General features: G+C 67.9%; 209 protein-coding genes, 1 tRNA gene and 1 riboswitch (1 of these 211 running past the window's edge). Of the genes, 119 read left to right on the top strand and 91 right to left on the bottom strand.

Translation table 11 applies throughout. The features are described from left to right. The 4 genes from QZ814_RS06135 to QZ814_RS06120 all read left to right on the top strand — a co-directional run. On the top strand, positions 1 to 427 hold the end of the coding sequence (locus QZ814_RS06135) for a flagellar basal body P-ring protein FlgI (RefSeq protein WP_294330240.1). It extends 680 nt beyond the left edge of the window; 427 of the gene's 1,107 nt are visible here — the last part of the coding sequence; the start codon falls outside the window, past its left edge; it ends in the stop codon at positions 425 to 427. Continuing rightward, positions 427 to 732, top strand: a complete 306-nt coding sequence (locus QZ814_RS06130) for a rod-binding protein (RefSeq protein ID WP_294330239.1) — start codon at positions 427 to 429, stop codon at positions 730 to 732. Before QZ814_RS06135 ends, QZ814_RS06130 begins: the two co-directional genes overlap by 1 nt. Continuing rightward, positions 729 to 1,154, top strand: a complete 426-nt coding sequence (locus QZ814_RS06125) for a flagellar protein FlgN (protein ID WP_294330238.1) — start codon at positions 729 to 731, stop codon at positions 1,152 to 1,154. Before QZ814_RS06130 ends, QZ814_RS06125 begins: the two co-directional genes overlap by 4 nt. Before the next feature lie 280 nt (positions 1,155 to 1,434). After that, on the top strand, positions 1,435 to 1,941 hold the full coding sequence (locus QZ814_RS06120) for a PEPxxWA-CTERM sorting domain-containing protein (RefSeq protein WP_294330237.1): 507 nt from the start codon (positions 1,435 to 1,437) through the stop codon (positions 1,939 to 1,941). A 324-nt stretch (positions 1,942 to 2,265) separates the two neighbouring features. On the opposite strand, the gene QZ814_RS06115 is transcribed toward QZ814_RS06120, so the two are convergent. Together QZ814_RS06115 and QZ814_RS06110 are read right to left on the bottom strand one after the other, a co-directional pair. After that, positions 2,266 to 2,685, bottom strand: a complete 420-nt coding sequence (locus QZ814_RS06115) for a flagellar basal body protein (protein ID WP_294330236.1) — start codon at positions 2,683 to 2,685, stop codon at positions 2,266 to 2,268. 3 nt (positions 2,686 to 2,688) lie between these two features. After that, on the bottom strand, positions 2,689 to 5,433 hold the full coding sequence (locus QZ814_RS06110) for a hypothetical protein (RefSeq protein WP_365898208.1): 2,745 nt from the start codon (positions 5,431 to 5,433) through the stop codon (positions 2,689 to 2,691). A gap of 129 nt (positions 5,434 to 5,562) precedes the next feature. Here QZ814_RS06110 and QZ814_RS06105 point away from each other — a divergent pair, with 129 nt between their 5' ends. From QZ814_RS06105 to QZ814_RS06095, 3 genes are all read left to right on the top strand, one after another. Beyond that, complete coding sequence (locus QZ814_RS06105; RefSeq protein WP_294330234.1) at positions 5,563 to 6,597, top strand: flagellar motor switch protein FliG; 1,035 nt, start codon at positions 5,563 to 5,565, stop codon at positions 6,595 to 6,597. 13 nt (positions 6,598 to 6,610) lie between these two features. Beyond that, positions 6,611 to 7,258 carry a FliH/SctL family protein gene (locus tag QZ814_RS06100; protein ID WP_294330233.1) on the top strand — a complete coding sequence of 216 codons (648 nt, stop codon included), beginning with the start codon at positions 6,611 to 6,613 and terminating at the stop codon, positions 7,256 to 7,258. Between the two features lie 69 nt (positions 7,259 to 7,327). Next, a complete protein-coding gene (locus QZ814_RS06095; RefSeq protein ID WP_294330232.1) occupies positions 7,328 to 8,422 on the top strand; it encodes a catalase family protein in 1,095 nt (364 codons plus the stop codon). A gap of 49 nt (positions 8,423 to 8,471) precedes the next feature. On the opposite strand, the gene QZ814_RS06090 is transcribed toward QZ814_RS06095, so the two are convergent. Both QZ814_RS06090 and QZ814_RS06085 read right to left on the bottom strand, forming a co-directional pair. After that, a complete protein-coding gene (locus QZ814_RS06090) occupies positions 8,472 to 10,151 on the bottom strand; it encodes a hypothetical protein (protein WP_294330231.1) in 1,680 nt (559 codons plus the stop codon). A 121-nt stretch (positions 10,152 to 10,272) separates the two neighbouring features. Further along, a complete protein-coding gene (locus QZ814_RS06085) occupies positions 10,273 to 11,040 on the bottom strand; it encodes a polysaccharide deacetylase family protein (protein ID WP_294330230.1) in 768 nt (255 codons plus the stop codon). Positions 11,041 to 11,235: 195 nt separating this feature from the next. On the opposite strand from QZ814_RS06085, the gene fliF reads away from it, so the two are divergent. The 6 genes from fliF (at position 11,236) to QZ814_RS06055 (ending at position 18,965) form a co-directional block, all read left to right on the top strand. After that, positions 11,236 to 12,849: a flagellar basal-body MS-ring/collar protein FliF gene (gene fliF, locus QZ814_RS06080; protein ID WP_294330226.1), complete on the top strand. Its 1,614-nt coding sequence runs from the start codon at positions 11,236 to 11,238 to the stop codon at positions 12,847 to 12,849. Positions 12,850 to 12,860: 11 nt separating this feature from the next. Further along, the gene (gene fliN, locus QZ814_RS06075; RefSeq protein ID WP_294330224.1) at positions 12,861 to 13,220 is read left to right on the top strand and encodes a flagellar motor switch protein FliN; all 360 of its coding nucleotides are present in this window, start codon (positions 12,861 to 12,863) and stop codon (positions 13,218 to 13,220) included. After that, positions 13,220 to 14,551, top strand: a complete 1,332-nt coding sequence (locus QZ814_RS06070; RefSeq protein WP_294330222.1) for a sigma-54 dependent transcriptional regulator — start codon at positions 13,220 to 13,222, stop codon at positions 14,549 to 14,551. The genes fliN and QZ814_RS06070 overlap by 1 nt, the downstream gene beginning before the upstream one ends. 26 nt (positions 14,552 to 14,577) lie before the next feature. Beyond that, a complete protein-coding gene (flhA, locus tag QZ814_RS06065) occupies positions 14,578 to 16,659 on the top strand; it encodes a flagellar biosynthesis protein FlhA (protein WP_294330220.1) in 2,082 nt (693 codons plus the stop codon). A gap of 77 nt (positions 16,660 to 16,736) precedes the next feature. Beyond that, entirely contained in the window at positions 16,737 to 18,290 is a 1,554-nt protein-coding gene (locus QZ814_RS06060) for a flagellar hook-length control protein FliK (protein ID WP_294330219.1), read from the top strand. A gap of 9 nt (positions 18,291 to 18,299) precedes the next feature. Beyond that, positions 18,300 to 18,965, top strand: a complete 666-nt coding sequence (locus QZ814_RS06055; protein WP_294330218.1) for a flagellar hook capping FlgD N-terminal domain-containing protein — start codon at positions 18,300 to 18,302, stop codon at positions 18,963 to 18,965. A gap of 430 nt (positions 18,966 to 19,395) precedes the next feature. Here the strand turns inward: QZ814_RS06055 and QZ814_RS06050 are convergent, their stop codons facing one another. From QZ814_RS06050 to QZ814_RS06025, 6 genes are all read right to left on the bottom strand, one after another. Continuing rightward, the gene (locus QZ814_RS06050) at positions 19,396 to 19,797 is read right to left on the bottom strand and encodes a hypothetical protein (protein ID WP_294330216.1); all 402 of its coding nucleotides are present in this window, start codon (positions 19,795 to 19,797) and stop codon (positions 19,396 to 19,398) included. A 140-nt stretch (positions 19,798 to 19,937) separates the two neighbouring features. Continuing rightward, positions 19,938 to 20,792, bottom strand: a complete 855-nt coding sequence (locus tag QZ814_RS06045; protein WP_294330214.1) for a flagellin — start codon at positions 20,790 to 20,792, stop codon at positions 19,938 to 19,940. Between the two features lie 238 nt (positions 20,793 to 21,030). Next, positions 21,031 to 21,780, bottom strand: coding sequence for a flagellar basal body L-ring protein FlgH (flgH, locus tag QZ814_RS06040; protein ID WP_294330212.1), 750 nt, complete (start codon positions 21,778 to 21,780; stop codon positions 21,031 to 21,033). Positions 21,781 to 21,791: 11 nt separating this feature from the next. Continuing rightward, positions 21,792 to 22,220: a flagellar basal body P-ring formation chaperone FlgA gene (gene flgA, locus QZ814_RS06035; RefSeq protein WP_294330211.1), complete on the bottom strand. Its 429-nt coding sequence runs from the start codon at positions 22,218 to 22,220 to the stop codon at positions 21,792 to 21,794. Continuing rightward, positions 22,220 to 23,002, bottom strand: coding sequence for a flagellar basal-body rod protein FlgG (flgG, locus tag QZ814_RS06030; protein WP_294330209.1), 783 nt, complete (start codon positions 23,000 to 23,002; stop codon positions 22,220 to 22,222). The genes flgA and flgG overlap by 1 nt, the downstream gene beginning before the upstream one ends. A 22-nt stretch (positions 23,003 to 23,024) precedes the next feature. Continuing rightward, on the bottom strand, positions 23,025 to 23,765 hold the full coding sequence (locus QZ814_RS06025; protein ID WP_294330208.1) for a flagellar hook-basal body complex protein: 741 nt from the start codon (positions 23,763 to 23,765) through the stop codon (positions 23,025 to 23,027). A 117-nt stretch (positions 23,766 to 23,882) separates the two neighbouring features. On the opposite strand from QZ814_RS06025, the gene QZ814_RS06020 reads away from it, so the two are divergent. Genes QZ814_RS06020 through QZ814_RS06005 form a run of 4 tightly spaced genes read left to right on the top strand, consistent with a single transcriptional unit; the run spans position 23,883 to position 26,414 of the window. Next, on the top strand, positions 23,883 to 24,437 hold the full coding sequence (locus tag QZ814_RS06020) for a flagellar basal body-associated FliL family protein (protein ID WP_294330207.1): 555 nt from the start codon (positions 23,883 to 23,885) through the stop codon (positions 24,435 to 24,437). Then, positions 24,434 to 25,453: a flagellar motor switch protein FliM gene (fliM, locus tag QZ814_RS06015; protein WP_294330205.1), complete on the top strand. Its 1,020-nt coding sequence runs from the start codon at positions 24,434 to 24,436 to the stop codon at positions 25,451 to 25,453. Before QZ814_RS06020 ends, fliM begins: the two co-directional genes overlap by 4 nt. After that, a complete protein-coding gene (locus tag QZ814_RS06010) occupies positions 25,450 to 25,854 on the top strand; it encodes a DUF6468 domain-containing protein (RefSeq protein WP_294330204.1) in 405 nt (134 codons plus the stop codon). The genes fliM and QZ814_RS06010 overlap by 4 nt, the downstream gene beginning before the upstream one ends. Continuing rightward, positions 25,854 to 26,414, top strand: a complete 561-nt coding sequence (locus QZ814_RS06005; RefSeq protein WP_294330202.1) for a hypothetical protein — start codon at positions 25,854 to 25,856, stop codon at positions 26,412 to 26,414. The genes QZ814_RS06010 and QZ814_RS06005 overlap by 1 nt, the downstream gene beginning before the upstream one ends. A 133-nt stretch (positions 26,415 to 26,547) precedes the next feature. Here QZ814_RS06005 and QZ814_RS06000 read toward each other — a convergent pair whose 3' ends face one another. Beyond that, positions 26,548 to 26,961 carry a hypothetical protein gene (locus tag QZ814_RS06000; RefSeq protein WP_294330200.1) on the bottom strand — a complete coding sequence of 138 codons (414 nt, stop codon included), beginning with the start codon at positions 26,959 to 26,961 and terminating at the stop codon, positions 26,548 to 26,550. A gap of 89 nt (positions 26,962 to 27,050) precedes the next feature. Here QZ814_RS06000 and QZ814_RS05995 point away from each other — a divergent pair, with 89 nt between their 5' ends. Together QZ814_RS05995 and QZ814_RS05990 are read left to right on the top strand one after the other, a co-directional pair. Further along, the gene (locus tag QZ814_RS05995) at positions 27,051 to 27,269 is read left to right on the top strand and encodes a hypothetical protein (RefSeq protein WP_294330198.1); all 219 of its coding nucleotides are present in this window, start codon (positions 27,051 to 27,053) and stop codon (positions 27,267 to 27,269) included. Further along, entirely contained in the window at positions 27,269 to 29,089 is a 1,821-nt protein-coding gene (locus QZ814_RS05990; protein ID WP_294330197.1) for a hypothetical protein, read from the top strand. The genes QZ814_RS05995 and QZ814_RS05990 overlap by 1 nt, the downstream gene beginning before the upstream one ends. Here QZ814_RS05990 and QZ814_RS05985 read toward each other — a convergent pair whose 3' ends face one another. The 4 genes from QZ814_RS05985 to folK form a co-directional block, all read right to left on the bottom strand. Next, on the bottom strand, positions 29,090 to 30,205 hold the full coding sequence (locus tag QZ814_RS05985; protein WP_294330195.1) for a GGDEF domain-containing protein: 1,116 nt from the start codon (positions 30,203 to 30,205) through the stop codon (positions 29,090 to 29,092). Between the two features lie 129 nt (positions 30,206 to 30,334). Next, positions 30,335 to 32,503 (bottom strand): TonB-dependent receptor, encoded by a 2,169-nt coding sequence (locus tag QZ814_RS05980; RefSeq protein WP_294330193.1) that lies wholly within the window; start codon positions 32,501 to 32,503, stop codon positions 30,335 to 30,337. A gap of 217 nt (positions 32,504 to 32,720) precedes the next feature. Next, positions 32,721 to 32,796 (bottom strand) — tRNA-Lys (locus tag QZ814_RS05975). 13 nt (positions 32,797 to 32,809) lie between these two features. Further along, a complete protein-coding gene (gene folK / locus QZ814_RS05970) occupies positions 32,810 to 33,286 on the bottom strand; it encodes a 2-amino-4-hydroxy-6-hydroxymethyldihydropteridine diphosphokinase (protein WP_294330191.1) in 477 nt (158 codons plus the stop codon). 23 nt (positions 33,287 to 33,309) lie between these two features. Here folK and QZ814_RS05965 point away from each other — a divergent pair, with 23 nt between their 5' ends. Then, a complete protein-coding gene (locus QZ814_RS05965) occupies positions 33,310 to 33,921 on the top strand; it encodes a uracil-DNA glycosylase (protein WP_294330189.1) in 612 nt (203 codons plus the stop codon). On the opposite strand, the gene QZ814_RS05960 is transcribed toward QZ814_RS05965, so the two are convergent. The 4 genes from QZ814_RS05960 to flgE all read right to left on the bottom strand — a co-directional run bounded on the left by QZ814_RS05960 (position 33,914) and on the right by flgE (position 40,153). Then, complete coding sequence (locus QZ814_RS05960; RefSeq protein ID WP_294330187.1) at positions 33,914 to 35,653, bottom strand: tetratricopeptide repeat protein; 1,740 nt, start codon at positions 35,651 to 35,653, stop codon at positions 33,914 to 33,916. The genes QZ814_RS05965 and QZ814_RS05960 overlap by 8 nt on opposite strands. Positions 35,654 to 35,789: 136 nt before the next feature. Next, complete coding sequence (locus QZ814_RS05955) at positions 35,790 to 36,698, bottom strand: flagellin (protein WP_294330185.1); 909 nt, start codon at positions 36,696 to 36,698, stop codon at positions 35,790 to 35,792. Between the two features lie 13 nt (positions 36,699 to 36,711). Next, the gene (locus QZ814_RS05950) at positions 36,712 to 38,817 is read right to left on the bottom strand and encodes a flagellar basal body rod C-terminal domain-containing protein (protein WP_294330183.1); all 2,106 of its coding nucleotides are present in this window, start codon (positions 38,815 to 38,817) and stop codon (positions 36,712 to 36,714) included. A 28-nt stretch (positions 38,818 to 38,845) separates the two neighbouring features. Beyond that, positions 38,846 to 40,153, bottom strand: coding sequence for a flagellar hook protein FlgE (gene flgE, locus QZ814_RS05945; RefSeq protein ID WP_294330181.1), 1,308 nt, complete (start codon positions 40,151 to 40,153; stop codon positions 38,846 to 38,848). 197 nt (positions 40,154 to 40,350) lie between these two features. On the opposite strand from flgE, the gene QZ814_RS05940 reads away from it, so the two are divergent. The 11 genes from QZ814_RS05940 to QZ814_RS05890 all read left to right on the top strand — a co-directional run bounded on the left by QZ814_RS05940 (position 40,351) and on the right by QZ814_RS05890 (position 50,614). Next, complete coding sequence (locus tag QZ814_RS05940; protein WP_294330179.1) at positions 40,351 to 40,755, top strand: flagellar biosynthesis repressor FlbT; 405 nt, start codon at positions 40,351 to 40,353, stop codon at positions 40,753 to 40,755. Positions 40,756 to 40,769: 14 nt separating this feature from the next. Next, positions 40,770 to 42,131 (top strand): flagellar protein export ATPase FliI, encoded by a 1,362-nt coding sequence (gene fliI, locus QZ814_RS05935; protein ID WP_294330177.1) that lies wholly within the window; start codon positions 40,770 to 40,772, stop codon positions 42,129 to 42,131. After that, positions 42,128 to 42,559 (top strand): hypothetical protein, encoded by a 432-nt coding sequence (locus QZ814_RS05930; RefSeq protein WP_294330175.1) that lies wholly within the window; start codon positions 42,128 to 42,130, stop codon positions 42,557 to 42,559. Before fliI ends, QZ814_RS05930 begins: the two co-directional genes overlap by 4 nt. Beyond that, the gene (locus tag QZ814_RS05925; RefSeq protein WP_294330174.1) at positions 42,556 to 43,590 is read left to right on the top strand and encodes a peptidoglycan-binding protein; all 1,035 of its coding nucleotides are present in this window, start codon (positions 42,556 to 42,558) and stop codon (positions 43,588 to 43,590) included. The genes QZ814_RS05930 and QZ814_RS05925 overlap by 4 nt, the downstream gene beginning before the upstream one ends. Positions 43,591 to 43,826: 236 nt before the next feature. Beyond that, a complete protein-coding gene (locus tag QZ814_RS05920) occupies positions 43,827 to 44,879 on the top strand; it encodes a sigma factor-like helix-turn-helix DNA-binding protein (RefSeq protein ID WP_294330173.1) in 1,053 nt (350 codons plus the stop codon). A gap of 60 nt (positions 44,880 to 44,939) precedes the next feature. Next, the gene (locus QZ814_RS05915; protein WP_294330171.1) at positions 44,940 to 45,452 is read left to right on the top strand and encodes a hypothetical protein; all 513 of its coding nucleotides are present in this window, start codon (positions 44,940 to 44,942) and stop codon (positions 45,450 to 45,452) included. 440 nt (positions 45,453 to 45,892) lie between these two features. Beyond that, positions 45,893 to 46,825 carry an alpha/beta hydrolase-fold protein gene (locus QZ814_RS05910; protein ID WP_294330169.1) on the top strand — a complete coding sequence of 311 codons (933 nt, stop codon included), beginning with the start codon at positions 45,893 to 45,895 and terminating at the stop codon, positions 46,823 to 46,825. A 200-nt stretch (positions 46,826 to 47,025) separates the two neighbouring features. Then, positions 47,026 to 47,682, top strand: a complete 657-nt coding sequence (locus QZ814_RS05905; RefSeq protein ID WP_294330167.1) for a dTMP kinase — start codon at positions 47,026 to 47,028, stop codon at positions 47,680 to 47,682. A gap of 119 nt (positions 47,683 to 47,801) precedes the next feature. Then, positions 47,802 to 48,914 carry a fumarylacetoacetate hydrolase family protein gene (locus tag QZ814_RS05900; protein ID WP_294330488.1) on the top strand — a complete coding sequence of 371 codons (1,113 nt, stop codon included), beginning with the start codon at positions 47,802 to 47,804 and terminating at the stop codon, positions 48,912 to 48,914. Between the two features lie 7 nt (positions 48,915 to 48,921). Beyond that, positions 48,922 to 49,719, top strand: coding sequence for an SDR family oxidoreductase (locus tag QZ814_RS05895; RefSeq protein WP_294330165.1), 798 nt, complete (start codon positions 48,922 to 48,924; stop codon positions 49,717 to 49,719). Between the two features lies 1 nt (position 49,720). Beyond that, positions 49,721 to 50,614: an SMP-30/gluconolactonase/LRE family protein gene (locus QZ814_RS05890; RefSeq protein WP_294330162.1), complete on the top strand. Its 894-nt coding sequence runs from the start codon at positions 49,721 to 49,723 to the stop codon at positions 50,612 to 50,614. A gap of 44 nt (positions 50,615 to 50,658) precedes the next feature. Here the strand turns inward: QZ814_RS05890 and QZ814_RS05885 are convergent, their stop codons facing one another. From QZ814_RS05885 to QZ814_RS05870, 4 genes are all read right to left on the bottom strand, one after another. Further along, positions 50,659 to 51,282: a TetR/AcrR family transcriptional regulator gene (locus QZ814_RS05885; RefSeq protein WP_294330160.1), complete on the bottom strand. Its 624-nt coding sequence runs from the start codon at positions 51,280 to 51,282 to the stop codon at positions 50,659 to 50,661. Positions 51,283 to 51,544: 262 nt separating this feature from the next. Beyond that, a complete protein-coding gene (locus tag QZ814_RS05880) occupies positions 51,545 to 53,320 on the bottom strand; it encodes an IlvD/Edd family dehydratase (protein ID WP_294330158.1) in 1,776 nt (591 codons plus the stop codon). A gap of 151 nt (positions 53,321 to 53,471) precedes the next feature. Beyond that, entirely contained in the window at positions 53,472 to 54,878 is a 1,407-nt protein-coding gene (locus QZ814_RS05875) for a sugar porter family MFS transporter (protein ID WP_294330156.1), read from the bottom strand. A 130-nt stretch (positions 54,879 to 55,008) separates the two neighbouring features. After that, positions 55,009 to 56,055 (bottom strand): LacI family DNA-binding transcriptional regulator, encoded by a 1,047-nt coding sequence (locus tag QZ814_RS05870; protein ID WP_294330154.1) that lies wholly within the window; start codon positions 56,053 to 56,055, stop codon positions 55,009 to 55,011. Between the two features lie 165 nt (positions 56,056 to 56,220). On the opposite strand from QZ814_RS05870, the gene QZ814_RS05865 reads away from it, so the two are divergent. After that, positions 56,221 to 58,620 (top strand): glycoside hydrolase family 3 N-terminal domain-containing protein, encoded by a 2,400-nt coding sequence (locus QZ814_RS05865; protein ID WP_294330152.1) that lies wholly within the window; start codon positions 56,221 to 56,223, stop codon positions 58,618 to 58,620. A 134-nt stretch (positions 58,621 to 58,754) separates the two neighbouring features. On the opposite strand, the gene QZ814_RS05860 is transcribed toward QZ814_RS05865, so the two are convergent. The 3 genes from QZ814_RS05860 to QZ814_RS05850 form a co-directional block, all read right to left on the bottom strand. Then, positions 58,755 to 59,819 (bottom strand): sensor histidine kinase, encoded by a 1,065-nt coding sequence (locus QZ814_RS05860; protein ID WP_294330150.1) that lies wholly within the window; start codon positions 59,817 to 59,819, stop codon positions 58,755 to 58,757. 204 nt (positions 59,820 to 60,023) lie between these two features. After that, positions 60,024 to 61,847 carry a glycoside hydrolase family 9 protein gene (locus QZ814_RS05855; RefSeq protein ID WP_294330149.1) on the bottom strand — a complete coding sequence of 608 codons (1,824 nt, stop codon included), beginning with the start codon at positions 61,845 to 61,847 and terminating at the stop codon, positions 60,024 to 60,026. Positions 61,848 to 61,858: 11 nt separating this feature from the next. Beyond that, positions 61,859 to 64,015, bottom strand: a complete 2,157-nt coding sequence (locus QZ814_RS05850; RefSeq protein WP_294330147.1) for an alpha-glucuronidase family glycosyl hydrolase — start codon at positions 64,013 to 64,015, stop codon at positions 61,859 to 61,861. Positions 64,016 to 64,131: 116 nt separating this feature from the next. Between QZ814_RS05850 and QZ814_RS05845 the strand changes: the two genes are divergently transcribed. Next, positions 64,132 to 65,289, top strand: coding sequence for an endo-1,4-beta-xylanase (locus QZ814_RS05845; protein ID WP_294330145.1), 1,158 nt, complete (start codon positions 64,132 to 64,134; stop codon positions 65,287 to 65,289). 85 nt (positions 65,290 to 65,374) lie between these two features. Further along, complete coding sequence (locus tag QZ814_RS05840; RefSeq protein WP_294330143.1) at positions 65,375 to 66,382, top strand: AAA family ATPase; 1,008 nt, start codon at positions 65,375 to 65,377, stop codon at positions 66,380 to 66,382. Positions 66,383 to 66,400: 18 nt separating this feature from the next. Here QZ814_RS05840 and QZ814_RS05835 read toward each other — a convergent pair whose 3' ends face one another. The 4 genes from QZ814_RS05835 to hemN form a co-directional block, all read right to left on the bottom strand. Further along, positions 66,401 to 66,748: a helix-turn-helix domain-containing protein gene (locus QZ814_RS05835; protein ID WP_294330141.1), complete on the bottom strand. Its 348-nt coding sequence runs from the start codon at positions 66,746 to 66,748 to the stop codon at positions 66,401 to 66,403. Between the two features lie 424 nt (positions 66,749 to 67,172). Then, positions 67,173 to 69,785 carry a TonB-dependent receptor gene (locus QZ814_RS05830; RefSeq protein WP_294330140.1) on the bottom strand — a complete coding sequence of 871 codons (2,613 nt, stop codon included), beginning with the start codon at positions 69,783 to 69,785 and terminating at the stop codon, positions 67,173 to 67,175. A gap of 364 nt (positions 69,786 to 70,149) precedes the next feature. Continuing rightward, a complete protein-coding gene (locus QZ814_RS05825; protein ID WP_294330139.1) occupies positions 70,150 to 73,464 on the bottom strand; it encodes a glycosyltransferase in 3,315 nt (1,104 codons plus the stop codon). A gap of 122 nt (positions 73,465 to 73,586) precedes the next feature. After that, positions 73,587 to 74,909 (bottom strand): oxygen-independent coproporphyrinogen III oxidase, encoded by a 1,323-nt coding sequence (hemN, locus tag QZ814_RS05820; protein WP_294330138.1) that lies wholly within the window; start codon positions 74,907 to 74,909, stop codon positions 73,587 to 73,589. A gap of 92 nt (positions 74,910 to 75,001) precedes the next feature. Between hemN and QZ814_RS05815 the strand changes: the two genes are divergently transcribed. Further along, positions 75,002 to 75,256 carry a hypothetical protein gene (locus QZ814_RS05815; protein ID WP_294330137.1) on the top strand — a complete coding sequence of 85 codons (255 nt, stop codon included), beginning with the start codon at positions 75,002 to 75,004 and terminating at the stop codon, positions 75,254 to 75,256. Between the two features lie 65 nt (positions 75,257 to 75,321). On the opposite strand, the gene QZ814_RS05810 is transcribed toward QZ814_RS05815, so the two are convergent. Further along, positions 75,322 to 78,255 (bottom strand): TonB-dependent receptor, encoded by a 2,934-nt coding sequence (locus tag QZ814_RS05810; RefSeq protein WP_294330136.1) that lies wholly within the window; start codon positions 78,253 to 78,255, stop codon positions 75,322 to 75,324. A 289-nt stretch (positions 78,256 to 78,544) separates the two neighbouring features. Between QZ814_RS05810 and paoA the strand changes: the two genes are divergently transcribed. The 7 genes from paoA (at position 78,545) to QZ814_RS05775 (ending at position 87,961) form a co-directional block, all read left to right on the top strand. After that, a complete protein-coding gene (gene paoA / locus QZ814_RS05805) occupies positions 78,545 to 79,189 on the top strand; it encodes an aldehyde dehydrogenase iron-sulfur subunit PaoA (RefSeq protein WP_294330135.1) in 645 nt (214 codons plus the stop codon). Continuing rightward, on the top strand, positions 79,186 to 80,136 hold the full coding sequence (locus QZ814_RS05800; RefSeq protein WP_294330134.1) for a xanthine dehydrogenase family protein subunit M: 951 nt from the start codon (positions 79,186 to 79,188) through the stop codon (positions 80,134 to 80,136). Before paoA ends, QZ814_RS05800 begins: the two co-directional genes overlap by 4 nt. Positions 80,137 to 80,139: 3 nt before the next feature. Beyond that, a complete protein-coding gene (gene paoC, locus QZ814_RS05795; protein ID WP_294330133.1) occupies positions 80,140 to 82,347 on the top strand; it encodes an aldehyde oxidoreductase molybdenum-binding subunit PaoC in 2,208 nt (735 codons plus the stop codon). Between the two features lie 272 nt (positions 82,348 to 82,619). After that, positions 82,620 to 83,960 (top strand): chloride channel protein, encoded by a 1,341-nt coding sequence (locus tag QZ814_RS05790; RefSeq protein WP_294330132.1) that lies wholly within the window; start codon positions 82,620 to 82,622, stop codon positions 83,958 to 83,960. 46 nt (positions 83,961 to 84,006) lie between these two features. Beyond that, positions 84,007 to 84,765: a trehalose-phosphatase gene (otsB, locus tag QZ814_RS05785; RefSeq protein WP_294330131.1), complete on the top strand. Its 759-nt coding sequence runs from the start codon at positions 84,007 to 84,009 to the stop codon at positions 84,763 to 84,765. Continuing rightward, the gene (locus QZ814_RS05780) at positions 84,762 to 86,555 is read left to right on the top strand and encodes a glycoside hydrolase family 15 protein (protein ID WP_294330130.1); all 1,794 of its coding nucleotides are present in this window, start codon (positions 84,762 to 84,764) and stop codon (positions 86,553 to 86,555) included. The genes otsB and QZ814_RS05780 overlap by 4 nt, the downstream gene beginning before the upstream one ends. Next, entirely contained in the window at positions 86,552 to 87,961 is a 1,410-nt protein-coding gene (locus tag QZ814_RS05775; RefSeq protein WP_294330129.1) for a trehalose-6-phosphate synthase, read from the top strand. The genes QZ814_RS05780 and QZ814_RS05775 overlap by 4 nt, the downstream gene beginning before the upstream one ends. Positions 87,962 to 88,075: 114 nt before the next feature. On the opposite strand, the gene QZ814_RS05770 is transcribed toward QZ814_RS05775, so the two are convergent. Continuing rightward, positions 88,076 to 89,158, bottom strand: a complete 1,083-nt coding sequence (locus QZ814_RS05770) for a mechanosensitive ion channel domain-containing protein (protein WP_294330128.1) — start codon at positions 89,156 to 89,158, stop codon at positions 88,076 to 88,078. Positions 89,159 to 89,471: 313 nt separating this feature from the next. Here QZ814_RS05770 and QZ814_RS05765 point away from each other — a divergent pair, with 313 nt between their 5' ends. Continuing rightward, entirely contained in the window at positions 89,472 to 89,630 is a 159-nt protein-coding gene (locus QZ814_RS05765; protein WP_294330127.1) for a hypothetical protein, read from the top strand. 101 nt (positions 89,631 to 89,731) lie between these two features. Here QZ814_RS05765 and cydX read toward each other — a convergent pair whose 3' ends face one another. From cydX to QZ814_RS05750, 3 genes are read right to left on the bottom strand one after another with little or no spacing between them, the layout of a single operon-like run. Further along, on the bottom strand, positions 89,732 to 89,848 hold the full coding sequence (gene cydX / locus QZ814_RS05760) for a cytochrome bd-I oxidase subunit CydX (protein WP_264607953.1): 117 nt from the start codon (positions 89,846 to 89,848) through the stop codon (positions 89,732 to 89,734). A gap of 11 nt (positions 89,849 to 89,859) precedes the next feature. After that, complete coding sequence (gene cydB, locus QZ814_RS05755) at positions 89,860 to 91,005, bottom strand: cytochrome d ubiquinol oxidase subunit II (RefSeq protein WP_294330126.1); 1,146 nt, start codon at positions 91,003 to 91,005, stop codon at positions 89,860 to 89,862. Positions 91,006 to 91,026: 21 nt separating this feature from the next. Then, complete coding sequence (locus QZ814_RS05750; protein ID WP_294330125.1) at positions 91,027 to 92,616, bottom strand: cytochrome ubiquinol oxidase subunit I; 1,590 nt, start codon at positions 92,614 to 92,616, stop codon at positions 91,027 to 91,029. A gap of 118 nt (positions 92,617 to 92,734) precedes the next feature. Here QZ814_RS05750 and QZ814_RS05745 point away from each other — a divergent pair, with 118 nt between their 5' ends. From QZ814_RS05745 to QZ814_RS05730, 4 genes are all read left to right on the top strand, one after another. After that, positions 92,735 to 94,264, top strand: coding sequence for an ATP-binding cassette domain-containing protein (locus tag QZ814_RS05745; protein WP_294330124.1), 1,530 nt, complete (start codon positions 92,735 to 92,737; stop codon positions 94,262 to 94,264). Continuing rightward, positions 94,261 to 95,832 (top strand): ATP-binding cassette domain-containing protein, encoded by a 1,572-nt coding sequence (locus tag QZ814_RS05740; protein WP_294330123.1) that lies wholly within the window; start codon positions 94,261 to 94,263, stop codon positions 95,830 to 95,832. Before QZ814_RS05745 ends, QZ814_RS05740 begins: the two co-directional genes overlap by 4 nt. A 49-nt stretch (positions 95,833 to 95,881) precedes the next feature. After that, positions 95,882 to 96,235: a hypothetical protein gene (locus QZ814_RS05735; RefSeq protein ID WP_294330122.1), complete on the top strand. Its 354-nt coding sequence runs from the start codon at positions 95,882 to 95,884 to the stop codon at positions 96,233 to 96,235. Between the two features lie 62 nt (positions 96,236 to 96,297). Next, a complete protein-coding gene (locus tag QZ814_RS05730; protein WP_294330121.1) occupies positions 96,298 to 98,292 on the top strand; it encodes a TonB-dependent receptor in 1,995 nt (664 codons plus the stop codon). Between the two features lie 168 nt (positions 98,293 to 98,460). On the opposite strand, the gene QZ814_RS05725 is transcribed toward QZ814_RS05730, so the two are convergent. The 4 genes from QZ814_RS05725 to QZ814_RS05710 are packed head-to-tail and all read right to left on the bottom strand — an operon-like array spanning position 98,461 to position 100,980. Then, on the bottom strand, positions 98,461 to 99,468 hold the full coding sequence (locus QZ814_RS05725; RefSeq protein WP_294330120.1) for a nucleotidyltransferase family protein: 1,008 nt from the start codon (positions 99,466 to 99,468) through the stop codon (positions 98,461 to 98,463). Continuing rightward, the gene (locus QZ814_RS05720) at positions 99,465 to 100,316 is read right to left on the bottom strand and encodes an HprK-related kinase A (protein WP_294330119.1); all 852 of its coding nucleotides are present in this window, start codon (positions 100,314 to 100,316) and stop codon (positions 99,465 to 99,467) included. Before QZ814_RS05720 ends, QZ814_RS05725 begins: the two co-directional genes overlap by 4 nt. Beyond that, a complete protein-coding gene (locus QZ814_RS05715) occupies positions 100,304 to 100,579 on the bottom strand; it encodes an HPr-rel-A system PqqD family peptide chaperone (protein WP_294330118.1) in 276 nt (91 codons plus the stop codon). Before QZ814_RS05715 ends, QZ814_RS05720 begins: the two co-directional genes overlap by 13 nt. A gap of 11 nt (positions 100,580 to 100,590) precedes the next feature. Next, positions 100,591 to 100,980: a hypothetical protein gene (locus tag QZ814_RS05710; RefSeq protein ID WP_294330117.1), complete on the bottom strand. Its 390-nt coding sequence runs from the start codon at positions 100,978 to 100,980 to the stop codon at positions 100,591 to 100,593. A gap of 82 nt (positions 100,981 to 101,062) precedes the next feature. Here QZ814_RS05710 and QZ814_RS05705 point away from each other — a divergent pair, with 82 nt between their 5' ends. From QZ814_RS05705 to QZ814_RS05655, 11 genes are all read left to right on the top strand, one after another. Next, on the top strand, positions 101,063 to 102,271 hold the full coding sequence (locus QZ814_RS05705) for an ATP-binding protein (RefSeq protein WP_294330116.1): 1,209 nt from the start codon (positions 101,063 to 101,065) through the stop codon (positions 102,269 to 102,271). 86 nt (positions 102,272 to 102,357) lie between these two features. Further along, positions 102,358 to 103,389 carry a substrate-binding domain-containing protein gene (locus QZ814_RS05700; protein ID WP_294330487.1) on the top strand — a complete coding sequence of 344 codons (1,032 nt, stop codon included), beginning with the start codon at positions 102,358 to 102,360 and terminating at the stop codon, positions 103,387 to 103,389. A 40-nt stretch (positions 103,390 to 103,429) separates the two neighbouring features. Further along, complete coding sequence (gene pstC / locus QZ814_RS05695) at positions 103,430 to 104,806, top strand: phosphate ABC transporter permease subunit PstC (protein ID WP_294330115.1); 1,377 nt, start codon at positions 103,430 to 103,432, stop codon at positions 104,804 to 104,806. After that, a complete protein-coding gene (gene pstA, locus QZ814_RS05690) occupies positions 104,799 to 106,100 on the top strand; it encodes a phosphate ABC transporter permease PstA (protein WP_294330114.1) in 1,302 nt (433 codons plus the stop codon). The genes pstC and pstA overlap by 8 nt, the downstream gene beginning before the upstream one ends. Then, positions 106,100 to 106,876, top strand: coding sequence for a phosphate ABC transporter ATP-binding protein PstB (gene pstB, locus QZ814_RS05685; protein WP_294330113.1), 777 nt, complete (start codon positions 106,100 to 106,102; stop codon positions 106,874 to 106,876). The genes pstA and pstB overlap by 1 nt, the downstream gene beginning before the upstream one ends. After that, complete coding sequence (phoU, locus tag QZ814_RS05680; RefSeq protein WP_294330112.1) at positions 106,876 to 107,577, top strand: phosphate signaling complex protein PhoU; 702 nt, start codon at positions 106,876 to 106,878, stop codon at positions 107,575 to 107,577. Before pstB ends, phoU begins: the two co-directional genes overlap by 1 nt. 9 nt (positions 107,578 to 107,586) lie before the next feature. Beyond that, positions 107,587 to 108,279, top strand: a complete 693-nt coding sequence (gene phoB / locus QZ814_RS05675) for a phosphate regulon transcriptional regulator PhoB (protein WP_064314091.1) — start codon at positions 107,587 to 107,589, stop codon at positions 108,277 to 108,279. Positions 108,280 to 108,407: 128 nt separating this feature from the next. Then, the gene (locus QZ814_RS05670) at positions 108,408 to 108,680 is read left to right on the top strand and encodes a hypothetical protein (RefSeq protein ID WP_294330111.1); all 273 of its coding nucleotides are present in this window, start codon (positions 108,408 to 108,410) and stop codon (positions 108,678 to 108,680) included. A gap of 156 nt (positions 108,681 to 108,836) precedes the next feature. Continuing rightward, positions 108,837 to 109,256, top strand: coding sequence for a Fe-S oxidoreductase (locus QZ814_RS05665; RefSeq protein ID WP_294330110.1), 420 nt, complete (start codon positions 108,837 to 108,839; stop codon positions 109,254 to 109,256). Between the two features lie 108 nt (positions 109,257 to 109,364). Next, positions 109,365 to 110,261, top strand: coding sequence for an SDR family NAD(P)-dependent oxidoreductase (locus QZ814_RS05660; protein WP_294330109.1), 897 nt, complete (start codon positions 109,365 to 109,367; stop codon positions 110,259 to 110,261). Positions 110,262 to 110,328: 67 nt separating this feature from the next. Continuing rightward, positions 110,329 to 111,441, top strand: coding sequence for a hypothetical protein (locus QZ814_RS05655; RefSeq protein WP_294330108.1), 1,113 nt, complete (start codon positions 110,329 to 110,331; stop codon positions 111,439 to 111,441). A 137-nt stretch (positions 111,442 to 111,578) separates the two neighbouring features. On the opposite strand, the gene QZ814_RS05650 is transcribed toward QZ814_RS05655, so the two are convergent. Both QZ814_RS05650 and epsC read right to left on the bottom strand, forming a co-directional pair. Next, a complete protein-coding gene (locus QZ814_RS05650; protein WP_294330107.1) occupies positions 111,579 to 111,917 on the bottom strand; it encodes a DUF2794 domain-containing protein in 339 nt (112 codons plus the stop codon). Further along, complete coding sequence (gene epsC, locus QZ814_RS05645; protein WP_294330106.1) at positions 111,917 to 112,606, bottom strand: serine O-acetyltransferase EpsC; 690 nt, start codon at positions 112,604 to 112,606, stop codon at positions 111,917 to 111,919. Before epsC ends, QZ814_RS05650 begins: the two co-directional genes overlap by 1 nt. Positions 112,607 to 112,763: 157 nt before the next feature. On the opposite strand from epsC, the gene QZ814_RS05640 reads away from it, so the two are divergent. Together QZ814_RS05640 and QZ814_RS05635 are read left to right on the top strand one after the other, a co-directional pair. After that, entirely contained in the window at positions 112,764 to 113,537 is a 774-nt protein-coding gene (locus QZ814_RS05640; RefSeq protein ID WP_294330105.1) for a sulfite exporter TauE/SafE family protein, read from the top strand. Positions 113,538 to 113,769: 232 nt separating this feature from the next. Continuing rightward, positions 113,770 to 115,017 carry an acyltransferase gene (locus QZ814_RS05635; protein ID WP_294330104.1) on the top strand — a complete coding sequence of 416 codons (1,248 nt, stop codon included), beginning with the start codon at positions 113,770 to 113,772 and terminating at the stop codon, positions 115,015 to 115,017. Positions 115,018 to 115,021: 4 nt separating this feature from the next. Here QZ814_RS05635 and QZ814_RS05630 read toward each other — a convergent pair whose 3' ends face one another. After that, positions 115,022 to 115,387 (bottom strand): hypothetical protein, encoded by a 366-nt coding sequence (locus QZ814_RS05630; protein WP_294330103.1) that lies wholly within the window; start codon positions 115,385 to 115,387, stop codon positions 115,022 to 115,024. 196 nt (positions 115,388 to 115,583) lie between these two features. Here QZ814_RS05630 and ahpC point away from each other — a divergent pair, with 196 nt between their 5' ends. From ahpC to QZ814_RS05615, 3 genes are all read left to right on the top strand, one after another. Continuing rightward, positions 115,584 to 116,147 carry an alkyl hydroperoxide reductase subunit C gene (ahpC, locus tag QZ814_RS05625; protein ID WP_093298686.1) on the top strand — a complete coding sequence of 188 codons (564 nt, stop codon included), beginning with the start codon at positions 115,584 to 115,586 and terminating at the stop codon, positions 116,145 to 116,147. A 136-nt stretch (positions 116,148 to 116,283) separates the two neighbouring features. After that, on the top strand, positions 116,284 to 117,864 hold the full coding sequence (gene ahpF, locus QZ814_RS05620) for an alkyl hydroperoxide reductase subunit F (RefSeq protein WP_294330102.1): 1,581 nt from the start codon (positions 116,284 to 116,286) through the stop codon (positions 117,862 to 117,864). 107 nt (positions 117,865 to 117,971) lie between these two features. After that, positions 117,972 to 118,874, top strand: coding sequence for a hydrogen peroxide-inducible genes activator (locus QZ814_RS05615; protein ID WP_294330101.1), 903 nt, complete (start codon positions 117,972 to 117,974; stop codon positions 118,872 to 118,874). Here QZ814_RS05615 and QZ814_RS05610 read toward each other — a convergent pair. The 6 genes from QZ814_RS05610 to QZ814_RS05585 are packed head-to-tail and all read right to left on the bottom strand — an operon-like array spanning position 118,871 to position 121,586. Then, positions 118,871 to 119,185 (bottom strand): type II toxin-antitoxin system RelE/ParE family toxin, encoded by a 315-nt coding sequence (locus QZ814_RS05610; protein WP_294330100.1) that lies wholly within the window; start codon positions 119,183 to 119,185, stop codon positions 118,871 to 118,873. The two genes, QZ814_RS05615 and QZ814_RS05610, sit on opposite strands and share 4 nt — an antisense overlap. Then, positions 119,182 to 119,451 (bottom strand): addiction module antitoxin, encoded by a 270-nt coding sequence (locus QZ814_RS05605; RefSeq protein ID WP_294330099.1) that lies wholly within the window; start codon positions 119,449 to 119,451, stop codon positions 119,182 to 119,184. Before QZ814_RS05605 ends, QZ814_RS05610 begins: the two co-directional genes overlap by 4 nt. A gap of 33 nt (positions 119,452 to 119,484) precedes the next feature. Next, complete coding sequence (locus QZ814_RS05600; protein WP_294330098.1) at positions 119,485 to 119,922, bottom strand: molybdenum cofactor biosynthesis protein MoaE; 438 nt, start codon at positions 119,920 to 119,922, stop codon at positions 119,485 to 119,487. Next, positions 119,919 to 120,176 (bottom strand): molybdopterin converting factor subunit 1, encoded by a 258-nt coding sequence (gene moaD / locus QZ814_RS05595; protein WP_294330097.1) that lies wholly within the window; start codon positions 120,174 to 120,176, stop codon positions 119,919 to 119,921. The genes QZ814_RS05600 and moaD overlap by 4 nt, the downstream gene beginning before the upstream one ends. Continuing rightward, positions 120,176 to 120,730: a CDP-diacylglycerol--glycerol-3-phosphate 3-phosphatidyltransferase gene (pgsA, locus tag QZ814_RS05590; RefSeq protein ID WP_294330096.1), complete on the bottom strand. Its 555-nt coding sequence runs from the start codon at positions 120,728 to 120,730 to the stop codon at positions 120,176 to 120,178. Before pgsA ends, moaD begins: the two co-directional genes overlap by 1 nt. Before the next feature lie 55 nt (positions 120,731 to 120,785). Next, a complete protein-coding gene (locus QZ814_RS05585; RefSeq protein ID WP_294330095.1) occupies positions 120,786 to 121,586 on the bottom strand; it encodes an APH(3') family aminoglycoside O-phosphotransferase in 801 nt (266 codons plus the stop codon). 112 nt (positions 121,587 to 121,698) lie between these two features. On the opposite strand from QZ814_RS05585, the gene QZ814_RS05580 reads away from it, so the two are divergent. Continuing rightward, positions 121,699 to 122,994, top strand: a complete 1,296-nt coding sequence (locus QZ814_RS05580; protein WP_294330094.1) for an MFS transporter — start codon at positions 121,699 to 121,701, stop codon at positions 122,992 to 122,994. 7 nt (positions 122,995 to 123,001) lie between these two features. Here QZ814_RS05580 and QZ814_RS05575 read toward each other — a convergent pair whose 3' ends face one another. The 6 genes from QZ814_RS05575 to QZ814_RS05550 all read right to left on the bottom strand — a co-directional run bounded on the left by QZ814_RS05575 (position 123,002) and on the right by QZ814_RS05550 (position 129,770). After that, on the bottom strand, positions 123,002 to 123,166 hold the full coding sequence (locus QZ814_RS05575) for a hypothetical protein (protein WP_294330093.1): 165 nt from the start codon (positions 123,164 to 123,166) through the stop codon (positions 123,002 to 123,004). A gap of 303 nt (positions 123,167 to 123,469) precedes the next feature. Further along, positions 123,470 to 124,480: a LacI family DNA-binding transcriptional regulator gene (locus tag QZ814_RS05570; RefSeq protein ID WP_294330092.1), complete on the bottom strand. Its 1,011-nt coding sequence runs from the start codon at positions 124,478 to 124,480 to the stop codon at positions 123,470 to 123,472. A gap of 120 nt (positions 124,481 to 124,600) precedes the next feature. Further along, positions 124,601 to 126,844: a ribonuclease R gene (gene rnr, locus QZ814_RS05565; RefSeq protein WP_294330091.1), complete on the bottom strand. Its 2,244-nt coding sequence runs from the start codon at positions 126,842 to 126,844 to the stop codon at positions 124,601 to 124,603. Positions 126,845 to 126,893: 49 nt separating this feature from the next. Then, positions 126,894 to 127,493 carry a TIGR02466 family protein gene (locus QZ814_RS05560; protein ID WP_294330090.1) on the bottom strand — a complete coding sequence of 200 codons (600 nt, stop codon included), beginning with the start codon at positions 127,491 to 127,493 and terminating at the stop codon, positions 126,894 to 126,896. 124 nt (positions 127,494 to 127,617) lie between these two features. Then, positions 127,618 to 128,208 (bottom strand): PEPxxWA-CTERM sorting domain-containing protein, encoded by a 591-nt coding sequence (locus QZ814_RS05555; RefSeq protein ID WP_294330089.1) that lies wholly within the window; start codon positions 128,206 to 128,208, stop codon positions 127,618 to 127,620. 317 nt (positions 128,209 to 128,525) lie between these two features. Further along, entirely contained in the window at positions 128,526 to 129,770 is a 1,245-nt protein-coding gene (locus QZ814_RS05550) for a threonine ammonia-lyase (protein WP_294330088.1), read from the bottom strand. A gap of 56 nt (positions 129,771 to 129,826) precedes the next feature. On the opposite strand from QZ814_RS05550, the gene QZ814_RS05545 reads away from it, so the two are divergent. The 3 genes from QZ814_RS05545 to QZ814_RS05535 all read left to right on the top strand — a co-directional run bounded on the left by QZ814_RS05545 (position 129,827) and on the right by QZ814_RS05535 (position 133,539). Then, a complete protein-coding gene (locus QZ814_RS05545; RefSeq protein ID WP_294330087.1) occupies positions 129,827 to 131,482 on the top strand; it encodes an amidohydrolase in 1,656 nt (551 codons plus the stop codon). Positions 131,483 to 131,489: 7 nt separating this feature from the next. After that, positions 131,490 to 132,167: an HPP family protein gene (locus QZ814_RS05540; RefSeq protein WP_294330086.1), complete on the top strand. Its 678-nt coding sequence runs from the start codon at positions 131,490 to 131,492 to the stop codon at positions 132,165 to 132,167. A gap of 241 nt (positions 132,168 to 132,408) precedes the next feature. Next, positions 132,409 to 133,539, top strand: a complete 1,131-nt coding sequence (locus tag QZ814_RS05535) for a GNAT family N-acetyltransferase (RefSeq protein ID WP_294330085.1) — start codon at positions 132,409 to 132,411, stop codon at positions 133,537 to 133,539. A gap of 89 nt (positions 133,540 to 133,628) precedes the next feature. Here the strand turns inward: QZ814_RS05535 and ctrA are convergent, their stop codons facing one another. From ctrA to QZ814_RS05520, 3 genes are all read right to left on the bottom strand, one after another. Beyond that, positions 133,629 to 134,336 carry a response regulator transcription factor CtrA gene (gene ctrA, locus QZ814_RS05530; RefSeq protein ID WP_294330084.1) on the bottom strand — a complete coding sequence of 236 codons (708 nt, stop codon included), beginning with the start codon at positions 134,334 to 134,336 and terminating at the stop codon, positions 133,629 to 133,631. Between the two features lie 134 nt (positions 134,337 to 134,470). Then, on the bottom strand, positions 134,471 to 135,541 hold the full coding sequence (locus tag QZ814_RS05525; protein WP_294330083.1) for an AI-2E family transporter: 1,071 nt from the start codon (positions 135,539 to 135,541) through the stop codon (positions 134,471 to 134,473). Next, positions 135,538 to 136,449, bottom strand: coding sequence for a LysR family transcriptional regulator (locus QZ814_RS05520; protein WP_294330082.1), 912 nt, complete (start codon positions 136,447 to 136,449; stop codon positions 135,538 to 135,540). Before QZ814_RS05520 ends, QZ814_RS05525 begins: the two co-directional genes overlap by 4 nt. A gap of 113 nt (positions 136,450 to 136,562) precedes the next feature. On the opposite strand from QZ814_RS05520, the gene QZ814_RS05515 reads away from it, so the two are divergent. From QZ814_RS05515 to galA, 12 genes are all read left to right on the top strand, one after another. Beyond that, complete coding sequence (locus QZ814_RS05515; protein WP_294330081.1) at positions 136,563 to 137,261, top strand: pirin family protein; 699 nt, start codon at positions 136,563 to 136,565, stop codon at positions 137,259 to 137,261. A gap of 48 nt (positions 137,262 to 137,309) precedes the next feature. Next, positions 137,310 to 137,912, top strand: a complete 603-nt coding sequence (wrbA, locus tag QZ814_RS05510) for an NAD(P)H:quinone oxidoreductase (protein WP_294330080.1) — start codon at positions 137,310 to 137,312, stop codon at positions 137,910 to 137,912. 120 nt (positions 137,913 to 138,032) lie between these two features. Continuing rightward, complete coding sequence (locus QZ814_RS05505; RefSeq protein ID WP_294330486.1) at positions 138,033 to 138,692, top strand: RNA pseudouridine synthase; 660 nt, start codon at positions 138,033 to 138,035, stop codon at positions 138,690 to 138,692. Further along, a complete protein-coding gene (arfB, locus tag QZ814_RS05500) occupies positions 138,685 to 139,086 on the top strand; it encodes an alternative ribosome rescue aminoacyl-tRNA hydrolase ArfB (protein WP_294330079.1) in 402 nt (133 codons plus the stop codon). Before QZ814_RS05505 ends, arfB begins: the two co-directional genes overlap by 8 nt. Positions 139,087 to 139,308: 222 nt before the next feature. Then, entirely contained in the window at positions 139,309 to 139,794 is a 486-nt protein-coding gene (locus QZ814_RS05495) for a GAF domain-containing protein (RefSeq protein ID WP_294330078.1), read from the top strand. Between the two features lie 290 nt (positions 139,795 to 140,084). After that, complete coding sequence (locus QZ814_RS05490; protein ID WP_294330077.1) at positions 140,085 to 142,796, top strand: TonB-dependent receptor; 2,712 nt, start codon at positions 140,085 to 140,087, stop codon at positions 142,794 to 142,796. Positions 142,797 to 142,860: 64 nt separating this feature from the next. Further along, a complete protein-coding gene (locus QZ814_RS05485) occupies positions 142,861 to 145,194 on the top strand; it encodes an alpha-N-acetylglucosaminidase (protein ID WP_294330076.1) in 2,334 nt (777 codons plus the stop codon). Then, positions 145,191 to 146,339: a heparan-alpha-glucosaminide N-acetyltransferase domain-containing protein gene (locus QZ814_RS05480; protein WP_294330075.1), complete on the top strand. Its 1,149-nt coding sequence runs from the start codon at positions 145,191 to 145,193 to the stop codon at positions 146,337 to 146,339. Before QZ814_RS05485 ends, QZ814_RS05480 begins: the two co-directional genes overlap by 4 nt. 178 nt (positions 146,340 to 146,517) lie before the next feature. Next, a complete protein-coding gene (cphA, locus tag QZ814_RS05475) occupies positions 146,518 to 149,232 on the top strand; it encodes a cyanophycin synthetase (RefSeq protein ID WP_294330485.1) in 2,715 nt (904 codons plus the stop codon). Beyond that, complete coding sequence (locus QZ814_RS05470) at positions 149,225 to 150,121, top strand: isoaspartyl peptidase/L-asparaginase family protein (RefSeq protein WP_294330074.1); 897 nt, start codon at positions 149,225 to 149,227, stop codon at positions 150,119 to 150,121. Before cphA ends, QZ814_RS05470 begins: the two co-directional genes overlap by 8 nt. Next, complete coding sequence (locus QZ814_RS05465) at positions 150,114 to 150,914, top strand: cyanophycinase (RefSeq protein ID WP_294330073.1); 801 nt, start codon at positions 150,114 to 150,116, stop codon at positions 150,912 to 150,914. Before QZ814_RS05470 ends, QZ814_RS05465 begins: the two co-directional genes overlap by 8 nt. A gap of 75 nt (positions 150,915 to 150,989) precedes the next feature. Continuing rightward, positions 150,990 to 153,446: a beta-galactosidase GalA gene (gene galA / locus QZ814_RS05460; RefSeq protein ID WP_294330072.1), complete on the top strand. Its 2,457-nt coding sequence runs from the start codon at positions 150,990 to 150,992 to the stop codon at positions 153,444 to 153,446. 76 nt (positions 153,447 to 153,522) lie between these two features. Here the strand turns inward: galA and QZ814_RS05455 are convergent, their stop codons facing one another. Then, positions 153,523 to 154,122, bottom strand: coding sequence for an alpha/beta hydrolase (locus QZ814_RS05455; RefSeq protein ID WP_294330071.1), 600 nt, complete (start codon positions 154,120 to 154,122; stop codon positions 153,523 to 153,525). Between the two features lie 164 nt (positions 154,123 to 154,286). Between QZ814_RS05455 and QZ814_RS05450 the strand changes: the two genes are divergently transcribed. The 7 genes from QZ814_RS05450 to bfr all read left to right on the top strand — a co-directional run bounded on the left by QZ814_RS05450 (position 154,287) and on the right by bfr (position 161,551). Beyond that, the gene (locus QZ814_RS05450; protein ID WP_294330070.1) at positions 154,287 to 157,181 is read left to right on the top strand and encodes a sensor histidine kinase; all 2,895 of its coding nucleotides are present in this window, start codon (positions 154,287 to 154,289) and stop codon (positions 157,179 to 157,181) included. 108 nt (positions 157,182 to 157,289) lie between these two features. After that, entirely contained in the window at positions 157,290 to 158,312 is a 1,023-nt protein-coding gene (locus QZ814_RS05445) for a DUF4118 domain-containing protein (protein ID WP_294330069.1), read from the top strand. A 67-nt stretch (positions 158,313 to 158,379) separates the two neighbouring features. Further along, positions 158,380 to 158,793 carry a hypothetical protein gene (locus QZ814_RS05440; RefSeq protein ID WP_294330068.1) on the top strand — a complete coding sequence of 138 codons (414 nt, stop codon included), beginning with the start codon at positions 158,380 to 158,382 and terminating at the stop codon, positions 158,791 to 158,793. A gap of 69 nt (positions 158,794 to 158,862) precedes the next feature. Further along, on the top strand, positions 158,863 to 159,528 hold the full coding sequence (locus QZ814_RS05435) for a nitroreductase family protein (protein ID WP_294330067.1): 666 nt from the start codon (positions 158,863 to 158,865) through the stop codon (positions 159,526 to 159,528). A 9-nt stretch (positions 159,529 to 159,537) separates the two neighbouring features. Continuing rightward, entirely contained in the window at positions 159,538 to 160,794 is a 1,257-nt protein-coding gene (locus tag QZ814_RS05430; RefSeq protein ID WP_294330066.1) for a DUF418 domain-containing protein, read from the top strand. A 33-nt stretch (positions 160,795 to 160,827) separates the two neighbouring features. Then, positions 160,828 to 160,998 (top strand): (2Fe-2S)-binding protein, encoded by a 171-nt coding sequence (locus QZ814_RS05425; RefSeq protein WP_294330065.1) that lies wholly within the window; start codon positions 160,828 to 160,830, stop codon positions 160,996 to 160,998. Between the two features lie 70 nt (positions 160,999 to 161,068). Continuing rightward, positions 161,069 to 161,551, top strand: coding sequence for a bacterioferritin (bfr, locus tag QZ814_RS05420; RefSeq protein ID WP_294330064.1), 483 nt, complete (start codon positions 161,069 to 161,071; stop codon positions 161,549 to 161,551). 241 nt (positions 161,552 to 161,792) lie between these two features. Here the strand turns inward: bfr and QZ814_RS05415 are convergent, their stop codons facing one another. The 4 genes from QZ814_RS05415 to QZ814_RS05400 form a co-directional block, all read right to left on the bottom strand. Then, entirely contained in the window at positions 161,793 to 162,575 is a 783-nt protein-coding gene (locus tag QZ814_RS05415; RefSeq protein ID WP_294330063.1) for an arginyltransferase, read from the bottom strand. Between the two features lie 254 nt (positions 162,576 to 162,829). Then, complete coding sequence (locus QZ814_RS05410; protein WP_294330062.1) at positions 162,830 to 164,113, bottom strand: glycosyltransferase; 1,284 nt, start codon at positions 164,111 to 164,113, stop codon at positions 162,830 to 162,832. Positions 164,114 to 164,316: 203 nt separating this feature from the next. Beyond that, the gene (locus tag QZ814_RS05405) at positions 164,317 to 165,849 is read right to left on the bottom strand and encodes an aminoacyl--tRNA ligase-related protein (RefSeq protein WP_294330061.1); all 1,533 of its coding nucleotides are present in this window, start codon (positions 165,847 to 165,849) and stop codon (positions 164,317 to 164,319) included. A 61-nt stretch (positions 165,850 to 165,910) separates the two neighbouring features. Beyond that, the gene (locus QZ814_RS05400; RefSeq protein WP_294330060.1) at positions 165,911 to 166,888 is read right to left on the bottom strand and encodes a right-handed parallel beta-helix repeat-containing protein; all 978 of its coding nucleotides are present in this window, start codon (positions 166,886 to 166,888) and stop codon (positions 165,911 to 165,913) included. Positions 166,889 to 167,210: 322 nt separating this feature from the next. Between QZ814_RS05400 and QZ814_RS05395 the strand changes: the two genes are divergently transcribed. Both QZ814_RS05395 and QZ814_RS05390 read left to right on the top strand, forming a co-directional pair. Next, positions 167,211 to 168,677: an oligosaccharide flippase family protein gene (locus QZ814_RS05395; protein ID WP_294330059.1), complete on the top strand. Its 1,467-nt coding sequence runs from the start codon at positions 167,211 to 167,213 to the stop codon at positions 168,675 to 168,677. Between the two features lie 54 nt (positions 168,678 to 168,731). Then, the gene (locus QZ814_RS05390; RefSeq protein WP_294330058.1) at positions 168,732 to 169,781 is read left to right on the top strand and encodes a glycosyltransferase family A protein; all 1,050 of its coding nucleotides are present in this window, start codon (positions 168,732 to 168,734) and stop codon (positions 169,779 to 169,781) included. Between the two features lie 60 nt (positions 169,782 to 169,841). On the opposite strand, the gene QZ814_RS05385 is transcribed toward QZ814_RS05390, so the two are convergent. Continuing rightward, positions 169,842 to 171,329, bottom strand: a complete 1,488-nt coding sequence (locus QZ814_RS05385; protein WP_294330057.1) for an O-antigen ligase family protein — start codon at positions 171,327 to 171,329, stop codon at positions 169,842 to 169,844. 353 nt (positions 171,330 to 171,682) lie between these two features. Further along, positions 171,683 to 173,680 carry a right-handed parallel beta-helix repeat-containing protein gene (locus QZ814_RS05380; RefSeq protein ID WP_294330056.1) on the bottom strand — a complete coding sequence of 666 codons (1,998 nt, stop codon included), beginning with the start codon at positions 173,678 to 173,680 and terminating at the stop codon, positions 171,683 to 171,685. A 191-nt stretch (positions 173,681 to 173,871) separates the two neighbouring features. Here QZ814_RS05380 and QZ814_RS05375 point away from each other — a divergent pair, with 191 nt between their 5' ends. Next, a complete protein-coding gene (locus tag QZ814_RS05375) occupies positions 173,872 to 174,822 on the top strand; it encodes a glycosyltransferase family 2 protein (RefSeq protein WP_294330055.1) in 951 nt (316 codons plus the stop codon). A gap of 34 nt (positions 174,823 to 174,856) precedes the next feature. On the opposite strand, the gene QZ814_RS05370 is transcribed toward QZ814_RS05375, so the two are convergent. Then, positions 174,857 to 175,762, bottom strand: coding sequence for an EpsD family peptidyl-prolyl cis-trans isomerase (locus tag QZ814_RS05370; RefSeq protein ID WP_294330054.1), 906 nt, complete (start codon positions 175,760 to 175,762; stop codon positions 174,857 to 174,859). 137 nt (positions 175,763 to 175,899) lie between these two features. Here QZ814_RS05370 and welK point away from each other — a divergent pair, with 137 nt between their 5' ends. After that, positions 175,900 to 176,946, top strand: a complete 1,047-nt coding sequence (gene welK, locus QZ814_RS05365) for a beta-1,4-glucuronosyltransferase WelK (protein WP_294330053.1) — start codon at positions 175,900 to 175,902, stop codon at positions 176,944 to 176,946. Continuing rightward, positions 176,943 to 177,809, top strand: coding sequence for a glycosyltransferase (locus QZ814_RS05360; RefSeq protein WP_294330052.1), 867 nt, complete (start codon positions 176,943 to 176,945; stop codon positions 177,807 to 177,809). The genes welK and QZ814_RS05360 overlap by 4 nt, the downstream gene beginning before the upstream one ends. Before the next feature lie 61 nt (positions 177,810 to 177,870). Here QZ814_RS05360 and QZ814_RS05355 read toward each other — a convergent pair whose 3' ends face one another. Both QZ814_RS05355 and QZ814_RS19185 read right to left on the bottom strand, forming a co-directional pair. Next, entirely contained in the window at positions 177,871 to 179,259 is a 1,389-nt protein-coding gene (locus QZ814_RS05355; RefSeq protein WP_294330051.1) for an ATP-binding protein, read from the bottom strand. A gap of 92 nt (positions 179,260 to 179,351) precedes the next feature. Further along, positions 179,352 to 179,867: an XrtV sorting system accessory protein gene (locus tag QZ814_RS19185; RefSeq protein WP_365898164.1), complete on the bottom strand. Its 516-nt coding sequence runs from the start codon at positions 179,865 to 179,867 to the stop codon at positions 179,352 to 179,354. 101 nt (positions 179,868 to 179,968) lie between these two features. Here QZ814_RS19185 and QZ814_RS05345 point away from each other — a divergent pair, with 101 nt between their 5' ends. The 6 genes from QZ814_RS05345 to epsI are packed head-to-tail and all read left to right on the top strand — an operon-like array spanning position 179,969 to position 185,776. Then, positions 179,969 to 181,174, top strand: coding sequence for a gellan polysaccharide biosynthesis protein GelF (locus QZ814_RS05345; RefSeq protein ID WP_294330050.1), 1,206 nt, complete (start codon positions 179,969 to 179,971; stop codon positions 181,172 to 181,174). Positions 181,175 to 181,187: 13 nt separating this feature from the next. Beyond that, positions 181,188 to 182,111, top strand: coding sequence for an SLBB domain-containing protein (locus tag QZ814_RS05340; RefSeq protein WP_294330049.1), 924 nt, complete (start codon positions 181,188 to 181,190; stop codon positions 182,109 to 182,111). Positions 182,112 to 182,145: 34 nt separating this feature from the next. Further along, positions 182,146 to 183,495 carry a Wzz/FepE/Etk N-terminal domain-containing protein gene (locus tag QZ814_RS05335; RefSeq protein WP_294330048.1) on the top strand — a complete coding sequence of 450 codons (1,350 nt, stop codon included), beginning with the start codon at positions 182,146 to 182,148 and terminating at the stop codon, positions 183,493 to 183,495. After that, a complete protein-coding gene (locus QZ814_RS05330; RefSeq protein ID WP_294330047.1) occupies positions 183,495 to 184,202 on the top strand; it encodes a CpsD/CapB family tyrosine-protein kinase in 708 nt (235 codons plus the stop codon). Before QZ814_RS05335 ends, QZ814_RS05330 begins: the two co-directional genes overlap by 1 nt. A 10-nt stretch (positions 184,203 to 184,212) precedes the next feature. After that, positions 184,213 to 185,094 (top strand): exosortase V, encoded by an 882-nt coding sequence (gene xrtV / locus QZ814_RS05325; protein ID WP_294330046.1) that lies wholly within the window; start codon positions 184,213 to 184,215, stop codon positions 185,092 to 185,094. Beyond that, positions 185,078 to 185,776, top strand: coding sequence for an exosortase-associated protein EpsI, V-type (epsI, locus tag QZ814_RS05320; protein ID WP_294330045.1), 699 nt, complete (start codon positions 185,078 to 185,080; stop codon positions 185,774 to 185,776). Before xrtV ends, epsI begins: the two co-directional genes overlap by 17 nt. A gap of 133 nt (positions 185,777 to 185,909) precedes the next feature. Here the strand turns inward: epsI and QZ814_RS05315 are convergent, their stop codons facing one another. The 3 genes from QZ814_RS05315 to QZ814_RS05305 are packed head-to-tail and all read right to left on the bottom strand — an operon-like array spanning position 185,910 to position 189,735. Next, positions 185,910 to 187,304 carry an HlyD family type I secretion periplasmic adaptor subunit gene (locus QZ814_RS05315; protein ID WP_294330044.1) on the bottom strand — a complete coding sequence of 465 codons (1,395 nt, stop codon included), beginning with the start codon at positions 187,302 to 187,304 and terminating at the stop codon, positions 185,910 to 185,912. Then, the gene (locus QZ814_RS05310; RefSeq protein WP_294330043.1) at positions 187,301 to 189,487 is read right to left on the bottom strand and encodes a type I secretion system permease/ATPase; all 2,187 of its coding nucleotides are present in this window, start codon (positions 189,485 to 189,487) and stop codon (positions 187,301 to 187,303) included. Before QZ814_RS05310 ends, QZ814_RS05315 begins: the two co-directional genes overlap by 4 nt. Positions 189,488 to 189,510: 23 nt before the next feature. After that, entirely contained in the window at positions 189,511 to 189,735 is a 225-nt protein-coding gene (locus QZ814_RS05305; protein WP_294330042.1) for a hypothetical protein, read from the bottom strand. Between the two features lie 374 nt (positions 189,736 to 190,109). Here QZ814_RS05305 and QZ814_RS05300 point away from each other — a divergent pair, with 374 nt between their 5' ends. The 5 genes from QZ814_RS05300 (at position 190,110) to rfbD (ending at position 195,014) form a co-directional block, all read left to right on the top strand. After that, entirely contained in the window at positions 190,110 to 191,522 is a 1,413-nt protein-coding gene (locus QZ814_RS05300; RefSeq protein ID WP_294330041.1) for an exopolysaccharide biosynthesis polyprenyl glycosylphosphotransferase, read from the top strand. 116 nt (positions 191,523 to 191,638) lie between these two features. Next, positions 191,639 to 192,517 (top strand): glucose-1-phosphate thymidylyltransferase RfbA, encoded by an 879-nt coding sequence (gene rfbA, locus QZ814_RS05295; protein ID WP_294330040.1) that lies wholly within the window; start codon positions 191,639 to 191,641, stop codon positions 192,515 to 192,517. Then, the gene (rfbC, locus tag QZ814_RS05290) at positions 192,514 to 193,080 is read left to right on the top strand and encodes a dTDP-4-dehydrorhamnose 3,5-epimerase (protein WP_294330039.1); all 567 of its coding nucleotides are present in this window, start codon (positions 192,514 to 192,516) and stop codon (positions 193,078 to 193,080) included. The genes rfbA and rfbC overlap by 4 nt, the downstream gene beginning before the upstream one ends. A gap of 3 nt (positions 193,081 to 193,083) precedes the next feature. Continuing rightward, on the top strand, positions 193,084 to 194,148 hold the full coding sequence (gene rfbB, locus QZ814_RS05285; RefSeq protein WP_294330038.1) for a dTDP-glucose 4,6-dehydratase: 1,065 nt from the start codon (positions 193,084 to 193,086) through the stop codon (positions 194,146 to 194,148). Then, positions 194,148 to 195,014 (top strand): dTDP-4-dehydrorhamnose reductase, encoded by an 867-nt coding sequence (gene rfbD, locus QZ814_RS05280; RefSeq protein ID WP_294330037.1) that lies wholly within the window; start codon positions 194,148 to 194,150, stop codon positions 195,012 to 195,014. The genes rfbB and rfbD overlap by 1 nt, the downstream gene beginning before the upstream one ends. Before the next feature lie 16 nt (positions 195,015 to 195,030). Here the strand turns inward: rfbD and QZ814_RS05275 are convergent, their stop codons facing one another. From QZ814_RS05275 to QZ814_RS05265, 3 genes are all read right to left on the bottom strand, one after another. After that, positions 195,031 to 195,237 (bottom strand): DUF1289 domain-containing protein, encoded by a 207-nt coding sequence (locus QZ814_RS05275; RefSeq protein ID WP_294330036.1) that lies wholly within the window; start codon positions 195,235 to 195,237, stop codon positions 195,031 to 195,033. After that, positions 195,237 to 196,112: a 2OG-Fe(II) oxygenase gene (locus tag QZ814_RS05270; RefSeq protein WP_294330035.1), complete on the bottom strand. Its 876-nt coding sequence runs from the start codon at positions 196,110 to 196,112 to the stop codon at positions 195,237 to 195,239. Before QZ814_RS05270 ends, QZ814_RS05275 begins: the two co-directional genes overlap by 1 nt. Before the next feature lie 83 nt (positions 196,113 to 196,195). Further along, a complete protein-coding gene (locus QZ814_RS05265) occupies positions 196,196 to 197,002 on the bottom strand; it encodes a glycosyltransferase (RefSeq protein WP_294330034.1) in 807 nt (268 codons plus the stop codon). Positions 197,003 to 197,270: 268 nt separating this feature from the next. Between QZ814_RS05265 and QZ814_RS05260 the strand changes: the two genes are divergently transcribed. Next, complete coding sequence (locus QZ814_RS05260; RefSeq protein ID WP_294330033.1) at positions 197,271 to 198,179, top strand: DMT family transporter; 909 nt, start codon at positions 197,271 to 197,273, stop codon at positions 198,177 to 198,179. Here the strand turns inward: QZ814_RS05260 and QZ814_RS05255 are convergent. The 8 genes from QZ814_RS05255 to QZ814_RS05220 all read right to left on the bottom strand — a co-directional run bounded on the left by QZ814_RS05255 (position 198,154) and on the right by QZ814_RS05220 (position 207,996). After that, on the bottom strand, positions 198,154 to 198,789 hold the full coding sequence (locus QZ814_RS05255) for a DUF938 domain-containing protein (protein ID WP_294330032.1): 636 nt from the start codon (positions 198,787 to 198,789) through the stop codon (positions 198,154 to 198,156). The genes QZ814_RS05260 and QZ814_RS05255 overlap by 26 nt on opposite strands. Beyond that, positions 198,786 to 199,289, bottom strand: a complete 504-nt coding sequence (locus QZ814_RS05250) for a CcdC protein domain-containing protein (protein WP_294330031.1) — start codon at positions 199,287 to 199,289, stop codon at positions 198,786 to 198,788. Before QZ814_RS05250 ends, QZ814_RS05255 begins: the two co-directional genes overlap by 4 nt. Positions 199,290 to 199,428: 139 nt before the next feature. Further along, complete coding sequence (locus tag QZ814_RS05245; protein ID WP_294330030.1) at positions 199,429 to 201,696, bottom strand: DPP IV N-terminal domain-containing protein; 2,268 nt, start codon at positions 201,694 to 201,696, stop codon at positions 199,429 to 199,431. A gap of 323 nt (positions 201,697 to 202,019) precedes the next feature. Then, positions 202,020 to 203,594, bottom strand: coding sequence for an aminomethyl-transferring glycine dehydrogenase subunit GcvPB (gene gcvPB / locus QZ814_RS05240; RefSeq protein WP_294330029.1), 1,575 nt, complete (start codon positions 203,592 to 203,594; stop codon positions 202,020 to 202,022). Beyond that, positions 203,591 to 204,949 carry an aminomethyl-transferring glycine dehydrogenase subunit GcvPA gene (gene gcvPA / locus QZ814_RS05235; protein WP_294330028.1) on the bottom strand — a complete coding sequence of 453 codons (1,359 nt, stop codon included), beginning with the start codon at positions 204,947 to 204,949 and terminating at the stop codon, positions 203,591 to 203,593. Before gcvPA ends, gcvPB begins: the two co-directional genes overlap by 4 nt. 391 nt (positions 204,950 to 205,340) lie before the next feature. Then, positions 205,341 to 205,712 carry a glycine cleavage system protein GcvH gene (gene gcvH, locus QZ814_RS05230; protein ID WP_294258568.1) on the bottom strand — a complete coding sequence of 124 codons (372 nt, stop codon included), beginning with the start codon at positions 205,710 to 205,712 and terminating at the stop codon, positions 205,341 to 205,343. A 1-nt stretch (position 205,713) separates the two neighbouring features. Continuing rightward, the gene (gene gcvT / locus QZ814_RS05225; RefSeq protein ID WP_294330027.1) at positions 205,714 to 206,874 is read right to left on the bottom strand and encodes a glycine cleavage system aminomethyltransferase GcvT; all 1,161 of its coding nucleotides are present in this window, start codon (positions 206,872 to 206,874) and stop codon (positions 205,714 to 205,716) included. 167 nt (positions 206,875 to 207,041) lie between these two features. Next, a riboswitch (glycine riboswitch) is annotated at positions 207,042 to 207,132 on the bottom strand. 225 nt (positions 207,133 to 207,357) lie between these two features. Next, a complete protein-coding gene (locus QZ814_RS05220) occupies positions 207,358 to 207,996 on the bottom strand; it encodes a hypothetical protein (RefSeq protein WP_294330026.1) in 639 nt (212 codons plus the stop codon). Positions 207,997 to 208,117: 121 nt separating this feature from the next. Between QZ814_RS05220 and ispH the strand changes: the two genes are divergently transcribed. The 3 genes from ispH to rnhA are packed head-to-tail and all read left to right on the top strand — an operon-like array spanning position 208,118 to position 210,470. Next, a complete protein-coding gene (ispH, locus tag QZ814_RS05215) occupies positions 208,118 to 209,071 on the top strand; it encodes a 4-hydroxy-3-methylbut-2-enyl diphosphate reductase (protein ID WP_294330025.1) in 954 nt (317 codons plus the stop codon). After that, on the top strand, positions 209,071 to 210,027 hold the full coding sequence (thrB, locus tag QZ814_RS05210) for a homoserine kinase (protein ID WP_294330024.1): 957 nt from the start codon (positions 209,071 to 209,073) through the stop codon (positions 210,025 to 210,027). The genes ispH and thrB overlap by 1 nt, the downstream gene beginning before the upstream one ends. Beyond that, positions 210,024 to 210,470: a ribonuclease HI gene (gene rnhA / locus QZ814_RS05205; protein ID WP_294330023.1), complete on the top strand. Its 447-nt coding sequence runs from the start codon at positions 210,024 to 210,026 to the stop codon at positions 210,468 to 210,470. The genes thrB and rnhA overlap by 4 nt, the downstream gene beginning before the upstream one ends. 49 nt (positions 210,471 to 210,519) lie before the next feature. On the opposite strand, the gene QZ814_RS05200 is transcribed toward rnhA, so the two are convergent. After that, complete coding sequence (locus QZ814_RS05200; RefSeq protein ID WP_294330022.1) at positions 210,520 to 210,732, bottom strand: hypothetical protein; 213 nt, start codon at positions 210,730 to 210,732, stop codon at positions 210,520 to 210,522. 136 nt (positions 210,733 to 210,868) lie between these two features. On the opposite strand from QZ814_RS05200, the gene QZ814_RS05195 reads away from it, so the two are divergent. Then, a complete protein-coding gene (locus tag QZ814_RS05195; RefSeq protein WP_294330021.1) occupies positions 210,869 to 211,237 on the top strand; it encodes a hypothetical protein in 369 nt (122 codons plus the stop codon). 29 nt (positions 211,238 to 211,266) lie between these two features. Here the strand turns inward: QZ814_RS05195 and QZ814_RS05190 are convergent, their stop codons facing one another. The 4 genes from QZ814_RS05190 to QZ814_RS05175 form a co-directional block, all read right to left on the bottom strand. Then, positions 211,267 to 211,569: a hypothetical protein gene (locus QZ814_RS05190; protein WP_294330020.1), complete on the bottom strand. Its 303-nt coding sequence runs from the start codon at positions 211,567 to 211,569 to the stop codon at positions 211,267 to 211,269. Positions 211,570 to 211,842: 273 nt separating this feature from the next. Next, on the bottom strand, positions 211,843 to 212,493 hold the full coding sequence (locus tag QZ814_RS05185; protein WP_294330019.1) for a CoA transferase subunit B: 651 nt from the start codon (positions 212,491 to 212,493) through the stop codon (positions 211,843 to 211,845). Further along, complete coding sequence (locus QZ814_RS05180) at positions 212,493 to 213,389, bottom strand: HAD family acid phosphatase (protein WP_294330018.1); 897 nt, start codon at positions 213,387 to 213,389, stop codon at positions 212,493 to 212,495. Before QZ814_RS05180 ends, QZ814_RS05185 begins: the two co-directional genes overlap by 1 nt. Then, the gene (locus QZ814_RS05175; RefSeq protein ID WP_294330017.1) at positions 213,386 to 214,093 is read right to left on the bottom strand and encodes a CoA transferase subunit A; all 708 of its coding nucleotides are present in this window, start codon (positions 214,091 to 214,093) and stop codon (positions 213,386 to 213,388) included. Before QZ814_RS05175 ends, QZ814_RS05180 begins: the two co-directional genes overlap by 4 nt. Positions 214,094 to 214,333: 240 nt before the next feature. Here QZ814_RS05175 and QZ814_RS05170 point away from each other — a divergent pair, with 240 nt between their 5' ends. From QZ814_RS05170 to QZ814_RS05155, 4 genes are all read left to right on the top strand, one after another. Continuing rightward, positions 214,334 to 214,864 (top strand): porin family protein, encoded by a 531-nt coding sequence (locus QZ814_RS05170; RefSeq protein WP_294330016.1) that lies wholly within the window; start codon positions 214,334 to 214,336, stop codon positions 214,862 to 214,864. Positions 214,865 to 215,152: 288 nt separating this feature from the next. Continuing rightward, entirely contained in the window at positions 215,153 to 215,683 is a 531-nt protein-coding gene (locus tag QZ814_RS05165) for a porin family protein (protein WP_294330015.1), read from the top strand. 173 nt (positions 215,684 to 215,856) lie between these two features. Then, positions 215,857 to 217,512: a thiamine pyrophosphate-binding protein gene (locus QZ814_RS05160; RefSeq protein WP_294330014.1), complete on the top strand. Its 1,656-nt coding sequence runs from the start codon at positions 215,857 to 215,859 to the stop codon at positions 217,510 to 217,512. A gap of 43 nt (positions 217,513 to 217,555) precedes the next feature. Further along, complete coding sequence (locus tag QZ814_RS05155) at positions 217,556 to 217,813, top strand: hypothetical protein (protein WP_294330013.1); 258 nt, start codon at positions 217,556 to 217,558, stop codon at positions 217,811 to 217,813. A gap of 367 nt (positions 217,814 to 218,180) precedes the next feature. Here QZ814_RS05155 and QZ814_RS05150 read toward each other — a convergent pair whose 3' ends face one another. The 3 genes from QZ814_RS05150 to thiS all read right to left on the bottom strand — a co-directional run bounded on the left by QZ814_RS05150 (position 218,181) and on the right by thiS (position 220,217). Beyond that, complete coding sequence (locus QZ814_RS05150; protein WP_294330012.1) at positions 218,181 to 218,351, bottom strand: CsbD family protein; 171 nt, start codon at positions 218,349 to 218,351, stop codon at positions 218,181 to 218,183. 91 nt (positions 218,352 to 218,442) lie between these two features. Beyond that, positions 218,443 to 219,213 carry an alpha/beta hydrolase gene (locus QZ814_RS05145; protein ID WP_294330011.1) on the bottom strand — a complete coding sequence of 257 codons (771 nt, stop codon included), beginning with the start codon at positions 219,211 to 219,213 and terminating at the stop codon, positions 218,443 to 218,445. After that, positions 219,213 to 220,217, bottom strand: a complete 1,005-nt coding sequence (gene thiS, locus QZ814_RS05140; RefSeq protein ID WP_294330010.1) for a sulfur carrier protein ThiS — start codon at positions 220,215 to 220,217, stop codon at positions 219,213 to 219,215. Before thiS ends, QZ814_RS05145 begins: the two co-directional genes overlap by 1 nt. 80 nt (positions 220,218 to 220,297) lie before the next feature. On the opposite strand from thiS, the gene aroQ reads away from it, so the two are divergent. From aroQ to arsC, 4 genes are read left to right on the top strand one after another with little or no spacing between them, the layout of a single operon-like run. Continuing rightward, positions 220,298 to 220,732 carry a type II 3-dehydroquinate dehydratase gene (aroQ, locus tag QZ814_RS05135; RefSeq protein ID WP_294330009.1) on the top strand — a complete coding sequence of 145 codons (435 nt, stop codon included), beginning with the start codon at positions 220,298 to 220,300 and terminating at the stop codon, positions 220,730 to 220,732. Between the two features lie 43 nt (positions 220,733 to 220,775). Continuing rightward, entirely contained in the window at positions 220,776 to 221,258 is a 483-nt protein-coding gene (gene accB / locus QZ814_RS05130) for an acetyl-CoA carboxylase biotin carboxyl carrier protein (protein ID WP_294330008.1), read from the top strand. A gap of 10 nt (positions 221,259 to 221,268) precedes the next feature. Then, complete coding sequence (gene accC, locus QZ814_RS05125) at positions 221,269 to 222,633, top strand: acetyl-CoA carboxylase biotin carboxylase subunit (RefSeq protein WP_294330007.1); 1,365 nt, start codon at positions 221,269 to 221,271, stop codon at positions 222,631 to 222,633. After that, positions 222,630 to 222,965 carry an arsenate reductase (glutaredoxin) gene (gene arsC / locus QZ814_RS05120; protein ID WP_294330006.1) on the top strand — a complete coding sequence of 112 codons (336 nt, stop codon included), beginning with the start codon at positions 222,630 to 222,632 and terminating at the stop codon, positions 222,963 to 222,965. The genes accC and arsC overlap by 4 nt, the downstream gene beginning before the upstream one ends. Before the next feature lie 137 nt (positions 222,966 to 223,102). Here arsC and QZ814_RS05115 read toward each other — a convergent pair whose 3' ends face one another. Beyond that, positions 223,103 to 223,951: an SDR family oxidoreductase gene (locus QZ814_RS05115; RefSeq protein ID WP_294330005.1), complete on the bottom strand. Its 849-nt coding sequence runs from the start codon at positions 223,949 to 223,951 to the stop codon at positions 223,103 to 223,105. An 89-nt stretch (positions 223,952 to 224,040) separates the two neighbouring features. On the opposite strand from QZ814_RS05115, the gene QZ814_RS05110 reads away from it, so the two are divergent. The 3 genes from QZ814_RS05110 (at position 224,041) to QZ814_RS05100 (ending at position 225,726) form a co-directional block, all read left to right on the top strand. After that, complete coding sequence (locus tag QZ814_RS05110) at positions 224,041 to 224,436, top strand: helix-turn-helix domain-containing protein (protein ID WP_294330004.1); 396 nt, start codon at positions 224,041 to 224,043, stop codon at positions 224,434 to 224,436. A gap of 241 nt (positions 224,437 to 224,677) precedes the next feature. Then, the gene (locus tag QZ814_RS05105) at positions 224,678 to 225,028 is read left to right on the top strand and encodes a CidA/LrgA family protein (protein ID WP_294330003.1); all 351 of its coding nucleotides are present in this window, start codon (positions 224,678 to 224,680) and stop codon (positions 225,026 to 225,028) included. Next, positions 225,025 to 225,726, top strand: coding sequence for an LrgB family protein (locus QZ814_RS05100; RefSeq protein WP_294330002.1), 702 nt, complete (start codon positions 225,025 to 225,027; stop codon positions 225,724 to 225,726). Before QZ814_RS05105 ends, QZ814_RS05100 begins: the two co-directional genes overlap by 4 nt. Before the next feature lie 2 nt (positions 225,727 to 225,728). Here QZ814_RS05100 and QZ814_RS05095 read toward each other — a convergent pair whose 3' ends face one another. Continuing rightward, a complete protein-coding gene (locus QZ814_RS05095; protein WP_294330001.1) occupies positions 225,729 to 226,103 on the bottom strand; it encodes a PAS domain-containing protein in 375 nt (124 codons plus the stop codon). Between the two features lie 98 nt (positions 226,104 to 226,201). On the opposite strand from QZ814_RS05095, the gene QZ814_RS05090 reads away from it, so the two are divergent. Next, positions 226,202 to 226,817, top strand: a 616-nt coding sequence (locus QZ814_RS05090) for an AIR synthase related protein (protein ID WP_294330000.1), incomplete at its 3' end; no start/stop codon positions are given.

Below are 226,817 nucleotides of genomic sequence, written 5' to 3'. Positions count from 1 at the left end.
CCCGTCCAACCAGTTCGCCGGATCGGTGATCGATCTGGTTACCCAGGTCGGCGACCTCGAGGTGAAGGTGGACCAGCCGGCCAAGGTCGTCATCAACGAGGCCTCGGGCACGGTGGTGATGAACAGCGACGTGCGGATCACCCCGGTCGCGATCGCGCAGGGCGGGCTCACCATCTCGGTGACCGAAGCGCCGCAGGTGTCGCAGCCCCAGCCCTTCTCGCAGGGCGGACAGACCACGGTGGTCCCGCGGACCCAGGTGCAGGTGAACGATGGCAACGGCGCCAGCCTGGCGGTGATCAACGGCCCGTCGCTCAAGGCGCTGGTAAGCGGGCTCAACACCCTGGGCGTCTCGCCGCGCGACCTGATCACCATCCTACAGGCGATCAAGACCGCCGGTGCGCTCCAGGCCGAAATCGAGGTGCAGTGATGACCGACATCTCCCCCCTCCCCGCCGCTGCATCGGCGACCACGCCGGCCAAGCCGTTGCCCAAGGTCGATCCGAAGAACGCCAAGACCGCGCAGGAATTCGAAAGCGTCTTTCTCGGCCAGATGACCCAGCTGATGCTGCAGAGCGTCCAGCAGGACGAGCAGTTCAGCGGCGGCAATGGGGAAGAGATCTTCCGCGGCGTTCTCGCCGAAAAGCTTGGTGCCGAAATGGCGCGCCGCGGCGGCATCGGACTTGCACCACACGTACTCGACCAGATCCTCAAGCTTCAGCAAGGACAGCAATGATCACCCAGCTCGTTGACGCGATGGTATCCCTCACCGCTCTGATGGAGGAGGAAAGCGAACGCCTGTCGCGCTCGCCCTACATCCCCGAACTGGGCGAGATTGCCAACGCCAAGCTCCGCCTCGCCGGCCGGATCGAAGCGGAAATCGCGCGGTTGAAGCGCGAAAATCCGGACGACTGGCTGGACACGCTGGAACCCGAAGCGCGCGAGACGCTGTCCGACGCCAGCCGTGCGCTGCGGGACGCGTCGCTCGTCAACTCGCGCATCCTGTCACGCCAGATCGAGCTGTCGGCGGAGATGATGGCCGCAATTGCTGCGGAAGCACAACGGCTGACCGGCAGCCGCAGCACCACCTATAGCGCGTGCGGCGGCCTGGGCGGCATCGACGCCCCAGCGCCGATCTCTGTAAATGCAAGATTATGAAGACTTTAGCGACTCGCCATTAACCAGCTTTGACGCTGCAGTGCGACAAAGTCTGTGTCATTTCAGGGCATCAAATCCCCTCGGATTCGCCAGAGGGCGATCCCAACCTGCTGAATTTGCATGATTATTGTCAGCATGACCTGAATCTGACTAAAATCTAGTAAAACAAGCGAGTTAGGCTATACACAAGATGACAGCTCGAATGGGAATGATGGTGTGTTAGCCCGCTTATACCGGGTGACCCCGTAGGGCTGGATGTGGCTTGAGGGAGGTGTGTATCATGAAGCGTTTTAAGACTTTGCTGGCTGGTGCGGCGATCATCGCTGGCGCGCAGTTCGTTGCCGGTGCGGCCAATGCCGCGACGGTCCTGTGCCCGACGATGGCGTCGTGCACGTTCGAGGATAACTCGGGCAGCGCCGCTGCCTTCGTCGGCGGCGGCAAGACCGCGACGTCGTCGTTCTCGATCCTGCTGCCGAAGGCTGGCGGTTTCGAGATCAGCCTGACCGCCGGCAAGAAGGGCATCACCTTCAGCAACCTGGTGTTCAACGGCGTGACGATCGCGTCGCCGGTCGCTGGTACGCTGTATGACTTCTTCGTCACCAAGTCCGGTTGGTACGACGTGTCGTTCACCGCGTCGAACAGCAACATCGCGCCGGTGTCGAACTCGGCGAGCTACAGCTTCGCCGCCGTGCCGGAACCGGCCGCGTGGGGCCTGATGATCGCTGGCTTCGGCATGGCCGGTGCGTCGATCCGTCGCCGCCGCAACGTGCGCGTCGCGGTCGCCTGATCGATCGACAGTCGAAAGACGAAGGGGTCGCGAGTTCGCTCGCGGCCCCTTTTTCTTTGTTTGCGCACCACTCCTCCGGTGCTTTCCGCCGCTCCGCTGAGACGGAACATGCCGGAATCGCAAGGATGCGGCACAGAAAATATACCGTCGCGCCCGGGTTCGACGGGAAGCCGAGTTTCGCCGGCGTCGCGGAAGCGGCGGCCTGGGGCACTGCGCCGCTGCTGCGCGATCCGCATCGTCACCGCCTGACCCTCGGACGCTCGACGAAAAAAGGGCCGCACCATCGGTTGCGGCCCTCAGTCATCGCTCAAAAAGTGAATCGGCTTAGCCGCCGCCGCCCTTGCCCACCGCGGTTTTCAGCAGCAGCATCTGCTTGCGGTAGATATTGGTCATCGCGCTGAAATCGGCCTGGACCTTGCCCATCTTGAGCAGCTGGTCTTCGAGCGTGACGTTGTTGCCGTCCGGCTTGGTCTCGGTCACGTCCTTGTCGAACGTGAGGCCGCTGCCCACCGGCTGAGTCGCGCCGAGATTCTTCATCGCGCCGGTGAGTTCGATCTGCGGACGAGCAATGCTCATGCCCCCTGCCCCCTGCAGCAGGTCACCGAAATTCGGTTCGGAGACGTCGCGGGACTTGTAGCCCGGCGTTTCGCTGTTTGCGAGGTTCTGCGCGATCACCTGCTGGCGCTGCGACAGGTTCTGCATGCGCAGCTGGATGGCGGAGAAAATCGTGGGCATATCGGACATGGATCAGAACCCCGTGCCGGCGGGGATGCCGCCCGAAAGCCGGGACAGCGCCGCCTGGTAATTTTTCAGCTGCGCCTGCTCGACCGCGGTCGAGGAGGTGCCGGTCTTGGTATTGGTCTTGGTACCGTCGACCAGCGTCGCCTTGTTGTCATCCCAATATAGAGAGCGATAGGCGGTCTGGGTCATCGAGATGGCATCTTTGATCTTGCCCAGCGCGACCTTGGCACTGTCCAGCGAGGTCAGGCTCAGCGCGTCGGAGAGATCCATGCCATAATTGCCGCCCGGCCGAACCTTCGGAGCCGAAGCAGACACGGTCGCCGCCGCGGAAATGCGCTGCGGCTCGATGCCGAGCTTGGACAGCGCATCGCTGCCATCCTGGCCGGAAAGCAGTTCGAGTTCGTGGCCCGCCTTCATCGTGATCCGCAGCGACTGGACGCCATTCACGGACGTGGCCGTCACGGTGCCCTTGGAGGCGCCGATCATGCCCTGGATTCGGTCGGCGATCGTCTTGAGTGTATCGCCCTTCTCGATCGTCACCTTGCGGACGGCATAGTCGTCGGCCTTGATCGAGAAATAGTCGCCGGGACGCAGCGTGGTCTGCGTCGTCACCTTGTCCGACACGGTAGGGTTGATCGTGCCGCGACCGAAGCCGAGTGCCGAGATTGCGGTATCGCCACCGCTGTCCGCCGCCACCCGCACCGGCTCGGTCCGCAGCAGTGCCTGGCCAAACTGATTGGTGCTCTCGATCGTGCCGGTCGCGGCGTCGAGCCGGCTGACAAAGCCGTCCACCGCGCCGCGCTTGGTCGCGCCCAGATCACCGGTGGTACGGCCACCGACATAGAGCTTGCCGTTCATGAAGGCGAGGCTGTCGACCTGGTCGTCCGCGCTGGTGCCGATATAGGTGGTGCTGGCGGAGGTGAAGCCGGCATCGATCCGGGTGACGAAGCCGTCGCGGCCGCCGCTCGTCCCGTTTACCTGGGCGCCGGGGATGGAACTGTCCGTGGCGCCGCCGATCGCGATGCTGCCATCGCTGGCCACCGCGATTGCGCGCGCATCGGCACTGCCCAGGCTGATGCTGCCGAGATCGGTCGACAGCGAGTCCGCCTGCATCTTCATTACGCTGGACGCCCCGTTCTGCGAGACGAGGGCAAGCAGGTTGCCGTCCTTGTCGACCGCGAGGCCGCTGATCGTATCGCTGCCGCCGCTGTCGATCCTGCGACGCTCGGCAAACTTGCCGTTCGGGTCGATGCGCGCGACCATCGCGTCGCCGCCATCCTTGTTGGCGGCTCGACCGGCAACGAACACGGATCCGTCGGCGCCGATCGTCATCGCCTGCGCCTTGTCGGTGCCGATCGAGCTGACCACGGTCGAATATTGCTCGTCGCCATTTGCCGCATATTTCGCGACGACCATGTCGCCATCGGCGGTGATGCCGTTGAAATTGCCGGACACCGTCCCGGCCACGACGATCCCGCCATCGGGTGCGATCGACACCGCCGCCCCGGTCGCGGCACCGGCGGCGCCAAGGTTGCGCTGCCACACCACCTTCCCGGTGCTGTCCATCTTGGTGAGGAACAGATTGTTGTCGCCGTCGGAGAGGTTGGCGCCCAGGTCGCCCTTGGTGGTGCCGACGACATAGCTGAAGCCCTGCCCGTCCGTCGTCACCGCGGCGGCATCGGTGCTGGCATAGACGTTGCTGGTCGTCGTCTTGTTCGTCTTGACCTTGCCGTCCATGTCGACGGTCGTGGTGGTGACGGTGGTGGTCTTGTTGGCGGCGACATTCTGTGCGGTCGCCTGGCGGTCCAGCGCCTGGATCGTGCCCATCGACACGCTGCTGCTGGTGCCGTCGGGATCGTTGAGGCGGAACACCTGCGTCGCGGTCGGCGCATCAAGCGCGGTCTGACCGGTGGTGACGACCAGCGAATCCTTCGCGCCAACCTGATTGAGACTCACCTGTTCAAGTCCGTCCGGCGTACTGAGCTTCAGGCCCCATTTGCCGTTGACATATTCCGGCTGGAACCGCGCCGACCAGCGCGAGACCGGATCGCCCTTGGCGTCCGTGCGCACCGTCCCGTCATCGTTGTAGATGAGCTGCGACTTGATCTGCGCGTTCAATGCGTCGGAAACGGACGCCAGCGTGGGCGGCTGCGGCCCTTGCGACAGATCGACGGTGAAGTTCTGCGTGAGACCGGGCCGGGTGAGCGTGATCTGGAACTGCTCGTTGCCGGTAAGCCCCGGCAGCGGATCGTCCCCCTTGGCGACGAGCGGCGCGCCATGGGTTTCATACTGGCTTGCCGACTGGAGCTGGCTTGTCGTCGCGGTCGTGCTCGGCTTGCCGAACGCCAGGTCCACCTGGTTCGACGGCGCCGTCGCCAGATACTTCTGCAGATCGGCAAGCCCCTTCGAAAAGGCCTTCTGATACTGCGCCCGCTGCGCATCGGAGGTCGTGGTGTTGGTCGCTGCCTCGGCCAGCACACGCAGCTGATCGAGCGCCTTGTACGACGTGAACGTGGTCTTCACGTCGTCCGGCAGCAGATTGCCGGCACTGTCCGTGGTCGGCTGGTTGACGACGGTGCGTGCGGCGAGGATCGAAATCAGCTGCGACGACGCGGAAGTCGTGGTCGCCGGGTCCTTCCAGGGCGGGGTGGTCGGATCGAGCGTGAACTGCGCCTTCGCGGTGCGCACCGCTTTGCTCTCGAACGTGACGGGGGTGGTGTTCGCGGACGTGAACGCATTCTGTCCGGTCAACAAACTCAGTCCGATTAGGTTTGAAGAATAATTAACCATGATCCGATCCGTCCCTTCCCCTAACAATCCTATAATAGAGGAGAGCGCGGCCTTGCGGGTGCGCGCGGACCATTTTCTGCAGGGATGAGCATGGCTTCTGTCGCCACGGTGGGTGAACCGCCCGAACTGAAGAAATTCTCCGGACCGCAGCGCGCGGCCGCGCTGATGCTTGCGCTCGGCAAGGAGCATGGCGCCCCGATCTGGGACCAGCTCTCCACCGACGAGATCAAGGAGCTGTCTTCGGTGATCGCAGGGCTGGGCAGGATCCCCAGCACGGTCGTGGAATTCCTGCTCGTCCAGTTCACCGGCGAAGTGGCCAGCATGGCCTCGCTCCATGGCAGCTACGAGACGACCGAGCGTCTGCTCGCCGGCATCCTGCCGAACGACAAGGTGAAGGAGATCATGGAGGATATCCGTGGTCCCTCCGGCCGGACGATGTGGGACAAGCTGTCCAACGTCTCCGAGACGGTGCTGGCTGGCGCGCTCAAGCAGGAATATCCGCAGACCGTCGCCGTCATCCTGTCGAAGCTGCGCCCCGACCATGCCGCCCGCGTGCTTGCAGAGCTGCCGCGCGAGTTCGCCGTGGACGTGATCATGCGCATGCTGCGGATGGACACGGTGCAGAAGGAAGTGATCAACCAAGTCGAGCAGTCGCTCAAGACCGAGTTCATGACCAACCTCTCCCGCTCGCAGAAGCGCGATCCGCACGAGAGCATGGCCGAGCTGTTCAACTCGCTCGACCGCTCGACCGAGGAGGCGATGCTCACCGCGCTCGACGCCAAGGCGCCGGAGAGCGCCGAGCGGATCCGCGCGCTGATGTTCACCTTCGAGGATCTCGCCAACCTGCTGCCGCCGGCGATCGCGTCGATCGTCCGCAATGCCGACAAGCGCGAGATGGCGCTGGCGCTGAAGGGCGCCCCGGATCAGCTGAAGCAGATGTTCTTCAACGCGATGACCGAGCGCGCCGCCAAGCTGATGCGCGAGGACATGGCCGGCATGGGGCCGGTGCGCGCGCGGGATTGCGAAGAGGCGCAGTCGAGCCTCGTCCGCCTGGCCAAGGACCTTGCCGATCGCGGCGAGATCCTGCTGGTCGATCCCAAGTCCGACGACGCGATGATTATCTGAGGAGCATGGCAGCATGAGCATCCATGTCGAGCGGTTCGCCTTCGACCGCGTGTTTTCCGCCCCCGTGTCCGACAAGAAGCTGGTCGACGAGGATGCCCTGATCGAACTCGCCGCGCTGCGCGCGGAAGTTGCGTTGCTCAAGGCGGACCAGCAGGCGGTGATTGATCGCGCGCGCGCCGAGGGCTTCGAGGCCGGGCTCGCCCAGGCGCGGGCCGAACGCGAAGTGGCGCTGCTGAGCGCGGTCGACGCGCTGCACGCCGGCATCGAGGTGATCGACGCCCAGTTCAGCGAGGTTGCCGAGCGCGTGACCAGCGAGGCGACCGAAGTGGCACTTGCCGCGGCCGACCACATCGCCGCACGGGCGATCCAGCGGGCACCGGGCGACGCGATCGACGCCGCGATCGGCCGGGTGCTGGGCCAGGTGGCACGCGGCACCGAACTGCAGGTGCGCGTCCACCCCGATCTGGTCGACGACATCGAGGCCAAGATTGCCGACCGCCAGTCCCGGGATCGCCGCAGGCTGAGCCTCACCGTCGCTCCGGATTCGACGCTGGCGCTCGGCGACGCGCTGATCAACTGGGACGAAGGCGGGCTGGCGCTGAACGCGCAACAGCGCCGCGACGCAGTTGCGGCGGAGTTGGAAAGCCTGTTGCTCCACTAAGATACCGGCGACGGAACGGCGCACGGCACGGACGGTTCATTCCCTTCGCAACCTCGAAGGGAAGTCACCATGCCGCAGCCCGTCCGTTTCGCGCCGTCCGTCGAACAGCCCCAGCCCGACGAGGCGGAGACGATCGCGGGGCTGAAGGAACAGTTCGAGAAGATCCTCGACACCACGTCGCGGGATTACCAGCATGCCGTGCGCTCGGTACATGCCAAGGGCCATGGCCTGGCGCGAGGCACGTTCACGGTGGCCGAGGGACTCCCGCCTGAACTGGCGCAAGGCCTGTTCGCCACCCCCGGCCCGCACGAAGCGATCCTGCGCTTCTCCACCAACGCGGGCGACATTCTCGACGACTCGATCCGCCTGCCCCGCGGCGCCGCGCTGAAGGTGCTCGGCGTCGAGGGCGACCGCCTCCCGGGCAGCGAGGGGGACACGACGCAGGACTTCGTGATGGTCAATGCGCCCGCCTTCGCCGCCCCCGATGCGAAGAAGTTCCTCGGCAACCTCAAGCTGCTCGCCGGCACGACCGACAAGGCGGAGGGCGCGAAGAAACTGCTCTCCGCGGTACTGCGCAGCTTCGAGGCGGCGCTGGAGGCGGTTGGCGGCAAGTCCGCCCTGCTCAGCTCGCTGGGCGGCGCCAAGCCGGTGCACCCGCTGGGCGCCACCTATTTCAGCCAGACACCCTATCGCTATGGCGAGTATATCGCCAAGTTCCAGCTCGCGCCGGTCTCCGCGATCAAGGACTTCGCCGAGGAGACGATCAACGCCACCGGTCGCCCCGACGCGATCCGGGAGGAGGTGAACGAACTGCTCGCCGAGCAAGGCGGTATATGGGAGTTCCGCGTGCAGCTTTGCACCGATCTCGAGACCATGCCGGTCGAGGACGCCTCGATCGTCTGGGACGAGACGGCGAGCCCCTATCGCACCGTTGCCACTTTGGAAGTTGCGCCGCAGCGCGGCTGGGTGCCGGGGGAAAGCGACCGGATCGAAGACCGGCTGTCCTTCGCGCCCTGGCATGGGCTGGCGGCCCACCAGCCGCTGGGCGGGGTCAATCGGGCGCGCAAGGAACCATATAGATTCTCGGCAGACTATCGCGGGCGGTTCAATGGCTGCCCGATGCACGAGCCACATGCCCTGGACGAGCTCACCGCCAAGGCCTGAATGGCAAAGGGCCGCTCCCCTCCGGAGCTGCCCTTTGCCGTTCGTGCAATCAGCCCTCGTGCGGAGTGCGAGGACGCGGCGCCTCGTGCTGCGGCGCCGGCTGGGGATGCGGGCGCGCCTGCTCTGCTGCGCGCGCGGCTGCCTGGGCACGCTGTTGCTGCGCGACCTGCACCCGCGCCTGGGCCTCACGCAGCTGCGCGGCGGCACGGGCCTCTGCCTGCTGGCGCGCCTGGGCCTGTTCCGCCTGGTGCTGCTGGGCCTGCTGGCGCTGGGCCTGCTGGCGCTCCATCTGCTGCGCCCGCGCGCGTTGCTGAACCTGAGCCTGGGCCTGCACGGCCTGCTGCTGCTGGCGAGCCCGCTGCGCTGCCTGGGCCTGTAGCTGCTGGCGTGCACGCACCTGCGCTTGCGCCTGTTGCTGGGCGGCCTGCTGACGGAGCCGTTGCTGCTCGACGGCCTGCTGTCGCGCGCGCTGCTGCACCTGTTGCTGGGCCTGTTGTTGGACCACCCGCTGCTGGGCCTGTTGCTGCGCGACTTGCTGTTGCTGCTGGGCCGCGCGCTGCCGCGCCTGCTGCTCGGCCAACTGACGCTGCGCCTGCTGGAGCGCCACGCGCTGCTGCGCCTGCTGCTGGGCGAAGCGTTGCTGTTGCTGTTGCTGCTGGGCCGCCTGCTGTTGCTGCTGGCGCTGCGTCGCCTGAATGCGGGCCTGCATCTGGGCCTGACGCTGCGCTGCCTGCTGCTGCGCGATCTGCTGCTGGCGGAACTGCTGCTGGCGCTGCTGGTCCTGCGCCTGGCGCGCGGCATCTCCGCCGAACCAGTTGGGCAACCATCCGCGGCGCGGCTGCGGCGGAGGCGCCGGCGGCAGATAGGCGACGGGCTGCGGCGGCGGGCTCCGGAAGCCCTGTTGCTGCCACGCGGCAAAGCGCTGGGCGACGAGCGCCCGCCGTTCGCGCTCCTGCTCCCAGGCGGCCTGCTCCTGCGCGGCATGGGCCTGGCGATAGGCCTGCCATTCGGCCTGCCGCGCCTGTGCCTCCGCCCATTGCGCATTGGCGGCCGCGATCTCGGCGCGGCGCGCCGCCCAGTTGGCGGCGACGACGCCGCGATGCTCGCGCTGGCGCGACAGCTCGTAGAGATATTCCGCTCGGTCATAATAGCGCGAAGCAATATCGGCACGCCCGATATAGTCGTTCGGCGGCAGCAGATCGCCGCCGGCGTCATAGACCGCGACCAAGTCGTCGCCCGAATAGGCATAGCTGTAGCGCGGGTCTCGGACGAGATAGGGCGTGTCGGCACCCGGCTGGTAATAATAATAGCGATAGCCGCCATCGACCGGTTCGGCATAGCGGCTGTCGCCCAGGCTGGTCTGCCACACCCAGGGCGAGACCCGGCCATCGTCATAGGCATAGTCCGGCGGTGCGTCGCCGATCGCATGGGCGACGCCCTGCGCACGATCGAGATAGGCATAGGCATCGCTGCGGCGCGCGACCTGCGCCACGCGCACCCGACGGGTGGCCGGCAGCGCGTCCGCGGGTGGCGCAGCGGCGAGCGCCGTCGGCGCACCCGGTTGCAGCGGCACGGCCGCGGGCAAGGCGGGCAGGCCCGCGCTCATGTTCGCCATGGCTGCGTTGCTCGCCGCCTGATCCGCCGTCGTCCCCGAGGGGGAGCAACCGGCCAGGGCCAATGCGATCACGCTGGCCGTGACCATGGCGGGGCGTTTCCAGAGATCCGACATGACAGCTCCTACTTCCCGCCCCCTTGCCCGCCGTTCTGCCCTTGCGAGGCTGAACCGGGGCTGGAGCGGCCGTTCATCGGCGGTCAAACGCCCATCGACCGGTTCGGATGCGCGTGCGCCGTCAGGCGATGTGCTGAAGCTGCTCGCCCACCGTCCGCACTGCCAGCCCGCTTCCCAACACCATGTCGAGCAGCGCGTCGTGCTGGACGGCGGTGACGGCGCCGTCGCTCTCGGGCCCGTCGCCGACCTGGTGGAACACCAGGATCGCCCAGCGCCCCTCGTTGCGGGCGCGCTGGAGATAGTTGAACACGTCGAGCGCCTGCGCATCATATCCCACGGCGAGCGCCTGGAGGCGGAACGGATGGCGCCGTACCCATCCCGCCGGATTGGGCGGACCTTCACTGTTGCGGGCACTCTGTAGCCCCAGCCGGTGCAGCATCGCCTCGAAACGCGCGCGCTGCACATTGGCGATGCCAGGACCAAGATTGGTGACATCGCACGGATAGGCGAAGTCGTGCGGCCGGGCCTTGCCCGCCACCTGATCGAGCCATGCTTCGACCGGCAGCATCTCGCGATCGGCGTACTGCCGGGCGCTGAGCGGCCCCAGGTTGCAGGGATGGTGCACCGTATGCGCGCCGAGTTCGTGGCCGCGCGCGGGCAGCTTGGCCCAGTCGGCGACGCGATCGACGATATTGTCCCAGGTCACATAGAAGGTGCCGTGCAAGCCTCGGCGTTCCAGCGCGGGCACCGCCACGTCGAGTTGCGAGGACAGGCCGTCGTCATAGGTCAGGCTTACCGCGCCGGCGTGCGTCTGGATCGCCGCCGCCGCTTTCGGCACCAGCAACAGCGATGCCAGTCCGGCGGTAAAGCCCCGCCTGTTCGTTTCCATTCCGTCCCCCTTGGCCTTGGCGCTGGCGCGCAAACGACTTTCTCTGGGATTGGTTCAGATGGCTACCACCTGAACAAGGCCGCGCAGCCGCTAGGCAAAAAATTCCCACCCGGCAGAAACTGCCGCTCCGCCCCCTTTCTATAAAGCTAACAACCAGGGGCATTCCGCGCCCCGTAGCTAGTGCATGGGGCGGCTTTGGAAGCGATCAAGAATCTGGTGACGCAACTCGGCACCAAGCGGCTCGCGATGATGGGCGGTGTGGCGTTCGCGCTGCTCGCGGCACTCACCGTGGTGGCAATGAGCAGCTCCAAGTCGAACATGGGCTATCTCTACACCGATCTCGATCCCGCCGCGGCGTCGACGATCACCGAGAAGCTGAAGGCCCAGAACGTCCCCTACACCCTTTCCGCCGACGGCACCGCGATCATGGCGCCGGAGGACAAGCTCGCCCAGCTGCGGATGAGCATGGCCGGCGAGAAGCTGGGCGGCAAGATCGGCTATGAGGTACTCGACTCCGAACAGCCCTTCGGCGTGTCCGCAAGCCGCGCCAAGATGAACGAGACGCGCGCGATCGAAGGCGAGCTCGCCAAGTCGATCCAGACCATCCAGACCGTCACCGCGGCCCGCGTCCACATCGTCATGCCCGAGCGCGCGATGTTCGCGAGCGAAAGCCGCAAGGCGACGGCTGCCGTCACGGTGAAGACCAAGGGGCATATGGGATCGGAGCAGATCGCCTCGATCCGCTATCTCGTTTCCTCCTCGGTGCCCGAGCTTTCGCCGGACGCGGTCTCGGTCGTCGACCAGACCGGCGCGCTGCTCGCCCGCGCGGGCGATCCCGATACCGCCGGCGCCGCCGATGCCGACGAGCGCCAGCAGGCGGTGGAAGCCAAGCTGCGCGACGAGATCGAGGCACTGCTCCAGCCGATCGTCGGCGAGGGCAAGGTCCGCGCCGAAGTCTCGGCCCAGATCGACCGCGACCAGACCCGTGAGGAATCGAACGTGTTCGATCCCGACAAGCAGGTCGTCGCCCGCAAGGTGAGCGTCGAGACCGGCGACCAGAACAAGGAAAACGAGGCCGGCCCGCAGACCACCTCGGTCTCCAACCAGCTGCCCGATGCCAAGGCCAATCCGGCCGCGCCCGGCACCTCGCGCCAGTCGGCCAGCAACCAGACTTCGGAAGACACCACCTTCTCGAACAGCTCGACCAAGACGGTCACGCTGCGCGCGCCGGGCAAGGTCACCCGCCTCACCATCGCGGTGATGGTCGATGGCGGCCCCAAGGGCCTGCCGACCGACCAGATCCAGCGCCTCCAGCGCCTGGTGGAGAATGCCACCGGCATCGACACCCAGCGCGGCGACAGCGTGGTGGTGGAGAGCATGCCCTTCTCGGCGGTGCCCGTCGAGGACGCCAAGGAGAGCCTCTTCTCCAAGCTGCCGATGGACAAGATCTGGACCTTCCTCCAGCTCGCCCTGATCGCCGGCGTCGGCCTGCTCGCGCTGCGCATGCTCAAGCCCAAGCCGGAGCCGCTGGCGATCGAGCCCGAGATGATGGCGCTCGAGGCCCAGCAGCAACAGCAGCACAATGAAGAGATGCGCCTGCTCACGGCCCGCGCCGCCGACGGTGATCCGGAAGCGCTCCAGCAGCTCGAGCAGATGACGGCGAGCGACGCCCCGCTGCTCGATCAGGAAATCGCCCTCGCCCAGGTGGATGGGCGGATCAAGCTCTCCGCGCTGAAGCGGATCGGCTCGGCCATCGCCGCGAGCCCGCCTGAGGCGGCCTCGGTGATCCGCCAGTGGATGAACGCATAGGATTTTTGCAGATGAACATCGATCCCCACGACATCATCCCGTCGGACGGCCCCGAGCCCCAGCCGGCCCCCGCCCCCGATTTCGAGGATTTCGAGCTGCCGGGCAGCACGCCCGAAGCGCAGAACAGCAGCGCCGGCCTGGAGGCCGTGCATGACGTGCCGGTCAAGGTACAGGCCGTGCTCGGCCGCGCGCGGATGCCGATCGGCGACCTGCTGGCGCTCAGTTCGGGGACCGTGCTCGAACTGGACCGCCGGGTCGGCGAACCGGTCGACATCTTCGTCAACGACCGGCTGATCGCCCGCGGCGAAGTCGTGCTGATCGACAACGCGCTGGGCGTCACGCTCACCGAAATCGTGCGGCCCGACCGTTGATGGCCAGCTCCATACGCATGCTCCTGATCGGTGCGCCGGGCAGCGAGTTCCGCCTCGCCGCCGAGCTGGCGCGCAGCGCCGGCGCCGAAGTGGCGATGGCCGACACGCCGGCCGACGGCCTGATCCAGCTGCGCCAGGGCGGCGCAGATCTGGTGATGATCGACGTCGAGGCGGACATCGCCGGCTTCATGGCGAGCATCCGCAGCGAACGCTTCACCATCGCGGTGCTGGCCTGCGGCATCGATGCCCCGGCCGAGCGCGCGGTTGCGGCGATCCGCGCCGGCGCCCGCGATTACGTACCGCTTCCGCCGCAACGCGAACTGATCGCGGCGGCCATTGCCTCGGTCGTCGAGCGCAAGGCCCCGGCCTGGATCGGCGTTCACCCCGCCCTCGCCCGCGCGCTCTCGCTTGCCGCGGGCGTCGCCCCCAGCAGCGCGCCGGTGCTGATCACCGGCGAGAAGGGCAGCGGCAAGGAAATGATGGCGCGTGCCGTGCACGATGCCTCGGGCCGTCCGCAGCCGATGCTGGTCGCCGAATGCGCCGGGGTTGCCCCCGACGTGCTCGAATCCGAGCTGTTCGGCCATGAGGCCGGCGCCTTTCCGGGCGCGGTCGCCCGCCGCATCGGTCGGCTCGAAAAGGCCGGCCATGGCACCGTGCTGATCCGCGAAGTGGGCATGCTGTCGCCCGCGCTCCAGGCCAAACTGCACGACGTGCTCCAGAAGCAGCAGTTCCGCCGCCTGGCGGGCAACGAGCTGATCCCGTTCCATGCGCGGCTGATCGCGACATCGAGCCTGAACCTCGACGCGCTGGTCGACAGCGGTTCGTTCCGCGCCGATCTGCTGGTCCGGCTGGGGCTGGTCCGCGTCGAGGTGCCGCCGCTCCGCGCCCGCGGCGAGGACATCCTCGCCCTCGCCCGCTATTTCGCCAAGCGCCATGCCGAAGTCGACGGCGTGCCCGAGCGCGCCTTCACCGACGAGGCACTGGCGCTGCTCCAGCGCTACAGCTGGCCGGGCAACATCCGCGAACTGGACGAGACGGTGCATCGCGCCATCCTGCTCGGCCGCGGCGCCGCGATCACGCCGGGCGACCTGGTGCGTGCCGACGGCACCCCGCTTGCCGACCTCAATGCCGATGCGAACGCGCTCGACATCAACAGCCTGGTCGGCCGCACGGTGGAAGAGGTGGAGCGCGAGCTGATCCTCCAGACGCTCGAGCGCTGCCACGGCAACCGCACCTCGGCATCGAACATCCTCGGCATCTCGGTGCGCACGATGCGCAACAAGCTGCGCACCTTCATCGAGGCGGGCATCGCCGTCTCGCCCGCCCCTTGATCCTTCCAGGGAACCGGTAACCGCTTATGCCCCCCGCCGTCCTGAACCTGTTCCAACGCATCGGCGCCAACCGCGACATGGCGCTGGCCGGTGGCGTGATCGCGATCATCGCGATGCTGATCCTGCCGATGCCGGGCTGGCTGCTCGACATGGGGCTGGCCTTGTCCATCACCCTCTCGGTGATGATCCTGATGACGGCGCTGTTCATCGAGAAGCCGCTGGAACTCAGCGCCTTCCCGACGATCCTGCTGATCGCGACGATGTTGCGGCTGGGCCTCAACCTCGCCTCGACGCGCCTGATCCTCGGCCACGGCCATGAGGGGCATGACGCGGCCGGCGGCGTGATCGGGGCCTTTGGCGAGTTCCTGATGGGCGGCGAGACCGTGATCGGCCTCACCATCTTCATCATCCTGGTGGTCATCAACTTCGTCGTCATCACCAAGGGTGCGGGCCGCATCGCCGAAGTCGCCGCGCGCTTCAGCCTGGACTCGATGCCCGGCAAGCAGATGGCGATCGACGCCGATCTCTCCGCCGGCATGATCAACGAGGAACAGGCCAAGGCCCGCCGCGCCGAAGTGGAGGCCGAGAGCGGCTTCTACGGCGCGATGGACGGTGCCTCGAAATTCGTGAAGGGCGACGCGATCGCCGGCCTGCTGATCACCGCGATCAACATCGTCGTCGGCCTCGCCATGGGCGTGATCGTCCACGGCGTGCCGGTGGGCGAGGCGTTCCGCACCTATACCGTGCTCACCGCCGGCGACGGTCTGGTCAGCCAGATCCCAGCGCTGATCGTCTCGACCGCCGCCGGCCTGCTCGTCTCCAAGGGCGGCGTGGCGGGCAAGACCGGCGCCGCGCTCGGCGACCAGCTCGGCCGCTATCCCAAGGCCTTCGGGATGGTCTCGTTCCTGATGGGCGCGCTGGCGCTGATGCCGGGCCTGCCCTTCATCCCGTTTGCCGCCTTCTCGGCGCTGTCGGGTTGGGCCGCTTGGGACATGTCGAGGCGCGCGCGCGCCAAGGAAGCCAAGGCCCGCCTCGCCGCCGCGCAGGAAGTCGCCCAGGCCCAGGCCGTCGAGCAGCCGATCTCGCAGACGCTGGCGATCGACGCGGTGCGCGTCGAGATCGGCTACGCGCTGCTGCCGATGATCAACGACGATACCCGCGAACCGCGGCTCGACGACCAGGTGCGCGCGCTGCGCCGCCAGATGGCGACCGAGTTCGGCTTCGTCCTGCCCTCGGTCCGCATCATCGACAATATGGGCCTGAAACCCAACGAATATGTCATCTCGATCAAGGAGACCGAGGCGGCGCGCGGCGACATCCGGCTGGAGAAGCTGCTGCTGATCAACCCGGGCGGCGGCCCGGTCGGCCTGCCGGGCGAGCTGACCAAGGAGCCGGTGTTCGGCCTGCCCGCCTTGTGGATCGATCGCGAGCTGCGCGACGAAGCCGGCTTCCGCGGCCTCACCGTGGTCGACTGCGGCACGATCATCGCCACGCACCTCACCGAGCTGGTGAAGGACAATATCTCCGATCTGCTTTCCTATACCGAGACACAGAAGCTGCTGACCGAAGTCCACAAGGAATCGGAAAAGCTGGTGGCGGACATCATCCCGTCGAAGGTCTCGATCTCGGGCGTGCAGCGGATCCTGCAGAACCTGCTCGCCGAAGGCATCTCGATCCGCGACGTGCCGACGATCCTCGAAGGCATCGCGGAGTCGGCGCCGCACAGCAACAACCTCACCTACATCACCGAGCATGTCCGCAGCCGCCTGGCCCGTCAGATCAGCGCCTCGCAGGCGCGCGGCGATGCGATCCCGGTAGTGACGCTCTCGGCCGACTGGGACCAGGCGTTCGCGGACAGCATCCTCGGCACCGGCGACGATCGCCAGCTGGCGATGGCGCCCTCGGCGCTCCAGCAGTTCATCGGCGCGGTGCGCGAGACCTATGACCGACTGGCGCAGGACGGCGAGATCCCCTGCCTGCTCACCAGCCCGTCGATCCGTCCGTTCGTCCGCTCGATCATCGAACGTGTGCGCCCTGCGACGGTGGTCCTGTCGCAGAACGAAATCCACGCGCGCGCGCGCATCCGCGCGCTCGGCGTAATTGGCTGATCGGGCCCGCGGGTGGAACGATCCCTCTATAATGGTCTGGAAGGGCTGCACTTCCGCCCTGCGCATGAGGCGACTGCATGAACGTCACGAACATCGGCTCTCCCCTTGCAACCTCCGCCACACCAGCGGCTGGTGCCGATGCCGCGACGGGCACAGGATTTGCAGGGCTGCTCGGCACCGGCACGGCCAATGCCGCACAAGCCGGCCTGGTGTTCGGCACGCCCGTCTTCGGATCCTTCGCGACGACGCAGCCCGCGACGATCCCAGCACAGACCGGCGCCGCGCTGCTGCCCGGCAGCGCGGACGCCGAGACGCTGCCGGTCTCGAGTGATCGTCCCCAGGTGCCGATGACGCAGCTGCTCGCTACCGCCGCCCCGATAGCCGCGGCCCCCACGGTGGTGGCAGGTGGCAACCCGCTGGCCGATGCCATTGCCAAGGCCCTTGCGAAACCTGTCGCCCCAGCCACCGGCGAGCTGAAACCGAGCGATGTCGCCGCCGCGACGCCAAACCCAGTCGAGGCGGCGCCCAAGACGCCGACCGCCGCGCAACCCGCCAACGTCGCGAAGACGGCCGTGACGCGCGTCCTGGCCAAAATCACCCCGCCGGCAGATGCGACCGCTGGGCAGCCGCAGGCGGGGGACGGTGTCGCCCTCGACGCCCCGGCCAAGCCCGACGCGGACGGACTGGCGCTTCCGGAAGCCACGCTCCCGGCGAAGACCAGCGGCAAGCCGCTCCGCACGAAACCGTCCGACGACCTGCCCGCCGCGCCCGACGTGGCGGTGGCGGGCGCCCGAGCGCAACCCCAGCCTGTCGCGGTGCCCCAGGCTACCGCCGTACAGGCCGCCCCGACGGTGCCGGCAGCGCCTCGCACGACCGCTACGGCGAAGAACGAAGGCACGATCGCGGTCCGCACGAGCAAAGTGGAGACGGCAATCGCCGGCGATACCACGCCCACCCCGGCTGCTGCGGACAAGACGACCGAGCTCGCCCGCGCCGTGGCCGGCCAAGCGGGCAGCGGGGCCGCCGATAGCGGTGCCAAGGGCGAAGGCAACCCGCAGCCTTTTGCGCAGCAACTCGCCGCGGTCGATACCCGGCACGTGGCCGTTCAGCCGCTGCCTACCGCCACGCCGACCCAGGCTGCAGCCCCGGCGGCCGCCGCCCACACCGCAGCGCCCGCGTCCGGCGAGCCCGTGATCAACGGCCGCGTCGGCGAACTCGGCCGCAGCCTCGGCGTCGAGATCGCGCGCAAGGTGGATGCCGGCGAGGATACGCTGCGGGTTCGCCTCAACCCCGCCGAGCTCGGCCGCGTCGAAGTGACGCTGGCGTTCGACGACAATGGCCGCGTCCAGGCGACGATGCGGGCGGACAGCCAGCACACGCTCGACCTGCTGCGCCAGGACGCCCCCGACCTCGGCCGCGCGCTCGATCAGGCGGGCATCCGCAGCGACGCCGGCAGCTTCCGCTTCGAGAGCCGCGACGGCGGTACCGGCAGCAATGCGAACGGCCAGTCGGCCTCGCAGCAGCAGGGGCAGTCGCGCGGCAGCAACCAGCAGTTTCAGGACGAACCCGACATCCAGACCGCAGCCTATCGCCCGGTCCGGAGCGACGGCCAGGTCGACCTCATCGCCTAGGAGTAGCGCATGACCCTCGTTTCTTCCGCCACCAGCTCGACCAGCGCCGCGCAGAGCTCGACCAGCGCTGCGACCGCATCGCTCACCGGCGACTACAACATGTTCCTGAAACTGCTCACCACGCAGCTGCAGAACCAGGATCCCACCAATCCCATGGACAGCAGCCAGTACACGCAGCAGCTGGTCCAGTATTCGCAGGTAGAACAGTCGATCAAGCAGAACACGACGCTGAATTCGATCCTGTCGAACCTCAACATGACCTCGCTCACCACCACCTCGGCGGTGATCGGTCAGCCGGTGCGGCTCGATTCCGACAAGGCGGCGCTCAGCGCATCGGCACCGGCGCAATGGGACTGGAGCGCGACCAACGCGGTCTCCGGCCTCACCGCCACCATTCTCGACGACAAGGGCAGCAAGGTCGACAGCTTCGATCTGAAGGTGAGCGGCACGTCGGGCAACTTCAGCTGGGACGGCACCACCAGCACCGGCAAGAAGGTGGACAGCGGTCTTTACCAGCTGCAGCTGACGGGGACGACGGACGCGGGCGCAAAGATCACCACCACTGCCAATGCAGTCGGCAAGGTTGACGACGTCCAGATGATCAATGGATCCCCGGTGATTTCGGTGAACGGAGCACAGTACCCCACGAGCATGATCCTACGCATCACCAAGTAAGTTACTTCTACCGTAACGATACGTAAGGGGATCTGCCTAGGTACAAATCCTGTAGCCCGATAGAACCAGTTTCGTTTCTCTTCGTGCGGGATTTCCGATATAACAATAGCAGGAGCAGCGAGGACGTTCCGATCCCCTCACGATCTTCGCTCTCCCCTAATTGCCGGGCCCCCCCCGCCTGGCACAGCGGCAGGCCAGTTCCCCCCAACTGGCCTGCCGCTCGCATTTCGGGGAACGGCCGAGCCGGCCTGCCGCGCCGCGGCCTTGCATCCCTGCCCGCCCTGCCTCCCGATGCGGAGCGGACGCCATGTCGGGTTGCTGCTACGCCAGCCGGCGGCGCCGCCTCCCCCCTTCCTTCTGCGTCCCGGGTTCCAGAGATGGAGCCCCGCACGACACGCCGGGCACGAGGAAACCGTGCTGCGCGCCGGGGTCAGTGAACGCGCGCTTCGGCCCGCCGGGTGAGTTCGCGGGCATGGGCGGCAACGATGGAAAGCTCGGCGTAGAGCCGGTCCCAGAAGGGCGCCGCGATCTCCAGGGCCTCCAGGCCTCCCTGGCGCAGCACGAGGCATGCCGACGGATCGAGATCGAGACTGAGGCGCGTGGAGAAGGTGCCGTCGACATGCTCTTCCGGCAGCCCCTGCGGCACCGAAAGCCGCGCCGACATGATGTAGCCGGCCAGCACGTCGACGCCATATCCATCGAGCAGGACGCGCGGACGGCCGTTCAGATCGGGTCGTTCCAGCACCACCAGCGCACCCGCGGGATGCTCCTCGACGCTCACGCGCAGGCGCCCGCCAAAGGCATCGGTAATTTCACGAATGCGCGGAAACAATGCCGGCTCTCCCCTTCTCGATCCCTGTAGAAACGCCGCGTATAGCTTGCACCCTCACGGCAAACAAAAAAAGAGGGTCGGGATGGCGAACCATCCCGACCCCCTCAAGCCTTTGGCCCCCAGGGTTGGGCCTTGGGCTCTTAGCGGAACAGCGACGTGATGGTCTGCGGCGCCTGGTTGGCGATCGACAGAGCCTGCACACCGAGCTGCTGCTTGACCTGCAGCGCCTGCAGCTTCGCCGATTCCTTCGCCAGATCGGCGTCGACGAGGTTGCCGATGCCGCTGTCGATCACGTCCGAGAGCTTGCTGGTAAACGCCTGCTGGGCGTCGATCTTGCGCGAAGCCGCGCCGAGCTTGCCCAGAACCGCCGTCAGGTTGCTCTGCGTGGTGGTGATCGTGTCGATCATCGCCTGGGCCGAAGCCTGGGTGCTGATCGTCGCGGTCGAGGCGATCGTGATGTTCGAGCCGCCGAGGTCCAGCGCCTGGTTGGCAACCGAGAGCGAGTCCGGGTTCCAGGCCGTGGTCGCGGTGTTCGAGTCCTGCAGCGACTGCAGGGCCGTCACGGTGCCGCCGCCGCTCTTCAGCAGGTTGGTGCCGTTGAAGTTGGCCGAGTTCACGATCGTGGTGATCTGGTCACGCAGCGCGGTGAAGTCGTTGTTCAGCTGGGTACGGCTGTCCGTGGTCTGGCCGGCGTCAGCAGCCTGATAGGCCTTCGCCTTCATCTGGTTGACGATGTCGGAGATCTGCTCGGCACCGGCAACCGCGACGTCGGTCACGCTCTTGGCGCGGCTGAGCGACGAAGAAACCGACTTGAGGCCGCCCAGATCGCTGCGAAGGCCCTGGGCGATCGTGTAGGTCGCCGAGTCATCCTTGGTCGACGAAACCGCGAGACCGGTGTTGATGCGGCTCTGGGTGGTCGACAGGTCCTTCTGCGTCTGGCTCAGGCTCTGCAGAGCCGCCATCGCGCCGACGTTGGTGTTAACGGAAAAAGCCATGGTGATTTCCTTCTTGGAATAGAGCCGCTTCTGCGACCCGGGCCGGAAGCGCCGACCCTCGACCGGGCGCTTGCTGCGCCCTGCACGATCATTGTGGGAAGAAAATCGCCTCCATCAAAATTTCTCCTGAAAATTTTGATGGTTACCGGATGATTAAGGTAAAGTTTCGGTAAATATGAAAAGGGCTCGCCGCGACAAGCGACGAGCCCTTCACTGTATATCAACGCGCTATTGACGATCAGAACGGGAAGAGGGCATCGTAGATCTGCTGCCCCCAGCGCGCCTGCTGCGCGTCGGTCAGTTGGCCCTTGCCGCCATAGATCACGCGCGCTTCGGCGATCTGGCTGTGCTGGATCGAATTGTCGCGGGCGATGTCCTCCGGCCGGATGATGCCGGTGACGATCAGCTCGCGCATCTCGAAGTTCACCCGCACTTCCTGCCGGCCGCGGATCATCAAATTGCCATTGGGCAGCACCTGGGTAACGATCGCGGCCATCGTCATGTTGATCGTCTCCGATCGGTTGGTCGTGCCGCCGCCGGTGTATTTGGAGGTGGAGCTGGTGTCGACCAGCTTTGAAGGATCGCTTCCGGTCAGCTTCTTGAGCGGCGTCTCCAAACCGAGCAAGCCCGCGACGCCGCCCGCTTCGCTGCCCCCGCGCGTGCGCGAGGTGTTGTTGCCGATATCGGCCTTGTCGGCGATCGCGATCTTGATCGTCAGGATGTCGCCCACCCGGCCGGCGCGCTGATCGCGGAAGAAGGCGCCGGCGCCGGTGCGGAACAGCGACGCGGTCGGCGCGCTGGCCGGCTGCGCCGGGCGCGTACGGTTCGAGCGATCGAGCGGCGAGGCCAGCGACGGCTCGACATCCGGCGCATCGACCGGGTCCATCGCGGTGAGCTTCGGCGCCTTGCCGACCGATTTCAGCCGGCCGACCGCACCGCAGCCCGAAAGCGTGGCGGTGAGCGCCACCGCCAGAATGATCTTACGCATATACCTGTCCCTCAGGGAGTGGAGATCCGCACCGTGCCCGAGCCATCGACGATGCCGTCGAGCGTGCGGTTGGTAGCGGTGACGACGATCCGCACCGGATCGCCCTGGGCGCCGCCGCCGAGCGCACGCCCGGCCGCGGTGATGACGAGCGAGCCGGACACGATCTTCGCCGTGACGGGCTCGCCGCGCTTGACCAGCTGCGGTTTCATCACGTCGCCTTGGCGCACAACGGTGCCGGTCGACAGCGCACGCGCCGCCTCCATACCGATGACCTGCTCCGGGCGCAGCGCACCGCGCGCTCCGGCTTCTGGCCGGGTCTCGATCGAAAGGTCGCCCTGTTCGATCCGCTCCCCACGCGCGACCGGCTGCTGAACCACCGCCACCGGTACGTCTTGGGCAGGAGCCGCCGCCAGCAGCGCGAGGCCCAGCAGCGCGGACATCAGCGCAGCTGGCTGGTCGTCGCCAGCATCTCGTCGGCAGTCTTCACCACGCGGCTGTTCATCTCATAGGCGCGCTGGGCGGTGATCAGCGAGGTGATTTCCGAGACCGGGTTGACGTTCGAGGCCTCGATGAAGCCTTGGGTCAGCGTGCCCATACCCGGGTCGCCGGGCGCGGCCACCGTCGGCTGGCCCGATGCCGCGGTCTCGACGAACAGGTTACCGCCCTTCGCCTCGAGCCCGGACTCGTTCATGAAGCGGGCAAGCTGGAGCTGGCCGAGCTGCTGCGGCTGGGTGTTGCCCGCCACCGTCACCTCGACCAGGCCGGTCTTCGACACGCTGACGTCGAGTGCACCCTGCGGCAGCGTGATGCCCGGCTCCACCGGATAGCCGTCCTGCGTCACCAGTTCGCCCTGGTCGGAAACCTGGAAGGAGCCGTCGCGGGTATAGGCGGTGGTACCGTCCGGCATCTTCACCTGAAAATAGCCATGGCCCTGGATCGCCAGATCATAGGGATTGCCGGTCTGGGTCGTCGCGCCCTGCTCGTTGATGCGATAGACCCCGCCCGTCTTCACGCCCGAACCGATCTGGATGCCGGCGGGCACCTTGGTCTCGCCCCCCGTCGAGGCACCGGGCCGCGACACCTGCTGGTAGAGCAGGTCCTGGAACTCGGCGCGCTGCTTCTTGTACGCGGTGGTGTTCATGTTCGCGATGTTGTTCGAGATCACATCGACATTGGTCTGCTGGGCCAGCATGCCGGTCGCAGCGATGGAGAGCGTACGCATGGTTTTGATTCCTCTATGAAATTCAGCTGACGCGGCCGAGCTTGTCGATCGCGCTCTTGCGCATGTCCGACATCGAGTTCGAAAGGCTCTGGCTGGTCTGGTAGGCGCGAAGGATCTGGATCATGTCGGTCGTCTCGACGATCGCATTGACGTTCGAGCCCTCGACACCGCCGCTCACCAGCTTGGTCGCGCTGGCCGGCAGCTCGCGGCCACCGGTCGCGCTGAACATGCCGTTACCGCGCGGATCGACCACCGCCTCGTCGTTGAACACCGTCACCGCGATACGGCCGAGCGGGCCGTTCTCGCCCATCACCGTGCCGTCGGCATTCACATTGACCTTGCCGGCTTCCTCAGGCGGAATCTTGATCGGCTTGCCGCCCTCGCCCAGGATCACCTGGCCGCCGGCGGTGGCGAGTTCGCCGCTCTCCAGCACCTTCACATAGCCTGCGCGCGTGTAGGCGGTGGTGCCGTCGCCGGCCTGAACCGCCAGATAGCCCGGCCCGTCGATCATCACGTCGAGCGGGTTGCCGGTCGGCTGGAAGGCGCCATTCGAGGCATCGTGCACCGCGCCGTAATCCAGCACGAACGATGTCTTTTCGGCGGGCTTCACCGCGCTGTCGGTGTTCTCCACATATTCGCGGAACACCGGCTGCTCGCGCTTGAACCCGACCGTATTCATGTTGGCGAGGTTGTTCGCCACCACATCCATCCGGCGCCGCAGCGCCTGCTCCTGGCTGAGGAGCACATAAGAAGAGATGTCCACCGGACCGTCCTTCGAAAAATGGTCACTAGGCAGAAATTGCCGGGTGACGGTTCTATAATAGAGGGAAATCGGACGTGCGGACGTCGCGGCCGATATTTCGGAAGGTCCAGGGAAGCTATGTCGGCCGAGATCGTCGAGGATAAGAGCGCGCAGGTGGCCCCGGCGCCCAACAAGAAAAAGAAGCTGATCATCATCGGCGCCGCGACAGTGGCCGCGCTTACGCTGGGCGGCGGCGGTGCGGCGTTCTTCATGGGCGGCAAGAGCGCGACCAAGGCCGAAAAGAGCCATGGTGACGAAGCCGCCGCCGACGAAGGGCATGGCGAGGGCGAAGGCGAAGCCAAGGGCAAGGAAGGCGGCAAGGAAGGCGAAGGCAAGTTCGTCGACGTTCCCACCGTCTCGGTGAACCTGCGCTCGCCCGACGGCTCGGCGAAGTTCCTGAAGCTGCACCTGATGCTCGTGCCCGGCCCCAAGGCGACCGAGGCGTCGCTCAAGGACAAGCTGCCGGTGGTGCTCGATGCCTATCAGCCCTTCCTGCGCGAGCTGCGCCCCGAGGATCTGGGCGGCTCGGCGGCGGTGTTCCGGCTGAAGGAAGAGCTGATGGTGCGTGCCACCCAGGCGCTCGGCCCGGGCATGATCAAGGAAGTGCTCATTCAGGACCTGATCCAGCAATGATCGATCTCGACGACTTCGACCTTCCGGACCCGCCCGCAGCCCCGATGGGCGGCGACGACATCCGCTTCGACCAGGCGGACATCGACGCGCTGTTCGGCGGCAGCGAGCCGATCCTGAAGAAGAAGGGCCTGCGCGCCGTTCTCGAATCGAAGGTCATCAGCCATGAGCGGCTGCCGATGCTGGAAGTGGTGTGCGACCGCGTGGTCCGCACCTTCGCCAGCTCGATGCGCAACATGACCTCGGACGCAATCGACGTGAGCCTCGAGGAAGTGACCTCGGCCCGCTTCGGTGAGTTCATGAACCGGGTGATGCTGCCCGCCATGGTCGGTGTGTTCAAGGTCACCGAATGGGAGAGCTACGGCCTGATCACGGTGGAATCGGGCCTGATCTATTCGGTGGTCGACGCACTGCTCGGCGGCCGCGGCAGCAATTCGCCGACGGTGATCGACGGCCGCGCCTTCACGCCGATCGAAACCGCGCTGGTTTCGCGCGTGCTGGAAACGGCACTGCGCGATTTCGCCGATGCGTTCGAACCGATCGAGCCGGTCAACATGAAGCTCGAGCGCATCGAGACCAACCCGCGCTTCGCCGCGATCGCCGCCACCTCGAACATCTGCGCCATCGCCACCTTCCGGGTGGACATGGACGGCCGCGGCGGCTGCTTCACCATGGTGTTCCCCTACGCCACGCTGGAGCCGGTACGCCACAAGCTGCTCCAGCGCTTCATGGGCGAGAAGAGCGGCCGCGACAGCATCTGGGAGGCGCACATGGCCTCCGAGATCCGCAAGACCAACGTGACCGTCAACGTGCTGCTCGGCGAGAAGGCCGTGCCGCTGGCCGAGCTGGAAGAACTGCAGGTCGGCCAGACCATCGCCTTCGACAAGAGCCCCGACGACGCGCTCGACATGGCGTGTGGCGAGATCAAGCTCGCCCAGGCCCAGATCGGCCAGCGCAGCGGCCGCGTCGCCGTGCGCCTGGTCAACGACGTCTCCCGCACAAGGAAGAAAGTATCATGAGTATCGCGCTTCTCGCCAATGTGCTGACGATCATCCTGTGCGTCGCCGTGCTCGTGCAGAGCATGCGGATGATGCGCAGCCTGCGTGCCGTGAAGGACGGCGCCCTTACCGATGTGGTGAAGGCGCTCGATCATGCGACGGTGCAGGCGCGCTCGGTCCTGTCCGACATGAAGCAGACGCTGGGTACCGATTGCGCCCGCCATGCCCGGCTGGTGGAACAGGCCCGCGACCTTCGCGACGAGCTCTCCGACATGATCGGCATCGCCGATTCTGCCTGCGAGCGGATCGTGTCGGCGGTGAGCCTCGCCAATGCGCTGCGCGTCGCGGGCGAGGAAGCGGCCGAGGCGGATGCAGCGGAGGCTTTCCAGGACGAAACCCCCGCCGCGCGCGAGGCCGCATAATGGCGCGTCCTTCGCTCCTGTTGCTGATGGCGGCGGCTTCGGCGATCGCCGCGGTCGCCAACGCGGCCAGCATCGCCACCGCCGACCAAGATGGCAGCAACAAGACCCGGCTGGGCAATTCGATCGAGCGCGACCTGAGCGCGCGCGACCAGGATGCCGCCAAGCGCCAGCGCGCGCTGGACCTGCGCGAGCAGGCTGCAAAGGCGGCCGAAGCGCGTCTCGCGGCAGGCGTGGAGGCACAGCAGAAGCAGGCTGCGACGGCGGCACCCGGCGCTCCGGGCGCCCCCTCGCCCGCCGACGCGCAGTTCGACGAGCTTGCCCGCATCTATCAGGCGATGAAGCCGGCCAAGGCGGCGGCGGTGTTCGAGCAGCTGGACATGGAAGTGCAGATGAAGGTGGCGCAGCGGATGCGTCCCGCCTCCACCGCCGCCATTCTCGCGTCGATGTCGCCCAAGGGCGCGGCGTCGCTCAGCATGGCCCTGGCCCGCAAGAGCGCGGTGAAGCCCCTTGCTGCCCCGACCATGGCAGGCCCGACGGGCGCGGCGCGCAAGCCCGGCTGATCGCGCGCGGCGGATCCGTCCGCCGCGCCGCCATGCTCCACGCTATCGTGAAAAGAGCTTCGCGCGCCCTTCCCTGACCGGGGAAGGCGCGCGAAGCTGTGTCGGGATGGCCGTCACGAAGGGCGGGCGTGCCTCAGTTCTGCGACGCGCCGACTTCGACGATCAGCACGCGCCCGATTTCGGGCGAGGCGGCCTTCAGCGCGGCAGTCAGCGTCTTGTCGAGATCGGCAACGTTCACCGCGCGCAGCGCCGAGGCATCGAGCCGCGCGAACTCAACGCCGCCGGAGATCGCCGCCATGCGCAGGTTGGGCATCGCCGCCGCCAGCTTCTCGGCCGTGGCGGCGTCATGCGCTTCCAGCACCAGCTTGAAGTTGAGCGTGCCGGCCACGCGATCCGAATCGACGATCGGCACCGCAATCGGCTCCATCTTGACCAGATGCGGCTCGTCGCCGCCCCCGCCGCCGGATGCAAATGCGCGCCCTGCCGGCAGGGGCGAGAGCGCCACCGTCACCAGCCCGAGCATTGCCAGCGTTCGCTTGCCGCGCACCACATTTTCTCCCGTTTCCGCATGGGGCGAGCCGCCGCTGCGGCCACGCACGTCCTATAAATAAGGGGTAAGCACTTAACGGAATACAAATGAGCCACGATCAACGCCCCGCCCGGATGCGCGTCGTCGCCGATGCCGGCGCCGCCCGCGGCAACGCCGTCGACACCAAAGCCGAGCAGAACGCCAAGCCGGGGGCACCCCAGGCGGCGGCACCTGCCGGGCTGCCGATCGTGCCCGCCCTCGTCTTCATCATTGCCTGTGTCCTTGGCGGCGGCGCCGTCACCTATTTCCTGGCGGGAGCCCATTGATGCGCCGTTTGCTGATCGTCGCACTGCTCGCCAGTACCGCCGCCGCGCCGCCAAACGACCCGACGGCCGACGCGGCGACGCCGGCCGATCCCGCGGCGGCAGGTACGGCCGCGGCCCCCGCCACGGCAGCTCCCGAAACCGGCAAGGCCCGTGTCGACCTGCCGCCCTTCGCCGCCGTGCTCGCGCAGATGCCGACGATCACCGACAGCCGTGCCTGGCCCGAACTCGGCGAGGAAGAGGCGTGGGACGCGATCATCCGCGCCAAGCCCGAAGGGCGCCAGATGGCGCGCTGGAACTATGCCGGATCGCTGATCCGCCGCGGCATGGGCGCACAGGCGCTGAGCGTATTGGAAGTGATGGCGCAGGACGACGAGGACCTCGCGCTCGCCGCCCCGTTCCAGCTCGCCACCGGCGCGGCGCTGGTGATGATCGGCCACTACAAGGACGCGGTGGAAGCGCTGTCGTTGCCCGAACTCGAGCAGAATGCCGAAGCCTGTGCCTGGCGGGTCCGGGCGTTGGCCGGCACCGGCGATACCGCTGCCGCCGCCCGCCAGATCAACTGCGCGGTCCCCGCCATCAACGGCCGCACCCCCCAGGACCGCAAGCCGTTCACCCTCGCCGCCGCCCGCGGCGCGATCGCGATCGGCCAGGGCAGGCCCGCGATCGCCTGGCTCAAGCTGTTCGGCGAGCAGGATGCGCAGGCCAATGTGCTCCGCGGCAAGGCGCTGCTCGCCTCGGGAGACCCGGCCGAGGGTCTGTTCCGCCTCTCGCGCGCCGAGCTGAGCGGCGCACCCGAAGTGCGTGCCGAGGCGAAGCTCGCGCGCATCGAAGGCGAGCTCAAGCTGCACCGCATCGATCCCAAGGAAGGCATCAAGCAGCTGGAGGCGCTCCGCTATGGCTGGCGCGGCGGCATGATCGAGCAGGGCGCGCTGCGGCTCGAATATCAGCTCGCCCAGGCCGAGAACGATCACCGCTCGGCGCTGCGCAGCGCCGCCACGCTGTTCCGCTACTTCCGCCCTGACGGCGATTCCGCTGCGATGCTCAAGCAGATCCAGGGCTGGCTCGCCGAGATGCTGGCGCCCGACAGCGGCACCCCGCTGCCCGAGGCTGCGGGCCTCTATTGGGATTACAAGGAACTGGCACCTGCCGGAGCCGAGGGCGACGCGCTGGCGCTGCGCCTCGCCGCACGGCTGGAGGATGCCGGTCTCTATCCCCGCGCCGCCGAGTTGCTCCAATATCAGCTGCTGCAGCGCCGGCAGGACGTCGCGCAGGGGCCGCTTTCGGTGAAGGTGGCGACGCTGTTCATTCTTTCCGGCGATCCGGTGAAGGCGCTCGACACGCTGCACGCCACCGAACAGGCGAACTATTCGGACGGGATGCGCTTCGATCGCAAGCGGATCGAGGCGGTGGCGCTCTACAAGCTCGGCCGGGAAGCCGCGGCGATGGCGGCGCTGGACGGCGTGCCCGGCGGCGCCGGGGTGCGCAGCGAGATCCACTGGCGCACCCGCAACTGGGGCTCGTTCATCACCGAGAACGAAGCCACCCTGCCCTCGCCGGGCGCGCTCAACGCCCCCAACCAGGCGATCGTGCTGCGCCAGGCGGTCGCGCTGGCGATGCTCAACCAGGAAGCCAAGCTGCAGGCGCTGCGCGCCCGCTATGCCGCGGCGTTCAAGTCGCTGCCGAGCGCCCAGGCCTTCGATCTGCTGACTCAGCCGTCGACGTCGATCGATCCGGCGCGGATCAGCAAGGCAATGGCGGCGATCCCCGCCGCCAGTCCCACCGGCATGATCGGCGACCTGCTCGACGTGACGACGAGCTGATCAGGCGGCGGTGCGGGTGGCACCCGCATCCGCCGTCGACGCCGGGCACTCCGCGGGCAGGGATTCGGCGAGGATGTACCGGCCCTTGCCTGCGGACTTCGCCGCATAGAGCGCGCGGTCGGCCGCCCGCAGCAACACCTCCAGCGGAGCCGCCTCGGCGGTGGCGACGCCCACACTGGCACCGACCAGGGCACGCTGTGCCTCGTCCAGCCGGTAGGGCGCGGACAATATCGCCACGAGCCGCGCCGCCAGCCCTTCGCGTTCCTCGCTCCGCAGCTGCTCGACCAGCACGACGAACTCGTCGCCCCCCATACGGCTGATCGACAGCGCGCCGACGCAGAACTCCCGCAGGCGTGCAGCGACCCCGGCAAGGATCACGTCGCCCGCCGCGTGTCCGTGCCGGTCGTTGACTTGCTTGAAGCCGTCGAGATCGATGGCGAACGCCGAGACTTGCCCCGCCCGCCGGGCATAGGCGTCCTCCAGCCCGCGGCGATTGGCCAGCCCGGTAAGCGGGTCGCGCGCGGCGAGCGCGCGGCTGGCAGCCTCGCCCTCCAGCGCCTTGATGGTCAGCCGTCGCAGCCCCGCGATCAACCCCATGTTGATGCACAGGAAGAAGCTGCCCTGCATTACCGCCACGATGCCAAGCGCCCGGTCGAGCAGCACCATGTTCACCTTGAAGGTCAGATCGAGGATCAGGATCTGCGCCAGCGCGAAGCGGGGAGCGCCGAAATTGCGCGACGCGATTCCGGCCGCCGTCGCCACCGTCGAGGCAGCGAAGATGAGGATGAGCAGCATGTCCTTCGACGCTAGGACGATGGTCATCGCAAGTGCCTGCGACACGCACCATGCCAGGCTGCTGGCAAACAGCAGGTCTGCAAACCCCGCGCGGCGCGGCGCATTGTGGATCGCGAGAAGCCGCAGCCCGATCGTGCCCAGATCGAACAGGGCCAGCGCGATCAGCAGCGGCGCGCCGATCCGGACCCAGGCCAGCCCCGCGATCAGGGCCGAGTTCAGCCCCCCCGCCACCAGTGGAATGGTCGACGAGAAAAACGATTTCTCGAACTGGCAGCGAACCACATCATCGAGATCCCGTCCAACGTCCGCAAGCCAGCGCAAGGGACCAAATCTCGGACGAAATGTACGCTCCGCCATCTCTACCACCCATCTACGCTGGTGAACGCAGATCGTAGCAGGAGGAGAATCAAGGCTTGTTTAACGGTGCAGCTCGTTGCCCTGACATTCAGGCTAGAGGCTGAAGCGCAGCGTCGCCCGCAGGTCGCGGCCCGCGAGCGGCGCATAGTCCTTGAGGTAACTGCTCGCCCGCCGGGCATCGACGTCGAACAGGTTGTTGGCGGATAGCGTGAGCGTGGTGCCCGGCATGGTCGGGAAGGGCTTCAGGCTCAGCGTCGCGTTGACCATGGTATAGGGCGCGGTGCGCGTCTCGAACGCCGCGATGCGATCCTGCGCGAAGACATGCTCCGCCTCCAGGCGGCCGGTCACCGCATCGGACTGCGCCTCGATGCCGCCGAGCACGCGCATCGCCGGGATGCGCGGCGCCGGGCCCTGGTCGACGATATTGGCGTGGACATAATCGCCCAGCGCGTCGAGGTTGATCGTGTACCCGCCCGCCTGCGCCAGTCGCACCGATCCCTCGGCCTCGAACCCGTAATAGCGCGCGTCGCGCTGGGTGAACTGGAAGCAGGGCAGTTCCACCGTCCGCCCGCTCGGCGCCGCGGCCGCCGCACAGACCGCCGAATTGGTCTCGGCATCGCTGATATAGTTGGAGAACCAGGTGTAATAGGCCGAAGCGTCGAAGCTGTAGCCGTCGCCATGCGCGTGCAGCGTCGCCTCCAGCCCCCAGCTCTTTTCGAGCCGAAAATCGGGGCTGCCCAGCTCATAGGCCTCGGTGCCGGCATGGGCGCCGTTGGCGAACAGCTCCTCCGCCGAGGGTGCACGCTCGGTGTGCGAGAGGTTGAGGCCGATCCGCACGTCGTGGCTGAGGCCATAGGAAGCGCCGACCGAACCCGAGAGCGCCTCGAAATGGCGGCTCCCGCCGAAGAAGCGCAGATCGCCCTGCACCGGATCGGCCGAAAGATCGGTGAACTCGTAGCGCAGGCCCGCCTCAGCCTTGATCGCGCCGAGATCGAGCTGCTGGAGCGTGAACAGTCCCACCTGCTCGGTCTTGTTCTTGGGCAGGAACGCCTCGTCGCCCTTCACGTCGAAGTCCCGCGCGAACACCTGCACGCCGCTCGCGCCCTTCCAGGCACCGTGATCGGCCTGGACCAGCTCCAGCCGGCCCTCCAGCCCTTTGTTGTAGAAGGCGGTGCCGGTGCTGCCGTCGGGCGCCAGCTCGAAATGGCGATAGGCGGCATAGCCGGCGCGTAGCCGCACCTTCTGGAGGACGCTGCCGCCGGTATCGGCCTCGGCGCGCAGATCGAGCCGGTTCTGGACCACGCTCAGCCGCGGCGATTCCTGGCCTTCGCCCGGCTCGGTGGCGAAGCGGATCGGTACCCCGTACAGGCTGTCATAATGGCTATAGGCCACGCCCAGCGTGCCATTGTCGGTCACGATCGCCGCGCCGGCGCCCGCCGTCCACGTCGTGGCGGCGGTGTTCGGCAGGCGGTTCCTGACCGCGGCATTGGCGGCGAAGTCGATCGGATCGGGGTCGGAGGGATCGGCCGGCAGGCCTGCACTGGCCAGCGCCTCGCGCCGCTTGGTCGGGGTCAGGGCATAGCCACCGATCTTGAGATCGTCCGACTTGGAATAGGAGCCGTCGGCGTGCAGCACGAGGTGGCTGCCCACCGCAACGTCGCCCGCCCCGCCGACCGAACGCTCATTGGCCGCCGACCCATAGGTCGCGATGCTGCTCAGCCGGTACCCCTTTTCCGGCACCGCACGCGGTATCCGGCTGTCGATCACGTTGACCACGCCGCCCATCGCCGACGATCCGAACAGCAGGGCCGAAGGGCCCCGCAACACCTCCACCCGCTCGGCAAGCAGCGGATCGATGATCACCGCATGGTCGGCCGAGGTATTCGAGACGTCGATCGAGCCGATGCCGTCGGTCAGCACGCGCACGCGCTCGCCCTGGAAGCCGCGCAGGATCGGCCGCGAGGCGCTGGGCCCGAACGAGCTCGCCGATACGCCAGGCTGGTGCGCCAGCGTCTCGCCGATCGTCGGGCGCAGGCTGCGGGTCAGTTCCGCGCCGGTAACGACCGAGGTGCCGGACAGCACGTCGGTCTCGCTCTGGCGATAGGGGGCGGAGACGATGATCGTCGCGCCCTGCTGGGCCGGCGCAGCATCCTTGGCCTGCGCGGGCGCGTTGTCCCCAGGGCCGTCCGACTGAGGATCGGCCAAGGCGGACAGCGGCAGCAAGACAAGGGCGGTAGTGGCGAGAAACACGCGACGCGACATGAAAATCCGCTTCTTTCAACGAGGAAACAAGCGGCGATATCCCGTAGGATATATAGTCTCAACTCCTTTGTGCCGCGTCCCGCACTATTGATGCGGAGGTCGGCAGCGCGGTCCCGCCAATCGTCGCGGCCTGCGCCCAACGTCAAAACGCGTGTTGGAATGCCCCCGCGCAGAGAGGCATCGAGCGTCAGAAAATCTATGTTTCGAGGGCTTTCGGTGGTGGGTCCGCCGGGATTCGAACCCGGGACCTCTCGATTAAAAGTCGCTTGCTCTACCGACTGAGCTACGGACCCACAGTGCGTCCCCCTAGGCGCAGGGGCGCCGCCGGTCAACCGCGTGCAGCAACGGAAGCGTCGCGCGGCCGCTCACCGGGTCGCGCCAGCGCGGGGCAATCTCTGCCAGCGGCGCCAGGACGAAGCGGCGGGCGCGATACTGCGGGTGGGGCACGATCAGGTCGCGCGTCCACCAGGCCCCCTCGGACCACAGCACGATGTCGAGATCAATCACCCGGGCGCCCCAGCGCTGGCCCCGCCGCCGTCCGAAGGCCCGCTCGATCCCCTTCAGGCGGCGAAGCAGCGCCGCGGGCGTCTCGTCGCTGTCGATCCACGCCACCGCGTTGGCGAACCGCCGGATCGAGGGGCCGATCGGTGCCGTCTCGTGGATACGCGACGCCGCGCGGACGCCGCCGATCGCCGCCAGCGCCGCCTCCACCTCGCGGCGGGGGCTGCCGTGGCGGCCGCGGCGATTGGAGCCCAGGGCGAGGATGTAGCTTGTGACCGGCACGCTGCCGCGCCTATCGCGATGCCATGTCCACGCCAAGCCCCGAACCCGATCGCGATTGCCCGCTCTGCCCGCGCCTCGTCGCGCTGCGCAGCCAGTTGCGCGCCGAGCAGCCCGACTGGTGGAACGCACCCGTCCCCGCGCTGGGTACCCCGGACGCCAGGATCGCGATCGTCGGCCTCGCGCCCGGACGCCTGGGCGCGAACCGCACCGGTCGTGCCTTTACCGGCGACGAGTCGGGCACCTTGTTGTTCGCGGTGCTGGAAAAGCTGGGCCTGGCCGAGGGGGAAGCGCCGCGCGGTGTGCAGATTCTCAACGCGGTGCGCTGCCTCCCGCCGGAAAATCGACCGACGCCGGCCGAGATCCACGCCTGCCGGCCGTTCCTGGCGGGGCAGCTCCGCGCGCCGATCGTCGTCGCGCTGGGCGAGATCGCGCACCAGTCGGCGGTGAAGGCGCTCGGCGGAAAGTTGCCCAAGGCCCGCTTTGCCCACGGGGCGGAGCACCATCTGCCCAAGGGCCAGGTGGTACTCGATAGCTACCATGTCTCGCGCTACAACCAGAATATCGGCCGGCTGACCGAACCGATGCTCACCGCCGTGTTCGAGCGCGCCCTGGTTCTAGCCGCCACGCTCAGTTGACAGCAGCGGCCTTCGCCCCCTCGACCAGACCATAGCGCTTCGCGCGATCGGCCACGCGGGGCTGGAGCTTCACGGCAGCGGCAATATCGCGCGCGGCTGCCTCGGCCTGCCCGAGATGCTGCTCGGCCAGCCCGCGACAGTAGAGCGACCAGGCGAGCTTGGGATCAATCGCCAGCGCGGCGGTGAAGTCGTTGATCGCCGCCGCGAACCGGCCCTGGCGCAGCGCCACCATCGCCCTGCTGTCGAGGAAGGACGGGTTGTTCGGCACCGCCCGAACGGCCGCGTCGCAATCGCTGTGCGCCTTTTCCAGATCGATATTGGCGAGCGCCCGCGCCCAGCAGCGGTCATTCTGGGCCGTGCTCCGCGCCGCATCCTCGCGGTGTGCGGCCAGCCACAGGTCAAACTGCGCGATCGCGGCGTCGAACTTGTCGGCCGAGGCGTAGAGCTGCCCGATGCGCAGCCGCTCATTGTCCTCGCGCGGCAGTTCGGCGTTGAGGCGGTCGAGATCGGCGACCGCACCCGCTGCGTTGCCGAACCGGACGCGAAGCTGGGCGCGGGTCAGGCGCGCCTGATGGTCGCCGGGTTCGAGCTCCAGGGTGGTGTTCAGATCGTCGATCGCCAGCACCCCGCGTCCCTCGGCCAGATAGGCCATTGCGCGCTGGCGCGGGAAGCGCGGGTCGCGCGGCGCCAGCGCGATCGCCTGGGTGAATGCCTCGATGGCGTGCGGCATGTCCCGCTGCGTCTGGAACATTGCGCCGCGCCGGGCATAGCCTTCGGCATCGAGCGGAGCGGTCGTATCCGCTGCCTGCGCCTCGATGCCGCTGGTCGCGTCGACCCGGGCAACCTGCTGGAACAGCTTGCCACCGGTATAGGTGAAGAAGATGCGGTGCAGCGCGTTGGACACATAGAGCCGGTGCGACACGAAATAGTCGGCGCCGAGCAGCATATCGACGTCCAGCGCCCCCAGGTCGGCGATCCGCAACCGCACATTGTGCAGTTCTTCACTGCCGATCTTCAACAGCTTGAAGGTGCCGATCCAGCCCTGGGTCACATGGTGACCGAGGCCGGTTTCCCAGCCCGACTTCTCCACGCCGGGATCGCCCGGCTTCACGCCGGCGCGCGCCGCCGCCCGCAACGACACCACCGTCCCGCTGGCGCCGGTGTCGAAAAAGGCCCGGATCTTGGCATCGTTCAACTCGAGCGTGCCGGCCGTGTGGTTTTGGGCGACCTCCTTGGGTTCGATCGCGATCTCGAAATAGGGCTTGCCGACCGCCCAATAGGCCAAAGAGGCCTTGGCACAGCCCTCGGACCGGAACAGCCGCACCGCGCCGCCCGGCAGGTCATATTCCACGTCCGCGATGCCGAGGATGTTCTGTCCCAGCAGCCCGGTCTGGCCGATATCGGTGCCGCCGCGGACGAACTGGACGTTGCGCAGGTCGACGCCCGCGAGGCCGAAATGGTCCACGCGGACCACGCCTGCACTGGCGCTCCCGCCAATGCCGTTCAGGTGGAAGCCGGGAGGCGCCGGCTCTTCCGGCAGGCCGAACGCCTTGGCGACCGCCGGGGGAACGGTGCTGAAGAAGGCGCCGCTATCGAGGATGAACGGCGCGGGCTTGCCGTTGATGGTCGTGTCGACGATCGCTCGCATGCCCTGCATGGTGACCGGCAGTTCGGCCATGCGACTGACCTTGCAGGCGGCCTCGGCCGCGCCCGCATCCACGACAAGCGCCAAGGCCAAGACCCGGCCCAACCGTCGTGCCTTTTGAAGCATCCCCCAGCCTCCCGAATATTCGTTCGGTGCGGATGCTACGCGGCGGAGATGACGCAGACCTTACAGCCTGCGCCACCCGCATGATAAATCCAGTCGATCAGGACAGATACTTGACGAGGCTGAGACCGCTGAGCTGCGAGAACACGGAATAGCTGGCCTGCAGCACCGTCTGCTGCTGCGACAGATCGAGCGCGACCTGGCCCAGATCGGCGTCTTCATTGTCCTCGATCACCTTCTGCAGCAGCAGCGAGCGATCCTGGCCGCGCTGGGTCAGGTCCTCGACCTGGTTCTGCTTGCGGCCGTTATCGGCATTGACGGTACTGACGTCGTTCAGGCCGCCGTTCAGCTGCGACACGGCCTGCTGCAGTGCGGTTTTCTGCGCAGCGGTGATGGTGGTGCCGATCGGGCCCGCTTGGGCGAGCGTACGGAACGCCTCGTAGAGGTTCTTGCCGATCGAGCTGGCGTTGATGCCATAGGTCACATCGACACCGTCGCCGACCCGCGCGCTGGCCAGCTTGTTATCGTCGTGGAACGCATCGGCCGCCGTCGTCGTCGCGGCGTCGGCCAGCGACGTCACCGAAAAGGGCTGCTGGTCCGTCTGCGATCCGGCGAACAGCGGCACGCCGCCCTCGCTGGCATTGAGCGATGCGCGGACCTGGTCGAACGAGCTTGCGATGGCCTCTTGCAGGCCCGAGCTCTGGCCCGTGCCGATCGCCGTCATGATCTGCTGGCGAAGATCGGTCGCGGATTTCTCGATCCCTTCGATATGGCCTTGATAGAGCGACATGGTGGTGCCGACCCGCGACGCCACTGCCGACTGTGCCTTTTGCTGCTCGAGCAGGCTGTGCGCCGAAAGGTTGCGCACGGCCTCGGTGCCCAGCGAGGCGAAATCGGACGCCTTCTTGCCGGTGGAGAGCTGCTGCTGGGTGATCGCCAGCTTTTCCTGCGCGGTCGAAATGGCCTGGGCCATGGTGCGCTGGAGCGGAACGGTGGCTACGCGGGACATCGGGTCAGCTCCCTTAACGGACCATCTGGAGAAGTGTGTCGTACATCTGCGTGGCGGTGGTCATCACCCGCGCCGATGCCGAATAGCTGTTCTGCAGGACGACCATCTGCGACAGTTCCTCGTCGATATTGACGCCGGAGAAGCTGTCGCGCCGGTTGACGGCGTCGTCCTTGCGGGCACTCGCGTCGTCGAGCCGGCTCTTCGCCTGGCTCGCTTCGAGGCCGGCATTGCCCAGCAACTGCGTGGACAGGCGATTGACGGTGGTCACGCCGTCCTTGCCCATGTCCAGCGTGCCGGCGAGCTTGTTGACGAACGCCGTGGCCCCGGAGATGTCGCCGGCGCCGAGCACCTTCGTGTTGAGGGCAGCCGTCGGATCCAGCCGTGCGAGCGGAAGCTGGCTCGGATTGGCGGCGATGTCGGCGCGAACCTTGGCGACGTCCAGCCCGCTGTTCAGCCCGCTGAGGCCGGAAAGCGCGGAAAAGGTGCGACCGCTGCCGTAGCGGTCCGTCGAATCCGCCGCGATCGAAATCGCCGCGCCGGACATGCCGCTCGCCGGATCGAACCGCATCCGCCCGCGGGTATCGAGCGAGAAGGTGCCGAAATTGCCGAGCGGGCTGCTGTTCAGCGTGGTGACGATGTCGCCCATCGTGCCGCCGGTGGTCGGCTGCAGGGTGTAGCTGGTGAGCGCCAGGCCGGAGGCATCGCGCAGAACGATCTGCGCACTCTGACCGGTGGTGAAGCCGTGCGGATCCGATGCGTTGAAGCCGCTGGGCACCAGCGTGCTGCTGTCGCTGCGGATCAGGTCGTTCATGCCGAAATATTGCGAGACGCCGACGCCGGCCCGCTGGCTGGGGCTCGTGGCCGATTGCGCGATCGCCACCCCGTTGCCGGCCCCGGTGGCGGTGAAGCTCAGCACCCCGCCCGAGAAACTGGCGGTCGCGGCGCCGCCCAGCCCGGTGTTGATCGCGTTGATCATGTCGCCGACCGTGGCGCTGGGGCCGAGCGCGTCGAAATTCACTTCGGTCTTGGCGAGCAACGTGCCGTCCGCCTTGGTCACCGCGAAGGTGGCCTTGCCGGTGAATCCCAGCCGGTCGGTAGCGACAAGACCGGTCTGGCGGCCGGTCAGGCTGGTGGGCGCCGGCACGGTGGAGCCTGCATTGGATACCGCGTTGAGCGCCTCGGAAAGACCGCTGAATACGGTCCCCAACTGTTCGGAAAAGGCCGGCAGCGCACGATCGCGCAGATCAAGCAGGCCGCCCAGCTTGCCGCCGACCGCCGCCGAGTCCAGCTTCTCGCCGGTCAGCGCGCCAACCGAACCGTCCTTGTTGGTGAACCGGATGCTGATGTCCGGATAGGTGGTCTGCGAACTGCCGGTACCGTTGCCGTTGTTCGGATAATCGAGCTGGCGCAGGCGGCCGTCGAGCAGCATCTGTCCCGAGGTCGTCTCGATGAACACCCGCCCGTCCGGCTGGTCGCGCACATTGACCGACAGCAGGCCGCTCAGCTCCTCGATCGCGTTCATGCGCTGATCGGCGGCACCGCTGGAACTGCGCCCCTGCCCGGTTGCCTGCGCCACGGTGCTGTTCAGATCGTTGATGCGCGTGAGCAGCGTGTTGATCTTGTCGACCGAATAGCCGACCTCGGACTCCACGTCGGCGCGCAGACCGTCCACGTCGTGCGTGGTCTGCTGCATCGAGGCGAGCGCGTCGGCGACGTTGCCGGTGAACACCGCCGTGGTCTGCGCCGCGGATTGCGAGCCGGTCATCGCCGTTGCCGCGGCGCTGATCGCATCGAGCCGCGCGGGTAGCCCCGACGAAGCACCCGGCTGGCCGAGCAGCGCCTGCAGGCGATCGAGATAGCTGGAGGTGACATCGGCGCGGCCATAATCGCCCGCCCGCCGATAGACGGTCTGCTCGAGGAAGCGGTCGGCAACGCGCTCGGGCTCGCCGACGGTCACGCCGCTCACCTGGCCGGTGACGACCGACGTCGAGAGCGTGACCTTTTCGCGGGCGTAACCGGTGACGCCGACATTGGCGATGTTGTTCGATACCGCGCGCAATCCGGCCTGGGCTGCTGCCAGGCCGGAAACCGCGGTTCCAAGGATATCGTTCAGTGCCATGTCGTGCGTCCCCCGGCCTCAGTGGTCGTCAGCGCTTCAGATCGCTGACTTCGCGCAGCATGTCGTCGACCGTGGTGATGATCTTCGACGATGCGCTGTAGGCGCGCTGGAAGCGGATCATGTTGGTGAACTCGCCCGCCAGATCGACGGTCGATGCCTCCAGCGTGTTCGACGACAGCTTGCCGGCGCCGAGCTGCCCCGGCGGGTTCATCGTCATCGATCCCGACGAGCGATTGGCCGAATAGGAGTTGCCGGACACGCGGGTCAGGCCGTTCGGGTTCGGGAAGGTCGCGATCGGCAGCTGGAAGACCTTGCGGGTCGAGCCGTCGTCGAAGATCGCGCTGACCACGCCGTCCTTCGACACTTCGGTCGAGGCGATGTTGCCCAGGATGCCGCCATCGGCACCGCCGGAGATCAGCGACGAAGGCTGGCCGAACTGGGTCAGGCCGTTGATGCTGCCATTGTCACCCAGTTCGATGTCGATCGGCACCGAGCTGGCGCCGTTGGTGTAGTTGATGGTGAGCGGGCTGAACAGCGCCGCGGTCGAGGCGGTCTTGTTCAGGCTGCCGTCGCCGTTGAACTGAACGGTGCCGCTGCTGACGACGCCGCCGGCGGCGGTCGTGTCGCTGGCGGGAACCAGGTAGTTCTCCACCTTCCAGGTGTTCGCCGCCGTCTTCAGGAACGACATGTTCATCTGATGGCTGCCGCCCTGCGAGTCATAGACCGTGAACGAGCGGGTGAAGCTGGGGGTCACCGCGCCCGAGGCCATCTGCCCCGCGGTGTAGGTGGATGCGGCGGACGAAATCGTGGCGTCCGACTGGAGGTTGATGCGGGCCTGCAGCTTGGTGGTGGGCGCCGCCGTGCCGACCAGATCGCTCAGCCGCACCGGCGTCAGCGCGTCGAGGTTGCCGGTGTTGGTGTAGCCGCCCGTGGCATCCAGGCGCCAGCCATAGAGATACTGGCCCGAGGAATTGCGCAGATAGCCTTCTTCGTCCGGCTTGAACGAGCCGGCCCGGGTATAGGCGACCGGGTCGCTTTGCGTGAGGCCGCTGCGGGTGATGAAGAAGCCGCCGCCATCGATGGCAAGATCGGTGCTGCTGCCCGAAGCCTGGAGCAGCCCCTGTTTGGAGACCTCGGCGATCGGCGAAGCCGCGACACCACCGGCCGAGTAGCTCGACGACGCGCGACCATCGGTCACCAGCGTGCGGAACTGGGCCTCGACGCCCTTATAGGCGACGGTGTTGATGTTGGTGATGTTGTCGGCAACCGTGGCCATGGCACTCGACTGCGCGCTCAGCCCGGAAACGCCAGCGTAAAGAGCGGAATAGAGGCTCAAGTTCAAAACTCCTCGAGATGCCCGCGCGATCCCCACGCCGGCGACGTCTTTATTGTAGAGGGGTGGCGGGCCGGCCCAAATCGATAGGGCGAAATTGCCTGTCCGCGCACGGGAGGCGGCAAAATTTGCCGGGTATTCGCACCGCGCGCTGCAAACGTCGCTATAAGTTTAGGAACGCTTATCGAAAGGCCAGTGCCATGCTTCGCATCACGCTCCGCGACGGTGAAAAAGCGATCGTCAACGGCGCCGTGTTGCGCGCCGTCGGTCGTACCCAGATTGCCGTAGAGAATATGGTATCGATCCTGCGCGGTCGCGAAGTGATGCGGCCCGAGGAAGCGACCACGCCTGCCCGCCAGCTCTATTTCGCGACCATGCTGGCCTATATCGATCCGGCAGGCCGCAGCGCGCATCAGGATGCCATCGTCCAGCTGATCAGCCTGGTGATCACCACGCTCGGCACGCCGCAGGCGAGCGAGCTGTGCATCCGCTTCGCCAACGAACTCGCCCAGGGCGAATATTACAAGGCGCTCGCCGCCGCTCGCGAGGTGATCGCGCTGGAAGACGCCGCCACCGCCGACCAGAGCGCCACCCAGGCCGCCTGAAGGACGCCGCCGCGATGCAAACGCTCGCCAGTGCCGCACGTGCAATCCGGGAGATGGTTCCGGATCGCCGCTTCGGGCGCGTGGTGGCGGTGCGCGGCGCGCTGATCGAAGTCGAAGGGCTGACCGGCGTTGCCCAGATCGGCAGCCGCGTCGAAATCCAGTCGCCCTCGGGCAAGGTGGAAGCCGAAGTCACCGCGCTCGATCGCGGCGTGGCGCTGTGCCTGCCCTTCGTCGATCCGCAGGGCGTCGGCCTGGGCGCGATCGCCGAGCTGGGCGCGGGCCAGTTCACCGTGCGCCCTTCCAAGGCATGGCTCGGGCGCATGATCAACGGTCTCGGCCGGCCGGTCGACGGACAGGGTCCGCTCGCCAACGGCGCCGACCCGCAGCCGATCAAGGCCTCGCCCCCCGCCGCTGCCGGCCGCGCCCGCGTGGCGGAGCGGATCGAGACCGGGGTGCGCTGCCTCGATACCTTCGTGCCGCTCTGCCGCGGCCAGCGGCTCGGCCTGTTCGCGGGTTCGGGCGTGGGCAAGTCGGTCCTGCTGTCGATGCTCGCGCGCTGGACACAGTGCGACGTCGCAGTGATCGGCCTGATCGGCGAACGCGGCCGCGAAGTGCAGGAATTCATCGAGGACGATCTGGGGCCCGAAGGCATGGCCCGCTCGGTCGTCGTCGTCGCCACCTCGGACGAACCCGCGCTGATGCGCCGCCAGGCCGCCTGGACGACCTTGGCCGTCGCCGAGCATTTCCGCGACCAGGGCCTCAACGTGCTCTGCCTGATGGACTCGGTCACCCGCTTCGCGATGGCGCAGCGCGAGATCGGCCTTGCCTCGGGCGAGCCGCCTGCGACCAAGGGCTATACTCCCACGGTCTTCGCCGAGCTGCCGCGCCTGCTGGAGCGCGCCGGCCCCGGCGCCCCCGGCCAGGGCATGATCACCGGCCTGTTCACCGTCCTCGTCGACGGCGACGATCATAACGAGCCGGTCGCCGACGCGGTGCGCGGCATCCTCGACGGCCACGTCGTGATGCGCCGCGCGATCGCCGAGCGCGGCCGCTACCCCGCGATCGACGTGCTCAAGTCCGTGTCGCGGACCCTGCCCCATTGCCTGGAGCCAGAGCAGAACGACGTCCGCATCGCGGCGCGCAAGCTCCTGTCGACCTATGCCGACATGGAAGAGATGGTGCGGCTGGGCGCCTACAAGGCGGGATCTTCACCCGAGGTCGACCGCGCCGTGGCGCTCGCGCCGCGGATCGAGGCGCTGCTCAACCAGGGCAAGAACGACCAGGGCCATGCCGAGGCGGCGTTCGCCGAACTCGCCGCGATCCTCTCCGGTGCCGCCGCGGGCGAGCCGGGCCATGACGTGGGTCTCGCCGCATGAGGACGCCGCTCGACACCGCACTGCGGATGCAGCAGCGTAGCGTCGACGACCTCAAGGTCGCGATCGGCGCCTCGATCGAGCGCATCGCCGAGATGGAGCAGCAGGCCCGCACGCTCGTCGAGCGGATGCGCGAGGAGCGGATGCTCGCCCACGCGCTGCCCTTTGCCTCGGACGCCTGGCTGGCCACGGCCAAGCACGCCCAGACCCGGCTCGGCCAGGAAGTCGCGGCCGAACAGGACCGCCTGCTGCAGCTGCGCGAACAGGCGCGCGAGGCCTTTGGCACGCTGCGCGCGATCGAAAGCGCCGCCGAGCGCTTCCGCGCCGATGCCGAGCGCGAGGCCGAAGCCGCCGAACAGGCGGCGATTGATGACATTGCCGCGGCGCGCTTCCTGCGCGAGCGCAAGCGGATGCCGGTGAAGGCTGCATGATCCACCGTACCGACCTCGCCGCGCTCACGCCGGCCCAGCGCGCCAACGTGATCTACGCCCAGGCGCAGTCCGAGCTCTCGACCCGGCTTTGGCGCGCCGCGCTCGGCGACGGCGACCGCGAAGCGGGCAAGACCCGCTCGCCGCTCGGCCCGGGTTCGGACATGCAGATGGACTCGTTGCTCGAACTGCTCGGCACCCAGGCGCCGCGTTCGTCCAAGGGCCGCTGCAACTGCCAATGCGCCTGTTCATGTCACGACGACGCCCAGGACGCAGCCGTCGCGCCCAAGGCGCCGTTGACGGCCGAGCGCGCCCGGGCAATCGCGGCGCCGCCGGCCGCCATGGCCTCCGCCCCTGCGTCCGGGGTCGCCGCCGGCGGCACCTCCGGTGCGCTCGCGCTCGGCGCCAACAGCCGCTACGCCGATGCGCTGGCGGCGGCCGAGGCACGGAGCGGCGTGCCTGCCAATGCGCTCGCCGCAATCGTCAACGCCGAAGCCGGCAAGGGCCATGACGGCAGCTGGAACCCGCTCTCCCGCAACCCGCGCTCGAGCGCGGCGGGGCTGGGCCAGTTCCTCAGCGGCACCTGGCAGGGACTCGCCGAACAGAGCGGCACCTGGCTGAACGACGTCGCCAAGGCGCGCGGCTGGCTGAAGGAGAACGGCAAGGTCGATCCCAGCCGGCGCAGCGAGTTGCTGGCGTTGCGCTACGATCCGCAGGCGTCGATTCTCACCGTCGCAGATATGGCCCGCAACAATTTGCATAAGCTCGAATCATCCGGGCTCAACGTGCGCGCCGACTCGGAAACCTTGGCCAAGGCCGCCTATCTCAGCCACCATTTGGGGCTGGGCGATGCGCGAAAATTTCTCGCCGGCGGGATTGACGCGGGCCGTGCCCGCCAGTTGCTCGCCGCCCAGATCGGCGGATCGGCTGCAGAACAGCGCATCGCCAGTGCCGGCGACGCCACCCGTGCCCATCGGGAATGGTTACTGCAATTCATCGACCGGCACATCCAACCGGAAAAATTTTCCTCGTAAATCCGCCATTTCCGGCCGCGAGAAGCGTCGTTAGCGCACATGCTGAACGGCGATTAACCATCATTTTTTCAGGCACTTGGCCCACGTTGCGAATCGCAACTGCTATAAAGGTCGGGGGTCCTTTGCGGAAAACTACCTAAGCCCGCGATTAGCACTCCTTTAAAGGTTTCAGGCGAAATCTGCCCCTGTCGACGGCGCCGGAACGATCGGACCGGCGCTGAACCAGGGGAATACGAATGTCGAAGATCACGATCGCTCTCGAGGCCGCAGTCCAAACCGTCATCGAGAACTCGCCGAAGGACAGCAAGCAGACTGCCCGTCAGCGCGCCGAAGTCGATCGGGCCTTCGCTCGCATTCTCAAGCTCATCGCACCGCGCATCCGCCACTTCATCCGCCAGTACGGCCTGACCGCGCACTGGGACGATGCCGAGCAGTGCTGCGCCATCGCCGTGCACCGTGCCATCCAGGCCTATGAGCCGGAAAAGGCGCAGTTCACCACCTTCGTGAACTGGCAGATCCGCGGCGAACTGCAGAGCCTGCGCTTCCGCCTGATGACCGATCAGCGCCCCTCCGCGAAGAAGGTCGAAGCCACCACCGTTTCGCTCAGCGCGATGGTCACCTCGGCGGATGGCGACGAGATGTCGCCCGAGGCGATGATCGAGGACGAGGACGCCCTGGAGCGTACCGAGAGCGCCGCGTCGGATTACCTGGCCGACGGCGCGATCTCCTCGCTGATCGAGGCCTATGTCGACCATCTCCGCAAGGTGGGCATCGAGCAGCTCCGCCGCCGCCCCCGTCCGAAGCGGGAAGAAGCCGCGCTGCGCCGCGAAGGCCCGCGCCTCCGCACCGCCACCCACGGCATCGATCCGACCGAATTGGAGAAGCTCGAAGCCAAGCTGGAGCGCGACCGCGAGATCGTCGCCCGCCGCGTGTTCCAGACCGCCACGCTCGACGATCTGTCGCTCGAGACCGGCGTGACCAAGGAGCGCGTCCGCCAGATCACCAAGCGCGCCGCCAAGGTGATCGCCGAGATCGCCGCCGCCGACCCCCGCTTCTCGGTGATGGCCGAATATGGCGAGCCCGCCACCGCCAAGCGCCGCCAGCCGGCCCCGGCCCGCAGCGTCACCCCGATCCTGCCGGACGCCAGCCAGCCCCACAACCTGCTCTCCAGCGTCGTCGCGATCCATCCGGCGAGCGTCGAGGCGGTGGTGGCGGCCGAGGCGAACCGCGATACCGTCGAGGTCGTGGCCGTCGCTGCCGCCGTGCAGAGCAGCGCCGCGCTGCACTGATATCCGTTTCCTGCGCAATCGTTCTATAATGCAGGGGTAACCCTATCGCGGAACGATCCGATGTCCCGAGACTCCCAGACCAACGGCCGCGGCATACCCCAGATGATGCCGCGGCCGAATTTCAAGCTGACCGAACTGGCCGAGGAAATGGTGCGCTGTGCGCAACCGCTGCTCCCGGCCGGCGGTCGGCTTTTTTTGGGTCTGCAGCAGGACATGGACGGATCGCTGCGGATGATCTGGTGGCGCGGCGACGACTTCCGCCTGGTCGCCGAGATCGACGCGAGCCCCGAGGGCTTTTGCGACGAGGACACCGACGAAGGCGCGCTGCAGGATGCGGCGAGCGCCTGCCTCACCTATCTCGCCGGCCGCTGGCCCAGCCCGCCGCGCCGGCTGGGCGTGATCACCGACGGCACCGGCGTCGCCTTCTCGCCCAACCGCCCCGCCGTCGCGGAACCGGGCTGGCTGCTCGACCATGCCGGCGGCCTGGCGACGCTCACCACCATCCTGCCGCTCGACGGCGAAGGCCCGTGCGCGCTGCTGTGCACGCCGGTCGAGGCCGCATCGTACCATTGAGACCGGACGGCGGGCGACGTTGGGCTTCTGCTGGAAGGCCAGCATGATCCTGCCACCGAAGTTTAGGAAGTTTAGGCTCTCGCGCGTTTCAGCGGATGGCAGCCATCCGCCCGCTGCAGGCCGCAAAGTTTAGGAAGTTTAGGGCGAGCACCGTCAGCTCAAGCATCATCGAAGCCGCACGACGTGATGTTTCGCGCGCACGACGACGTTACCGGACAGAATCAAAGAGCGGCTGCCCAAACCGGACGACGATCGAACATATAGTAAACAATTCGCACGGAACAAGCTGTTGGCGGGGGCGGTCAAAGGTGCGACCAAAGGGAACGACAAATATCCAAATCTGGTGGAAAGCAAACGTCCCTTAGGATAAGCTTGAGATCAAGGCGGAGGCATGAAGGTCACAATTCTTGCTACGCTTTGATGCAAGGAGACGCGGACTGATGCTGACCTTTTTGCTCGCCGCTGTCATGTCGATTCCCGCGCAGGTTCCCCCTGCGGCGCCGAGCGATCCCGAGTGTCGTTCCAGCATCGTCGGTACGGTTCGCACTATCACGCTGCAGAGCAAGGTATTCCCGGGTGAGCGCACGTTGCGCATTTGGCTACCCCCCGGATACGACACGACGGGTTCGCGACGCTATCCTGTGCTGTACGTTCTCGACGGGCAAAATGCCTTCGACACCTGTACCGGCTACCAGGGCCATGAGTGGACGCTAGATGAAGTCGCCACTCGGCTGATCTCGAGCGGCGCGATCACACCGATCATCATCGTTGGCATCGATAACGCCGGTGCGCGTCGCGCCAACGAGTATCTCCCCTATGCCGACCCGTTCATGCCGGCAGCCGGTCAGATGGAAGGCGATCGGTTGGCAGCATTCCTAGCGGGCGACGTGATGCCGTTGGTCGCGGCATCGTTTCGGGTATCAACGGATCCAGCCGAGATTGGACTCGGCGGCTTCTCCTATGGCGGCGTAGCCACGTTGCACACGGTGCTGAGTAATCCGCAGCTATTCGGCAAGGCGCTGATCGAGAGCCCATCCTTGCAGGTCGGCAATGGGCAATTGCTGCGCGACGCGGCCGACGCCGCCATGCTACCCGACCGTATCTATATTGGCATGGGCGGCGAGGAGGCGGCGATACCGCCTGGTGCGCCACCAGCCATCCGCGAACGGATCGCACGCATCAACACCGGGCTCGTCGTCGGCGCTGAACGACTACGCGATCGACTTGCCCTCGCATTGAGCGCGCCCAGCGTTAAGTTGGTCATCGATCCGACCGCTCATCATGGCGAAGATGCATGGGCGACGCGTTTGCCCGCAGCGCTTACGTTCTTGTTTGGGTCGCCCGACGCTGAAAAACAAGCGGCAAGAAAATGAGGCAGGTCTCTCCTGCCCCTTGATATCGATCATGGCGCTCGAACCTGCGCCTGACGGAAGCCAGCAAAGGCCGCAGCACTTTAGAGAGTGTCTATTTCCGGACCGCTCAGCCCAACAACGAAGGGTCGATTATGGGCGGGACCTGCTAGACGCCACCCCTCCCCCGGTGACAATCCCCGCCACCCTGCTATGGCAGCCGCATGGGTGAATTGATCGCGATCGAGGGTGCCGACGGCGTCGGCAAGAACACCGCCGCCAAGGGGCTGTGCGCGGCGCTGCAGGCGTCCGGGCGCACCGCCACCGTGCTCGGCTTCCCGCGCTATGGCGAGACCGTCGCCGGCGTCACCATCGGCAAGATGCTCGCCGGCGAACTGCCCGTCCCCGTCACCCCGCATGCCGCCGCCGTGCTCTATGCGCTCGATCGCTTCGAGTGGCGCGACGCGCTGCTGGAAGCGCAGGCAACCCATGACGTGGTCGTGCTCGATCGCTACATCGCCTCGAACATGGCCTATCAGGGCGCCAAGCTGGGCGGCGACGAAGGCCGGGCGCTGATGGACTGGATCCTCGCGCTGGAGACCGGGCAATTCGCCCTGCCCCGCCCGCGCCTGTCGATCTATCTCGACACGCCGTGGGACTTGGCACGCGAACTGATCCTGCAAAAGGCGCAGCGCAGCTACACGACCCGCAGCTTCGACGAATATGAGGCGGATATCGCCCTCCAGCAGCGCGTGCGCGGCAATTACGAGGCGATGGTCGCGGCCGATCTGCTCGGCCCGTGGCGCGTCGTGCGGGCCAGCGAAGACGGCGCGATGCGCGCCCCGGATGCCATCGTGGGCGAAATTCTCTCTCATATTTGAAAATCAGCGCGACACGCGTATTTCCCGCGCTTGACATTTGCGTTGGCGGAGCAGCAATGGTAGCGCTATCACAATTCGAAACGAAACTGGCGAGAGGTCCCTTGGAAGCGCTTCGTGACATGCTGCCTGCCGATCATGCGCAGGCCATTCTGGTCGGCCGTGTGGCGACGCCCGCCGGCCCCAGCCCCGTGCTCCTGCGCGACGGCCAGGTGCTCGACGTGTCGGCCACCGCCGCCACCGTCGCCGATCTACTCGAGCGCGACGACATCGCCACGCTGACCGGCACCGTGCTGTGCAGCGTCGAGGCGCTCGGCACCGACTCGGCCCCGCAGATCCTCGCGCCGATCGACCTGCAATGCGTGAAGGCCGCCGGCGTGACCTTCGCGGTCTCGGCGCTGGAGCGCGTGATCGAGGAACGCGCCCGCGGCGACTCCGCCAAGGCCGCCGAGATTCGCGGCGACCTCGAAGCCAAGGTGGGCTCCGGCATCCGCTCGGTCGTCCCCGGGACGACCGAAGCCGCTGCGCTCAAGGCCGCGCTGATCGAGGCCGGCATGTGGTCGCAGTACCTCGAAGTCGCGATCGGGCCGGACGCGGAAGTGTTCACCAAGGCGCCGGTGCTCTCGGCGATGGGCTGGGGCGCCGAGATCGGCATCCGTTCGGACAGCGACTGGAACAATCCCGAGCCGGAAGTGGTGCTGGTCGTCGACCGCAACGGGGCGATCAAGGGCGCGACGCTCGGCAACGACGTCAACCTGCGCGACTTCGAGGGCCGCAGCGCGCTGCTGCTCGGCAAGGCCAAGGACAACAACGCCTCGACCGCGATCGGCCCGTTCATCCGCCTGTTCGACGATCATTTCACGATGGACGATGTGCGCGGCGCGGTGGTCGACCTCACCATCGACGGGCCGGAGGGCTATCGCCTCTCGGGCACCAACAAGATGAGCGAGATCAGCCGCGATCCGACCGAGCTCGTGCGCCAGACGCTGAGCGAGCACCAGTATCCGGACGGGTTCGCGCTGTTCCTCGGCACGCTGTTCGCGCCGGTGCAGGACCGTGACCATCCCGGCCGCGGCTTCACCCACAAGCCCGGCGACATCGTCCGCATCGCCACGCCGAAGCTCGGCACGCTCGTCAACCGCGTCACCACGTCGAAGGCCGCCGCGCCCTGGACGTTCGGCATCCGCGACCTGATGCGCAACCTCGCCGCCCGCGGCCTCCTCTCCAATTCCTAAGGTGTCCATGACGCAAGCCGATCTCCAGCAGGGGCCGATCCCGGCCGCCCAGCGCGCCGTTTATCCGAGCCTCAAGGGCAAGCGGGTCCTGATCACCGGCGGCGGCTCGGGCATCGGCGCCGGGCTGGTCGAGGGGTTCGTCCGCCAGGGCGCGGACGTGACCTTCTTCGACATCGCCGAGGCGGATTCCCACGCGCTGGTCGCCAGCCTTTCGGACGCCGCGATCGCGCCGCGCTTCCACAAGGTGGACCTGACCGACATCGTTGCCAGTCAGGCCCAGGTGCAGGCGCTGATCGCGGCCGAGGGCGGCTTCGACGTGCTGCTCAACAATGCCGCCAATGACGACCGCCACACGATCGAGCAGGTGACCCCGGAGTACTGGGACAACCGCATGAACGTGAACCTGCGCCACCAGTTCTTCCTGGCGCAGGCGGTGATCCCGGGCATGAAGGCGAAGCGCGCCGGGGTGATCATCAACCTCGGCTCGATCTCCTGGCACCTCGCGCTGGAGGAGCTGACGCTCTACCAGACCGCCAAGGCCGCGATCGAGGGCCTCACCCGCAGCCTGGCGCGCGAGCTGGGCCCGGACGGCATCCGCTCGGTCTGCATCGTTCCCGGCAACGTCAAGACGCCGCGCCAGATGAAGTGGTACACGCCCGAGGGCGAGTCCGAGATCGTCAAGGCACAGTGCCTGCCCGGTCGCCTGGTGCCCGACGACATCGCCGCGCTGGCACTGTTCCTTGCATCCGACGATGCGCGGCTGATAACGAGCCACGAATTCTTCGTGGATGCAGGCTGGAGATAAGATGACCGACAAGGTGGTGGTTTCGGCGCCGGAGAGCGTGTGGGGGCTCAGCGCTCCGCTTCTCGAAGGCCCGGTGTGGGTGGAGCGCGATGCGGCTTTGTGGTTCGTCGACATCAAGAGCCACAAGATCCACCGCTATGATCCCGCCACCGGCGACAAGGCGAGCTGGGATGCGCCAGCCCAGGTCGGCTTCGCGCTGCCCTGCGCCAGCGGCGGCTTCGTCGCGGGGCTGCAGACCGGGCTCGCCAGGTTCGATCCGGCCGACGGCAGCTTCGCGCCCCTGGTCGATCCCGAGCCCGAACTGCCCGGCAACCGGCTGAACGACGGCACCGTCGACCCCGACGGCCGCCTCTGGTTCGGCACGATGGACGATGGCGAGAGCGACGCCACCGGCACCATCTATCGCCTTGCCGAGGACGGGACCTGCGTGGCCTCGGCTCCCAAGGTGTCGATCACCAACGGCCCGGCGGTCTCGCCCGACGGCAAGACGCTCTACCATGTCGATACGCTGGGCGCCGTCGTCTATGCCTGCGACATCGACGGCGACGGCACGCTGGTCAACCGCCGCGAGTTCGTCCGCATCGCCCAGGGCGAAGGCTTCCCGGACGGCCCCTGCGTCGACAGCGAAGGCTATGTGTGGGTGAGCCTCTATGCGGGCTCCGAGGTGCGCCGCTATTCGCCGGCGGGCGACCTGGTCGAGACGGTACCCTTCCCCGTGGATGCGATCACCAAGATCGCGTTCGGCGGCCCGGACCTGAAGACGGTGTTCGCCACCACCGCGAACAAGCATCTCTCCGCCGAGGACAAGGCCGCGCGGCCGAGCTCGGGCGACCTGTTCCGCTTCCGCGTGACGGTGGCCGGCCAGCCGACCTCGATGATCCGCGTCGGGGCGTAACGCCTAAATTCCTCCCCGGGCGCAGCTTGGGGAGGAATTCGATTTTACTGGTACATCGCCTTGGTCAGCCCGGCGATGCCACCGCGCACCCGCTCCCAGCCGGCTTCGTCCGACAGGTCCAGCCCCAGGAACCGCCCGCCGGTCGCGCCGGACAGCACCAGCTGCTGGATCGAGGCGATCAGCAGCGCATTGAGCATCGGCGCGTCGACTCCCGCGGGCCGCTGCAGCGTGCCGCGCTCGCGGGCGATCCAGCTGCTCAGCGCCTTGCCGCGTGCCTCGGTGAAGGCGCTGGCGAGCTTGGAGGGGGCGGAAAGCTCCCAGGCGAGGATCTTCTGGGCCAGCGGATCGCTGCGCAGCGCATCGAGCAGCGCGACCGCGACGCGCGCCATCATCTCGGCATAGGTGGCGGGCGGCGGCACGTTCTCGGGCCGCACCAGCGCCGTCTCCATCCAGGCGGAGACGTCGGCGGCGATCGCCTCGGCGAGCCCGTCCATCCCGCCGAAATAGCGGTAGATCAGCTGCTTGTCGTAGCCCGAGGCGCGCGCGATCGCGTTGACGCCCCAGCGGGCAAAGCCCTGCTCCGCCAGCAGCCGCTTCGCCGCTTCGAGAATTACCCCCCGCGTATTGGCTGCATTGCGCAGCCGTTTCGCCGGTGCCCCTTCGCTCACGCCGTCCCCTTCCCCGTAGTTGGCGAAGGGTTAACTATCACTGGCGGGTGACACTTGCCATCTCCGGAATGGGCCGGAGGTGGGGAGATTGGGGCTAGGAAAGATTACGCGGGTTGCCCCGCCACCATCGTCATCCCCGCGAAGGCGGGGATCCATTGGCGCTGTTGCCGAGGTCCTTTCCCCCAGCGTCCTGGCAAATGGATTCCCGCCTGCGCGGGAATGACAGAGGATGCGTGGAAAGGGTACCCCCACCCCTTCCCGATCAATGGTTGTGCCGCGGCACCTTCAGCCCGGTGCCGCGATATTTGGTCGCGAACTCGAGCACGCCGCCTTCGTGCAGCTGGCCCGACTTCTCGCGGTACAGCTCTTCCCACGGCGTGTTGCTCGGCGGGATCGGCGGGGCGGGCTCGCCCTTGCGGCGGGCGATCTCGTCAGCGTCGACCAGCGCGTCCACCCGGCCCTGGTTGAGGTCGATGCGGATCATGTCGCCGGTGCGCAGCCAGGAAAGGCCGCCGCCCGCCGCGCTCTCGGGCGACGCGTTGAGGATCGAGGGGCTGTCCGACGTGCCCGACTGGCGGCCGTCGCCCAGCGTCGGCAGGCTCTGGATGCCCTTCTGGAGCAGTGCGTCGGGCGGCTGCATGTTGACCACCTCGGCCGAGCCGGGCCAGCCCAGCACGCCCGCGCCACGGATCACCAGGATGCAATTGTCGTCGATGGCGAGCGCCGGATCGTTGATCCGGTGGTGATAGTCGTCCGATCCGTCGAACACCACCGCCCGGACCTCGAACACGCCCTCCTGCCCCGGGGTGGAGAGGTAGCGCGCGCGGAAGGCATCGGAGATCACGCTGGTCTTCATGATCGCCATGTCGAACAAATTGCCGGTGAGCACCAGGAACCCGGCCTTCTCCATCAGCGGCTTGTCGAGCGGGAAGATCACGTCCGCATCCAGCACCCGCGCCTCGGCGACATTCTCCGCCATGGTGCGGCCGGTGCAGGTCGCGACGCTGCCGTCGAGGACGCCGGCATCGACCAGCAGCTTGAGCACCGCCGGGATGCCGCCGGCGCGGTGGAAGCGCTCGGAGAGATATTGCCCCGCCGGCTGCATGTTGACGATCAGCGGCAGGTCGTAGCCGGTCTGCCAGTCTTCGGGCGTGATGGTGATGCCGGCATGGGCGGCCATCGCGTTGAGGTGCGGCTGGGCGTTGGTCGAGCCGCCGATCGCGGTGAGCAGCTTGATCGCGTTGAGGAAGCTCTGCTTGGTGAGGATCTTCGAGGGGCGAAGATCCTCGTATGCCATCTCGACGATGCGCTTGCCGGTCTCGTACGCGATCTGCCCGCGCTCGCGATAGGGCGCCGGGATCATCGCGCAGCCGGGGAGCGACATGCCCAGCCCCTCGGCCATGCTGTTCATCGTCGAGGCGGTGCCCATGGTGTTGCAGTGCCCCGAGGACGGCGCGCTCTCCATCGCGCGGCGGAGGAACTCGGCCTCGTCGATCTCGCCCGCCGCCATCTTGCGGCGCGAGCGCCAGATCACCGTGCCCGAGCCGACCAGCTCGCCTTCGTGCCAGCCGTCGAGCATCGGCCCGCCCGACAGGACGATCGCGGGGATGTCGACGGTAGAGGCGGCCATCAGCGACGAAGGCGTGGTCTTGTCGCAGCCGGTCGTCAGGATCACCGCGTCGATCGGATAGCCGTTGAGGATCTCGACCAGGCCGAGATAGGCGAGGTTGCGATCGAGCGCGGCGGTCGGGCGGCGGCAATTCTCGAAGATCGGGTGGAGCGGGAATTCCATCGGGATACCGCCTGCCGCGAGGATGCCCTCACGGGCGCGCTTCACCGTCTCGAGATGGATGCGGTTGCACGGCGCGATGTCGCTGCCCGACTGGGCGATGCCGATGATCGGCTTGCCCGAGGTCAGCTCCGCGGGCGTGATGCCATAGTTCATGAAGCGCTCGAGATAGAGCGCGGCCATGTCGGCGCGGCCGGGGGCGGCGAACCATTCGCGCGAGCGGAACGGACGGGCAGGCGTGCGGGTCATCTATACCTCACAATCCCCCCCGGTACGGGGAGGGGGACCAGCCGCAGGCTGGTGGAGGGGGCCAGCCACAAGCGACGTCCTTTGGGGTGATCCCCCTCCACCATCGCCTTCGGCGATGGTCCCCCTCCCCGTTCCGGGGAGGATCATCAAGTTACCCCTCCATCGCCTCGAGTTCCTTGCCCTTGGTTTCCTTGATGAACTTCAGGACGAGGAAGAAGCTGACCGCCGCACAGACGGCGTAGAAGGTGTAGCTGGCGGCCAGGCCGAGCTTGGAGGCCATCACCGGGAAGCTCTGCGCGATCAGGTAGTTGGCGAACCACTGGGCGAAGCCGCACACGGCCAGCGCCGAACCGCGGATCTGGTTCGGGAACATCTCGCCGAGCATCACCCACATCACCGGGCCCCAGCTGATGTTGAAGAAGATCACGTAGAGGTTGGCGGCGACCACGGCGAGCTTGCCGAGATCGGGCGAGAGCACCAGCTTGCCCGCCGGATCGAGCGTGCCATGGCCGAAGGCATAGACCAGCACGAACAGCGTCACCGCCATGCCTGCCGAGCCGATCAGCAACAGCGGCTTGCGGCCGATCTTGTCGACCAGCCCGATGGTGACGAGGCAGGCGGCGATCGAGACCGCGCCCGAGACGATGTTGATCAGCAGCGAATCGGCTTCGGTGAAGCCGGCGAGCTGCCACAGCGTCGAGCCGTAGTAGAAGATCACGTTGATGCCGACGAGCTGCTGGAACACCGCGATCACCAGGCCCGCCCACAGGATCGGGCGGATGCCGCCGGTGCGCGGGTCGATCAGGTCGCGGAAGCTCGGACGGTGATCGACGCTGAAGCTCGCGCGGATTTCCTCCAGCTTGGTGCGCGCGGTCTGCGGGCCGAACAGGTCGGTCAGCACCTTGGTGGCTTCCTCGATACGGCCCTTGGCGACCAGGAAGCGCGGGCTTTCCGGAATGAAGAACAGCGCGACCAGGAACACCGCAGCGGGGATCGCCTGCATCAGGTACATCCAGCGCCAGGCTTCCAGGCCCGCCCAGAAGGGCTGGGTCGAGGCGCCCGCGGCGGCGGCGAGGTAATAGTTGACCACGAAGGCGGCGGTGAGGCCGGAGATGATCATGATCTGCTGCACCGTCGTCATCCGGCCGCGAATGTTCGCAGGGGCGACTTCGGAGATATAGGCGGGCGACAGCACCGAGGCGGCGCCGACCGCGATGCCGCCGGCGATGCGGGCGACGACGAACACGCCGTGGAGATGCGCGAACCCTTGCGCCAGCGCGCCGACGAGGAAGATGAAGGCGGCAAGCCGCATCACGTTGCGGCGGCCGATCGCATCCGCCAGCGTGCCGGCGAAGAAGGCGCCGATGAAGCAGCCGATCAGCAGCGAGCCGACGGTGAAGCCCAGCCCCGCCTCGTCGAGCGCGAAGGCCGCCTTCAGGCCCGGCTGGGTGCCGTTCACGGCGCCGCTGTCATAGCCGAAAAGCAATCCGCCGATCGTGGCCACCGCCACGATGGCGCCGATCAGGCCGAAATTGGCCCGTTCCGCTGTCTGGTTCATCCAATCCCTCTCCTAGTCGCCCCGAGATGCGGGACGATTTGTTAGCGGTAACGCTGGCCCGTGCAACCGGGAAAAGCAAGTCGGCAGATGCGCTTTCGCAGCTTTATGCCAACGTTGTCGTCCTATTCCCTTACGCCACGGGTGGCGGCGCGCAGGATTCACGCACGATCAGCTGGTGCGCAAGCACTTGTTCGGCATGCTCGGTGCGGACATCGGCGCGCAGCTCGTCGAGCAGCATCGTCAGCGCCGCTTCCGCCATGGTGGCGATGGGCTGGCGCACGGTGGTGAGCTCGGGCCACATCGTCGTGGCGAGCGCGGTGTCGTCGAAGCCGACCACGCTCAGGTCCTGCGGCACGTGCATGCCGCGGCGATGCGCCACGCCCACCGCGGCGGCAGCCATGTCGTCGTTGCTGGCGAAGATCGCAGTCGGCGGGTTCGGCAGATCGAGCATCGCCTCGCTGGCGACGATGCCGGAGCGGAAGGTGAAATAGCCCTGCTCCACCGGCATCGCGGCAAGGTCGAGCCCCGCCTCCTCGATCGCCGCGCAGAAGCCGCGATAGCGTTCGGCGCTGGAGGTCTGGTTGGGGTTGCCGCGGATGAAGCCGATCCGGCGATGCCCCATGTCGAGCAGGTGCTTGGTCATCGCGCAGGCGGCGGCGAAATCGTCGATGCGGACGTTGAGGCTGCCCTCGGGCGGCAGGCCCATCGCGACCGACACCCAGGGAATGCCGGCCGCTTCGAGCTCGGCGCGCACCGGCCCCGACTCGGACAGCGGCGGCGGCAGGATCACGCCCTGGACATGCGTCTGCACGAAGCCGCGCGTCGCCTCCGCCTGCTCCTCGGGGCGTTCGCCTTCGCAGGCCTCGAGCACCAGATGGCAGCCTGCGCGGCGGGCGGCGGCCAGCGCGCCGATCAGGAATTGCGAGAGATAGGCGGCGGACGGGTTGGAATAGAGCAGCCCGATCTGGGTCGCTTCCCCTGCGGCCAGGCTTCGCGCGGCGCTGTTCGGTGAGTAGTTGAGCTTGGCGATCGCGGCGAGCACGGCCTCGCGAGTCGCCTCGCGAACGTTGGTGCCGCCGTTGACGACGCGCGATACGGTCATCGCCGACACGCCTGCTTCGCGTGCGACGTCCTGTACGGTAATGCTGCCCCGGCTGCGCCGGCTAGGTTTGCTCATCCCCCCTCCTGCACCGACGCATAAGTTCGCGCTACCACGATTGCAATCGTTGCTGCACCGATCCGGGCCGGTTGACCGGCGTCCATCGCCCTACCTATAGATGATACCGCTACCATCACGGCAGAGGCGACGGCGGAATCGTTGCCGGCCTTCAGGGAGAGGAACATGCGCCATTTTCGCCGGCTCGCCGCGCTCGCCATCGCTGCGAGTGCCTTGACGCCCTTCGTCGCGTCGGTGCCCGCCGCCGCGCAAACCGAACGCGCCGGCAAGCCGCTGTACAAGGACGCGAGCCAGCCGGTCGAGGCGCGCGTCGACGATCTGCTCGCCCGCATGACGCTTGAGGAAAAGGTCCAGCAGCTCCAGGCGCTGTGGCTCAACAAGGGGCTGATCCAGGACGCGAAGGGCGAGTTCGACCCCGCCAAGGCCAGCGCCAGCTTCCCCAACGGCCTGGGCATGATCTCGCGCCCCTATGACCGGCGCGGCGTCGCCGCCGGCCAGACGACCGCGGCGGGCGCCAATGCCGGCGACATCAACCGCAGCCCGGAAGAGACCGCGCGCTACATCTATGCCGCGCAGAAATGGGCGATGGAGAAGACGCGGCTCGGCATCCCGATGCTGATGCACGAGGAATCGCTCCACGGCCTCGTCGCCCCCGGTGCGACCAGCTTCCCCCAATCGATCGGCCTCGCCAGCAGCTGGGACCCCAAGCTGGTCGAGACCATCTTCTCGATGGCCGCCAAGGAAGCCCGCGCCCGCGGCGCCAACCTTGTCCTCGCCCCCGTGGTCGACGTGGCGCGCGATCCGCGCTGGGGCCGCATCGAGGAAACGTACGGCGAGGATCCGTATCTCGTCACCCAGATGGGCCTCGCCGCGATCCGCGGCTTCCAGGGCACCACGCTGCCGCTCAAGTCCGACAAGGTGTTCGTCACCCTCAAGCACATGACCGGCCATGGCCAGCCCGAGAACGGCACCAATGTCGGCCCCGCCTCGCTCGGCGAGCGGACGCTGCGCGAGGATTTCTTCCCGCCCTTCGAACAGGCGGTGAAGACCCTCCCCGTGATGTCGGTGATGGCGAGCTATAACGAGATCGACGGCATCCCCAGCCATGCCAACAAATGGCTGCTCACCGATGTGCTGCGCGGCGAATGGGGCTTTCAGGGCGCGGTGGTCAGCGACTATTTCGCGATCCGCGAGCTGATCACCCGCCACCACCTGTTCAAGGACCCCAAGGACGCGGCCCAGCGCGCGCTCGACGCGGGTGTCGACGTGGAGACCCCGGACGGCGAGGCCTATACCCACCTCGTCGAATTGGTGAAGGAAGGCCGGGTCAGCCAGGGCGAGATCGACAATGCCGTGCGCCGCGTGCTGCGGATGAAGTTCCAGGGCGGGCTGTTCGAGAACCCCTATCCCGAGGTGAAGCTCGCCGCCGCGCGCACCAACACGCCCGAGGCGATCGCCCTTTCCCGCCAGGCGGCGCGCGAGTCGATCGTGCTGCTCAAGAACGCGCAAGGGCTGCTGCCGCTCGACGCCAGGGGCATCAAGCGCATGGCGGTGATCGGCACCCACGCCAAGGACACGCCCATCGGCGGCTATTCGGACCTGCCCAACCATGTCGTCAGCGTGCTCGAAGGCATGCAGGCCGAAGGCAAGGGCAAGTTCGCGGTCGATTATGCCGAGGGCATCCGCATCACCAATCACCGCGAATGGTCGAAGGACGCGGTGGAGCAGGTGCCGGCGGCGGTGAACGACCAGCTCCGCGCCCAGGCGCTGGAGACGGCGAAGAACGCCGATGTCGTCGTGCTGGTGCTCGGCGGCAACGAGGCGGTGAGCCGCGAGGCCTGGGCCGACAACCATCTCGGCGACAGCGAGACGCTCGACCTGCCGGGGCCGCAGGACCAGCTGGCCAAGGAACTGATCGCGCTGGGCAAGCCGGTCGTCGTGATCCTGCTCAACGGCCGCCCCTATGCGGTGAACTACCTCGCCGAGAAAGCGCCGGCGCTGATCGAGGGCTGGTATCTCGGCGAGCAGACCGGCAACGCGCTCGCCGATGTGGTGTTCGGCCGGTACAATCCGGGCGGCAAGCTGCCGGTCTCCGTGGCACGCAATGTCGGCCAGCTGCCGATCTACTACAACAAGAAGCCGAGCGCGCGGCGCGGCTATCTGTTCGGCGACACCAGCCCGCTCTACCCTTTCGGCTATGGCCTGAGCTACACGAGCTTCGACATCTCCGCCCCGCGCCTGGGCACGCCGACGATCGGCATCGCCGACAAGGCGAGCGTCGAGGTGGACGTGACCAACACCGGCAAGGTGGTCGGCGACGAGGTCGTCCAGCTCTACGTCCATGACGACGAGGCCTCGGTGACGCGGCCGGTGATCGAGCTAAAGCGCTTCGAGCGCGTGACGCTGAAGCCGGGCGAGAAGAAGACGGTGCGCTTCACGCTGACGCCGGACGATCTGGCGCTGTGGAACAGCCAGATGCGCCATGTCGTGGAGCCGGGGACGTTCACGATCTCGTCCGGCCCGGACTCGGCAACGCTGAAGAGCGCGACGCTGACGGTGCGGTGAAACCGGCGTCCCGGAATCCCACGCGTTCGCTGGGGTTACGGCTGGTGGGGAAGATTGCAGGACGCGGATGCATCGGCGTCCTGCAACGCGGCACACGCTGGCGCGAGACGGCCCGGTGGGCCGGCCCGGCCTAGTCAGGCCTGATCGCCGGCCGCGACATGCACCATGGTGACCCTGGTTCCCGGCACGTTGTCAGAGACTTGGACCGTGGCCGCAAGCTGGTCGGCGAGCGCCTTGACGATCCCTGTTCCGAGGCCGGGTCTTGTTTGCGCATCCTCCGCCGGGAGCCCGCACCCGTTGTCGGAGACGGTCAAGGTCCAGCCTGACGGTTCTGCTGCGAAGACAACGTCGATTCGGCATTTCTGCTGCGTCCCGTCGGGAAAGGCGTGCTTGAGCGCATTGATCGCCAGTTCGGTGACGATAAGCCCAACACTGACCGAGCGATCGGGGCTCATCACGCTGTCGTCCACGTCGACATTGAAGGTCAATCTGCCGGGATCGGCTATCATCGACGCGCCGATGCTCGCGCACAGGTCCGTCAGATAGGGGCGCAAGGCAACGTCGACTTTTGCGCTCGATGCCAATAGACGCTGCAGGCTAGCGACAGACATTACCCGGTGATGGGCGTCTTGCAGGTGGGTGCGGGCTTCTTCCGACTGCATGCGACTGACCCGCTGCATCAAAATGCTGGCAATGATCTGCAGGCTGTTGGCAACGCGGTGGTTCAACTCCTGCAGCATGACCTGCTTTTCTCGCACCAGCGCATCGTTCCTGTCGGCTTGGGTGCGCACCATCGTCTGGGCGTCGCGCATGGCCGTGATGTCCGATACGGCGAGGACCAGCCGGATCGCATCATGGTTCGCATAGTCGAGCGCATGGGCATTCAGCACCAGGACACGGTCTGGCATCCCGATGCGTTTCAGCTCGAACTCATAGGCATCGATCGCTGCGAAACCGCGGGCGGTTGCCTCCAGGAGTGACTGCAGCTGCGGCTTGTTCCATTCACCGTTGCCGAGCGCCAAAAACGAGGTGCCGATCACGGACTCCCTGCTCAATCCGTACACGTTGCAGAACGAGTCGCTCGCGGCGCGAACGACGAGCTGGTCGTCCAGGAGCAGCAAGGGCATGATCGAAGACACGACCAACGCCAAGCCGAGGCTGGCGGAACGTTCGGGATGGATAGGCGTAAAAAATTCCATGGCCTTGGCCTGCGGAGACCGGAGACTCTCGGGGCGAAAGCGATATCCGGTTGCCCGTCACGCCGCCTAAGGCGTGCGGGGCCATACCTACTAGCAGCTTTTGGACTCAGCACCCCCATGCAATCGCTTGCCGGACGGCTGGCGATCGATACCTGCCGCGCACCGGATGGCCGCTGCGGACATCAACGTCCGCCCGCCCCGCCCTCAATCATCCATCCACGCCGCCACCCAGAACAGCGGCGCGTTCCAGTTGATCGCGACTTCGTTGAGCGCATAGGCGTGGATGTCGTCCGCCCAGCAGGTCTGGGCGACGCACTTGCCCTTGAGTTGCATCGCGACCTGGTCGCCCATCGCGGTGTCGTTGGGCCCGCCCGAAAGGACGCCCGGCGGCGGCCCCGGCAGCCTGGCGTCGAGCGAATGCGCCCAGAAGCGGTGGTGCGGGTTCCGGAGCGACCGCGTGCCATAGCCGCTGACATAGGCGGTCCCCATCGGGTTGCGGCCCAGCAGATAGTCGAGCGCCGAGACGATGCCCGCGCGGTACTTGGGCGCGCCCGTCAGGTCGCTCGCCACGCCGAGCAGCATCGCCTGGTTCATCAGGTCGCCGTTCGAGCCCCAGGGATAGCCGATCGGTCGATAGGGAATCGCATAGCCGTTCTGGCGGCGCTGCTCGAGGATACCGTCCGCCGCCGCGATCAGCGTGGCGCGCAGCTTTTGCACCTCGGCATCGCTCAGGCCCGTCTTCACCCTCGCCAGCGTGATCGTGCCGAGCGGGGCGGTGAAGCTCCAGCCGGGCGCGCGCACCGCTTCGCCGAAATGGGGCGAGGCGGTCACCGCCTTGCGGAACGCCTCCTCGCCGGTGGTCGCATAGAGCTCGGCGGCGGCCCAGTAGAATTCGTCGCTCAGGCTCGAATCGCCATAGCCGCCGCTACCGGTGAAGCTGCTGGTGGCGTAGACTTGGCCGTTGCGCTGCGCCGCGGCCCAGGCGCGCCGCGCGGCGGTGAGGCAGCGGGCGGCGAAGGCATCGTCCACCCCGCGCCACAGCCGGGCGCATTGCGCCGCGGTCGCCGCGAGGTTGAGCGTCGCAGCCGTGGTCGGCGGATAGAGCAGCCGCTCCTCGCGGTCATTCTGCGGGGGCATGGGCAGCGTCGTCCAGTGGCGGTCGGCGACCTTCTGGTGCGCCATGCCGCCGGCATCGATCTCGGCAAAGGGCGGGAAACTCGGCTCCCAGGCCGGGCGACCGGGCTTGGGCGCGCCGAGCGGACCCGAGGGCACGCGGGCGTGCACGCCGTCCGGGATCTGCATCCGCAGCAGGAACTCCATTTCCCAGCGCGCTTCGTCGAGCAGGTCGCTCACGCCGTTGCCGCTTTCGGGGATGCGCAGCGAACCGTCGGGGAAGGCCTTGGGGCGGCGCTCATAGGCGTTGAGCAGCGTCCACAGCGCGATGCCGCCATTAACGGCGTACTTGCCGTGGTCGCCGGCATCGTACCAGCCGCCGGTCACGTCGAGCTTGTAGGTGCAGCCGGGCCAGCTCGTGCCGCGCTCGTCGGCGCCCGAGAAGCAGCCCGCCACTTCGTGCGCATGGCCCGCCGGTCGCGCCCAGACGGCGCCGGCGAATTTCGCGTCGATCGGCGTGCCGGCGCGCTGCTGGTAGAAGAAGTTCGCCGCGTCGCGCGCCAGCGGCTTGTAGAGCGTCGGCGCGATGGCGAAGGGATCGCTGGTCACCCCGGCGACCGACAGGCGATAGCCCTTCCCTTCGCGCCGGAAGCCGGAAAAGTCGATCCGCTGGACCACCGCGCCGGAACTGGCGTCCGGGCCATAGACGAAGGTTTCACCCTTGCCGACAACGTTGCCATCGGCGTCCAGCAACTGCCAGGGCTGCGCGGCCGTTCCGGCCCCGCGCACCACGGCGAGCTTCACGTCGCCGGGCTCGAAGCCGATCTGGTTGAGGTCGATCACGGCACGCTGCTGCGCCGCCGCCGGGCTCGCCAGCACCATGCCGGCGAGCAACATCCACTGCATCGTGCGCATCCCGCTCCCCTTTATTTGCCGTTGCCGGGCGCGTGCGGCGTCCGGATCGCTTCATAATAGTCGAGCGCGTGCGGCGGAGCCAGATGCCCGGCGGGCAGCGGGCGCTGCGACAGCGACTGCCAATAGGCGATCGAGGCGTCGCGCCACCACTGCGCTTCCTCGCGCTGGATGGCGAGGAAGTCGCGCACCTCGGCCCAGCGCCGGGCGTCGACCTTGCCCTCCAGCCCGGCCCAGCGGCGCTGCATGTCCTCCACCGTGGCGATGCCCGTGTCATAATGCGCGACCAGGCTGTCCCACAGGGTTTCGCCCGACCGCAGACGATGGTCCCAGGGGACGTGGTGGAACCAGAGCAGCAGGCTGTCCGGCACCGTCGCCAGGTCGCCCCAGCGCTTCGCCAGCTCCGGCGCATACTGGCCGAGCGCGTTGGTGCCGGTCGGCGTGCGATCGAAGCCGATGCCGTTCGCGTCGGCGCGGTGATAATAGGTTGGGTTCCACTCGGGCCGGGCGAGGTTCGACACCCAGGGCCCCGGACCGTAATGATGTCCCGTCGCCATGACGTGGCCGAGGCCGAGCGGGGTCATGTAGTTCACCACCGCCTCGCGCGATTCGAGCATCATCGCGACGATCGGGTCGACCACCGCCGGATCGGGGCTCCAGGTCAGCCGCGCCCAGTCGCGCGCGATGTCGGCGGCCTTGGCGTCCGGATCCCAGGCGAGCCGGCCAAAAGCATACCAGTTCGCCTGATCGAACTGCGATCCGCTCCAGTTGATGTCGCTGCCGATATTGGCGACGCCGGCCATGCCGGTGAGCGCCCCGGGCGCGACCGGCGTTTCCAGCACCTTCGCCACGGTGCTGCCCGCGCGCGGGCGGAAGGTGTCGCTTTCCAGCACCTCCTCCCACATCGTGCCCAGATAGGCGAGATGCGTGGCGAAGCCGAGATACTCCTTGGTGACCTGCACCTCGAGCATCAGCGGCGTCCTGGGCATCGCGCCGAACAGCGGGTGGAAGGGCTCGCGCGGCTGGAAGTCGATCGCGCCGTTCTTCACCTGGAGGAGGACATTGTCGCGGAACTGGCCGTCGAGCGGCACGAACTCGTCGTTCGCCTGCTTGTGGCGATCGGCGTCGTTATGCTCGGAATAGACGAAGGCCCGCCACATCACCACGCCGCCGTGCGGGGCCAGCGCATCGGCAAGCATGTTGGCGCCCTCGGCATGGCTGCGCTTGTAGTCGGACGGGCCGGGCTGGCCTTCCGAATTTGCCTTGACCAGAAAGCCGCCGAAATCGGGGATCACCGCGTAGATCTCGTCCGCCTTGGCCTTCCACCAGGCGCGCACCGCCGGATCGAGCGGGTCGGCCGTCTTCAGCCCGCCGATCTCGATCGGGGCGGAGAAGCGCGCGGTCAGGTAGATGCGGATGCCATAGGGGCGGAACACCTCGGCCAGCGCCTTCACCTTCCGGAGATAGGGCGCGGTGAGGATATCGGCATTGGCGTTGACGTTGTTCGGCACCACCGCGTTGATGCCGATCGAGGCATTGGCGCGGGCATAGTCGGTGTAGCGCGGGTCCTTGTAGCCGGGCAGCTTCTGCCAGTCCCACAGCGACTGGCCGGCATAGCCGCGCTCGACATAGCGATCGAGATTGTCCCAATGGTCGAGCGCGCGCAGCTGCAGCCTGGGCGCGTCGCGCAGGTCCAGCGTGTCGATGGGCGCGCGCAGCTGGAGCAGCTTGAGCAGGCGGAAGCTGCCGTAGAGCAGCCCGACATCGCTGTTCGCGGCGATCAGCGTCACCCGTGCCCCGCCGATCGTTGCCGAGCGGATCAGGAAGCCTTCGCGGCCGAGCGAATCGAGCGGCAGGGCTAGCCCCTTGAGCAGCGGCGAACCGGCCGTGGCGAGGACGATGCCGCCCTCGCCCTGCATCGCCGTCGCATGCGCGGGCGCCGACCCGATCAGCCCGGCCAGCCCGCGATCCAGCTCGTCCACCGCCGCGCGGATGCTCGGCCGGCCGGTATCCGCCACCACATAGCGCAGGTGCGGCGCCACCCGCCGGACGCTTGCGGCATCGAGCGGCGCGTAGCGCAGCCAAAGGTCGTAGCCGGTTTCGGCATGCGCCTGACCCGCGCAGACGAGCGCCGCCCAGATCCACCATAATGCCCGAATTGCCTGCCGCACGGCGCCCTCTCCCTTCGCGATGGTTCGCGTTCGTTGACAAGCCTGTAGCAGCCCGATCATGGTATCGCTACCAAGCCGATAAGCCCCGGAACAGGGGCGCAGGAGAGGAAGACCCGATGCCGCTCGACACCCCCCGTCTCGATCGCCGCGCGCTGCTTGCGGGCGCCGTCACCGCCGCCGCCCTGCCCATGGCCGCACGCGCGACCAGTTCGGCCCCCGGCCTCAACATCCTGGCGAGCGAGAAAGCCATGCGAATCGGCTCGGCGCTGGGCTGGAGCCCGCCGGGCGCCGATGCCGGCAGCTTCGCCAACCCGCGCTATGCCGCCTTGCTCCAGCGCGACTGCGGGCTGCTGGTGCCGGAAAACCAGCTCAAGTGGCAGGCCACCCGCCCCGCCCCCGACCGGTTCGACTTCACGCACTTCGACGCGATGCTCGGCTGGGCGGAGACGCACCGCATGGCGATGCGCGGCCACACCCTGCTGTGGCACAAGACCCAGTATTTCCCGCGCTGGCTGGTCGAGCAGGATTTCGGGGCCACCCCCGCCCGCGCCGCCGAACGGCTGCTCACCACCCATATCGAGACGATCTGCCACCGCTATGGGGCACGCATCCACAGCTATGACGTGGTCAACGAGACGGTCGACGAGAAGACCGGGGCGCTGCGCGAAACCAACCTCTCCCGCGCATTCGGCGGCACCGAGGCGATGCTCGACCATGCCTATCGCACCGCCCGCGCCGCGGCGCCCAAGGCCCAGCTGGTCTATAACGACTATATGAGCTGGGAGCCGGGCAACGAGGCGCACCGGAACGGCGTGCTCCGCCTGCTCGAAGGCTTTCGCAGGCGCGGCGTGCCGGTCGACGCGCTGGGCGTGCAGTCGCACATCGAGCCGGTCCGCGACGCCCCTGCCGGCGTGCTCGCGGCGCGGCAGGAAAAGCCGTGGCGCGCCTTTCTCGATGCGGTGACGGGCATGGGCTATCAGCTGCTGATCACCGAATTCGACGTCGCCGACCAGCATCTGCCGGGCGACCTCGCCGTCCGCCAGCGCCAGGTGGCCGACTATGCCGGCGCCTATCTCGACGTAATGTTCGGCTATCCGCAGCTGCGCGACCTGCTGTTCTGGGGCATGTGCGACAAATATAGCTGGCTCAACGGCTTCAAGCCGCGCAAGGACGGCAAGAAGCCGAGCGTGACGGCCTATGACGGCGACTTCCGCCCGACGCCGCTGCGCGATATGGTGGCGCGCAAATTGATCGCGACGGCGAAACGAAGCTGAGGTTCGGTACGCTCCCGTTCAGATTTGCCTGATATAGGAGAGTCGTGGGTCACAGGACCGGCGGGGACCTCCAGGGAGCAAGGCGATGGCGGCAGCAGCCGCGAGGCGAGAAGGTTCGGGCGGGGACGGCAATGTCCCAGACGGCATCGACATGGCGGCGCTGCACGCCCAGGTGGAAGCGCTGGTCCGCCGCCACGCCAAGGCGACCGCCACCCCCGCCGGTGCCGCCTTTCGCCAGCGGCTGATGGAACTGGCCCGCACCGGCGGCCAGCGCAGCCTGATCGCCCTGCAGGGCACCGACATCGAACGCCGCGCCCGCGCCGGCCGCGTCCGCCTGCTCGACGACGGTGCCCCGGCCGACGTGTTGTTCGATCTCGCCCGTCCGCTTGCCGAATTGCTCGGCCAGGGCCGCGCGCTCGAGGCCAATCTGCTGGCCAACCGCTATCTCGATCTTTCCCCGCAGGGGGCGAGCGGCTGGGCGTTGCTGCCGCTGATGCTGTCGCTCCACAGCGCCGATCCGGCCGCGGCGGAGGGGCTGCTGCAGCCTTCGGCCCCGCAGCTGATTGTCGTCGGCGGGCTGTCGGGTACCGGCAAGTCCAGCCTGGCGCGGCTGCTGGGCGGCCTGTACGGGCGCAAGCCGGGTGCGCGCGTCCTCCGCTCCGACGTGTTCCGCAAGCGGCTGGCCGGCGTGCCGCCCGAGACGCGGCTGCCGCCGTCGCACTATACCCGCCGCAGTGATGCCGAGACCTATGAGGCGATGTTCGAATCCGCCGACGATCACCTTGCCTGCGGCTCGACCGTGATCCTGGACGGGGGGTTCCTCAACCGCAGCGAACGGGAGGTGGCCGAGGCGCTGGCGCAGCAGGCGCGCGTGGCGTTCACCGGCATCTGGCTGGAAGCGCCGGATCGCGATCGGATCGCGCGGATCGCCGCCCGCGTCGGCGACGCATCGGACGCGACGGTCGAGGTGGCGCGCGATCAGTCGCGCCGGCCGGTGGGCGATCTGTTCGGATGGCATCGCATGCGTGCCAATCGGGCGATGGACCAGATCCTGCCGGCCGCACGCACCGCGGTCGAACGCCCCCGCCGCTAGATCGCGGGCCGAACGGGATCAGGCCCGTTCGGTCTGCTCCGCCAGCAGCAGCGGGCCGGTGCCGTCCTTGGCGCAGAACAGATCGTTGAGCGCCTCCAGCATGCGCCGGGCTTCCGGGCTGGCCAGCGAGTAGAAGATCATCTGCCCGGCACGCCGGGCCGAGACCATGCCCTCGCGCCGCAGCAACGCAAGCTGTTGAGACACTGCCGTGTCGCGCGCGCCGGTGAGTCGAGCGAGTTCTCCCACCGACTTCTCGCCATCGGCGAGATGGCAGAGCAGAAGGAGGCGGCTACGACCGGACAGCGCCTTCAAAAATTGCGACGCGTGGTCGATAACGTCGAGCATATCGTTCTTCACGGCGACCATGGCTATGACTCTATCGTTGGGCGCGCAACCCGTTGCGGACTGAAAAATATAGGAAATTCATAGATCTGGATCAATATAGCAAATCATACCTATGCAGAGTTGAAAAGCTTGTACGGACATACCCGTAGCGGGAATCCAGTAGGGCCGACGGCGAGACGTCGCCACAGAAATATAACAGACGATTGTGGAAATGTGTTCCTGCCCGGGTTTGCGGGTTCGGCGCCGCGTTCCCGCTGCGGGCGATGCCCCGCCCCCGCCAGGCGTACATCCGGGGGCGACGCGCGGCCCGAGGGGGCGGCCCCGTGCCTCACGCCCATCGCGCAGTGCACCTGGGCGGGGCGTGCCGAACGCAGAACGGCCCGGGCGGAAGGTTCCACCCGGACCGTGCCGAAGAAAGGCCCGTCGCCGCAGCGACGGGGCAGGATCAGAACTTGACGCTGGCTTCGACGCCCCAGGTGCGGGGCGGGTTGAAGTTGGCATAGTCGCCCAGGATGCCGCCGTAGCTGGTCGACACCAGCTGGCCGTTGGCACCATAGTTGAGCACCGGCGACGAGTTGGCCGACGAACGGCGATAGATGTAGGTCGTGTCGAGCAGGTTGCGTGCCCAGATCGAGAAGGTGACCTTGTTGTTCTCCGACACGCGGATGTCGGCGAGCGAGATGCGGCCGTTCATCACGAAGCTGGCGTCGGTCTTGGTCGGCTCGAGCTGGAAGCTGTACTGGCTGCTCGAATAGTTGCCGTCCAGGTGGAAGCGGATGCTGGCATCGTCGCCGCCGATCGGCACCGCATAGTCGATCGAGCCCGACGCCGCATTCTTCGGCGTGTAGACGATGTACAGCTGCTGCGCCGGGGCACCCGGGGTCAGCGGGTTCACCGCCGACGGCGCACGCCAGTAGGTGTAGGCGTAGGACGCGTTCAGCGTCAGGCCCTGCACCGGGGCCACGGTCAGATCCGCCTCGATGCCGCGGATCTTGCTCTGGCCGGCATTGGTGGTCTGCTCGATGTGGCTGCCGTTGGTCGGGCTCTGGCCGTTGGTGTCGAAATAGTCGAAGTCGAACTGGGTGTTCGAGCGATCCATGATGTAGCCCGCCAGGTTCAGGCGCGCCTTGTGGTTCCAGAAGTCCATCTTCGCGCCGACTTCATACGACTTGACCGCTTCCGGACCGAAGGCGTTGAACTGCAGCGAACGGCCGTTCGCACCGCCGGCGCGGAAGCCGGTCGCGTACTTGGCGTAGAGATGGATGTCCTGCGTCGCGTCGAACGCGACGTTGATCATCGGATCGAAGCGGCTGACGCTGTTGCTGAAGCCGAACGGCGACACCGTGCCCACGATGGCCAGGTCGGCGCGGTTGTTCACCACATAGAGCGTGCCGTGGCGCTTGTCCTTGGTCCAGCGGCCGCCGAGGGTGACGTGCACCACATCGCCCAGCGCTGCCGGGGTGTAGGTCAGGTTGCCGAACAGCGAGTAGTTGTGGTCGGTCGCCTGGCTGGCGCGGGTGATGAACTGGCAGCTGTTGGCGAACTGCGGCACGGTCGTCGCCAGCGTGTTGTTGCACGACGGATCATACTGCTGATAGCCCGAATTCGCACCGGTGATCGGGCTGGAATTGCCCGGGATGGGGCTGCGGACAGTGTAGGCGGTGCCGTCGGTGTTCCACTGGTTGCTGAGCGGCGTCGCGGCATATTCCGTGGCGTGCTCGGTGAAATAATAGGCGCCGACGACATAGTCGAACTCCGGCACGCTGCCGACCGCCTGGAATTCCTGGCTGAACTGGTGCTGGTGCAGGAACGACAGGCTGTAGCGGCTGAAGGTACCGGTGGTGTTGATCGCGGTCGGGTTCGCCGTGTTCGGCACGAACGGCGCGAACGAGCTGCGCTGCGGCCCGCCCGAGTTATCCCACTGGTCGGTGCTGACACCGCGCCATGCGGTAATCGAGCGCAGCTCCAGCCACGGCGCGGCGGTGTACTTCAGGTTCGACGAGAAGCCGTGGGTGATGTCGACGCTCGGCTGCTGCGGCACGCCGACATCGGCGACTGTCTGGCGATCCGGGTGAACGCCGACCAGCGGGGCCTTCGGCGCGATGCAGACCGGGCGACCGGCAGCGGCCTGCGCGGTCGTGATCGTGCCGCCGCAGTTGACGCCGTTCAGCTGCAGCACGCCGTTGTTGAACGTGCCGACCGGGTACTTGTTGGGGTTGTAGTTGACCAGCTGGCTGTACTGCGGGGTGTTCTCGTCCTTCGCATAGTCATAGGCGAAGTCGGCGGTGAAGCTGCTGGTCGGCTTCCAGCGCGCCGCGATGCGGCCGCCCTTGCGGTCGTAGTAGTTCCAGCCGGTCGAACCCGTGAGCGGATTCTTCACGGTCGGGTCCTGGTGCTGGTAGACGCCGTCGAGCTTGAGCGAGACGTCATGGAAGGCCGGCAGGTCGAGATGCACGTCGGCGTTGTGGCTGCCATAATTGCCCACGCCCGCGTTGACGCGACCGCCGAACACGCCGCTCGGCGCACGCGAGACCAGCGACAGCGCGCCGCCTTCGGTGTTGCGGCCGAACAGGGTGCCCTGCGGACCCTTCAGCACTTCGATGCGCTCGATGTCGAACAGCGCGGCGTTGAGGCCCTGCGTCTTCCCCAGCGCGACACCGTCGATATAGACGCCGACGCCGCCGTCACGCGCGGTCTGGTTCTGGTCGTAGGGGACAATGCCGCGGATGCCGATCGTCAGCGCCGACTGGCGGGCTTCGAAGGTCGCGATGCGCAGCGACGGGATGGTGCCGTCGGCCAGGTTGAACAGGCTGAGCACGTGGCGATCCTGCAGCGCCTCGGTGTTGAGCACGCTGATCGAGATCGGCGTCTTCTGCAGGTTGGTTTCGCGGCGGGTCGCGGTCACGACGATGTCGGCGAGACCCTCGGGCTGCTGGGCCGCAGCCTGCGCCGCGTCGTCGGTCTGAGCCTGGGTCTGCGCGAAGGCCGGTGCGGCGGTCAGCGCCAGCGCCGTGGCGCCCGCGAGCAGCGTGAGGCGGAAGGTCGAACGATCGAGCATGAAGAGTTTTCCCCGAGTGGCAGAGTCTGGTTTGCTTCCGGGGCGCCCTAGGCAGACGATTTGGCAGGACTGTTACACTCACCGCCGCCGCTACGACGCGGAGAATTCATCTTGGCATCATTTTCAGCGCAATGACGCGCAATTGCGCCCAACGAGGCACGCAGCCGATGCCTTTCGCCCAGGTAAACGGCGGCGGCCGGGCGGCGGCGACGGGCAGAAAATTCGGGCGTGGTGCAAATTTATCACAGATGACCTGCGCATGAATTGCACCATTTTGGTGCAACGCAACACGAAACCGCCCGCCGCGCCGAATGGCGGGGCGGGCGGCAACCTCCTGAGACCCGAATCGATGCCCGGCGCAGGCCTATTCGGCCGCGGCCGCCTCGCCGCCGCCGACTCGGCCGGTGCGCTCCAGCTTGCCCCAGCCGACGAACCAGCCGCCCAGCGCCGAGCTGATCGCGCGCAGCACCACCCAGTACATCAGCTGGCGATAGACGAAGCGCTGCGCGACCAGCAGCAGCGCCGGATAACGGATCGGGCGGCTGTTCAGCCGGTAGGCGATCCAGCCGCAGCCGACGTCGATCGCGGTGAAGGCAACCCAGTAGATCGCCATGGAGATCACGTCGCCGCGGGTCTGCTCCCAGCCATGCTGGGCGATGCGGACCCCCGTCGCGATGGTGGCGGAAACCAGCGCCAGGTCGATCAGCGGCGAGATCGCGGCGAAGATGATCTGGAAGATCCAGGCTTGCGGCAGCCCGATCCAGGCGAGGCCGCGTGCCTTCTTGTCGCGGTACAGCCCGCGATGCTTCCACAGGCACTGGAGCGTGCCGAACGCCCAGCGATAGCGCTGCTTGGCGAGCGACCGGAAGCTTTCCGGCGCCTCGGTCCAGGCGACCGCATCGGGATCATAGGTGACCCGCCAGCCGGCGCGCTGGATCGCGATGGTGAGGTCCTGGTCCTCGGCCAGCGTATCCTCGGGATAGCCGCCCACCGCATCCAAGGCCGCCCGCCGCCAGGCACCCACCGCACCCGGCACCACGGTGATGGCGTTGAACCCGGCCAGCGCCCGGCGCTCGAGATTCTGCGCGGTGATATATTCCACCGCCTGCCAGCGGGTGACGAGGTTGACCCGGTTCCCGACCTGCGCGCTGCCCGCCACCGCGCCGAGCTGCGGATCGGCGAACCAGCGCGCGAGGCGGCCGATCGTCTCGGGTTCGAACTGGGTGTCGGCATCGAGCGCGATGATCACCTCGCCCTTGGCTTCGCCCAGCGCGCGGTTGAGCGCCGCCGCCTTGCCGCCATTGACGAGGGTGAGCAGCGTCACCCGCGGGTCGGCGCCAAACGCCGCCGCGACGATCTCGCTGGTCCGGTCCTTCGATCCGTCGTCGGCGACGATCAGCTCGATCGCCGGATAGTCGCTGGCGAGCACCCGGCGCACCGAGGCCTCGATCACCCGCTCCTCGTTATAGGCCGGGATGATCACCGAGACGGTGGGGGTGTAGACCGGCGGCGCCCCGCGCTCGCGCCGGCGCTGGCGCAGCGCGAGCGCGGCGAGGATCACCGCGCGGGCGATGCCGAGCGTGATCGCGACGAAGAACATCCAGCGCAGCCCCGAGGCGATCAGCGCCAGCGCGACGAAGATCGCGACGTCGGCCCGCACGGCAAGCAGGTCGCTGCCACGGATCGGCGGCATCACTGCGTCGTAGGAAAGCCCCGCGAGCTTCGACACCGGCACGAAGGTATAGCCCCGCGCGCGCAGTTCGTGGATGATGCGGGGCAGCGCCTGGATGGTCTGCTCGCGATTGCCGCCGCCGTCATGGAGCAGCACGATGTTGGTCGACTTGTCCGGCGCGGCGGTCGCGATGTCGTCGAGCACGCCCTGCACGATCGCGTCGACGCCCGGGCGCTTCCAGTCGTCCGGATCGACGTGGAGGCCGACCACCGTATAGCCCTGCTTCTGCGCCACCACGGCGGGATCGAGTTCGTCCGGCGTGGTCGGCTCGGCGTCTCCGAAATAGGGCGCGCGGAACAGGCGCATGCCGCGCCCGGTATAGGCCTGGACCAGCCGCTGCGTGGCATTCAGCTCCAGCGCGGTGCTCGCCGCCGAGGTGGTGGCGAGGTTGGGGTGGGTATAGGTGTGGTTGCCCAGCTCATGCCCCTCGGCGACCAGCCGGCGCAGCAGCAGCGGGTGCTGCAGCCCGTTCTCGCCGATGATGAAGAACGTCGCCGGGACATGCTCGGCCTTGAGGATGTCGAGGATGCGCGGTGTGTAATCGGGATCGGGGCCGTCGTCGAAGGTCAGCGCGATCGCCTTGTCGGCGGCGCCGGTGCGCATCACCACATAGGGCGTCGGCAGCACCGGATATTGCACGTCGCGGATCATGTTCGACGCATCGAAGCTGATCGCGCGCTCGCCCACCGTCGGCGTCTTGGTGACGCGCAGGATCTCGCCGGGGCCTTCCACGTCGACATTGGTGGCGGGCACGATGCGGGTCAGGTCCGGCTTGCCGCCATGGCGATAGGCGAGCAGCGCGGTCCACACGCCGGCATCCTCGGTACCCAGACGCCACAGCGCGACGCTGCCCACGCCTGCCGCGCGCACCGCCTGGAGCTGGTTCCAGGTGGCGGTGGCATCGACCATCCAGACCTCGTGGTGCTTGCCGTTCTCGTCATAGGCGAACGCGCTGTTGCCGCTCGTCTTGTCGAAGGTGACCTTGGCGTCGCTGTCGCGCGCCGCCGACCAGGCCTCTTCGATGCTCATCGCGTCGGTGCCGTCGCCGTGATAGTCATAGGCATAGCTCGCCAGCGCGACGATCAGCTTGTCGGTGCCGATCTGCGATACCGCACGACGCAGCTCCTCGACGAACCAGGGCTGCGAGGCGATCGGCCCGGCGGTGCCGCCCTGCCAATGCTCGTCATAGTTCATCAGCATGACGCGATCGGTGACGGCCGCGATCCGCTTGTAATCCCAGTTGGGGTCGCCGGCGGGCACGGTGACCGCGAGCAGCTTGTCCTTCGGCATCGCCTTGTTGATCTGGTCGAGCAGCTGGATGTAGCCGGGCAGCGATTCCGGCGGCAGGCTCTCGAAATCCATCACCAGCCCGGTGAGGTTGCGCGCCTTGACCATCGCCGCCAGATCGCGCGCGAGCTTGGCGCGTGCCGCCGGGCTCGCCATCAGCCGTGCGGCGCCGGCCGAATCCCAGGCTTCGTCCGAGATGTTCTGCACCATCGGCAGCACCCGTGGCGGGCGGCGCGCGCCGGCGACGATGCTGGCGAAGCGCGGATCGTCCTGCACCTGCATCAGATGGTTGCCGCCGGTCACCGTCACGAAGGCGGGCACCACCCAGTCGAGATCGCCGATGTTGCGGCGGAGCGAATCGGCGCTCGCCTGATCCCAGGGCACGTAGAAGCCGACGGTGAGCGGTGCGCCCGGCTTCTTCGAGGCGACGCCCGGCAGCCAGCGCTGCCGCCGCGGCTCGCCGCGCGCGCTCAGCGAGCGGAGCGCCGCCGGCTTGGCGTTTTCCCAGCGCACCGGCAGGTCCTGCGCGGGCGGCACGTTGACGATCGTCGCGGCGAACACGATCGCGGCCAGCAGCACCCCTCCGATCAGCGCGAATACCGTGCGCAGCGTCCAGCGCTTGCGGCTGCCGGTGGGATCGAAGAAAACGGGACGCGACATCAATGCTCTTTCGGAACGCGCGGAAACTCCCCGGCGCGGGGCGGGCCGGCGCCTTATAGAAGCCTGTGTGAACCGAGGCTATACCTGCGCCCTGCCGTAGATTCCCCGTATTTTCCTTCCGCCTAGACCGCGCTGCTGAACCGCGTGGCGGCAGGCCCCCGATAGACGTCGAGCGCGCTGGCGATCACCCGGGCATAGGGCAGCGCCTCGGGCGCGAGCAGCAGCACGCTGCCTTCCCAGCGCACCAGCTTGAGCGCCGCGAAGCGGGCCAGCCGCAGCGCGATGGTGCTCCGCCCCTGGATGCCGCCCAGATCGGCGCGACCCTGGCAGAGCAGTTCCTCGATCGCCGCCGCGCGCCACTGGTCCTCGGTCGAGCGGCGGATGCCGCGCGCTGCCGCCAGCCGCCCGGCCGAGACGTCCATGTGCCAGCGGCCGGCATTCTTCTCGTTCTGGACCAGCAGGTCGGGAAACTGGCTGATCGCGCTCGCGCCCAGCCCGATCAGCACCTCCGCCTCGTCCTCGGTGAAGCCCTGGAAGTTGCGCCGCAGCCGCCCCTCGCGCGCGGCGACGGCGATGGTATCGCCCGGCAGCGCGAAATGGTCGAAGCCGATCGCGGCATAGCCCACGGCGGTCAGCCGGGCATGGGCCAGCGCCGCCTGCTCGAAACGCGCCGCCGCATCGGGCAGCGCGGTCGCATCGATCCGGCGCTGGCGCGGGATCAGGTGGGGCACATGGGCATAGCCGAACACCGCCAGCCGATCGGCGCCGAGCGCGATGCTTTCGTCGATCGAAGCGGCCAGCGCCTCGACGGTCTGGCCGGGCAGGCCGTACATCAGGTCGAAGTTGATCGAGGCGACGCCCGCACCGCGCAGCAGCGCCACCGTCGCGGCGATGTCCGCGCGCGGCTGCACCCGCCCGATCGCCGCCTGGATGGCGGGGTCGAAGCTCTGCACGCCCAGGCTCACCCGCGACACGCCTGCCGCCCCCAGCGCCGCCGCCCATTCGGCATCGAAACCGCGGGGGTCGACTTCCACCGAGAGCACCGGATCCGTCGCGCCGAACGCGGCCTTTGCCTGCTCGACCAACCGGGTGAACGCCGCCGGGGCGATCGCATTGGGGCTGCCGCCGCCGAACGCGATCCGCCCCACCCGCCCGCGCCCGCCGAGCCGCCGGGCGACCAGCTCGATCTCGTCCGACAGCCGCGCCAGATAGGCATCGAGCCGCGCGCTGCGATTGGCCGCGCCGGTGTTGCAGCCGCAATACCAGCAGATCTCGCGGCAGAACGGGATATGGAGATAGAGCGACAGCTCGGTATCCGGCTCCACCCGACCGAGCGCCGCACCCATTTCGGCCGCGCCGACATCCTCCGAGAATTCGGCGGCGGTGGGGTAGCTGGTATAACGCGGCACCGGGGTAGCGAGCAGATCGGAATGATAGGTCCACATGATCCTGTGGCATGCGCTCCGGCCCCGCCCGCGTCGCTTGGGAATATCCCGTATTCTTGCTGGTCGGGCGGTACGGGCCTAGGCACGGCACCATGCAACTAGACGATCAGCTCCTGCGCTATTTCGGCACCGCCGATCTCGGCGCCCTCACCCCCCCTGCCCTTGCCGCCGGCATCGAGCGGATGAAGGTCGATCTCGGCCTCGAGACCGATCGCGGCGTCCGCTTCGCGCTCTGGGCCTTGCTGTTCATGCTCGGCAACGCGCCCGATCTCGACGCGACCTTCGAGGACGAAGCAGATCGCGAGGCCGCGCGCAACTTCATGGACCTCTCCGACAGCCAGGGCTGAGCGGGCCAAAAAAAACGGCGGACCTTTCGGTCCGCCGCCCCAGGTGTTGGGAGACTTTTCTTGTTTTAGAAGGTGAGGCGCGCAGCCAGCGTGTAGGAGCGGCCGATCGGATCGTAGATCGTCGGGAAGGTGTTGCCGCTGTTGTACGACGTGCCCCCCACGCCCGAGCCGACCAGCGGCGGATCCTTGTCCAGCAGGTTGTTCACCGTCAGGTTGAAGCTGAGGTTCTTGGTCGGGCGCACGCCGAACGACAGGTCGAAATAGTCGTAGGCAGGGATGCGCGCGAACTGCGGCAGGATGCTGCCGATCGGGTCCTCCAGGCTGACATGGCTGATATGGGTCCACAGCAGCGACACGTCGAAGGCCTCGCGGTCATAGGTCAGGCGACCGTTCCAGCGCAGCTTCGCACGCGGATTGGTGCAGCCCCCGGCGCTGTAGCGGCCGGTGCAGTTGCGATCGATCGAGTTCGGGTTGGCCTGGAACCGGTAATAATCCAGATAGGTCCCGTTGAAGCCGATCGAGATCGCGCCGCTGTCCTGGATGCCGATATCCTGGAGCAGCACGCGCTGGTCGATGCCGAGGTCGATGCCGGCGGTGCGGATCAGGCCCAGGTTCGAATAGCCGAGGATCACGCCCGGCGTTTCGCCCGCGCCGTTCAGCGTGCCGGTCAGCGGGTTACGACCGATCAGCGCGCAGAAGGCGTTGTTGACATAGTTGGGGTTGAGCGACGCCGAATAGCAGCCGTTCAGAATGTCGGCCTGGGCCGGCTGGGTGATCGCGTTCGACACCTTGATCCGGAAATAGTCGACCTTCATCGAGAAGCCCTTGAGGAAGGTCGGCGTGAACACGCCCCCCAGCGTCAGGGTCTTGGCCCGCTCGACGTCCAGATTGCGGTTGCCCGCAGTGGTGTTGTTGATCTGGCCCGAGCTCGGCTGCGCGATCGAGCCGATCGTGTTCGCCGGGGCGCCGGTGGCGACGCAGAGCGCGGCCAGCTTGGCGTTCGCCGTCACCGCCGTGCCCGCGCACGGATCCACCGTCAGGTTGCCCAGCCCCTGCACCGGCGACTGGAACAGCTCCTGGATGTTCGGCGAGCGCACCGCGACCTGATAGGTGCCGCGGAACTTGAAGCCGGGCACCGGCTCCCACTGGCCGCCGGCCTTCCACGTCGTGCTGCCGCCGGTGGTGCTGTAGTCCGAATAGCGGATGCCGGCTTCGGCGGTCAGCTTGTGGATGAAGGGCTTGTCCTCGATCAGCGGCGCGATGATTTCGCCGAACACTTCCTTCACGCTGTAGCGGCCGGTATCCGGGGGCGTGCGCGCGCCGGTGCCGAGCACTTCGCCCTGCACCTGCGACGGGCCGTCCGGCTGGCTGGCGGCGGTGACCTTGCGATATTCGCCGCCTACCGCGAACGCGATCTTGCTCGCGGCCAGCGGCGAGGTGAACAGGTCGCCCGAGAGGCTGCCGGTGACGACCGTCTGGGTCACCTTGCGGTTGATGATCGCGCTCAGGTCGATGAACGCCAGCTGCGCCTTGGTGATCGAGCCGTTCGGGCCGAACAGGTTGAGCGGCACGCAGCCATTGCTGGTATCGGCGCAGCGGATGTTGCCGCTGGCGTCGCGATAGGCCCGCAGCGCCTGCTGGACCTTGCTGAACGACCCCCAGTTCTGACGGGTCTGGTTCTGGGTGGTTTCGCCATATTGCGCCGAGACGTCATATTTCAGGCCGGTGACGATCTCGCCGCGGAATCCGCCCTGCACCTGGAACATCTGCGATTCGAAGACATTGCCGCGCGGGCCATATTCGGTGAAGCGGCGCTGCGCGACCACCGGGATCTCGCGATAGCCGGCCGTGCCCGGGCCGCCCTGCACCGCCGCCGCGGTGGCGCAGTCCGCCGCCGAGATCTTGGTCGCGGTGCAGAGCTGGCTGCGCAGCCCCGCCGGCAGATAGGGGTTGTTCAGCGCCAGCTGATAGGTGTTGTTGAACGTGCCCGATGAGGCGAGCTGGGTCGCGATCTGGTTCCGCGTGAACATCGCCGAACCGTAGAACTCGACCCCGCTGGTGATCTCGTAATGGCCGGCCGAATAGACGTTGATGCGATCGAGCGGCGTCTGGAAATAGGTGCCGATATTGGTGTTGTAGGTATCGGCCGCGGTCGCCGACTGGAGCAGGCCGGTCGTCGGGTTCACCACCGCGCCGAAGCTGCTGGCGGCGAGGCCGAGCGAGGCGTTGCTGGGCGAACCGAAGATCGTCACCGCCGCTGTGCTCGACCCGGCGAAGGCGCCGGTGGTGGAGCTGATCGGCACTGCGCTGATCTTGCGATCGAGGTGGAGCAGCGGATCGGCCTTGGTGTAGCCGACCGACAGCACGACATTGCCGCGACCGTCGGCGAAGTTGCCGCCGACGACGAGGTCGGCCTTGAAGCGCTGGCTGTCGCCGCGCTCGGACACGCGGTAGCTCGCCGAGGCGTCGATGCCCGAGAAGTCGCGGCGGGTGATGAAATTGACGACGCCCGCCACGGCGTCCGCGCCGTAGGTGGACGAGGCGCCGCCGGTCAGCACTTCGATGCGCTGGAGCAGGGCGACGGGAATGTTGTTGGTGTCGGTCAGGCCGTCCAGGCCATAGGGCACCAGGCGGCGGCCATCGAGCAGCACCAGCGTGCGCTGCTCGCCGATGCCGCGCAGGTTGATCGTCGACGAACCGTCCGACCCGTTGTTGACGCCCGCGCCGATCGACGGGCGGATCGCCGGCAGGTTGCGCAGCAGGTCATCCGCGGTACCCGGCTGGCGGAACTGGATTTCCTGCTGGCTGATCACGTTGACCGGGCTGGCGAGTTCGAGGTCCGGGCGCGAGATGCGCGAGCCGGTGACGACGATCTCGGGCGCGGCTTCGGCCGGCTTCTCCGCCTCGGGCACGGTTTGTTGCTGGGCGAACGCAGGCGTTGCCATGCCCGCGACCAGCATGGTCGACGCGAGCAGACAGCTTCTGAACGTGGACGTCATCAAGAACCCCTTATTGTTGCGCAGATATCGAAAGCCATGCATGTTTGCTGTGCCTTCCCCGTCCTGCATGTCTGCACGTCCGCTCGCGCAGGGCAACACGGCAGACACGCCTGGAAATAATTCGTCACGAAACTGTTGCGGTATCGTCACACTGGGGTTTTGCGGTGTTGCCCTAGCGTACATTTGCCGGTCGCCTCCGGGGCGGGTAAGACTCGCCCCACACCAGGCGCCCGGGAACTGTTGCGGGCGTCCAGCACTTATGCCGCGGCAGGCAATCAGGGATGGCCAGATGGATAGTCCAACCGATATCGGTGTATCGCGGCGCGGCCTGTTGATGGGGGGCGCTGCCTGCGCCACCGTCACCGCGCTCCCGGCCAACGCCAGCAGCAAGGAACCGATCGCGCCGATGGAGACGCCTCCTACTTTGCCCGTGCAGCTGAAGGTCAACGGCAAGCCTGCCGAGCTGACCGTCGACACGCGCACCACCCTGCTCGACGCGCTGCGCGAGCATCTCCACCTTACCGGCACCAAGAAGGGCTGCGACCATGGCCAGTGCGGCGCCTGCACGGTGATCGTCAACGGCCGCCGGATCAACAGCTGCCTCAGCCTGGCGGTGATGCACGACGGCGACAGCGTGACCACGATCGAAGGCCTGGGCACGCCCGAGGACCTGCACCCGATGCAGGCGGCGTTCGTCCGCCACGACGGCTATCAGTGCGGCTATTGCACCCCGGGCCAGATCTGCTCGGCGGTCGCGGTGCTCGACGAGATCAAGGCCGGCATCCCCAGCCATGTCGCCGCCGACGTCGCCGCCTCGCCCGCCTTCTCCGAGATGGAGATCCGCGAGCGGATGAGCGGCAATATCTGCCGCTGCGGCGCCTATTCCAACATCGTCGAGGCGATCCGCGAGGCCGCAGGGCGGAGGCAGGCATGAAGGCGTTTACCTATACCCGCGCGAGCAGCCCGGCCGATGCCGCCGCCCTCGCCGCCAAGACCCCCGGCGCCCGCTTCATCGCCGGCGGCACCAATCTGCTCGACCTGATGAAGCTGGAGATCGAGACGCCGGCGCATCTGATCGACGTCAACACGCTCGCGCTCGACAAGATCGAGGAGACGAGCGACGGCGGGCTGCGCATCGGCGCGCTGGTCCGCAACACCGATCTCGCCGCCGACAAGCGCGTGCGGCGCGACTATGCGGTGCTCACCCGCGCGATTGTCGCAGGGGCCTCGGGCCAGCTGCGCAACAAGGCGACCACCGCCGGCAACCTGCTCCAGCGCACCCGCTGCCCCTATTTCTACGATCCCAACCAGCCCTGCAACAAGCGCAAGCCCGGCAGCGGCTGCGCGGCGGTCGGCGGGTTCAGCCGCCAGCTGGCGGTGATCGGCACCAGCAACGCCTGCATCGCCAGCTATCCCGGCGACATGGCGATCGCGATGCGGCTGCTCGACGCGACCGTCGAGACGGTGAAGCCCGACGGCAGCACCCGCAAGATCGCCATTGCCGACTTCCACCGCCTGCCGGGCGACACGCCGCACATCGACAACACGCTCCAGACCGGCGAGCTGATCACCGCGGTCACGCTGCCCAAGCCGCTGGGCGGCAAGCATTTCTACCACAAGGTGCGCGACCGCGCGTCCTACGCCTTCGCGCTCGTCTCGGTGGCGGCGGTGGTGCAGAAGGACGGCACCGGCCGCGTCGCGTTCGGCGGCATGGCGCACAAGCCGTGGCGGGTCGAGGCTGCCGAGGCCGCGCTGCCCAAGGGGGCGGCGGCCACCGCCAGGATCGCCTTCGCCGGCGCGACGCCGACGCACGACAATGCCTTCAAGCTGCAGCTGGCCGAGCGCACGCTCGCCGCGGTGCTGCACGAAGCAAGGGGCTGAGCCATGAAGTTCGATACCCCCGCCACGACCAACCCGATCGATCGCCTCAAGGTGGTCGGCAAGGCGACCGACCGGATCGACGGTCCGCTCAAGACCACCGGCCACGCGCCCTATGCCTATGAGCGGCACGATGTCGCGCCCGATGCCGCCTATGGCTATGTCCTCGGCGCCGCGATCGCCAAGGGTCGGATCACGGGCATGGACCTCAGCGCCGCCAAGGCCGCGCCGGGCGTGCTCGCTATCGTCACCGCCGAGAATGCCGGCAAGCTGACCAAGGGCAATTTCAACACCGCCAAGCTGCTCGGCGGGCCCGAGATCGACCATTATCACCAGGCGATCGCGCTGGTGGTGGCGGAGACGTTCGAGCAGGCGCGCGCCGCCGCCGGGCTGATCCGCGTCGACTATGCCCGCACCAAAGGCCGGTTCGACCTCGCCGCCGAAATGCCCAACGCGACGCTGCCGAAGGAAGGCTTTGGCGGCCCGGCGGAGAGCAAGGTCGGCAATTTCGACGGCGCCTTCGCCAGCGCGCCCGTCCAGCTCGACGCACGCTACACCACGCCGGACCATTCGCACGCGATGATGGAGCCGCATGCCTCCACCGCCAAATGGGACGGCGACCAGCTGGTGGTCTGGACCTCGAACCAGATGATCAACTGGGGCAAGGGCGATGTCGCGCGCACGCTGGGCCTGCCCAAGGACAAGGTGCGGCTGATCTCGCCCTATGTCGGCGGCGGTTTCGGCGGCAAGCTGTTCGTCCGTGCCGACGCGATCCTGGCCGCCCTCGGCGCCAAGGCGGCAGGGCGGCCGGTCAAGGTGACGCTGCAGCGCCCGCTGATCGCCAACAACACCACCCACCGTCCGGCGACGATCCAGCGCATCCGCATCGGCACGACCAAGGACGGCAAGATCACCGCGATCGGGCATGAGAGCTGGTCGGGCGACCTGCCCGGTGGCGGCCCCGAGACGGCGGTGAGCCAGACCCGCCTGCTCTATGCCGGCGAGAACCGGCTGACCGCGATGCGGCTGGCAGTGCTCGACCTGCCCGAAGGCAATGCGATGCGCGCGCCGGGCGAGGCACCAGGGCTGATGGCGCTCGAAATCGCGATGGACGAAATGGCGGAGAAGCTGGGGATGGACCCGGTGGCGTTCCGCGCGCTGAACGACACCCAGGTCGATCCCGAAGCGCCCAACCGCCCCTTCTCGCAGCGCCAGCTAATCCAGTGCATGCAGATCGGCGCGGAGAAGTTCGGCTGGGCCAAGCGCGCCAGGACGCCTGGTGCGATCCGCGAAGGCCGCTGGCTGATCGGCATGGGCATGGCCGCGGCGTTCCGCAACAACATGAACGGCAAGTCAGGCGCACGGGTGCGACTGGACGGCCAGGGCGTGGTCACGGTTGAGACCGACATGACCGATATCGGCACCGGCACCTACACCATCATCGCCCAGACCGCGGCGGAAATGATGGGCGTGCCGCTCGACACGGTGGTGGTCCGGCTGGGCGATTCCAGCTTCCCGGCCTCGGCGGGCTCGGGCGGGCAATGGGGCGCGAACAGCTCGACCGCCGGCGTATACGCGGCCTGCTCGGCGCTGCGCGACAAGGTGACCGCGGCGCTCGGCTTCAATTCGGGCGATGTCGTGTTCGAGGACGGCCATGTCCGCGCCGGCAACCGCAGCGTCGCGCTGGCCGAGGCGGCCAAGGGCGGCGAACTCGTCGCCGAGGACTATATGGACTATGGCGACCTCGCCAAGAAGTTCCAGCAGTCCACCTTCGGCGCGCATTTCGTCGAGGTCGCGGTGGATGCCGCGACCGCCGAGGTCCGCGTACGCCGGATGCTGGCAGTGTGCGCGGCGGGGCGGATCCTGAATCCGAAGTCTGCGCGCAGCCAGGTGATCGGCGCGATGACGATGGGCGTCGGCTCGGCGCTGATGGAAGAGCTCGCGGTCGACAAGCGCTTCGGCTATTTCGTCAACCACGATCTCGCCAGCTACGAAGTGCCGGTCCATGCCGACATCCCGCACCAGGAAGTGATCTTCCTCGACGAGACCGATCCCACGACGTCGCCGATGAAGGCGAAGGGCGTCGGCGAGCTCGGCCTGTGCGGCGTCGGCGCGGCGGTGGCGAACGCCATCCACAATGCCTGCGGCGTGCGCGTGCGCGACTATCCGGTGACGCTGGACAAGCTGCTGCCGGGGATGCCGACGTTCGCGTGAGGCGCAACGATCCTCCCATGTAAGGGGAGGTGCGTTGATCAAAGGACCTTGTCATCCCCGCGAAGGCGGGGATCCATTGGCGCTGATGCTGCGGTTCTTTCCCCCAGCGCACGGGCGAATGGATCCCCGCCTTCGCGGGGATGACGATCGTTTGGCGAGAGCTGAGATCCACTTACGGCCACCGAACTCCAGCATAATGCCGCCGGGATCTTGGGGTGGCGCTCCGTCTCCTCCCCCGCTACAGCCGCGCCAGGGGCAGGCTGAGGGAGTGCATGGACCGCCACCAAACCACCCGCCGCGTCCGCGCGATCGTGCGCCGGCATGGACCCACCGCCCAGACCTGGCGGCGCCGCGTCGCGTTCCTCGGCGGCGCCATCGTGATCGGGCTGGTGGCGTTTGGCTTCGCCGAAGCCGCCGACTGGGCCGCGCGCCGCTTCACCACGCTGGAGCGGACCTGGTGGTGGCTCCCCCTGCTCCTCACCCCCGCCGGCTTCGCGCTGTTCGCCTGGGCGACACGCCGCTTCGCACCCGACGCGACCGGCTCGGGCATCCCGCAGGTGATGGCCGCGACGCGCGACCCCGACGACGCGATGACCAGCCTCACCTCGGCCAAGACCGTGGTGTTGAAGCTCGTCCTCACCATCGGCGCGGTGCTGGTCGGCGCCTCCACGGGACGCGAGGGCCCTACCGTCCAGGTCGCCGCCTCGATCATGGGCTATGCCCACCGCCTCGCCCGCGTGCCGATCCGCGCCTCGGTGTTCATCGCCGGCGGCGCGGCGGGCGTGGCGGCGGCGTTCAACACGCCGCTGGCCGGGGTCGCCTTCGCGATCGAGGAACTCGCCGCCGCCTATGAGCAGCGCATGGCGGTGCTGGTGATGGCCGCGGTGCTGATCGCCGGCATGACCAGCCTCGGCATCGCCGGCGACTATGTCTATTTCGGCGCGATGCGCGACACGCTGCCGCTGCGCATCGCCATCCTCGCCGCCCCGGTGGCGGGCGTGGTGGGCGGACTGGCCGGCGGGCTGTTTTCGCGGCTGATGCTGGCGACCGGGGGATCGACTTGGCGCCCACTCGTCGCCGTCCGCCGCCACAAGCTCGCCTTCGCCGCTGCGTGCGGGCTGGTGGTCGCGGGTCTCGGCGTCGCCACCGGCATGACCTGGGGCACCGGCTATGACGCCGCCCGCAGCGCGATCACCAACGGCGCCATTCCCTGGTGGTATGCCCCCGCCAAGTTCGCCTCCACCCTCGCCACCGCCGTGGCCGGCATTCCCGGCGGCATCTTCGCGCCGTCGCTGTCCGTGGGCGCGGGCGTGGGCGATCTCGTCCGGCCGATGTTCCCCACCGCCCCCGGCGGGACGATCGTGCTGCTGGGCATGGTCGCCTATTTCACCGGCGTGGTCCGCGCGCCGCTGACCGCGGTGATCATCATCGCCGAGACCACCGCCAGCCGTGGCCTGATGCTCCCCCTGCTCGCCGCCGCGCTGATCGCCGACTTCACCGCGCAGCTCGTCTCGAAGGAACGGCTCTACCACGGCCTGTCGCTGCGCTTTGGCACAACGCAGGTGCAGCATGAATCGGCCGACGCGGGGAACGGATCGGGCCCGCGCGCGTAACAAACCTCAGGGAGCGCATGTCATCCGCGCCCCGATGAGGAGTTGCATGCCCGACCGGGACCCCGTTCTGCTGATGCCGCCGCCCGCGGATCTGCTCGATACCGCCAGCCTGTTCCTCGATTTCGACGGGACCCTGGTCGAACTCGCCGATCGTCCGGACGGCGTGGTCGTGAACGACGCGCTGATCGATCTGATCCGCGCGTTGGAGGAGCGGCTCGCCGGCCGCCTCGCGCTGGTCAGCGGGCGCCCGGCGGAGGATCTCGCTGCCTTTTTCGGGGATCGCGCACCTTGCGTGGTCGGCAGCCACGGGATGGAATATCGCTGGTCGGACGGCCGCCGCGCGCGCGCCGAGCGCCCCGACGGCCTGATGGAGGCGCTCGCCGAGATGCGCGCCTTTGCCGAGGCGCGGCCCGGCGTGGTGCTGGAAGACAAGCCGCTGGGCGCGGCGGTCCATTACCGCATGAACCCCGCGCAGGAAGCCGATGCCGTCGCCATGGCCGAGCGGCTCGCCGCCACGCACGGCCTCTACCTTCAGCACGGCAAGATGATGGTCGAGGTGCGCAGCGCCGGCGGCGACAAGGGCAGCGCGATCCGCACGCTGATGGCCGATCCGCGCTTCGCATCGGGCCGCCCGGTCTTCCTCGGCGACGACGTGACCGACGAGCCCGGCTTCTCCGCTGTCGCCGCGCTGGGCGGCGCGGGCGTGCTGGTCGGGCCGCCCCGCCCCACCGATGCGCGCTACCGCGTCGACGACGTTGAATCCGTCCTCGCCTGGCTCGGCGCCGCGATCGGAGTGCATGCATGACCAATCTCGATCTCTGGCCGATCGGCAACTGCCAGGTCAGCGCGCTGATCGACCGCGCCGGCCGCTTCGTCTGGGGCTGCGTGCCGCGCGTCGATGGCGACCCGCTCTTCTCGGCACTGGTCGGCGGTGAGGAACCGGACGCGGGCTATTGGGACATCGCGCTGGAAGGCGGGGTCTCGGTCGAGCAGCGCTATCTGCGCAACGCTCCGATCCTGGTCAGCCGCCACACCGATGCCGCCGGCAACGCCATCGAAGTCACCGATTTCTGCCCGCGCTTCTCGCGCCTAGGCCGGGTCTATCGGCCGGTCTCCTTCGCGCGCATCGTCAAGCCGGTGGCGGGCAGCCCGCGCATCCGGGTGAAGCTGCGCCCCACCTGCGGCTGGGGCAAGCGGTGCGCTACCCGCATCGGCGGATCGAACCATCTCCGCTACCTGGTCGAGCCGATGACGCTGCGCCTCACCACCACCGCGCCGGTCGGCATGGTGGAGGAAGAGCGCGTGTTCCGCGTCGAAAAGCCGCTGCACTTCTTCCTGGGGCCGGACGAGAGCTTCAGCGGCGACGTCGCCGAGACGGTCGACGACATGCTGCTCAACACGATCGCCGAGTGGCAGCACTGGGTGCGCGGCCTCGCCATCCCGCTCGAATGGCAGGAGGTGGTGATCCGCTCGGCCATCACCCTCAAGCTCTGCCAGCATGAGGAAACCGGCGCGATCGTCGCGGCGCTCACCACCTCGATCCCCGAGCATGCCGGCTCGCAGCGCAACTGGGATTATCGCTACTGCTGGATCCGCGACGCCTACTACACGGTGCAGGCGCTCAACCGGCTCGGTGCGCTCGACGTGCTGGAGACCTATCTCGGATACTTGCGCAACATCGTCGACGATGCCCGCGCCGAGCCGCGCGGCGGCCATATCCAGCCGCTCTACGGGGTGCTCGGCGAGGCGACGCTCGAGGAGCGCGAGGCGCCCGATCTCGCCGGCTATCGCGGCATGGGACCGGTGCGCGTCGGCAACCAGGCCTATGCCCAGGTCCAGCACGACGCCTATGGCCAGATCGTCCTGTCCAACGTCCAGGCCTTTTTCGACCAGCGGCTCTATCGCATCGCCAGCGTGGAGGACTTCGAATCGCTGGAGCGCGTCGGCGAGCGCGCCTGGCAATATCACGACTCCCCCGATGCCGGGCTGTGGGAGCTGCGGACCCGCCAGAGCGTCCACACCTATTCGGTGGCGATGTGCTGGGCGGCCTGCGACCGGCTCGCCAATGCCGCGCATGTGCTGGGCCTCGAGGAGCGCCGCGACTTCTGGCAGCACCGTGCCGACACGATCCGCACGACGGTCTTCGACAAGGCGTGGCGCGAGGAGACGAACCGCTTCTCCGCGACCTTCTCGGGCGACGATCTCGACGCCAGCCTGCTCCAGCTGCTGGAGATGCGATTCCTGACGCCCGACGATCCCCGCTTCGTCTCCACGCTCAAGGCGGTGGAGCAAGGCCTGCGCCGCGGCTCGACCATGCTGCGCTACGATACCGAGGACGATTTCGGCCTGCCCGAAACCGCGTTCAACTTCTGCACGTTCTGGTTGATCGAAGCGCTGCACATCACCGGCCGCACCGACGAAGCGCGCGCCTTGTTCGACGAGATGCTCACCCGGCGCACCGCCGCCGGTCTGCTCTCCGAGGACATCGACCCCGTGACCGGGGAATTGTGGGGCAATTATCCCCAGACCTACTCGCTGGTCGGCATGATCAACTGTGCCGTCCTGCTGAGCAAACCCTGGAGTTCGATCCGTTGAGCCGCCTTATCGTCATCTCGAACCGCGTCACCGCGCCCAACGGCTCCAACTCCGGCGCGCAAGGGGGCCTGGCCGTCGCGCTCGCCGCCGCGCTGCGCGAAAATGGCGGCATCTGGTTCGGCTGGTCCGGCGAGCAGACCGACCAGTTCACCGGCCAGATCAGCATGCAGCGGAGCGAAGGCGTCACCACCGCCACGGTCGACCTCGAAGAGCAGGACATCGACGAATATTATAACGGCTATGCCAACCGAACGCTCTGGCCGCTGTTCCACTACCGCATCGACCTCGCCGAGTACGAGCGCGGCTTCGCGGGCGGCTATCAGCGGGTCAACGAACGTTTCGCCGAGACCGTGCGCCCGCTGATCGAGCCGGGCGATGTCGTCTGGGTGCAGGACTATCACATGTTCCCGCTCGGCCAGGAGCTGCGCCGCCGGGGCTGCAAGAACCGGATCGGCTTCTTCCTCCACATTCCCTGGCCGCCGCGCCGCCTGCTCTCCAGCCTGCCCAAGGCGCACGAGCTGATCGAGACGCTGTTCGCCTATGACGTGATCGGCTTCCACACCCAGGAGTGGATGGAGAGCTTCATCGACTTCGCCCGCGCCGAGATGGAAGCGGTGGTCCAGCCCGACGGCGTGCTGCGCATCGGCCTGAAGAGCGTGAAGCTGGTCGCCTGCCCGATCGGCATCGACGCCAAGGAGTTCGCCGCGCTGGCCGAGAGCGACTCCGCCCGCGAGACGTACGAGCAGATGCGCACCAGCTCGGTCGGCCGCGCGCTGATCGTCGGGGTCGATCGGCTCGACTATTCGAAGGGGCTGGAGGAGCGCTTCCTGGGCTATGAGCGCTTCCTCACCACCTACCCCGAGCAGCGCAAGGAAGTGTATCTGCTCCAGATCGCGCCGCCGTCGCGTGCGACCGTGGAGACCTATCAGCGCATCCGCAACACGCTGGAGGGGCTGTCTGGCAAGATCAACGGCGCGCATGCCGATCTCGACTGGGTGCCGCTGCGCTACGTCAACCAGGGCTACCCGCGCGACGTGCTGGCAGGCGTGTACCGCGCCGCCAAGATCGGCCTCGTCACCCCCTTGCGCGACGGGATGAACCTCGTGGCCAAGGAATATGTCGCCGCGCAGGACCCGGAGGATCCCGGCGTGCTGATCCTCTCCAAGTTCGCCGGCGCGGCGATCCAGATGGAGCAGGCGCTGCTGGTCAATCCCTACAGCGCCGAGGAAGTCTCCGACGCGATCTGCCAGGCGCTCAACATGCCGCGGGAGGAGCGGATCGCGCGCTGGCAGGCGCTGAAGGCCGGCGTCGACGAACAGGACGTGATGTGGTGGCTCAAGAAGTTCACCGACGAGCTCAGGAACGCGCCGATGGAGACGGAGACCCGGCTTCCGGTCGAGGCGTAATACCAAGGCTCATCCCGTCATCCCGGCGAAAGCCGGGATCCATTGGGGGCTCCGTCACGGCGCTTGCTGCGGCCGAGCGGCGACCGGATCTCGGCTTCCGCCGGGAGGACGGCTCTAGAATAAGGAATCGCTCTCCACGCGCGATGGCTTGAACTCCAGCAGCCCGCGGGTGCGGACCAGCGCCTCGGGCATCTCCTGCCGGATATAGGCGAGCAGCCCTTCGCGAATGTCGCAGCGCAGGTCGAAGGCGGTCGAGGCGTCCTTGGCGGTCATCAGCCCGCGCACCTCGATCGCCTCGGGCTTCACGTCGGTTACCTGGAGGTTGCAGAAGCGCCCGTCCCAGCGCGGATTGGCCTTGACCAGTTCCTCCAGCTTGGCGCGCAGCCGGGGGATGTCGGCGGCCGGGTCGAGATACCAGAACACGCTGCCGAGCAGCTGGCTGGTCTCGCGCGTCCAGTTCTGGAAGGGCTTTTCGAGGAACTGCGCCACCGGCACCACCAGCCGCCGCTCGTCCCACAGGCGGATCACGACATAAGTGAGGCGGATATCCTCGATCCGCCCCCACTCGCCTTCGACGATCACCACGTCGTCCAGGCGGATCGGCTCCGAAAACGCCATCTGCACCCCGGCGATCAGGTTCTTGAGCGCCGGCTGCGCGGCTGCGCCCACCGCCAGCGCGGCGAGGCCGGCCGAGGCGATCAGCGTCACGCCGATGCTGCGCACGCTGGGGATGCTCATCAGCATCAGACAGAAGGTGATCGCCAGCACCACGAACATGATCACGCGGCGCAGGATCGAAGCGCGGGTGCGCCACCGCCGGGCGCGGAGATTGTCGGCCACGCTCACATCGGCGCGCAGCAGCACCCAGTCGAACAGCACGCCGAGCAGCGCGACCAGCATCCAGCCGATCAGCCCCGGCACCAGCAGCCCCGTCGCCTGAGTCCAGGCGCGGGTACCGGCGGCGCTCAGCTCGAGCCCGGGCTGGACGAAGGACAGGGCGATCGCCACCAGCAGCCAGCGTCCCGGCCGGTACAGCCGGCGAATCACGATGTCGTCCAGCTGGGTTCGGGTGCGCGCCGACGCCCGGCGGGCGAGCGCGAAGACGATGCGGTGCAGCAGCAGCGCCGCGCCGATCGCCGCGAGCAGGATCGCAAGGCTCGTCACCCCGGTCGGGAGGGGATCGAGGATTCGCTGCAAGAACGGGCTCCTGGGCAGGTGGGAGGGTATTCCTCAACCCGGCGGTGCCCCGACCTGTTCCACTACGACACAGGCCGCCGGCCAGCTGCTCGGCGTAGATTCCGGGGGCGAATCGCGTGCGAACGAGGCCCGCCTTCGACGCCAGCCGCCAGATCAGGAGCTTGCGCGTGATTGCTCGAAACCGCGCGGCGTATCGGCGCGGCGTCGTGCCCGTACTGTATCGGTACAGACCGTGACTTCTACGGAATGGCGTTTGCGGCCCTGTAGGACCAGATTGTTGCAAACAGGTCGCAGCTCCCAACGAGATCGATTGATGAACGCCACGCACAAGGCCCCTCTTGAAAGCCACTTCCGCCTGCGTGCCGAGCAGGAGCGGGACCGCGCCGAGCGCGCGCCCAACGAGCGCCACAAGCGCCTGCACCTAGAACTGGCCGCCATCTTCGAACGCCGCGCCGACGGCGATCCGATGTAACTGCCGGACAAGGAAAAGGCGGCGGACCTTGTCGATCCGCCGCCTTCCCTCTCCTCCTGCAAGGTCGCGCGATCGCCTAGTCGATCGCGCGGCCTCGGGGTTCAATCCAGCACCGTCAGGTCCGATGCGGGGTCCGAATGGAACTCGTGCCAGATGCCGTTGAGCACCGCGGCCGCAACCGCCAGGCAGGTTCCCAGGATCCAGGCGAAATACCACATGGAATTACTCCTCAGTAGAAGTCGGGGTTGAGGCGCACCTCTTCCCCCGTCACGCGGCCGAACATCACCTTGTACACCCAAGCGGTGTAGGCGAGCACGATCGGCATGAAGACCAGCGTGCACACAAGCATGATGAACAGCGTGAGGTGGCTCGACGAGGCGTTCCAGGCGGTGAGGCTGGAGGCCGGGTCGATCGCGCTCGGCAGGATGAACGGGAACATCGACAGGCCGACGGTGGCGATGATGCCGACATTGGCCAGCGACGACCCCGCGAACACCAGCGTGCCGCTCCGGCCGCGGAGGCCGATCAGCGCCAGCACCGGCCCCAGGAAGCCGAGCACCGGGGCGATCAGCATCCAGGGATGGGCGCCATAGTTGCTCAGCCACGCGCCCGGCGCCTTCACCGTCTGGATCAGATGCGGGTTGGACGGGCCATTGGGATCGACGACGCCGACCAGGCGATAGCCCATGTCACCATAGGCGACGAACGCACCGCCGACCGCGAACAGCACGATCGCGAGGATCGCCGCGACGGTGCCGAAGCGCTGGGCGCGCTCCACCACCACGCCTTCGGCCTTGAGGCTCAGCCAGCCGGCGCCGTGGAGCACCAGCATCGCCACCGAGAGCAGGCCGGCAACGAGGCTGAACGGGGTGAACAGGCCGAGCAGCGTGCCTTCGTAGAAGGAGCGCAGATCGCTATCGAGGCGGAAGGGCGCGCCGAGCAGCACGTTACCCACCGCGACGCCGAACACCAGCGCCGGCACGAAGCCGCCGAGGAACAGCGCCCAGTCCCAGCGCGACCGCCAGGCGGCGTCGGGGCGCTTGGAACGGTACTTGAAGCCGACCGGCCGCAGGATCAGCGCCGCCAGCACGAGGAACATCGCGAGGTAGAAGCCCGAGAAGCTGACCGCATAGACGAACGGCCAGGCGGCGAAGATGGCGCCGCCCCCCAGGATGAACCACACCTGGTTGCCTTCCCAGGTCGGGCCGACGGTGTTGATCACCATGCGGCGCTCCTCGTCGGTGCGGCCCACGAACGGCAGCAGCGCCGCCGTTCCCAGGTCGAAGCCGTCGGTCAGCACGAAGCCGATCAGCAGCACCCCCAGCAGCGCCCACCAGATCAGGCGCAGGATTTCATAATCGAGCGGGATGGACATGTTCTTTCTCCTTGCTCGCGCTCATTCCGCGGGAACGGCGTGGAGCGGCCGCGGCGCGGGTGCATCGGGCACCGCGTCGTGGCGGGGTTGCCAGGGCTCGTAGGTCTCGGGCCCGTGCTTGATGCTGGCGAGCATCAGGCGGAACTCGATCACTGCCATCAGGCCATAGATCGCCGTGAAGCCGATGATCGTGGTCCAGAGTGCGGGGACGGTCAGGCTCGAGGTGGCAAGGAAGGTCGGCAGCACGCCATCGACCGCCCAGGGCTGGCGCCCCACTTCGGCGACGACCCAGCCGAACTCGATTGCGAGCCAGGGCAGCGGGATCACCCACATCGCCGCGCGCAGGAACCATTTGCGGTGGAAGCGGCGCGAATTGGCGTAGTAGAGCGCGGCGGCGAAGAAGGCGATGAAGAAGAAGCCGAGTGCGGCCATGCCGCGGAACAGCCAGAACACCGCCGGCACGTTGGGAACGGTCGACCAGGCGGCGCGATCCTTCTGTGCCTCGTTGGCCTGGCGCGGATCGGCAACCCAGCGCTTCAGCAGCAGGGCATAGCCGAGATCGCCCTTGGTCGCCTCGAACTTCGCCCGTGCGGCGATGTTGGTGCGATCGGTCTTCAGCGTCTGCAGCGCGTCATAGGCGATCAGGCCGTTCTCGATCCGCAGCCGGGCCTTGCCCACCAGCGGATAGATGCCTTCCACCTGGCCGGTGAGGCTGCGCGTGCCGATCAGGCCCAGCACATAAGGCACCTTCACCTGGAACAGCGTCTCGCGACCCTGGTTCGAGGGGAAGCCGAACACGGTGATGCCGGCCGGTGCCGCCTCGGTGTGCCATTCGGCCTCGATCGCGGCGAGCTTCATCTTCTGGTTGTCGGTCAGCGCATAGCCGCTCTCGTCACCGAGCACGACGACCGACAGCGAGGCCGCGAGGCCGAATGCCGCGGCCACCGCGAAGCTGCGCTTGGCGAGCTCCAGATGGCGCCCCCGCAGCAGATAATAGGCCGAGACGCCGAGCACGAACACGCTGGCGCAGACATACCCCGCACTGACCGTGTGGACGAACTTCGCCTGGGCGACAGGATTGAAGATCACCGCCATGAAGTCGACGACTTCCATGCGCATCGTGTCGGCGTTGAACACCGCCCCCGCCGGGTGCTGCATCCAGCCGTTCGCGACGAGGATCCACAGCGCCGACAAATTGGTGCCGAGCGCGGTGAGGAAGGTGACCATCAGATGCTGGCGCTTCGACAGGCGATCCCAGCCGAAGAACATCAGGCCGACAAAGGTGGCTTCGAGGAAGAAGGCCATCAGACCTTCGATCGCCAGCGGCGCCCCGAAGATGTCGCCCACATAGTGCGAGTAATAGGACCAGTTGGTCCCGAATTCGAATTCCATCGTCAGCCCGGTTGCGACCCCGAGGACGAAGTTGATGCCAAATAGCTTGGCCCAGAAACGGGTGATGTCTCTCCAGATCGGGCGATCGGTAACGACATAGACGCTTTCCATGATCACGAGGATGAAGGAAAGGCCCAGCGTCAACGGCACGAACAGGAAGTGGTACATCGCTGTCAGCGCGAATTGCAGGCGCGACAGCTCTACGACTGCCATATCCATAGTTGTGTCCTCAGCAAAGAGCCGGTGTTCGCGGCCTAGGCTTCGGTGGCGCCACCGCCTATGCGGGATATCCCCTATTCCGTTGCACTGCGGAAATCGCTTGTACATTTTGTCTCATATGGCGCTTCAAAAACAGGCCGGGCTCGCCTGGATCATCGACTTGGGCGGGGCGGCATTGTTCGCCTGGGGTATTGCCGACGGCGTCGCCGCCGCAGCGGCCGGGCACGCCGTGCCGGGGGCCGCCTTCGCGGCGATGCTCGGCGGCGGGCTGGTGCGGGCCGCCACCGCCTGGGGCGTGCCGATGCTGGCGGTGCGCGGCGCGCAGGCGACGACCGCGCCGCTCCGCCGCAACCTGGTCGAGCGGCTGCTCGGCAGCGGCGCGGCGCCGTCGAGCGGGCAATCGGCCACGCTGGCGATCGACCATGTCGCGACGATCGAAGGCTATGAAACGCGCTTCGTCCCCGCCCGGGTGGCAGCCGCCGCCGCGCCGCTGGTGGCGGTGGCGATCATCGCCTGCGCCAGCCTGGTCGCCGCGGGCATCCTGCTCGGCACGCTGGTGCCCTTCGTCTTCGGCATGATCCTCGCGGGCACGGCGGCCAAGCGCGCGTCGGAACGCCAGCTGGAAGCGCTGGGCAATCTCTCCGACCTGTTCGTCGATCGCATCCGCACCCTGCCGATCCTGCGCCATTTCGCCGCCGAGGAGCGGATCGCCCGCCAGGTCCGCGTCGCCACCCGCGACGTCGCGGAGCGGACGGTGGCGGTGCTCCGCGTCGCCTTCCTGTCGAGCGCGGTGCTCGAATTCTTCTCGGCGCTCGCGGTGGCGCTGGTCGCGGTCTATTGCGGCTTCAGCCTGCTGGGGCTGCTCCCCTTCCCGGATCCGGAGACGCTGACGCTGCGCGAGGCGTTCTTCGCACTGGCGATGGCGCCCGAATTCTACCTGCCGATGCGGCGGCTGGCGGCGGCCTATCACGACAAGCAGCTCGGCGAGGCAGCGCGAACGGCGATCGCGGCGGTGCCGGAGGTCGCGCCTGCCGCAACCGCACCGGCCGTCTTCGCCGGGGTGGAGGCTAGCGCGCTGATGATCGCCTGGCCCGGCCGCACGATCGGCCCGGTCGACCTGTCGATCGGCACCACCGGGCTGCTCGCGCTGACCGGCCCCACCGGCAGCGGCAAGACCAGTCTGCTCGCCGCCATCGCGGGGCAGATCGTGCCGAGCGGCGGCACGATCACGCCGCTTTCGCCGCACGCCATCGCCTGGGCGGCACAGCATCCGCTGATCCTCCCCGGCACCCTGCGCGACAACCTCGCGCTCGCCGCACCGGACGCCGCCGACGCGGACCTGCGCGTCGCGATCGGCCGCGTCGGTCTTGGCGCGATGCTTGCCCAGCGGGGTGCGACCCTCGACCTGCTGCTCGACCATCGCGGCTCCGGCCTGTCGGGCGGCGAGCGGCGGCGACTCGGCCTCGCCCGCGCGCTCCTCGCCGATCGCCCGCTGCTGCTCGCCGACGAGCCCACCGCCGATCTCGACGACGCATCCGCCGCCGCGATCACCGCGCTGCTCCGCGTCGTCGCCGCCGAACGCGCGGTGATCGTCGCCACCCATGATCCGCGCCTGATCGCGGCCGCCGATGCCGAGGTGACGCTGTGACCCCCTTCCCCCTCACCGCCCCCGAACGCCGCACGCTGCGCCAGGCGCTGGCCTGCGCGACGATCGCCGGACTCGCCGCGATCCTGTTGCTGGCACTGTCCGGCTGGTTCCTCACCGGTGCCGCGATTGCCGGCGCGAGCGGCGCGGCGGCCGTCGCCGCGTTCAACTATCTGATCCCGAGTGCGGCGATCCGCGGCCTCGCCATCCTGCGCACTGCAGGCCGCTACGGCGAACGCCTGCTGTCGCATCAGGCCGCGCTCACCGCGATGGCGGACCTGCGCGGCCAGCTGTTCGGGACGCTCGCCGCACAGGACAGCCGCACCGCGCCCGACCTTGCCGGCGGCGACGCCAGTGCCCGGCTGATCGGCGATATCGAGGCGCTCGAGGATCTGGTCGTCCGCCGCCCGAGCCGCCCGGCCAGCCTTGCCGCCGCGCTGTTCGCCGTCGCGCTGGTCGCGCTCGCCGGATGGAAGGCAGCGCTGGCGCTGGCGCTGCTGCTCGCCGCCCTGCCGCCGCTGCTCACCCTCGCCGCCCGGCGGTTGACCACCCGCCCCGCCGCCGAGGCGGCCGAAGCCCTCGGCGCGCTGCGCACCGCCTTCGTCGACTATGCCGCCGCCCGGCCCGAGATCATCGCCTATGGCCTCGCCCCGCGCGTGGCCGAGACGATCGCCGAACTGTCCCGACCGCTCGACCGGGCACGCGCGGCACTGGCGCGCGGCGACGGCATCGTGGCGGGGCTGCTCGCCGGCTATGGCACGCTCGCCGCCGCGCTGGTCTTCGCGCTCGCCGAAGGATCCGCCCCGATCCGCGCGCTGGCGCTGCTCGCCGCCGCCGCATCGGTGGAGGCGATGGCCGCCTTCGCCCGCACCGCGCTGCGCCAGGCCCGCGTCGAGCAGGGTCTCGCCCGACTCGCCACGCTGGCCGACCTGCCCGGCGATCTCCCCTCCGCCCCGGCCGCTGCGGCCGCCGCGCAGCCGATCACGCTCGGCACGCACCGGCTTGCTCCCGGCGATCGCGTCGCGGTCACCGGCGCCTCGGGCACCGGCAAGACCCGGCTGATCGAGGCGCTGGCGGGGCTGCGCACGCCGGTGCACGAATTGACGCTGGACGACACCCCGCTCGACCAGGTGCCCGCCGATACGCTCCGCCGCCAGTGCGCCCTGTCGCCGCAGGACGCCGTGCTGATCGCCGGCTCGATCGGCGACAATCTCCGCGTCGCCCGGCCCGGCATTGCCGAGGCCGAGATGTGGACGGCGCTCCACACCGCCTGCCTCGACACCAGCGTTGCGGCGATGCCCGCCGGACTCGACACGCCGGTGGCCGAGGCGGGCGGCACGCTGTCCGGCGGCGAGCGCAAACGGCTGTCGCTGGCCCGCGCGCTGCTCGCCGGACGGCCCTGGCTGCTGCTCGACGAGCCGAGCGAAGGGCTCGACGCCGCCACCGAGGCCGAACTCGTCACGCGGCTGCACCGCTGGCTCGACGCGACCGGGACCGGGCTGGTCCTCGTCTCGCACCGCCATGCGCCGCTGGCCTTGGCCGATCGCTCCATCGCGATCGATACAATTTGAGACGCATGATATATTGAAACATTCCCGATGCTGCAGTACGGCATCGGAAATGCGTGTTTCCCGCACTCTTCGTTCCCTTGTCCGGCTGCTGCCGGCGCTGCTGCTGGCGTTCGCGCTATGCTGGCAGGCGGGGATCGTGCGGGCGCACGTCCATGAGGGTGCCGGCTGGAGCGCCGCGCCGCATGCGCACCACGCGCCGAAGCGCGGCGGCGACGACCAGGATTGCCCGCTCTGTGCCGAAGCGGCGACTGCCGGCGCCTATCTTGCCGCGTCGGGCCCCGCATTCGCGCTGCCCGCACCGGCCGCCGCCTGGCACCAGCCGCTCACCGCGACGCCGGCGGCTCGCCTGCTCCGCTCGCATGCCTGGCGCAGCCGTGCGCCCCCCGCACTCCGCACCGCCTGATCAACGATTAAGCACCGCCGGACCACCGGCGCGTGCCCCCAGGTTCTCGGAGTGTTACCCCCATGCGTACTGCCCTTCTCGCCGGCGCCGCCGTCGTCGCGTTCGTTCCCCATGCCTTTGCCGACAACGATCCGCAGCAGGCGAACGACAAGAACACCATCATCGTCACCGCTGCGCCCTATGCGGTCGCCAGCGACGAAGTGCCGACCATCGTCACCCATGTCGATCGCGACCAGATCCTGCGCGCCGGGGGCGCCAGCATCAGCGACGCACTGGCGCAGGAGCCGGGCATCGCCGCGACGACGTTCGCCAGCGGTGCCAGCCGGCCGATCATCCGCGGCATGGACGCGACGCGCGTGCGCATCCTGGAAAACGGCGCGAGCAGCTCCGACGTGTCCGATATCGGCCCCGATCACGGCATGCCGGTCGATCCCTTCGCCGCGCAGAGCATCGAGGTCGTCCGCGGCGCCGGCACGCTGCGCTACGGCAGCCAGGCGATCGGCGGCGTGGTCAACGTGATCAACAACCGCGTGCCGATGAAGCTGCCGAGCGAGACCCTCTCGGCCGAGGCGGTGGGCAGCTACGGCACCGTCTCCAATGTCGGCGAAGGCGGCGCGCTGGTCGATGCCAAGCTCGGCTCGGTCGCACTCCACGCCGACGGCTTCTACCGCGACGCCGGCAATTACGACACGCCGCTCGGCACCCAGCAGAACAGCTTCTTCCGCGGCCATGGCGGCTCGGTCGGCGGTTCGTATTTCTTCGGCGGCGACGATGCGAGCCATGTCGGCCTGTCGGTAAGCCAGTACAACTCGAAGTACGGCATCCCCAGCGACACCACCTATATCGACATGCGCCAGACCAAGGTGATGTCGCGCGACGTGTTCGTGGTGAACGCCGGCCCGCTCAAGACGATCAACCTCGACGCGAGCTATGCCGACTATACGCATGACGAGAAGGAACCGGACGGCACGATCGACACGACGTTCCGCAACAAGGAGTTCGACGGCCACCTCGAATTCCTGCTGAACCCGCTGGGCCCGATCCGCAATTCGGCGATCGGCTTCGAGGTGCAGAACCGCAAATTCTCGGCGATCGGGCAGGACAGCAGCTATCTGTTCCCCACCACCACCCAGAGCGAGGCGGCGTACCTGTTCACCGAGGTGCCGCTGACCGACACCCTCCACCTCCAGGCGAGCGGCCGCGTCGAGCATGTCCGCGAGGAAGGCACGCCGGCATCGAACGTCTTCACGTCGCGCGACTTCACCCCGGTGAGCGGCGCCATCGGCGCGCTGCTCGACGTGGGGAGCCATGTGAAGCTGGGCTTCACCGGATCGAGCACCGGCCGCGCGCCGGCGATCACCGAGCTCTTCGCGCGTGGCGGGCATGACGGCCCCAACACCTTCGAGACGGGCGATCCGAACCTGAAGATCGAGCGCGCCAACTCGATCGAGGCGACGGTGCGCGTGAACCTCGACCGTTTCCACTTCGACGGCAGCGCCTATTCGACCTGGTTCGACAACTATATCTATGGCGACCTGACGGGCCGCACCTGCGACGACGACGGCACCTGCGCGGTGGGCGGCGACGGCGACCTGAAGGAGCTCAACTATCGCCAGCAGGGCGCGCATTTCCGCGGCCTCGAAGGCAAGGCGAGCTACGACCTGTTCCACGCGAAGGACCGCACGCTGCAGCTGACCGCGCTGGCCGACTATACCCGCGCGACGCTGGACAATGGCGGCAACGTGCCGCGCATCCCGCCCTATCGCCTGGGCGGCGGAGTCAACTGGCTGAGCCCGATCTGGGATGCCTCGGTGCAGTTCACCCATTCGGGCAAGCAGACCAAGTTCGGCGCGTTCGACACCGAGACGCCGGGCTACAACAATCTCAACGCGCAGATCGCCTGGCGCCCGTTCAAGTCGCAGCCGGGGATCGAGTTCGCGATCATCGGCCAGAACCTGACCGACGAGGTGCAGCGCAACGCCGCCTCGCTCAACAAGGACCTGGTGATCCAGCCGGGCCGCAACGTGCGGTTCATGGTCAAGGTCGCGACCTTCTGAGTCTCAAAAGGGGGGCGGGGTCGATCAGCATCGGCCAGCATCGGCTCCGCTCCCCGCTCTGTCATCCCGGCGAAAGCCGGGATCCATTCGCCTCTCGGTTCGCGGCAGGAGCCGAGCCGGTGAAGCCAATGGATTCCGGCTTTCGCCGGAATGACGGCCGTTGGGCTATCAGACGGGCCGGTAGCCCTTGCGCCACTTGGTCCAGAGGTGCCGCGCGAGCATCGCCGGCGGCATCCGCAGCAGGTGCGAGCGGAGGTAGAAGCCGAGCTGCACCGCCTTGCGCGTCGAGCGCCCCCAGCGGTCCCGCGCCGTCAGCCGGCGGTGGAACAGCGGGTCGAGCGCATCCCAGCCCTGCCATTCGGCCGGTGCCTCGGTGCCGTAGAGCCGCGCCGACTGCCGTACCGCCCGGCCCATCGCCGCACCCAGCCCGTGCTGCGCGGCGCGTTCCGCCAGCCCGTCGAAGCCGAATTCGCCGAGCAGGCAGTGAATGTCCCAAAGGTTGCGCATGCCGCCGGCCAGATCGCCGTCCGCGAACAGATGCGCGGCGGCGTGGCAGAGCATGTCCTGGGGCCCAAGCATGCGCAGGCCGTTCTCCAGCATCACGCTCCCCGCCAGCAGCGCCGCCGCATCCGGCCGGATGCGCGCGGTGAGCGGCAGGATCGTGTGGTGCACGTCGATCATCTTGTCGCGGTCGCGGTGGATCAGCGGCGGCAGCTCGTGCATCCAGCGGCGATAATAGGCGTCGTCATAGGGATCGGGCTTCACCCATTCCCAGCCGGCGGCGAGCAGCGCCGCCTCGACCTCGGCCATCGCGTCGCGTGGCACGAGGATGTCGAGATCGCCGATCGTCCGCCCGACCGAGGGCGACAGCCCCGCCGCCGCGAACGCCGTACCCTTGAGCAGCACCACCGGCACATCGAGGCCGGCCAGCGCCCGGCGCGCCATCTCGGCTTCCCACAGCGCGGCGGTGCGGCCCTGCTCGGCCGAGGCGACGGCGTCCGCCACCAGCCGCGCCGCCGCCTTGGGTATCGGCAGCCCGGCGATCCGGTGGGCGAGCGTCCCCGCTAGCTGTTCGGCGCGGGCGACCGCCCAGAGCGCGTTCCACTCCGGCGCCGAGAGCCCCGCAATCGCGGCAGGATCGCGCAGCACCCGCGCCAGGAGCAGCGCCGGGTTCATGCCAGCGCCTCGACCATGGCGATGGCGGTCTCGGCATCGGGATAGTCGATCGCGCGGGAAGGCACGGTCTGCACCAGCCGGGTCAGCGCATCGAAGCCGCGCTCGGCGAGCGTGACATAGTTGGTCGACGACTGGGTCAGCCGCACGAACGCCTCGCTCGGCAGCACCGGCCGCTCCGCCGCTGCGAAGCCGAAGCGCGGAAACAGGAGCAGGCTGGGCGCGGCGGGCGCGTCCATCGCGGCGATCGCGCGCGGGTCGGGCACGAGGTGGCGGATCGCGCCCTTGGGCGTGCCCTCCAGCAGCGGCCCGAAGCGCGCGCCCGGCAGCGCCTGCGCGACCACGTCGATCGCCTCGTTCTTGAGGCTGACCAGGCGGGGAAAGGCGTGGGCGAGCCCCGTCGCGCAGTCGATCAGCGCGAATTCGTCGCCCATCAGCCGCCAGCCGCGCGCCATCAGCAGCGCCGCCAACGTCGACTTGCCCGCCCCCGAAATGCCGGTCATCAGCACCGCACGCCCGTCGCGCTCGACCATCGAGGCGTGGAGCAGCAGGTAGCGCCGCAGCCCCAGCGCCATCTGCAGGTTCATCCCCATCTCGGCGGCGAGCAGCCCCTGGGCGAGCGGCAGCGGCGCCGCATCGGGGATCACGAAGTCGCCGGCGATGTGCACCGAGGGGCGCAGCACCCGCCGCCAGGGCCGCGCGGCGAACAGGTGGACGTTGAAATCCGCGATGCCGTCCTGCGGGCCGGGATAGTCGCGGTAGAGATCGTCCAGCGCGGCGATGGGCTCTCGCCAATGGCTGCCGATGCGGAAGCCGAGCGGCCCGATGCGCAGCAGCTTCAGATGGCGCATGTCCGCTCCACCAGACCCGCCGCGACCAGCTCGTCCAGCCGCACCGCCAGCGCCGCCGGATCGGGATCGGCGAGGTCGAAGCGCGCGGCGAGCACCGCAAGCAGCCCGGACACGTCGCGCGGGCCCTCGGCCAGGATGTCGAGAATCTCCGGCACCGGCGCATCGACGATATGGGTGATGCCCGAGGCGCGGTGGTAGACGAGCGTCAGCGCATCCAGCGGCACGACCCGCAGGGTCGCGGGATCGGCGGCGCGATAGAACACCGCCGGCGCCGTCAGCCGCGCGGCATCTGCAGCGAGGCGAAGCAGGTGAAGCCGCTGGTCCCGCGCTGCAGGCGGCGGATATAGTTGGTATAGGCGCGGCTGGCCTGGGGATCGGTGCCCGGCAGGGTGCCGCCGTTCAGCGCGCGCTTGACGTCCTGCGCCTTGAAATTGCGCCCCGGCGCGGGGAACGCGCCCGGGGTGCGCGCCGGTACGACACTCCCGTCTGAGGCGATATAACTGCCCGCGCGGGCCGGATCGGTGACCGGAATCTCGCATTGCAGGATCGAGGCGTTGGTCTGCGCCAGCGCCGGGCGGATCGAGACGATCGCCGCGGCACTCGCCGCGCCCAGCATCAGCGCACGCCGACGGGTCGGCAGGTCTTCGGGTTTCGGATCGTCCATGCCCCCTTGTTCTGCGCTTCCGCCCATTTCGCAATCGTAAATAGAGGCTCGTCTTGGGACGATCGGGCGCTAGAAGGCGCACATGCTCTCGGCTGCCCGCTTCCGCACGATTCTCGCGCTCGGTGTCGCCGTGCTTTCGGCGCTGGTCGGCTTGCTGGTGACCGGCGAGCTCCAGATAGCCCTGGTGATGCTGGTCGGCGCCGTGGCGGCGGTGCTGGTGGTCGCGATCGGCGGCGATCCCGCCCCGCCCCCGGCAGCCGACGCGCTGGCCACCGACCAGGAGCCCGCCTTCGGCGAGGTGATCGAGGCCATCGCCGAGCCGGTGCTGGTGATCGCCACCACCCGGGTCATTGCCGCCAATGCCGCCGCTCGCGCGCTGCTCGGCGAGCATATCCTGGGCGAGGACGTGCGCCTCGCCATCCGCCACCCGGCCGCGGCCGAGCGGCTGCTCGATCCCGCCGAGGATCACAGCGCCGCCCCGATCCACCTGGTGGGCCTCGGCACCCGCGAGCAGCGCTGGGAAATGCGGGTCCGCACACTCGAGACCGGCGAGCGCGTCGTCCATCTGGTGGATCGCACCGGCAGCTATCAGGCGGACCGGATGCGCGTCGATTTCGTCGCCAATGCCAGTCATGAGCTGCGCACCCCGCTTGCCTCGCTGCTCGGCTATGTCGAGACGCTGGCCGACGGCGCGGGCGAGGAGCCGGAAATCCGCGCCCGCTTCCTCAAGATCATGCACGACGAGGCGCGGCGGATGGACCGGCTGATCAGCGACCTGATCTCGCTGAGCCGGATCGAGGCGGAGAAATATCGCGCGCCGGCCGAGTCGGTGGCGCTGGGCGATCTGATCCCGCAGGTCTGCGCCGAGCTGTCCGGCAGCCCCCGCGCCGCCGATGTGGTGACCGAGATCGAGGCAGTGGCGCCGGTGCGCGGCGACCGTACCCAGCTGAGCCAGCTGCTCCACAATCTGATCGGCAATGCGATGAAGTACGGCAAGCCCGGCACGCCGGTCACCGTCTCGCTGCGCAGCGAGGGCGACACGATGGTGCGCTTCGCCGTGACCGACCAGGGCGAGGGCATCCCGGCCGAGCACATCCCCCGCCTCACCGAGCGCTTTTATCGTGTCGATTCGGGACGCAGCCGCTCGCTGGGCGGCACCGGGCTGGGGCTGGCGATCGTCAAGCATGTGGTGGAGCGCCACCGCGGGCGGCTGGACATCAGCTCCACCGTCGGTGTCGGCACCACCGTTGCCGTGCGGCTGCCGATCGAGCCGAGTGTCATAAAGTCGTAACGGGAGTGCCGGATGGGCGAAGCGCGGGGCAAAGCGCAGACTCCGCATTCCAAAACACCGCCATCCTCGGGGAGCACAAAGTGACGATGCTGGGTCGTCTAGCGCTGATCGCCTTCGGCACGCTCGCCCTTTCGGCGTGCGACGGCAATGCGACGCGCGAGATCCGCGTGGTCGGCTCCTCGACCGTCTATCCCTTCACCACCGCCGTCGCCGAAGCCTTTGTCAACGCGCGCAGCGGCCGCAAGGCGCCGGTCGTGGAATCGATCGGCAGCGGCGCCGGCATCCGCCGCTTCTGCGAGGGCGTCGGCGCGCAGTTCCCGGACATCGCCAACGCCTCGCGCCGGATGACGCGCAAGGAATATGATCGCTGCGAAGCGAACCAGGTCGGCGAGATCCTGGAGATCGTGATCGGCCTCGACGGCGTCGCGCTCGCCGAGTCCAACCAGGGACCGAAGCTGCGCCTGAGCAAGCGCGACATCTATCTGGCGCTCGCTGCCAATCCGCTCGGCAAGCGCAACACCGCGCGCACCTGGCAGGACGTGAACCCGGCGCTCCCCGCCATTCCGATCCTGGTGATGGGCCCGCCCTCGACCAGCGGCACCCGCGACGCCTTTGTCGAGCTGATGCTGGCGCCGGGCTGCCTGGAAGCCGATCCGAACGCGACCAAGCTCAAGGCGGAAGCGGATCCCGCCCAATATGATACGGAATGCCGCCGCATCCGCGACGACGGCCCCTATGTCGACAAGGGCGAGAACGACAATCTGATCGTCCAAGGGCTGGCGCAGAATCCCAACGCGCTGGGCATCTTCGGCTATTCCTATCTCGAAGAGAATCAGAACCGCCTGCACGGCGTGCCGATCGAGGGCGTCGCGCCGACCTATGCGACGATCGCCGACGGCCAATATCCCGGCGCCCGGCCGCTCTATCTCTATGTGAAGAAGCGCCACCTGAAGGCGGTGCCGGGGCTGAAGGACTTCCTGACGCTCTACACCACGCTTTGGGCGCCCGGCGGCCCGCTGGTGAAGCGCGGCCTGATCGCCTCCCCCGAGGCGGTTCGCGCGGCCATGGCGAAGCGCGTCGCCGATCTCACCCCGCTCGATCCGGCAACGCTCAAGTGATTCCGCACGCCACCCCCTGTTTCGCTGAGATGTTTCGCCGGTGAATTCGCTCGCGCTTTTATTCCTGATCCTGGGCCTCGGGCTGATCGGCTGGCTGGTCGCGCGGGCACGTGCGATGCGCTTCGATCGCGGGCGCGCCAAGCGGCTCCATTCGCTGCCGATCCAGCATGGCTGGTTCGTCGGCATGTGGACGGTGCTGCCGCCGCTCCTGTTCCTCGCCCTCTGGTCGGCGATCAGCCCGGGGCTGGTCCGCCAGACGGTGCTGCAGAGCCCGGCCGCGGCCGCGCTTTCCGACTTCAGCTTCGAACGCGACTCGGTACTGGCCCAGGCACGCGCGGTCGCCGAGAACCCCTACACCGCCGAGGCGGACCCGCTGGCGCAACAGCTCGCGCCGGTGGTGCGCGAGGCCCGCAACCGCTATGCCTGGACAGGCACCGGCGCGGCGATCCTCCTTGCCTTTGCCGGCGCGGCCTTCGCGCTCAGCCGTATCCGCGCCGATTTCCGCGCCCGCTCCAAGGTGGAGCGCACGCTGATGCTGGGCCTGCTGGTCGCTTCGCTGATCGCCATCCTGACGACGCTCGGCATCTTCGCCTCGCTCTTCTGGGAATCGACCCGCTTCTTCGGCCAGGTGCCGATCACCCAGTTCCTGTTCGGCACCCATTGGAGCCCGCAGGTGATCGACGCGAAGAACCCCGGCGCGTCGCTCGGCGCGGTGCCGTTGTTCTGGGGCACCTTCTTCATCGGCGCGGTGATCGCGATGCTGGTCGCCATCCCGTTCGGGCTGATGAGCGCGGTGTACCTCACCCAATATGCCTCGGCGACGACGCGGCGCTGGATGAAGCCGACGCTGGAGATGCTCGCCGGCGTGCCCACCGTGGTCTATGGCTATTTCGCCGCGCTCACCGTCGCGCCGGCGGTGCGCAAGCTGGCGGTAGCGCTGGGCGACCCGTTCGCCTCGTCCGAAAGCGCGCTGGCGGCGGGCCTCGTGATGGGCGTGATGATCATCCCGTTCGTCTCCTCGATGGCCGACGATTCGCTCGCCGCCGTGCCCACCGCGATGCGCGACGGCAGCCTGGCGATGGGCGCGACCACCAGCGAGACGATCTCGCGCGTGCTCGTTCCCGCGGCCCTTCCGGGCGTGGTGGCGGGCGTACTGCTCGCGGTCAGCCGGGCGATCGGCGAGACGATGATCGTGGTGATGGCCGCCTCGGGCGCCGCGACGATCACGCTCAACCCGCTCCAGAGCGCGACCACCGTCACCAAGCAGATCGTCGACCTGCTGACCGGCGAGGCCGAGTTCGACAGCCCCAAGACGCTCGCCGCCTTCGCGCTGGGCCTCACCCTGTTCGTCATCACCCTGCTGCTCAACATCGTCGCGCTGCGCGTCGTGAAGAAGTATCGCGAAGCCTATGACTAAGCCCGCCGACATCGCAGCCGAGCGCCGGCCGACCGACTGGAAGGGCGCGGCGATGCAGAAGCGCATCCGCCGCCGCTACGCGGCCGAGCGGCGTTTCCGCATGCTCGGCGCGGGCGCGGTGATCCTGTCGGCAGCATTCCTCGCCTTCCTGCTGGTAACGATGGTGGCGCAGGGCTGGCGCGGCTTCACCGTGACCGAGCTGGCGCTGCCGATCGACCTCAAGGCCGCGCAGCTCAAGGTCACCCGGGCGCAGCTGAACGGCCCCGCCGCCGATCTCGCGCTCGCCAGTGCGGGCATCGAGGATGCGGTGGACAACGCCGCCGTCGCCGCCTTCGGGCCCGAGGGCGCGACCTATCTCGCACCCAGCGCCTGGCTGAGCGTGCGCGATGCCGTGAAGCGCGATCCCTCGCTGCTCGATCGGCGCGTGACCCTCGCCGTGCCCGCCGCGACCGGCTTCGATCAGGCGCTGGCCGGCGACGGCGATCCCGCGATGGAAGCGGGCGTGGCGCGGCTGCAGCAGCAGGGCGCGATCTCGCGGCGCTTCAACTGGACCTTCCTGCGCGAATCGGATTCGACCGATCCGGTCGCGGTCGGCATCTGGGGCGCGCTGAAGGGCTCGCTGCTGACCATGGCGATCACCTTCCTGATCGCCTTTCCGGTGGGCGTGCTCTCGGCGATCTATCTCGAGGAATATGCGCCGAAGAACCGCTGGACCGACCTGATCGAGGTCTCGATCAACAATCTCGCGGCGGTGCCCTCGATCATCTTCGGCCTGCTCGGCCTCGCGGTGTTCCTCGGCACCTGGCAGATCGGCGGCCATGTCTATGGCCCGATGCTGCCGCGCTCGGCGCCGCTGGTCGGCGGCGTGACGCTGGCGCTGATGATCATGCCCGTCATCGTCATCGCCAGCCGCAACGCGATCAAGGGTGTGCCGCCCTCGATCCGCGACGCCGCGCTCGGCATCGGCGCGAGCCCGATCCAGGTGGTGTTCCACCACGTCCTGCCGCTGGCGCTGCCCGGCATCCTCACCGGCACGATCATCGGCATGGCGCGCGCGCTGGGCGAGACCGCGCCGCTGCTCCTCATCGGCATGCGCGCCTTCATCGTCACGCCGCCCGGCAGCTTCACCGATCCGGCGACCGTGCTGCCGGTGCAGATCTTCCTCTGGTCGGACGAAGTTAGCCGCGGCTTCGTCGAGAAGACGAGCGCCGCGATCCTCGTGCTGCTCGCGGTGCTGCTCGCGATGAACGGGCTCGCCATCTACCTTCGCAACAAGTTCGAGACCCGCTGGTAATGACCGCCCCCTCCCCCGCCCCCCACAAGATGTCGGCCCGCGACGTCAGCGTCTTCTACGGCGACAACCATGCCGTGAAGGGCGTGTCGATCGACATCGACATGGACAAGGTCACCGCGTTCATCGGCCCCTCGGGCTGCGGCAAGTCGACCTTCCTGCGCACCTTCAACCGGATGAACGACACCATCGCCAGCGCGCGGGTGACCGGCGAGATCACGCTGGACGGCGAGGACATCTACGCCTCGGACATGGACGTGGTGCAGCTGCGCGCCCGCGTCGGCATGGTGTTCCAGAAGCCCAACCCCTTCCCGAAGTCGATCTTCGAGAACGTCGCCTATGGCCCGCGCATCCACGGGCTGGCCGCGTCCAAGACCGACCTCGAGGCGATCGTCGAGCGCTCGCTGAAGCGCGCGGGGCTCTGGGAAGAGGTGAAGGACCGCCTTTCCGACAGCGGCACCGCGCTTTCCGGCGGCCAGCAGCAGCGGCTGTGCATCGCCCGTGCGATCGCCGTCGATCCCGAAGTGATCCTGATGGACGAGCCGGCCAGCGCGCTCGACCCCATCGCCACCGCCAAGATCGAGGAGCTGATCCACGAGCTGCGCGGCCGCTACGCGATCGTGATCGTCACCCACAACATGCAGCAGGCGGCCCGCGTGTCGCAGCGCACCGCCTTCTTCCATCTCGGCCAGCTGGTCGAATATGGCGAGACCGACAACCTCTTCACCGCGCCCCGCGAAGAGCGCACGAAGGACTATATCACCGGAAGGTACGGCTGATGGCATCGGGCCACGAACACACGGTCAAGGCGTTCGATCAGGACATCAGCCAGCTGCGCGCGCTGATCTCGCAGATGGGCGGGCTTGCCGAGCAGGCGATCTACGACGCGATGAAGGCGCTGCAGCGCGGCGACGAGGCGCTGGCCAAGACCGTGCGCAAGAAGGACAAGCAGATCGACGCGATGGAGGCCGAGCTGGAAAAGCTCGTCGTCCGCGTGATCGCGCTCCGCGCGCCGATGGCCGACGATCTGCGCGAGGTGATCGCCGCGATGAAGATCGCCGCGGTGATCGAGCGGATCGGCGACTATGCCAAGAACATCGCCAAGCGCGTGCCGATGATCCATGCCGAGGGCGAGGAGCGGATCGAGGCGGTCTCGATCCTGCCGGCGATGGGCCAGCTCGCCGCCGACATGGTCCGCGCCGCGCTCGACGCCTTCTCGGCGCGCGACGCCAAGGCGGCGGCGGAAGTGCATGCCAGCGACACCGCGCTGGACGACTTCTACGACTCGATCTTCCGGACGCTGGTAACGTTCATGGTCGAGAATCCGCGCACGATCAGCCAGGTCGCGCACCTGCTGTTCGTCGCCAAGAATCTGGAGAGGATCGGCGACCACGCTACCAACGTCGCCGAAATGGTCTATTTTGCCGCGACCGGGCAGTATCTCGCCGATGCGGAAGCCGGCGAAAGCAGCGGGAGCTGAGGGGAACATATGGCACGGGTCAAGATGCTGCTGGTGGAAGACGATGCCGCGATCGCGGAGCTCGTCACCTGGCATTTCAAGCGCGAAGACTATGAAGTGAAGCACACCCCCGATGGCGAGGAAGCGCTGCTCCTCGCCAAGGAAGCGACGCCGGACATCGTGCTGCTCGACTGGATGGTCGAGGGCCTGTCCGGCATCGAGGTGTGCCGCCGCCTGCGCCGCATGCCGGAGACGGCGAACGTGCCGATCATCATGCTGACCGCGCGCGGCGAAGAGGAAGATCGCGTCCGCGGGCTGGAAACCGGCGCCGACGATTATGTCACCAAGCCCTTCTCGCCGCGCGAGCTCGTCGCCCGCGTCGGCGCGGTGCTGCGCCGCGTGCGCCCGGCGCTGGCCGGCGAGGCGCTCACCTATTCGGACATCGAGATGGACACGGTGGGCCACAAGGTCCGTCGCGGCGGCGAGGTGATCCAGCTGGGGCCGACCGAATTCCGCCTGCTCAAGCATTTCCTCGAGCATCCGGGCTGGGTGTTCTCGCGCGAGCGGCTGCTCGATGCGGTGTGGGGGCATGACAGCGACATCGAGTCGCGTACCGTCGACGTACACATCCGCCGCCTGCGCAAGGCGATCAACAAGGGCAACCGGCCGGACATCATCCGCACGGTGCGCTCGGCAGGCTACGCGCTCGACGCGGGGAACTGACCTGTACGCACGATGAACCGCGGAACTTTTTTACATTCCGCGGTTTTTGTGGAAACTTTCAGCGATCGTTTCGTTCTGCAAACCGGGTGTGGACATGCACACCCGTGTAGCTTTGCAGGAGACAGCGAATGAAGCTGATTGCACTTGCAGCCGCGTTGACGCTCGCCAGCCCGGCCCTTGCCCAGACCCCCCCAGCCACGATGACCACCGTCAGCCAGCCCGGCGGCTATGCGCCCGCCACCATGTGGGTGAACGGCGCGCCGCAGCCGGGGGACAAGGTGATCTTCCAGCCGAGCACGCTGACGCCGAGCGAGGCCTTCCCGCCGCCGGCACCGCGCGCCCACTATCCGGTCTGCAAGAAGGGCCAGACCGACGAATGCATCCAGCGCGGCAGCCACTGATCGCCGCCTGATCCGGAGCGGCGAAGGCAGGCGATGCCGCCTTCGCCGCGTCCCGCCAACCCCTTGCAGAATCAAGCTTGCCAGAAATGTCGGTGCAACAAAACGCACCTCGCGGACGTTCGCACCTCGGCAATTGATGAAGTAAGGAGTGCACCAATGAAGTGGATACTTCTCGCCTCGGCGCTCGCACTGAGCGGCACTGCCATCGCGCAGGACATGCCGGCACCGACCCCGCAGGATCAGACCCAGGCCCAGCCGCCGATGCCGGGCCAGACCACGCCGCAGACCGATCCGGCCGCCCCGCCGCCCCCGGCCCCGATGGCCGGCACCACCGGCGCAGGCACCGCCTCCCCGCCGCCACCGCCGCCGCCCCCGCCGGGCGCAGGCATGGCCCCGCCGCCACCCCCGCCGCCGGGCACCGCGATGGCTCCGGGCGCACCGCCCCCGCCGCCGCCGGCCGATGCTGCAGCCCCGTCGGCGCCGATGGCCGCCCCGCCGCCGCCCGCCGATCCGGGCAGCTACCCGCCCTGCTCGCGGACCGTGAAGGACCATTGTCGCCAGCGCGGCGGCAAGTAACACCCTTGTGTTCGGCTCCCCTCCCCCTGCGGGAGGGGAGACCGGATTGGCAGCGCCGGCTGCCTCCCCTAGGCTCTCCGCAACGACAGGTTGCAGGAGAGCTTTTTCATGACCATCCGCTTCGACGCGCGCGTCGCCATCGTCACCGGTGCCGGCGGCGGGATCGGCCGCGCCTATGCGCTGGAGCTCGCCCGACGCGGCGCCAAGGTGGTGGTCAACGATCTCGGCAGCAGCCGCGACGGCGCCGGCCATTCCGATGCGGCGCGCGCCGTGGTCGCCGAAATCGAGGCGCTGGGCGGCGAGGCGATCGCCAATGGCGGCAGCGTCACCGATGCCGCGGCGATGGTCGCGATGGCAGAGGCCGCCAAGGCGCGCTGGGGCCGGATCGACATCCTCATCAACAATGCCGGGGTGCTGCGCGACAAGAGCTTCGCCAAGATGACGCCCGAGGATTTCGCCTTCGTCGTCGACGTGCATCTGATCGGTTCGGCCAACGCCACCAAGGCGGTGTGGGAGACGATGCGCGAACAGGGCTATGGCCGCATCCTGATGACCGCCTCTTCCACCGGGCTGTTCGGCAATTTCGGTCAGGCGAATTACGGCGCCGCGAAGCTCGGCCTCGCCGGCCTCACCAAGACGCTGCACCTGGAGGGCGCCAAGCACGACATCCGGGTCAACACCATCGCGCCGGTCGCGGGCACGCGGATGACCGAGGGACTGTTCCCCGAGGCCGCTTTCGCCGCCTTCGCGCCCGAACACGTCGCGCCCGCCGCGCTGTTCCTCGTCTCCGAAGGCGCGCCGAGCAACATGATCGTCGGCGCGGGCGCGGGCGTGGTGCAGGCCGCCTACATCACCCTCACGCCGGGGGCGGTGCTGACCGAGGGCACGCCCGAGGCGGTCGCCGCGCAATGGGCGCAGATCATCGACCGGACCGGCGAGATCGTCCCCGGCTCGGGCGCCGAGCAGACCATGGCGATCCTCAGCAGGTTGCAGCACAGGCCCTAAGGCGCCATACCGTATTGCCTCAGCAACACACTTGTGTCATCTTCCTCGCTTCGAAGGAGGATGGCCGATGTACAGCGAAAGCGAACTGGCGAGCGCCGTGGAGGCGGGGGCACTCACCCCCGAGGCCGCGACGGCGTTCCGCAACCATGTTGCCGCAAGCCGGGCGACCCCGGCGGTGGATGAAGAGCATTTCCGGCTGCTGAGCGGGTTCAACGACATCTTCGTCACCATCGCGGCGGCGCTGATCCTGCTGGCGATCGGCAAGCTGGGCGGCAGCCTGGTCCAGGCGCTGGTCGGCAGCGGCCCCGAGCCGCGCATCGTCGGCGCCAACCTGATCGGCGGCGGCGCGGCGGTGGCAGCAACCAGCTGGATGCTCGCGGAGTATTTCACCGCGCGCAAGCGGCTCGCCCTGCCCTCGATCCTGCTGCTGCTCGGCTTTGTCGGCGGCGCCGGGGCGACGATCGCCGGGCTGATCGTGATCAACATTCCGTGGATCGAAACCGCCCTCCACATCACCACCGAACCGCAGCGCGAGCGGATCGCGGGGGTGATCGCCGCCATTGCCGGCACGCTCACGGCCGTCGCCGCATGGGTGCACTGGCGCCGCTTCATGGTGCCGATCACCGTCGCGGCGGGCGCGCTCGCCGTGGTCGGCGTCTCGGTCGGCCTGATCACCTCGCTGATTCCCGCCGCCAGGGACTGGGTGAACGCGATCCTGCTGGTCGGCGGGGTCGGCACCTTCCTCGCCGCGATGCGCTGGGACATGACCGATCTGGAGCGCCGCACCCGCCGCTCGGATGTCGCCTTCTGGCTGCACCTCGCCGCCGCCCCGCTGATCGCGCACCCGGTGTTCCACATGCTCGGCGTGTTCGACGGCGAGATCGGCATGCCGATGGCGGCCTTGGTGTTCGCGCTCTATCTGTTCTTCGCCTTCGTCGCGCTGGCGGTGGACCGGCGGGCGCTGCTCGTCTCCAGCCTCGCTTATGTGCTGTGGGCGCTCTACTCGCTGTTCCACCAGAGCGGATCGGTGGAGCTGAGCGCGGCGTTCACCGGCCTGGTCATCGGATCGGCGCTGCTGACGCTCTCCGCCTTCTGGCACCCGATGCGCCGCGCGGCGGTGGGGGTGCTCGGCGACTTCGCCCGTCGCCTGCCGCCGACGCAGCAGGGGGCGCTGGCGTAACGCTGCTGTGCATCCTCCCCCGCCAGGGGGAGGTGGCCCGCGCAGCGGGTCGGAGGGGGAGGATGCCAGACCGATCGGGTTCGGCGTCCTCCCCCTCCGTCGCCTTCGGCGACACCTCCCCCTGGCAGGGGAGGATCTTATTCCTCGACGAGCTTCATCAGCCGGCGCTCGACCGGGGCCAGCACCGGCCCCAGCTCCTGTCCGCGCTTGAGCACCGCGCCGCTTTCGTTGATCAGCGCCCACATGCCCTGGCGATTGCGCAGGCTCGGGCGCTTCTCGATCCGATATTCCGGCCGCTCGGCGGCGCGGCGGAAGGCGGCGAACACCGCGACATCCTTCTCGAACTGCATCGCATAGTCGCGCCAATGCCCGGCGGCGACCATGCGACCGTAGAGATCGAGGATGCGATTGAGCTCCAGGCGGTCGAAACCGACTTGTCCGGGGCGACTGATCGGCAGCGGGGTGACGGTTCCCATCAGGCCCGGTCGCGGCGATCGAGCATGGCGTCCCGTTCGGCGATCATCGCGTCGAGCCGCTTGCGCAGCGTCTCGATCTCGCACCGCATCCCTTCGAGCTTCTGGGCCGAGGGATCGGACACGTCGCTGCACGGCGTGCCATAGGGCACGAAATCCTTCTGCCAGGCCACCGCCTCGACGAGCGTCGGCTTGGCCGGGATGCCGACCATCACCGCGCCGGGCACGACATCCTTGGTGACGACGGCGTTGGCGCCGATCCGCGCCCGCTCGCCCACCGTGATCGGCCCGAGCACCTGCGCGCCCGATCCGATGATCACCCCGTCGAGCAGGGTCGGGTGGCGCTTGCCGCCCACGCCATTGTCGGGGCTGGTGCCGCCCAGCGTCACGCACTGGTAGATCGTGACGTTGTCGCCGATCAGCGCGGTCTCGCCGATCACGACGAAGCCATGGTCGATGAAGAAGTTGCGGCCGATCGTCGCACCCGGATGGATATCGATCGCGGTCATCCAGCGCGACCAGTGATTGACCAGCCGGGCGAGGAAGAAGAAGCGCCGGCGGAACAGCGCATGGGCGATGCGGTGATAGCCCAGCGCCCACACGCCCGGATACAGCAGAATCTCCAGCCGGCTCCGCGGCGCGGGATCGCGCCCGCGGATCGAATCGAGATAGCCCTTCAGACGCTGGAACATGGCCGGACCCCTTTTATCGCCCCCGAAATAGGGGGACACCCACGGGATTTCCAGCGTTCCCCCAGCACGCCGTCGGTCCGGCAATACACGATCGGGCTTGTAGGATTTAGCGAGAGCGGCCATTTCCTCCGGCCGAGCCATCGCAACAGGGGCATGGATGTTCGCAGGAATTACGCTCGCCGAGATGTTGCCCTATGTCGCGGTCGGTTTCGCCGCCCAGTTGGTGGACGGGGCGCTGGGCATGGCGTTCGGCGTCATTTCCAGCACGCTGCTGGTGAGCGTGCTGGGCATTCCGCCCGCCACCGCCTCTGCCGGCGTGCATCTGGTTGAGACGATGACCACCGGCGTCTCGGGCCTCAGTCATGTCCTCCACCGCAACGTCAACTGGCGGCTGTTCGCGCGGCTGCTGATACCCGGCATGATCGGCGGCGTGCTCGGCGCCTATGTGCTGACCACGTTCGACGCCTCGGTGACGCGGCCCTTCGTGATGGCCTATCTCTCGGCGATCGGCCTGTACCTGCTGTTCCGCGCGATCCGCTTCGCGCCCCAGCACAAGGAGCCGAAGATCGTCGAGCCGCTGGGGCTGGCCGGCGGCTTCCTCGATGCCGCGGGCGGCGGCGGTTGGGGGCCGGTGGTGACGAGCAACCTCCTCGTCCAGGGCGCGCAGCCGCGCACCACGATCGGCACGGTCAACACCACCGAATTCTTCCTGACGATGACGATCTCGGCGACCTTCCTGTTCCATATCGGCGCGCAGGGCTTCACCCCGGATTTCTGGCATCCGGTGCTGGGGCTGCTGATCGGCGGCGTGGTCGCGGCGCCCTTCGGGGCGATGTTCGCCAAGCGCATGCCGGTACGGCTGTTGCTGAGCATGGTCGGCGTTGTGCTCACCGCGACCAGCGCCTTCAGTCTCTACCGCGCGCTGGCATGAAGGCACAGCGCCACCAGGCGGCACCGCAGCATCTCCAGATCGCCCCAAAATTGTTTTAAAGACATCCTATTACAATTACTTGCAATTTTGCACCCTGTCCCAGATCGGGGCAGATCGCAGTTCTTGGGGATGCGCGCCATTGTAAACGCACCCTCGATAAACCACCCAAGCTAAGCTATGGAAACGGTGCAGTTTTCATGGTTAAAGAATAGCGTAATCGGGGGTAGTTTTAATGGGGAACGATGCAGGCGCCCCCGCAGGCGTAGCGAAGAACCGACACCGGTTCCTGGCACTCGATAGCCTGCGCGGCATATGTGCCTGCATGATCGTGTTCTTCCATCTTCGCACGACCGGCGTCATCAACAACTCCCACCTGATCCGAAACAGCTGGCTGTTTGTCGACTTCTTCTTTGTCCTGAGCGGGTTCGTCATCGGGTGCGGCTATCTGGACAAGCTTCGCAGCGGCTATTCGGTCCGCCGCTTCCTACTGCTGCGTCTGGGCCGAGTCTATCCGCTGCACGCATTGGTGCTGATCGCCTTCGTCGTGATGGAAATCGGCGGCCTGCTGATCGGCACCGCCGGCCTGAGCGCGCGCGTGCCGTTTTCCGAGCCCCGCACCCTGCCCGAACTGGCAAGCGCGCTGGCGCTGGTGCAGATCTTCAGCGGGTTTCCCTCGATCGTGTGGAACGGGCCGAGCTGGAGCATCGCCGCCGAAGTATGGACCTATCTGCTGATGGCGCTCGTCCTCCGCGCCGCACCGACGCGAGCGCCGTACATCATGGCCGCGCTGGCGCTGGGATCGGCCAGCCTTCTCGCCCTCGGCGGCGGTGAAGCGTGGAATCCCGCGACGCCCTATGCCTTTGCCCGCTGCGTCTTCGGTTTCTCGCTGGGCATGCTGGCGTGGCAGCTGTTCGCGAGGATGGCGATGCCCGCGATCGGCTTCCTCAAGGCAAGCGCCCTGGAACTTGCCGTGGCGATCGGCGCCTGCGCGATGGTCGCCTCCGGCATGGTGCCGCTGGCCGCCCCGCTCCTGTTCACAGCCGCCGTGCTCCTGTTTGCCGCCGAACGCGGCATCGTCAGCCGCCTGCTCACGCTGCGCCCGTTCCTGCTCCTGGGCACGCTCTCCTATTCGATCTACATGATCCACACGCTGGTGATCGCCCGCGGACTCGATGTGCTGACCCTGATCGGGCGCCGGTTGAACCTGCCGCTGGTGGAAAGCAGCTTCGGCTCCGACGGCACGATCAAGGTCCTCGCCTTCGCGCCGGACGTGATGGCGTTCGTGGTGCTGGGCGTCGTCGTCCTTTGCGCGCTGCTGACCTATCGCTGGGTCGAAGCGCCTGCCCGCGCCGCCGTCCGGGCATGGATCGAGCGGGCGGACGCACGCAGGTCGCGCCTTGCCGTCGCCGCACCGGCCGACGTTGCCGAAGCGGATCTGGCCCCCTATCCGGTCGCCGCCGAATTGTCCCCCACGCTGTAAGAAGCTATCCGCGCGCGGGGTGATACCGGGTCGCGGTACGCAGCGCCGACACCGAACAGGACTTGCTGTCGCGATAACCGGCGGACCGCGACGCGGTCCGGATCGCCCCGTCGCCGAACGCCGCCGCCTTTCCCTTGGGATAGACCGCCCAGATCGGCAGACGCTGCCGAACGTCGGGAGCGGCTTGAGGATCGCCATGCGCCAGCGCTCCCGCGGCCGGCTTGCCCAGGTGCAGTGCCACCACCTCCCCTTCGCAGCGAAGCCGCAGCACCCCGGCGTCCGCACGGACTTCCGTCAGACCAGCACGGGGATAGCGGCGGCGGATCGCCCCGCGAAGGATCAGCGCACCCGACTCGAGCAGCACCTTCACGGTGCCGCTTTCCGGCCCACCTCCGCCTGCGTAATCGCTTCGCGTCCCGTCGCATCCCCCGCGTCAATCGATCAATTACGCCGCACTCAGTGGAAAACTCGATCACCCCAAGCGGGTCTTCCAATTTCACAGACATGGCTGGCGGGCCTATATCCGGCTTCGCAACAGCAACCCCCGTTCTGGAGGAACAAGAATCATGGCTCTTATCGGCAGCACCATCAAGCCGTTCACCGCACAGGCCTACAAGGAAGGCAAGTTCGTCGAAGTCACCGACGCCGACGTGAAGGGCAAGTGGGCGGTCTTCTTCTTCTACCCGGCGGACTTCACCTTCGTGTGCCCGACCGAACTGGAAGACCTGGCCGATATCTACCCGACCCTGCAGGGCATGGGCGTTGAAGTCTATTCGGTCTCGACCGACACCCACTTCAGCCACAAGGCGTGGCACGACACCTCGCCCGCGATCGGCAAGATCAACTACTACATGCTGGGCGACCAGAACCACACCATCTCGAACAACTTCGACGTTCTGCGTGCGGGCCAGGGCCTGGCCGATCGCGGCACCTTCGTGGTCGATCCGGACGGCGTGATCCAGATCATGGAGATCACTTCGGAAGGCGTTGGCCGCAACGCCCAGGAACTGCTCCGCAAGATCAAGGCCGCGCAGTATGTCGCCGCCCACCCGGGCGAAGTCTGCCCCGCCAAGTGGGAAGAAGGCGCCGAGACCCTCGCGCCGTCGCTCGACCTGGTCGGCAAGATCTAACCATCGGTCCTCTCCGGAGGATTGAAGACTACGGCGCCCGCCCCTGCCCCCCCCCCAACGCGGGCGCCGGTTTCGGCCCGGAGCGGATCCCCCCTCCGCTCCGGGCCGTTTTAGTAGAAGATACAGGAGTTTTCCCATGCTCGACGCCAACCTGACGCAGCAGCTCAAGGGCTATCTCGTGAACATCCGCGAGCCGATCGAGCTCGTCGCCAGCCTGGGCGAAGACGCCAAGTCGCGCGAGCTGGGCGAACTGCTGGCGGCGATCGCCGCGCTTTCCGACAAGATCGACCTCGTCCGCGCCGACGACTCCCGCAAGCCGAGCTTCCTGATCCGCCGCAAGGGCACCGATATCGGCGTGCGCTTCGCCGGCATTCCGATGGGGCATGAGTTCACCTCGCTGGTGCTCGCCCTGCTCCAGGTCGGCGGCCACCCGAGCAAGGCGGCGCAGGAACTGATCGAGCAGGTCCGCAACATCGAGGGTGACTTCACTTTCGAGACCTATTTCTCGCTGTCGTGCCAGAACTGCCCGGACGTGGTGCAGGCGCTGAACCTGATGGCGGTGCTCAACCCCAATATCCGCCACACCGCGATCGACGGCGCGCTGTTCAAGGAAGAGGTCGAGGCCCGCAAGGTCATGGCCGTGCCGACCGTCTACCTGAACGGCGAACCCTTCGCCTCGGGCCGGATGGACCTGGAGCAGATCGTCGCCAAGATCGACACCGGCGCCGAAGCCCGCGCGGCCGCTAAGATCAAGCAGAAGGATCCGTTCGAGGTGCTGATCATCGGCGGCGGCCCGGCGGGCGCGGCGGCGGCGATCTACACCGCGCGCAAGGGCATCCGCGTCGGCGTCGCGGCCGAGCGCTTCGGCGGCCAGGTGCTCGACACCATGGGCATCGAGAACTTCATCTCGGTCTCGCACACCGAAGGCCCGAAGCTGGTCTCGCAGCTCGAGCAGCATGTGAAGGACTATGACGTCGACGTCATGAACCTCCAGCGCGCCGAGAAGCTGATCCCGGCCAAGCGCGAAGGCGGCCTGCACGAAGTGGTGCTGGCAAACGGCGCGAGCCTGAAGGCCAAGGCGATCATCCTTTCCACCGGCGCGCGCTGGCGGCAGATGAACGTGCCCGGCGAGAACGAATACAAGAACAAGGGCGTGGCCTATTGCCCGCACTGCGACGGTCCGCTGTTCAAGGGCAAGCGCGTCGCGGTGATCGGCGGCGGCAACTCGGGCGTCGAGGCCGCAATCGACCTGGCCGGCATCGTCGCGCACGTCACGCTGATCGAATATGACAGCCAGCTCCGCGCCGACGCGGTGCTGCAGCGCAAGCTGGCCAGCCTGCCGAACGTGAAGATCCTCACCTCGGCCATGACCACCAAGGTCAATGGCGACGGCGAGAGGGTCTCGGGCCTCAGCTACAAGGACCGCAACAGCGGTGCCGAGCACGACATCGCGCTGGAAGGCATCTTCGTCCAGATCGGTCTGGTGCCGAACACCGAATGGCTGAAGGACGCGGTGGCGCTCACCCAGCGCGGCGAAATCGAGATCGACGCGCGCGGCGAGACCAGCCAGCCCGGCATCTTCGCGGCGGGCGACTGCACCACCGTGCCGTACAAGCAGATCGTGATCGCGATGGGCGCGGGTTCGACCGCGGCGCTCTCCGCCTTCGACTACATGATCCGCCTGCCGGAAGAAGAGCTTCAGGCTGTTGCCGCCTGAGCCCCTGCGCTCCCCCGGTCGCCGCGTGCGATCGGGGGAGCGGCTATTCGCTTCCCATGTTCGAAAACGTCACTATATACCCGCTCGACCATCGAGAGAGGCGATCAGTGGCGCAAACCTACCTCCCTACCCTCAAGCAGCTGCAGTATCTGGTGGCGCTGCATGACGCCGGCCATTTCGGCCGCGCGGCGGAGGCGTGCTTCGTCACCCAGTCGACCCTCTCCGCCGGTATCCGCGAGCTGGAGACGCTGATCGGCGTTGTGCTGGTCGAGCGGACCCGCCGCGTGGTCCGCTTCACGCCGCTGGGCGAGCGGATCGTCGAGAAGGCCCGCCGCGTGCTGCGCGAGGCGGACGAGCTGGGCGACCTCGCCCGCGCCGCCGGTCGACCGCTGTCGGGCGAGATGCGGATGAGCGTCATTCCCACCATCGCGCCGTTCCTCTTGCCGCGCATCCTGCCGCGGCTGCGCGAGCAATATCCCGACCTCAAGCTCTATCTGCGCGAGGAGACCAGCGGCCAGGCCTGCGAGGCACTGAGCCATGGCCGCACCGATTGCGTGCTGCTGGCGCTCCCCTTCTCCTGCGGCGACGTGGAGAGCGCACGGCTGTTCGACGACCGGCTGTTCGTCGCCTTCCGCGAAGGCGAGATGGATCCGACGCCCGCGATCCATCCGGATGCGATCGACGAGACGCGGCTGCTGATGCTGGAAGACGGCCATTGCCTGAAGGACCATGCCCTCGCCGCCTGCAACCGCCCCGAACTGCGCGCCGAGGCGATGATGCTCGGCACCTCGCTCCACACCATGGTGCAGATGGTCGACAACGGGCTGGGCGTGACGATGCTGCCGGAGATGGCGGTGGACGCTGGGATTCTGGAGCACACCTCGGTCAAGGCGCGGCCGCTGGATTCGGCCCATGCCTCGCGCAACATCGCGCTGGTCTGGCGCAAGGCCTCCCCGCGCGAACGCGATTTCCGGCTGCTGGCGGACGTACTGGCGGCGGCGCGCGGTTAAGGCTCCCAGACGGCGCGGAGCTGTTCGAGCTGGTGCATGCGCTCGTGGAGGATGGTGACGATCCCGATCACGCCGTCCGCGCGCTCGCGCCAATAGACGATGTGGTGCTCCGCTCGCGCGAAATATAGCGGAACGCCGAATTCTGCCGGTAGCGGGCGCCATGGAACCCGTTTGGCCGCAATCGCTCCAAATCGCTCGAACAACGTGCGAATGTAGGCGTCCGCTTGGTCCTCGCCCCACTGATCGGCCGTGTATTCGTAAATTTCATCGAGCCGACGGTCGGCGGCAGGCTCGATGAAGACACCGCTCATCGTGCGGCGCGCCGTGCGCGGTTGCGTTCCAAAACCTCGTCGGCGGTGACGTAGACATACTCCTCGTCCGGCGTCGCGAAAGCGTGCTGAAGCTCGGCCTTGAGCGTCTCGAACATCTCGCGCTCGACCCGTTCCTTGTCACGGCGGATCAGGTCCCGGACATACTCGCTGACATTCTCGTACAGCCCGTCCTCGCCGACATTGCGGGCGACGAAGTCGCTCAAGGGGCCGGAGACTCGGACGTTGAGGTTCATCGGCTTGGTCATGCGCGTACAGATATCATGGAATATCCTGTACGCCTACGCCCAGCCGGCAGCGGCCTCCGCATCGGTCGCGCGCGGCTCCACCCAGCGAGTGCCGCCGGCCAGCCATTCGCGCTTCCAGAAGGGCGCATCGGTCTTGAGCCGGTCGATCAGATAGGCGCAGGCATCCAGCGCCTCGCGCCGGTGCGCCGCCGCGGTGCCGACGAAGACGATCCGCTCGCCCGCCGTCATCCGCCCCACGCGGTGGACAAGAGTGACGCCCAGCAGGTTCCAGCGATCGATCGCCGCCTCGGCCAGCGTGCAGAGCGCCGCCTCGGTCATACCGGGATAATGTTCGAGCTCCAGCGCCTCGACGCCGTCGTCGGTGCGCACCACCCCCGTGAAGGTGGCAACGCCGCCCGCGCCGCGTTCCTCCAGCGCCGCGACCTCGACGCCCAGTTCGATCGGCGCGGGATCGACCGAGATGCGGATCATCCGCCCGTCACCGGCGGAAAGATCGCGACCTCGCGGGCATTGCCCAGCAGCGCATCGAGCGGCACGAAGCGCTGGTCGATCGCCGCGCGCAGTCTGGCCGGCTCGGCGAAGGCGGCGGCGTGGCCGTCGCTGCGCTGCGACAGCCAGTCGATCAGGTCGGCGATGTTGCGCACCGCCTCGGGCGGATCGACCTGCTCCTCGCCGGTCCCTACCGCCTCGCGCACCCAGGCGAAATAGAGCAGCGTGATCGCCATCAGCTGTCCATGTGACTGAGGCCGACGCGGAGATAGTCCCAGCCGGTGATCGCGGTCAGCACCGCCGCGCCCCACAGCGTGGCCAGCCCCGCCGTCAGCACCCAGCCCCAGTCGGGCAGCGCGCCGGACAGGATCAGCGCGCCCAGCGAGACCAGCTGCAGCGTCGTCTTCCACTTGGCGAGCCGCGAGACCGGCACCGAGACCTGGATGCCCCCCAGAAACTCGCGCAGGCCCGACACGGCGATTTCGCGCAGCAGGATCACGAGCGCGGCGATGACGTGCCAGTCGGCGATCACCCCCTTGCCCGCCAGGATCAGGATCACCGCCGCGACCATGATTTTGTCCGCGATCGGATCGAGGAAGACGCCGAGCTTCGACACCGTTCCCTGCGCGCGGGCGAGATAGCCGTCGAAATAGTCGGTGATGCCCATCAGGCAGTAGAGCGCGAAGGCGATGGCATATCCCGGCGCCCAGAGCGGCCACCACAGGAAGCCCACCAGCAGCGGCACCGCGAAGATGCGCGACAAGGTGAGAATGTTCGGCAACGTCAACATCGCCAATGCCCTAGCACCGGTAAACGCCGCAAGGGAGGCCCAAAGCCCCACACGATCAGAAGAATTCGTCGAGCCGCAGGTGGAAGTCGAGCTGTGCCGGATCGAGCGCGGTGCCATAGGCTGCCAGCATCCGCCGGGGCGCCTCCTCGCCGAATTCGGCCAGCGAATGCCACAGGATGGCGAGATCCTGCCACGGATCGGCGATGCCGACGCGACCCAGATCGATACAGCCGCTGACCGCGCCACCTTCGACGAACAGATTGTCGAGCGAGAAATCGCCATGCGTCACCACCCGATCGAATGCCGGCGGCAGCGCGGCGAGCATCTCGTCCCACACGGCCTGCGCCGACATGCCCTGCCGCGCCTCGTCGAATTCGTCCTCCGCGACCAGCCCGGCATCGAGCCGATCCTTCGCCGCCGCCAGCCGAAGCCGGTGATCGGCGTTGAACGGGCAACGCGCGGCCGGAAGATCGTGCAGGCGACGCAGAAACTTCCCCAGCGACTCGGCCAGTGCGGGCGCCTGCTCGGGTGCCGCTTCGAGGATCTGGTACGCTGTCCGGCCCGGAATCCGGCCGGTGAGCAGCCAGCCGGCGCCGTCCTCGATCAGAAAGGCATGCAGCTGCGGCACCGGCAGCCGGCCCGCCAGCCAGCGCAGCCGCACCATCTCGTCGACGAGGTCGTCGAGCTGCGCACCGCGCCCGGCCTTCAGATAGAGGTCGTCGCCCGCGTCGCCCGCCAGCCGGAACACGGCGCAACCGGATTCGCCCACGGTATCGCGAAACCAGCGCCCCCCCGCGACGGCGGCGGCCAACCCCGGCGGCACCGCGACGGGGTCCATCGCCGCTTCTCTCGACATGTTCTCCACCGCCGCTCCATCCTCTCCCGATTAATCCATTGAAGCCGCGCCCCGCCCCCGGTATGCCCACCCCTCACCATGCGGAAGACCGCAGCAGGGGAGCTTTTATCGAATGATCGGTGCGCTCGGGCTCATGAAGGAGCGCCGGTTCCTGCCCCTTTTCATCACGCAGTTCCTGGGAGCGTTCAACGACAACCTCTTCAAGAACGCGATGATCTTTTTCGCGACCTACCAGATTTTTAACTCGGTGGAGCAGGAGACGCGGTTCAGCGCGATCGCCACCGGCATCTTCATCCTGCCGTTCTTCCTCTTCTCCGCCCTTGCCGGGCAGCTCGCCGATACGCATGACAAGGCCAAGATCATGCGGATCATCAAGGCGGCCGAAGTGGGCATCATGCTGGTGGGCGCCACCGGCATTTTCCTGAAGAGCCTGCCGCTGATGCTGGTCGCGCTGGTCGGCATGGGGGTGCACTCGACCTTCTTCGGGCCGATCAAATATGCGGTGCTGCCGCAGCATCTGGCGGAAGACGACGTGCTGGGCGGCACCGGGATGATCGAGGCGGGTACCTATGTCGCGATCCTGTGCGGCACCATCGCCGGCGGCCTGATCAGCGCGCATGCCGCCGCCTTCGCGGTGATCGGCGTCGCGCTGGTCGGCTGGCTGGCGTCGCTGCAGATCCCGCCCGCACCGCCGCTGACGCATCTGGAAATCGACCTCAACATCTTCCGCGCCTCGGCCCGGCTGATCTCGGCGACGATGCACATCCGCCGGCTGTTCCTGGCGATCGTCTCGATCAGCGTGTTCTGGTCGATCGCGGCGGTGCTGGGCGTGCTGTTCCCGCCGCTGGTCAAGAACGTGTTCCACGCCCAGAAGGACGTGGCGAGCGTGTTCCTCGGCATCTTCTCGGTGGGCATCGCGATCGGATCGGTGATCATCAACAAGCTGCTCAAGGGCAATGTCTCGGCGCGCTACTGCGTGCCCTCGGTGCTGGCGATGACGGCGTTCGTCGTCGATTTCCACTTCACCGCCAAATACTGGCCGGTGCATGACGGCCCGCTGCTCAAGACCATGGCCTTCATCCAGATGCCCGCCGCCTGGCACGCCCTGGGCGACCTGATCCTGATCGCCACCACCGGCGGCATGTTCGTGGTGCCGCTCTATGCCTTCCTCACCACCACCGTGGAAAAGTCGCAGACCGCGCGGACGGTGGCGGCGAACAACGTCGTCAACTCGGGCGCGATGGTGCTGGGGTCGGTCGGCATCTTCGGCTTCACCCGGATCCCGGGCGTGCGGGTCGAGGATTCGCTGTGGGTGGTGGCCGTGCTGGCGCTCGCCTCGGCATGGTGCGCGCGCAAGCTGCACAAGGAAGGCGACGTCCCGCGCGGCCGCGACATCTGCCCGCGCTGACCCAGGCCTATAGCAGGAACGTGTAGAAGCAGATGAAGAAGGCGGTGAAGCTCAGGGCGAAGAGCTTCACGTCGCCGTCCTCGCTCGCCTTGCGCTGGCGCGCGACCACCTGCCGCACATGGCGGCGAAAGGGATGGCGGCGGGCGCCTCGAACGGCAAGCGGCTGCGGCATGGCACAAGGTTAACGCGCCGTTTACGATTTCGACCAGCGGCAACCATGGTTAACGCTGTGCCAGCGCGGGATGGGGCGCGAGCATATCCTCAGGCAGGCCGAGGCAATCGCATTTCAGCCGAGGAGCGAGCGGCAACGCAAAAGCGATCGTCATTCCCGCGAAGGCGGGAATCCATTCGCCTGTGCGCTGGGGGAAAGAACCGCAGCATCAGCGCCAATGGATCCCCGCCTTCGCGGGAATGACGGCGTATTGGGCCAGTTGCGCCTCCCCTGCCCGGCGAGGGAACCATACGCATATGGGAGTCAGCCCTTCGGCACGGGCCCCGTGGTCGCGCGGACCTTGAGTTCGTGTTCGAGCATCACCTGCGGCGAGCCCGCATTGCCCGCCAGCATCAGGTCCGCCGCCGCATAGGCGAGTTCGCGCACCGGCTGGCGGATGGTGGTGAGCGGCGGCCACACCGCGCGCGCCAGATCGGAATCGTCGAACCCCGCGATCGACAGCGCCTGGGGCACCGCGATGTCCGCCTCGTGCGCCGCCGCCAGCGCGCCCGCCGCCATGTCGTCATTGCCGGCGAAGATCGCCGTCGGCCGCAGGTCGCGCGCGAACAGCGCCCGCGCTGCCGCGCCGCCCGACTGGAAGCTGTAATCGCCCGCAATCACCAGCGCCGGATCGAAGGCGATCCCGCCGGCCTCCAGCGCCTGGCGATAGCCGGCGAGGCGATCGGCGGAGGAGACATGGCTTTCCGGGCCGCTGATGAAGGCGATGGCGCGGTGGCCGAGGTCGATCAGATGGCGGGTAATCTCCCGCGCGGCGGCCACGTCGTCCATCGTCGTCGCCAGTCCATGCCCCTTGCGCAGGCCGGGGGCGATGCGGACATAGGGCAGCTTGCGCTTGTCCAGCGCCTCGATCAGCTCGGGCAATTCGGTGAGCGGCGGCGACAGGATCACCCCGTCGAGATGCGCTTCGTCGATCAGCGCCAGCACATCCGGCACCAGACCCGGATCCGCGCTTTCCAGCGGCTGCATCAGCAGGCGGTAGCCGAGCTCATGACAGCGCTCCAGCGCGCCCGACTGGATGTGGAAGACGTAATAGGGGCTGGGATTGTCGTAGAGCAGCGCCACCTGGAACGAGCGCCGCCCGGCCAGCGTGCGCGCCGCATGGCTGGGCCGGAAGTTGAGCTGCGCCACCACTTCCTCGACCCGGCGCCGCGTCTCCTCGCTGACATGCTTCTCATTGTTGAGCACCCGGGAGACGGTCTTGAACGACACGCCGGCGATCTTCGACACTTCCTTGATCGTCGGACGGCTGGACATCGACACTCCTTGTTCGCGAATAGTGCGGCACTGCAACATGCTCTTCCGCCCGCTTGTAGCGCGCGCGGCCCGGTTTTGCACTGCCTTTAGACAGCGTTGGCAGCGCGCGCCGTCCGCCCGTCAGCGCTTGCGGCCCTGGTGGCGGATGTTGCCCGGCCGCCCGCGACGCTGGATCACCCGCTTGGGCGCGCCCTTGCCCGGCCGCCCGGTGCGCTGCGCGCCCCCCGCCGAGCCCTTGCCGTCGGGCAGTTCGAAGCGCAGTGCGCCCGAAACAGGGTTGGCCTCCACCAGCCGCAGCTCGATCCGCTGGCCGAGGGTGAATTCCTCGCCGCTATGTTCGCCGACCAGCCGCTTGCCGGCCTCGTCATAGTGGAAATATTCGGCGCCCAGGTCGCGCGCGGCGACCAGCCCGTCGCCCCCCACGCCTTCGACTGTCGCGAAGAAGCCGAAATTCTGCACCCCGGTGATCCGCGCCTCCATCACCTCGCCGACATGCGCGGCGAGATAGGCGGCGACATAGCGGTCGATCGTCTCGCGCTCGGCCTCCATCGCGCGGCGTTCGAGCTGGCTGATCGACTCGCCGATGCGGTCCATGCTGCCCGCCTCTTCCGGCGTGAGCCCGCCCGGCCCCAGCCGATAGGCCTCGACCAGCGCGCGGTGCACCACGAGATCCGCATAGCGGCGGATCGGGGAGGTGAAGTGGGCATAGGAGCCGAGCGCCAGGCCGAAATGGCCGAGATTCTCCGGGCCGTAATAGGCCTGGGTCTGGGTGCGCAGCACCTGCTCCATCACCTGCGGGCGGAAATCCTCTTCGCCGATGCGATCGAGGATGCGGTTGAACGTCGCCGGGCGGATCACCTGGCCGAGCGCGAACTCGACCTCGAAGGTCTTGAGATATTCCTTGAGCGCGGTGAGCTTCTCGCGCGCCGGCGGCTCGTGGATGCGGTACATCACCGGCGTCTTCTTCGCCTCCAGCGCCTTGGCGGCGGCGACGTTGGCGGCGATCATGTAATCCTCGATCAGCTTGTGCGCATCGAGCCGCTCGCGCGGCGCGACCGAGAGGATGCGGCCCTTCTCGTCGAGCACGATGCGGCGCTCGGGCAGGTCGAGGTCGAGCGGCTCGCGCTTCTCGCGCGCGGCATAGAGCGCGTGCCAGCAATCCCAGAGCGGGCGGAGCGCGGTTTCGGTGAGCGGATGCTCGAGCGTCCCGTCGATCGCCGCCTGCGCGTCCTCGTATGCGATGTTCGCCGCCAGCCGCACCACGGCGCGGGTGAAGCGCCAGCTCTTGAGCGCGCCGCTTTTGGTCACCTGCAGATGGCAGGCTAGCGCCGCGCGATCGACGCCTTCCTTCAGCGAGCAGACGTCCGCCGAGAGGACCTCGGGCAGCATCGGCACGACGCGATCCGGGAAATAGACCGAATTGCCCCGCTTGCGCGCCTCGCGATCGAGCTGCGAGCCGGGGCGGACGTAGAAGGACACGTCGGCGATCGCCACGATCGCCTTCCAGCCGCCCTCGTTGGCGGGATCGTCGTCCGGCGTCGCCCAGACGGCGTCGTCATGGTCGCGCGCGTCGGCGGGGTCGATCGCGACGATCGGCAGATGGCGCAAATCCTCGCGCCCGTCGCCCAGCGGCTGCCGGGCGACACGCTCGGCCTCTTCCAGCAGCTCTTCCGAAAACACGTTGGGAATGCCGTGGCGATGGATGGCGATCAGCGAGAAGCTGCGCGGCGCGAACGGATCGCCGAGCCGCTCGACCACCTTGGCGGTAATCCGCGGCGGGCGGCCGGTCTTCTCGGCCAGCACCAGGTCCCCGACCTCGGCGCCGCCGGCATCAGAGACCGGCCAGCTGCGCCGCTCCTTCTTCTCCACCCCCTGCAGCCAGAGCCGGCCGCCCTCCTCGTGGAGGACGCCGAGCATCAGCTCCTCGCCGCGGGCGAGGGTCTTCATCGGATGCGCGATCCAGCCGTTGCCGGCCTCTTCGGTGCGGGCGAGGATGCGGTCCCCCACCCCCAGCGCCGAACGCTTGCCGCGCAGCTCGCGGACGCGCAGCCGCGGCGCGGGGACATGCTCCGCCTCCCATCGCTCGGGCACCGCCCAGGTGGTGTCGCCGTCCGCATCGGTGATGCGCAGTACGGTGACCTTGGGCAGACCGCCCATCTTGTGGAAGGCACGGCCGGGGGCGACGTCGATCAGCCCCTCGTCGGTCATGTCCTTGAGGAGCGCCTTGAGCAGGATCTTGTCCTGCGCGCTCAGCCCGAACGCCTTGGCGATCTCGCGCTTGCCGGCGGGCGTGTTGGACGATGCGATGAAATCGAGAATTTGCTGCCGCGTGGGCAACCCCGCGCTGGTTCTGTGCTTAGCCATTGGCCCGCAACATAGGCGCTGGGGGCGCACAAACCAATCGCTATCGGCCTTACCAGCGATAGTTGAAGCTGACGCTGATCCGCTTGTCCTTGGCATTGCCGGGCGGCACCTCGTGGCGCAGCCAGCTTTCCCAGAGCAGCACCGTGCCCGGTTCCGGCACCACCTCGATGAAGGGCTGGAGCGATTCCGGCGCGTCCGGCAGGCGGGTGGGCGCGGCCATCATCATGGCGAGGCGGGGATCCTCCAGCTTCAGCCCGCGCGCACCCGCCGGGAGCGCGACATAGACGGTGCCCGACACGACGCTGTGAGGATGGATATGCGCGCCGTGCCCGCCCTTGCCATCGAGCACGTTGACCCACAGGCTGTCGAGCTTGAGCTTGCGGCCGCCGAGGTCGAACGCGCAGGCCGCGGCGAACTTCGCCACATGCTTGTCGAGCAGCCGCTTGAGGTCCGCAAAGGCCGGATCGCGGATCGGCAGGTCGTCGAGCGAGGCATAGCTGGTATAGCCGCGATAATGGTTCTCGCGGCACCAGCGGCGACCGGCGACGTCGTCCTCGGCCAGCTGCAGGCACGAGGCTTCGAGATCGGCGATCAGGGCGTCGTCGCCCAGCGGCTGCTGGTAGAGCAGGGTGGAGAATAGCGTGCGCACCGCAGCGCTATTGCGGGAATGGGGCGCCGAAGCAATGCCTCGACGCCCCTCCCCCCAGCCAAGTCCCATGGTCTGGCCGTGCCACCGTGCCGGGCGATCCTCCCGGACACGGCGATCCTGTGTGTCAGGCAGCCAGCGGGCGCGCCACCGGGCGGCGACGGCGGACCAGGCCGCCGACCATGCCGAAGCCCGCGATCATCATGCCCCAGGCGGCCGGTTCCGGCACCGCGCTAAGCGACACGTTGGCCACTTCGTTGCCGTAGGACGAAAGGCCGCTGGTCGCGAGCGACTTGAATTCGATCGGGGTCAGGCCGCCCTTGGCGACGAAGCTGAACGACTGCTTGGTCCAGCTGCCATAGCTGCCGGTCAGCGGCGTGGCGGTCAGCAGGTCGCTGCCGGCGAAGACGTTGAGCTTCTGCTCGCCGCCGCCCGGGCGGCCGCCATAGAGGAAGGTCAGCACATAGGTCTGGCCGGCGGTCAGGTTGACGTTCTGATAGACGTCGCCAAAGCCATAGCCATTGACCTCGAGATGCTGTCCGCCGGCATTGACCGTGGGCAGGCCATAGACGCCGGACGCCCCGATTTCGACGCCGGTGCCGTTGCGGCTGACCCAGCCGCCGAGCGCGTTCTGAATGGTCCAGCCGCCGTGCACGTTCGGATTCGAGAAATCGCCATTCGAAATGAGATTGGTCGAAGCATTCGCCGATCCTGCCATCCCGCAGGCAACAAGCGCGGCGGCAGCAAGAACAGTCTTCAGATTCATTGAATACGCACGGGTCTTCATGGATCTCTCCGCTTGGTGATCAGGAGTTTTTGCTTGCCCCTTACCTACCCGCCCGAATCGAAGGAGAGAAATGCTTCCTATGGTTAACAAATGGCAGATTGCTCTATTTCAGCACATTTCAGCATGTCTCGTGCCAAGCGTGGGCTGCACCGGCAGTAAAACTGCCAGCGTGCGCCGTTTCGCTTCAGGAGGTCGCGGCACCGGCCGTGACGCAAGCGGCTGCCCTGCCGAATGCCGCGAAAGGCCGATCAGGCCGATTCGACCATGCTCACTTCGTATTGCGCGCGGCGCAACGCGGTGATCAGCCGGTCGAGATGGTTGCGGTCGCGCGTCTCGCACTCGATGTCGGTCACCAGGCCCTTGGCGGGCAGCGAGGTGAACACGCGCTGGTGATAGACCTCGATGATGTTGACGCCCTGCTCGTGGAAGATCCGCGCGACATGGAACAGCGCGCCCGGCCGGTCCTGCAGCCGGATGCGCAGCCGCGCGAGGCGGCCCGAACGGGCGAGGTCGCGCAGCAGCACGTTGGCGAGCAGCCGCGTGTCGATATTGCCGCCGCACAGGATCGTGCCGACGGTCTTGCCCTTGAACCGCTCGGGCTCGGAGAGCAGCGCGGCGAGGCCGGCGGCCCCTGCCCCTTCCACCACCGTCTTCTCGATCTGGAGCAGCAGGCTCACCGCCTCTTCCAGCCGGCGCTCGCCGACCAGCACGATATCGTCGACCAGCGCCTCGACGATCTTGGCGGTGATGGTGCCGGGGTACTTGACCGCGATACCCTCGGCGAGCGTGTCGCCCGCGCACGGCATCTCGGTATGGTGCACGCGGTTGTACATCGACGGGTAGAGCTCGGCCTGGACGCCCAGAACCTCGATCGGGCGGTCCTGCGCCTTGGCGACCACCGACGCGCCCGAGATCAGCCCGCCGCCGCCGATCGGGATCACCAACGTGTCGATGCCCGGCACGTCTTCCAGCAGTTCGAGCGTCGCGGTGCCTTGGCCCGCGATCACGCGCGGATCGTCGAACGGGTGGATGAAGGTGTAGCCCTTCTCCGCCTCCAGCTCGCGCGAATGGGCATAGGCGGCGTCGAAGGTCTCGCCGTGGAGCACCACCGTGGCACCATGTCCTTCGGTCTGGGTGACCTTCACGATCGGCGTGTTCTTGGGCATCACGATCGTGCTGGGGATGCCCAGCCGCGTCGCGTGATAGGCGAGCCCCTGGGCATGGTTGCCCGCCGAGGCGGCGATCACGCCCTTGGCGCGCGCCTCGCCGTCGAGCTGGAGCAGCGTGTTGAGCGCGCCGCGTTCCTTGTACGCCGCGGTGAACTGCAGATTCTCGAACTTGAGGTACACGTTGGCGCCGGTCAGCTGCGAGAGCGTGCGGCTGTGCAGCGTCGGCGTGCGCACCACCGCGCCGCCGATCCGCGCCGCCGCCGCCCGGACATCGTCGATGGACACGGGGAGTGCGGCGGGTGCGGGTGCTGCTTTGGTAGCCATCCTGTCCGCCTAGACCATCTGGCGCAGCAGGGGAACAGGCCCTATGCCTTGCGCCCATGTTCACCCGCCTCAAGCGGCTTGCCGCCGCCACCGCCCTGCTGCTCGCGCCCGCTGCGCAGGCCGATGGAATCATTGATAATGTCAACGGCATCACGCTTGACGCCAAGGGCGCCGTGGTGCGGTTCGAGGCACTGCAGATCGATCCCTATGGCAAGGTCGTGGCGATCCTCGCCAAGGGGCAGAAGCGGCCCAAGCGGCCGGTGTGGCGGATCGACCTGAAGGGCGCGACGCTGGTGCCGGGCATGATCGACGCGCATGGCCATTACATGGAGCTGGGCTTCCAGCAGCTCCAGCTCGACCTGTTCGCAACCACCAGCCTCGACGACGCGCTGGCCCGCATCCGCGACCATGCCGCCAAGAGCCCGGCCAAGTGGATCCTCGGGCGCGGTTGGAACCAGGAGAACTGGAAGCTCGGCCGCTTCCCCACCGCCGCCGAACTCGACCGCGCGGTGAACGATCGCCCGGTGTGGCTGGAGCGCGTCGACGGCCATGCCGGCTGGGCGAACAGCCGCGCGCTCGAGCTCGCCGGCATCACCGCCGCCACCAAGGACCCCGCCGGCGGCCGCATCGAGCGCGACGCCTCCGGCAAGCCCACCGGCGTGCTGGTCGACGCCGCGACCGCGCTGGTCTCCAGGGTGGTGCCGCAGCCGACGCCGCGCGAGCGCAACGCCGCCTTCCTCGCGGCGCAGGAAAGGCTGCTGTCGCTCGGCATCACCGCCACCGCCGACATGGGCACCACGGTGGACGATTGGGAGACGATGCGCGGCATGGCCGATATCGGCCAGCTGCGCGTGCGGATCATGAGCTATGCCCACGGCGTCGACACGGCGCTCCGCGTGGCCGGCGCGGGCCCCACGCCCTGGCTCTACAATGACCGGCTGCGGATGGGCGGCATCAAGCTCTATGCGGACGGCGCGCTCGGCTCGCGCGGGGCGTGGCTCAAGGCGGACTATGCCGATGCGCCGGGCAACAAGGGCCTCGGCTTCCTCAGCGACGACCAGCTGCTCAACCTGATGGCGCGCGGCGCGATGGACAATTTCCAGATCGCCGTCCACGCGATCGGCGACCGCGCCAACCAGCAGGTGCTCGACGCGATCGAGACGCTCTCGGAAACCTACAAGGGCGATCGCCGCTGGCGGATCGAGCACGCCCAGATCATCGACCCCAAGGACCTGCCGCGCTTCGGCAAGTTCGGCACGATCGCCTCGATGCAGCCGGTCCACCAGACCAGCGACCGGACGATGGCCGAGGCGCGGCTGGGGCCGGACCGGCTGGCGGGCGCCTATGCCTGGCGGACGATGCTGCGCAACGGCTCGCGCCTGGCCTTCGGCTCAGACTATCCGGTCGAGAGCCCCGATCCCTGGGCCGGCTGGGCGGCGAGCGTCACCCGCCAGGACGCGGGCGGCAACCCGCCGGGCGGCTGGCGCCCGGAGGAGAAGCTCAGCCGAGAGGAAGGCTGGGCCGGCTTCACCATCGGCGCGGCCTATGCGGGTTTCGCCGAGGACAAGTTCGGGCGGCTGGCACCGGGGCTGTGGGCCGACTTCCTGATCGTCGACCGCGATCCGCTGACCGCCTCTCCCGCGGAGCTGCGGGGCATGAAGGTGGTCGAAACCTGGGTGGCCGGCCAGCGCGCCTGGGCGGCGAAAAAGTAAGCCGCGCATGTTCCGGCTGGTGATGGCCGGCGCGCAGTGGCGCGACCGGATCGGCGGTGCCGTCGGCGGCGGGCTGGGGATCGGGCTGACCGCCTGGATCTCCGCGCTTGCCGGCTTCGACGGACCGACCGCGATCCTGCTGGCGGCCCCGATCGGCGCTTCGGCGGTGCTGATCTTCGCGGTGCCTTCCAGCCCGCTTGCCCAGCCCTGGCGGGTGATTGGCGGCAACATCATCCCGGCGCTGGTGGGGACGCTGGTCGCCCAGTGGCTGGGCCATGGCGCGCTGGCTGCGGGCATCGCCGTGGGACTGGCGATCCTCGTCATGTCGCTGACCCGCAGCCTCCATCCGCCCGGGGGCGGCACGGTGCTGCTGCCGGTGCTGGCACCGGCGGTGCTCGCGCATGGCTATGGCTATGCCCTGCTGCCGATCGGGCTGAACGCGGTGCTGCTGACGGCGTGCGGGCTGCTCGTCCACCGCTTCACCGGCCACAGCTACCCCCACCGCGCGCTCCCCGCCCCGCCCGCGCCGGGCCTGCGGCCGGAGGACATCGATGCGGCGCTGGCGGAAGCCGGCGAGGCCTTCGACGTCAGCCGCGAGGACCTGCTCGCGCTGCTGGCCCGGGCAGAGACGCATGCTGCAGGGCGGCGCCCCGTCGGCAACGCAGGCGCGCGGAACAACGCATAGGGTCGATGCACACGCGCTAGGCCTGGGAACAACGAAGCATTGCTTGCGGACGATCGGCATTCCGATTAGCGGTCGCGCGGATCAGGCCATCGCCACGCCGCACCGCGTCCGAACAGCATTGGTGTCCTTCGGCGCGATCGCCCAGTCGGTCCAAGCGTTTCTCCTTCAATCCAGAGACGGCCTCGCACAATGAACGGCAGCGGCAACTTGCAAGGCGTTGGCGTGCCCGAAGGCGCGCGACATGCCCTCCTCTGAAATTCGGATCGTCGACACGCTTGCCGGCGTGCAGGACGCGCGCGATGCCTGGAAGACGCTCTGGCACGCAACCGAAGGTGCCACCACGTTCCAGCATCCGGACTATGCGGCGGCGGTGCTGACCACCATGACGGGGGATGTGGCGCCGGCCATCCTCCTGGCGTTCGCCGACGGGAAGTTGCAAGCGGTATGGCCGCTGCAGATCGTCCGCAGCCGCGGCGTGCGCCATGTCCTGCACCTGCATAACGGGTCTCGCGAGGAATATGCGGATCCGCTGTTCGCCGCGGATGCCGATGACGGCGTGGTTGCTCGGATGTTCTCAGCGGCCAAGCGGCTGGGCGACGTCCTTGAACTGTACAACCTCGCGTCGGAAGGGCGCATATGGGCGCACCTCCCCAGCGATCGGCCGTCGCTGCGGGCGTTGCGCAGCGACATGGCGTGCCTGACCGTCCAGTTCGCGACGGCGGGATCGTGGGAAGCCTGGCTGGCCGGCAAGTCCAAGTCCTTTCGACAGGGGTTGCGCTACGATCGGAAGCGCCTTTCCGCCAAGGGAACGCTGGCCTTCGTTGCGCCGACAAGCGCGGACACCCGCGCCGAGCAGATCCGCTGGACGATGGCGAACAAATATCGGTGGGTACTGGATCACGATATCGCCGGCAGTTGGCTGGCGGAGGCAAGCGCCACCGCCTTTTTCGAGACGCTGGTCACCTCCGAGGACGGCATCGGCGCCACCTTCGGCCTGCGCTTGGACGACACGCTGATTGCCAGCTGCCTCTGCCTGATCGGGAAACGCGACCTCGAATTTTTCCTGACGACCTATGACGAGGCGTGGGCGGCCTATTCTCCCGGCAATCTGCTGGTGGAAGAAGTCGTTCGATGGTGCTTCGAACGCCGCCTCAACTTCGACATGCGGTTCCCTGTCATGGACTATAAGCGCCGCTGGAGCGATCACGCTCGCACCTGCCATGGCTATCTGCTGGCAACCACCCTTCGGGGCACGCCGTTCCTTTGGGCCAAACACGCCGCGCGCATGCGGAGCGGGTTGAAGCGCCGCGCGAAAGCCGTGGTCACGCACCTACGTGCCCGGCGCAAAGGCGCAGGCCAGGGGTCCGCCTGATCGCGCCACGACACCGCGCCGGGCATGCAACAAAAAAGCCGCCGTCATCGGGGTGACGGCGGCTCTTGCCCTTGGGGGATGCCGGGAAATCAGGCGACCTGGGTGTCGACCTGGATCGCCTCGTCGGGCTCGCGCAGCACATAGCCGCGACCCCAGACGGTCTCGATGTAATTGTCGCCCTCGCAGGCCATGCTCAGCTTCTTGCGCAGCTTGCAGATGAACACGTCGATGATCTTGAGCTCGGGCTCGTCCATGCCGCCATAGAGATGGTTGAGGAACATCTCCTTGGTCAGCGTGGTGCCCTTGCGGAGCGAGAGCAGCTCCAGCATCGCATATTCCTTGCCGGTCAGGTGGACGCGGGCGCCGTCGACCTCGACGGTCTTGGCATCCAGGTTCACCGCCAGCTTGCCGGTGCGGATCACCGACTGCGAATGGCCCTTCGAGCGGCGCACCACGGCGTGGATGCGGGCAACCAGCTCTTCGCGGTGGAACGGCTTGGTGACGTAATCGTCGGCGCCGAAGCCGAACGAGCGCACCTTCGAATCCATCTCGTTGATGCCGGAAAGGATCAGCACCGGGGTCTGCACCCGCGCGGTACGTACCTTTTTGAGCACGTCATAGCCGTGCATGTCCGGCAGGTTGAGGTCGAGCAGGATGATGTCGTAATCATACAGCTTGGCGAGGTCCAACCCCTCCTCGCCCAGGTCCGTGGTATAGACGTTGAACCCTTCGCCCGAAAGGATCAGTTCGATCGCCTTGGCTGTGCTAGGCTCGTCTTCGATCAACAGCACGCGCATTGCCGGTTCCCCTGTCCACACCACCCGCCGCAGCCCCGATGCCCGACGCGCTTGGACGTTCATTAACCTAAGCGTCAATGAAGCCGAAAGGTTAATTTCTCGTAAGCCGAGCGGTTCCGCAAGCCTTGGGAAATCTACCGATCGGGCGAAAACGGAGGATCGCTATCGTGCGGGCGGACCTCGATTTTCTCTCCCAGAACTTCGCGAAGATACAGGCTTCGCACCAGAGTGAATATTACAACCAGCAATGCGGCGGAAAAAAACAGGCCAAACAGCCCGAAGACGAAGCCGATGCCGATGATCGCGAACAGCGTGACCGCCGGCGGGATCGCGATCACCCGGCTCTGCACATAGGGGGTGAGGAAGTTGGTCTGGACGATTCGCACGCCGGCAAACACCAGCAGGCACCAGACCAGCGCCCCCGACCCGCCGGTTGCAGCGAGGCCCAGCGCCGGCAGCATCGCCGCAGTGGGGCCGACATAGGGAATGAACTCGCTCAGGCCCGCCAACAGGCCCAGCGCGGCCGGCGACGGCACGCCGGCGAGCCAAAGCCCGAGCCCGACGAGCAGCCCCATGCTGGTCATCAGGATCAGCTGGGTGCGCAGCCACAGCCGCAGCGTGGTGCCGACATCGGCCAGCGCGTCGGCAACGGCGTCGCGCGTGTTGCCCGCCGGCGCCAGCAGCAGCAGCCCGCGCAGATAGACGCCCGGATCCGCCGCCATGAACAGCGCGCCGACGAGCAGCAGCAGCGCGTTGAGGAACAGCTCGAACGAGCCGAGCGCGAAGCCGCTCGCGTCGCGCGCCACCCGCGATCCGGCGAACGCCGCCTCGGCCGCGTCGTAGAGCTTGGCGGCGACCGGGCTGCCCTGCGCCCATTCCTTCAGCCGCACGACCAGCTGCGGGATCGAGCGGACCAGCGCTTCCACCTGCGGCCCGAACTGCACCGCGAACAGCCAGACGAGAAAGGCGATCGCGGCCAGCACGCTCAGCATCGCGGCGACCACCGACCAGCGCCTGGGCACCCCAAGCTGCGCATAGCGATCGGCGATGGCGCGGATCACCACCGCGCCGAGCACCGCGCCGAAGGTGAGGATCAGCAGGTCGGCGGCGCGCACCAGCGCCACCACCACCGCGCCGACGGTGAGCAGGATCAGGACGCGACGGATGAACCGCGCATCGGCGTCGTCGGGAACAAGGCGTTTCACGCCTCTCGAACGCAGAGGCTGCGCAACCGCTCCGTGAGAAAGTCGATCAGTGCTTCGACCCGCACCGGCCGCCGCGCACCCGGCGGGGTGACGAGGTGCAGCCCGCCCGATCCTGCCACCCAGTCGGTCAGCACCGCTTCCAGTCGGCCGGCGGCGAGATCTGCATCCACCAGGAAGCCCGGCAGCCGTGCGATGCCGAGGCCGGCCCGGAGCGCCGGCAACATCGATTCGCCATTGTCGGTCCGCAGCGGCCCGTCGACCCGCACCGCCGCTTCTTCCCCACCTGCCTTGCGGAAGCGCCAGGTGCCCGGCGTCGCGGTGTTGGTGTAGACGAAGCAGGCATGCCGGGCGAGATCCGCGGGATGCTGCGGCCGCCCCTCGCGCTCAAAATAGCGCGGCGCCCCTACGACGTGGATGGTCACGGGTCCCAGCCGCCGCGCGCGCAGCGAGCTGTCCGGCAGGTCGGCGATCCGTAGTGCCACGTCGATGCCTTCGCCGACGATGTCGATGAACGCGTCGGAGAGCGTCAGCTCCACCTTGATCTGGGGATGCGCGATCATGAACTCGGCGATCAGGCCGGAAAGATGCCGCGCCCCGAAGGTGAGCGGCGCCGCCAGCCGCACCACGCCGGAGGGCGCGCTGGCCGATTCGAACGCCGCCTCCTCGGCCGACTGACCTTCCTCGAGGATTCGCTGGGCGCGCTCGGCGAGCTGCTCCCCGCTGTCGGTGAGCGTCAGCCGGCGGGACGTGCGGTGGAACAGCGCGGTGCCCAGCCGCTCCTCCAGCCGCGTGATCGCCTTGGAAACCGTTGCCTTCGAAACCCCCAGCGCCAGTGCCGCACCGCTGAACGAGCGGTGCTCGACCACGCTGGCAAACACTGCCCAGGCCTCGAAATCGGGTAGCTTCATTGGGTCGTCTCCTGCACGGCCGCAGCCATATCACGAAACGATCAGTTTCCAACGTTTCCGTTTACGCAGTGATCCCGAGCCCTATCTTGGCAGCAACCATTGGGAGATCAGCGATGATCGACAAACGCAGTTTCGAAAGCCTGGGCGGCGCCGATCACGGCTGGCTCAAGGCCAAACATCATTTCAGCTTCGCCGACTATTACGATCCGTCGCGGATGGGCTGGGGCGCACTCCGCGTGTGGAACGACGACGAGATCGCGCCCAATTCGGGCTTCCCGCCGCACGCCCACCAGAACATGGAAATCATCACCTATGTCCGCCAGGGTGCGATCACCCACCAGGATTCGATGGGCAACAAGGGCCGTACCGAGGCCGGCGACGTGCAGGTGATGAGCGCGGGCAGCGGCGTGCGTCATGCGGAGTATAATCTCGAGCCGGAGACGACCCGGATCTTCCAGATCTGGATCCTCCCGCGCGAAGTGGGCGGCCAGCCGAGCTGGGGCGCCAAGCCTTTTCCCAAGGGCGATCGCTCCGGCCGCTTCGTCCCCCTCGCCTCCGGGTTCGCCGACGACAAGGAGGCGCTGCCGATCCGCGCCAATGCCCGCGTGCTAGGCGCGACGCTGAAGGCGGGCGAGAGCGTCACCCACAGCGTCGGCGAAGGCCGCCATGCCTATCTCGTCCCCGCCGCCGGTGCGATCATCGTGGACGGAGACGCGGTGAACGCCCGCGACGGCGCGGCGCTTTCGGGCGGTCGGACCGTTACCATCACCGCCGTTCAAGACGCCGAAATCGTTCTCGTCGATTCCGAATAACCAGGGGCGCCGCCCCTTCTCCATCCACCCGCAACGGGAGTTTCTGCCATGACCAAGATCCTCGTCCTCTATTACTCCTCCTATGGCCATCTCGCGACGATGGCCGAGGCCGTCGCCGAGGGCGCCCGCAACGCAGGCGCCGAAGTGGATGTGCGCCGCGTCGCCGAGACCGCGCCGGCCGAAGTGGCGCAGGCCGCCGGCTTCCGCGTCGACGACAGCCACCCGGTGCTCGACGACGTCAACCAGCTCGCCCAGTATGACGGCATCATCGTCGGCTCGCCGACCCGCTTCGGCCGCATGGCCAGCCAGATGGCGGCGTTCTGGGACAAGGCCGGCGGCGTGTGGTTCCAGGGCCAGCTGAACGGCAAGGTCGGCGCGGCCTTCACCTCGACCGCCTCGCAGCATGGCGGCCAGGAAACCACCCTGTTTTCGATCCTGACCAACCTGATCCACTTCGGCATGACCATCGTCGGCCTCGACTATGGCTTCCAGGGCCAGATGGGCGTCGACGAGGTGAAGGGCGGCACACCGTACGGGGCGAGCACCCTCGCCGATGGCGACGGCAGCCGTCAGCCGAGCGCGGCCGATCTCGACGGCGCCCGCTATCTCGGCGCCCGTGTCGCCAACACCGCGACCAAGCTGAAGGCGTAATCCCCGAAGCGCGCGCCCGTAGCGTATCGCGCCGCGCACGACGACGGCCGGAGCGCACCCTGCTCCGGCCGTTTTCGTTTCGGGGCTCGCGAATTGCGCGCCGATCGCTATATCCCGCGCATGTTCAAGGACCGGGTACTCTTCATCGACGGCGAAGCGCTGATCATCGACAAGCCGGCGGGCCTCCCCGTCGATCGCCCGCGCGACCGCAGCGAGAGCCTCGAGGATCTGCTCGACCAGCTGACCTTCGGCTTCGAGCGCCTTCCCGTCCCCGTCCACCGGCTCGACCGCGATACCAGCGGCTGCCTGCTGCTCGCCCGCAACCCCAAGGCGATGAAGCGCTTCGGCCAGGCGTTCGAGGCCGGCCAGGTCACCAAGCGCTATGTCGCGATCCTCGACGGCGTGCCCGAGACCGAAAGCGGCGAGATCGACCTGCCGCTCGGCAAGGTCTCGACGATCGAGGAGGGCTGGCGGATGACGCACGACCCCAAGGGCAAGTCCGCGCGCACCCGCTGGAAGCGGATGGAGGTCCATGACGGCCGCGCGCTCGTCGCCTTCTATCCCGAGACCGGTCGCACCCACCAGATCCGCGTCCATGCACTGGAAGGCATCGGCATCCCCATCGTCGGCGATCCCGTCTATGGCCGCGGTGGGCCCGCGATGATGCTCCACGCCCAGTCGATCACCGTACCGCGCCCGGGCAAGCCCGACGTGCACGGCGACGCCCCGCTGCCTGCGCGCTTCCATCATATCGGCTTCGGCCGACCGGCCAATGGCTGAGATCCCCGACGCGGCGATTATCGAGGAGAAGTTCCTCGCCGCGACCGGACCCGGCGGGCAGAACGTCAACAAGGTGGCAACCGCGGTACAGCTGCGGGTCGACGTGTTCCGGCTGGGCCTCTCGCCCTATGCCTATGAACGGCTGAAGGAACTCGCCGGCACGCGGATGACCTCGGCCGGCGAGCTGCTGATCACCGCGCGGCAATACCGCACCCAGGACGCCAACCGCACCGACGCCCGCGAGCGCCTTTCCGAGCTGATCGACAAGGCGCATGAGCGCCAGGCCAGGCGGATCAAGACCAAGCCGAGCAAGGCCGCCAAGGCGCGGCGCGTGGATGCGAAGAAGGGCCGGTCCGCGGTGAAGGCCGGGCGCGGTAAGGTAAGCTTCGACTAAGCTGCACTTCCCACCCCGTCCTGGGCGTTTCCTCCCCCGCCAGGGGGAGGTGGCGCCGCAGGCGACGGAGGGGGAGGATGCCAGAACGGCAGCCGTCGTGCTTCCTCCCCCTCCGAGCCGCTTCGCGGCCCACCTCCCCCTGGCGGGGGAGGATACAGCTTGGGAGCGGCAGCCGAACGCAGCCCCCTCGCACCCCGCCCCGCAATCCCCTACATCGCGGCCATGTACAGCTTCGACATCACCGCCGACACCAAGGCCGAACTCTATCGCGACCTCGCCGCAGCCCTCGATTCGCTGACCGCCGACGAGCCCGATCCGATCGCCAACATGGCGAACGTCTCCGCGCTGATCGGCCAGTATCTGCCCGATCTCAACTGGGCGGGCTTCTACCGCAACGTCGCGGACGAGCTGGTGCTCGGCCCCTTCCAGGGCAAGGCGGCGTGCATCCGCATTCCGTTCGGCAAGGGCGTGTGCGGTGCCGCGGCCGCCACGCGCGAGACGCAGCTGGTCGAGGACGTCCATGCCTTTCCCGGCCACATCGCCTGCGATGCCGCGAGCCGGTCGGAACTGGTGGTGCCGATCGTGCACCAGGGCGCCCTGCTCGGCGTGCTCGACCTCGACAGCCCGCTGCCCGCGCGGTTCGATGCCGGCGACGCGGCCGGCTGCGAGGCACTGATGCGAATCCTGGCGCCCCGCCTGGCCGGCTGACCGGCACGCGACCATACCGCAGCAGATCCAATTTGCGCCGAGTGTGACCATTCGGCGACACCCCCACCCATGTCGTTTCAAATCATGCGGTTAAATTAATCTTCGCACAATGTTATCGCTACCGGTCATGCCAAGAGGTATTACCATTTCACGCTTTTGTCATGAAGTGGCCTTGACAACCTCAGACCGGTAGCAACCAATATGGCCCAGTGGCGCTCCCGAGACAGAAGAAACGCCGGAGGACGGGCGCTGCGACACCGAGGGTTCCAAGAGCGACGGGGGGTATATCCATGAACACGGGCAGATTCGGCGCACACACGCGTGCGTTCACGAAAAGCATCTGGCTGGCATCGGGCTGCATCGCAGCCCTGGGCGCCGCCACCGCCGCACAGGCGCAGACCGACACGGGCGCGGCACCCGCGGGCCAGGACGGCGGCGAGATCGTCGTCACCGGCATCCGCGCCGCGATCGACAATGCGATCGACGCCAAGCGCAAGGACAGCCGCGTCACCGACGGCATCTCGGCCGAGGATCTCGGCAAGTTCCCCAGCGAGAACATCACCGAGGCGATCCAGCGCATCTCGGGCGTGCAGATGTCGAACATCAACGGGCGTGGCGCCACGATCAGCATCCGCGGCCTGGGTCCGCAATATGCGATGACCACGGTCAATGGTCAGACCTTCAAGAGCGCCGACTTCACCGACGGCTTCCGCTACGACATCATCCAGACCGAGCTCGCCAACGCGATCCAGGTGATCAAGTCGCCGACGGCGGACATGGATGCCGGCGGCCTGTCCGGCACGGTCAACATCCAGACCACCAAGCCGCTCGACTACACGCACCGCCAGCTGGTGCTCTCGGTCAAGGGCCAGAATTCCGAATATGCCGGTGGCAAGATCACGCCGAAGATCAGCGGCAGCTATGTCGACCAGTTCGCCGACGGCACGCTGGGCGTGTACCTGAACCTCGGCTATCAGAAGCTGAAGGACCGCGCCGACTATTTCTGGATGGATCGCTGGGCCACCCAGACGATCAACGGGGCGACCGTGAGCGTGCCGCGCCGTCCGCGCTATCGCCGTCTCGACCGCGATACCGAGCGGCTGATGGGCAGCGGCGGCGTCCAGTGGAAGCCCAGCGACCGCCTCGAGATCGACGCGAGCGCGATCTACGCCAAGGACAATACCGATTACGACCTGAACCAGCAGGTCTTCCTGTTCAACACCGCGCGGATCGCGGCGAGCAACGTGGTGAACGGCGTCGCGACCAAGGCGACGGCCACCAACTTCACCATGGAGAACAACCGCCAGCACGAGGACCGCAACCTCGTCAGCCAGGACTATACGCTGTCGGGCAAGTGGACCGGCGACGATGGCTGGTCGGCGCGTACGGTGTTCAACTACACCCGCGGCACCACCTATCAGCGTGAGGCCGCGGCGATCCTCGGCGTGAACATCCCCACCGCGACGATCGACTTCTCCAATCCCAATGCGGTGAAGTACACGGTGGGCACCGACCTCACCAGCACCGCGCTCTATGCGCCGGCGACGCTGACCCGGAACGAGTATCCGAACGGCGCCACCCGCAAGATGGCGTCGAGCGAGACCTCGGGCCAGGCCGATCTGTACAAGGAAGTCTCGTTCGGGCCGATCACCAAGCTCAGCGTCGGCGCCAAGTACCGGCACGAGATCTTCAACCGCTATGTCAGCCGCCACGACATGATCGCGCTGGCCAACCAGCCGGCGCCGTCGAGCAGCATCTTCCCGCTGATGGCGACGACCAACTATCCGGTCAGCGGCTTCCTCAACGGCAGCAGCCTGATCCCGGGTGCCTGGATCGGTCCGGACCTCGGCGCCTATGACAAGGCGCTGGCGGCGGCCAATATCACCGTGCCGGACATCTTCGCCCCCGAAGCCAGCTACCATGTCGATCGCTTCATGCCCTCGGCCTATGCGATGGCGGACATCGACACGACGGTGGCCGGCATGACGCTGCGCGGCAATCTCGGCGTGCGCTACGAGCACACCAAGCAGAAGGTGCAGGGCAACGTCACCGCGCCGCGCACCGGCAGCTACACCGAAGTCCAGCAGAAGGTCGGCGAATACACCGTCAACCAGAGCTACGACAATGTGCTGCCCAGCCTGAACCTGGTGCTGGAGCCGACCAGCAAGGTGCAGGTGCGCTTCGCCGCCGCCAAGGTGCTGGTGCGCCCGATCATGGACAGCAACACGTCCATGGCGCAGACCACCAGCAGCTCGCCCAACACTTTCCCGGCGAACACCAACACGATCACGGTGGATCTCGGCCAGGCCGGCCTCAAGCCGCTGACGGCGAACCAGCTCGACCTCGGCGTCGAATGGTACCCCACCCGCTCGAGCTCGATCGCGCTCAACGGCTTCTACAAGTGGATCAAGAACGGCACCTTCTCGCGCCTGATCTGCCCGCCGTCGTTCAACGGCACCGCGCTCAGCACCTCGGGCAACGACTGCGTCGATGCCAAGGGCAACATCTACGACATCACCCAGACGTCCAACGATCCCAGCACCATCAAGGTGAAGGGCTTCGAGGTCAGCTGGAACCAGTCGTTCGATCGCCTCCTGCCGGTGGATGGCTTCGGCCTGCTCGCCAACTTCACCCGGGTCTATCCGCAGAAGGTGGCGATCGGCACGGGCTACACCATCCGCAACCTGTCGAAGGTGACGTGGAACGTCTCGCCCTATTGGGAGAACGAGCATTTCAACATCCGCCTCTCGGTCAACAGCCGCAGCAGCTACGAGCAGAACAGCGCCGACAGCTTCTTCGCCCGCGAAGGCCATGTCGTGCGGGGTCGCACCCAGTTCGATCTGAGCGGCGGCTATTCCCCGAACACGTGGCTCAGCTTCGCCGCCGGGGTGGTGAACCTGAACAACAGCCGCGAGGAGGCCTATTACAAGGACTCCGCCGTCTGGCAGGAAAGCAGCTTCTACGGACGCAGCTTCTACCTGTCCGCCACGCTGAAGATGTAAGACCACAAGCCGGGGGTGGCCCACGCCGCCCCCGGCCCATTTCTGCGTTCCTGGAGCACCCGACTTGGCCGACACCGCCGCCCGCCGTATCCGTCTCCTCGGCCCGGTCGCGGCCGGCCTCGTCCTCGCCGCCCCAGCGGCCGCACAGCCCGCCCGGCCGGTAGCCGCGCCGGCCGCCCGGTCCGAGATCGCCGCCGCCCGCGCCGTGCTGGCGCGCCTCGGTGTCGACACGCGCAGGATCGACCTGGCGCTGGTCCCCGGCCCTACCCCGCAATTCCGCGCGCGCACCGCCGCCGGGCGGCTGGGCATCGTGGGTTCCTCGCCCGTCGCGCTGGTGCGCGGCGCCGCCCGCACGCTGGGCCAGCAGGGGAGCCTGTTCGTTTCCTGGGAGGGCGTCCGCACCCGCCCGATCGTGATCCGCGACGGCTATGACAGCGGCACGGTCGCCTCGCCCTTTGCGCTGCGCGCCTATCTCAACACCTGCACCTATGGCTACACCACGCCCTGGTGGAACTGGGGCCGCTGGGAGCGCGAGATCGACTGGATGGCCGCGCACGGCGTCGACACGCCGCTGGCGATGGAGGGGCAGGAACATGTCTGGCGCGCGCTGTGGCGCGAGCAGGGCATGACCGACGCCCAGATCGCCGACGGCCTCTCCGCCGCGCCCTTCCTGCCCTGGCAGCGCATGGGCAACATCGCCGGCTACCGCGCCCCGCTCTCGGCCAGCTGGATCGAGAAGAAGCGCGTCCTCCAGCGCCAGATCCTCGCCCGGATGCGGTCGCTCGGCATGAAGCCGATCCTGCCCGCCTTTTCCGGCTATGTGCCCGAAGCCTTCGCCAAGGCGCACCCGGAGGCGAAGATCTACCAGATGCGGCAATGGGAGGGCTTCCCCGGCACCTATTGGCTCGACCCGTCCGACCCGCTGTTCGCCAGGCTCGCCGCCCGCTTCCTCCAGCTCTACACCGCGACCTACGGCCCGGGCGAATATTACCTCGCCGACGCCTTCAACGAGATGGTGCCGCCGATCGCCGAGGACGGCAGCGACGCCCGCGCAGCGACCTATGGCGACGCCATCGCCAACACCGCCGCCACCCGCGCCGCCGCGCTCCCCAAGGAGGTGCGCGACGCCCGGCTCGCGGCCTATGGCGAGCGGCTCTACCGCTCGATCACCGCCGCCGCGCCGAACGCGACCTGGGTGATGCAGGGCTGGCTGTTCGGCGCCGACAAGGCCTTCTGGACGCCGGATGCGATCGCCGCCTTTCTCTCGAAGGTGCCCGACGAGCGGATGCTGATCCTCGACATCGGCAATGACCGCTATCCCGGCATCTGGAACGCGACCAAGGCCTTTTACGGCAAGGGCTGGGCGTACGGCTATGTCCACAATTACGGCGGCAGCAACCCGGTCTATGGCGACCTGAACTTCTACCGCGCCGACGTAACCGCCGCGCTGGCGAACCCGGGGCACGGCCGGATGCGCGGCTTCGGGCTCTTCCCCGAAGGCCTGCACAGCAACGGCATCGCCTACGCCTATGCGTACGACCTCGCCTGGGGCGAGATCGACGCGAACGGCCAGGCGCGGCCGCTCGACGTCTGGCTGGGCGACTATACCAAGGCGCGCTACGGCAAGACCTCGCCCGCGCTGGTCGCCGCCTGGGACAAGGCCATCCAGGGCGCCTACACCACGCGCTACTGGACCCCGCGCTGGTGGCACGAGCAGGCCGGCGCCTATCTGCTGTTCAAGTTCCCCAGCCTCGACGGCGCCGACTATCCCGCCGCCCCCGGCGACCCGGCGGCCCTCCGCGCCGGAATCGAGGCGCTGCTGGCCCAGGCGCCGCAGCATGGCGGAGAGCCGCTCTACACCTATGACCTGGTCGACCTCGTCCGCCACTATGCCAGCGTGCAGCTCGACGGGCAGCTCAAGGCCGCCGTCGCCGCCTACAAGGCCGGCGACCTCGCCACCGGCGATCGCGCCGCCGCCACCGCCGAGAAGCTGGCCAAGGACATCGACGCCATTGCCGGCAACCAGCAGGAAACGCTGGGCAGCTGGCTCGCCGATGCCGCCGCCTATGGCGACACCCCCGCCGAAAAGGCAGCGTTTGTCGAACAGGCCAAGGCGGTGGTGACCGTCTGGGGCGGTACCGGTCACCTTTCCGACTATGCCTCGCGCGCGTGGCAGGGGCTGTACGCCGGCTATTACTGGCCGCGCTGGCAGCGCTTCCTCGCAGCGCAACGCGCCGCCGCTGCCGCGCACCAGCCCTTCGACGCCAAGGCCACCGCCGCCGCGATCCGCGACTGGCAGGCCGCCTGGCTGAAGGACGGCAAGATGTGGGCTCGCCAGCGCCCCGCTGCCCCGCTAGCCCTTGCCCGCACGCTCCTCGCAGAAAGCGACGCCCGATGACCGAGACCCAGGCCAACACCGTCGCCGCACTTGCCGGCAAGCCCCGCTTCCTCGCGCTCGACGTGTTTCGCGGCGCGACGATCTTCCTGATGATCCTGGTCAATACCTCGGGGCCGGGCGCAGAACCCTATCCGCAGCTGGTTCATGCCAAATGGTTCGGCTTCACCCTGGCCGATCTGGTCTTCCCCACCTTCCTGTTCGCGATGGGCAATGCGATGAGCTTCGCCTTCCGCAAGCGGGTGGAAACCGGGCCGTTCCTCGCCCGGCTGTTCAAGCGCGGCGCGATCATCTTCGTGCTCGGCTATCTGATGTACTGGTTCCCGTTCGTCGAGCAGGGCGCGCACGGCTGGGAACTGAAGCCCTTCGCGCTCACCCGCGTGCCGGGCGTGCTCCAGCGGCTGGCGCTTTGCTATGTGCTCGCCGCGCTGCTGATCCGCTGGCTCAAGCCCCGCCAGCTGCTGCTCGCCGCGATCGCGCTGCTGTTCGGATACTGGACGATCCTGCTCGTCTTCAGCCCGCCGGGCATGGCCTATGACAAAGTCGCCAATATCGGCACGCAGATCGATCTGTGGCTGCTGGGACCCGGCCATCTCTACAAGAAGGACGCCGGCTTCGACCCCGAAGGGCTGCTTGGCACCCTGCCCGCCACGGTCAACGTGATCGCGGGCTATCTGGCAGGCCTCGCCATCGTGCAGGGCGGCGACCTGCGCCGCACCGTCGGCCGCATGGCGCTGGTCGGCGTCGCGCTGGTGCTGGCCGGGCTCGCCTGGTCGCCCTGGTTCCCGATCGCCAAGAAGCTGTGGACCGGCTCCTATGTGCTGCTCACCGTCGGGCTCGACCTGCTGCTGCTCGGGGCTGCGATCTGGCTGATCGAGGTGGCCGGATTCAAGCGCGGCACCCGCTTCTTCACCATCCTCGGGCGCAATCCGCTGGCGATCTACCTGTTCTCCGAACTGTTCGTCACCGTGCTGGAAATGGTCCCCGCAGGCAGCGAGCGCGGCGTGTACCATGCGGCCGGTGTCGACATCTTCCAGGCGATCGCGCCGGGACCGTTCGGATCGCTGCTCTGTGCCTTCGCCTATACCCTGCTGTGCTGGGCGGTCGGCTGGTGGATGGACCGCAGGGGCCTCATCCTCAAGGCCTGAACTTCGCCCGGTAACCCGCTTCAATTCAAATAGTTGATCCACATCAGTTGCGGAACGTGAAAGGCGCCTGGGCCGTTGGATCGGTTCAGGCGCCGGTTCTCGGCGTCCCTTCTAGAGGTCCACTATGACAGCGTTGGTGCCGCCGGCCGAGTTTGCGCGCCCGGCTTCGGCAAATGGGATGCGGGTGCTGGAGCGGAGCATCTATCGCGGCCCCCATCTCTACAGCACCCGCCCGATGATCCGGATCCAGCTGGATCTGCGCGATCTCGAGCAATGGCCGAGCGACACGCTGCCCGGCTTCACCGATGCGCTGCTCGCCCTCCTTCCCGGCCTGGGCGTGCACGGTTGCAGCTACCAGCGTCCCGGCGGGTTCGTCGAGCGGCTGCGCGAAGGCACCTGGATGGGCCACATCATCGAGCATGTCGCGCTGGAACTTCAGACGCTCGCCGGCTCGCGCGTCGCCCGCGGCAAGACCCGATCGGTGAAGGACCGGCCGGGGGTGTACAACATCCTTTACACCTATCGCGACGAGACGGTGGGGCTCGCCGCCGGGCTGGCCGCGCTCCGCTTGGTCGCCGATCTGCTGCCCGAGCCGCTGCGTCGTGTCGAAGGCCTGCAACTGCTCGGCACTGCCCCGCTCGATGCGCCGCAGGACGTGCGGGCGATCGTCGCCGCGCTGGAGGCGCTGCTCAAGGCGAAGGCGCTTGGCCCCACCACCCGCGCGCTGGTCGAGGCCGCGGAACGGCGCGGCATCCCGGTCACGCGGCTCGATGCGCAGAGCCTGATCCAGTTCGGCCATGGCAGCCGCCAGAAGCGCATCCGCGCCAGCATCACCGGCGACACCGCCCAGATCGCGGTCGACGTCGCCGGCAACAAGGCGATGACCAAGCAGCTGCTTGGCGAGGCCGGACTGCCGGTGCCGCGCGGCGTGGTGGTGCGCCGGGTGGAGGAAGCGCTGGCCGAAGCCAGGCGGCTGCGCTGGCCGGTCGTGGTCAAGCCGCTCGACGGCAACCATGGTCGCGGCGTCACCACCGGCATCGCCGACGAGGAGGCCTTGCGCACCGCCTTCGCGCTCGCCGCTGACCATGGCCGCCGGGTGATCGTCGAGCAGCAGGTGCCGGGCAACGACCACCGCATCCTGGTGGTGAACGGCAAGGTGGTCGCGGTCGCCGAGCGCGTGCCCGCCCAAGTGGTCGGCGACGGCTTCCATTCGATCGCCCAGCTGATCGACGATCTCAACCAGGACCCGCGCCGCGGTACCGGGCACGAGAATGTGCTGACTCGCATCATCATCGACGCGGCGATGCTGGCGCTGCTGGAAAGGTCCGGCCGCACCCCCGCCACCGTGCCGATGGCCGGCGAGCGGGTGATCCTGCGCGACACCGCCAATCTCTCGACCGGCGGCACCGCGGTCGATCGCACCGACGTGATCCACCCGGCCAATCGCGCCATTGCCGAGCAGGCGGCGGCGGTGGTCGGGCTCGACGTGTGCGGGATCGACTTCCTCTCGCCCGACATTCGCCGCCCGGTGCGCGAAACCGGCGGCGGCATCGTCGAGGTCAACGCCGCCCCCGGCTTCCGCATGCATCTGGAACCCTCCAGCGGCACGCCGCGCGATGTCGCCACGCCGGTGATCGACATGCTCTTCCCCCGCGGCAGCGGCAGCCGGATTCCGATCTTCGCGATCACCGGCACCAACGGCAAGTCGACCACGGCGCGGATGGTGTCCCGGATCCTCTGCCAGGCCGGCAAGAATGTCGGGATGACGACGACCAGCGGCATCTATTTCAACGGCCATCTGATGACCGAGGCCGATGCCAGCGGGCCGAAGAGTGCGCGCACCGTGCTGCGCAATCCGGCGGTCGACGTCGCGGTGCTGGAGACGGCGCGCGGCGGCATCCTGCGCGAGGGGCTGGGCTTCGACGGCGCCGATGTCGGCGCGGTGCTCAACGTCACCGCCGACCATCTCGGGCTCAAGGGCATCGATACGGTCGAGCAGCTCGCCCAGGTGAAGGGCGTGGTGGTCGAGAGCGTCGCGCGGCGCGGGCATTCGGTGCTCAACGCCGACGATCCCATGTGCCACCGCATCGCCCGCCATGCGCGCGGCACGATCGTGTGGTTCTCGCTCTATGGCGGTTCGGATCTCTCCGGCGAGCTGCGTCGCCACATCGCCGAGGGAGGGATCGCCGTGGTGCGCGAGCCCGGCAGCTATGGCGGCTGCATCGTGCTCCACCAGGCGGGGACACGCACCGAGCTGATGCCCGCTGCCGACATCCCCGCGACGCTGGGCGGCATCGCCGAGTTCAACATCGCCAATGCGCTGGCGGCGGTGGCGATGTGCGCGGTGCAGCGGGTGCCGCTGGAGGCAATCCGCGAGGGACTGCGCGCGTTCAGCGCCTCGTTCGAGGATTCGCCCGGCCGGCTCAACATCCACGACGCGCACGGCATGCGCTGCATCCTCGATTACGCCCACAACCCCGCAGGCCTGCGCGCGCTCGGCCAGGTGATCGAGCGGATGCGCGGGCGCTACAACCGCGTGATCGGCATGGTCAGCATCCCCGGCGACCGGCGCGACTGCGATATCGTCGAGATGGGCCAGCTTGCCGGCGAGATCTTCGACGAGATCGTCTTCCGCGAAGCCCCCGATGGCCGCGGACGTCCGCGGGGCGAGACCAACGGGCTGATGTCGCAGGGCGCGATGCAGGCCGGCATATCGCCCGATCGGGTGCATCGGATCGTCGATGAGATGGAGGCGGTGAATACCGTGCTGCAACTCGGCCGCCCGGGCGATCTGCTGGTGATCATGCCCAGCGCCATCCAGGCGGTGTGGGACCGAATCCTCGCCTTCGATCCCGTCGCAGTCCCAGCCCCGCAGGAGCCGGCGCATGCCTGAGGCAGCCCGCTGGTCGCTGATCGTCCATGGCGGCGCCAAGACGATCGACCCCGACCTTCACGATCGCAACCGCGCCGGCTGTGCCGCGGCAGCCGAGGCGGGCGCCGCGGTACTGCGCGCCGGCGGCAGCGCGGTGTTCGCGGCCGAAGTGGCGGTGCGGGTGCTGGAGGACGATCCGGTGTTCAACGCCGGCTTCGGCTCGGTGCTGACCAGCGACGGCACCGTCGAGATGGACGCCGCGATGATGGAGGGCTCCGGCCTCACCCTCGGCGCCGTCGCGGGCGTGCGGCGGGTGCGCAACCCGGTGAGCGTCGCCCGGCTGATGCTCCTGGCCCGGCCGGTGCTGCTGGCCGGCGACGGTGCCGAGCGGTTCGCCACGGATCACGGCATGGCACTGGTCGATCCCGAGGCCATGGTGTCGCGCGAAGCGCTCGCCTCCGAACATGCCAAGGCGCACGACACGGTCGGCTGCGTCGCGATCGACGCGGCCGGCGCGATCGCCGCCGCTACCTCCACCGGCGGGCTGCCGGGCAAGCATCCCGGCCGGATCGGCGACTCGCCGATCGCGGGCGCAGGGCTCTATGCCGACGACACGCTGGGCGGTTGCGCCTTTTCGGGCGACGGCGAGGCGATCCTCCGCACGGTGCTGGCCGCGCAGGCGATGCACGCGCTCGAACGCGGCGGCTCGGCGACCGAAGCCGCCGACCATGCCATCGCCCGGCTCGGCCGGGTCGGCGGCGAGGCCGGCGTGATCGTCATCGAACGCTCGAGTGCCTTCGGCATCGCCCATAACAGCGACCATTTCGCCCTCGCCCTCCATGCAAGCGGGCTCGATGCCCCGCGGGCGGGCGTCCACCGCGACGAATTCAAGGATATACTGCATGGCTGAACGGGGCGGACCGCTGATCATCATCGGCGGGCATGAAGACAAGGACGGCGACAAGACGATCCTAAAGGAGGTCGCGGCGCGGGTGAAGGACGGCAAACTCGTCATCGCTACCGTCGCCAGCCACCAGCCGGACGGCTATTTCGACGCCTATCAGAAGGCGTTCGGCGCGCTGGGCGTGCACGACCTGGTCGAGCTCTATGTCCATGAACGCGGCGAGACGCTGGAGCAGGAAACCCAGTCGGTCTTCGAGGGCGCGGCCGGCATCTTCTTCACCGGTGGCGACCAGCTGCGCATCTCCAGCCAGATCGGCGACACCCCGGTGGAGCGGATGGTGCGCGAGATCCACCTGCGCGGCGGCGTCGTCGCGGGCACCTCCGCCGGCGCCTCGGTAATGAGCGAAACGATGCTGGTGAAGGGCAGCAGCGCGGAATCGCACCGCATCGGCGACCTTCACATGGCCCCCGGCCTCGGGCTGGTGCGCGACGTGATCATCGACCAGCATTTCGCCGAGCGCGGCCGGATCGGGCGGCTGCTCGGCGCCGTGGCGCAGAACCCCCGCGTGCTCGGCATCGGCATCGACGAAGATACCGCGATCGTGCTCGAAGGCTGCTGCTTCCGCGTCGTCGGCGCGGGCGCCGTGTACATCGTCGATGGCGCCGGCGTCACCCGCTCGAACATCGCGGAGGCGAGCCCCGAGCGCACGCTGTCGATGCACAATGTCTGCCTCCACGTGCTGAGCCATGGCGACGCGTTCGACCTGGACGAACGCAAGCCGCTGTCGCGGAAGGACTGATCGCGCCGCCTTGCCAGCACCCCCTCGTCTTGGCATTAATCGTATAAATTAGACCGCCAAGAGGGGGAGCGGAGCATGCAGCGTCGAACCGTGTTGACCGGAGCCATGGGCGCAGGCCTGGCGGCGACGCTGCCGAGCCCGGCCGGGGCGACGGTCCCGCTGCTCCCTTCGCCCCGCCAGCGCCTGCCGCTGGATGCCGGCTGGCGCTTCCATCTCGGCCATGCGTCCGATCTGGCCAGGGACTTCAACTTCGGCCTCAACCAGCGCACCTATGCCAAGGCGGGCGCGGATACCGCCGATGCCGCAATGGCCGATTTCGACGACAAGGGCTGGGCGCCGGTGCAGCTGCCGCACGACTGGGCCGTGGACCTGCCCTATGCGGTGCCGCCGGGGATGAAGCCCGAAGACACCAAGGACGATGTCGCCTCGCACGGCTTCAAGGCGATCGGCCGCGACTTCCCGGCGAATAGCGTCGGCTGGTATCGCCGCGCGCTGCCGATCGAGGCAGGCGACGCGGACAAGCGCATCTGGCTCGAATTCGACGGCGTGTTCCGCGACGCGATCGTGTTCGTGAACGGCTATGTCGTCGCCCGTAACGAGAGCGGCTATGTGCCCTTCCAGGCCGACATCACCGATTTCCTGACCTTCGAAGGCCAGCCCAACCAGCTGGCGGTGCGCGCCGACGCCAGCTTCGGCGAGGGCTGGTTCTACGAAGGCGCCGGCATCTACCGGCCGGTGTGGCTGGTAAAGGCCGCGCCGGTGCACGTGCCGCAATGGGGGAGCGTCGTCCGCAGCACGATCACGCCGGCGGGTGCACAGGTCACCGCGACGATCGAGGTGCGCAACGCCACCGAGCTTCCTGCCAAGGTCACGCTGCGCCAGTACATCGTCGATGCGGGGGGCACGAGGGTCGCCGCCTTGCCCGACGCGACCCTCAACCCCGCGGCCAACACGCTCGTGACGCACGAGGCAAGCGTCACCCTGCCCAACCCGCGCCTGTGGTCGGTCGAGACGCCGGTGCTCTACCGGCTGGTGAGCAGGCTCCTCGTCAACGAAGCGCCAATCGACGCGTACGAGACCAGCTTCGGCATCCGCTCGATCCGCTTCGATGCCGAGCACGGCTTTTTCCTCAACGACAAGCCGGTCAAGCTGCTGGGGGTTTGCAACCACCAGGACCATGCCGGCGTCGGCACCGCCATCCCACCCGCGCTCGACGCCTGGCGGATCGCGCGGACCAAGGAAATGGGCGCCAATGCCTGGCGCAGCGCGCACAACCCGCCCTCGGAATCCTTCCTCGACGCGTGCGACCGCCTCGGCATGCTGGTGATCGACGAGGCCCGGCGCAACAGCACCGATCCGGAATCGACCAGCCAGCTCGAGCGCATCCTGCGCCGCGACCGAAACCATCCGAGCATCATCCTCTGGTCGGTCGGCAACGAGGAGCCGCAGGCGATGAACGCCCGCGGCGGGCGCGTGAGCCATGCGATGGTCGCGCATGTCCGCCGCCTCGATCCCACCCGCCCGACCACCCAGGCGTTCGACCGCGGGCAGTATGAGGCTGCAGCACGCGAAGTCGACGTGATCGGCTTCAACTACCACACCGACAAGACCATCCCGTTCCACGAACGCTTTCCCAACCAGCCGATCATCGGCACCGAGACGGCGAGCACGGTCTCCACCCGCGGCGAATATTTCAACGACAAGGCACGCCAGATCGTGCGCGCCTATGACACCGAATTTCCCGCCTGGGCCTCCACCGCCGAGCAATGGTGGAAGGTTGCGGATGCGCATCCCTATGTCGCCGGCGGCTTCATCTGGACCGGCTTCGACTATCGCGGCGAGCCCACCCCGCACGCGCTATGGCCGGCTGCCTCCAGCTATTTCGGCGTGATGGACCTGTGCGGCTTCCCGAAGGACAATTATTGGTACTACCGCGCCTGGTGGCGGCCCGAGCCGCTCGTCCACCTGCTGCCGCACTGGAACTGGGCGGGCCGCGAGGGGCAGGACATCGAGGTCTGGGCCTATAGCAATGCCGAGGCGGTGGAGCTGCTGCTCAACGGCCGCAGCCTCGGGCGCCGCCCGGTCGAGCGCGGCGGCCATGTCGCGTGGCGCGTGCCCTATGCGCCCGGCCGGCTGGAGGCGCGGGCGATCCGCGGCGGCCGCGTCGTCGCCACCACGGTGCGCGAGACCAGCGGCCCCGCCGCCGCGATCCGCCTCTCTGCCGATCGCAAGCAGATCGCGGCCGACGGTCGGGACCTGGCGATCCTCACCGCCGAGATCGTCGATGCGAAGGGGCGCCCCGTCCCCACTGCCGCGACGCCGCTGCGCTTCACCATCGACGGACCGGCCGAGCTGATCGGCGTCGGCAACGGCGACCCGACCAGCCATGAACCCGACAAGGCGCCGAGCCGCCGCGCGTTCAATGGCCTGGCCCAGGCTATCCTTCGCCACCATGGCGATGCCGGGATCATCCGATTTGCGGCGCAGGGCGAGGGCGTGCGGCCGGCGACCCTCGCCATTCTCGCGCGCTGACCGCTACGATCACGGAGTCCACCATGTGTCCTTCGCCGGCGAAGGCGGGAAGGACACCCGCAGCGCCGGGCAGGTCTCAGTCCTGCTCGGGCGCCAGCGCGGCGGCCAGCGCGTCCGCGGCCTGGGCCCGGCGCTCGACGATGCCGGCAGTCATCCGCAGCACCAGCTCGCGTGCGCCCTGCCAATGGCTGCCGCTGCGCCGGGCGTGGGGAAGCTGGGGCAGGCCGCCCACCGCACTCCCCCAGCCGGTGGCCAGCGCCTGGACGCGTTCCGCCACCCCGGCATCGGGGGTGTCGCCGCTCAGCAGCAGCGACGGGAAGGGCAGCCGGATCTTCGGCGAGGCGAAATGGCCGGCATCGCCCTCGCCCGCGATCGGGTCGATCAGCAGCGCCCCGGCGACGCGCGAAATATAGTCGCGCGGCGACAGGCGCGCCCACCAGGTCGCGGCGAAGCAGCTTGCGCCATTGGCGACCAGCAGCACCGGCCGCTCGGCATGGACGATCGCCGAATCGAGCCTCGCCGCCCAAAGGTTGCGCTGGCGGGGCGTTTCCTCCGAATAATCGAGATGCGCGTCGCTGCGCAGCGGCGCCCCGAACAGCGCCGAAAGGGCGCGGGCCGGGCCGGTGCCGGTGCTGATCACCGAAAATCGGTCGAGCGGGGTCGTGGCGAGCGTCATGGCGAGGCTTCCCGAGTCCAAGTCGAGGGAGGCTATATCCAAGCGCGAAGCTGTGCAATGCGAGCCGTGCGGGCCCGGGTCGCAACCAGCGCACGGTTCGGCGCGGCGGCCGGCAGGGGAAGGGATTACGGAGACGCATGCGAGGCCGAGGGCGGTGGACAGTCTTGGGCGCAGCGGCACTGGTCGCCGCAGCGCCTGCCTGTGCGCAGGCGCCGCAGCAACGCAGCCTCGCGCAATATAACGCGCGCGCCTGGCATCTGGTGGACGGCGCCCCGCCGGACATCTGGGCGCTCGCCCAGTCGCCCGAGGGCTGGCTGTGGCTCGGCACCGGCGCGGGCCTCTACCGGTTCGACGGGATCACCTTCGAGCCGGTGAGCCCCGGGATCGGGCGGTTCCCCTCGCGCAACATCACCGCGCTCCTTGCCGACCCGGACGGCAGCCTGTGGATCGGCTATTTCTCGGGCCAGCTCTCCCGCCTGCGCGGCAACCGGCTGGAGACGCTCGGCACCGGCAACGCGGTGGTCGAGGAGCTCGCCCGCGGCCGGGACGGCGCGATCTGGGCAGCGCTGAGCGGCGCGCAGGGCGGGCTGCTCCGCGTCGTGCAAGGCCGGGCCGAGCGGATCGGCGCGGCACAAGGGGTCCCCCCAGGCCGCGTCTACAGCGTCGTCGCGGCACGGGACGGCGCAATCTGGATCGCCACCCAGGCGGACATCCGGGTGCGCAGGCCCGGCGCCGGGGCGTTCGTCGTGGTGCGGCCCGCCCGCCCCCGCACCCGGCTGGCGGTCGCGCCGGACGGCATCGTCTGGGCCTCGGGCGATCCGCAGGACGCCGCCGCGCCGCCCCGGCAGGGTCTCGCGATCGCGCCCCAGCCGCCGGGGCTCCGCTCCCCCGGTGCGGACCGCATCCGCTTCGACCGCGCGGGCACGCTGTGGCGGACCCTGTTCGACGGCGGCGTGCTCCAGACCCGCAGTCTCGTCGCCGGAGTGCCGCAGCAGCCACTGTTCACGCGGATCGGCACCCAGCAGGGCCTTCCCTCGCTGGTCGCGGTGCCGCTGCTCGAGGATCGCGAGGCGAACCTGTGGATCGGCACCAATCTCGGGCTGGTTCGCCTTCGCCCGGTAAGCGCCACCGTCGCGCTCGGCGTCGACGACAAGACGCTGGGCGGCTTCCAGCTGGCGGTACTGCCGGACGGTACCGTCTATGCCTCGAACCCGCACAGCCTGTACCGCGCGGTTGCCGGGGCGCCGCTGCGGCTGGTGCGGCACTTCGCTGCGTCGATCGAGCAGATCGAGGCGGACGGCAGCGACCTCATCCTCACCCTGCCCGATCAGGTGCTTCGGATCCGCGGCGATGCCGTATCGCGGCTCGACCTCCCCCGCCCGCCGGGGCCGATCCGCGGCTGGACCCGAAGCGGAGACACGATCTGGATCACGGCGGAGGATGCCGGCGTTTTCCGGCTGGCCAATGGCCAGTGGCAGCGCCTCGCGCCGCCGGACGCGCCGGGCGGCCGCCTGCACACCCCCTCGGGGCCCGGCGGCGGCAGCTGGTTCTACAGCCGACACCGGCTCTACCAGCGCCGCGGCGACGCACTGAAGCCGGTGCCGGGCGACGATATCGGCACCATCGCGCTGCTCTCCGTTGGTCCTGCGGGACTGCTGGTGGGCGGTGAACTCGGGCTCGCGCGGCTGGAGCAGGGCCGGCTGCGCGGCATCGATTCCACCCGCGTGCCGGCGCTCGGCGGCATCACCGGGCTGGTGCAGGCCGAGAACGGCACCATCTGGATCAACGGCGTGCAGGGGCTAGTGAAGACCAGCAAGGCCGCGCTGGACGCCGCCTTTGCCGCGCCGGGCACGCCGCTGCGCCACACGCTGTTCACGGCCGCCGACGGGCTGCCGGGCGTCGCCCAGCAGGATGCGCAGAAGAGCACCGCGGTGCGCGGCGGCGACGGCCGGATCTGGGTGGCGGACAATGTCGGCATTGGCTGGATCGACCCCGCCCGGATCGTCCAGAACCCGCTGCCGCCGCCGGTGGTGATCCGCAGCCTGACCGCGAACGGCCAGACCTTTGCCGCCCCGCGCGACATATCCCTTCCCGCCGGCACGGCCAATCTGCGGATCACCTATACCGCCCTGAGCCTCGCCGAGGCCGAGCGGGTGCGGTTCCGCTACCGGCTGGTGGGCGTCGATCGTGGCTGGATCGACGCCGGCACCGCGCGCGAGGCCTATTACGCCAACCTCGCGCCGGGCACGTGGCGCTTCCAGGTGATCGCTGCGAACAATGACGGGGTGTGGAACGAGCGCGGTGCCAGCGTCGCCTTCACCATCGCGCCGCGCTTCTACCAGACCGCCTGGTTCCGGCTGCTCGCGGCAGGGCTGGGCGCCGGGCTGCTGTGGCTGCTCTACGCCTGGCGGATGCGCGAGCTGGTCGCGCGGGGCCGTGCGCGCGCCGAGGCCCAGATCGCCGAGCGCGAACGCATCGCCCGCGAGCTGCACGACACGCTGCTCCAGAGCATGCAGGGGCTGATGCTGCGCTTTCAGGCAGCGTCCTACGCCACCGAGCCCGGATCGCGGGCGCAGCTGCTGCTCGATTCGGCCCTGGACCGCGCCGACGACGTGATGGTGGAAGCGCGCGACCGCGTGATGGGGCTGCGCCAGATCCGCGTCGCCGACGATCCCCAGCCGCTGATCGAGGAACTGGCCCGCTGCCTCACTGAGGAAGGGCTGACGGTGACCGTGTCCCGCGAAGGGCCGGCGCTGCGCTATCCGCCGGCGCAGCTCGAGCACATCCTGGCGATCGTGCAGGAAGCGCTCGCCAATGTGCGCCGCCACGCCGGCACCCTCGCCGCGACGGTGACGATGCGGAGCACGCGCGATCGCCTGGAGGTGACGGTGGAAGATGCCGGCGCCGGCATCGCCCCGGCGATCCTCGCCGCAGGCGGTCGACCGGGCCATTACGGTCTGCAGGGCATGCGCGAGCGCGCGGATGCGCTGGGGGGTGGGCTGACGATCGAGCAGATAGCCCCGCACGGAACGTGCGTCCGCCTGATCCTTCCGGCATGATGGCGCGCTTGCGTCTGCATTGTTTCTGAACGATGAGGAGGCCTGCCCGGCCGCTTTCGATGATCGAACCGTGCCGCTGCGCAGGACGCACAGGATTCACGGGTAGCAATGACGTCGTCGGGTCGCACATGGGAACGGCTGCCGGTGCTCACCGAACGGCGCGCGCTGGCCTATGCCGTCACGCTCGTCTTCTGCGGCATCGCCTGGTGGCTGCGCCTCGTGCTGGACCCGCTCTTTCCGCCGGGCTTTCCCTATCTCACCTTCTTCCCCGCGGTGATCCTGGCCTCCTTCCTGTTCGGCCGGGGTCCCGGCATCGTCGCCGGGCTGGTGTGCGGGATCCTCGCCTGGTATTTCTTCATCCCGCCTGCGCGAACCTTCGTGCTGACGCGAAGCACCGCGGTGGCGCTGATCTTCTACACCGGCGTGGTGACCGTCGACATCCTGCTCGTCCACTGGATGCAGGCGGCCAATGCCCGCCTCGCCGCCGAGCGGGAGCGGAGCCGGCGCCTGGCGGAGCATGCCGAGACCTTGTTCGTGGAGTTGCAACACCGGGTCTCGAACAACCTGCAGATGGTCGGCGCGATGCTGTCGCTCCAGCGCCGCACGGTGCCCGACGGCGAGGCGCAGCGCGCGATCGGCGACGCCGCCGCCAAGCTGCAGCTGATCGGCCGCATCCAGCGGCGCCTGTACGGCAGCAAGGGCGAGCCGCTGGCGCTCGACGCCTTCGTGACCGCGCTGGTCGAGGACCTCGCGGCCAGCGCCGGCAGGCCGGGCATCCGCCACGCCGTGGAAGCGCATAGCGCGCTGCTGCTGCCGCCGGATCGCGCCATCCCGCTCGCGCTGATCGTCGCCGAGGCGGTCGCCAATGCGATCGAGCACGGCTTCGCCGACCGCGAGACCGGCACCATCCTCGTCACCGTCTGCGCGGAGGGGGCGCAGCTGTCGCTGACGATCCGCGACGATGGCGCCGGCGTGCCGGACTCGTTCGACGTCGCCCGCGCCGACAGCCTGGGCCTGCGGATCGCGCGCAACCTGGCCCAGGGCATGGGCGCCGAGCTGCACGTCGCTGCGGCGAGGCCAGGCACGCTGGTGACGCTGCGCAACATTCCGCTCGATACGGCCGCCGGCTGATCGCGATCAAGGCCGCTGGCGGCGCCGTCCGGCATAGGCTACACTCTGATGACAGCGGAGGGCGGCCATGGAACAGCGTTCTAGCACCCAGATGGCGGCGCGGCTGGGCTTCAAGCCCGGCATGCGCGTGTGGTTTCACGCGATGCCGGCATCGATCCGCACCGCCATCGCCCCCGAGCGCGCCGCGCTGGAGGAACTGGGCTGCGCCACTGACGGGGTGCAGGCAGCGCACCTGTTCGCATCCCGACGGGATCATCTCGAACGCGAATTGGGCGCGCTGCGCACGCTGCTGGCGCCCAACGGCTTTTGCTGGGTGTCCTGGCCCGATGCCCCGGCGGAGGGCGACCTGAACAGCGCCGTCGTCGCCGACCTCGCCGCCAATGGCGGCTGGGCACAGGGCGATCGCTGCGCGCTCGACGGTTGGTCGGGCATGCGGCTGACTCCGGTGACGGCGCCCGTCGCGGCCCGGCGTCCGGGATAAAGTCGCATCCGCACAACAACCGAATGGACAGAATTACCGTCTTCGGTGAGGTTGGCGGCGGAACCTCCTATGAAACCAATGATGCGGCCCTGGACCTCCGAAACCGAGTTGCCCGACCCCGAGCGGATCGCCCGTGCTCGGGCGTTCGAGGCGCAGATGGCCACGCGGCACAGCTGCCGCAGCTTCTCCGCGGAGCCGGTGCCGCGCGCGGTGATCGAGGCGGCGATCGCCGCTGCCGGCGCGGCGCCGAGCGGCGCCAACCGCCAGCCCTGGCACTTCGCGGTGCTGTCGTCGCCGGGCACCAAGACCGCGCTCCGCGTTGCCGTGGAGGAGGAGGAGCGCCATTTCTACGGCGGGATCGGCGGGAGCGAATGGCAAGGTCTGCTGAACGATCTCGGAGCGCGCGCCGACAAGCCCTATCTCGAGACCGCGCCGTGGGTCATCGTCGCCTTTGGCAAGACCCGCGCCAGCGAGACCGACCGCTTCCCCAACCCGCACGTCACCGAAAGCGTGAGCATCGCCTGCGGGCTGTTGCTGACGTCGCTGCACCTGGCGGGCCTTGCCACGCTGGTACACACCGCCTTGCCGGCGCGCTTCCTCAACCGGCTCTGCCGCCGGCCCGAGCATGAGAAGCCGATCATGCTGATCATCGTCGGCCACCCCGCCGAGGACGCCACCGTGCCGGCCGCCGCGCTGGAACGCAAACCGCTCGATAAGATCGCCAGCTGGCTCTAAGCGCGGCGGGTGCATAGCCCCATTCCGGTTCCCGATCCCCCCCGCCTGCTCTCGCTCGATCTCGTCCGCGGCACCGCGCTGCTCGGCATCCTGCTGCTCAACATCGTCGGCTTCGCCATGCCGGAGGCCGCCTATTTCAACCCGCGCGCCTATGGCGGCTGGCACGGCGCGGACCTGGCCGCCTGGCTGGTCAACTTCCTGTTCTTCGACGGGCGGATGCGCGGGCTGTTCTCCTTCCTGTTCGGCGCCTCGCTGCTGATCGTCACCGATGCGGCCGAAGCCGCCGGGCGGGATCCGGCCCGCGCGCATTATGCCCGGATGGGCTGGCTGTTCGCATTCGGAATCGCCCATCTCTGGCTGCTCTGGCATGGCGATATCCTCGCCCATTATGCGCTGGTCGGCATGATCGCCTACCCGTTGCGCACGCTGCCGGTGTCGCGGCTGGTCAGCCTCGGCGCGGTGCTGGTGCTGGCGACCACCGCGCTGTTCGGCATGCTGGCGCACGATGCCTGGCGGATGTCGCTCGCGCCCATGCCGGTGCAGGGGGAATATACCGCCCTGGTCGACGCGTTCGGCACGCCGCCTGCCGCCCGCATCGCCGAGGAGCTGGCGGTGCGGCGCGGCGACTATGCGAGCATCGTCGCGCAGCGCGTCGGCGCCTATGCCTTCAGCCCGTTTGCGATGCTGACGCTCTATGGCTGGGAAACGCTGGGCTATTTCCTGTTCGGCATGGCGGCGCTGCGCAGCGGGCTGCTCGCCGGGCGCTGGCCCCGCGCGACGCTGCGGCGCTGGTGGCTGCGCAGCTGGGCGGTCACCCTGCCCGTCTATGCCCTGCTCGCCTGGTATCAGATCGCCGCGGGGTTCAGCCTGTTCTCGGTACTGCTGGCCGGTGTCGCGCTGACCGGGCTGGTGCGGCCGGCGATGATCCTTGGCTGGGCCTGCCTGATCCTGCTGCTCGCGCGGCCGGGTGGCTGGCTGACCACCCGCCTCGCCGCCGCGGGGCGCATGGCCTTTTCCAACTATCTGGCGACCAGCCTGGTCTGCGTGCTGCTGTTCGACGGCGCCGGCCTCGGCTGGTTCGGCCACCTCTCGCGCTGGCAGCTCTATCCGGTGGTGGTCGGCGTCTGGGCGCTGCTGCTGCTCTGGTCGGCTCCCTGGCTGGCGCAGTTTCGCTACGGGCCGCTCGAATGGCTGTGGCGAAGCCTGGCGCGTGGTAGATTGCAACCCATTCGCAATAGCCTTGCGAATCGCTCGCACTCGCACTAGGTGTATCCGCATCGAGAGCCGAGGGATTTTCCGATGGTCGTGTGCGTGTGCAATGCCTTGCGGGAACGGGACGTACGGGAAGTGGCGCGGCAGGGCGCACAGAGCGCATGCCAGGCCTATCGCGCGCTCGGCTGCCAGGCCAAGTGCGGCCAGTGCGTGCCCTTCGCCCGCGCGATCATCGCCGAGGAACGCGCCGCCGCTTGACGGCACATCTCTGGTTTCGTCCCGGTCGTTTCGCGGCTAGACTGGCCGCCGAACGACAAGGGATGATTACATGAAGGGCGACGCCAAGGTCCTCGACTATCTCAACGAGGTCCTCAAGAACGAGCTGACCGCGATCAACCAGTATTGGCTGCACTATCGCATGCTCGATCACTGGGGCGTGCAGAAGCTCGCCGATTTCGAGCGCCACGAATCGATCGACGAGATGAAGCACGCCGACTGGGTGTCGGAGCGCATCCTGTTCCTCGACGGCCTGCCCAATTTCCAGCTGCTCGGCCGCCTGCGCATCGGCGAGACGGTGGAAGAGCTGCTCCGCGCCGACCTCGCGCTGGAAGTCGAGGCGATCGCCGTGCTGCGCGACGCGATCCAGCATTGCGAAACCGTCCGTGACTTCGTCAGCCGCGACCTGTTCCTGAAAATCCTCGAGAGCGAGGAAGAGCATGTCGACACGCTGGAGCGCCAGTTCGACATGATCGAGCGGATGGGGCTGGAAAACTATATCCAGCTCAACAGCAAGCCGTCGGAAGCCGAGTAAGGGCACGCGGCTTCCCGCCGCCCCATCCCATCCGCGCCAAAACCATCGTCATCCCCGCGGAGGCGGAGATCCATTGACGCCGGTGCCGAGGTTCCTTTCCCCAGCGCACCAGGCAATGGATTCCCGCCTTCGCAGGAATGACGATGGCTTTTCTAGTCGCCGCTGGCCTTTGGCCTCACCGGCAATCGCCCTGTCTTTCGACGGGTAGGCGCGTTCCTGTCCGCAGCGCGAGCGCGGCCGGTCAGGCGAAGGCCGCGGCCACCGCGCTCGGCATCGCGCCGACCAGATCCTCGTCCTCGAGCAGCGCCCAGCCGCTGGGGCCCAGCACCTCGATCGGGCGGTAGCGGGTCTTGTACGCCATCCGCGCGCTGCCCTTCACCCAGTAGCCGAGATAGACATAGGGCAGCCCCGCCGCGCGGGCGCGCAGGATGTGATCGAGGATGATGAAATTGCCCATCCCCGGCCGCGCCTCGTCGTCGGTGACGAAATAGCTGTAGATCATCGACAGCCCGTCGCCCTGCTGATCGGTGATGCACGCACCGACCAGACGGCCGCGCTCGCCGTTCACCGACGGCTCGCGATATTCGACGACATAGGAACTGACCGGCGACTGCTCGACCATGTCGGCATAGTCGCTCTCGTCCATCGCCGCCATGCCGCCGCCGGGGTGGCGCGAATCGAGATAGCGCTTGAGCAGGTCGTACTGCTCGCCGGTCGCCCAAGGCTTGCAGGCGGTGACCTCGAGGTCGCCGTACCGCTTGAGCAGCTTGCGCTGGGTGGCGTTGGGCTGGAAGCCTTCGGTCACCACCCGGACGGACACGCAGGCGGTGCAGCCCGCGCAGCTCGGCCGGTACGCGACCGACTGGCTGCGGCGAAAGCCGATGCGGCTCAGCGCGTCGTTGAGTTCGCCGGCATGCTGGCCGGAGAGTTCGGTGAAGATCTTCCGTTCCTGGCGACCGGGAAGATACGGGCACGGCGACGGACTGGTAACGAAGAAACGCGGAAAACGAGATAATGCGGTCACCGCTCAGCCGTCCTCTTCTCGATCGGGCCGTCCCGACCAGCCCCTCTTGGGAGACTATGGGATGGGATGCCAATGATGAAAAGCGGGTTTACTATCAATCAGGATCATTCCCGCCCCCACAGCTTTCCCGCGTGGCGCGGAACGGGACGAATCGTTTGCCCCGCTAACCATCCATTGTGCTTGGCGGGGCGAATCGCCGGCGGGACGGAGCGGCCTGGCCCGCGCAGGGGCACCCGAGTCGCAGCGCCCCGGACTTACGCGACGGTCGCGAGCCCCAGTGCATCGAGCGCCGCGCCGACACCGTCCTCCGCCGCGAGCGCGATCGCCGCCCGCCGGGCGTGGGCGGCAATCGCATCGTCCTTCAGCAGCGCGTCGATCGCGGCGGCGGCGCGGTCCACGGTGTAGCGGCGCTTGGGCAGCACCGCGCCCAGCCCCGCCCGCGCGATCCGCGCGCCATTGTCGAACTGGTCGCCGAAGATCGCGCAGACGAGTTGCGGCACCCCCGCGCGGATCGCCTGCGCGGTCGTACCGATGCCGCCATGGCCGATCACCGCCGCTGCGCGCGGGAAGAGCTGGGAATGCGGCGCATAGCCGACGACGATCACGTCCTCGGCATCGACGCTGCGAAACTGCCCGACCATGTCGTCACCGACCAGCAGCACCGCCCGCCGGCCCAGCCGCCGCGCGACCTCCGCGCTCGCCGCATAGAAGCCGTCTTCGGCATAGACCGCCATGCTGCCCAGCGTGAAGACGAGCGGCGGCGGCCCCGCGTCGAGAAACGCCTCCAGCGCCGGCGAGAGCCCCTGCCCGGCGAACCCGCCATCGTAGAAGACGAAGCCGGTCTGGCAGAAGCTGGCGGGCGCATCGCCAGGCGCAGGCGCGAAGGCGGGCGACCACAGCCCGACCGCCCGTTCCACCGCCAGCGGCCCGGCGAGCATCTCGTTGCCGGCAAAGGGCGGCGCACCGGCCTCGGCCCGCAGCTGGGCGAACGGCTTCAGTCCCTTGGCGAAGCGCCGCTCGGCAAGGCGCAGCAGCGGACGCACGGCCCCCGGCCCGAACCATCGGCGCAGCGTCACCAGCACGGTTTCGCCGCGGGGCAGCACCGGCGGATCTTCGGCGGAAAGCAGCGTGATCGGCTGGAGCAGCGCGGTCGCCAGCCGGACGCCGGCTGCCTGCGCCGCGATCCGGGCGTGGATCGAGAAGCTGCTGGCAATCACCAGATCCGCCCCCGCCACCACCGGCTTCAGGTCCGCCAGCGTCACTGCGGCATAGGGCACCAGCACGCGGTTGACGATGAAGTCGAAGTCCTCGGCGATGGCGCGCGCCATCGCCCCCTCGTCCATCCCGGTATCGGCGATCAGCTGCGGCCCGTCGGGGCGGATGGGGTGGAATTCGATGCCGTGCCGCTCGGCGATCGACCGCACCGACTCCGCGCCGGCGAACACGGGCACATGCCCGCGCGCCTTGAGGCCGAGGGCCAGCGCGATGAAGGGGTGCACGTCCCCCAGCGTTCCCAGCGTCGCCAGTACCACCCGCATGCGCCTGCCCTCCCTGTCGGGAGCAGGCTGGTCGCAGGTGGCAGCGGCGCGGTCAATAAAGATCCTCCCCGGCACGGGGAGGGGGACCATTCGCGCAAGCGAATGGTGGAGGGGGGCATCCACACCGGACTCGCCTGCTGCGCTCCCCCTCCACCACCGCCTCCGGCGGCGGTCCCCCTCCCCGTTCCGGGGAGGATCGAAGCTCAATAGGCCCGGGCGACCAGGATGCGCTCGACCGCCGGCTTGCCGGTGAACAGGCAGCTGCCCTCCGCCGGTGCCGCGCCGCCGGGCACGTTGCGGAAGGTGAGCTTGAGCGCCTTGAGCCGCTCGACCACCGCGTCCAGCTCGGCGCCGGTCGGCTTGGCCCAGCTGACCTCGGCCCAGCCGGGGAACTTGACCGTATCCGCGAACATCGCGGCCAGTGCGTCGAAGTCGGTCACGTCGCGGCGGATGTTGCTGTCCAGCCGCTCGCGCGCGTCGAGATACAGGTTCTGCTGGATGCTCTCGAGGATCGCCGCGGCTTCCGCAACGAAGTCCGCGCGCGGCAGGATCTGCGCATTGAGCTTGCCGTCCTCGCGGTAGAGCTTGTCACGCTGGATCACCGAGACGTTGCCGCCGGCGACGTCGCGCCCGCCGACCTCGATCACGATCGGCGCGCCCTTCTTCACCCAGCCCCAGCGCTTGGTCTGCGCCTTGACCGCCTTGAGGTCGAGCAGTGCGCGCACCGGCTCGCCCAGCGCGCTGAGCTTGGCCAGTTCGGCCTGGAGCGACTTGCAATAGTCGATGGTGGCCGCATCCTCGGGCTGGTCGCGCAGCATCGGCACGATCACGATCTGCCACGGCGCCACCATTGGCGGCACGCGCAGGCCGTCATCGTCGCCGTGCACCATGATCAGCCCGCCGATCATGCGGGTGGAAACGCCCCAGCTGGTCGTCTGCGCCAGCTCGAACTGGCCTTCCGAATTCTGGAACTTGATGTCCTGCGCCGAGGAGAAGGTGGTGCCGAGGAAGTGCGAGGTACCGGCCTGCAGCGCCTTGCCGTCCTGCATCATCGCCTCGATCGAGAAGGTCGAGACCGCGCCCGGGAAGCGCTCATTCTCCGGCTTCTCGCCCGCGACCACCGGCATCGCCAGGCAATCCTCGGCGAAGCTGCGATAGACTTCGAGCATCTTGAGGGTTTCTTCCTGCGCCTCTTCCACCGTGGCATGGGCGGTATGCCCTTCCTGCCACAGGAATTCGGCGGTGCGCAGGAACATGCGGGTGCGCATTTCCCAGCGGACGACGTTCGCCCACTGGTTGATCAGCACCGGCAGGTCGCGCCAGCTCTGCACCCAGCGCGACATCGCAGCCCCGATCACCGTCTCCGAGGTGGGGCGGACTACCAGCGGCTCTTCCAGCTTGGCCTCGGGATCGGGCACCAGCCGGCCGTCCTTCTGGACGAGGCGATGGTGGGTGACGACCGCCATTTCCTTGGCGAAGCCGTCGACATGCTCGGCTTCCTTCTCGAAATAGGAAAGCGGGATGAACAGCGGGAAATAGCAGTTCTCGTGCCCGGTCGCCTTGATGCGATCGTCGAGCAGGCGCTGGATACGCTCCCAGATGCCATAGCCCCAGGGCCGGATCACCATGCAGCCGCGCACGCCCGAATCCTCGGCCATGTCGGCTTCGCTGATGACGGTCTGGTACCATTGCGCGAAATCGCCGTCGCGCGTGACGGAAAGGGCGTGCTTGATCATGCCCCAGCGCTTAGCGGCTGGACGCGCCGACGCAAGGGCCGGCGCGCCCATCCGCTGCCGGTCACTTCTTGTAGAGGCCGCCGACCTTGTTGCCCTTGGGCGGCTTCTGTACCCCGCCGATCACATAGGTGGGCGCGGAATTGCCGACCAGCGTGGCGGGGCTCTCGGTGCGGATCCACGGCTTCATCGTCGGGCCGGCGGTAATGACGTTGTTCTTGATGACGATGTTGTTGCCCGGGCCGATATAGATGGCGTGCCACATCGTGCTGGTGAACACGTTGTCGGTAATCTCGATATTGTCGTACCCGCCGATCTTCGCTTCATCGCCGAAGAACACGCCCTGGAACTCGTGCCCGGGGGCACCGTCGAAATTATTGTGATGGATGGTCACATTCTTGCACGCGGTGGTCTTGCTGCGGGTCCAGCACTGGATCGCGTCCGGGTGCGCGCCCGGCACCGGGCGGAAATCGTAGAAATGGTTGTTGACGACCTTGGCGCCGTTGACGGCGGCGAGGTTGATCGAATCCGTGCCCAGATAGCTGAAACTGTTGCTGTCGATCACGACATCGGCACTGTCGTCGAAGGTCAGCGCGACGTTGAGCTCGCGAAACGTCACGCCGGTGACCGTCATGCGCCGCGTACCCCGGAAGTAGACGCCGTTCATGTCGTCGGCCGGCGAGCCGTTGAGCGAGCCATGGACGGAGCCGCCCTTGATCGTCACGTCGGAGCCGCCGCTGATCTCGACGATCTTGGCCCAGGAGGGTTCGCTGCCCCGCACGCGGGTGAATTCGAGATTTTCGAGGACGAGGTTGCGCGGATCCTTCAGCCAGAAGCGCGAGAACCTCGCCGGCCGCTTGGGATCCTGGCTGCGGATCGTCACCGGCTTGTCGAACTGCGCGTTGCCGAACTGGACCATGCCATAGTCGCCCGGTGCCACGATGATCGTGTCGCCGCTCTTCGCCCTGGCCACGGCGGCATTCAGCTGCGCCGGGGTCGTGACGGTGTAGGCCGCCGCCATGGCGAGAATTGCAACGCTCATTCCTTCACTCCCAAGCCGCTATCCGCACGGCATCATACCGCTGCGGACGAGCGAACGAAGCACAAAGCGACACGCCCGCCCAAAGTTTCCCCCGCCCTGCCGCGCCGCAACATGGAACGCCCCTGGAAGCGTGGAGGCACGATCCGACCTTGGGCGCGCAACTGCAGGAAATTGCATCCGATATCTCGCCGCAACGCACAAAATGGAGGATACAGTCTTTGACTTGCCCCCTTGCTCCGCTAAAGGTGCGGCGTCGATGCGCGAGGGGGTGCGCGCGCGGTGCGCTGCCGGTGCGCCCGTGCCATGTTCTGGGATGTCTTGAATGAGCTTGGGCCGCAACGCCGCCGTGAACCTCGTCGGCGCCATCGTTTCAAGCCTGGTCGGCATCGTCACCGTTCCGCTGTACCTGCACGCAATCGGCGCCGACCGCTTCGGCGTGCTGGCGATCGGCTGGCTGTTCCTCAACACCTTCGGCTTTCTCGACTTCGGGCTGACCCGCGCCACCCAATATCGCATCGCCGCCAACGGCGACGAGGACCGCCCGGCGAGCGCCAGGACCATCGCCACCGCGATGACGCTGTGCGTGCCGATCACGGTCGTCGGGTTCGCGCTGATCTGGTTCGCGATCAACTATTTCTTCTCCGGCCATTTCAAGAGCAGCGAAGAACTGCGGATCGAGGTGCTGCAAAGCGCCTATGTGATCGCGTCCTGCTGGCCGGTGGTGCTGTTCTCGGCGGTGCTCAACGGCGCGTTGCTCGGGCGGCGGCGCTTCGTGCTGGTCAACATCTCGACGGTCGCCTCGTCGCTGCTGTTCCAGCTGGTGCCGCTGATCGTCGCCTGGACGCTGGGGCCCAACCTGCGCGAGCTGCTGATCGCCGCGCTGGTCGGCCGGGCGCTGCCGATGCTGGGGCTGGTGCCGGCGCTCTACGTGCAGTTCCTGCGCGGCTGCGCCTTGCACTTCAGCGGCAAGGAGGCCCGGGCGCTGCTCGGCTATGGCCAATGGGCCTCGCTCACCAGCGTAATCGCCACGGTGCTGACGATGGCCGACCGTTTCCTGATCGGCGCGCTGCTCGGCCCGGTGGCCGTCACCATCTACACTGCGCCGCTCCAGCTGGCACAGCGCGTCTCGATGCTCCCCGCGGCGCTATCCGGCGCCCTGTTTCCGCAACTGCCTACCGCGGCGCCCGAGGAGCGGATGAACCTGCAGGTTCGCTGCATCGAGATCCTGATGGGCAGCCTCACCGTGCTGATCGGCGGGGGGTTGCTGCTGACCGCGCCATTCCTCGACCTGTGGCTCGGCAAGACCATCGGCGGACCCGCCACGCCGGTGGCGCTGTTGCTGTTCTTCGGCGCATGGTGGACCGCGCTCGCGATCATCTCGTTCAGCGGGCTGCAGGCCAGCGGCCGCCCGCAGGCGAGCGCCGCGGTGCAGGCCGCCGAGCTGCCGCCCTTCCTGATCGGCCTCTATTTCGGGGCGAAGTGGGCCGGCGTTCCGGGCGCCGCGGCGGTCTACCTGCTGCGCTCGATACTCGATTATGCGCTGCTCACCTGGCAGGCGGGGCTGCTCGGCCGCACGCTGAAGCCGACCCTGGTCTGCGCCGGCATCATGACGCTCGCCTGCCTGGCCGGCTCGCTGTACCGGTATTCGGTGCCGATCTGGTTCCTGCTCTCCGCCGCCATCGCCCTGGCGCTGGTCGCGAGCGGCTGGTGGGCCGCGCCGGCGGGGGACCGTGCCCGGCTGGCCGGCCGCCTCAGCCGATTTGTCCCGGCGCTGTCGCGTTTCGCCTAGTATAGCTTCGTACAACGGTTCGCGGCCGTGGGGCGCCGCAAGTGGAGGATCCGGATGAAATACGACGTCGTCATCTCGACGCTGAACCGCGCGGAGGCCCTCAAGGCCTCGCTGCTCCTCCTGGAGGCGCAGAGCGCGCCGCCGAGCAACATCATCATCGTCGATGCCAGCGACGATCATGAAGCGATCAAGGCCGTCGTCGAGCCGGCGATCAACCGCGACCGGTTCAACTATCGCTGGGTTCCCAGCACGGTGAAGAACCTGCCCTATCAGCGGAACACGGGCATCCAATATGTCGAGAACGAGATCGTCTTCATGCCCGACGACGATTCGATGTTCTACCAGCACTCGGCGGAAGAGATCCTGACCGCCTACCGGCTGGATACCGAGGGCCGGGTCGGCGGCGTCAGCGGCCATCATGCGCGCAGCGCACCGGGCGAAGCGATCCTCGCCTACAAGCGCAGCGGCCTGCGCGCCTTCAAGGAGCTGATCCAGCCCTATCGCAACAAGGCCGAGGCCTATATCGCGCCCAAGCCGTTCACCACCTTCGCGCGCGAGCAGTGGAAGGCGCAGGGTCCCTTCCCTTCCTTCATCGACGGCAAGCGCTTCGTCGCCACCGAGACCATGGGCGGCTATCTGATGACGCTGCGCACCGAGGTGGCCAAGACCCTGCGCTTCAACGACGTGCTCGGCTACGGCATCGGCTATGGCCTCCACGAGGACATGGACATCGGGCTGCGCATCCAGCGCGACGGCAAGCTGCTCGTCGCCGCGGTCGAGGCGCCGATCTATCACAATTTCTTCCCGTCGAAGCGCGCGGCGGGCTTCAACTACGGCTTCTGCCACATCGCCAACTACGCCTATGTCTGCTGCAGCGTGATGCCGAAGAGCAGCAAAGCGTACCAGCAGTTCGCCCGCTATGCCCAGTACAAGCTGATGCTGTACCGGCTCGCCGCGACCGACGATTTCGGCAAGGACGTGCTGCGCGGCGCGCGGGTCGGCTGGGAAAGCGCCAAGGAGCTCGCGGCGGCGACGCCGGAGACGCTCGACGACGTCTACCGCAGCCTGTGCGACCGCTTCATCGAGCGCAAGAAGCCGGCCTGAGCCCTGCCCGACCGGCGCCGCGCGGCCAAGTGCCGCCGCAGCGCCTCGCGGACGCCGGCGTTATGCCGCGGCGTCCGCGGCCTCGGCCGCCTTGGCCCGCTTGCCCAGATAGACGAGCGCCACCCCGATCCCGAACAGCATCCAGTAGAGCGACTCGTTGTCGCCCTGCGACAGCACCGATCGCGAGGTCAGGAAGGTCACGTAGACCGCCGCGAAGGCGAGTTCGGGCGGGTAGCCGGACACGCGAGAAAAGATGCCCTGATAGGACAGCATCAGCACCAGCGCGACCACGCCACCGAAGAAGGTGAAGAACCCGATCACGCCATAGTCCGCCGCGGTCGACAGATAGCCGCTGTCGATCGACAGGAACCCGCCCTGGGTCCGCCAGCCCACCGCGCCGGCGCCCTCACCCGGGCCATAGCCGAGCAGCGGGCGCTTCGCGATCGCCGGGATGCCCAGCGCCCACTGTTCCTGGCGGCCCTGATTGCTCAGCTGCGTGGCACCGCCGCCCAGCACGCGGTTATGCACCGCCGGCACGAACGCGATGGCGCCGATGAACACCACCATGAAGGCGGGATAGATCATCGTCGCGGAGAGGCCGATCAGGCCGCCGCGGTCGGTCCGCCAGCGCCGCAGCGCCCAGAGCAGCAGATAGACGACGTGCGCGGTGATCCCGCCGACCACCGCCAGGCGCGCGCCGCTCAACACGGCCGACACCCAAAGCGCCAGATCGAACAGGATCCACGCCGCCAGGCCGCCCACGCCCTTGGCATTGACGATGCGGTGCAGGGCGAGCGGCATCATCAGCGCGACCAGCTCGCCCCACACCAGCGACACGGTGAACGTCGTCACCACGCGATAGGTATCGCGGAAATTCGGCGTGAGGACCTGCTTCAATATGTCGTCGTCGACATGGAGCCAGCTGGGGATCGAATAGGCCCACAGCACATGCTGGGCGCGATACTCGAACACGCCGATCACCATCAGGACCGAGACATAGACGAGCAGCCAGTTCATCCACCAATCGATCGACCGCTTGCCGGTTCCCAGCACCCAGAGCGCGACGAAGAACATCGGCGTGACGGTGTAGGTGCTGGCAAGCAGGCGCGGCAGATCGGAAAAGGGCGAGACCGACAAGATCGAGGCCAAGACCTGCGCGACGAGGAAGGCGAGGAAGAGCGTCGACGCCGGCCGGCTCGCCTTCAGGATTTCCTTGGTTTCCGCGCGGTACTGGCGCGATATCGACAGGCAAATCAGCAGCAGCAGGAAGATCGCCGCCGCCACGACGCGGCGCACCGAAATCCAGGGCAGGCCGGCGACCGAGACCGCGATATAGTTGGGCCACAGCAACAGCGCGCCGAGGAAGATGGAGAAAAGCCGGGTGAGCGCCTCGGTCGGCGCCCTGCGCGCCTCGGGCAGCGCCCAGATGACCGCGAGCGCGACGAGGCCGAGCGGCGCCGCCATCATGCCGAGCAAGCTCGGCGGAAGGATCGCCGCCGCGATGCCGTAGAAGGCAGCGGCGAAGACGAGGAAGACGAGCAGGGTCAATCGGCGGGCCGCGATGACCCAGCCGGCACGCTGCGGCTGATAGAGGGGCAGAACGTCGACGCGCTTGCGCAGCAGCGCCTGCAGCCAGGCCGGACGCCGCCATCCCCGCTTATGTCCGCTTCCACGTCCACGCCGCCACCGGGGAAGGCCGCTCCTCAAACTTGCCGCGGTCTTCATCGACAACTCCTCGAGCGCAACTGCCAGCCGTAAAGATACGCGTCGCCATACGGCCCGCATTACCGTGGTCCGTTTGGGTCAGCGCCCCATGATTTGCAAGATATATGACGCACCGCGCAAATGGATGCGGGCCGGACGCCAGGGCGCCGGCCCGTCACCCTGATTACCGCCGCTCGTCAGACATGGTAGAGATCGAGCGCGGCACTTCGGCCCGACAGCAGCGCCCCGAAGCCGCTGGTGCCGAACGTGCCGGTGCCGGCCGCCACCGTATTGGCGAGAACCGTCTGGAGCTGCGAGACCTGCGCCGTCGCCGTGGTCAGCGTGCTGGTGGTGGCCAGCGTGGCGGCGGGCGCAAGCGGCTGCTGGACGGCCGAGCTGCCGCCGGTGGTGAGCAGCGAGGTCGCCGTGGCGGCCAGCCCCTTGGTGAGGCCGTACTTCACGGTGTCCGCCGCCGTCGTGCTGCTCGCCACGCCCAGCGACACGACCTGGGCGGCACTCAGCGCGCCGTCGCGGAGTTCGATGTCGCCGATCGTGCCGCTGGCGGTATCGGTGAACTGCCCACCGATATACAGGCCGGCGGAGAGCACCGGCTGCGTCGTTCCCTTCACCGTGCCGGTGCCGCGGACCACGCCGTCGACATAGAGGATCGCCTGGCTGCGGCTGCTGTCATAGGTCAGGGCGATCTTGTGATTCGCCGTGTCCGTCAGACCCGCACCCTTGGTGGTGACCGTATAGCTCTGCCCCGCCGAGTTCGTCATCGAGAAGCTCAGCTCCCCGCTTGCCAGCAACGAAACGCCCCAGCTGCGGAAGATGCCGAGGATCTGCCCCGCCCGCGAGGTCGACGAGTCGCGCTTGAAGTCGAAGCTCAGCGAGAAGGCCGACAGCGAGTAGATCTGGCGCGTGCCGTCGCGGGTCAGCTCCATGCCCGTGCCGTTCACGATGTGGAAGCTCTTGCCGGTCACCGCGGTCAGGTCGATCGCCTTGGACGTGGCGGTGGAAGCCCAGCGCGAGTCGTCGACCAGGCCCTTGCCGTTGAAGCTCAGGTCGAGCAGCAGCGACGGATTGGCGGCCTTGGCGCTCGCCAGGTCCGACGAGACCAGCGCCGCCGCCGCGCTGCCGACCGGCGGCTGGTAGCCGATGCCCGGAATGACCAGATCCGCGAGACGCGCCGCGCTGCCGGCGTTGAGCCCCAGCAGCTTGCGCATCGTCGCCGGGTCGTTGTTGATGGCGTAATTCTTCCCCATCGTCATGTTGGTGGCCGTGTCGGTGATGACGCGATCGGTGACATTGTTTGCAACCGTGCCGCCGTTCACCTGGTCCAGGCGAATCCACAGATCGATCCCGTCGGGCTGGGAAACCACGGTGTTGCCCGTGACGTTGACGTTCTGGCCGTGCGTGACGTTGATGCCGTGATAATAGCCGTTTTCGTAGATCAGGTTATTGTTGATGTTGATGTTGGTATACGGGAGATTCCCGTCCTCGTCGTTCATGAAGATGCCCTGGTTCCCCTTGCCGGCACCCTGCATGATGACGTTGTTCGAGATGGTGATGTTGCTGTTCCCCTTGACCTTCTTGGCCGTGAAGAACTGGATCGCGTCGGGATGCTCGCCGCCGACCGGGTACAGGCCGGTGAAGCTGCTGCCGTCGATGAGCAGATTGCTCATTTCCGTGAAATTGGTGTGGTCGCGGCGATTTTCGTGGAAGCTGCTGTTGAGGATCTTCATGCCGTCGTCGTTCTGCGCCACGAGGCCGACGCCGAAGTGATCGAACGACGAGTTCTTGATGACCACGTTCGACGAATCGCGCACGAACAGTCCCCACCCCTTCGACAAGGAAGGATCCCCGGTACCACCGCTCACCGTCACATTGTCGAGGGTGACGTTGGTCGACGTGCCGATATTGTCGAGCCGGCTGTTGTCGTCGGTCGGCTTGAAATCGGTCTGCGCGATCAGATCCTTGAGCGTCACGTTGCTCGACGAGTAGATCGTGAACTGCGAGATGTTCGCCTTGTTGTTCTGGTCCAGCGAGGTGATCGTCACGTTGGACGTGAAGTTCTTGCTGGTAAGGGTGACGCTCGAATAGGTCCCCGCGGCAAGCTTGATGGTCTCGCCGCCTTTCGCCGCCTTCAGGGCAGCGTCCAGTTCGGCCTGATTCTTGACGATGATATCCGGCATGTTTGCACTCGTACTAGTTCGACCCCCGTCGAACGTTGATCCCAGCACCAGGTAAATATCGGTATTGGTTCAACATTGGCCGAAAGGATCCGGTAAATTTTCCCTTGACCCTGTTTCGCGTTCGCGGCCGAAGCGTGTGAAAACGCGTGCTTTTACTCGACGCCGCACTGCAGCGTGGCTATGCAACCGCCATGCTCGAACGCCCTGCGCCCGAGGTCAGCATCCTGGTGGTGGCCTATAATTCCGCGCCGTTCCTGGCCGAATGCTTCTCGAGCATCGCCACAGCGGCCGCGACGACTCCCCACGAGATCCTGCTGATCGACAATGGCGACGGATCGAGCGAAGCCTTTGCCCGCACCCACTTCCCCGACGTCCGGATCGTCCCGAGCGAAGGCAATATCGGGTTCGGCGCCGGCAATAACCGGCTGGCGGCGCAGGCGGTCGCACCGCGACTGCTGCTGCTCAACCCCGACGCCGCCCCGGTTCCCGGCGCGGTCGACCGGCTGGTCGCCTTTTCGAAGCAGCATCCGCAGGCGGCGGCCTGGGGCGGGCGCTCCTATTCGCCGGAAGGTGCGCTGGACGCCGCCAATTTCATGGCGCTTCCCACGCCCACCGATTTTCTCGTCTCGGTGATCGACAGCCGGTCGCTGCGCCGCGGCGGGCTGCCGGCGGGGGCGACCGAGCCCGGTCCGGTCGAGGTGCTGAACGGCGGCTTCATGATGGTCCGCGCCGATGTCTGGCGGGCGATCGGCGGGTTCGACGAAAGCTTCTTCCTGTACGCGGAAGAGATCGACCTGTTCGAGCGGATCCGGGCGCGCGGCGATGTCGTGCTGGTCGATCCCGGGGTCGGCGTCATCCACAATACCGGCAGCGGCCAGTCGATGTCGGCCAGCCGGCTGCTCTACCTCACCACCGGGCGCATGCATTATGCCCGCAAGCATTTCAGCCCGCTGGGAGCGTGGGTCACGGGGTGCGCGATGTGGCTCACCGCCGCCAAGTTCGCCTGGGTGTCGCCGCTGCTCGCGCGACTCAAGCCGCACGATGCGGAGCGCTTGCGGCAGCTGGGCCAGGGCTGGGGCGCGGTGCTCCGCCAGCGGCCCGCTTGGTGGTCGGGCTATGCGGGACGCGGCGCCCGAAACTGAAAGCCGGGCCGCGCGATCGCGGCCCGGCCCTCGCTCAGTTCGCGTTCCCCGCCGCGGGCGCAGCGGCGCCCGGCGCGGCCGGCTTCGGCGCGTTGCCCTGGAGCTGCGGCGGCGCACTGTAGCCCGGCTGGTACTTCACGGTTTCCCGCGCCTTCTTCAGACGGTCGTTCAGCTGGGCGTCGGCCGCCTTGCTGAACCGCTCGCTGCGCAGCGCATTGAGCGCCAGGTTGCGCGCCTGGTCCGCCGGCAGCGGCTGCACGGTGGTGGCGGTGATCACGTTCGCGGTCAGCCCCTGCTGGCTCGGCAGGATGAACATTTCCTGCGGCGGCAGCGCGGCGATCTTGCCGGCGATCTCCGGCGGCAGCGCGGCCGTGTCGATCTGGCTCGGCGCGCGGCGGAACTGGACGCCGTCCGCCGAAAGCTTGGCCACGAGCTGGTCGATCGTCTTGAGCGGCGCGAACTGCTTCAGCTTCTCGGCCGAGCTGGGCGGCGGGAACACCACCTGATCGATCGTGTAGACCTTGCGCTGGGCGAACCGATCCGGATGCGCGGCCTGATACTTCTCGATTTCGGTATCGGTCGGCTGGGCGATGCCGCTGGCGATCTTGTCGCGCAGCATCGTGGTGAGGATCAGCTCGTCGGCGCGCCGTTCCTGGATGAGGAAGGCCGGCGTCTTGTCGAGCTTCTGCTCGCGGGCGACCTTGGCGAGAATCTTGCGCTCGATGATGCGCTGCAGCGCCATCTGCTCGGCTACCTTGCGATCCGTGCCCGGGGGGACCTGCGAAGCCTGCAGCTCGGCGTTGAGCTCGAAGACGGTGATTTCCTCGCCGTCGACGCTGGCGACCACCTGCCCCTTGTCGAGCTTGCCCCCCTTGCCCCCACATCCGGAGACGGCCAGCGCGGCCGCAGCCACCGCCGTAACCAGGTACAATTTCTTCATGAAGACCTCCCCACCGCCGCGGAATTGCGCACGGCACAAACTTCTACTTGAACCTATTCGGACGGGCGGGCATCCGCAATAGCGTTGGCAGCGCAGCATCACTCCCATGCAGGGACGTGCAGGATCAAGGGAATGGCATGGCAGACGCGACCGCGATGGAGACAACGGCCATCAAGCCGTTGAAAATGTGTCTCGCCGCTTCAGGCGGTGGCCATCTCCGGCAAATCCTCGACCTGGAGTCGGTGTGGCGCGAACATGAATATTTCTTCGTTACCGAAGATACGGCGCTGGGCCGCAGCCTTGCCGAGAAACACCCGGTCGAGCTGGTCGAACATTACGCCCTCGGCCAGGCCAAGCTCGGCCACCCGCTGCGCATGCTCGGCGGTGCCTGGCGCAACCTGCGCCAGAGCCTGTCGATCCTGCGCCGGCACAAGCCCGATGTGGTGATCTCCACCGGCGCCGGCGCGGTCTATTTCACCGCGCTGCTCGCCAAGCTGTCGGGCGCCAAGTTCGTCCATATCGAGAGCTTCGCCCGCTTCGATCACCCCTCGGCCTTCGGCAAGATGGTCAAGGGCATCGCCACGGTGACGATCGTCCAGTCCGCGGCGCTCAAGCAGACCTGGCCGGATGCGGAACTGTTCGATCCGTTCCGCCTGCTCGACACCCCCCGCCCGCCCAAGCAGCCGCTCACCTTCGCCACGGTCGGCGCCACCCTGCCCTTCCCGCGGCTGGTGCAGGCGGTGCTCGACCTCAAGCGCGCCGGGGGCCTGCCGGGCAAGCTGGTGCTGCAATATGGCGACCAGGACCTGCCCGACCCCGGCATCCCCGACGTCGAGATTCGTCGGACCATCCCGTTCGACGATCTCCAGCTGCTGCTGCGCGACGCGGACATGGTGATCTGCCACGGCGGCACCGGCTCGCTGGTCACCGCGCTGCGTGCCGGCTGCCGCGTCGTCGCCTTCCCGCGCCGCCACGACCTGGGCGAGCATTATGACGATCACCAGGAAGAGATCGCCCAGACCTTCGCCGACAGGGGCCTGCTCCAGGCGGTGCGCGACGAGCGCCAGCTCGGCGCCGCGGTGGCAGCCGCCAAGGCGACCGAGCCGCAGCTGGCGACCACCGACCATACCGCGCTCGCCGCCCGGCTGCGCGAACTGCTGGCGCAGTGGAGCGCCAAGCGATGAGCGCCCCGCGGATCAGCGTCGTCATCCCGCACTACAACGATCCGCAGGCGCTGCGGCAGTGCCTCGACGCGCTGGAGCGCCAGACGGTCGGCCGCGACGCGTTCGAGATCATCGTCGGCGACAACAACTCGCCCTGCGGGCTCGCCGCAGTGGAGGCCGCAGTGGCGGGCCGCGCCCGGATCGTGACCGTGCTCGAAAAGGGCGCGGGGCCCGCGCGCAACGGCGCGGCGGCGGAAGCGCGCGGCGAGATCCTCGCCTTCACCGACAGCGACTGCGTGGTCGAGCCCGGCTGGCTGGCCGGCGGCGTCGCGCACGTCGCGCCCGGCCGGTTCGTCGGCGGCCATATGTATGTGCTGAAGCCCGAGGGACGGCTGAGCGGCGCCGAGGCGCTGGAGATGGCGCTGGCCTTCGACAATGAAGGCTATGTGCGCCGCACTCACTTCACCGTCACCGCCAACCTGTTCGTGATGCGCGCCGATTTCGCGCGGGTCGGCGGCTTCCGCACCGGCGTGTCCGAGGACATGGAATGGTGCCACCGCGCGATCGGCATGGGACTGACGATCGACTATGCCCCCGAGGCGTCGGTGGGGCACCCGCCCCGTCCGGACTGGACAACGCTGCTCGTCAAGACGCGGCGCATCCAGCGCGAGCTGTTCCTGTTCCATCTCGAGCGCCCGCGCGGGCGACTGCGCTGGCTGGCGCGTTCGGTACTGCAGCCCGCGCTGATTCCGGCCGATGCCGCCAAGATCCTGCGCACGCCCGGGACGCGAGGGTCGCGGGCCCGCGCACTCGCCACGCTGGTGCGGCTTCGCTTCTGGCGGGGCGGGGCCGGGCTGCTCCAGCTGCTCGGCCGTCCGGTCTGAACGCGCCCGATCGGGCGCCACGGGGCGACGGGCCTGCCGCCGCCGCCCCGCACCGCGACGATCAGACCAGCGCCAGCGCGTCTTCCAGCGTGCCGCTGTCGAGCCGCAGGCGGCCGACCATCAGCCACAGATAGACCGGCAGCGTATCGTCGGTGAAGCGGAAGCGGCGTTCGCCGTCCTGCGCGTCGGTTTCCAGGCTCAGCTGGCCCGCCAGCGCGCCGAGTTCCTGCTCGATCTGCGCGGCGGTAATCGAGGATCCCGGCAGCAGGTCGACCACGGCCTGGCCGCTGAACCAGCCGTCGGCCGAACGCGACGCCTCGCCCAGCGCGGCAACGAGCGGATCGTAGCGGCCGCCGACGAACTTGCGCATCTCCGTCACCGCGCGCGGCGGCATCCGGCCCTCGATCTCGAGGATCGCCTGGTCGAGCGCGCGGCGCAGGTGGCCGGCATCGACGGTGAGGCGTCCCTGATCGAGCGCCTCCAGCGCCGAATGGTGGCACAGCAGCCGCGCGAAATAGGGCGAGCCCAGCGCGAGCAGGTGGATGATGCGGGTGAGGTTCGGATCGAAGCGAACGCCCGAGGCGGTCTCGCCGAGGCCGATCATCTCCTGCACTTCCGCCTCTTCCAGCCGCGGCATCGGCAGGCCGATGATGTTGCGGCGGATCGACGGCGCGTAGCCGATCAACTCCTGCAGGTTCGAGGCCACGCCCGCGATCACCAGCTGGACGCGGGCCGAGCGGTCCGACAGGTTCTTGACCAGTTCGGCGACCTGCTGGCGGAAGGTGACGTCGGTCACGCGATCATATTCGTCGAGGATGATCAGCACGCGGGTGCCGGTGATGTCCGTGCACAGATCGGCCAGCTCGCCCGGGCCGAAGCTGCCCGAGGGGAGGCGGTCGGCGAGGCTGCCGCCGCTTTCCGCCTCACCCGCATTGGGCGCGACGCCGCGGTGGAACAGCAGCGGCACGTCCTGCAGGACCGCGCGGAAGACGTCGCTGAAATTGGCGTTCGCGCCGCAGGTCGCGTAGCTGACGATATAGCTGGATTCGCGCGCAACGTCGGTCAGGACGTGGAGCAGCGAGGTCTTGCCGATGCCGCGCTCGCCATAGAGCACGATATGGCTGCGCTGGCTCTCGATCGCCGAGATCAGCCGCGCCAGCACGCCCAGGCGCCCGGCGAAGCTCGACCGATCGGCAACCGGCTGGGTCGGCGTGAAGAAGGTCGCGAGCGCGAACCGGGCACGGGTGATCTCGCGCCGTTCCTCGCGGCGGCGATCGAGCGGCCGGTCCAGCGCCGAGGCGCGGAAGGTCGGGAAGTCGGGGCGCCCGCGGCCGCCATGCGCGTCACGGTGCGGCACCACCGTTGCCGCCAGCGGGTAATAGCCGTCCTCTTCGGGCACTTCCCGACGACCGAACGGCCACAAGAACTTTAGCGCGGAACCTACAGCCACTCGAACACCTCTTAAAATCGTGCGCCATCGCGGAAGACGGCGGACCCTGGCTCGCGCCCGACGGCGCCCCCCTCGTGCACCGACACCTCTACTCAGCGGCGCTTAAAGAACTCGTACGGTTTGATGACCAGTGCGATATACGCCAGTACCAGGACGATCGTAATGATCGCGAACGCGTGATAGTTCTCGTTCCCCAGATAATTTGCCACGGCACAGCCCACCGCCGGCGGCAAATAGCTGATCATCGTGTCCCGTACTACCGAATCGGCCTGGGACCGCTGCAAGAAGATCACGATCAGGCCCGCGAATATCGCGATGGTCACCCAATCATAGGGCGTCTGCATGCATTTCCTTTCTATTCGGCGCCTGAATCGAAGAACTTCCGGCGTCGCCACCCCTTGCACTAGCAGCGCGACGCGCCATTCGCTAGATACCGCACCGCGTGATAAAAGGTCGTTAAAACGCCCGACTGCAAAAAAAATGAAGGTCGGCCCGCCGTTGATCGCGCACGCACCGCCGCGCAGCACAACCGTATAGGAGAATGTTCCCATAGAGGGAAAGAGTGCCGCATGGCATCGTTCGATCTGGTTGCTTGTACTGGAGGCCATTGGTAATGAAGCGCGGAACCGGGGGGACATTTGTGCCAGTAATTCACGTTCGACAGGCCGAAAAACGACGCCTTGCCGGCCCGCTCGCGCGCACGTATCCGATGATTGCGCTGCTGGTGACGGCCGCTACGATCCAGCCGGCGATCGCGCAGCGTCGGCCATTTGCCGCGCGTCCGAGCGGCGGCGAGCGCCAGATCGATATCCGCGCGACGACGCTGCTCGAATATAACGACAATGTGGTGCTGAACGATCCGCGGATCAGCCAGGGCGGCTCGCGCGGCGACGCGCTCGCGGCCCCCTCGATCGACGTCAACATCGTGCTGCCCCGCGCCACCGGCTCGGTCTATCTGGTCGGCACCGCCGGCTACCGCTTCTACAAGCGGTACACCAATCTCAACCGCGAGGCGATTTCGCTGACGGGCGGTGCGGACCAGCGGCTCGGGCCGTGCGTCGTGCATGGCGAGGTGAGCTACCAGCGCCAGCTCAGCGACCTGTCGAGCATCGCCGTGCAAGACACGACGAACGCGTTCAACAATACCGAACAGGCCCGCAACTACACGGCCGATGTCGGCTGCGGCGCCGAATATGGCCTCCGCCCGGCGGTGTCGTTCACCCATACCGAACTGCGCAACAGCCTTGCCCAGCGCCGCTATGCCGATGCCGACACCAACTCGGTGTCGGGCCAGCTCGGCCTCACCTCGCCCTCGCTGGGGACGGTGGCGCTGTTCGGGCGCATGTCGGACAGCAAATATATTCACCGCGTGGTGCCGGTCGTCGGTGGCCAGGACGGCATCAAGAGCTATGCGGCGGGCGTCCAGCTCGAGCGCTCGGTCGCCAACCGGCTCAACTTCCGCGGCTCGGTGAACTACACCAAGGTCGATCCCAAGCTTGCGTCGACCCGCAGCTTCAGCGGCATCGGCTTCGATCTGTCCGCCGCGTATTCGGCCGATCTGTACAATGTGCAGATCACCGGCTCGCGCACCGCCCAGCCCTCGGCGATCCTGTTCGTGGGCTATGAGATCGTGACGACGCTGTCCGGATCGGTCACCCGCAAGCTGTCCGAACGCATCCAGCTCACGGTGCAGGCCAACCGCACCTGGCGGGAGCTGGCATCGTCGCCGCTCTTCCCGGGCGCGCCGATTGCCGGCAACGATGTGTCGACGTCCATTTATGGTAACGCGACGTTCAAACCCAATCGCCGATTAAGCTTCACCCTCGGCGCGGGCTATGATCGGCGCACGACCACCGCCCAGCTGTTCCAGTACCGCGCCAAACGTATCAATCTCTCGACTTCGCTGTCGCTCTGACAAGGGCCGTATCATGCACGAAAAGAATAGCTTCCTGATCGTTTCGGCGCTCGCCGGCATCGTCGCGCTGGCGGCACCGGCGGCCGCGCAGATTCCCACCCGGTCGGTGCCCGCCCCGGCGCGCGCGCGCCCCGCCGCTCCGACGGCACAGCAGCAGCAGCAGCAGACCCAGGCGCCGTCCACGCCCGCCGCGGGTGCGCCTGCACAAACGGCGACGGTCGCCCCGGCGGCAACCGCCCCGGCCGGGTACAAGATCGGCGTCGACGACGTGATCGAAGCCGACGTGCTCGGCCAGAGCGATTTCAAGACGCGCGCCCGCGTCCAGGCCGACGGCACCGTGACCCTGCCCTATCTGGGCGCGGTGCAGGTCAAGGGCGAGACCGCGATCACGCTCGCCGAGAAGCTGGCGGGCCTGCTGCGCGCCGGCGGCTATTACGCCAAGCCGATCGTCAGCGTGGAGATCGTCGGCTTCGTCAGCAACTATGTGACCGTGCTCGGCCAGGTGAATACCTCCGGCCTCCAGCCGGTCGATCGTGGCTACCACGTCTCCGAGGTCATTGCCCGCGCCGGCGGCCTGCGCGGCGAAGCGGCGGACTTCGTCGTCCTCACCCGCGCCGACGGCACCAGCGCCAAGCTCGACTACAAGAAACTGGCCCAGGGCGGCCCGAATGACGATCCCGTGGTGACCCCCGGCGACAAGATCTTCGTCCCCGAGGTCGAGCATTACTACATTTATGGCCAAATTAACGCGCCTGGCGTATACGCGATTCGATCGGACATCACGCTCCGTCGCGCGCTGGCCCAGGGCGGCGGTCTCGCCGCCGCAGGCTCGATCAAGCGCGTGAAGGTGACGCGGGATGGCAAGGAACTCAAGTTGAAGCTGGACGATCCGATTCTTCCGGGCGACACGATCGTCATCGGCGAGCGATTGTTCTGATCTTGGCAATGATGGCAGCGGACGAGGCCCACCAGTGAATATTGTTCAGTTCTTCCGCATTCTCTGGGTGCGCCGGTGGATCATCCTCCCGGCGTTCCTCGTCTGCGTCGCCACCGCCACGATCGTGGTCCAGTTCCTGCCCGAGCGCTACAAGGCGAGCACCCGGGTGGTGCTCGAGACGTTCAAGCCCGATCCCGTCACCGGCCAGGTGATGAGCTCGCAGTTCATGCGCGCCTATGTCGAAACGCAGACGCAGCTGATCGAGGATTATGCGACCGCGGGTCGCGTCGTCGACGAACTCGGCTGGGCCAATGATCCGGCCAACATCGCCGCGTTCAACAGCTCGTCCGCGGCGGCCACCGGTGATATCCGCCGCTGGCTCGCCAAGCAGATCATCGACAACACCAAGGCCGATGTGATGGAGGGGAGCAACATCCTCGAAATCTCCTATTCGGACAGCTCGCCCGAGCGCGCCGAACGCATCGCCAACCTGATCCGCACCTCGTTCCTCGCCCAGTCGCTCGCCGCGAAGCGCCAGGCCGCCACCAAGTCGGCGGACTGGTACGCCCAGCAGGCCGATGCCGCCCGCCAGGCGCTCGCCGCCGCGGTGCAGGCCCGCACGGACTTCGTGAAGAAGACCGGTATCGTCCTCACCGAGACCGGCACCGACCTCGAAACCCAGAAGCTCGAGCAGCTCCAGGGCCAGACTACCGCCGCCGCCGCACCGGTGGTCGCGGCCGCGGCCAGCGGCATGGGCCCCGCGCAGATGCAGCTCGCCCAGATCGACCAGCAGATCCAGCAGGCGGCGACGAATCTCGGCCCGAACCACCCGGCGTTCCAGGCGCTGCAGCGCCAGCGCGAGGTGTTCGCCAAGGCAGCCGCCGCAGAGCGCTCGCAGGTGAACGGCGTCGCCGGCCCCGGCCGCGGCGCGATCGAGAGCGCGGCCAACGCCCAGCGCGCCCGCGTCCTCGGCAACCGCCAGGACGTCGACAAGCTGATGCAGCTCCAGCGTGACGTCACGCTGAAGCAGGATCAGTACATGAAGGCCGCGCAGCGCGTCGCCGACCTGCGACTGGAAGCGAGCAGCAACGACAATGGCATGTCGACGCTCAGCGAAGCGACGGCGCCGGAAACGCCCTATTACCCCAAGGTGCCGATGATCATCGGCGGCGCCGCCGGCTTCGGCCTCGGCCTCGGCCTGCTGATCGCCCTGCTCGTCGAGCTGCTCGGCCGCCGCGTCCGCAGCCCCGAGGATCTGGAAGTGGCGATCGACGCGCCGGTGCTGGGCGTGATCCAGAGCCGCGCCTCGCTGGCCGCCCGCCTTCGCCGCGCCCAAGAAACCCTCGGCGAAGGTGCCGACACGCACGGAGCTTCAGTAAACTGATGGACGCGATGACCAGCGAACCGCTGCCCGAAGGCGATCGCCCGAGCGCGGTACCCACGACGCCCGATACCGTCGGCGTCCTCGAATATCAGCTCGTGCTCTCGGACCCGACCGGCATCGAGGCCGAGGCGATCCGAGCACTGCGCACCCGCATCATGACCCAGCATCTGCGCGAGGGCCGTCGCGCCCTCGCCATCTGTGCCGCCTCGGCCGGGTCGGGCTGCAGCTTCACCGCCGTCAACCTGGCGACCGCGCTGGCGCAGATCGGCGTGAAGACCGCGCTGGTCGACGCCAATCTGCGCGACCCGAGCATCGGCACCGCCTTCGGCGTCGCCGCCGACAAGCCGGGCCTGGCGGACTATCTCGCCTCGGGCGATGTCGACCTCGCGTCGATCATCCATGCCACCCGCCTCGATCAGCTGTCGATCATCCCGGCCGGGCATGTCGAGCACAGCCCGCAGGAGCTGCTCGCCTCCGAGCAGTTCCACGATCTCGCCACGCAGCTGCTGCGCGAGTTCGACATCACGATCTTCGACACCACCGCTTCCAACACCTGCGCCGATGCGCAGCGTGTCGCGCACGTCGCCGGTTATGCGATCATCGTCGCGCGCAAGGACTCCAGCTACATCCGCGACGTGAACACGCTCAGCCGCACCTTGCGGGCGGATCGTACCAACGTCATCGGATGCGTTCTGAACGGCTATTGAGTTGGACCACATGACGGCGACCGCGATCGCGCGGCAGCAGGACCGGAAAGGTGGCGGCTACTGGCTCACGGTGGCCGGGCTTGCCGCACTCACCATCCCGACCTTCATCACCCTGGGCCGTGAGGTCTGGAGTGCGGAAGGTGGCGTGCAGGGCCCGATCGTGCTCGCCACCGGTGCGTGGATGCTCGCCCGCCAGCGCGAGACGATCGAGGCGCTGCGCCGCCCGGGCAGCGTGCTGCTCGGCGCGCTGTGCCTGCTGGCGACGCTCGCCTTCTACATGGTCGGCCGGGTGTTCGACTTCATCAGCGTCGAAACCTTCGGGCTGGTCGCCACCTATCTGGTCGTCGCCTATCTCTATTTCGGCGCCCGCGTGCTGCGCGCCGCGTGGTTCCCGGTGCTGTGGCTGTTCTTCCTGGTACCGCCGCCGGGCTGGGTAATCGACCGCGTCACCGCGCCGCTCAAGGAGTTCGTCTCCTATGCCGCGACCGGCCTGCTCTCCTGGGCCGATTATCCGATCCTGCGCCAGGGCGTGACGCTGTTCGTCGGCCCCTATCAGCTGCTGGTCGAGGATGCCTGTTCGGGGCTGCGCTCGCTGTCCAGCCTGGTCGTCGTGACGCTCCTGTACATCTACATCAAGAACAAGCCGTCGTGGCGCTACGCCGCGTTCATCGCCGCGCTGGTGATCCCGGTGGCAGTGGTGACCAACATCCTGCGCATCATCATCCTGGTGCTGATCACCTATCATTTCGGCGACGAGGCGGCACAGAGCTTCCTCCACGTCTCGACCGGCATGGTGATGTTCGTGGTCGCGCTGCTCTGCATCTTCGCGATCGACTGGGTGGTCGAGCAGCTTCTTCTCATGCGTCGGAGGCCCCATGTTCAACCGGCGTGACCTGCTGATCGGCGCGGGCTGCTTCGCGGCCGCCGGCGCTTCGCTCGGCATGAAGCCGCATCGGCGGATGGACCTGCTCGGCAAGACCAAGCTCGATGCGCTGATGCCCAAGGCGTTCGGCGCCTGGAAGGCCGAGGACACCGGCTCGCTGATCGCGCCCGCGCGCGAGGGCAGCCTGGAGGACAAGCTGTACAACCAGGTGGTCAGCCGCGCCTTCTCGCGCGCCGACGGCGCCCAGGTGATGCTGCTGATCGCCTATGGCAACGCCCAGACCGACCTGCTGCAGCTGCACCGGCCGGAGGTGTGCTACCCGTTCTTCGGCTTCACCGTGGTGGAAAGCCATGAGCAGACGATCCCGGTGACGCCGCAGGTGTCGATCCCCGGCCGCGCGCTCACCGCCAGCAACTTCAACCGTACCGAGCAGATCCTCTACTGGACCCGGGTCGGCGAATATCTGCCGCAGAACGGCAACCAGCAGCTGCTCGCGCGACTGAAGAGCCAGATCCAGGGCTGGATCGTCGACGGCGTGCTGGTGCGCATCTCGACGGTGACCCCCGAGGCCGAAGACGGCCTCAACGCCAATCTCGATTTCGCGCGCGAGCTGGTCAAGACGCTCGACCCGCGCGTGCTGCGCCCGCTGCTCGGCAACGGGGTTACCGAGGCGCTCGGCCACCGGGCCTGAGCCCGGCGCGCCGCCCCCGGCGCGACGCACCCGACAAGGGTCGACGAAAAGGGAGCCGACGAAAAGCCCCCAACGAAAAAGGGGCGGCGTTGGCCGCCGCCCCTTCCCTCTCCTTCTCGTGGCTTGCCCGGGTTCAGCGCTCGTGCAGCGCGTCGCTGCCGGTTTCGAGCATCGGGCCGACGAGATAGCTCAGCAACGTCCGCTTGCCGGTGACGATGTCGGCACTGGCGATCATGCCCGGCCGCAGCGGCACCTGCGTGCCATTGGCCAGCACATAGCCGCGGTCCAGCGCGATCCGCGCCTTGTAGACCGGCGGCTGGCCTTCCTTCACCTGCACCGCCTCCGGCGCGAGGGCCACCACGGTGCCCGGGATCATGCCATAGCGCGTGTAGGGAAAGGCCTGGAGCTTCACCTTCACCGGCATGCCGGTGCGGACGAAGCCGATATCGCTGTTGTCGACCATCACCTCGGCCTCGAGCCGGGCATGGTCCGGCACCAGCGACAAGAGCGGCTTGGCGCCTTCCACCACGCCACCCTCGGTATGCACCTGGAGCTGCGAAACGGTGCCGCTGACCGGCGCGCGCAGTTCGCGGAACGAGCTGCGCAGGTTTGCCTTGGCGACTTCCTCGCTGCGGGCGCGGACCTCGTCCTGCGCCTTCACCAGATCCTGCAGCACCTGGGCACGGGCCTCCTCGCGGGTCTTGACCGACATGCTGCTGGCGCTGCGCGACTGCTGGCCGAGCTTGGCGACCGTCGCGCGGGCGGCGGTGAGGTCCTGCCGCTCGGCGATCAGCTGGCGGCGCATCTCGACGACGCGCAGCTTGGAGACATAGCCCTTGGCGGCCATCGCCTCGTTCGCCGAAATCTGCTGTTCGAGCAGCGGCAGCGACTGTTCGAGCTTGCGCACCTGCGCCTGCGCCTCCGCCGAGGCCGAGGCGGCGGCGCCGCTGTCCGAGCGACCGGTGGCGAGCATCGCCTCGATCTGGCCGAGCCGGGCGCGGGCGAGACCGCGGTGCGTCTCCACCTCGGCGGGGCTGGCGGCGGCGGGGGCGACGAAGCGGAAGCCCTTGCCGTCGAGCGCGTCGATGATCGCCTGGTTGCGCGCGGCATCGAGCTGGGCGCTGAGCAGCGCGACCCGCGCCTGCGCCGCGTCCGCTGCCGACATGGTGGGATCCAGCGTGATCAGCACCTGGCCCTTGGTCACCTTCTGCCCCTCGCCCACCAGGATGCGGCGGACGATGCCGCTTTCGGGCGACTGGACGATCTTGGTCTCGCCGATCGGCGCGATGCGCCCCTGGGTCGGTGCCACCACCTCGACCCGGCCGATTGCCAGCCAGGCGGTGGTGAGGACGAGACCCGCCAGCATCACCCGGCCGGTCAGCCGCGCGGTGGGCGATACCGGCCGCTCGATGATCTCGAGCGCGGCGGGGAGGAATTCGGTGTCATAGGCATCGGCGCGCGCGGGCAGCACCGTGCCGCGCTTGCGAGCGAGCGGGCCGCCGCGGCCCAGCGAAACGACGGCGTTCATGCGGCAATCTCCCCAAAGCCGCTCTGGCGGCGGTGCAGGTCGGCATAGCGGCCGCCCAGGCGCAGCAGTTCGTCGTGCCGGCCGCTCTCGACGATGCGGCCCTGCTCCAGCGTGATGATGCGGTCGCAGGCGCGGACCGCGGACAGGCGGTGGGCGATGATCACCACCGTTCGGCCTGCCGAGATGGCGCGCAGGTTGTTCTGGATCAGCTCCTCGCTTTCGGCATCGAGCGCCGAGGTCGCCTCGTCGAACACCAGGATGCGCGGATTGCCGACCAGCGCGCGGGCGATGGCGAGCCGCTGGCGCTGGCCGCCCGACAGGTTGACGCCGCGCTCGACGATCTCGGTGTCGTAGCCGCGCGGCTGGCGCAGGATGAAGTCGTGCGCGCCGGCCATCTGGGCGGCGGCCACGACATGTTCGAACGGCATGGCCGGGTTGGACAGCGCGATATTCTCGCGGATCGAGCGGCTGAACAGCAGATTCTCCTGCAGCACCACGCCGATCTGGCGCCGCAGCCAGGCCGGATCGAGCTGCGCCACGTCGACCTCGTCGACCAGCACGCGGCCGAGATCGGGGGTGTTCAGGCGCTGGAGCAGCTTGGCCAGCGTCGACTTGCCCGAGCCCGAGGAGCCGACGATGCCGAGCGAGGTCCCGGCCGGGATGTCGAGGGTGATGTCGCTCAGCACCGGCGGCTGGTCCGGCGCATAGCGGAAGGTGATGTTCTCGAAGCGGATCGCGCCGCGCAGCACCGGCAGCGTCGCCGCCGAGGCGGAGCGCGGCTCGACCGGATGGTTGAGCACGTCGCCCAGCCGCTCGATCGCGATGCGGACCTGCTGGAAGTCCTGCCACAGCTGCGCCATCCGGATCACCGGGCTGGCAACGCGCTGGGCGAACATGTTGAACGCGACCAGCGCACCGACGCTCATCGCGCCGCCGATCACCGCCTTGGCGCCGAAGAACAGGATGGCGGCGAAGCTCAGCTTCGAGATCAGCTCGATCGCCTGGCTGCCGGTATTGGCGGTGTTGATCAGCCGCTGCGACGAGGCGGTATAGGCGGCGAGCTGGCGCTCCCAGCGATTCTGCCAGTGCGGTTCGACCGCGGTGGCCTTGATCGTGTGGATGCCCGAGACACTCTCGACGAGCAGCGCGTTGCTGGCCGAGCTCTTTTCGAACTTGTCCTCGACGCGGGCACGCAAGGGGCCGGCGACGCTGAACGAGACCAGCGCATAGGCGATGAGCGAGAGGACAACGATCCCGAACAGCATCGGCGAGTAGAACAGCATCGCGCCGAGGAAGACGACGGTGAACAGCGGATCGACCATCACCGTCAGCGAGGCGTTGGTGAGGAACTCGCGGATCGTCTCGAGCTGGCGGACGCGGGTGACGGTGTCGCCCACCCGGCGCTTCTCGAAATAGCTGAGCGGGAGGGCCAGCAGATGGTGGAACAGCCGCGCACCCAGCTCGACGTCGATCTTCTGCGTCGTCTCGGTGAACAGCCGCGTGCGGATCCAGCCAAGCGCCACTTCCCAGAGCGATACCGCCAGGAAGGCCACGGCGAGCACGCTGAGCGTGCTCATGCTGTTGTGCACGAGCACCTTGTCGATCACGCTCTGGAAGAGCAGCGGCGCGGCGAGGCCGAGCAGGTTGAGCGCCAGGGTGATCCCCAGCACTTCGACGAACAGCTTGCGATAGCGCTGGAACTGGGCGGCGAACCAGGACAGGCCGAAGCGGAGCGGCTGCCCCGCCACCGCGCGGGTGGTGAGCAGCACCAGCGTGCCCGACCAGAGCGCATCGAGCCCCTCGCGGTCGACCTGCTCGGGTGCATGGCCCGGGCGCTGGATGATCACGCCATGTTCGGTGAGGCCGCCGATGACGAACCAGCCTTCGGGGCCGTCGGCGATCGCGGGCAGCGGCTGGCGGGCAAGGCCGCCGCGCGGCACCTCCACCGCCTTGGCCCGCACGCCCTGCTGGCGCTTGGCCAGCAGGATCAGGTCATCGATGCTCGCCGCCTCGGCATGGCCCAGCATGTGACGCAGCTGTTCGGGGGTGATGCCGATATTGTGCACGCCGAGCAGCAGCGACAGCGCCGCCAGCCCGGATTCGCGCAGCTCGGCCTCGCGCTCGACCGCCGCCTGCGCGGCGAACGCGCCCTGCAGCTGGGCCTGCATTTCGTCGCGTGTCATTCCGGAACTCTGCCTCCATGGCGCTACTGGATGGCGGTCATGATGAAGAAGGTCGGTAAAGACTCGCTTAAGCCAGATTTTCCTGTGGCTTGTACGTAGCCGCCGGTTGCGCTGCCGTCGCTGCGCCGAACGCCGCAACGGCCTTTAGCCCCCTTTAAAGCATTCCCCGCTATGATGGGGATGCGACGCAAATCGGTATGGGATGGCGGAACGTTGATGGCGCTCGTTAGTTGCAATGCAACAAGCATGGAAGAACTTCGCACATATGCATGCTGCATTTGCGAGGGCTACATGCACCGGGCAGGACATGCACGCCTGCGGGGCTTGATTGCTTCGGCGCGATCAGCATAACGGGCGCGTGCTCGCCACAATTTGTCACCATGGCAATAATCAGACAATATCCTAGGGGGTGTAGAGATCATGGCGCGCGTTCCTTCCTCACATCCTCCGCGTGCGGATCGGGCGAACTGAACGTGGCCTTCACTGAAACTCGTCTCGAAAAAGACCGCTCTGGTCGCTTCACCGACTTTCGGGAAAAAAATCGTCCCGTTATAGTGCAGTGCAGCAGGCCGAATCGGCCATTGTCAGCGTGCGTACTCCGTTGAAGGACCCGGACAAGGCCATGAACGCTTTTGAAGCTCAGCGCGCCTTCGAGGAGCAACTCCGGGCACATGCGCGCCAGTCCCCCAGCGCCGTGCCGATGCTGCGTCGCTCCACCCTCCGCATGGTGCTGTACTCCGAATTGCTGCTGCTCGACAGCATCGCAATTCTACTTGGGTTCTACGTCGCCGCCTGCTCGCGCGACGGCAACTGGCTGTCGCTCGTCGGCGTCAACGTGGGCTTCTTCCTTCTGCCGATCACGCTCGGCACGGCGCTTGCCAGCGGCACCTATACGCTCAGCTGCCTGCGCTACCCGGTCAGCGGGGTGAAGAGCATCTTCTCCGCCTTCTTCTTCTCGGTGTTCGTCGTCCTGCTCGGCAGCTATCTGCTGACGGCCGAGCTGCCGCTGTCCCGCGTCCAGCTGGCCGAAGGCGCGTTGCTCGCGCTCAGCCTGGTGACGATCGGCCGGCTCGGCTTCCGCCGCCATGTGCGGGCGATGACCGGCGGCACGCTGCTGGACGAACTCGTCATCGTCGATGGGGTGTCGCTGGAGATCGCCGGCGATGCGGTGGCGCTCGACGCGCGCATCATCAACCTCTCCCCCAACCCGCGCGACCCGCAGATGCTGCAGCGGCTGGGCACGACGGTGGTCGGCTTCGATCGCGTGATCGTCGCCTGCACCGAGGAACAGCGCGCGGTCTGGGCGCTGCTGCTCAAGGGCATGAACATCAAGGGCGAGATCCTGGTGCCCCAGTTCAACGCGCTCGGCGCGATCGGCGTCGATGCCTATGAGGGCAAGGATACGCTGATCGTCTCGCAGGGCCCGCTGAGCATGCCCAATCGCGCCAAGAAGCGGGCGCTCGACCTGGCGATCACGATCCCGGCGCTGATCGCGCTGGCGCCGCTGATGCTGCTCGTCGCGCTCGCGATCAAGCTCGAGACGCCCGGCCCGGTGCTGTTCGCCCAGGACCGGGTCGGCCGCGGCAACCGGCTGTTCAAGATTCTCAAGTTCCGCTCGATGCGCCAGGCGCTGTGCGATGCCGACGGCAATGTCTCGGCCAGCCGCGACGACGATCGCATCACCCGGATCGGCCGCTTCATCCGCAAGACCAGCATCGACGAGCTACCGCAGCTGCTCAACGTGCTGCGCGGCGACATGAGCGTGGTCGGCCCGCGCCCCCACGCGCTGGGATCGCGCGCTGCCGATCACTATTTCTGGGAAATCGACGAGCGCTACTGGCATCGCCACACGCTGAAGCCGGGCATGACCGGGCTAGCCCAGGTCCGCGGCTTCCGCGGCGCGACCGATCGCCGCGTCGACCTGACAAACCGGCTGCAGGCAGACATGGAATATATCGACGGCTGGGATATCTGGCGCGACGTCACCATCCTGTTCAAGACGCTGCGGGTGATCGTGCATTCCAACGCCTTTTGAGCCGGGCCGATAGCAGTTCTCGCTGAAGGCCCCGATTCGGATTGACAATCACCTTGCTTCCGCATTTGTCGTTTTAGAGTAGTTGCGGGCGCCGCCCGCGCCATGGGGAATTTTGAATGAAGGGCATCATCCTTGCGGGGGGCAGCGGCACACGCCTCTACCCCGCAACGCTGTCGATCTCGAAGCAGCTGCTTCCCGTCTATGACAAGCCGATGATCTTCTACCCCCTGTCGGTGCTGATGCTGACCGGGATCCGGGACATTCTGATCATCTCGACGCCGCGCGACCTGCCGATGTTCCAGGCGCTGCTCGGCGACGGCTCGGCCTTCGGCATCAGCCTCAGCTATGCCGAGCAGCCTGCGCCCAACGGGCTGGCGGAAGCGTTCATCATCGGCGCCGACTTCGTCGGCAACGATCCCAGCGCGCTGATCCTGGGCGACAACATCTATCACGGCGATAAGATGGGCGAGCGCTGCCATGCGGCCGCCGCACAGGCATCGCAGGGCGGCGCCAATGTGTTCGCCTATCATGTCGACGATCCCGAGCGCTACGGCGTGGTCGCGTTCGACCCGGAGACGGGCGTCGCCACCAGTGTCGAGGAAAAGCCGGCCAATCCCAAGTCGAACTGGGCGATCACCGGCCTCTATTTCTACGACAAGGACGTGGTGGACATCGCCAGGTCGATCCAGCCTTCCGCGCGCGGCGAGCTCGAAATCACCGACGTCAATCGCGTCTACATGGAGCGCGGCGACCTTCACATCACCCGGCTCGGCCGCGGCTATGCCTGGCTCGACACTGGCACGCATGACAGCCTTCACGAAGCCGGCTCGTTCGTTCGCACCCTGGAGCACCGCACGGGCGTGAAGATTGCCTGCCCGGAGGAGGTCGCCTTCGAATCCGGCTGGCTCGGCGCCGAGGATCTGCTCAAGCGCGCCGCCGGCCTCGGCAAGACCGGCTATGCGTCCTATCTCCGCAAGCTGGTGGCCGCCGCATGACCCAGGTTCATCACCACGAATTGTCCGGCGTCATCGAGTTCACGCCGCCCAAATATGGCGACCATCGGGGCTTCTTCTCCGAGGTGTTCAAGCAGTCCACGCTCGATGCCGAAGGCGTCGAGGCGCGCTGGGTGCAGGACAATCAGAGCTTTTCCGCCCAGCCCGGCACGATCCGCGGCCTGCATCTCCAGGCCCCGCCCTTCGCGCAGGCGAAGCTGGTCCGCGTGCTGCGCGGCGCGATCTATGACGTCGCGGTCGACATCCGCCGCGGCTCGCCCACCTATGGCAAATGGGTCGGCGTCGAGCTCTCGGCGGAGAAGTGGAACCAGCTGCTGGTGCCCGCCGGCTATGCGCACGGCTTCATGACGCTCGTTCCGGATTGCGAGATCCTCTACAAGGTCAGCGCCAAATATTCGAAGGATTCGGAAATGGCGATCCGCTGGGACGATCCCGATCTTGGCATCACCTGGCCGGACATCGGCGTCGAGCCGGTGCTGTCCGAGAAGGACGCGGTCGCCACGCCGTTCGCCGAGTTCAACACCCCCTTCTTCTACCAGGGCTGATCCATGCAGCAGCAGACCTTCCTCGTCACCGGCGGCGCCGGCTTCATCGGCTCGGCCGTCGTGCGCCATCTCGTCCGACAGGGCGCGCGCGTCATCAATCTCGACAAGCTCACCTATGCCGGCAACCCGGCGTCGCTGACCGCGATCGAGAACGCCCCCAACTATCGCTTCGTCCATGCCGACATCGCCGACACCGCGACGATCCTGCCGCTGCTCCGCGAAGAGCAGGTCGATGTGGTGATGCACCTCGCCGCCGAGAGCCATGTCGATCGCTCGATCGACGGCCCGGGCGAGTTCATCGAGACCAATGTCGTCGGCACGTTCAAGCTGCTCCAGTCGGCGCTGCAATATTGGCGCGAGCTGGAAGGCGAGAAGCGCGACGCCTTCCGCTTCCACCACATCTCCACCGACGAAGTGTTCGGCGACCTGCCGTTCGACAGCGGCATCTTCACCGAAGAGACGCCCTATGACCCCTCCTCGCCCTATTCGGCGTCGAAGGCGGCGAGCGACCATCTGGTCCGCGCCTGGGGCCATACCTATGGCCTGCCGGTGGTGCTGTCGAACTGCTCGAACAATTACGGGCCGTTCCACTTCCCCGAAAAGCTGATCCCGCTGACCATCCTCAACGCGCTCGAGGGCAAGCCGCTGCCGGTCTATGGCAAGGGCGAGAACATCCGCGACTGGCTGTACGTGGACGATCACGCCAAGGCGCTGGCGACCATCGCCACCACCGGCAAGGTCGGCCAGAGCTACAATGTCGGCGGCCGCAACGAGCGGACCAACCTTCAGGTCGTCGAGACGATCTGCGACCTGCTCGACCAGCGCATCCCGCTGAAGGACGGCCGCAAGCGCCGCGAGCTGATCACCTTCGTCACCGATCGCCCCGGCCATGACCGCCGCTATGCGATCGACGCGACCAAGCTCGAGACCGAACTGGGCTGGAAGGCCGAGGAGAATTTCGACACCGGCATCGCCGCGACGATCGACTGGTATCTCGAGAATGAATGGTGGTGGGGGCCCATCCGCTCCGGCAAATATGCCGGCGAACGCCTCGGGCAGACCGCCTGATGCGTATCCTCGTCACCGGGCATGACGGCCAGGTCGCCCAGTCGCTGGGCGAACAGGCGCAGGGCCACGAGCTGATCTTCACCAGCTATCCCGAGTTCGATCTTTCCAAGCCGGAGACGATCGAGGCCGCGGTGGCGAAGATCCAGCCCGAGCTGATCGTGTCGGCCGCAGCCTATACGGCCGTGGACAAGTCCGAGAGCGAACCCGAGCTCGCCATGGCGATCAACGGCGACGGCCCCGGCGTGCTCGCGCGCGCGGGCGCGAAGATCGGTGCGCCGATCATCCATCTGTCGACCGACTATGTCTTCGACGGCAGCCTCGACCGCCCCTGGCGCGAGGACGACCCCACCGGCCCGCTCGGCGTCTATGGCGCCACCAAGCTGGCCGGCGAGCAGGCGGTACAGGCCTCGGGTGCGACTAACGCCGTGATCCGGCTGGCCTGGGTCTACAGCCCGTTCGGCAACAACTTCGTAAAGACGATGCTGCGCCTCGCCGAGACCCGCGACGCGCTGAACGTGGTCGAGGATCAGTGGGGCTGCCCGAGCTCCGCGCTCGACATCGCCACCGCGATCCTGACGGTGGCCGGGCACTGGCAGCAGCATGGCGCGACCAGCGGCCTCTACCACTTCGCGGGCACCGGCGAGACCAACTGGGCCGAGTTCGCCCGGGCGATCTTCGCCGAGAGCGCCAAGCGCGGCGGCCCCTCGGCGACGGTGACGGGCATCCCCAGCTCGGACTATCCGACCCCGGCCAAGCGCCCGGCCAATTCGCGGCTGGACTGCACCCGCTTCGCCGAGACCTTTGGCTACCGCGCCCCGGCCTGGCAGGATTCGCTGAACGTCGTGCTGGATCGCCTGCTCGGCTGATACGGAACGGGGGGCCTCAGCGCCCCCCGCCATGCTCCCGTTCGCGTGCCGGCAATGCCGCGAGCACCGCGCGCTTTTCCTTGGTGCTCAGCTCGCTCCAGCCGGCGATTTCCTTCGGCGTCCGCCAGCATCCCAGGCACAGCCGGATCTCCATGTCGAGGCGGCAGACCTTGCGACAGGGCGATTCCGGCGGCGCGGCGGCAAAGCGCGAGAACAGCCCCATCAGCGCTTGAAGTTCAGCCCCGTCTTGCGGGCGAATTTGGCGAGGCCGTTGATCACCGGGGTCGGCGCATAGTCGCGGATCAGGCCTTTCACCCGGTGCAGCGGCGTGCGCTTGTCATGCTCCGAGACCGCCTTCCAGCGCACGAAGTTCGAATAGCCGAGACCCTCGGTATCCTCCTCCGCGCTGTAGTAATAGAGCGCTAGCGAATTGCGGCGGACGTTCGGCGGCGTCTTCAGCGGGAAGGGCTGGCCGTGCCACGACTTGCCCGAGACGCGGAAGATCGCCAGGCGATTGAACTTGGGCGTGATGCTGGAAACGCACTTGGTCGCGTCCTCGTCCCACAGCTCGAGGTCGCCGCCCCACTCCGCCTGCCAGTCCGGCGTGCAGTAATAGATGCAGTTGATCTGCTGGCTTAGCTTCTTGTTCGGGTGACGCGAGGCGTCGATGTGCAGCATCAGTCGCCCGCCCGAGCCGGTCGAGTGCAGGCCGCAACCATAATGGTTGGGATCCGGCAGCAGATGCTTGTGGCCGCTCAGCCGGTCGAGGAAGTTGCAGAAGATCCCCGACTGGAACTGCATCATCATCAGGCGGACGAGCGGCGGGAACTGCTCCTCGTCCGAGGTCGTCACCTTCTCGATCTTGCGATCGCCGCTGTGCGCGCTGTCCCCCGGCCCTTCCAGCCGCCAGTTGATATCGTCGAGCTTCGGGAAGGCCTCCGCGAGCCGCCGCGCCACGTCGTCGGGCAGGAAATTGTCGATCGCGACATGCTCATAGGGCTCGGCGTTCAGGAAGCGGTCGTGATATTCGTCCGCGAGCGCATACAGCTTCTCCCGCGTGAAGAAGAAGAAGTCCGAAGTATCTGCACCGACCGACATGATAATCCCCTGAAGAACCGGTTGCGGCGATCATAGGCGATCGCGCGCAACCGCGTAAACCATCTTGCACCGCAAACGACGCGTTACCGATCGCGCAACCGCACCACGATCGGCTTGATCAGCCGGATGCCGGCCTCGCGGAACCGGCGGATCGGCGACAGTACGACATGGTCCCAGAGCACCGTGCCCGCCGAGGCCGGCTTCGCCGCGACGTCGCCGCGGATCTTGAACGAGTCGATGATCTCGACGTCCGAGACCAGCTTGCCCTTGATCCGGTTGGTCACATTCTCGCCATGCACCACCTGCAGCCACAGCGGCTTGCTCGGCACCTGGCGGATCGTCCATTTCTCGCCAAGCTCGTGGTGCGACTTGGCCCAGATCGTCTCGATGCCCGCCAGGTCGCGCTCGACCAGCGAGGTGAACGGACTGCTGTGATCGCTGGCGGTATACAGCCGGCCACCCCGCATCGCGATGCCCTGGGGGAAGTTCAGCACCGTCTGCGTCGGGGCGTCGACCGCGGCAGCCTGCACCCGTGCGACGAAATCGCTCGACAGCGCATCGTCATTGTCGAGGCGGGTGGTGACGATCAGCTGCTCGCCCGGCACCGCCAGCGCGCGCACGTCCTCGGCGATCATCGCCTTGTCGAAGAGCCCTACGTAGCGCGGGGTGAAATTGTAGATCTGGCGATCGCGCTCGATCCGTTCGCGGAACTCGGCGGGCGTGTCCTTGTCGAAATAGATCAGCCAGTGGAAGTCGCGCTCGGTCTGGCCCGCGATGCTCGGCAGGCAGAATTGCTCGAACAGGCCGAACCGGCGATCCAGCCAGCCCGGCGAGTTGCGGATCGCCACCTCGCGTCCCGGGCTGGCGATGTTGAAACGCGTCAGGATCACGTGAAGCATCGGTCGGATCGGCTCCGGTTAGCGAAACAAAGCAGCCCGGCCACCCGTCGCGGCCCGCTTCAAACCATAGGGAAAGAAAAGGTTGCAGCAGAAAATCGCGTTTCTTGTGCGTCCTTTGCCTTTGGCCGTGGCTCTTGCGAACGGTTACGGGATATTCCCCGGCCGGGCAACCGTCGACTGCTGCACCGCGGAATAACCGCCGACACCGGAACGACAAAACGACTTGCCGCCCGCCTGCCCTGCCCCTAACCGTCGCCTTGTGCCCGACGCCCGTCCCGATCGCATCGCCACCGGCCTGGCGCTCCGCCTCTTCGCCATTGCCTGCATGTCGACCATGTCGGCGCTCATCAAGATGTCGGAGCTGCGCGGCGCCTCGCTGATCGAGACGATGTTCCATCGCCAGCTCTGGGCGGTGCCGCTGGTCACCTTGTGGGTGGCGATGGGCCCGGGCCTGAAGTCGCTCAAGACCGCCCGGTTCGGCGCGCATGTCTGGCGCACCGCAGTGGGGCTGACCGGCATGATCTTCACCTTCGGCGCGGTGATCCTGCTGCCGCTCGCCGAGGCGCAGACCTTCCAGTTCACCGTCCCCATCTTCGCAACGCTGCTCGGCGCGCTGCTGCTCGGCGAGCCGACCGGCTGGCACCGCTGGGGCGCGGTGATCCTGGGCTTTGTCGGCGTGCTGATCGTCGTCCAGCCCGGGCAGGAGACCATCCCGATCTTCGGCGCGTTCGTCGGGCTGATGGCGGCGCTGTTCGTCGCCATCGTCGCGATCACGCTGCGCCAGATCGGCAAGACCGAAAGCGCCGGGACCACGGTGTTCTGGTTCTCGCTGCTGTCGGTGCCGGTGCTCGGCGCGATCTATGCATTCCATTACAAGCCGCACGATGCCGAGACCTGGGCGATCCTGATCGCCACCGGGCTGGTCGGCGGCGTCGGCCAGCTGGCGCTGACCGGCGCGATGCGCTTTGCGCCGGTCTCGGCCGTGGTGCCGATGGACTATTCGGGGCTGCTCTGGGCGACGCTCTATGGCTGGCTGCTGTTCGGCGTGCTGCCGACCTTCTCGACCTGGCTCGGCGCGCCGGTGATCATCGCCAGCGGCCTCTACATCGTCTATCGCGAGCAGAAGCTGGCCCGCGGCCAGGCTAGCTACGCCGAAACGCCACTATGAGGTTGTTGGCGGGCATCGCCACCCGCCGCTCGAACACCAGGCCCTGCGCCGCCGCGGCCGCGATCACCTCGTCCAGCAGCCGCAACCCCCAGGCCGGATTGCGCGCACGGAGCGACTGGTCGAATGCCTCATTGGACGGTGCGGTGGGCACGCCCGCCTCGCGATAGGGGCCGTAGAGGATCAGCGGCCCGCCCGGCGGCAGCAGCCGCCCCGCCCCGGCCATCAGCCCGAGCGTCGCCGCCCAGGGGCTGATATGGACCATGTTGACGCAAAGCAGCGCATCGGCATGGGCGACCGGCCAGGCCGCTGCCGCCGCCGCATCCAGCGCCACCGGCGGGCGGACATTGCCCAGCCCGTCGCACCACGCCGCGATCGAAGCGAGCGCATCCGGATCGGGATCGCTGGGCTGCCATTCGAGCTTGGGGAAATGCTCGGCGAAATAGGCGCAATGCTCGCCGCTGCCGCTCGCCACTTCGAGTACCCGCCCGGCCTCGGGCAGCAGCTGCGCCAGGATCGTGGCGATCGGTGCGCGGTTGCGCAGCGTCGCCGGCGCGTGGCGGCGCACCCCTTCGGGCGGCGCCAGCCAGCTGCGCTCGCGCCCGTCGCTCATGCGGCGGCGCGCGCCTGGGCGAGCAGGCGCTTGCCCCGCAGGTACATTTCCACCCGCATCGCGCTGAACAGCCCCAGCGCCATCACCCCGAACGCCTGGGTGAGCAGCAGCACGTTGAGGTGCAGCGCCGACCCCTCGGCCTTGCCGACCATGCGCACCGCGATCAGCACGACGATGAACAGGAGCCCCCCCCACGACGCCTTCTGGTTGAGCTGGTGGGTGGCGGGATCGACCGAGAGGTGCATCAGCTTGCCCCGCTGCCATCCCAGCCCCGCGCCGACCGCCAGGGCCGCGGCGCACAGCCCCCAGCCGCCGAGGCTCGGCGGCCCCTGCACGAGCAACGCCCCGACCAGCACCGCATAGAGCGTCGGCACGATCCACAATCGCTCGAGGGTGAGCGGCCGAGCCTTCGACATCCGCCGGATGCGCAGCGCGAGGATCAGCCCGACGACAAGCGCGGTGATGCCATATTGGATGAGGTGCGGCGTATCGAACTGCATGGCGGAGTCCCCCCGGAAGCGATGCGGTGCAGCATAGGAGGAAGCGCGGCGGCGTCAAAATGCCGTTTTCGACGGCGTGTCCCGGACCGCGACGCGTGTCGCGGTCCGGGATCCACGGTAGCGGGTATCCGGCGAGGCTTCAGTTGGCCGCGCGCTCGATCCGGTATTCCTTGGGCGGCGTCGCCCCCATCAGATTCTCGACGAAATAATCCCAGCGGCGCCGCATCATGTAGAAGGACTGGTCGCCATAGCCGTGGTGCGCGCGCGGGAAGAGGACGAGGTCGAAATCCTTGTTCGCCTTCTCCAGCGCATCGACCACCAGCAGCGTCGACGACACCGGCACATTGTCGTCGAGCATGCCGTGCGCGAGCAGCAGCTTGCCCTTCAGGTTCTTGGCGAGGTCCTGGTTCGCCTGCAGGTCGTAGTTGCTCTTGTCGCCTTGGCGCTCGAGCAGGCCGAGATACTTCTCGTAGAAGTCGTCCTCATAGTTGCGGTTGTCGTGGTTGCCGCTCTCGGCGATCCCGACCTTGAAGAAGTCCGGATAGAGGAACATCGCGGTCGCGGTGGCATTGCCGCCGCCCGAATGGCCCCAGATGCCGACCCGGTCGAGGTCGAGCCAGGCGTAGCGCTTGCCCAGATCCTCGATGCCGCTCTTCTGGTCGGGCACGGCCTGCTTGCCCATGTCGCGGTAATAATAGTCCTGGAAGGTCTTGGAGCGGCGCGGCGTGCCCAGCGCGTCGATCTCGACCACGGCGAAGCCCAGCTGCGCCAGCGCGCCCGCATCGCCCTGCGCCGCGGCGAACTGCCGCGAGGGGATCGTCCCCATGAACGGGCCCGGATAGACATAGTCGATCACCGGATATTTGCGCTGCGGATCGAGCCCCGCCGGCTTGAACAACAAGCCGTGGCACAGCGTCTTGCCGTCGCTGCACTGGACGGCGATGCTCTCCGGCGCCTGCCAACCCGCCGCCTGCAGCCGCGTCGCGTCGCCCTTCGCCAACTGCTGGACGACCGATCCGTCGGCGCGGCGCAGCACCGCGGTCTGCGGCGCTTGCGGGGTCGAGTAGATGTCGACGAAGTAGCGCCCATCGCTTGAGGGGATCGCGATATGGTCCTGCTTTTCGGGGGTCAGCAGCTTCGGCGCCCCGCCCTTCAGATCGACCGCATAGATGCTGCGGTAATAGGGATCGGTGCCCGGCTCCCGACCGACGCCCGCCACCAGCATCTTGCCGCTGCGCTCGTCGATATAGACCGGATGGTCGACGTTCCACGGGCCCTGGGTCACCTGCCGCACGAGCTTGCCGGTGGCGGCGTTGTAGAGATAATAATGGCCCCAGTCGTCGCGCTGCGACCACCACAGGATCTCGCCGCGCTCGGACAGATAGCGCCAGTTGATCCCCTCGTCGTTATAGCCGCTGTCGAACCAGGTCGGCACGGTCTCGGTAAACACGTCGCGCACCGCACCGCTGGCCGCGTCGGCGATGCGCACCGTCTCCACCTTGTGGTCGCGCGAGGTCGACACGAAGGCGAGCGTCTTGGCATCCTTCGCCCATTGCATGTCCTGCGGGCCCTCGCCGCACACCACGTCGTCGCACAGCGACGAGCGGTGCGGTTCCGCCGGCATCTTCAGCCGGATGACCTGGCCTGCGTCGACATCGACGATGACGCGCTGGATCTGGATGATCTCCTTGTCGCCGACGAACGGGTATTTCCACGTGTCGACCTTCGAATGGCCGACCTGCGTCGTGGTGGTGGAAAAGTCCGCCACCGCGCGCTGGTCCTGCTGGAAGGTCGCCAGCTTCTTCGAGTCCGGCGACCAGATCACGATCGCCTGGTCCGAATGCTTCCAGCCGGCATTGTCCGTCGCGTAGCCGAAATCCTTGACGCCGTCGGTGGTCAGCTGCCGCTCCGCGCCGGTGCGCATGTCCCGCACCCACAGGTTCCAGTTGCGCACAAAGGCCGCGCGGGTGCCGTCGGGCGAGAGCACCGCATCGGCCGGGCCCTGCTGGGCCAGATAGCCGGCGATGTGCCCGGCGCTGGGTGTCGCCGATTCCTTGCAGCCATAAGGCTGGACCATCGCGCAGGTGTAGCGCTTGCCGCCGACATTGAGGACCGCGCTGTTGCTGGCGAAATCCGGCGCGAAATCGGCGACGTACAGCTTCGTCGCGTCCTGCACCCTGAACCCCGCCGCGTTGAGCGATGCCAGCAGCGCCTTGGTATCGAAGGCGGGTGCCTTGCTGCCCTTGGCCGCATCGACCAGCATGATCGTCGGCACGCCGTGATCGGTATCGACATACCAGAAGCGCCGCGCGTCGACCCAATGCGCTGCGCGCACCGCATGATCGACCAGCGGCACCGTCCAGGGCGCCAGCTGGTGCACGGCGCGGCTATAATCGGCGTCCGTCATCGTCGGCCGCTGTTGCGCGGCCGCCGTGCCGGCGGTCAGGGAAGCCAGGAGACAGCAGGCGATCAGGCGCATCGGGAGACTTTCCGAGGAAGAGGGTTCGGCCATCCGCAGGACAGGGGGTCAACGGTTTGCCATCCCGCCGCTTCCCCCAAGCGGGCCCGACGCAGGACGTGCGGGCGGATACGGTATGCAGAGCACGAAGGACGATCGCAAGAGCCACGCGCATCTCGGCGATCGATCCGGCGAGAACGCAAAACGCCGGCTGGAAGCGGGGGCTTCCAGCCGGCGTGTGCGACCCTCTTGGGGGGTGTCGGGTCGGCGGCTTACTCGGCCGCTTCGGCGGGTGCCGCGTCCTTGTAGGCCAGCACCGGCTTGCGCGCGGCGAGCGTCTCGTCGAGGCGGCGGCGGGGGGCGAAGTGCGGTGCGCTCTTCAGCGCCGCCTCGCCCTGCTTGGCCTTGCTCGCGACGTTGCGGAACGCGCCGATGAACTGGTCGAGCGCCGCCTTGCTCTCGGTCTCGGTCGGCTCGACCAGCATCGCGCCGTGGACGACCAGCGGGAAATACACCGTCATCGGGTGATAGCCCTCGTCGATCAGCCCCTTGGCGATGTCGATCGTCGAGAAGCCCTCGGGCAGGCCCTTGTCGCTGAAGATCGCCTCATGCATGCACGGGCCGGTCTTGGCGAAGGGCGCGTCGAGCACGTCCTCCATCGAACGCAGCACATAGTTCGCGTTGAGCACCGAATCCTCGGCGACCTGGCGCAGGCCGTCGGCACCGTGGCTGAGGATATAGGTCAGCGCGCGGGTGAACATGCCCATCTGGCCGTGGAAGGCGGTCATGCGACCGAAGGTGCCGGCATGATGCTCCTCGGCATTCTCCTCCTCGACGATGCGATAGCCGCTCTCGGTCTTCTCGACGAAGGGCAGCGGCGCATAGGGCGCCAGCGCTGCCGACAGCACGACCGGGCCCGAACCCGGGCCGCCGCCGCCATGCGGGGTGGAGAAGGTCTTGTGGAGGTTGATGTGCATCGCATCGACGCCGAGATCGCCCGGGCGCACCCGGCCGACGATCGCGTTGAAGTTGGCGCCGTCGCAATAGACATAGCCGCCCGCGGCATGGACCGCGTCCGAGATGTCCTTGAGGTCCGGCTCGAACAGCCCGCAGGTGTTCGGGTTGGTGATCATCACGCCGGCAATGTCCGGCCCCAGCCGCGCCTTGAGCGCCGCCACGTCGACCCGGCCTTCCGGGGTCGCGGGGATGTCCTCCACCGCGAAGCCGGCGAAGGCGGCCGTCGCCGGGTTGGTGCCGTGCGCGCTCTCCGGCACCAGCATGATGCGGCGCGCGGTCTCGCCCTTGGCGTCGAGCGCGGCACGGATCGCCAGCACGCCGCAGAGTTCGCCATGCGCGCCGGCCTTGGGGCTCATCGCCACCGCCTGCATGCCGGTGAGCGTGATCAGCCAGTGCGCGAGCTGGTCGATCGCCTCCAGCGCGCCCTGCACGGTATCGACCGGCTGCAGCGGGTGGATGTCGGCGAAGCCCGGCAGGCGCGCCATCCGCTCGTTGAGGCGCGGATTGTGCTTCATCGTGCAGCTGCCCAGCGGGAACAGGCCGAGGTCGATGGCGTAGTTCTGGCGGCTGAGGCGGGTGTAATGGCGCACCGTTTCCGGCTCGGACAGGCCCGGCAGGCCGATGGCCTTCGAGCGCTCCATGCCGGCCAGGCGCGACTTGCCCGCGGGGGCCTCGCCGAAATCGACGCCGGTGGTGTCGGCCGAACCGATTTCGAAGATCAGCGCCTCTTCCAGCATCAGCGCGCGGTTGCCGGTGAAGGTGCCCTCGGCGGTCTCACCGCCCTGCGACGGCGTGGTGGGGCGCCAGCCCGACGGATTGATCGTGCTCATGCCAGCACCTCCTCGAGCGCGGAGGCAAGCGTCTCGACGTCCTCCTCCGTGGTGGTTTCGGTGACCGCGACGACGAGGCCGTTCTGGAGGTCCTCGACGCCCGGATAGAGACGGCCCAGCGACACACCGGCCAGGATGCCCTTGTCGGCCAGCTGGCGGACGACCGGGCGCGCTTCCTTCGACAGCTTCAGGGTGAATTCGTTGAAGAACCGGTCGGTGACCAGCTCCACCCCGTCCACTTCGGCCAGGCGATCGGCAGCGGCGCTGGCGCCGACATGGTTGAGCTCGGCGAGCTGGCGCAGGCCCTTCTCGCCCAGCAGCGTCATGTGCACCGACATGGCGAGCGCGCACAGCACCGAGCTGGTGCAGATGTTCGACGTCGCCTTTTCGCGGCGGATATGCTGCTCGCGGGTGGACAGCGTCAGCACGAAGCCGCGCTTGCCGCTGGCGTCGACGGTCTCGCCACAGAGCCGGCCCGGCATCTGGCGGACCAGCTTTTCCGAGCAGGCGAACAGGCCGACATAGGGGCCGCCGAACTGGAGGCCGACGCCGAGCGACTGTCCCTCGCCGACGACGATGTCCGCACCCATCTCGCCGGGCGCCTTGATCGCCCCCAGCGCCACCGGCTCGGTGACGACGGCGATCAGCAGCGCCTTCTTGGCGTGGCAGGCGTCCGCGAGTGCCGACATGTCCTCGATGCGGCCGAGAATGTCGGGATACTGGACGACCACGCACGAGGTGTCGGCGTCAATGGAGTTAATGAGGTCGAGCGTGTCTGGCTCGGGGCTCAGCGTCGGCACGCCGGTGACGAGCTGGTCGCCGGTGAAGCGCGCCATCGTCTTGGCGACCGAGACATAATGCGGGTGCAGGCCGCCCGAGAGGATCGCCTTGCCGCGCTTGGTGACGCGCCGCGCCATCGAGATCGCTTCCCAGCACGCGGTCGAGCCGTCGTACATCGAGGCGTTGGCGACGTCGCAGCCCAGCAGCCGCGCGATCTGGCTCTGGAACTCGAACATCATCTGCAGCGTGCCCTGCGCGATTTCCGGCTGGTAGGGCGTATAGGCGGTGAGGAACTCGCCGCGCTGGATGAGGTGATCGACCGAGGCCGGCACATGGTGGCGATAGGCCCCTGCCCCCAGGAAGAACGGCGCTTCGCCGGCCGCCAGGTTCTTGCGCGCGAGCGCGGTCATGTGGCGTTCGACCGCGAGTTCCGATGCGTGCATCGGCAGGCCGGCGATCGGCCCGCTGAGGCGGGCGCTTTCGGGCACGTCGACGAACAGGTCGTCGATCGACTTGGCGCCGATCGTGCCAAGCATCGCCTGACGGTCGGCCGGGGTAAGGGGCAGGTAGCGCATCGACTGTCCTACTCTACCTCCCGAAGACGGGAGGGATGATGGGTTGGGATCGAAGCGATCCCATCTTGCTTTCATTTCCTCCCCCTTGACGGGGGAGGATAGCGGAGCTTGGCGCTTCAGCGCCTAGCGCAGCTTGGAGAGGGTGAGCGGCTGCACCGCAGCCGCGCGATTTGCTCCGCAAATCGCCCCCTCTCCCTCCCACTGCCTCCGGCAGCGGGCCCCTCCCTCCCCCGCAAGGGGGGAGGGGGAAAGAGACCATTGCCCCCTCTTCTTAAGCCCCTCCCCTTCAGGGGAGGGGTTGGGGGTGGGGCAGTCCGGTCAGCGGGGCGGGTCGCTCCTGGAGAGGCCCCCACCCCAACCCCTCACCTGAAGGGGAGGGGCTAGTAAGAAATCACAGCTTGCTCACGAATGCCTGGTACTTGGCCTCGTTCATCAGGCCGTCCAGCTCGCTCTCGTCGCTGAGCGTCATCTTGAAGAACCAGCCTTCGCCTTCCGGATCCTCGTTCACCAGCGCGGGGTTGTCGGCGAGGTCGCCATTGCCCTCGACGACGGTGCCCGACACCGGCGCGTACACGTCCGACGCCGCCTTGACGCTCTCGACAACGGCGGCATCGTCGCCCTTGCTCAGTTCCTTGCCCTCGTCGGGCACTTCGACGAACACGATGTCGCCGAGCTGGCTCTGGGCATATTCGGTGATGCCGACCGTCGCGACGTCGCCGTCGACTTCGATCCACTCATGGTCTTCGGTAAAATAACGGCTCATGTCACGCTCCCTTTCGGACATAGCGGTGGGGGACGAAGGGCAGTGCCACAACCTCCGCGGAATGCTGCTTGCCCCGCTGGACAAGCGTAATCTTGGTGCCGGCCGCTGCAAGGGCCGACGGCACATAGGCCATCGCGATCGGCTTCTGCACGCTCGGCGCGAACCCGCCCGAGGTGACCTTGCCGACTTCCGCGCCCGAGGCATCGACCACCGCCGCGCCCTCGCGCACCGGCTGGCGGCCCTCGACGATCAGCCCGACGCGCTTCATGGCACTTCCCTGCGCGCGCTCGGCGAGGATGCGCTCGGCACCGGCGAACCCGCCCTCTTCGCGGCGGCGCTTGGACAGCGCGAAGCCGAGATCGGCGGCGACCGGCGTGGTCTCCAGATCGAGGTCATGACCGTAGAGCGGCAGGCCGGCCTCCAGGCGCAGCGAGTCGCGCGCGCCGAGGCCGATCGGCTTCACCTCGGGCTGCGCGGTCAGCGCGTCGGCGAACGCCTCCGCCGCCTCACCCGGCAGCGAAATCTCGTAGCCGTCCTCGCCGGTGTAGCCCGAGCGGCTGACCCAAAGCGGGTTGCCGTTCCACTCGAACGCGGCGGCGGTCATGAAGACGAGCTTCTCGACGCCCGGCAGCACGCGGGCGAGCGCGGTCACCGCCTCCGGCCCCTGCAGCGCCAGCAGCGCCTGGTCCTCGAGGTGGTTGATCGTCACTTCGTCGGGCAGATACTCGCGGAACACGCCGAGATCGTCCCACTTGGTCGCACCGTTGACGACCATGTAGATCGTGCCGCCCTCGATCTCGAAGGCATTGTCGGCCGGCAGGCGGGTCATCATCAGGTCGTCATGGATGCCGCCCTCTTCGCTGAGCAGCAGCGAATAGCGCATCCGGCCCTCGCCCAGGCCCTTCACGTCGCCCGGCAGCAGCGTTTCGAGCCCTGCGTCGAACTCGACGCCCGAGAAGAGCAGCTGGCCCATATGGCTGACGTCGAACAGCCCGGCATGCTCGCGCGTCCAGAGATGCTCGGCCATGATGCCTTCATACTGGACCGGCATCGCATAGCCCGCGAACGGCACCATCCGGCCGCCGCGCGCGCGGTGCCAGGCGTCGAGCGGCAGCGTCTCGATCGGCGTTTCGGTGACGGTGTCTTCGGCGGCTTCGCTCATCGGGGCACTCCGGGCATCAAGGGTTCAACGGCGCGCATGGAGCCGAAGCCCCCGCAACGCCATCGCCCCCTCTGTCACGGAACCTGAGAGCTTTCGCGCGGGTTTGGACCCGGCTTACCCCTTCGGTGGAGCCCGACCTTCAAGGCCGGCTCGCTTTCCAGAGTGTCGTGGCCTGCGCGGTCCTCGGTGCCTGAGAGATTCCGGGGCGGTTGCTCCTTCGGCGATCCGGCGAACCGGATTCTCTCCCGCGCATGCCCATGCCGGTTGCCCGGCATCGACGGTGGCGAGCCTTGGCGGCAGGGCTGGCGCGAGTCAATCGGGATTGCGGTGAATTTAGATCCTCCCCGGGACGGGGAGGGGGACCGCGCGACGCCAGCCGCGTGGTGGAGGGGGGCCGCCGCACCGGACTCGCTTGTGAAGCGCCCCCTCCACCATGCTGCGCATGGTCCCCCTCCCCGTCCCGGGGAGGATCTTAAGATCGGATCACCGCGTCGCGTTGTACTTGAGCTGGTCGTCGGTCAGCTGGAAGCCGATCAGCGCCTCGAACGTCGCCGAGAGCACCGAGCGGCGGACATTGGGATCGGTCAGCGGATCGGTCGCCGCCGATTCGTCGCCGGCGCGGCGCTTGGCGGTCAGGCGGCGGCGGACCTCGTCGGGGAGCGTCGCGGCGGCGTGCGAGACGCTGCTCGTCGCCTGGCCCACCGCGCTGGCACGGATCTGGCCGGCATCGAAGTGCAGCGTGATGTTGGCGACACGCTTTGCCTCCACCTGGGTACCCCCGCGCACGACGCTCAGGAAATAGGGCAGCACCACGTCGCGCGCCGGGCCGGCATCGCGGCGGCGGGCCAGCACGTCGAACTTGATGGTGGTCACCACCTGGTCGCCGGAGTCGTCGCAGGACGGCTGCACATTGGTGATCGTCGCCACCACGTCGATCGCGCTCGCCTCGCGGCTGGTCGCCGGATCGAACAGGGTCACGTCGCCGAGCCCTGCGGGGATCGCCACCGTGGGGCAGGCGGTGCGGACCGCGCTGATGCCGCCCTCGGTGATTTCGCCGGTGCGGGCGCAGCCGCCGGCGGCGAGCAGGATCAGGGCGGGAACGGTGAACTTCGCGACAGACAAGGGTGGGCAACCTTTCGAACCGAACAGCCGCCCCCCATCTCGCACGGACCGGGGCCGGAACGGCGCGCACCATAGGAACCGCCTTCCGCCCGCGCAAGCAATCGCGTAGAGGCTCGACCCGATGGCAAACACCGAAAAGCGTCCCCTGGAGCTGCTGATCGCAGCGCCCCGCGGCTTCTGCGCCGGCGTCGACCGCGCGATCCGCATCGTCGAACTCGCGATCGAGAAATATGGCGCGCCGGTCTATGTCCGGCACGAGATCGTCCACAACAAGTTCGTCGTCGAGAATCTGCGCGCCAAGGGCGCGGTGTTCGTCGAGACGCTGGACCATGTGCCGGACGGCGTGCCGGTGGTCTTCTCCGCCCACGGCGTGCCCAAGGCGGTGCCGCACAAGGCCGAGCAGCGCGGGCTCTCCTATCTGGACGCGACCTGCCCGCTCGTCTCCAAGGTCCATCGCCAGGCCGAGCGCCATGTCGCGGCCGGGCGGCACATCCTGTTCGTCGGCCACCACGGCCATCCGGAGGTGATCGGCACCTTCGGCCAGGTCCCCGAGGGCGCGATGACGCTGGTCGAGACCGAGGCGGATGCCGAATCCGTGGTGGTGCCCGATCCCGAGAACCTCGCCTTCCTCACCCAGACCACGCTGTCGGTGGACGATACCGCGGCGGTGCTCGGCATCCTCAAGCGCCGCTTCCCGACGATGCTGGCGCCGGGTGCGGACGACATCTGCTATGCCACCTCGAACCGCCAGGGCGCGGTGAAGGCGATCGCCGACCAGGCCGAGTTGGTGCTGGTGATCGGCGCCCCCAACTCCTCCAACTCGCTGCGGCTGGTCGAGGTTGCCAAGCGCGGCGGCGCCCGCGCGGTGCTGATCCAGCGCGCGGCCGAGATCGACTTTGCCTGGTTCGACGGTGTTTCCAAGGTCGGCATCAGCGCCGGCGCCTCGGCTCCCGAAGTGCTGGTGCGCGAAGTGGTCGAGCAGATCGGCACCCGGTTCGCGGTGACCGAGCGCGAGGTCGAGACGGTCGAGGAGAACGTCACCTTCAAGCTGCCGCGCGGGCTCGAGGCGGCGTAATGGCGGTCTATACGCAGGTTTCGGCCGAGGCGCTCTCCGCGTTTCTCGAGCGCTTCGACGTCGGTGAGCTCGTCTCCGCCAAGGGCATCGCCGAGGGCGTGGAGAACAGCAACTATCTGGTCGACACGACCAAGAGCCGCTTCATCCTGACGCTGTACGAAAAGCGCGTCGAGCAGGGCGACCTGCCCTATTTCATGGCGCTGCTCGATCACTGCGCCGATCGCGGGCTGCCGGTGCCCCCGGCGGTGCCCGATCGCGACGGCACGCTGATCCACCAGTTGGAGGGCCGCCCGGCGTGCCTGATCCAGTTCCTGTCGGGCGTCTCGGTCTCGCATCCCACCCCGGCACAGGCGCGCGCGGCGGCCGAGGCGATGGGCAAGATGCACAAGGCGGTCGCAGACTTCCCGCAGGACCGCCCCAATTCGATGGGCGTCGACACCTGGCGCCCGCTGTTCGAGCGGTGCGGCACCAGCCTCAACCAGATCGCGCCGGGCCTGTACAACGAGATCGGCACGGCCCTCGACCGCGTCACCGCCGCCTGGCCGCGCGAAGGCTTCGATAGCTGCGCGATCCATGCCGACCTGTTCCCGGACAATGTCCTGATGCTCGGCAACCGGGTGACCGGGCTGATCGACTTCTACTTCGCCTCCACCGATCTGCGGCTCTACGACCTGGCGGTGATGCACACCGCCTGGGCGTTCGACTCGACGGGTGAGCGGTTCGATCCCTATGTCTCCGAAGCCCTGCTCCAGGGCTATGAGACCAGCTACACGCTGTCGGAACAGGAGCGGGCGATCCTGCCGCTGCTGGCGACCGGCGCCTGCATCCGCTTCACCCTGTCGCGTGCCTGGGACTGGCTCAACACCCCCGCCGACGCGCTGGTGACGCGCAAGGACCCGCTGGCCTTCTGGCGGCGGTCGCACGTCTACGCTTCCGCATTGGGAGCGATCGCATGACCGCCGAGCTCCAGCATGTCGAGATCGCGACCGACGGCGCGTGCAAGGGCAACCCCGGCCCGGGCGGCTGGGGCGCGCTGCTGCGCATGGGCGACGTCGAGAAGGAACTGTCCGGCGGCGAGGCGCACACCACCAACAACCGCATGGAGCTGATGGCCGCGATCGAGGGGCTGAAGGCCTTGAAGCGCCCCTGCCGGGTGACGCTCTCCACCGACAGCCGCTATGTGATGGACGGCCTGACCAAGTGGATCCATGGCTGGATGAAGAATGGCTGGAAGACCGCCGACAAGAAGCCGGTCAAGAATGCCGACCTCTGGCAAGAACTCCTCGCCGCCGCCAAGCCGCACCGGGTCGAGTGGAAATGGGTGAAGGGCCATGCCGGGCATCCCGACAACGAGCGCGCGGACAAACTGGCCAGCGATGCGGCAGTGGCGGCGCGATAAACGGCCGAGCGGCAAGGGGCGACGATGCCGCCCCTTGCCGTTGTTAGGCTCAGCCGTGCTGGGCCGCCGCGCGCTTCTTTGCGACCTTCGCCTGGTGATGGCCGACGAGGCAACCTGCCGCCGCACCGGCGACCGCATGCCCCTTGCCGACGAAGTGGCCTGCTACGCCGCCCACCGCCGCGCCCTTGACGCAGCCTGCGGCCAGCGACGGGCTGGAGACGAGACAGGCCGCAGCGAGGGCGGCGAGGAACTTGGGCTTCATATGCTATCCTCTCGTTGAATCCGGATCGTAGAACGCATCGGTTCGCGGAAGGATCAACCGGCGGAACGCTGGCTGTCGCTCGCGCCCCGGTGTGGGGAAACGCACGCAGGTGCCGCGAAGGCGGAAAGGAACGGGCATGTTCGGATGGTTCAGGAAGCGCGCGGCACGGCCGCAACCCGAAACGCGCTGGATCGTCGCGCTGGCGCTTGAGCATGTCGCGATCACCGACGCCCATGGCGGCGTGCGGCGCCTGGCCCTGACCGACCTGCGTGGCGTCACGATCGAGACCAATGATTCCGGCCCGTGGGGCACGGATGTCTGGTGGCTGCTGTTCGGCGCCGACGACCGCCTGGCCTGCGCCTTCCCCCAAGGCGCGACCGGCGAGGCGGCGTTGCTCGACTATCTGTGTGCGCTGCCCGGCTTTGATTTCGCGGCGATGGGCCGGGCGATGGGATCGACGGACAACGCAGTGTTCCCGGTCTGGCGGAAGGACGACGCGCGCTGACGGCGATGGCCGTCCCAAACGATACAGCCTCAGCCGTCCATCACCTGCCAGCCCTTGGCGTCGACCAGCAGCCAGGTCTTGCGCTGCACCCAGCGGCCTTTGACGCGGTGCTGCCAGGTGCATTGGAACTCGGTGGGCTCCTCGTCCGGCGCGCGGCACCGGATGGAGCGGACATCCGCTGCCTGCAACCGGCCGGTACGGAAGGGCACCAGCACCGCGTCGACCTTGTTGATCGCCGCCGCGAACGCTCGCGGGGTGATCGTGCCGCGGACGACCGCCATGGCCGGCGTGGCGGAAAGCAGCAGGACGGCGACGGCGCTGAGGGTCTTCATCGCACAAGGGTGAACCGCAGGCCGGTGCGGGTCAACGCGGCGAAGGGGCATCCTCACCCCATTTGGCAAGAAGCGTAATCGCCTCTGCCCCCTCCCCGTCATCCCCGCAGAGGCGGGGATCCATTGGCGCGGATGCCGAAGTTCCTTCCCCCAGCGCACAGGCGAATGGATTCCCGCCTTCGCGGGAAGGACAGCGGCATTTGGCTGCTGCCTCCCATACGCCTCCCGCAGGGCGCCCCATATCCTCCCCCTGGCGGGGGAGGATTTGCGGGATCACGCCGTCGCCAGCGCGACCTCATACTGCGCCGTGGTCTTCGCCGCGACTTCCTCCGCGGTCACGCCCGGCGCCAGCTCGATCAGCCGGAACGGCGAGGCATGATCCACGCGCGAAAACACCGCGAGGTCGGTGATGATCATGTCGACCACATTCTTGCCCGTCAGCGGCAGCGTGCAGTCGGGGATGAACTTGGGGCTGCCGTCCTTGGCGGTATGCTCCATCACCACGATGATCTTCTTGACGCCGGCGACCAGGTCCATCGCGCCGCCCATGCCCTTGATCATCTTGCCCGGGATCATCCAGTTGGCGATGTCGCCGCCCTGGCTCACTTCCATCGCGCCGAGCACGGTCAGGTCGATATGCCCGCCGCGGATCATCGCGAAGCTGTCCGCCGAGCTGAAATAGACCGAGCTGGGCAGCTCGCTGATCGTCTGCTTGCCGGCGTTGATCAGGTCCGGGTCCTCGTCGCCCTCATACGGGAACGGACCGATGCCGAGCATGCCGTTCTCGGACTGGAGCGTCACCTCCACCCCCGCCGGAATGTGGTTCGCCACCAGCGTCGGGATGCCGATTCCCAGATTGACGTAGAAGCCGTCCTGCAGCTCCTGCGCGGCGCGCGCCGCCATGTCGTCGCGGGTCCAGGCCATCACTGCTTCTCCTGCGAATCCGTCCAGCGCGTCGCCGGCGGGAAGGTTTGGTCATAGGTGGAACCGAGCCCGGTTCCGTAGACGGGGTTGGGCAGCACGAACCAGCCGCGCCCCCACATCGCGCCGATCACCGGACTTGCCGCCGCCGCGCGCCGCTCGGGCGAGGTGAGGCCGGCGAACAGGTCGGTGAAGTCGCCGAGCTGGTCGCCGCCCATCGCCACCACGCACCAGCGCTGGGCGATCAGGTTGCGGCGGGCGTCCTTGCCCGACTTGCCGTCGACATCGCCCTTGAGGAACAGCGTCTCGCCGTGCTTCGCGGGACCCAGCCCCGCGAAGTTCAGCGCGGCTTCGGTCTGCTCGGCGTTGGCGGCGGCGCGGTTGGTGTTGAAGATCACCGTGACGCCCATCGCCCTGAGCGCGCGCACCGCGTCGAGCGCGCCGGGGACGGCGGCGACCTTCATCGCGCCGGTCTTTTCCCAACGGTCCCAGCGCGCCGAATCCCAGCCGCCCGAACGCCGCGCGTCGTCGCTCTCATAGCCGAGGTTGAGCAGCAGCGTCTCGTCGACGTCGAACACCGCCGCCGCCGGCTTGTCGCCGCAGGGCTGGAAGCGCGGGGTGGCCAGCGTCGCGTCGGGCGTCAGCACGACCGAATTGCGCGGGTGCGGGCCCTTGGGATCGTCCTTGGCCATGCGGGCGCGGACCTGATCGACCAGCGCGTTGTACGCCTGCACGCTCAGCGCCGCCGCCTCGCCCGAACCGTAGAGATATTGCATCCCCGCGGGCGCGCTGCCCGGGGCCGCCGGCGTGGGTGCGGGCGGTGCCTGCGTCACGCTCGCATCGACGACGCAGCCGGACAGCGCCAGCCCGCCGGCGAGCAGCAGCGCGGCCCGCCTCATGCCGCCTCGCGCGGGCGGACGGTGCGGAACTCGATCTTCTTGTCGTAGGGCGCACCGACGATCAGCCGCTTCACATAGATGCCCGGCAGGTGGATCTGGTCGGGGTCGAGGCTGCCGACCGGCACCACTTCCTCCACCTCGGCGACACACAGGTGGCTGGCGGTCGCCATCGGCTGGTTGAAGTTGCGCGCGGTCTTGCGGAAAATGAGGTTGCCCGCCTCGTCCGCCTTCCAGCCCTTGATGATCGAGAGGTCGGCGCGGATGCCGCGCTCGAGGATATATTCCTCCCCGTCGAACACCTTCACTTCCTTGCCCTCGGCCACCTTCGTGCCGACGCCGGTCTTGGTGTAGAAGCCGGGAATGCCCGCGCCCCCTGCCCGGCAGCGCTCGGCGAGCGTGCCTTGCGGGCAGAATTCCACCTCCAGCTCGCCGGAGAGGTACTGGCGCTCGAACTCCTTGTTCTCGCCGACATAGGAAGAGATCATCTTCTTCACCTGGCGGCTGCGCAGCAGCTTGCCCAGGCCCTCGTTATCGATGCCGGCATTGTTCGAGGCGATGGTGAGGTCCTTGACCCCCGAAGCCTGGATCGCGTCGATCAGCCGCTCGGGGATGCCGCACAGGCCGAAACCGCCCGCGCAGATCATCATCCCGTCGAACAGCAGCCCTTCCAGCGCTGCGTTCGCGTTGGGGTAGAGCTTGTCCATCGACGATTCCCTCCAAGAGTTTGGGGCGGCGATAATCCCGCCGAGGCGGCGCGGTCAAGCGAACCTGAACCGGCTTTCAACTCAGGCCCCCTTCCCCTACGGCAAGGCCGCCTGTTGCATTCATGCAACAGTCAGAGGTGTAATGCATTTGTCATATTGCACCTGCGAACCAAAGGCCTACCTAGGCGCTCTGGATGGCCATCCTGATATAACAAGTAACAAGTCCAAAGGTATATTATCATGCGTATTTTCGCAGCGACGGCGCTCGCCCTCATGGCCTCCGCAACCCCCGCCCTGGCGCAGGACGCGACCTTCCAGGGTCCGCGCGTCGAGGCCGTTGCCGGTTGGGACAACCTCAAGACCACCGGTCTGAGCGGCTCGGGCTTCGTCTATGGCGGCGCAGCGGGCTATGACCTGCAGCGCGGCAACCTCGTGGTCGGCGTCGACGGCGAGATCACCGGCACGACCACCGACAAGACCGTCGGGACCGCGATCATCAAGGGCGGCCGCGACCTCTATGCCGGCGTCCGCATCGGCTTCGTCGTCGCGCCGAGCACGCTGGTCTATGGCAAGGTCGGCTATGACAACAGCCGCGTGATCGGCCGTTCGGGCGCGCTGCGCGTCACCGACGACCTCGACGGCGTGCGCGTCGGCGGCGGTGTCGAGCGCAGCTTCGGCCGTTACTATGGCAAGGTCGAGTATCGCTACACCAACGCGTCGGACGACGTGGTGCGCCACCAGGTGCTGGCCGGCATCGGCTACCGCTTCTGAGCGACCGACGGCGTTGAGGCGCCAGTATTTGCGCTTCGCTTCCCGGAACCCCGCATCGGCAACGATGCGGGGTTTTTCGTGTCCGCGATACGCCATGCCCGGCGCAACGGCGAAACCGGGCCGGCCGCCGCCGACTGTGCACGCCGACACGCTCCAAATGTTGCATATATGCTACACCTTCATGCTTATTTAACCTTCCATCTTGTGAATGCATCGTAACATGCTAGATGAAAACCGTGATGGCGTTTCCAGCACATGTATGTGTAAATTGAGTAGGTAGAATATATAATGCGTTCGTTTATTGCGCCAGTAATCGCGCTGATGGCGTCGGCAACGCCTGCTTTCGCGCAGGACAGCACCTTCCAGGGCCCCCGCGTTGAAGCACTTGCGGGTTGGGACAATGTGAAGGGCAACGGCACCAGCCTCAGCGGCTTCACCTATGGCGGCGCAGCGGGCTACGACCTGCAGCTGGAGAAGACCGTGCTCGGCATCGAAGGCGAAGTCACCGGCTCGACCGCGAAGAAGACGTTTGACGACTTCTCCTCGAGCACTGGCCGCGACCTCTATGTCGGCGGCCGCATCGGCTATATCGTTGCCCCTGCCACGCTGCTCTACGGCAAGGTCGGCTATGACAACAGCCGCGTCGTCGAGCGGTCCGAAGAAGGACGCCTGGCCAAGAACCTCGATGGTCTTCGCCTCGGCGCCGGCGTCGAGCACAGCTTCGGCAAATACTATGGCAAGCTCGAATATCGCTACACCAACCTGACGCAGAACCTCGTGCGCCACCAGGTGCTCGCCGGTCTCGGCGTCCGCTTCTGAGCGAACGGAACCGGGGCGCGCTCCTCTCTCCGCGCCCCGCCTCCGGGGAGCCCCGCATCGGCGACGATGCGGGGCTTTTCTGTTCCGGCAGGCGACTCCCCCACCGGCCGAGACGGCACGGGGTGCGGTTCGGCGGGATTGGCCGCTGCCGCTTTTCCTCCTAGCATCGACGCATGACCACGAACCGTACCGGGGGCCGGATCCTCGTCGACAATCTGGTCGCACAGGGCTGCGACCGCATCTTCCACGTACCGGGCGAGAGCTTCCTCGCCGTGCTCGACGCGTTGCACGACACGCCCGAGATAGATCTGGTAACCTGCCGCCAGGAAGGCGGCGCGGCGTTCATGGCCTGTGCCGACGGCGCGATGACCGGGCGGCCGGGGGTGTGCTTCGTCACGCGGGGCCCGGGTGCGACCAACGCCAGCATCGGCGTGCATGTCGCGATGCAGGATTCGCAGCCGATGCTGCTGTTCATCGGCGATGTCGACCGCGGCATGCGCGACCGCGAGGGCTTCCAGGAAGTCGACCTGCCGGCGATGTTCGCGCCGCTCGCCAAATGGGCGACGCGGATCGAGGATGCGCGGCGCATTCCCGAATATGTCGCCCGCGCCTGGAACGTCGCGACCTCGGGCCGACCGGGCCCGGTGGTGATCGCGCTGCCCGAGGACATGCTGCTGGATGTGGTGGCGGCGGTCGACCGCCCCGCCATCGCCGAGCCGATCCAGGCCGCCGACGCCTTCGATCTCGACCAGCTCTACGACCTGCTGCGCGGTGCCGAGCGGCCGATCGCGATCGTGGGCGGCGCGGGCTGGGACTCGGACACGGCGGAGGATTTTGCCCGCTTCGCCGAGTCGATCGACCTGCCGGTCGCCTGCGCCTTTCGGCGGCAGGACGCGATCGACAACGCCTCGCCGGTATGGGCGGGCAATCTCGGCTACGGCCCCAACCCCAAGCTGGCCGAACGGATCAAGGCGGCGGACCTGCTGCTGGTGGTCGGCGCGCGGCTCGGCGAGGCGACGACCGATGGCTATAGCCTGATCACCCCCGAGCATCCCGGGCAGACGCTGGTCCATGTCCATCCGGACCCCAATGAGTTTCACCGCGTCTACCGCGTCGACCTGCCGATCTGCGCGCGGCCATTCGAGTTCGCGGTGGCGGCGGCGGCGACTGCCGAGGCGGCGGGCCTGCCCCGCTTCGACGGCGCGGCCGCCCATGCCGAATGGCTGGAGTGGTCGACCCCCAAGCCGCGCGAGGGCGTGGCACTCGATCTCGGCCCTTGCGTCGCGGCAATGCGCGCGGCGCTTCCCGCCGACACGATCATCTGCAACGGCGCGGGCAATTTCTCGGGCTGGTGGCACCGCTACTGGCACTATGCCGCCCAGCCGAGCCAGCTTGCCCCCACCGCCGGGGCGATGGGCTATGGCGTGCCGGCGGCGGTAGCCGCGGCGCTCCGCTTTCCGGAACGCAAGGTGGTGGCGGTCGCCGGCGACGGCGACTTCCTGATGAACGGGCAGGAGCTCGCCACCGCCGTCCAGCACAATGCCGACCTGCTGGTGATCCTGGTCGACAATGGCGCCTATGGCACGATCCGCATGCACCAGGAGCGCGAATTCCCCGCGCGGCTTTCCGGCACGCAGCTGCGCAATCCCGATTTCGCCGCCCTCGCCCGGGCGTTCGGCGGCTGGGCGACCACCGTGGAAACCACCGAGGCGTTTGCGCCGGCGCTCGCCGAGGCGCTCGCCCAGCCGGGGCTCAAGCTGTTGCATTGCAAGACGGATATCGAAGTGATCAGCCCGGCGACCACCGTCACGAAGCTGCGAAATCGATGAAAGGCTAGGAGGCCGTTAACCGCCACCATTTTATGCTGCGGGCATGGCACAGCAAACAGTAGAACGGTGGCGCACGGCGCATATCGGCAAGCGCGGCGATCGGGTCCGGATCGACGGCCATCCGGTGTGGCAGCGCGAGTGGCGCTGGATCAACAAGAACGTGGTGCGGCTGCCGCATCCGCTGCGCACCAGCGAAACCTTCGCCTTCATGATCTGCGAAATCGGCAATCCCAATGCACCGACCCGCTTCGCCGCGGCGCAGATCGAACCGGACATGTGGGCGTTCTACGTGCCGGATTGATTCCCCTCCTACGCCCCGCCTCCTGGGAGGAGGGGTTGGGGGTGGAGGGATTCCACAACGTCCGCTCGTCTCGGTAAGACACTCCCCGCCCCAACCCCACCCTGGAAGGTCGGGGCAATGGCATAGGGGATCGCGAGGCCGCTCGCCCAACAATACTCTGTCGTTCCCGCGAAGGCGGGAATCCATTCGCCTGTGCGCTGGGGGACAGAGCCACCGCACCAGCACCAATGGATCCCCGCCTTCGCGGGGATGACGGCCTGGTTTTGCGATATGCGATTACCCTGCTTGCAGGGCCGGGAGTCGAAGCCCGCAAAAAAACGGGCCGCACCTCGCGGTACGGCCCGTCTTCATCCGGTTTCGGCCGAGATCAGATGTCGTCGCCTAGCGCGCCCTTGACCTTGCCGCCGAGCTGCTGGGCCTTGCCCTTGGCTTCCTGCGCGGCACCTTCGGCCTGCGTTTCCGGATCGCTGCTGTGCTGCTTCACCTTGCCAGCCAGCTCATTGATATTGCCTTTGATCTTGTCGGTCAGCTCACCCATGATCGTACCTCCTGGCTAGGGCCGGATGCCATCGAACACGACATCATCGACTTGGCCGGAAGAACGTGCGGTGGGGGCCGCCGGTTCCCGATCAGCCCTTCGTCACGTCGTGCAGGAACGCCAGCGTCGCGCGCCATGCATCGGCGGCACCTTCCGGGTTCTTCATCCGCAGCAGCGTCGAGCTGCCATGCACCCCGCCCTGCTTCGGATAGAATTGCGTCTTCTGCCGCGACGGCGATGCCGCGAGGATCGCATGCGCCGCCTCCTGCTCCTGCAGGGTCTGCGCCGAGGTGACGAAGATCGGCGCGGTGACCTTCGCCGCCGCGCGGGCGACCGCGCCCTTGTCATCGAGATATTCGCCCGGCGAGAAGGCGAGCAGCGCCTGCACCTGCCCCGGATGCTCGGCGGCGAGCAGGAACACCAGCGCTGCCGAATAGCTGCTGCCCCACAAGACGATCGGCAGCTTCTGCGCGCGGCCCCAGGCAAAGGCGGCGTCGAGATCCCGCTTGGCCTCAGCATAGCTGCCCGAATGGCCGAGCGCCTGCACCGTCTCGTTGACGCCGTACAGCGTGCCGCCCGCGCGCTGGTCGATCCGCAGCGACGAATAGCCGGCCTGCGCCAGCTGGGGCGCGAGCAGGGCATATTCGTCCTTGCCCGATTCGGCCTGATGGAACAGCAGCAGCAGCGCCCTGGGCTGGGCCGCTCGGGTATAGACGCCGGCGATCTTCACCCCGTCGGCGGCGGTGAGCGTCACCGAATCGGCAGAGACCGGCCCGGCAGTTGCCGCCGGATCGCGCTGCGGCCGAGGATGGCAGCCCGCCACGGCGAGCAACGCCAGCGCCGCCACCGCCCCGGCCCGCATCAGATCAGCCCCGCCAGCGGGCTCGACGGATCGGCATAGCGGCGCTTGGCCATGCGGCCCGCACGGTAGGAGAGCCGCCCGGCTTCCACCGCCGCCTTCATCGCCGCCGCCATCAGGATGGGGTCCTTCGCCTCGGCGATGGCCGTGTTCATCAGCACGCCGTCGCAGCCCAGTTCCATCGCCACCGCCGCGTCCGAGGCCGAGCCGACGCCCGCATCGACCAACACCGGCACCTTGGCGCCCTCGACGATCAGCCGGATCGTCACCTGGTTCTGGATGCCGAGGCCCGATCCGATCGGCGCGCCCAGCGGCATGATCGCCACCGCACCCGCATCCTCCAGCCGCTTGGCGGCGATGGGATCGTCGACGCAATAGACCATCGGCAGGAAGCCTTCCTTGGCCAGTACCTCGGTCGCGCGCAGCGTCTCGACCATGTCCGGATAGAGCGTCCGCGCCTCGCCGAGCACTTCCAGCTTCACCAGCTCCCAGCCGCCCGCCTCGCGCGCCAGCCGCAGCGTGCGGATCGCCGACTCGGCATCGAAGCAGCCGGCGGTATTGGGAAGGTAGGTGATCTTCTTCGGGTCGATATAGTCGGTGAGCATCGGCGCCTTGGGGTCGCTCACATTCACCCGGCGCACCGCCACGGTGACGATCTCAGCGCCCGACGCGGCGACGGCCGCGGCATTCTGCTCGAAATCCTTGTACTTGCCGGTGCCGACGATCAGCCGCGAGCGGAAGGTCTTGCCCGCCACCGTCCAGCTGTCGTCGGCAAGCGGCGCGGCATGGTCGCCGCCGCCGACAAAGTGGACGATCTCCAGCTCGTCGCCGTCCTCGACGACCACCTGCCCGAGCGTCGAGCGCGGGACGACCTCGAGGTTGCGTTCGACCGCCACCTTCTCGGGCACCAGCCCCAGTTCGCTCGCCAGTTGCGCGAGCGTGAGCCCGGCGGTGATCCGCTTGTGTTCGCCGTTGACCCGGATGGAGACAGTGCCGTCGCTGTGCATGAGGTGCCTTGGATTTGATCGGAGACGCGGGGTCATATAGGGAGACCCGCATCCTACCCGCAACCGAAAGGCGCCTGGCTTTGGCCGATACGATCTTCGTCTTGAATGGTCCCAACCTCAACCTGCTGGGGCTGCGCGAGCCGGAAATCTACGGCACCGACACGCTGGACGATATCGCCGGCATGCTGGAGGACCGCGCCCGCGAACTGGGCCTCGAGATCGAGATGCGCCAGTCGAATCACGAGGGCCATCTGATCGACTGGCTGCACGAGGCGCAGGCGGTAGGTGCCCGTGCCGTGTTGCTCAACGCAGGCGGGTTCACCCATGCGTCCATTGCGCTGCACGATGCGATCAAGAGCATCCGCACGCCGGTGATCGAGGTCCATCTGTCGAACCCGCTGGCGCGCGAAGCCTTCCGCCATATCAGCTATGTCGGCCGTGCCGCGAAAGGCACGGTGGCCGGGTTTGGTGCGAACTCCTACATACTCGCGCTTGAAGCCGCCGCGCGTCTCTGACAGAGGGCGCCGTTTCATTTACGGAATTTAAAAGAAGGGTCGTATGGCCGAAGAAACCAAGACGGGTGCAATGATGGTCGATATCGAGCTGGTCCGCCAGCTCGCCGCAGTGCTCGACGACACCCAGCTCACCGAGATCGAAGTCGAGGACGGCGAACGCCGCGTCCGCGTCGCCCGCAAGGTGACCGCAGCGCCGGCACCGGTTCAGTACGCCGCGCCGGCCGCGCCGATGCTCGCTGCCCCGGCAGCTGCCGCTGCGCCCGCCGAGATCGTCGCCGCCCACCAGCCGACCGCCAATGCGGTCAAGTCGCCGATGGTCGGCACCGCCTATCTCAAGCCGAATCCCGAAGCGAAGACCTTCGTGACGGTGGGCCAGCAGGTCGCCGCCGGCGACACGCTGCTGATCATCGAGGCGATGAAGGTGATGAACCCGATCCACGCGCCGACCGCCGGCACGGTCAAGGCGATCCTGGTCGAGAACGGCCAGCCGGTCGAGTTCGACCAGCCGCTCGTCGTGGTCGAGTAACGGAACGCCCATGCCCGAGATCAAGAAGCTGCTGATCGCCAATCGCGGCGAGATCGCGCTGCGCATCCACCGCGCCTGCCACGAAATGGGCATCAAGACGGTGGCGGTGCACTCCACCGCCGATGCCGATGCGATGCATGTGCGCCTGGCGGACGAGGCGATCTGCATCGGCCCGCCGGCCGCGGCGGAGAGCTATCTCAACGTGCCCAACATCATCTCGGCGGCCGAGATCTCGGGCGCGGATGCGATCCACCCGGGCTATGGCTTCCTCTCGGAGAACGCCCAGTTCGCCGAGATCGTCGAGGCGCACGGTCTGATCTTCGTCGGGCCCAAGCCCGAGCATATCCGCACGATGGGCGACAAGATCGAGGCGAAGCGCACCGCCGGCGCGCTCGGCCTGCCGCTGGTGCCGGGCTCGGACGGCCCGATCAGCGACCTGGAAGAGGCCAAGGCGATCGCCGCCAAGGCCGGCTATCCGGTGATCATCAAGGCCGCCTCGGGCGGCGGTGGTCGCGGCATGAAGGTGTGCACCAGCGAGGAGCAGCTCGAAACGCTGATGCAGCAGGCGGGCTCGGAAGCGAAGGCCGCGTTCGGCGACGCCACGGTGTACCTTGAGAAGTATCTCGGCAACCCGCGCCACATCGAGTTCCAGGTGTTCGGCGACGGCAACGGCAACGCGATCCACTTGGGCGAGCGCGACTGCTCGCTCCAGCGCCGCCACCAGAAGGTGCTCGAAGAGGCGCTGTCGCCGGTGATCACGCCGGAAGAGCGTGCGCACATGGGCGGCATCGTCGCCAAGGCGATGTCCGACATGGGCTATCGCGGCGCCGGCACGATCGAGTTCCTGTGGGAAAATGGCGCGTTCTACTTCATCGAGATGAACACCCGCCTTCAGGTCGAGCATCCGGTAACCGAGATGATCACCGGCATGGACCTGGTCCGCGAGCAGATCCGCGTCGCCGAAGGGCACGGCCTGTCGGTGCGCCAGGAGGATCTGGAGTTCCGCGGCCACGCGATCGAATGCCGCATCAACGCCGAGGATCCGCGCACCTTCGCGCCCTCGCCGGGCACGATCACCCACTTCCACGCGCCGGGCGGCATGCACGTGCGCGTCGATAGCGGCATCTATTCGGGCTACCGCATCCCGCCCTACTACGACTCGATGATCGCCAAGCTGATCGTCTATGGCCGCACCCGCGAGGGCTGCATCCTGCGGCTGAAGCGCGCGCTCGAAGAGTTCGTGGTCGACGGCATCAAGACGACGATCCCGCTCCACCAGGCGCTGCTCGACGACCCCGAGTTCCTGAAGGGCGACTATACGATCAAGTGGCTCGAGGAGTGGCTCGCCAAGCAGGACGAGGCCGCCGCGGCGTGAAGGCCACCATCTACCACAACCCGCGCTGCTCCAAGTCGCGCGAGGCGCTGGCGATCCTCAAGGACGCCGGCGCCGAGGTGGAGGTGGTCGAGTATCTGAAGACCCCGCCGAGCCGTGAAACGCTGGCGGCGCTGTACCAGCGCGCAGGCATGACCGCGCGCGACGGCCTGCGCGTCGCCGAGGACGCCGCCAAGCCGCTGAAGAACGCGGACGACGACACCATCCTCGACGCGATGGCGGCCAACCCGATCCTGATCGAACGCCCGCTGGTGGTCACCGAGCGCGGCGTTCGGCTGGGTCGCCCGCCCGAAAAGGTGCGGGAAATCCTGTAACGGGCAATCCTCCCCCGCCAGGGGGAGGTGGCGCGCGAAGCGCGACGGAGGGGGAGGTGAGCGAACCGGCCGCCGTGCTTCCTCTCCCTCCGTCAGGCTGCGCCTGACACCTCCCCCTGGCGGGGCAGGATCAGGACTCAGCCCTTCACCCCTGTCGCGATCGTCTCGCGCCACGGCGTGGTCGGGCGGCCGATCAGCCCGGACAGCGTCTTCGAATCGTCGAACAGCGCGCCGTCCGCCACCCGGGCATCGCTGTCCGCGAGGATCGCGGCGAACGGGCCCGGCAGCCCCGCACCTTCCAGCGCCTTGGCATAGTCCGCCTGGGGCAGGTTCTGGAAGGGCACCGGCTTGCCGGCGATGTCCGAGAGCGCCGCTGCCAGCTCGGCCAGCGTGAAACCGCTATCGCCTGCCAGCTCGAAAACGCCGGCGATACCCCGGGTCAGCACCACGGCTGCCGCCTCGGCATAGTCGGCACGCGAGGCTGCGGAGACCACGCCGTCGCCCGCGCTGCCGATCAGCACGCCGTGCGCGATCGCGGCACCCGCACCCATCAGATAATTCTCGGTATACCAGCCATTGCGGAGCAGCGCGTGCGGCACGCCGCTTTCGGCCAGCAGATCCTCGGTCGCCTTGTGCTCGGCGGCGAGCAGCACCGGCGAGGTCTGCGCGCGAAGAATGCTGGTATAGGCGATCAGCTCTACCCCCGCCGCCTTGGCCGCATCGATCACCGCACGATGCTGCGGCACGCGACTGCCCACCGCATTGCCGGAGATGAGCAGCAGCCGCGTCACGCCCGCCAGCGCCGGCGCCAGCGTTTCCGGCGCATCATAGTCGAACGCGCGGACCGTCACGCCCTTGGCGGCGAAATCGGCGACGCTCGCGGGATTGCGCACCAGCGCGACGATCTGATCGGGCGCGACCTTCTCCAGCAGCGAGTCGACGACGAGGCGGCCCAGCTGGCCCGAGGCTCCGGTAACGGCGTACATGGCGTATTCCCTTCCTTGATGGATTGACGCCAGCGATCTAGCGACCCACTTACGAATCGTAAGTACGCACATGAAGGTAAGTATCAAAAATGTCCGCCGATCGTCCCCGCACCCTGGCCGCCATGATGGACCGCGGCGACGTGTTCGTGCCCGACTGCCCGTCGCGTGCGGTGCTCAAGCGGATCACCAGCAGCTGGGGGCTGCTGGTGCTGGTGGCCCTGCAGGGCGGCACCCGCCGCTTCAGCGAACTGCGCCGCCGGGTGAACGGGGTGAGCGAACGCATGCTCGCCCAGACGCTCCAGCAACTGGAGGCGCACCAGCTCGTCACCCGCCGCAGCTTGCCGGTGGTGCCGCCACATGTCGAATACAGCCTCACCCCGCTCGGCCGGGAGGCCGCAGCGAAGGTCGAGGATCTGGTCGAGTGGATCCAGGCGAACATCGCCGCGCTGATGCCGGTGGAGGCACAGGCAGAGGCGGCCGAGTAGCAGGTTCGCCCCTCCTCCCCCAACGTCATCCCCGCGAAAGCGGGGATCCATTGGCCCAGGTGGTGCCGCTACATCCCCGGCGTCCTGGCAAATGGATTCCCGCCTTCGCGGGAATGACGATCGGGGTGTGGTGGCCGCGGGCCTTCGCCTCGAAGGCACACCCCCACTTACGCCGCCCGCAACCGCCCCGCACTTCCCCCGCAGTATACCTCGCCGCGCTCCCATGGCATGGCGCGCGGCCATGATCGCCGCCATCGCCACCCTGCTCCTCTGCCAGCTGCTCGGCGAGGGGATTCACCTGCTGACCGGGCTGCCGCTACCAGGCGCGGTCATCGGCATGTTCCTGCTGCTCGGCTGGCTGCTGCTGCGCCCTGGCGAGCGGCCCACCCTGGTGCAGGTGTCCGCGTGGCTCACCGCCCATCTGTCGGTGATGTTCGTCCCGGCCGCGGTCGGCCTGATCGAACAGGGCCCGGTGCTGTCGAAGAACGGCGTCGCGATCCTGGTTGCCACGCTTGCCTCTACCGTGCTCACCATGACGGTGACCGCGGTCGTCTTCGGCTGGGCGCTCCGTCGGCAGGAGCCCGGCGCATGAGCGCGCTATGGCACATGCTCCAGGCAACGCCGTTGCTCTGGCTCAGCGTCACCCTCCTCGTGTTCGAAGCGGCCGACCGTATCTCGAAGCGCACCAACCGCCACCCGCTCTGCCACCCGGTGCTCACCGCCACGCCGGTGGTGATCGGCGTGGTGCTCCTCACCCGGACACCCTATCCCGTCTATGCGCAGAACACCGCGGTCCTCACCTTCCTGCTGGGACCGGCGACGGTGGGCCTCGCCGTGCCCCTCTGGCGAAGCCGCGCGCTGATCCGCCGGGCCGCCGGGCCGCTGCTGCTTGCGCTGTTCGCTGGATCGCTCACCTCGATCGTGAGCGTCACCGGAATCGTGTGGGCGTTCGGCGGTACCGCTCAGATCATCGCTACCGTCGCGCCACGTTCGGTGACGACGCCCGTCGCCATGGCGCTGGCGTCCCAGCTCGGCGGCATTCCGGCGCTGGCCGCCGTGGTGGTGCTTATCGCGGGCGTGTTCGGTGCGATGATCGCCACGCCGCTCCTGACCCTGCTGCGCATCCAGGATTTCCGCGTGCGCGGCTTCGCGACCGGCGTTGCAGCCCACGGCGTCGGCATGGCCCGCGCCTTCCAGGTGTCGGAGCTGGGCGGCACCTTCGCCGGCGTCGGCATGGCGCTCAACGCCGCGATGACCGCGCTGCTGCTCACGCTGTGGGCGGTGCTGTAGGCTTACTCGTCCGTCACGTCCCGTTTGGTGCCATAGAGCCGCACCGACTTGCCATCGACGCACTCCACATCGGCGGTCAGCCGCATCTTGCGCAAGGCGCCGTCGCGGCGGCGGATCGTCACGTCGATGGTGAAGCTGCTGCATTCGGCGATCGCACGGCTGCGGACCTGTTCGAGGAGCGCCGCCGACTCGGGCGTGTACATCGCCACCACCTCGTCGCGGGTGACCGGATGCCCCGGCGGAAAGCCGAAAAGGTCGAACACGCCGGGCGACCAGTGCAGCGTGTTCGTCGCCAGGTCGCACTCCCAGGCGGCCGGCAGCGGGACCAGCGGGTCGCCGGCGCGCAGTCCGTGGCTGAGGAGCGGCAGGATGGGCATGGCGCAATGCTACGCCGCCGACCCTTAACGCCGCGTTTTCCGCGTCCGCCAAACTGCCGGGGTGACGCGCGCGCAACACCCCGCTAAGGGGTCCGGCCATGACCCAGATCACGCCCGAGATCGTGGCCGAGCACGGCCTGTCGCCCGAAGAATATGACCGCGTCCTGAAGGCGCTCGGTCGCGAGCCCAACCTGACCGAGCTCGGCATCTTCTCGGTGATGTGGTCCGAGCATTGCAGCTACAAGTCCAGCCGCATCCACCTGAAGAAGCTGCCCACCACCGGCCCGCAGGTCATTTGCGGCCCCGGCGAGAATGCCGGCGTCGTCGACATCGGCGACGGCCAGGCCGCGATCTTCAAGATGGAGAGCCACAACCACCCGTCCTATATCGAGCCCTATCAGGGCGCGGCGACCGGCGTCGGCGGCATCCTGCGCGACGTGTTCACCATGGGCGCGCGCCCGATCGCCAACATGAACGCGCTGCGCTTCGGCCGGCCCGACCATCCCAAGATGAAGCACCTGATCGCCGGCGTCGTCCACGGCATCGGCGGCTATGGCAATTGCGTCGGCGTGCCGACCGTGGGCGGCGAGGTGAACTTCCACCCGGCCTATGACGGCAACATCCTGGTCAACGCGATGACCGTCGGCATCGCCGATACCGACAAGATCTTCTATTCGGCGGCCTCGGGCGTCGGCAACCCGATCGTCTATGTCG

The sequence above is a fragment of the uncultured Sphingomonas sp. genome (assembly GCF_913777625.1).
In the GTDB taxonomy this organism is placed as follows: domain Bacteria; phylum Pseudomonadota; class Alphaproteobacteria; order Sphingomonadales; family Sphingomonadaceae; genus Sphingomonas.
The sequence above is the reverse complement of the archived record's forward strand: the minus strand, read 5'-3'. Positions and strand labels throughout refer to the sequence as shown.

Bases quoted from the DNA above. Each gene is read 5' to 3' on its own strand.
- QZ814_RS05660 (WP_294330109.1), top strand. From the start codon at position 109,365: ATGACCATCCGCTTCGACGCGCGCGTCGCCATCGTCACCGGTGCCGGC.
- QZ814_RS05515 (WP_294330081.1), top strand. From the start codon at position 136,563: ATGATCGACAAACGCAGTTTCGAAAGCCTGGGCGGCGCCGATCACGGC.
- QZ814_RS05570 (WP_294330092.1), bottom strand. From the start codon at position 124,480: ATGTCCAGCCGTCCGACGATCAAGGAAGTGTCGAAGATCGCCGGCGTG.
- fliN (WP_294330224.1), top strand. From the start codon at position 12,861: ATGAACATCGATCCCCACGACATCATCCCGTCGGACGGCCCCGAGCCC.
- QZ814_RS05315 (WP_294330044.1), bottom strand. From the start codon at position 187,304: ATGAACGCCGTCGTTTCGCTGGGCCGCGGCGGCCCGCTCGCTCGCAAG.
- QZ814_RS05540 (WP_294330086.1), top strand. From the start codon at position 131,490: ATGTTCCGGCTGGTGATGGCCGGCGCGCAGTGGCGCGACCGGATCGGC.
- QZ814_RS05375 (WP_294330055.1), top strand. From the start codon at position 173,872: ATGCTCGAACGCCCTGCGCCCGAGGTCAGCATCCTGGTGGTGGCCTAT.
- QZ814_RS06120 (WP_294330237.1), top strand. From the start codon at position 1,435: ATGAAGCGTTTTAAGACTTTGCTGGCTGGTGCGGCGATCATCGCTGGC.
- gcvPB (WP_294330029.1), bottom strand. From the start codon at position 203,594: ATGAGCACGATCAATCCGTCGGGCTGGCGCCCCACCACGCCGTCGCAG.
- arfB (WP_294330079.1), top strand. From the start codon at position 138,685: ATGGCTGAGATCCCCGACGCGGCGATTATCGAGGAGAAGTTCCTCGCC.
- QZ814_RS06090 (WP_294330231.1), bottom strand. From the start codon at position 10,151: ATGTCGGATCTCTGGAAACGCCCCGCCATGGTCACGGCCAGCGTGATC.
- QZ814_RS05270 (WP_294330035.1), bottom strand. From the start codon at position 196,112: ATGTCGGTCGGTGCAGATACTTCGGACTTCTTCTTCTTCACGCGGGAG.
- QZ814_RS05875 (WP_294330156.1), bottom strand. From the start codon at position 54,878: ATGAACCAGACAGCGGAACGGGCCAATTTCGGCCTGATCGGCGCCATC.
- QZ814_RS05155 (WP_294330013.1), top strand. From the start codon at position 217,556: ATGGCACAGCAAACAGTAGAACGGTGGCGCACGGCGCATATCGGCAAG.
- QZ814_RS05480 (WP_294330075.1), top strand. From the start codon at position 145,191: ATGACCGAGACCCAGGCCAACACCGTCGCCGCACTTGCCGGCAAGCCC.
- QZ814_RS05250 (WP_294330031.1), bottom strand. From the start codon at position 199,289: ATGCAGTTCGATACGCCGCACCTCATCCAATATGGCATCACCGCGCTT.
- QZ814_RS05390 (WP_294330058.1), top strand. From the start codon at position 168,732: ATGAAATACGACGTCGTCATCTCGACGCTGAACCGCGCGGAGGCCCTC.
- QZ814_RS05425 (WP_294330065.1), top strand. From the start codon at position 160,828: ATGGTCGTGTGCGTGTGCAATGCCTTGCGGGAACGGGACGTACGGGAA.
- QZ814_RS06130 (WP_294330239.1), top strand. From the start codon at position 427: ATGACCGACATCTCCCCCCTCCCCGCCGCTGCATCGGCGACCACGCCG.
- QZ814_RS06010 (WP_294330204.1), top strand. From the start codon at position 25,450: ATGAGTATCGCGCTTCTCGCCAATGTGCTGACGATCATCCTGTGCGTC.
- pgsA (WP_294330096.1), bottom strand. From the start codon at position 120,730: ATGTTGACGTTGCCGAACATTCTCACCTTGTCGCGCATCTTCGCGGTG.
- QZ814_RS05750 (WP_294330125.1), bottom strand. From the start codon at position 92,616: ATGGATATGGCAGTCGTAGAGCTGTCGCGCCTGCAATTCGCGCTGACA.
- cydB (WP_294330126.1), bottom strand. From the start codon at position 91,005: ATGTCCATCCCGCTCGATTATGAAATCCTGCGCCTGATCTGGTGGGCG.
- QZ814_RS05995 (WP_294330198.1), top strand. From the start codon at position 27,051: ATGAGCCACGATCAACGCCCCGCCCGGATGCGCGTCGTCGCCGATGCC.
- QZ814_RS05965 (WP_294330189.1), top strand. From the start codon at position 33,310: ATGTCCACGCCAAGCCCCGAACCCGATCGCGATTGCCCGCTCTGCCCG.
- phoU (WP_294330112.1), top strand. From the start codon at position 106,876: ATGGCATCGGGCCACGAACACACGGTCAAGGCGTTCGATCAGGACATC.
- QZ814_RS05545 (WP_294330087.1), top strand. From the start codon at position 129,827: ATGTTCACCCGCCTCAAGCGGCTTGCCGCCGCCACCGCCCTGCTGCTC.
- ispH (WP_294330025.1), top strand. From the start codon at position 208,118: ATGGCAAACACCGAAAAGCGTCCCCTGGAGCTGCTGATCGCAGCGCCC.
- QZ814_RS05340 (WP_294330049.1), top strand. From the start codon at position 181,188: ATGCACGAAAAGAATAGCTTCCTGATCGTTTCGGCGCTCGCCGGCATC.
- QZ814_RS05505 (WP_294330486.1), top strand. From the start codon at position 138,033: ATGTTCAAGGACCGGGTACTCTTCATCGACGGCGAAGCGCTGATCATC.
- QZ814_RS05410 (WP_294330062.1), bottom strand. From the start codon at position 164,113: ATGCGGGTGGTACTGGCGACGCTGGGAACGCTGGGGGACGTGCACCCC.
- QZ814_RS05940 (WP_294330179.1), top strand. From the start codon at position 40,351: ATGCTTCGCATCACGCTCCGCGACGGTGAAAAAGCGATCGTCAACGGC.
- QZ814_RS05710 (WP_294330117.1), bottom strand. From the start codon at position 100,980: ATGGACGATCCGAAACCCGAAGACCTGCCGACCCGTCGGCGTGCGCTG.
- QZ814_RS05915 (WP_294330171.1), top strand. From the start codon at position 44,940: ATGTCCCGAGACTCCCAGACCAACGGCCGCGGCATACCCCAGATGATG.
- welK (WP_294330053.1), top strand. From the start codon at position 175,900: ATGGCAGACGCGACCGCGATGGAGACAACGGCCATCAAGCCGTTGAAA.
- QZ814_RS05725 (WP_294330120.1), bottom strand. From the start codon at position 99,468: ATGAACCCGGCGCTGCTCCTGGCGCGGGTGCTGCGCGATCCTGCCGCG.
- QZ814_RS06085 (WP_294330230.1), bottom strand. From the start codon at position 11,040: ATGGAAACGAACAGGCGGGGCTTTACCGCCGGACTGGCATCGCTGTTG.
- QZ814_RS05640 (WP_294330105.1), top strand. From the start codon at position 112,764: ATGTTCGCAGGAATTACGCTCGCCGAGATGTTGCCCTATGTCGCGGTC.
- bfr (WP_294330064.1), top strand. From the start codon at position 161,069: ATGAAGGGCGACGCCAAGGTCCTCGACTATCTCAACGAGGTCCTCAAG.
- rnhA (WP_294330023.1), top strand. From the start codon at position 210,024: ATGACCGCCGAGCTCCAGCATGTCGAGATCGCGACCGACGGCGCGTGC.
- QZ814_RS05825 (WP_294330139.1), bottom strand. From the start codon at position 73,464: ATGTCGCGTCCCGTTTTCTTCGATCCCACCGGCAGCCGCAAGCGCTGG.
- QZ814_RS05165 (WP_294330015.1), top strand. From the start codon at position 215,153: ATGCGTTCGTTTATTGCGCCAGTAATCGCGCTGATGGCGTCGGCAACG.
- QZ814_RS05305 (WP_294330042.1), bottom strand. From the start codon at position 189,735: ATGCTTGTTGCATTGCAACTAACGAGCGCCATCAACGTTCCGCCATCC.
- QZ814_RS05600 (WP_294330098.1), bottom strand. From the start codon at position 119,922: ATGATCCGCATCTCGGTCGATCCCGCGCCGATCGAACTGGGCGTCGAG.
- QZ814_RS05360 (WP_294330052.1), top strand. From the start codon at position 176,943: ATGAGCGCCCCGCGGATCAGCGTCGTCATCCCGCACTACAACGATCCG.
- cydX (WP_264607953.1), bottom strand. From the start codon at position 89,848: ATGTGGTATTTCGCCTGGATCCTGGGAACCTGCCTGGCGGTTGCGGCC.
- QZ814_RS05330 (WP_294330047.1), top strand. From the start codon at position 183,495: ATGGACGCGATGACCAGCGAACCGCTGCCCGAAGGCGATCGCCCGAGC.
- QZ814_RS06095 (WP_294330232.1), top strand. From the start codon at position 7,328: ATGCCGCAGCCCGTCCGTTTCGCGCCGTCCGTCGAACAGCCCCAGCCC.
- QZ814_RS05845 (WP_294330145.1), top strand. From the start codon at position 64,132: ATGCCGCTCGACACCCCCCGTCTCGATCGCCGCGCGCTGCTTGCGGGC.
- QZ814_RS05440 (WP_294330068.1), top strand. From the start codon at position 158,380: ATGGAACAGCGTTCTAGCACCCAGATGGCGGCGCGGCTGGGCTTCAAG.
- QZ814_RS05955 (WP_294330185.1), bottom strand. From the start codon at position 36,698: ATGTCCCGCGTAGCCACCGTTCCGCTCCAGCGCACCATGGCCCAGGCC.
- QZ814_RS06045 (WP_294330214.1), bottom strand. From the start codon at position 20,792: ATGGCTTTTTCCGTTAACACCAACGTCGGCGCGATGGCGGCTCTGCAG.
- QZ814_RS05665 (WP_294330110.1), top strand. From the start codon at position 108,837: ATGAAGTGGATACTTCTCGCCTCGGCGCTCGCACTGAGCGGCACTGCC.
- ahpF (WP_294330102.1), top strand. From the start codon at position 116,284: ATGCTCGACGCCAACCTGACGCAGCAGCTCAAGGGCTATCTCGTGAAC.
- flhA (WP_294330220.1), top strand. From the start codon at position 14,578: ATGCCCCCCGCCGTCCTGAACCTGTTCCAACGCATCGGCGCCAACCGC.
- QZ814_RS05655 (WP_294330108.1), top strand. From the start codon at position 110,329: ATGTACAGCGAAAGCGAACTGGCGAGCGCCGTGGAGGCGGGGGCACTC.
- QZ814_RS05400 (WP_294330060.1), bottom strand. From the start codon at position 166,888: ATGAGCGTTGCAATTCTCGCCATGGCGGCGGCCTACACCGTCACGACC.
- QZ814_RS05815 (WP_294330137.1), top strand. From the start codon at position 75,002: ATGCAACTAGACGATCAGCTCCTGCGCTATTTCGGCACCGCCGATCTC.
- QZ814_RS05105 (WP_294330003.1), top strand. From the start codon at position 224,678: ATGATCGCCGCCATCGCCACCCTGCTCCTCTGCCAGCTGCTCGGCGAG.
- QZ814_RS05835 (WP_294330141.1), bottom strand. From the start codon at position 66,748: ATGGTCGCCGTGAAGAACGATATGCTCGACGTTATCGACCACGCGTCG.
- QZ814_RS05145 (WP_294330011.1), bottom strand. From the start codon at position 219,213: ATGCGGGCCGGGGCGGTGGCGGCGCTGGCGTTGCTCGCCGTGGCGGGC.
- QZ814_RS05550 (WP_294330088.1), bottom strand. From the start codon at position 129,770: ATGGCTACCAAAGCAGCACCCGCACCCGCCGCACTCCCCGTGTCCATC.
- fliI (WP_294330177.1), top strand. From the start codon at position 40,770: ATGCAAACGCTCGCCAGTGCCGCACGTGCAATCCGGGAGATGGTTCCG.
- QZ814_RS05905 (WP_294330167.1), top strand. From the start codon at position 47,026: ATGGGTGAATTGATCGCGATCGAGGGTGCCGACGGCGTCGGCAAGAAC.
- QZ814_RS05435 (WP_294330067.1), top strand. From the start codon at position 158,863: ATGAAACCAATGATGCGGCCCTGGACCTCCGAAACCGAGTTGCCCGAC.
- QZ814_RS06005 (WP_294330202.1), top strand. From the start codon at position 25,854: ATGGCGCGTCCTTCGCTCCTGTTGCTGATGGCGGCGGCTTCGGCGATC.
- QZ814_RS05720 (WP_294330119.1), bottom strand. From the start codon at position 100,316: ATGCGCCATCTGAAGCTGCTGCGCATCGGGCCGCTCGGCTTCCGCATC.
- QZ814_RS05855 (WP_294330149.1), bottom strand. From the start codon at position 61,847: ATGCGCACGATGCAGTGGATGTTGCTCGCCGGCATGGTGCTGGCGAGC.
- QZ814_RS05180 (WP_294330018.1), bottom strand. From the start codon at position 213,389: ATGAGGCGGGCCGCGCTGCTGCTCGCCGGCGGGCTGGCGCTGTCCGGC.
- QZ814_RS05275 (WP_294330036.1), bottom strand. From the start codon at position 195,237: ATGGGGCTGTTCTCGCGCTTTGCCGCCGCGCCGCCGGAATCGCCCTGT.
- flgG (WP_294330209.1), bottom strand. From the start codon at position 23,002: ATGCGTACGCTCTCCATCGCTGCGACCGGCATGCTGGCCCAGCAGACC.
- QZ814_RS19185 (WP_365898164.1), bottom strand. From the start codon at position 179,867: ATGGCCTCCAGTACAAGCAACCAGATCGAACGATGCCATGCGGCACTC.
- QZ814_RS05095 (WP_294330001.1), bottom strand. From the start codon at position 226,103: ATGCCCATCCTGCCGCTCCTCAGCCACGGACTGCGCGCCGGCGACCCG.
- QZ814_RS05605 (WP_294330099.1), bottom strand. From the start codon at position 119,451: ATGACCAAGCCGATGAACCTCAACGTCCGAGTCTCCGGCCCCTTGAGC.
- QZ814_RS06115 (WP_294330236.1), bottom strand. From the start codon at position 2,685: ATGTCCGATATGCCCACGATTTTCTCCGCCATCCAGCTGCGCATGCAG.
- flgH (WP_294330212.1), bottom strand. From the start codon at position 21,780: ATGCGTAAGATCATTCTGGCGGTGGCGCTCACCGCCACGCTTTCGGGC.
- QZ814_RS05670 (WP_294330111.1), top strand. From the start codon at position 108,408: ATGAAGCTGATTGCACTTGCAGCCGCGTTGACGCTCGCCAGCCCGGCC.
- paoC (WP_294330133.1), top strand. From the start codon at position 80,140: ATGAAGTTCGATACCCCCGCCACGACCAACCCGATCGATCGCCTCAAG.
- QZ814_RS05455 (WP_294330071.1), bottom strand. From the start codon at position 154,122: ATGACGCTCGCCACGACCCCGCTCGACCGATTTTCGGTGATCAGCACC.
- QZ814_RS05830 (WP_294330140.1), bottom strand. From the start codon at position 69,785: ATGCTCGATCGTTCGACCTTCCGCCTCACGCTGCTCGCGGGCGCCACG.
- QZ814_RS05705 (WP_294330116.1), top strand. From the start codon at position 101,063: ATGCTCTCGGCTGCCCGCTTCCGCACGATTCTCGCGCTCGGTGTCGCC.
- QZ814_RS05865 (WP_294330152.1), top strand. From the start codon at position 56,221: ATGCGCCATTTTCGCCGGCTCGCCGCGCTCGCCATCGCTGCGAGTGCC.
- rfbD (WP_294330037.1), top strand. From the start codon at position 194,148: ATGCGTATCCTCGTCACCGGGCATGACGGCCAGGTCGCCCAGTCGCTG.
- QZ814_RS05150 (WP_294330012.1), bottom strand. From the start codon at position 218,351: ATGGGTGAGCTGACCGACAAGATCAAAGGCAATATCAATGAGCTGGCT.
- QZ814_RS06020 (WP_294330207.1), top strand. From the start codon at position 23,883: ATGTCGGCCGAGATCGTCGAGGATAAGAGCGCGCAGGTGGCCCCGGCG.
- QZ814_RS05395 (WP_294330059.1), top strand. From the start codon at position 167,211: ATGAGCTTGGGCCGCAACGCCGCCGTGAACCTCGTCGGCGCCATCGTT.
- wrbA (WP_294330080.1), top strand. From the start codon at position 137,310: ATGACCAAGATCCTCGTCCTCTATTACTCCTCCTATGGCCATCTCGCG.
- QZ814_RS05950 (WP_294330183.1), bottom strand. From the start codon at position 38,817: ATGGCACTGAACGATATCCTTGGAACCGCGGTTTCCGGCCTGGCAGCA.
- xrtV (WP_294330046.1), top strand. From the start codon at position 184,213: ATGACGGCGACCGCGATCGCGCGGCAGCAGGACCGGAAAGGTGGCGGC.
- QZ814_RS05870 (WP_294330154.1), bottom strand. From the start codon at position 56,055: ATGAGCAAACCTAGCCGGCGCAGCCGGGGCAGCATTACCGTACAGGAC.
- QZ814_RS05575 (WP_294330093.1), bottom strand. From the start codon at position 123,166: ATGCCGCAGCCGCTTGCCGTTCGAGGCGCCCGCCGCCATCCCTTTCGC.
- QZ814_RS06070 (WP_294330222.1), top strand. From the start codon at position 13,220: ATGGCCAGCTCCATACGCATGCTCCTGATCGGTGCGCCGGGCAGCGAG.
- QZ814_RS05310 (WP_294330043.1), bottom strand. From the start codon at position 189,487: ATGACACGCGACGAAATGCAGGCCCAGCTGCAGGGCGCGTTCGCCGCG.
- QZ814_RS06100 (WP_294330233.1), top strand. From the start codon at position 6,611: ATGAGCATCCATGTCGAGCGGTTCGCCTTCGACCGCGTGTTTTCCGCC.
- QZ814_RS05200 (WP_294330022.1), bottom strand. From the start codon at position 210,732: ATGAAGCCCAAGTTCCTCGCCGCCCTCGCTGCGGCCTGTCTCGTCTCC.
- epsI (WP_294330045.1), top strand. From the start codon at position 185,078: ATGTTCAACCGGCGTGACCTGCTGATCGGCGCGGGCTGCTTCGCGGCC.
- QZ814_RS05115 (WP_294330005.1), bottom strand. From the start codon at position 223,951: ATGTACGCCGTTACCGGAGCCTCGGGCCAGCTGGGCCGCCTCGTCGTC.
- QZ814_RS05110 (WP_294330004.1), top strand. From the start codon at position 224,041: ATGTCCGCCGATCGTCCCCGCACCCTGGCCGCCATGATGGACCGCGGC.
- QZ814_RS05535 (WP_294330085.1), top strand. From the start codon at position 132,409: ATGCCCTCCTCTGAAATTCGGATCGTCGACACGCTTGCCGGCGTGCAG.
- QZ814_RS05380 (WP_294330056.1), bottom strand. From the start codon at position 173,680: ATGCCGGATATCATCGTCAAGAATCAGGCCGAACTGGACGCTGCCCTG.
- rfbB (WP_294330038.1), top strand. From the start codon at position 193,084: ATGCAGCAGCAGACCTTCCTCGTCACCGGCGGCGCCGGCTTCATCGGC.
- gcvPA (WP_294330028.1), bottom strand. From the start codon at position 204,949: ATGCGCTACCTGCCCCTTACCCCGGCCGACCGTCAGGCGATGCTTGGC.
- QZ814_RS05405 (WP_294330061.1), bottom strand. From the start codon at position 165,849: ATGATCAAGCACGCCCTTTCCGTCACGCGCGACGGCGATTTCGCGCAA.
- accB (WP_294330008.1), top strand. From the start codon at position 220,776: ATGGCCGAAGAAACCAAGACGGGTGCAATGATGGTCGATATCGAGCTG.
- galA (WP_294330072.1), top strand. From the start codon at position 150,990: ATGCAGCGTCGAACCGTGTTGACCGGAGCCATGGGCGCAGGCCTGGCG.
- QZ814_RS05635 (WP_294330104.1), top strand. From the start codon at position 113,770: ATGGGGAACGATGCAGGCGCCCCCGCAGGCGTAGCGAAGAACCGACAC.
- QZ814_RS05555 (WP_294330089.1), bottom strand. From the start codon at position 128,208: ATGGCAGGATCGGCGAATGCTTCGACCAATCTCATTTCGAATGGCGAT.
- rnr (WP_294330091.1), bottom strand. From the start codon at position 126,844: ATGGCTAAGCACAGAACCAGCGCGGGGTTGCCCACGCGGCAGCAAATT.
- QZ814_RS05175 (WP_294330017.1), bottom strand. From the start codon at position 214,093: ATGGACAAGCTCTACCCCAACGCGAACGCAGCGCTGGAAGGGCTGCTG.
- QZ814_RS05370 (WP_294330054.1), bottom strand. From the start codon at position 175,762: ATGAAGAAATTGTACCTGGTTACGGCGGTGGCTGCGGCCGCGCTGGCC.
- thrB (WP_294330024.1), top strand. From the start codon at position 209,071: ATGGCGGTCTATACGCAGGTTTCGGCCGAGGCGCTCTCCGCGTTTCTC.
- QZ814_RS05980 (WP_294330193.1), bottom strand. From the start codon at position 32,503: ATGTCGCGTCGCGTGTTTCTCGCCACTACCGCCCTTGTCTTGCTGCCG.
- QZ814_RS05490 (WP_294330077.1), top strand. From the start codon at position 140,085: ATGAACACGGGCAGATTCGGCGCACACACGCGTGCGTTCACGAAAAGC.
- hemN (WP_294330138.1), bottom strand. From the start codon at position 74,909: ATGTGGACCTATCATTCCGATCTGCTCGCTACCCCGGTGCCGCGTTAT.
- QZ814_RS06125 (WP_294330238.1), top strand. From the start codon at position 729: ATGATCACCCAGCTCGTTGACGCGATGGTATCCCTCACCGCTCTGATG.
- QZ814_RS05100 (WP_294330002.1), top strand. From the start codon at position 225,025: ATGAGCGCGCTATGGCACATGCTCCAGGCAACGCCGTTGCTCTGGCTC.
- QZ814_RS06060 (WP_294330219.1), top strand. From the start codon at position 16,737: ATGAACGTCACGAACATCGGCTCTCCCCTTGCAACCTCCGCCACACCA.
- QZ814_RS05745 (WP_294330124.1), top strand. From the start codon at position 92,735: ATGGCGCTTCAAAAACAGGCCGGGCTCGCCTGGATCATCGACTTGGGC.
- QZ814_RS05765 (WP_294330127.1), top strand. From the start codon at position 89,472: ATGAACGCCACGCACAAGGCCCCTCTTGAAAGCCACTTCCGCCTGCGT.
- QZ814_RS05840 (WP_294330143.1), top strand. From the start codon at position 65,375: ATGGCGGCAGCAGCCGCGAGGCGAGAAGGTTCGGGCGGGGACGGCAAT.
- paoA (WP_294330135.1), top strand. From the start codon at position 78,545: ATGGATAGTCCAACCGATATCGGTGTATCGCGGCGCGGCCTGTTGATG.
- QZ814_RS05880 (WP_294330158.1), bottom strand. From the start codon at position 53,320: ATGACCCGCACGCCTGCCCGTCCGTTCCGCTCGCGCGAATGGTTCGCC.
- QZ814_RS05185 (WP_294330019.1), bottom strand. From the start codon at position 212,493: ATGGCCTGGACCCGCGACGACATGGCGGCGCGCGCCGCGCAGGAGCTG.
- QZ814_RS05170 (WP_294330016.1), top strand. From the start codon at position 214,334: ATGCGTATTTTCGCAGCGACGGCGCTCGCCCTCATGGCCTCCGCAACC.
- QZ814_RS05930 (WP_294330175.1), top strand. From the start codon at position 42,128: ATGAGGACGCCGCTCGACACCGCACTGCGGATGCAGCAGCGTAGCGTC.
- QZ814_RS05800 (WP_294330134.1), top strand. From the start codon at position 79,186: ATGAAGGCGTTTACCTATACCCGCGCGAGCAGCCCGGCCGATGCCGCC.
- accC (WP_294330007.1), top strand. From the start codon at position 221,269: ATGCCCGAGATCAAGAAGCTGCTGATCGCCAATCGCGGCGAGATCGCG.
- QZ814_RS05245 (WP_294330030.1), bottom strand. From the start codon at position 201,696: ATGACGGACGCCGATTATAGCCGCGCCGTGCACCAGCTGGCGCCCTGG.
- epsC (WP_294330106.1), bottom strand. From the start codon at position 112,606: ATGTTCCAGCGTCTGAAGGGCTATCTCGATTCGATCCGCGGGCGCGAT.
- QZ814_RS05920 (WP_294330173.1), top strand. From the start codon at position 43,827: ATGTCGAAGATCACGATCGCTCTCGAGGCCGCAGTCCAAACCGTCATC.
- QZ814_RS06105 (WP_294330234.1), top strand. From the start codon at position 5,563: ATGGCTTCTGTCGCCACGGTGGGTGAACCGCCCGAACTGAAGAAATTC.
- QZ814_RS05445 (WP_294330069.1), top strand. From the start codon at position 157,290: ATGACGTCGTCGGGTCGCACATGGGAACGGCTGCCGGTGCTCACCGAA.
- QZ814_RS05195 (WP_294330021.1), top strand. From the start codon at position 210,869: ATGTTCGGATGGTTCAGGAAGCGCGCGGCACGGCCGCAACCCGAAACG.
- QZ814_RS05790 (WP_294330132.1), top strand. From the start codon at position 82,620: ATGGACCGCCACCAAACCACCCGCCGCGTCCGCGCGATCGTGCGCCGG.
- QZ814_RS05895 (WP_294330165.1), top strand. From the start codon at position 48,922: ATGACGCAAGCCGATCTCCAGCAGGGGCCGATCCCGGCCGCCCAGCGC.
- rfbC (WP_294330039.1), top strand. From the start codon at position 192,514: ATGACCCAGGTTCATCACCACGAATTGTCCGGCGTCATCGAGTTCACG.
- QZ814_RS05465 (WP_294330073.1), top strand. From the start codon at position 150,114: ATGGCTGAACGGGGCGGACCGCTGATCATCATCGGCGGGCATGAAGAC.
- QZ814_RS05780 (WP_294330130.1), top strand. From the start codon at position 84,762: ATGACCAATCTCGATCTCTGGCCGATCGGCAACTGCCAGGTCAGCGCG.
- QZ814_RS05190 (WP_294330020.1), bottom strand. From the start codon at position 211,569: ATGAAGACCCTCAGCGCCGTCGCCGTCCTGCTGCTTTCCGCCACGCCG.
- QZ814_RS05735 (WP_294330122.1), top strand. From the start codon at position 95,882: ATGCGTGTTTCCCGCACTCTTCGTTCCCTTGTCCGGCTGCTGCCGGCG.
- moaD (WP_294330097.1), bottom strand. From the start codon at position 120,176: ATGGCGATCACGCTGCTCTATTTCGCCTGGGTGCGCGAGGCGGTAGGG.
- QZ814_RS05610 (WP_294330100.1), bottom strand. From the start codon at position 119,185: ATGAGCGGTGTCTTCATCGAGCCTGCCGCCGACCGTCGGCTCGATGAA.
- QZ814_RS05495 (WP_294330078.1), top strand. From the start codon at position 139,309: ATGTACAGCTTCGACATCACCGCCGACACCAAGGCCGAACTCTATCGC.
- QZ814_RS05925 (WP_294330174.1), top strand. From the start codon at position 42,556: ATGATCCACCGTACCGACCTCGCCGCGCTCACGCCGGCCCAGCGCGCC.
- QZ814_RS05300 (WP_294330041.1), top strand. From the start codon at position 190,110: ATGAACGCTTTTGAAGCTCAGCGCGCCTTCGAGGAGCAACTCCGGGCA.
- QZ814_RS05160 (WP_294330014.1), top strand. From the start codon at position 215,857: ATGACCACGAACCGTACCGGGGGCCGGATCCTCGTCGACAATCTGGTC.
- QZ814_RS05520 (WP_294330082.1), bottom strand. From the start codon at position 136,449: ATGAAGCTACCCGATTTCGAGGCCTGGGCAGTGTTTGCCAGCGTGGTC.
- gcvT (WP_294330027.1), bottom strand. From the start codon at position 206,874: ATGAGCGAAGCCGCCGAAGACACCGTCACCGAAACGCCGATCGAGACG.
- QZ814_RS06055 (WP_294330218.1), top strand. From the start codon at position 18,300: ATGACCCTCGTTTCTTCCGCCACCAGCTCGACCAGCGCCGCGCAGAGC.
- cphA (WP_294330485.1), top strand. From the start codon at position 146,518: ATGCGGGTGCTGGAGCGGAGCATCTATCGCGGCCCCCATCTCTACAGC.
- QZ814_RS05990 (WP_294330197.1), top strand. From the start codon at position 27,269: ATGCGCCGTTTGCTGATCGTCGCACTGCTCGCCAGTACCGCCGCCGCG.
- QZ814_RS05730 (WP_294330121.1), top strand. From the start codon at position 96,298: ATGCGTACTGCCCTTCTCGCCGGCGCCGCCGTCGTCGCGTTCGTTCCC.
- ahpC (WP_093298686.1), top strand. From the start codon at position 115,584: ATGGCTCTTATCGGCAGCACCATCAAGCCGTTCACCGCACAGGCCTAC.
- QZ814_RS05585 (WP_294330095.1), bottom strand. From the start codon at position 121,586: ATGTCGAGAGAAGCGGCGATGGACCCCGTCGCGGTGCCGCCGGGGTTG.
- QZ814_RS05890 (WP_294330162.1), top strand. From the start codon at position 49,721: ATGACCGACAAGGTGGTGGTTTCGGCGCCGGAGAGCGTGTGGGGGCTC.
- flgA (WP_294330211.1), bottom strand. From the start codon at position 22,220: ATGTCCGCGCTGCTGGGCCTCGCGCTGCTGGCGGCGGCTCCTGCCCAA.
- fliM (WP_294330205.1), top strand. From the start codon at position 24,434: ATGATCGATCTCGACGACTTCGACCTTCCGGACCCGCCCGCAGCCCCG.
- rfbA (WP_294330040.1), top strand. From the start codon at position 191,639: ATGAAGGGCATCATCCTTGCGGGGGGCAGCGGCACACGCCTCTACCCC.
- QZ814_RS05700 (WP_294330487.1), top strand. From the start codon at position 102,358: ATGCTGGGTCGTCTAGCGCTGATCGCCTTCGGCACGCTCGCCCTTTCG.
- QZ814_RS05580 (WP_294330094.1), top strand. From the start codon at position 121,699: ATGATCGGTGCGCTCGGGCTCATGAAGGAGCGCCGGTTCCTGCCCCTT.
- pstB (WP_294330113.1), top strand. From the start codon at position 106,100: ATGACCGCCCCCTCCCCCGCCCCCCACAAGATGTCGGCCCGCGACGTC.
- QZ814_RS05900 (WP_294330488.1), top strand. From the start codon at position 47,802: ATGCTGCCTGCCGATCATGCGCAGGCCATTCTGGTCGGCCGTGTGGCG.
- ctrA (WP_294330084.1), bottom strand. From the start codon at position 134,336: ATGCGCGTGCTGTTGATCGAAGACGAGCCTAGCACAGCCAAGGCGATC.
- pstA (WP_294330114.1), top strand. From the start codon at position 104,799: ATGACTAAGCCCGCCGACATCGCAGCCGAGCGCCGGCCGACCGACTGG.
- QZ814_RS05470 (WP_294330074.1), top strand. From the start codon at position 149,225: ATGCCTGAGGCAGCCCGCTGGTCGCTGATCGTCCATGGCGGCGCCAAG.
- QZ814_RS05650 (WP_294330107.1), bottom strand. From the start codon at position 111,917: ATGGGAACCGTCACCCCGCTGCCGATCAGTCGCCCCGGACAAGTCGGT.
- otsB (WP_294330131.1), top strand. From the start codon at position 84,007: ATGCCCGACCGGGACCCCGTTCTGCTGATGCCGCCGCCCGCGGATCTG.
- gcvH (WP_294258568.1), bottom strand. From the start codon at position 205,712: ATGAGCCGTTATTTTACCGAAGACCATGAGTGGATCGAAGTCGACGGC.
- QZ814_RS05860 (WP_294330150.1), bottom strand. From the start codon at position 59,819: ATGGAATTTTTTACGCCTATCCATCCCGAACGTTCCGCCAGCCTCGGC.
- QZ814_RS05910 (WP_294330169.1), top strand. From the start codon at position 45,893: ATGCTGACCTTTTTGCTCGCCGCTGTCATGTCGATTCCCGCGCAGGTT.
- thiS (WP_294330010.1), bottom strand. From the start codon at position 220,217: ATGCACAGCGACGGCACTGTCTCCATCCGGGTCAACGGCGAACACAAG.
- QZ814_RS05810 (WP_294330136.1), bottom strand. From the start codon at position 78,255: ATGACGTCCACGTTCAGAAGCTGTCTGCTCGCGTCGACCATGCTGGTC.
- QZ814_RS05345 (WP_294330050.1), top strand. From the start codon at position 179,969: ATGATTGCGCTGCTGGTGACGGCCGCTACGATCCAGCCGGCGATCGCG.
- phoB (WP_064314091.1), top strand. From the start codon at position 107,587: ATGGCACGGGTCAAGATGCTGCTGGTGGAAGACGATGCCGCGATCGCG.
- QZ814_RS05255 (WP_294330032.1), bottom strand. From the start codon at position 198,789: ATGAGCGACGGGCGCGAGCGCAGCTGGCTGGCGCCGCCCGAAGGGGTG.